The sequence below is a fragment of the Methylobacterium sp. 142-1Y genome (assembly GCF_057747795.1).
On record NZ_CM173224.1, the window covers coordinates 3265667 to 3492140 of the forward strand.

205 protein-coding genes, 2 tRNA genes, 2 pseudogenes and 3 riboswitches (2 of these 212 cut by a window edge) are annotated in these 226474 nt (G+C 69.7%); of the genes and pseudogenes, 122 read left to right on the top strand and 87 right to left on the bottom strand.

The window, feature by feature from the left end:
• A protein-coding gene (locus tag AC3AOF_RS14835; RefSeq protein ID WP_488348935.1) for a COX15/CtaA family protein crosses the window boundary here: on the bottom strand, positions 1-644 show its 5' portion. 466 nt of this gene lie to the left of the window's left edge; 644 of the gene's 1110 nt are visible here — the first part of the coding sequence; the start codon lies at positions 642-644; the stop codon falls past the left edge of the window.
• Positions 645-807: 163 nt separating this feature from the next.
• Positions 808-1947 carry an anhydro-N-acetylmuramic acid kinase gene (locus AC3AOF_RS14840; RefSeq protein WP_488348936.1) on the bottom strand — a complete coding sequence of 380 codons (1140 nt, stop codon included), beginning with the start codon at positions 1945-1947 and terminating at the stop codon, positions 808-810.
• A gap of 129 nt (positions 1948-2076) precedes the next feature.
• Here AC3AOF_RS14840 and tyrS point away from each other — a divergent pair, with 129 nt between their 5' ends.
• Complete coding sequence (gene tyrS / locus AC3AOF_RS14845) at positions 2077-3351, top strand: tyrosine--tRNA ligase (protein ID WP_488348937.1); 1275 nt, start codon at positions 2077-2079, stop codon at positions 3349-3351.
• A gap of 218 nt (positions 3352-3569) precedes the next feature.
• Here the strand turns inward: tyrS and AC3AOF_RS14850 are convergent, their stop codons facing one another.
• Positions 3570-4601 (bottom strand): SDR family oxidoreductase, encoded by a 1032-nt coding sequence (locus AC3AOF_RS14850; RefSeq protein ID WP_488348938.1) that lies wholly within the window; start codon positions 4599-4601, stop codon positions 3570-3572.
• Between the two features lie 197 nt (positions 4602-4798).
• Between AC3AOF_RS14850 and AC3AOF_RS14855 the strand changes: the two genes are divergently transcribed.
• The 4 genes from AC3AOF_RS14855 (at position 4799) to AC3AOF_RS14870 (ending at position 8735) form a co-directional block, all read left to right on the top strand.
• Positions 4799-5740 (top strand): ABC transporter substrate-binding protein, encoded by a 942-nt coding sequence (locus AC3AOF_RS14855; protein ID WP_488348939.1) that lies wholly within the window; start codon positions 4799-4801, stop codon positions 5738-5740.
• Between the two features lie 5 nt (positions 5741-5745).
• The gene (locus AC3AOF_RS14860) at positions 5746-6519 is read left to right on the top strand and encodes an ABC transporter permease (protein WP_488348996.1); all 774 of its coding nucleotides are present in this window, start codon (positions 5746-5748) and stop codon (positions 6517-6519) included.
• A complete protein-coding gene (locus AC3AOF_RS14865; RefSeq protein ID WP_488348940.1) occupies positions 6519-7313 on the top strand; it encodes an ABC transporter ATP-binding protein in 795 nt (264 codons plus the stop codon). Before AC3AOF_RS14860 ends, AC3AOF_RS14865 begins: the two co-directional genes overlap by 1 nt.
• Before the next feature lie 201 nt (positions 7314-7514).
• Positions 7515-8735, top strand: coding sequence for an NAD(P)/FAD-dependent oxidoreductase (locus AC3AOF_RS14870; RefSeq protein WP_488345745.1), 1221 nt, complete (start codon positions 7515-7517; stop codon positions 8733-8735).
• A gap of 395 nt (positions 8736-9130) precedes the next feature.
• Here AC3AOF_RS14870 and AC3AOF_RS14875 read toward each other — a convergent pair whose 3' ends face one another.
• Positions 9131-9424 (bottom strand): helix-turn-helix domain-containing protein, encoded by a 294-nt coding sequence (locus AC3AOF_RS14875; RefSeq protein WP_236990079.1) that lies wholly within the window; start codon positions 9422-9424, stop codon positions 9131-9133.
• A 264-nt stretch (positions 9425-9688) separates the two neighbouring features.
• Between AC3AOF_RS14875 and AC3AOF_RS14880 the strand changes: the two genes are divergently transcribed.
• From AC3AOF_RS14880 to AC3AOF_RS14905, 6 genes are all read left to right on the top strand, one after another.
• Positions 9689-10177, top strand: coding sequence for an META domain-containing protein (locus AC3AOF_RS14880; protein WP_236992783.1), 489 nt, complete (start codon positions 9689-9691; stop codon positions 10175-10177).
• A 214-nt stretch (positions 10178-10391) separates the two neighbouring features.
• Complete coding sequence (locus AC3AOF_RS14885; protein WP_488345746.1) at positions 10392-11546, top strand: ABC transporter substrate-binding protein; 1155 nt, start codon at positions 10392-10394, stop codon at positions 11544-11546.
• Between the two features lie 314 nt (positions 11547-11860).
• On the top strand, positions 11861-12742 hold the full coding sequence (locus tag AC3AOF_RS14890) for a branched-chain amino acid ABC transporter permease (protein WP_488345747.1): 882 nt from the start codon (positions 11861-11863) through the stop codon (positions 12740-12742).
• A 5-nt stretch (positions 12743-12747) separates the two neighbouring features.
• Positions 12748-13587, top strand: a complete 840-nt coding sequence (locus AC3AOF_RS14895; RefSeq protein ID WP_488345748.1) for a branched-chain amino acid ABC transporter permease — start codon at positions 12748-12750, stop codon at positions 13585-13587.
• Between the two features lie 5 nt (positions 13588-13592).
• Positions 13593-14387, top strand: a complete 795-nt coding sequence (locus AC3AOF_RS14900; RefSeq protein WP_236990075.1) for an ABC transporter ATP-binding protein — start codon at positions 13593-13595, stop codon at positions 14385-14387.
• On the top strand, positions 14384-15106 hold the full coding sequence (locus AC3AOF_RS14905; protein WP_236990074.1) for an ABC transporter ATP-binding protein: 723 nt from the start codon (positions 14384-14386) through the stop codon (positions 15104-15106). Before AC3AOF_RS14900 ends, AC3AOF_RS14905 begins: the two co-directional genes overlap by 4 nt.
• A 462-nt stretch (positions 15107-15568) precedes the next feature.
• On the opposite strand, the gene AC3AOF_RS14910 is transcribed toward AC3AOF_RS14905, so the two are convergent.
• A complete protein-coding gene (locus tag AC3AOF_RS14910; protein ID WP_488345749.1) occupies positions 15569-17605 on the bottom strand; it encodes a transglycosylase domain-containing protein in 2037 nt (678 codons plus the stop codon).
• Positions 17606-17978: 373 nt separating this feature from the next.
• On the opposite strand from AC3AOF_RS14910, the gene AC3AOF_RS14915 reads away from it, so the two are divergent.
• Both AC3AOF_RS14915 and AC3AOF_RS14920 read left to right on the top strand, forming a co-directional pair.
• Positions 17979-19343 (top strand): hypothetical protein, encoded by a 1365-nt coding sequence (locus AC3AOF_RS14915; protein ID WP_488345750.1) that lies wholly within the window; start codon positions 17979-17981, stop codon positions 19341-19343.
• Between the two features lie 405 nt (positions 19344-19748).
• Positions 19749-21383 (top strand): ABC1 kinase family protein, encoded by a 1635-nt coding sequence (locus AC3AOF_RS14920; RefSeq protein ID WP_236990071.1) that lies wholly within the window; start codon positions 19749-19751, stop codon positions 21381-21383.
• A gap of 64 nt (positions 21384-21447) precedes the next feature.
• Here AC3AOF_RS14920 and AC3AOF_RS14925 read toward each other — a convergent pair whose 3' ends face one another.
• Complete coding sequence (locus AC3AOF_RS14925) at positions 21448-21645, bottom strand: hypothetical protein (protein ID WP_236990070.1); 198 nt, start codon at positions 21643-21645, stop codon at positions 21448-21450.
• A gap of 588 nt (positions 21646-22233) precedes the next feature.
• Between AC3AOF_RS14925 and AC3AOF_RS14930 the strand changes: the two genes are divergently transcribed.
• The 5 genes from AC3AOF_RS14930 to AC3AOF_RS14950 all read left to right on the top strand — a co-directional run bounded on the left by AC3AOF_RS14930 (position 22234) and on the right by AC3AOF_RS14950 (position 24857).
• Complete coding sequence (locus tag AC3AOF_RS14930) at positions 22234-22755, top strand: cupin domain-containing protein (RefSeq protein ID WP_236990069.1); 522 nt, start codon at positions 22234-22236, stop codon at positions 22753-22755.
• A 307-nt stretch (positions 22756-23062) separates the two neighbouring features.
• Positions 23063-23407: a hypothetical protein gene (locus AC3AOF_RS14935; RefSeq protein ID WP_236990068.1), complete on the top strand. Its 345-nt coding sequence runs from the start codon at positions 23063-23065 to the stop codon at positions 23405-23407.
• 89 nt (positions 23408-23496) lie between these two features.
• Positions 23497-23586: transfer RNA gene (locus AC3AOF_RS14940), tRNA-Ser, on the top strand.
• Between the two features lie 85 nt (positions 23587-23671).
• The gene (locus AC3AOF_RS14945; RefSeq protein WP_488345751.1) at positions 23672-24238 is read left to right on the top strand and encodes a DUF6538 domain-containing protein; all 567 of its coding nucleotides are present in this window, start codon (positions 23672-23674) and stop codon (positions 24236-24238) included.
• Positions 24231-24857 carry a hypothetical protein gene (locus tag AC3AOF_RS14950; protein WP_488345752.1) on the top strand — a complete coding sequence of 209 codons (627 nt, stop codon included), beginning with the start codon at positions 24231-24233 and terminating at the stop codon, positions 24855-24857. Before AC3AOF_RS14945 ends, AC3AOF_RS14950 begins: the two co-directional genes overlap by 8 nt.
• 12 nt (positions 24858-24869) lie before the next feature.
• Here the strand turns inward: AC3AOF_RS14950 and AC3AOF_RS14955 are convergent, their stop codons facing one another.
• From AC3AOF_RS14955 to AC3AOF_RS14975, 5 genes are all read right to left on the bottom strand, one after another.
• Positions 24870-25103: a hypothetical protein gene (locus tag AC3AOF_RS14955; protein ID WP_488345753.1), complete on the bottom strand. Its 234-nt coding sequence runs from the start codon at positions 25101-25103 to the stop codon at positions 24870-24872.
• 215 nt (positions 25104-25318) lie between these two features.
• Positions 25319-25846 carry an IS630 family transposase gene (locus AC3AOF_RS14960; RefSeq protein WP_236990881.1) on the bottom strand — a complete coding sequence of 176 codons (528 nt, stop codon included), beginning with the start codon at positions 25844-25846 and terminating at the stop codon, positions 25319-25321.
• Positions 25822-26394 (bottom strand): helix-turn-helix domain-containing protein, encoded by a 573-nt coding sequence (locus tag AC3AOF_RS14965; protein ID WP_488345754.1) that lies wholly within the window; start codon positions 26392-26394, stop codon positions 25822-25824. Before AC3AOF_RS14965 ends, AC3AOF_RS14960 begins: the two co-directional genes overlap by 25 nt.
• Positions 26395-26813: 419 nt before the next feature.
• Positions 26814-27894, bottom strand: a protein-coding gene (locus AC3AOF_RS14970) for an IS630 family transposase (RefSeq protein WP_488345755.1) whose coding sequence is annotated in 2 segments (ribosomal slippage) — positions 26814-27414 and positions 27413-27894 — 1083 coding nt in all. Because the reading frame shifts where the segments join, the coding sequence is not laid out codon by codon here.
• Positions 27895-28193: 299 nt separating this feature from the next.
• Positions 28194-29084: a LysR family transcriptional regulator gene (locus AC3AOF_RS14975; RefSeq protein WP_488345756.1), complete on the bottom strand. Its 891-nt coding sequence runs from the start codon at positions 29082-29084 to the stop codon at positions 28194-28196.
• 161 nt (positions 29085-29245) lie between these two features.
• Between AC3AOF_RS14975 and AC3AOF_RS14980 the strand changes: the two genes are divergently transcribed.
• Together AC3AOF_RS14980 and AC3AOF_RS14985 are read left to right on the top strand one after the other, a co-directional pair.
• A complete protein-coding gene (locus tag AC3AOF_RS14980; RefSeq protein WP_488345757.1) occupies positions 29246-30400 on the top strand; it encodes an epoxide hydrolase family protein in 1155 nt (384 codons plus the stop codon).
• 729 nt (positions 30401-31129) lie between these two features.
• Complete coding sequence (locus tag AC3AOF_RS14985) at positions 31130-33247, top strand: TonB-dependent receptor family protein (RefSeq protein ID WP_488345758.1); 2118 nt, start codon at positions 31130-31132, stop codon at positions 33245-33247.
• 356 nt (positions 33248-33603) lie between these two features.
• On the opposite strand, the gene AC3AOF_RS14990 is transcribed toward AC3AOF_RS14985, so the two are convergent.
• Entirely contained in the window at positions 33604-34617 is a 1014-nt protein-coding gene (locus tag AC3AOF_RS14990; protein ID WP_236988020.1) for an IS110 family RNA-guided transposase, read from the bottom strand.
• A gap of 449 nt (positions 34618-35066) precedes the next feature.
• A riboswitch (cobalamin riboswitch) is annotated at positions 35067-35262 on the top strand.
• Positions 35263-35436: 174 nt separating this feature from the next.
• Between AC3AOF_RS14990 and AC3AOF_RS14995 the strand changes: the two genes are divergently transcribed.
• A complete protein-coding gene (locus tag AC3AOF_RS14995; RefSeq protein WP_488345759.1) occupies positions 35437-37503 on the top strand; it encodes a TonB-dependent siderophore receptor in 2067 nt (688 codons plus the stop codon).
• Positions 37504-37569: 66 nt separating this feature from the next.
• Here AC3AOF_RS14995 and AC3AOF_RS15000 read toward each other — a convergent pair whose 3' ends face one another.
• From AC3AOF_RS15000 to AC3AOF_RS15040, 9 genes are all read right to left on the bottom strand, one after another.
• Entirely contained in the window at positions 37570-37797 is a 228-nt protein-coding gene (locus tag AC3AOF_RS15000; protein WP_488345760.1) for a hypothetical protein, read from the bottom strand.
• 39 nt (positions 37798-37836) lie between these two features.
• Complete coding sequence (locus tag AC3AOF_RS15005; RefSeq protein ID WP_488345761.1) at positions 37837-38376, bottom strand: AAA family ATPase; 540 nt, start codon at positions 38374-38376, stop codon at positions 37837-37839.
• Positions 38377-38378: 2 nt separating this feature from the next.
• Positions 38379-39371 carry a DUF6925 family protein gene (locus AC3AOF_RS15010; RefSeq protein ID WP_488345762.1) on the bottom strand — a complete coding sequence of 331 codons (993 nt, stop codon included), beginning with the start codon at positions 39369-39371 and terminating at the stop codon, positions 38379-38381.
• On the bottom strand, positions 39349-40164 hold the full coding sequence (locus AC3AOF_RS15015; protein ID WP_488345763.1) for an ABC transporter ATP-binding protein: 816 nt from the start codon (positions 40162-40164) through the stop codon (positions 39349-39351). Before AC3AOF_RS15015 ends, AC3AOF_RS15010 begins: the two co-directional genes overlap by 23 nt.
• Entirely contained in the window at positions 40164-41189 is a 1026-nt protein-coding gene (locus tag AC3AOF_RS15020; RefSeq protein WP_488345764.1) for a FecCD family ABC transporter permease, read from the bottom strand. The genes AC3AOF_RS15015 and AC3AOF_RS15020 overlap by 1 nt, the downstream gene beginning before the upstream one ends.
• Positions 41186-42019 carry an ABC transporter substrate-binding protein gene (locus tag AC3AOF_RS15025; protein WP_488345765.1) on the bottom strand — a complete coding sequence of 278 codons (834 nt, stop codon included), beginning with the start codon at positions 42017-42019 and terminating at the stop codon, positions 41186-41188. The genes AC3AOF_RS15020 and AC3AOF_RS15025 overlap by 4 nt, the downstream gene beginning before the upstream one ends.
• A 59-nt stretch (positions 42020-42078) precedes the next feature.
• Positions 42079-44046, bottom strand: a complete 1968-nt coding sequence (locus AC3AOF_RS15030) for a TonB-dependent receptor plug domain-containing protein (protein ID WP_488345766.1) — start codon at positions 44044-44046, stop codon at positions 42079-42081.
• A 123-nt stretch (positions 44047-44169) separates the two neighbouring features.
• A riboswitch (cobalamin riboswitch) is annotated at positions 44170-44365 on the bottom strand.
• A gap of 131 nt (positions 44366-44496) precedes the next feature.
• Entirely contained in the window at positions 44497-45543 is a 1047-nt protein-coding gene (locus AC3AOF_RS15035) for a HoxN/HupN/NixA family nickel/cobalt transporter (RefSeq protein WP_488345767.1), read from the bottom strand.
• Positions 45544-45588: 45 nt separating this feature from the next.
• Positions 45589-47595, bottom strand: a complete 2007-nt coding sequence (locus AC3AOF_RS15040; protein ID WP_488345768.1) for a TonB-dependent receptor — start codon at positions 47593-47595, stop codon at positions 45589-45591.
• Between the two features lie 170 nt (positions 47596-47765).
• Positions 47766-47959, bottom strand: a riboswitch (cobalamin riboswitch).
• A gap of 1276 nt (positions 47960-49235) precedes the next feature.
• Here AC3AOF_RS15040 and AC3AOF_RS15045 point away from each other — a divergent pair.
• From AC3AOF_RS15045 to AC3AOF_RS15090, 10 genes are all read left to right on the top strand, one after another.
• Entirely contained in the window at positions 49236-49652 is a 417-nt protein-coding gene (locus AC3AOF_RS15045) for a hypothetical protein (protein ID WP_488345769.1), read from the top strand.
• A 1303-nt stretch (positions 49653-50955) separates the two neighbouring features.
• On the top strand, positions 50956-52362 hold the full coding sequence (locus AC3AOF_RS15050; RefSeq protein WP_488345770.1) for a sodium:solute symporter family protein: 1407 nt from the start codon (positions 50956-50958) through the stop codon (positions 52360-52362).
• A 60-nt stretch (positions 52363-52422) separates the two neighbouring features.
• Positions 52423-53280, top strand: coding sequence for an AraC family transcriptional regulator (locus tag AC3AOF_RS15055; RefSeq protein WP_488345771.1), 858 nt, complete (start codon positions 52423-52425; stop codon positions 53278-53280).
• A gap of 270 nt (positions 53281-53550) precedes the next feature.
• Positions 53551-56508 (top strand): xanthine dehydrogenase family protein molybdopterin-binding subunit, encoded by a 2958-nt coding sequence (locus AC3AOF_RS15060; protein ID WP_488345772.1) that lies wholly within the window; start codon positions 53551-53553, stop codon positions 56506-56508.
• Positions 56505-57344: an FAD binding domain-containing protein gene (locus AC3AOF_RS15065; RefSeq protein WP_488345773.1), complete on the top strand. Its 840-nt coding sequence runs from the start codon at positions 56505-56507 to the stop codon at positions 57342-57344. Before AC3AOF_RS15060 ends, AC3AOF_RS15065 begins: the two co-directional genes overlap by 4 nt.
• A complete protein-coding gene (locus AC3AOF_RS15070) occupies positions 57332-57856 on the top strand; it encodes a (2Fe-2S)-binding protein (RefSeq protein WP_091887001.1) in 525 nt (174 codons plus the stop codon). The genes AC3AOF_RS15065 and AC3AOF_RS15070 overlap by 13 nt, the downstream gene beginning before the upstream one ends.
• A complete protein-coding gene (locus AC3AOF_RS15075; RefSeq protein WP_488345774.1) occupies positions 57849-59399 on the top strand; it encodes an AMP-binding protein in 1551 nt (516 codons plus the stop codon). Before AC3AOF_RS15070 ends, AC3AOF_RS15075 begins: the two co-directional genes overlap by 8 nt.
• Positions 59400-59455: 56 nt before the next feature.
• Positions 59456-60262, top strand: coding sequence for an enoyl-CoA hydratase/isomerase family protein (locus AC3AOF_RS15080; RefSeq protein WP_091886997.1), 807 nt, complete (start codon positions 59456-59458; stop codon positions 60260-60262).
• 152 nt (positions 60263-60414) lie between these two features.
• The gene (locus tag AC3AOF_RS15085; RefSeq protein ID WP_048427916.1) at positions 60415-61761 is read left to right on the top strand and encodes an MFS transporter; all 1347 of its coding nucleotides are present in this window, start codon (positions 60415-60417) and stop codon (positions 61759-61761) included.
• A 94-nt stretch (positions 61762-61855) separates the two neighbouring features.
• Positions 61856-62338, top strand: coding sequence for a TIGR02444 family protein (locus AC3AOF_RS15090; RefSeq protein WP_488345775.1), 483 nt, complete (start codon positions 61856-61858; stop codon positions 62336-62338).
• Positions 62339-62340: 2 nt separating this feature from the next.
• Here AC3AOF_RS15090 and AC3AOF_RS15095 read toward each other — a convergent pair whose 3' ends face one another.
• The 3 genes from AC3AOF_RS15095 to AC3AOF_RS15105 all read right to left on the bottom strand — a co-directional run bounded on the left by AC3AOF_RS15095 (position 62341) and on the right by AC3AOF_RS15105 (position 65427).
• Complete coding sequence (locus AC3AOF_RS15095) at positions 62341-62913, bottom strand: UbiX family flavin prenyltransferase (protein WP_048436754.1); 573 nt, start codon at positions 62911-62913, stop codon at positions 62341-62343.
• Positions 62910-64367 (bottom strand): aldehyde dehydrogenase family protein, encoded by a 1458-nt coding sequence (locus tag AC3AOF_RS15100; protein WP_488345776.1) that lies wholly within the window; start codon positions 64365-64367, stop codon positions 62910-62912. Before AC3AOF_RS15100 ends, AC3AOF_RS15095 begins: the two co-directional genes overlap by 4 nt.
• Positions 64368-64500: 133 nt before the next feature.
• On the bottom strand, positions 64501-65427 hold the full coding sequence (locus tag AC3AOF_RS15105) for a LysR family transcriptional regulator (protein ID WP_488345777.1): 927 nt from the start codon (positions 65425-65427) through the stop codon (positions 64501-64503).
• Positions 65428-65632: 205 nt separating this feature from the next.
• On the opposite strand from AC3AOF_RS15105, the gene AC3AOF_RS15110 reads away from it, so the two are divergent.
• Together AC3AOF_RS15110 and AC3AOF_RS15115 are read left to right on the top strand one after the other, a co-directional pair.
• Positions 65633-67021: a UbiD family decarboxylase gene (locus AC3AOF_RS15110; protein WP_488345778.1), complete on the top strand. Its 1389-nt coding sequence runs from the start codon at positions 65633-65635 to the stop codon at positions 67019-67021.
• 5 nt (positions 67022-67026) lie between these two features.
• Entirely contained in the window at positions 67027-68742 is a 1716-nt protein-coding gene (locus AC3AOF_RS15115) for a GMC family oxidoreductase (RefSeq protein ID WP_200601933.1), read from the top strand.
• A gap of 20 nt (positions 68743-68762) precedes the next feature.
• Here AC3AOF_RS15115 and AC3AOF_RS15120 read toward each other — a convergent pair whose 3' ends face one another.
• Complete coding sequence (locus tag AC3AOF_RS15120; RefSeq protein ID WP_048427922.1) at positions 68763-69587, bottom strand: sterol desaturase family protein; 825 nt, start codon at positions 69585-69587, stop codon at positions 68763-68765.
• A 227-nt stretch (positions 69588-69814) separates the two neighbouring features.
• Here AC3AOF_RS15120 and AC3AOF_RS15125 point away from each other — a divergent pair, with 227 nt between their 5' ends.
• Complete coding sequence (locus AC3AOF_RS15125) at positions 69815-70639, top strand: helix-turn-helix domain-containing protein (protein WP_488345779.1); 825 nt, start codon at positions 69815-69817, stop codon at positions 70637-70639.
• A gap of 182 nt (positions 70640-70821) precedes the next feature.
• Here AC3AOF_RS15125 and AC3AOF_RS15130 read toward each other — a convergent pair.
• Positions 70822-71581, bottom strand: a protein-coding gene (locus tag AC3AOF_RS15130) for an IS5 family transposase (RefSeq protein ID WP_488345780.1) whose coding sequence is annotated in 2 segments (ribosomal slippage) — positions 70822-71259 and positions 71261-71581 — 759 coding nt in all. Because the reading frame shifts where the segments join, the coding sequence is not laid out codon by codon here.
• A gap of 1700 nt (positions 71582-73281) precedes the next feature.
• Between AC3AOF_RS15130 and lgt the strand changes: the two genes are divergently transcribed.
• The 4 genes from lgt to AC3AOF_RS15150 all read left to right on the top strand — a co-directional run bounded on the left by lgt (position 73282) and on the right by AC3AOF_RS15150 (position 77330).
• Positions 73282-74184 carry a prolipoprotein diacylglyceryl transferase gene (gene lgt, locus AC3AOF_RS15135; protein ID WP_236990067.1) on the top strand — a complete coding sequence of 301 codons (903 nt, stop codon included), beginning with the start codon at positions 73282-73284 and terminating at the stop codon, positions 74182-74184.
• On the top strand, positions 74175-75251 hold the full coding sequence (locus tag AC3AOF_RS15140; RefSeq protein ID WP_488348997.1) for a class I SAM-dependent methyltransferase: 1077 nt from the start codon (positions 74175-74177) through the stop codon (positions 75249-75251). The genes lgt and AC3AOF_RS15140 overlap by 10 nt, the downstream gene beginning before the upstream one ends.
• A gap of 71 nt (positions 75252-75322) precedes the next feature.
• Positions 75323-76090, top strand: coding sequence for a peptidoglycan editing factor PgeF (pgeF, locus tag AC3AOF_RS15145; RefSeq protein WP_488345781.1), 768 nt, complete (start codon positions 75323-75325; stop codon positions 76088-76090).
• 322 nt (positions 76091-76412) lie between these two features.
• Complete coding sequence (locus AC3AOF_RS15150) at positions 76413-77330, top strand: outer membrane protein (RefSeq protein WP_236990064.1); 918 nt, start codon at positions 76413-76415, stop codon at positions 77328-77330.
• Between the two features lie 71 nt (positions 77331-77401).
• Here AC3AOF_RS15150 and AC3AOF_RS15155 read toward each other — a convergent pair whose 3' ends face one another.
• Positions 77402-77881: an Lrp/AsnC family transcriptional regulator gene (locus tag AC3AOF_RS15155; RefSeq protein ID WP_488345782.1), complete on the bottom strand. Its 480-nt coding sequence runs from the start codon at positions 77879-77881 to the stop codon at positions 77402-77404.
• Between the two features lie 121 nt (positions 77882-78002).
• Here AC3AOF_RS15155 and AC3AOF_RS15160 point away from each other — a divergent pair, with 121 nt between their 5' ends.
• The 3 genes from AC3AOF_RS15160 to AC3AOF_RS15170 all read left to right on the top strand — a co-directional run bounded on the left by AC3AOF_RS15160 (position 78003) and on the right by AC3AOF_RS15170 (position 82287).
• The gene (locus AC3AOF_RS15160) at positions 78003-81467 is read left to right on the top strand and encodes an indolepyruvate ferredoxin oxidoreductase family protein (RefSeq protein WP_488345783.1); all 3465 of its coding nucleotides are present in this window, start codon (positions 78003-78005) and stop codon (positions 81465-81467) included.
• A gap of 119 nt (positions 81468-81586) precedes the next feature.
• Positions 81587-81802, top strand: a complete 216-nt coding sequence (locus AC3AOF_RS15165) for a DUF2842 domain-containing protein (RefSeq protein ID WP_236990061.1) — start codon at positions 81587-81589, stop codon at positions 81800-81802.
• Between the two features lie 137 nt (positions 81803-81939).
• Positions 81940-82287: a hypothetical protein gene (locus tag AC3AOF_RS15170; protein ID WP_236990060.1), complete on the top strand. Its 348-nt coding sequence runs from the start codon at positions 81940-81942 to the stop codon at positions 82285-82287.
• Positions 82288-82290: 3 nt separating this feature from the next.
• On the opposite strand, the gene AC3AOF_RS15175 is transcribed toward AC3AOF_RS15170, so the two are convergent.
• Positions 82291-83346, bottom strand: a complete 1056-nt coding sequence (locus AC3AOF_RS15175; RefSeq protein WP_236990059.1) for a polysaccharide deacetylase family protein — start codon at positions 83344-83346, stop codon at positions 82291-82293.
• A 101-nt stretch (positions 83347-83447) separates the two neighbouring features.
• Here AC3AOF_RS15175 and AC3AOF_RS15180 point away from each other — a divergent pair, with 101 nt between their 5' ends.
• Positions 83448-84629 (top strand): GNAT family N-acetyltransferase, encoded by a 1182-nt coding sequence (locus AC3AOF_RS15180; protein ID WP_488345784.1) that lies wholly within the window; start codon positions 83448-83450, stop codon positions 84627-84629.
• 237 nt (positions 84630-84866) lie between these two features.
• Here the strand turns inward: AC3AOF_RS15180 and cobT are convergent, their stop codons facing one another.
• Positions 84867-85895 (bottom strand): nicotinate-nucleotide--dimethylbenzimidazole phosphoribosyltransferase, encoded by a 1029-nt coding sequence (gene cobT, locus AC3AOF_RS15185; protein ID WP_236990057.1) that lies wholly within the window; start codon positions 85893-85895, stop codon positions 84867-84869.
• Positions 85896-86014: 119 nt separating this feature from the next.
• Here cobT and cobS point away from each other — a divergent pair, with 119 nt between their 5' ends.
• From cobS to AC3AOF_RS15205, 4 genes are all read left to right on the top strand, one after another.
• Positions 86015-86899, top strand: a complete 885-nt coding sequence (gene cobS / locus AC3AOF_RS15190; protein ID WP_236990056.1) for an adenosylcobinamide-GDP ribazoletransferase — start codon at positions 86015-86017, stop codon at positions 86897-86899.
• A complete protein-coding gene (locus AC3AOF_RS15195; RefSeq protein ID WP_236990055.1) occupies positions 86899-87108 on the top strand; it encodes a DUF1289 domain-containing protein in 210 nt (69 codons plus the stop codon). The genes cobS and AC3AOF_RS15195 overlap by 1 nt, the downstream gene beginning before the upstream one ends.
• A 4-nt stretch (positions 87109-87112) precedes the next feature.
• Entirely contained in the window at positions 87113-87811 is a 699-nt protein-coding gene (locus tag AC3AOF_RS15200) for a retropepsin-like aspartic protease family protein (protein ID WP_488345785.1), read from the top strand.
• Between the two features lie 416 nt (positions 87812-88227).
• Complete coding sequence (locus tag AC3AOF_RS15205; RefSeq protein ID WP_236987753.1) at positions 88228-89469, top strand: IS110 family RNA-guided transposase; 1242 nt, start codon at positions 88228-88230, stop codon at positions 89467-89469.
• Between the two features lie 89 nt (positions 89470-89558).
• Here the strand turns inward: AC3AOF_RS15205 and AC3AOF_RS15210 are convergent, their stop codons facing one another.
• The 4 genes from AC3AOF_RS15210 to AC3AOF_RS15225 form a co-directional block, all read right to left on the bottom strand.
• Positions 89559-90473, bottom strand: coding sequence for a GNAT family N-acetyltransferase (locus tag AC3AOF_RS15210; protein ID WP_488345786.1), 915 nt, complete (start codon positions 90471-90473; stop codon positions 89559-89561).
• A 131-nt stretch (positions 90474-90604) separates the two neighbouring features.
• Complete coding sequence (locus AC3AOF_RS15215) at positions 90605-91408, bottom strand: Bax inhibitor-1/YccA family protein (RefSeq protein ID WP_488345787.1); 804 nt, start codon at positions 91406-91408, stop codon at positions 90605-90607.
• A gap of 235 nt (positions 91409-91643) precedes the next feature.
• Positions 91644-94241 carry an ABC transporter permease gene (locus AC3AOF_RS15220; RefSeq protein WP_488345788.1) on the bottom strand — a complete coding sequence of 866 codons (2598 nt, stop codon included), beginning with the start codon at positions 94239-94241 and terminating at the stop codon, positions 91644-91646.
• Positions 94242-94245: 4 nt separating this feature from the next.
• Complete coding sequence (locus AC3AOF_RS15225; RefSeq protein WP_488345789.1) at positions 94246-94941, bottom strand: ABC transporter ATP-binding protein; 696 nt, start codon at positions 94939-94941, stop codon at positions 94246-94248.
• A gap of 174 nt (positions 94942-95115) precedes the next feature.
• On the opposite strand from AC3AOF_RS15225, the gene AC3AOF_RS15230 reads away from it, so the two are divergent.
• Complete coding sequence (locus tag AC3AOF_RS15230) at positions 95116-95739, top strand: arylesterase (RefSeq protein WP_488345790.1); 624 nt, start codon at positions 95116-95118, stop codon at positions 95737-95739.
• 52 nt (positions 95740-95791) lie between these two features.
• The gene (gene thpR, locus AC3AOF_RS15235) at positions 95792-96346 is read left to right on the top strand and encodes an RNA 2',3'-cyclic phosphodiesterase (RefSeq protein ID WP_236990048.1); all 555 of its coding nucleotides are present in this window, start codon (positions 95792-95794) and stop codon (positions 96344-96346) included.
• A 418-nt stretch (positions 96347-96764) separates the two neighbouring features.
• Here thpR and AC3AOF_RS15240 read toward each other — a convergent pair whose 3' ends face one another.
• Positions 96765-96947 carry a DUF1192 domain-containing protein gene (locus tag AC3AOF_RS15240; protein ID WP_488345791.1) on the bottom strand — a complete coding sequence of 61 codons (183 nt, stop codon included), beginning with the start codon at positions 96945-96947 and terminating at the stop codon, positions 96765-96767.
• 208 nt (positions 96948-97155) lie between these two features.
• On the opposite strand from AC3AOF_RS15240, the gene rpmH reads away from it, so the two are divergent.
• The 10 genes from rpmH (at position 97156) to AC3AOF_RS15290 (ending at position 109551) form a co-directional block, all read left to right on the top strand.
• Positions 97156-97290 (top strand): 50S ribosomal protein L34, encoded by a 135-nt coding sequence (gene rpmH, locus AC3AOF_RS15245; protein WP_010300405.1) that lies wholly within the window; start codon positions 97156-97158, stop codon positions 97288-97290.
• Between the two features lie 46 nt (positions 97291-97336).
• Entirely contained in the window at positions 97337-97816 is a 480-nt protein-coding gene (locus AC3AOF_RS15250; protein ID WP_236990046.1) for a ribonuclease P protein component, read from the top strand.
• Between the two features lie 111 nt (positions 97817-97927).
• Positions 97928-99781 (top strand): membrane protein insertase YidC, encoded by a 1854-nt coding sequence (gene yidC / locus AC3AOF_RS15255; protein ID WP_488345792.1) that lies wholly within the window; start codon positions 97928-97930, stop codon positions 99779-99781.
• A 13-nt stretch (positions 99782-99794) separates the two neighbouring features.
• A complete protein-coding gene (yihA, locus tag AC3AOF_RS15260) occupies positions 99795-100466 on the top strand; it encodes a ribosome biogenesis GTP-binding protein YihA/YsxC (protein WP_488345793.1) in 672 nt (223 codons plus the stop codon).
• On the top strand, positions 100466-100837 hold the full coding sequence (locus tag AC3AOF_RS15265; protein WP_488345794.1) for a DUF423 domain-containing protein: 372 nt from the start codon (positions 100466-100468) through the stop codon (positions 100835-100837). Before yihA ends, AC3AOF_RS15265 begins: the two co-directional genes overlap by 1 nt.
• A gap of 116 nt (positions 100838-100953) precedes the next feature.
• Positions 100954-103785, top strand: coding sequence for a bifunctional transaldolase/phosoglucose isomerase (locus tag AC3AOF_RS15270; RefSeq protein ID WP_488345795.1), 2832 nt, complete (start codon positions 100954-100956; stop codon positions 103783-103785).
• Positions 103786-104119: 334 nt separating this feature from the next.
• Positions 104120-105094: a phosphogluconate dehydrogenase (NAD(+)-dependent, decarboxylating) gene (gene gnd / locus AC3AOF_RS15275; RefSeq protein ID WP_488345796.1), complete on the top strand. Its 975-nt coding sequence runs from the start codon at positions 104120-104122 to the stop codon at positions 105092-105094.
• A complete protein-coding gene (gene zwf, locus AC3AOF_RS15280; protein ID WP_488345797.1) occupies positions 105091-106623 on the top strand; it encodes a glucose-6-phosphate dehydrogenase in 1533 nt (510 codons plus the stop codon). The genes gnd and zwf overlap by 4 nt, the downstream gene beginning before the upstream one ends.
• Positions 106620-107330, top strand: a complete 711-nt coding sequence (gene pgl / locus AC3AOF_RS15285; protein WP_236990039.1) for a 6-phosphogluconolactonase — start codon at positions 106620-106622, stop codon at positions 107328-107330. Before zwf ends, pgl begins: the two co-directional genes overlap by 4 nt.
• Before the next feature lie 535 nt (positions 107331-107865).
• Positions 107866-109551 (top strand): methyl-accepting chemotaxis protein, encoded by a 1686-nt coding sequence (locus AC3AOF_RS15290; RefSeq protein ID WP_236990038.1) that lies wholly within the window; start codon positions 107866-107868, stop codon positions 109549-109551.
• Positions 109552-109648: 97 nt separating this feature from the next.
• On the opposite strand, the gene AC3AOF_RS15295 is transcribed toward AC3AOF_RS15290, so the two are convergent.
• Complete coding sequence (locus AC3AOF_RS15295) at positions 109649-110734, bottom strand: 2'-deoxycytidine 5'-triphosphate deaminase (RefSeq protein WP_236990037.1); 1086 nt, start codon at positions 110732-110734, stop codon at positions 109649-109651.
• Between the two features lie 60 nt (positions 110735-110794).
• Complete coding sequence (locus AC3AOF_RS15300; RefSeq protein WP_488345798.1) at positions 110795-111295, bottom strand: hypothetical protein; 501 nt, start codon at positions 111293-111295, stop codon at positions 110795-110797.
• A 133-nt stretch (positions 111296-111428) separates the two neighbouring features.
• Between AC3AOF_RS15300 and apaG the strand changes: the two genes are divergently transcribed.
• Positions 111429-111821 carry a Co2+/Mg2+ efflux protein ApaG gene (gene apaG / locus AC3AOF_RS15305; protein WP_236990035.1) on the top strand — a complete coding sequence of 131 codons (393 nt, stop codon included), beginning with the start codon at positions 111429-111431 and terminating at the stop codon, positions 111819-111821.
• A gap of 114 nt (positions 111822-111935) precedes the next feature.
• Positions 111936-113120: an acetylornithine deacetylase gene (gene argE / locus AC3AOF_RS15310; protein WP_488345799.1), complete on the top strand. Its 1185-nt coding sequence runs from the start codon at positions 111936-111938 to the stop codon at positions 113118-113120.
• 314 nt (positions 113121-113434) lie between these two features.
• On the opposite strand, the pseudogene AC3AOF_RS15315 reads toward argE, so the two are convergent.
• From AC3AOF_RS15315 to AC3AOF_RS15335, 5 genes and pseudogenes are all read right to left on the bottom strand, one after another.
• A pseudogene (locus AC3AOF_RS15315) lies at positions 113435-114046 on the bottom strand (LysE family translocator).
• A gap of 69 nt (positions 114047-114115) precedes the next feature.
• Entirely contained in the window at positions 114116-114667 is a 552-nt protein-coding gene (locus AC3AOF_RS15320; protein ID WP_488345800.1) for a PRC-barrel domain-containing protein, read from the bottom strand.
• A 93-nt stretch (positions 114668-114760) separates the two neighbouring features.
• A complete protein-coding gene (locus AC3AOF_RS15325) occupies positions 114761-115762 on the bottom strand; it encodes an Hsp33 family molecular chaperone (RefSeq protein WP_236990031.1) in 1002 nt (333 codons plus the stop codon).
• 351 nt (positions 115763-116113) lie between these two features.
• Positions 116114-117061, bottom strand: coding sequence for an ornithine carbamoyltransferase (gene argF / locus AC3AOF_RS15330; RefSeq protein WP_236990030.1), 948 nt, complete (start codon positions 117059-117061; stop codon positions 116114-116116).
• The gene (locus AC3AOF_RS15335; protein ID WP_236990029.1) at positions 117061-118254 is read right to left on the bottom strand and encodes an aspartate aminotransferase family protein; all 1194 of its coding nucleotides are present in this window, start codon (positions 118252-118254) and stop codon (positions 117061-117063) included. The genes argF and AC3AOF_RS15335 overlap by 1 nt, the downstream gene beginning before the upstream one ends.
• 290 nt (positions 118255-118544) lie before the next feature.
• Between AC3AOF_RS15335 and AC3AOF_RS15340 the strand changes: the two genes are divergently transcribed.
• Entirely contained in the window at positions 118545-119018 is a 474-nt protein-coding gene (locus AC3AOF_RS15340; RefSeq protein ID WP_236990028.1) for a RidA family protein, read from the top strand.
• Between the two features lie 4 nt (positions 119019-119022).
• Positions 119023-119778: a glycerophosphodiester phosphodiesterase family protein gene (locus AC3AOF_RS15345; RefSeq protein WP_236990027.1), complete on the top strand. Its 756-nt coding sequence runs from the start codon at positions 119023-119025 to the stop codon at positions 119776-119778.
• A gap of 263 nt (positions 119779-120041) precedes the next feature.
• On the opposite strand, the gene AC3AOF_RS15350 is transcribed toward AC3AOF_RS15345, so the two are convergent.
• Together AC3AOF_RS15350 and AC3AOF_RS15355 are read right to left on the bottom strand one after the other, a co-directional pair.
• The gene (locus tag AC3AOF_RS15350) at positions 120042-120278 is read right to left on the bottom strand and encodes a hypothetical protein (protein ID WP_488345801.1); all 237 of its coding nucleotides are present in this window, start codon (positions 120276-120278) and stop codon (positions 120042-120044) included.
• Between the two features lie 133 nt (positions 120279-120411).
• Positions 120412-121182 (bottom strand): annotated as a pseudogene (locus AC3AOF_RS15355) (potassium channel family protein).
• Between the two features lie 272 nt (positions 121183-121454).
• Between AC3AOF_RS15355 and AC3AOF_RS15360 the strand changes: the two are divergent.
• Complete coding sequence (locus AC3AOF_RS15360) at positions 121455-121655, top strand: hypothetical protein (protein ID WP_488345802.1); 201 nt, start codon at positions 121455-121457, stop codon at positions 121653-121655.
• A gap of 98 nt (positions 121656-121753) precedes the next feature.
• Entirely contained in the window at positions 121754-122962 is a 1209-nt protein-coding gene (gene nhaA / locus AC3AOF_RS15365; RefSeq protein ID WP_488348998.1) for a Na+/H+ antiporter NhaA, read from the top strand.
• Between the two features lie 57 nt (positions 122963-123019).
• Here the strand turns inward: nhaA and thrS are convergent, their stop codons facing one another.
• From thrS to AC3AOF_RS15380, 3 genes are all read right to left on the bottom strand, one after another.
• The gene (gene thrS, locus AC3AOF_RS15370; RefSeq protein ID WP_236990023.1) at positions 123020-125032 is read right to left on the bottom strand and encodes a threonine--tRNA ligase; all 2013 of its coding nucleotides are present in this window, start codon (positions 125030-125032) and stop codon (positions 123020-123022) included.
• Positions 125033-125198: 166 nt separating this feature from the next.
• Positions 125199-125516 (bottom strand): membrane protein insertion efficiency factor YidD, encoded by a 318-nt coding sequence (gene yidD, locus AC3AOF_RS15375; RefSeq protein WP_236990022.1) that lies wholly within the window; start codon positions 125514-125516, stop codon positions 125199-125201.
• Positions 125513-125959, bottom strand: coding sequence for an iron-sulfur cluster assembly scaffold protein (locus AC3AOF_RS15380; RefSeq protein WP_236990021.1), 447 nt, complete (start codon positions 125957-125959; stop codon positions 125513-125515). The genes yidD and AC3AOF_RS15380 overlap by 4 nt, the downstream gene beginning before the upstream one ends.
• A gap of 252 nt (positions 125960-126211) precedes the next feature.
• On the opposite strand from AC3AOF_RS15380, the gene folE reads away from it, so the two are divergent.
• The gene (gene folE, locus AC3AOF_RS15385; protein WP_236990020.1) at positions 126212-126871 is read left to right on the top strand and encodes a GTP cyclohydrolase I FolE; all 660 of its coding nucleotides are present in this window, start codon (positions 126212-126214) and stop codon (positions 126869-126871) included.
• Positions 126868-127290, top strand: coding sequence for a phosphoribosyl-AMP cyclohydrolase (hisI, locus tag AC3AOF_RS15390; protein WP_236990019.1), 423 nt, complete (start codon positions 126868-126870; stop codon positions 127288-127290). Before folE ends, hisI begins: the two co-directional genes overlap by 4 nt.
• A 200-nt stretch (positions 127291-127490) precedes the next feature.
• Here hisI and AC3AOF_RS15395 read toward each other — a convergent pair whose 3' ends face one another.
• The 3 genes from AC3AOF_RS15395 to AC3AOF_RS15405 all read right to left on the bottom strand — a co-directional run bounded on the left by AC3AOF_RS15395 (position 127491) and on the right by AC3AOF_RS15405 (position 130523).
• Positions 127491-127907, bottom strand: a complete 417-nt coding sequence (locus AC3AOF_RS15395) for a gamma-glutamylcyclotransferase family protein (RefSeq protein WP_236990018.1) — start codon at positions 127905-127907, stop codon at positions 127491-127493.
• 10 nt (positions 127908-127917) lie between these two features.
• On the bottom strand, positions 127918-129921 hold the full coding sequence (locus tag AC3AOF_RS15400; RefSeq protein ID WP_488345803.1) for an acetyl-CoA carboxylase biotin carboxylase subunit: 2004 nt from the start codon (positions 129919-129921) through the stop codon (positions 127918-127920).
• Positions 129922-130079: 158 nt separating this feature from the next.
• On the bottom strand, positions 130080-130523 hold the full coding sequence (locus AC3AOF_RS15405) for a hypothetical protein (protein WP_236990016.1): 444 nt from the start codon (positions 130521-130523) through the stop codon (positions 130080-130082).
• A 279-nt stretch (positions 130524-130802) separates the two neighbouring features.
• On the opposite strand from AC3AOF_RS15405, the gene AC3AOF_RS15410 reads away from it, so the two are divergent.
• Together AC3AOF_RS15410 and AC3AOF_RS15415 are read left to right on the top strand one after the other, a co-directional pair.
• A complete protein-coding gene (locus AC3AOF_RS15410; RefSeq protein ID WP_236990015.1) occupies positions 130803-131042 on the top strand; it encodes an antitoxin in 240 nt (79 codons plus the stop codon).
• Positions 131029-131526: a PIN domain-containing protein gene (locus AC3AOF_RS15415; RefSeq protein WP_442919265.1), complete on the top strand. Its 498-nt coding sequence runs from the start codon at positions 131029-131031 to the stop codon at positions 131524-131526. Before AC3AOF_RS15410 ends, AC3AOF_RS15415 begins: the two co-directional genes overlap by 14 nt.
• A gap of 190 nt (positions 131527-131716) precedes the next feature.
• On the opposite strand, the gene AC3AOF_RS15420 is transcribed toward AC3AOF_RS15415, so the two are convergent.
• From AC3AOF_RS15420 to AC3AOF_RS15430, 3 genes are all read right to left on the bottom strand, one after another.
• Positions 131717-132166 (bottom strand): hypothetical protein, encoded by a 450-nt coding sequence (locus AC3AOF_RS15420; RefSeq protein ID WP_236990014.1) that lies wholly within the window; start codon positions 132164-132166, stop codon positions 131717-131719.
• A gap of 183 nt (positions 132167-132349) precedes the next feature.
• A complete protein-coding gene (locus AC3AOF_RS15425) occupies positions 132350-132904 on the bottom strand; it encodes a DUF1993 domain-containing protein (RefSeq protein WP_488345804.1) in 555 nt (184 codons plus the stop codon).
• Between the two features lie 145 nt (positions 132905-133049).
• Positions 133050-133664 carry a L,D-transpeptidase gene (locus AC3AOF_RS15430; protein WP_236990012.1) on the bottom strand — a complete coding sequence of 205 codons (615 nt, stop codon included), beginning with the start codon at positions 133662-133664 and terminating at the stop codon, positions 133050-133052.
• Between the two features lie 224 nt (positions 133665-133888).
• On the opposite strand from AC3AOF_RS15430, the gene AC3AOF_RS15435 reads away from it, so the two are divergent.
• On the top strand, positions 133889-134818 hold the full coding sequence (locus AC3AOF_RS15435) for a histone deacetylase family protein (RefSeq protein ID WP_236990011.1): 930 nt from the start codon (positions 133889-133891) through the stop codon (positions 134816-134818).
• 54 nt (positions 134819-134872) lie between these two features.
• Here the strand turns inward: AC3AOF_RS15435 and ribB are convergent, their stop codons facing one another.
• Together ribB and aroC are read right to left on the bottom strand one after the other, a co-directional pair.
• Complete coding sequence (gene ribB / locus AC3AOF_RS15440) at positions 134873-136189, bottom strand: 3,4-dihydroxy-2-butanone-4-phosphate synthase (protein ID WP_488345805.1); 1317 nt, start codon at positions 136187-136189, stop codon at positions 134873-134875.
• A gap of 54 nt (positions 136190-136243) precedes the next feature.
• Positions 136244-137353, bottom strand: coding sequence for a chorismate synthase (gene aroC, locus AC3AOF_RS15445; RefSeq protein ID WP_236990010.1), 1110 nt, complete (start codon positions 137351-137353; stop codon positions 136244-136246).
• A gap of 323 nt (positions 137354-137676) precedes the next feature.
• Here aroC and AC3AOF_RS15450 point away from each other — a divergent pair, with 323 nt between their 5' ends.
• Positions 137677-141564, top strand: a complete 3888-nt coding sequence (locus AC3AOF_RS15450; protein WP_488345806.1) for a glycosyltransferase — start codon at positions 137677-137679, stop codon at positions 141562-141564.
• A gap of 298 nt (positions 141565-141862) precedes the next feature.
• Here the strand turns inward: AC3AOF_RS15450 and AC3AOF_RS15455 are convergent, their stop codons facing one another.
• Positions 141863-142315, bottom strand: coding sequence for a hypothetical protein (locus AC3AOF_RS15455; protein ID WP_236990008.1), 453 nt, complete (start codon positions 142313-142315; stop codon positions 141863-141865).
• A 276-nt stretch (positions 142316-142591) separates the two neighbouring features.
• On the opposite strand from AC3AOF_RS15455, the gene AC3AOF_RS15460 reads away from it, so the two are divergent.
• The 5 genes from AC3AOF_RS15460 (at position 142592) to AC3AOF_RS15480 (ending at position 146480) form a co-directional block, all read left to right on the top strand.
• The gene (locus AC3AOF_RS15460; RefSeq protein ID WP_236990007.1) at positions 142592-142813 is read left to right on the top strand and encodes an eL24 family ribosomal protein; all 222 of its coding nucleotides are present in this window, start codon (positions 142592-142594) and stop codon (positions 142811-142813) included.
• A 33-nt stretch (positions 142814-142846) separates the two neighbouring features.
• Positions 142847-144475: a signal recognition particle protein gene (gene ffh, locus AC3AOF_RS15465; RefSeq protein WP_488345807.1), complete on the top strand. Its 1629-nt coding sequence runs from the start codon at positions 142847-142849 to the stop codon at positions 144473-144475.
• Between the two features lie 76 nt (positions 144476-144551).
• Positions 144552-144911 carry a 30S ribosomal protein S16 gene (gene rpsP, locus AC3AOF_RS15470; protein WP_139034811.1) on the top strand — a complete coding sequence of 120 codons (360 nt, stop codon included), beginning with the start codon at positions 144552-144554 and terminating at the stop codon, positions 144909-144911.
• A 7-nt stretch (positions 144912-144918) separates the two neighbouring features.
• Positions 144919-145614, top strand: coding sequence for a ribosome maturation factor RimM (rimM, locus tag AC3AOF_RS15475; protein ID WP_442919264.1), 696 nt, complete (start codon positions 144919-144921; stop codon positions 145612-145614).
• Positions 145615-145841: 227 nt separating this feature from the next.
• Entirely contained in the window at positions 145842-146480 is a 639-nt protein-coding gene (locus AC3AOF_RS15480) for a hypothetical protein (protein WP_488345808.1), read from the top strand.
• Positions 146481-146483: 3 nt separating this feature from the next.
• Here AC3AOF_RS15480 and AC3AOF_RS15485 read toward each other — a convergent pair whose 3' ends face one another.
• Entirely contained in the window at positions 146484-149003 is a 2520-nt protein-coding gene (locus AC3AOF_RS15485; protein ID WP_488345809.1) for a PBP1A family penicillin-binding protein, read from the bottom strand.
• A 113-nt stretch (positions 149004-149116) separates the two neighbouring features.
• A complete protein-coding gene (locus tag AC3AOF_RS15490) occupies positions 149117-149464 on the bottom strand; it encodes a hypothetical protein (protein ID WP_236990003.1) in 348 nt (115 codons plus the stop codon).
• Positions 149465-149664: 200 nt separating this feature from the next.
• Here AC3AOF_RS15490 and AC3AOF_RS15495 point away from each other — a divergent pair, with 200 nt between their 5' ends.
• Positions 149665-150099 (top strand): hypothetical protein, encoded by a 435-nt coding sequence (locus AC3AOF_RS15495; protein WP_488345810.1) that lies wholly within the window; start codon positions 149665-149667, stop codon positions 150097-150099.
• 85 nt (positions 150100-150184) lie between these two features.
• A tRNA-Asn gene (locus AC3AOF_RS15500) sits at positions 150185-150260 on the top strand.
• 65 nt (positions 150261-150325) lie between these two features.
• On the opposite strand, the gene AC3AOF_RS15505 is transcribed toward AC3AOF_RS15500, so the two are convergent.
• On the bottom strand, positions 150326-151231 hold the full coding sequence (locus AC3AOF_RS15505) for a helix-turn-helix domain-containing protein (RefSeq protein ID WP_488345811.1): 906 nt from the start codon (positions 151229-151231) through the stop codon (positions 150326-150328).
• A gap of 567 nt (positions 151232-151798) precedes the next feature.
• Between AC3AOF_RS15505 and AC3AOF_RS15510 the strand changes: the two genes are divergently transcribed.
• The 5 genes from AC3AOF_RS15510 (at position 151799) to AC3AOF_RS15530 (ending at position 156579) form a co-directional block, all read left to right on the top strand.
• Positions 151799-152902, top strand: coding sequence for an aromatic ring-hydroxylating dioxygenase subunit alpha (locus AC3AOF_RS15510; protein WP_236990000.1), 1104 nt, complete (start codon positions 151799-151801; stop codon positions 152900-152902).
• Between the two features lie 4 nt (positions 152903-152906).
• Positions 152907-153878: a PDR/VanB family oxidoreductase gene (locus AC3AOF_RS15515; RefSeq protein WP_488345812.1), complete on the top strand. Its 972-nt coding sequence runs from the start codon at positions 152907-152909 to the stop codon at positions 153876-153878.
• Positions 153879-154127: 249 nt separating this feature from the next.
• The gene (locus AC3AOF_RS15520; protein ID WP_488345813.1) at positions 154128-155489 is read left to right on the top strand and encodes an MFS transporter; all 1362 of its coding nucleotides are present in this window, start codon (positions 154128-154130) and stop codon (positions 155487-155489) included.
• A 125-nt stretch (positions 155490-155614) separates the two neighbouring features.
• The gene (locus tag AC3AOF_RS15525) at positions 155615-156136 is read left to right on the top strand and encodes a hypothetical protein (RefSeq protein ID WP_488345814.1); all 522 of its coding nucleotides are present in this window, start codon (positions 155615-155617) and stop codon (positions 156134-156136) included.
• A 2-nt stretch (positions 156137-156138) separates the two neighbouring features.
• Positions 156139-156579, top strand: a complete 441-nt coding sequence (locus tag AC3AOF_RS15530; RefSeq protein WP_488345815.1) for a DUF421 domain-containing protein — start codon at positions 156139-156141, stop codon at positions 156577-156579.
• A gap of 104 nt (positions 156580-156683) precedes the next feature.
• On the opposite strand, the gene AC3AOF_RS15535 is transcribed toward AC3AOF_RS15530, so the two are convergent.
• Positions 156684-157310, bottom strand: a complete 627-nt coding sequence (locus AC3AOF_RS15535; RefSeq protein ID WP_488345816.1) for a DsbA family protein — start codon at positions 157308-157310, stop codon at positions 156684-156686.
• 189 nt (positions 157311-157499) lie between these two features.
• Between AC3AOF_RS15535 and AC3AOF_RS15540 the strand changes: the two genes are divergently transcribed.
• Positions 157500-158741, top strand: coding sequence for an argininosuccinate synthase (locus AC3AOF_RS15540; RefSeq protein WP_236989994.1), 1242 nt, complete (start codon positions 157500-157502; stop codon positions 158739-158741).
• 86 nt (positions 158742-158827) lie between these two features.
• Here AC3AOF_RS15540 and AC3AOF_RS15545 read toward each other — a convergent pair whose 3' ends face one another.
• The 3 genes from AC3AOF_RS15545 to AC3AOF_RS15555 all read right to left on the bottom strand — a co-directional run bounded on the left by AC3AOF_RS15545 (position 158828) and on the right by AC3AOF_RS15555 (position 161143).
• Positions 158828-159169, bottom strand: coding sequence for a hypothetical protein (locus AC3AOF_RS15545; protein WP_236989993.1), 342 nt, complete (start codon positions 159167-159169; stop codon positions 158828-158830).
• Positions 159170-159313: 144 nt separating this feature from the next.
• Entirely contained in the window at positions 159314-160279 is a 966-nt protein-coding gene (locus AC3AOF_RS15550; protein WP_488345817.1) for a DUF4424 domain-containing protein, read from the bottom strand.
• Positions 160280-160519: 240 nt separating this feature from the next.
• Entirely contained in the window at positions 160520-161143 is a 624-nt protein-coding gene (locus AC3AOF_RS15555; RefSeq protein WP_488348999.1) for a biosynthetic peptidoglycan transglycosylase, read from the bottom strand.
• Positions 161144-161375: 232 nt separating this feature from the next.
• On the opposite strand from AC3AOF_RS15555, the gene AC3AOF_RS15560 reads away from it, so the two are divergent.
• From AC3AOF_RS15560 to AC3AOF_RS15570, 3 genes are all read left to right on the top strand, one after another.
• On the top strand, positions 161376-162317 hold the full coding sequence (locus AC3AOF_RS15560; protein WP_488345818.1) for a polyprenyl synthetase family protein: 942 nt from the start codon (positions 161376-161378) through the stop codon (positions 162315-162317).
• Between the two features lie 70 nt (positions 162318-162387).
• Positions 162388-163494: a 3-isopropylmalate dehydrogenase gene (leuB, locus tag AC3AOF_RS15565; protein ID WP_488345819.1), complete on the top strand. Its 1107-nt coding sequence runs from the start codon at positions 162388-162390 to the stop codon at positions 163492-163494.
• A 160-nt stretch (positions 163495-163654) separates the two neighbouring features.
• The gene (locus AC3AOF_RS15570) at positions 163655-164233 is read left to right on the top strand and encodes an LOG family protein (RefSeq protein WP_488345820.1); all 579 of its coding nucleotides are present in this window, start codon (positions 163655-163657) and stop codon (positions 164231-164233) included.
• A gap of 49 nt (positions 164234-164282) precedes the next feature.
• Here AC3AOF_RS15570 and AC3AOF_RS15575 read toward each other — a convergent pair whose 3' ends face one another.
• Complete coding sequence (locus AC3AOF_RS15575; RefSeq protein ID WP_488345821.1) at positions 164283-165011, bottom strand: transporter substrate-binding domain-containing protein; 729 nt, start codon at positions 165009-165011, stop codon at positions 164283-164285.
• A 284-nt stretch (positions 165012-165295) separates the two neighbouring features.
• Between AC3AOF_RS15575 and AC3AOF_RS15580 the strand changes: the two genes are divergently transcribed.
• Positions 165296-166420 carry an FUSC family protein gene (locus AC3AOF_RS15580; protein ID WP_488345822.1) on the top strand — a complete coding sequence of 375 codons (1125 nt, stop codon included), beginning with the start codon at positions 165296-165298 and terminating at the stop codon, positions 166418-166420.
• Positions 166421-166430: 10 nt separating this feature from the next.
• On the opposite strand, the gene AC3AOF_RS15585 is transcribed toward AC3AOF_RS15580, so the two are convergent.
• From AC3AOF_RS15585 to AC3AOF_RS15595, 3 genes are all read right to left on the bottom strand, one after another.
• Positions 166431-167051 carry a LysE family transporter gene (locus AC3AOF_RS15585; protein ID WP_488345823.1) on the bottom strand — a complete coding sequence of 207 codons (621 nt, stop codon included), beginning with the start codon at positions 167049-167051 and terminating at the stop codon, positions 166431-166433.
• Positions 167052-167312: 261 nt separating this feature from the next.
• Positions 167313-168119, bottom strand: a complete 807-nt coding sequence (locus AC3AOF_RS15590) for a general stress protein (RefSeq protein ID WP_236989986.1) — start codon at positions 168117-168119, stop codon at positions 167313-167315.
• A gap of 49 nt (positions 168120-168168) precedes the next feature.
• Positions 168169-168561: a hypothetical protein gene (locus AC3AOF_RS15595; RefSeq protein WP_236989985.1), complete on the bottom strand. Its 393-nt coding sequence runs from the start codon at positions 168559-168561 to the stop codon at positions 168169-168171.
• A gap of 326 nt (positions 168562-168887) precedes the next feature.
• On the opposite strand from AC3AOF_RS15595, the gene flhA reads away from it, so the two are divergent.
• The 3 genes from flhA to AC3AOF_RS15610 all read left to right on the top strand — a co-directional run bounded on the left by flhA (position 168888) and on the right by AC3AOF_RS15610 (position 173053).
• Positions 168888-171020, top strand: coding sequence for a flagellar biosynthesis protein FlhA (flhA, locus tag AC3AOF_RS15600; RefSeq protein WP_236989984.1), 2133 nt, complete (start codon positions 168888-168890; stop codon positions 171018-171020).
• A gap of 271 nt (positions 171021-171291) precedes the next feature.
• Positions 171292-172470 (top strand): Gfo/Idh/MocA family protein, encoded by a 1179-nt coding sequence (locus AC3AOF_RS15605; RefSeq protein WP_488345824.1) that lies wholly within the window; start codon positions 171292-171294, stop codon positions 172468-172470.
• 52 nt (positions 172471-172522) lie between these two features.
• Positions 172523-173053, top strand: a complete 531-nt coding sequence (locus AC3AOF_RS15610) for a gamma carbonic anhydrase family protein (RefSeq protein WP_488345825.1) — start codon at positions 172523-172525, stop codon at positions 173051-173053.
• Between the two features lie 185 nt (positions 173054-173238).
• On the opposite strand, the gene AC3AOF_RS15615 is transcribed toward AC3AOF_RS15610, so the two are convergent.
• The 9 genes from AC3AOF_RS15615 to AC3AOF_RS15655 form a co-directional block, all read right to left on the bottom strand.
• Positions 173239-173421, bottom strand: coding sequence for a hypothetical protein (locus AC3AOF_RS15615; protein ID WP_488345826.1), 183 nt, complete (start codon positions 173419-173421; stop codon positions 173239-173241).
• Positions 173418-173837 carry a hypothetical protein gene (locus AC3AOF_RS15620; RefSeq protein ID WP_488345827.1) on the bottom strand — a complete coding sequence of 140 codons (420 nt, stop codon included), beginning with the start codon at positions 173835-173837 and terminating at the stop codon, positions 173418-173420. The genes AC3AOF_RS15615 and AC3AOF_RS15620 overlap by 4 nt, the downstream gene beginning before the upstream one ends.
• A 501-nt stretch (positions 173838-174338) precedes the next feature.
• Positions 174339-175250, bottom strand: coding sequence for an SGNH/GDSL hydrolase family protein (locus tag AC3AOF_RS15625; protein WP_236989981.1), 912 nt, complete (start codon positions 175248-175250; stop codon positions 174339-174341).
• Positions 175211-176308: an OpgC family protein gene (locus tag AC3AOF_RS15630; RefSeq protein WP_488345828.1), complete on the bottom strand. Its 1098-nt coding sequence runs from the start codon at positions 176306-176308 to the stop codon at positions 175211-175213. Before AC3AOF_RS15630 ends, AC3AOF_RS15625 begins: the two co-directional genes overlap by 40 nt.
• Before the next feature lie 146 nt (positions 176309-176454).
• On the bottom strand, positions 176455-176823 hold the full coding sequence (locus AC3AOF_RS15635; RefSeq protein ID WP_236989979.1) for a hypothetical protein: 369 nt from the start codon (positions 176821-176823) through the stop codon (positions 176455-176457).
• Between the two features lie 13 nt (positions 176824-176836).
• Positions 176837-178387 carry a S10 family peptidase gene (locus AC3AOF_RS15640; RefSeq protein ID WP_488345829.1) on the bottom strand — a complete coding sequence of 517 codons (1551 nt, stop codon included), beginning with the start codon at positions 178385-178387 and terminating at the stop codon, positions 176837-176839.
• A gap of 373 nt (positions 178388-178760) precedes the next feature.
• Positions 178761-179213: a DNA polymerase III subunit chi gene (locus tag AC3AOF_RS15645; RefSeq protein ID WP_488349000.1), complete on the bottom strand. Its 453-nt coding sequence runs from the start codon at positions 179211-179213 to the stop codon at positions 178761-178763.
• A 62-nt stretch (positions 179214-179275) separates the two neighbouring features.
• The gene (locus tag AC3AOF_RS15650) at positions 179276-181117 is read right to left on the bottom strand and encodes a methylmalonyl-CoA mutase family protein (protein ID WP_488345830.1); all 1842 of its coding nucleotides are present in this window, start codon (positions 181115-181117) and stop codon (positions 179276-179278) included.
• Between the two features lie 116 nt (positions 181118-181233).
• Positions 181234-182037: an undecaprenyl-diphosphate phosphatase gene (locus AC3AOF_RS15655; RefSeq protein ID WP_488345831.1), complete on the bottom strand. Its 804-nt coding sequence runs from the start codon at positions 182035-182037 to the stop codon at positions 181234-181236.
• 406 nt (positions 182038-182443) lie between these two features.
• On the opposite strand from AC3AOF_RS15655, the gene AC3AOF_RS15660 reads away from it, so the two are divergent.
• The 3 genes from AC3AOF_RS15660 to AC3AOF_RS15670 all read left to right on the top strand — a co-directional run bounded on the left by AC3AOF_RS15660 (position 182444) and on the right by AC3AOF_RS15670 (position 185170).
• A complete protein-coding gene (locus AC3AOF_RS15660; RefSeq protein ID WP_236989975.1) occupies positions 182444-183136 on the top strand; it encodes a glutathione S-transferase family protein in 693 nt (230 codons plus the stop codon).
• A gap of 101 nt (positions 183137-183237) precedes the next feature.
• Positions 183238-184305 (top strand): tRNA epoxyqueuosine(34) reductase QueG, encoded by a 1068-nt coding sequence (gene queG / locus AC3AOF_RS15665; protein ID WP_488345832.1) that lies wholly within the window; start codon positions 183238-183240, stop codon positions 184303-184305.
• 28 nt (positions 184306-184333) lie between these two features.
• Positions 184334-185170 carry an SDR family oxidoreductase gene (locus AC3AOF_RS15670; RefSeq protein WP_488345833.1) on the top strand — a complete coding sequence of 279 codons (837 nt, stop codon included), beginning with the start codon at positions 184334-184336 and terminating at the stop codon, positions 185168-185170.
• Positions 185171-185188: 18 nt separating this feature from the next.
• On the opposite strand, the gene AC3AOF_RS15675 is transcribed toward AC3AOF_RS15670, so the two are convergent.
• Complete coding sequence (locus tag AC3AOF_RS15675) at positions 185189-185332, bottom strand: hypothetical protein (protein ID WP_488345834.1); 144 nt, start codon at positions 185330-185332, stop codon at positions 185189-185191.
• Between the two features lie 160 nt (positions 185333-185492).
• On the opposite strand from AC3AOF_RS15675, the gene AC3AOF_RS15680 reads away from it, so the two are divergent.
• Together AC3AOF_RS15680 and AC3AOF_RS15685 are read left to right on the top strand one after the other, a co-directional pair.
• Positions 185493-185828, top strand: a complete 336-nt coding sequence (locus AC3AOF_RS15680) for a DapH/DapD/GlmU-related protein (protein WP_488345835.1) — start codon at positions 185493-185495, stop codon at positions 185826-185828.
• Positions 185829-185901: 73 nt separating this feature from the next.
• On the top strand, positions 185902-186183 hold the full coding sequence (locus tag AC3AOF_RS15685) for a HigA family addiction module antitoxin (RefSeq protein WP_488345836.1): 282 nt from the start codon (positions 185902-185904) through the stop codon (positions 186181-186183).
• 242 nt (positions 186184-186425) lie between these two features.
• On the opposite strand, the gene olsB is transcribed toward AC3AOF_RS15685, so the two are convergent.
• A complete protein-coding gene (gene olsB, locus AC3AOF_RS15690) occupies positions 186426-187415 on the bottom strand; it encodes a l-ornithine N(alpha)-acyltransferase (protein WP_488345837.1) in 990 nt (329 codons plus the stop codon).
• 164 nt (positions 187416-187579) lie between these two features.
• Entirely contained in the window at positions 187580-187975 is a 396-nt protein-coding gene (locus AC3AOF_RS15695; RefSeq protein WP_488345838.1) for a DUF2267 domain-containing protein, read from the bottom strand.
• A 275-nt stretch (positions 187976-188250) separates the two neighbouring features.
• On the opposite strand from AC3AOF_RS15695, the gene rplU reads away from it, so the two are divergent.
• The 8 genes from rplU (at position 188251) to AC3AOF_RS15735 (ending at position 193763) form a co-directional block, all read left to right on the top strand.
• Positions 188251-188568 (top strand): 50S ribosomal protein L21, encoded by a 318-nt coding sequence (rplU, locus tag AC3AOF_RS15700; protein ID WP_048436258.1) that lies wholly within the window; start codon positions 188251-188253, stop codon positions 188566-188568.
• Between the two features lie 43 nt (positions 188569-188611).
• Positions 188612-188893 carry a 50S ribosomal protein L27 gene (gene rpmA / locus AC3AOF_RS15705; protein ID WP_236989967.1) on the top strand — a complete coding sequence of 94 codons (282 nt, stop codon included), beginning with the start codon at positions 188612-188614 and terminating at the stop codon, positions 188891-188893.
• A gap of 194 nt (positions 188894-189087) precedes the next feature.
• Positions 189088-189723, top strand: coding sequence for a GNAT family N-acetyltransferase (locus AC3AOF_RS15710; RefSeq protein ID WP_488345839.1), 636 nt, complete (start codon positions 189088-189090; stop codon positions 189721-189723).
• A gap of 66 nt (positions 189724-189789) precedes the next feature.
• On the top strand, positions 189790-190818 hold the full coding sequence (gene obgE / locus AC3AOF_RS15715) for a GTPase ObgE (protein WP_488345840.1): 1029 nt from the start codon (positions 189790-189792) through the stop codon (positions 190816-190818).
• Positions 190819-190867: 49 nt separating this feature from the next.
• Complete coding sequence (locus tag AC3AOF_RS15720; RefSeq protein ID WP_236989964.1) at positions 190868-191155, top strand: type II toxin-antitoxin system VapB family antitoxin; 288 nt, start codon at positions 190868-190870, stop codon at positions 191153-191155.
• Positions 191152-191556, top strand: coding sequence for a type II toxin-antitoxin system VapC family toxin (locus AC3AOF_RS15725; protein WP_488345841.1), 405 nt, complete (start codon positions 191152-191154; stop codon positions 191554-191556). Before AC3AOF_RS15720 ends, AC3AOF_RS15725 begins: the two co-directional genes overlap by 4 nt.
• Positions 191557-192085: 529 nt before the next feature.
• The gene (gene proB / locus AC3AOF_RS15730) at positions 192086-193237 is read left to right on the top strand and encodes a glutamate 5-kinase (protein WP_488345842.1); all 1152 of its coding nucleotides are present in this window, start codon (positions 192086-192088) and stop codon (positions 193235-193237) included.
• 1 nt (position 193238) lies between these two features.
• Complete coding sequence (locus AC3AOF_RS15735) at positions 193239-193763, top strand: P-loop NTPase family protein (RefSeq protein ID WP_488345843.1); 525 nt, start codon at positions 193239-193241, stop codon at positions 193761-193763.
• Between the two features lie 484 nt (positions 193764-194247).
• On the opposite strand, the gene AC3AOF_RS15740 is transcribed toward AC3AOF_RS15735, so the two are convergent.
• Complete coding sequence (locus AC3AOF_RS15740; protein WP_236989959.1) at positions 194248-194463, bottom strand: hypothetical protein; 216 nt, start codon at positions 194461-194463, stop codon at positions 194248-194250.
• 337 nt (positions 194464-194800) lie between these two features.
• Here AC3AOF_RS15740 and AC3AOF_RS15745 point away from each other — a divergent pair, with 337 nt between their 5' ends.
• From AC3AOF_RS15745 to AC3AOF_RS15760, 4 genes are all read left to right on the top strand, one after another.
• Positions 194801-196234, top strand: coding sequence for a homospermidine synthase (locus AC3AOF_RS15745; RefSeq protein ID WP_236989958.1), 1434 nt, complete (start codon positions 194801-194803; stop codon positions 196232-196234).
• A 116-nt stretch (positions 196235-196350) separates the two neighbouring features.
• Positions 196351-196917 (top strand): Uma2 family endonuclease, encoded by a 567-nt coding sequence (locus tag AC3AOF_RS15750; RefSeq protein WP_488345844.1) that lies wholly within the window; start codon positions 196351-196353, stop codon positions 196915-196917.
• 14 nt (positions 196918-196931) lie between these two features.
• Positions 196932-197279, top strand: coding sequence for a hypothetical protein (locus tag AC3AOF_RS15755; protein ID WP_488345845.1), 348 nt, complete (start codon positions 196932-196934; stop codon positions 197277-197279).
• 4 nt (positions 197280-197283) lie between these two features.
• Positions 197284-198693, top strand: coding sequence for an amidase (locus tag AC3AOF_RS15760; RefSeq protein ID WP_488345846.1), 1410 nt, complete (start codon positions 197284-197286; stop codon positions 198691-198693).
• Positions 198694-198831: 138 nt separating this feature from the next.
• On the opposite strand, the gene poxB is transcribed toward AC3AOF_RS15760, so the two are convergent.
• The 3 genes from poxB to AC3AOF_RS15775 all read right to left on the bottom strand — a co-directional run bounded on the left by poxB (position 198832) and on the right by AC3AOF_RS15775 (position 201550).
• Positions 198832-200577: a ubiquinone-dependent pyruvate dehydrogenase gene (gene poxB / locus AC3AOF_RS15765; RefSeq protein ID WP_488345847.1), complete on the bottom strand. Its 1746-nt coding sequence runs from the start codon at positions 200575-200577 to the stop codon at positions 198832-198834.
• A 427-nt stretch (positions 200578-201004) separates the two neighbouring features.
• The gene (locus tag AC3AOF_RS15770; RefSeq protein WP_236989953.1) at positions 201005-201280 is read right to left on the bottom strand and encodes an adenylosuccinate synthase; all 276 of its coding nucleotides are present in this window, start codon (positions 201278-201280) and stop codon (positions 201005-201007) included.
• Positions 201281-201295: 15 nt separating this feature from the next.
• The gene (locus AC3AOF_RS15775; RefSeq protein ID WP_236989952.1) at positions 201296-201550 is read right to left on the bottom strand and encodes a hypothetical protein; all 255 of its coding nucleotides are present in this window, start codon (positions 201548-201550) and stop codon (positions 201296-201298) included.
• A gap of 240 nt (positions 201551-201790) precedes the next feature.
• On the opposite strand from AC3AOF_RS15775, the gene AC3AOF_RS15780 reads away from it, so the two are divergent.
• From AC3AOF_RS15780 to AC3AOF_RS15810, 7 genes are all read left to right on the top strand, one after another.
• Positions 201791-204238 (top strand): hypothetical protein, encoded by a 2448-nt coding sequence (locus tag AC3AOF_RS15780; RefSeq protein WP_488345848.1) that lies wholly within the window; start codon positions 201791-201793, stop codon positions 204236-204238.
• A gap of 224 nt (positions 204239-204462) precedes the next feature.
• Positions 204463-205392, top strand: a complete 930-nt coding sequence (locus tag AC3AOF_RS15785; protein WP_488345849.1) for an AEC family transporter — start codon at positions 204463-204465, stop codon at positions 205390-205392.
• Between the two features lie 122 nt (positions 205393-205514).
• The gene (gene gltX, locus AC3AOF_RS15790) at positions 205515-206861 is read left to right on the top strand and encodes a glutamate--tRNA ligase (protein WP_488345850.1); all 1347 of its coding nucleotides are present in this window, start codon (positions 205515-205517) and stop codon (positions 206859-206861) included.
• Positions 206862-207747: 886 nt separating this feature from the next.
• Positions 207748-210099, top strand: coding sequence for a TonB-dependent siderophore receptor (locus AC3AOF_RS15795; RefSeq protein ID WP_488345851.1), 2352 nt, complete (start codon positions 207748-207750; stop codon positions 210097-210099).
• A 9-nt stretch (positions 210100-210108) separates the two neighbouring features.
• A complete protein-coding gene (locus tag AC3AOF_RS15800; protein WP_488345852.1) occupies positions 210109-210432 on the top strand; it encodes an iron transporter in 324 nt (107 codons plus the stop codon).
• Positions 210433-210663: 231 nt separating this feature from the next.
• A complete protein-coding gene (locus AC3AOF_RS15805) occupies positions 210664-212223 on the top strand; it encodes a PepSY-associated TM helix domain-containing protein (RefSeq protein WP_488345853.1) in 1560 nt (519 codons plus the stop codon).
• A complete protein-coding gene (locus AC3AOF_RS15810) occupies positions 212220-212555 on the top strand; it encodes a DUF3325 domain-containing protein (protein WP_236989945.1) in 336 nt (111 codons plus the stop codon). Before AC3AOF_RS15805 ends, AC3AOF_RS15810 begins: the two co-directional genes overlap by 4 nt.
• Positions 212556-212565: 10 nt before the next feature.
• On the opposite strand, the gene AC3AOF_RS15815 is transcribed toward AC3AOF_RS15810, so the two are convergent.
• From AC3AOF_RS15815 to nudC, 3 genes are read right to left on the bottom strand one after another with little or no spacing between them, the layout of a single operon-like run.
• Positions 212566-213363: an inositol monophosphatase family protein gene (locus AC3AOF_RS15815; RefSeq protein ID WP_488345854.1), complete on the bottom strand. Its 798-nt coding sequence runs from the start codon at positions 213361-213363 to the stop codon at positions 212566-212568.
• A gap of 49 nt (positions 213364-213412) precedes the next feature.
• On the bottom strand, positions 213413-214306 hold the full coding sequence (locus AC3AOF_RS15820) for a dihydrodipicolinate synthase family protein (protein ID WP_236989943.1): 894 nt from the start codon (positions 214304-214306) through the stop codon (positions 213413-213415).
• Between the two features lie 3 nt (positions 214307-214309).
• Positions 214310-215248, bottom strand: a complete 939-nt coding sequence (gene nudC, locus AC3AOF_RS15825) for an NAD(+) diphosphatase (RefSeq protein ID WP_236989942.1) — start codon at positions 215246-215248, stop codon at positions 214310-214312.
• A 259-nt stretch (positions 215249-215507) separates the two neighbouring features.
• On the opposite strand from nudC, the gene hemN reads away from it, so the two are divergent.
• From hemN to xylB, 8 genes are all read left to right on the top strand, one after another.
• Positions 215508-216866 carry an oxygen-independent coproporphyrinogen III oxidase gene (gene hemN, locus AC3AOF_RS15830; RefSeq protein ID WP_488345855.1) on the top strand — a complete coding sequence of 453 codons (1359 nt, stop codon included), beginning with the start codon at positions 215508-215510 and terminating at the stop codon, positions 216864-216866.
• Between the two features lie 161 nt (positions 216867-217027).
• Positions 217028-218518: a mannitol dehydrogenase family protein gene (locus tag AC3AOF_RS15835; RefSeq protein WP_488345856.1), complete on the top strand. Its 1491-nt coding sequence runs from the start codon at positions 217028-217030 to the stop codon at positions 218516-218518.
• A 384-nt stretch (positions 218519-218902) separates the two neighbouring features.
• Positions 218903-220213: an ABC transporter substrate-binding protein gene (locus AC3AOF_RS15840; RefSeq protein ID WP_442919263.1), complete on the top strand. Its 1311-nt coding sequence runs from the start codon at positions 218903-218905 to the stop codon at positions 220211-220213.
• 274 nt (positions 220214-220487) lie between these two features.
• Positions 220488-221387, top strand: a complete 900-nt coding sequence (locus AC3AOF_RS15845; protein ID WP_488345857.1) for a carbohydrate ABC transporter permease — start codon at positions 220488-220490, stop codon at positions 221385-221387.
• A 1-nt stretch (position 221388) separates the two neighbouring features.
• Positions 221389-222207 (top strand): carbohydrate ABC transporter permease, encoded by an 819-nt coding sequence (locus tag AC3AOF_RS15850; protein ID WP_488345858.1) that lies wholly within the window; start codon positions 221389-221391, stop codon positions 222205-222207.
• Positions 222208-222218: 11 nt separating this feature from the next.
• Positions 222219-223322, top strand: a complete 1104-nt coding sequence (locus AC3AOF_RS15855) for an ABC transporter ATP-binding protein (RefSeq protein WP_488345859.1) — start codon at positions 222219-222221, stop codon at positions 223320-223322.
• 10 nt (positions 223323-223332) lie between these two features.
• The gene (locus tag AC3AOF_RS15860) at positions 223333-224289 is read left to right on the top strand and encodes a carbohydrate kinase family protein (protein ID WP_488345860.1); all 957 of its coding nucleotides are present in this window, start codon (positions 223333-223335) and stop codon (positions 224287-224289) included.
• Positions 224290-224299: 10 nt separating this feature from the next.
• Complete coding sequence (gene xylB, locus AC3AOF_RS15865; RefSeq protein ID WP_236989935.1) at positions 224300-225754, top strand: xylulokinase; 1455 nt, start codon at positions 224300-224302, stop codon at positions 225752-225754.
• Positions 225755-225823: 69 nt separating this feature from the next.
• Here the strand turns inward: xylB and AC3AOF_RS15870 are convergent, their stop codons facing one another.
• Positions 225824-226297 (bottom strand): nuclear transport factor 2 family protein, encoded by a 474-nt coding sequence (locus AC3AOF_RS15870; RefSeq protein WP_488345861.1) that lies wholly within the window; start codon positions 226295-226297, stop codon positions 225824-225826.
• Between the two features lie 151 nt (positions 226298-226448).
• On the bottom strand, positions 226449-226474 hold the final stretch of the coding sequence (locus AC3AOF_RS15875) for a pirin family protein (RefSeq protein WP_488345862.1). It continues 913 nt past the right edge of the window; 26 of the gene's 939 nt are visible here — the last part of the coding sequence; the start codon falls outside the window, past its right edge — the gene reads right to left on this strand; it ends in the stop codon at positions 226449-226451.

A 226474-nucleotide genomic window follows, 5' to 3' on the forward strand; every position in this document is an offset into this window, starting at 1 on the left:
ATGGCGAGGGCCGTCCGCGCGAGCCGCGCCGGCACGACCGCGTCGCGCCTGCGGTCGAGCCCGGCGGCGAGCCAGACCAGGCCGGCATAGATCGCGCTCGCCAGCGTCAGGTGCAGGGCGAGCTTGACCGGGGCCACCGCGGTCATGCCCGGCTGCAAGCCCGACGCCACCATGATCCAGCCCACCGCGCCTTGGAGCCCCCCGAGCACGCCGAGGCCGAGAAGACTGAGACCGAGGCGCCGGTCGAGCTGGCCGCGCCACCAGAAGAACACGAGCGGCAGGAAGAACGCGAAGCCGATGAGCCGTCCGAGGAGCCGGTGGCCCCATTCCCAGCCGTAGATGAACTGGAACTCGGACAGGGTCATGCCCTGGTTGAGCAGCGTGTATTGCGGCGTTGCCTGGTACTTGGCGAATTCCTCGGCCCAGGCTTGCCCTGAGAGCGGCGGGATCGCGCCGGTGACCGGCTTCCACTCGGTGATCGACAGGCCGGAGCCGGTCAGCCGGGTCGCGCCGCCGACCGCCACCATCGCCACCACCAGGGCGGCCATGACGAAGAGCCAGGTCCGCACGGCGCGGCGGGACCGGGGCGCGGCGGCGACGGGCGCCGTGGCGGGGGCGAGGCTGAGGGTCGAGGTGCTGCTCATGCGCGCCCGCTTAGCGGCGGGAGCGGGTTGCGTGCAACGCCCTGCGGTGCCGCACCGGCCTTTCCGGCCGGCATCCCTGGTGCCCTGCCGCCGGCAGGGCGTCCGGCGCATGAACGCCGGCGCCCATTCGGGCTTGCCTCAGCGCCGAGCGGCGCTGCGGGGGTCACTCCTCCGGCCGCGCCAGAACGCCGCCGCTGATCGCCTGGCCCACCCCGGTGGTCGACGGGAAGGTGATCGGCAGGCCCTCCACCGAGCGCACCGCCAGATAGGCGAAGGCCTGGGCCTCCAGGAAGGCGGAGGACCAGCCGATCGCATCCGCCGTCGTGATCTCGGCGCGCAGGTGGTAATTGAGCTGGCGCAGCAGCTCTCCGTTGCGGGCGCCGCCGCCGGCGACGATCCAGCGGGTCGGCGCCTCGACGGCGTGGTCGAGGGCGCGGGCGACCGCCCGGGCGGTGAAGGCGGTGAGCGTCGCGGCGCCGTCCTCGGTCGAGAGCTGGCCGGCGAGCTTGTGCGAGAACCAGTTGCGGTCGAGCGACTTCGGCGGCTTGCGCGAGAAGAACGGGTGGATCAGCAGCCAGGCCAGCAGCGGCTCGTCGGGCCGCCCGCGGGCGGCGGTGCGGCCGTTGTCGTCGAGCGCGTGCCCGGTGCGCTCGCGCATCCAGTCGTCGATCAGCGCGTTGCCGGGCCCGGTATCGAAGGCGAGGATCCGGCCGTCGCGGGCGATCAGCGTCGCATTGGCCACCCCGCCGATGTTGAGGATGCCGAGGCTGTCGGTGAAGCCCGAGGCCTGGGCGAGCGCCCGGTGGAAAACCGGCACCAGCGGCGCCCCCTGCCCGCCCGCCTCGATATCGGCGTGGCGCAGATCCGACACCACCTTGATGCCCAGCCGACGGCTGAGCGCTTGCCCGTCGCCGATCTGCACGCTCATCTTCTGGTCGGGCCGATGCACCACGGTCTGGCCGTGGAAGCCGATCACGTCGATGTCGGCAGCGGTCAGGCCGTTCTCGGCGAGGAAATTCTCGACCGCCTCGGCATGGAGGCGGGTCACCAGATCCTCGGCCTCCCTCAAGCAGCCCGGGCGCTCGCTGCGCTCGGTCACGGCCTCGGAATCGACGAGAGCCTGGCGCAGCAGCGCCCGGTCGTCGTCGGAATAGGCGCGGTAGCCGGTGGGGCCGAGCGGCTCGAGATAGCCGTTGGGGCTGCGCTCGACCCGGATCGTCTCGCCGTCGGTCTCGATCGACGCGACATCGACGCCGTCGAGGGAGGTGCCGCTCATCAGCCCGATCGCGCGCCGCATCGTCATCCCGAATCGCCCCCGTGCCTTTCGGGGCCGGCACTGCTATGCACCGACCCGTTCCGCTTCCGACGGAGCTAGCATGGCGGCACCGCGCTGTCGCGGCCGCCGCCCATCACGAGACCGATCGAGAGTACCATGGCCGCGCCCACCGACTTCGCGCCGCGTTCCGACTTCCTCCGCGTCCTCATCGAGCGCGGCTACGTCCATCAATGCTCCGATTTCGCGGGCGTGGACGAGGCCGCCCGCGAGGGCCGGCTGACGGCCTATGTCGGCTACGATTGCACGGCGCCGTCGCTGCATATCGGCCACCTGCTCTCGATCATGATGCTGCACTGGCTCCAGGCGACCGGCGGCAAGCCGGTGGCGCTGATGGGCGGCGGCACGACGCGCGTCGGCGACCCGTCGGGCCGCGACGAGACCCGCAAGATCCTGACGCTGGACCAGATCGAGGCCAACAAGACCGAGATCGGCAAGACCTTCTCGCGCTTCCTCGATTTCGGCGCCGGTCCGAACGCCGCGCTGATGGCCGACAACGCCGAGTGGCTGACGACGCTCAACTACATCGAGATGCTGCGCGACATCGGCCGGCACTTTTCGGTCAACCGGATGCTGTCGATGGACAGCGTGCGGCTGCGGCTGGAGCGCGACCAGGAGCTGTCGTTCCTGGAATTCAACTACATGATCCTGCAGGCCTACGACTTCGCCGAGCTGAACCGCCGCTACGGCGTGACGCTGCAGATGGGCGGCTCGGACCAGTGGGGCAACATCGTCACCGGCATCGATCTCGGCCGGCGCCTCGGCACGCCGCAGCTCCACGCCCTGACCTGCCCGCTGATGACGACAGCGTCCGGCGCCAAGATGGGCAAGACGGCCTCCGGCGCGGTCTGGCTCAACCCGGACATGCTGAGCCCGTACGAGTACTGGCAGTTCTGGCGCAACACCGAGGATGCCGATGTCGGCCGCTTCCTGCGCCTGTTCACCCTGATGCCGCTCGACGAGGTCGCCCGGCTCGAAGAGCTCGGGGGCCAGGAGATCAACGAGGCCAAGAAGGTGCTCGCCACCGAGGCGACCGCCCTGCTGCACGGCCGCGAGGCGGCGGAGAGTGCAGCCGAGACGGCGCGGCGCACCTTCGAGGAGGGGGCGCTCGCCCAGAGCCTGCCGACCGTCGAGGTATCGCGCGCGGTCATCGAAGCCGGGCTCGGCGTGCTCTCGGCCTTCGGGCCGGACCATGCCAGCCTGGTGCCCTCGACCAGCGAAGCGCGCCGGCAGGTGAAGAGCGGCGGCCTCAAGATCAACGATACGCCCGTCACCGACGAGCGCGCGGTGATCGGCGCGAGCGACGTGACGCCGGAGGGCGTGGTGAAGCTGTCCTTCGGGCGCAAGAAGCACGTGTTGTTGCGGGTGGTGTAGGAGCCAGTTTGATCGGTCTCTACAGATCTTAAAATCACCGAGTCATTCCGGGGCCGCGCAGCGGAGCCCGGAATCCAGAACCGCTGATCGTTCAGAAAAAGGCGGATCGCGTTCCGCTTTGTCCTTGTACACCTGCAGTTCTGGATTCCGGGCTCCGCTGCGCGGCCCCGGAATGACGAGGAGAGTTTGAGATTTGTAGAAGCTAATCAAACAGGCTTTCAGCCCTCGGCGACACGAACCTCCCCCCGCCCGCTCCGCCTTGCCACCGCCAAGGCCGCCCCGCCGACCAGCCCCGCCGCCGCGATCATCCCGATATGCAGCCACATCGGATCCGCCGCGACGACGCTGCCCTTGGCCTGCCGGTCGAACCGGCCATGGGCGCCGTGATCGTGGTGGGCATCGACCGGGTCGTACAGGTTGTCGGGCCGCCCGGGCGCGGCCGGCTCGTCGGTCATCTCGCCCCGATAGCCGTGCCGGGCGAGGTAATGGTCGCTGAAAGCCGGGGCGGCTTGCGCGCCCAGGATCGCGAGCCACGACGGGGTGCCGATCCAGAGCTCGCGCGGCGCGTCGTGGGCGGCGCGCACGATCTCCTCGGCGATCGCCTCGGGCTGGAAGATCGGCGGCACCGGCTGGAGGCGGCGCGGCAGGCGCGAGCGGGCCCAGTCGAATTGCGGCGTGTTCACCGCCGGTAGCTGCACCATGGTGAGGCGGATACCGCTGCGGTGATGCAGCAACTCGGTGCGCAGGCTGTCGACGAAGCCGCGCACCGCCGACTTGGCGGCGCAATAGGCCGATTGCAGCGGGATCGACCGGTAAGCCAAAGCCGAGCCGACATGCACGATGGTGCCGCGATCCGATGCCTGCATGTGGCGCAGGGCCGCCAGCGTGCCGTGGACCTGGCCGAGATAGGTGACCTCGGTGACGCGCCGGAACTCGTCCGGGCTCATCTGCGCGACCTCGGCATAGACCGTCACCATGGCGTTGTTGACCCAGACGTCGATGCCGCCGAACTCCTCGGCGAACGCATCCGCCGCCCGGTCGACCGCCCGCGGATCGGCGACGTCGGCCCGGTAGCCCAGCGCCCGGCCCCCGACCGCCCGCACCTCGTCGACCGCGGCGGCGATGCCCGCCCGGCCCCGGGCCACGATGCCGACATTCCAGCCCCGGCGCCCGAAGGCGACCGCGACCGCGCGCCCGACCCCGGCGCTGCCGCCGGTCACCACCACGGTGGGGCGCGTTGTTCCGCTCATTCGACTGCTCCTCGCGACACTTGCGTCAGCTCCCACAACGCGCGCCGGGCCGTTCGGGTGCAGTGCGCTCCAACAGGGAAAGGTGCCGGATCGGCGGGCAGGCTGCCCGTTCTTATGTCTATACACAAAGGTCCGGCGACGGTACGAAAGGCCCGAGGCTTGGCAGGTGGGCTTTTGCAGGCGAGCGGGAGAGAGCGATGAAGGCGGTTGCCGCAGGTTTGGTGGTCGCGGCCGCGCTGGCCGGTCAGGCCGCCGCGCAGGAGACCAAGGTCACCGTCGGCCTGTCAGGCTGGACCGGCTTCGCCCCCCTGACGCTCGCCAAGGAAGCCGGCATCTTCAAGAAGAACGGCCTCGACGTTTCGCTCAAGAAGATTCCGCAGGCGAGTCGCCACCTCGCGATCCGCTCCGGCGACGTGCAATGCGCCGCCACCACGGTCGAGACCTGGGTGGTGTGGAACGCCAACGGCGTGCCGACGAAGCAGATCTTCCAGCTCGACAAGTCCTATGGCGCCGACGGCCTGGCCGTGCGCAACGACGTGTCCTCGATCAAGGACCTGAAGGGCAAGACGGTGGCGGCCTCGGTGCCCGGCACCGCACCGTACTTTGGCCTCGCCTGGATCCTCAAGGCCAACGGCCTGTCGCTCAAGGACGTGAAGGTCGTCAACCTGGAGCCGGGCCCGGCGGCGCAGGCCTTCATCGCCGGCCAGAACGACGCCGCGATGACCTACGAGCCCTATCTGTCGTCGGTGCGCGCGGCGCCGCAGGCCGGCAAGATCATCGCCACCACCCTCGACTACCCGATGGTGATGGACACCTTCGGCTGCACACCAGAATTCCTCGACCAGAACCCGAAGGCCGCCAAGGCGCTCGCCGACAGCTACTTCGAGGCGCTCGACATGATCGCCAAGGACCCGCAAAAGTCCTACGAGATCATGGGCGCCGACGTGAAGCAAACGGCTGAGGCCTTCGGCAAGTCGGCCCAGTTCCTGCGCTGGCAGGACCGGGCCGCCAACAAGGCGTTCTTTAACGGCGAGCACCAGAAGTTCTCCGAGCAGGCGGCCGACCTGCTGCTCGAGATCGGCGTGATCCGGCAGAAGCCGGACATCGCCGCCCTCGCCGACCCGCGCTTCGTGCAATGACCGGCTTGCGCCCGCTGCAACCGGTCGGCGGCCCGGCGAAGGTTCTGCTGGGTGTCAGCTTCTTCGTGCTGTTCGTGGCGGCCTGGGCCGCCGCGACCCTCGGGGGGCTGGTCCCCAAAACCTTCCTGGCCGATCCGATCACCATGGTCCAGGACGGCTGGCTGCTGCTCACCCGATTCGACTTTATGTCCGACATCGGCATCACCGTGTGGCGGGTGCTCGGGGGCTTCGTGCTCGCCGCCCTGATCGCCGTGCCGCTCGGCGTGATGATGGGGGCCTACAAGCCGGTCGAGGCGTTCTTCGAGCCTTTCGTCTCCTTCGCCCGCTACCTGCCGGCCTCGGCCTTCGTGCCGCTCCTGATCCTGTGGGCCGGCATCGGCGAGACGCAGAAGCTGCTCGTCATCTTCATCGGCTCGGTGTTCCAGCTGATCCTGATGATCGCGGTCGCGGTGGGCCAGGTCCGGCGCGATCTCGTCGAGGCGGCCTACACGCTGGGAGCGGGTGACGCCGGCATCATCCGCCGGGTGCTGCTGCCGGCCACCGCCCCCGAGATCGCCGAGATCCTGCGCCTCGTGCTCGGCTGGGCCTGGACCTACGTCATCGTCGCCGAGCTGATCGGCTCCTCGTCCGGCATCGGCCACATGATCATCGAGAGCCAGGCCCTGCTCGCCACCGGGCAGATCATCTTCGGCATCATCGTCATCGGGCTGATCGGCCTCGTCTCGGACTTCCTGTTCAAGGCGGCCAACCGGCTCCTGTTTCCCTGGAAGCTCGCCTGATGCGGGACTCTATCGAGGTCGCGGTCGAAGGCGTGGCGCGGGTCTTCCCCGGCATCCGCGGCGCCAAGCCCGTCCAGGCCCTCAAGCCCACCGATCTCACGGTCGCCAAGAACGACTTCATCACCACCCTGGGCCCGTCCGGGTGCGGGAAGTCGACGCTGCTGCGCATCATCGCCGGGCTCGACCGGCCGAGCGCCGGCCGCGTCCTGGTGGAAGGGCGCGAGGTACGCGGGCCCGGCCCCGACCGGGGCATGGTGTTCCAGTCCTACACCCTGTTCCCGTGGCTCACCGTGGCCGAGAATATCGGCTTCGGCCTGCGCGAGCGCGGCGTGCCGGTGCCTCAGCGCCGCGAGATCGTCGCGTCCTATATCGACAAGGTGGGCTTGCGCGGCTTCGAGGGGCATTACCCCAAGCAGCTCTCCGGCGGCATGCAGCAGCGCACCGCCATCGCCCGGGCGCTCGCCAACGATCCCGCCATCCTGCTCCTCGACGAGCCGTTCGGGGCGCTCGACAACCAGACCCGCGGTCTGATGCAGGAATTGCTGCTCGGCATCTGGGAGCGCGAGCGCAAGACCGTGATCTTCGTCACCCACGACATCGAGGAGGCGATCTTCATGGCTTCGCGGGTGATCGTGATGACGGCCCGCCCCGGGCGGATCAAGGCCGACGTCCCGGTCGATCTCGGCCATCCGCGCCACTACACGGTGAAGACCAGCCCCGAATTCTCGCGGCTGAAGGCGCAGCTCACCGAGGAGATCCGGGCGGAGGCGGTGCTGGCGGCCCAGGAGCATTGAGGACGGTCCGGGCGATGCGGTTCGGGCTCCCGCCTCACCCCGGGAACCTGTTCGGATCAGCCGGCCGAATTGAAGCCCTCCGGGTCATGCCGGGACTGCGAAAGCGGAACCCGGGATCCGGAACCGCTGACGGTTCAGGATGAAGCGGAACGCTGGCGCGCAAGCTCGACGGCGCTGCGGCTTCCAGGGTATGTCCTGACGATGAACGGAATCGTGGTGGTCGGCGCCGGTCAGGCCGGCTTTCAGCTCGGGGCCTCCCTGCGGGAGAGCGGCTATGCCGGCCCGGTGACCCTCGTCGGCGAGGAGCCGGGCCTGCCCTACGGTCGGCCGCCCCTGTCGAAGGCCTACATGCTCGGCAAGACCGATGCGCCGGGCCTGTCCTTGCGACCGGAGGCCTATTTCGCCGCGCACCGCCTGATCGTGCGCGCGGGCGAGCGGGCGGTCGCGATCGACCGGGCGGCGCGACGCCTGCGCCTCGCCTCCGGAGAGGCACTCGCTTACGACCACCTCGTCCTCGCGACCGGCTCGCGCAACCGGCCGCTGCCGGTGCCCGGCGCCGGTCTGGCCGGCGTCTACCAGCTGCGCACGCTTGCCGAGGCCGATGCCCTCAAGGCGGCGCTCGCCGGGGCTCGCGCGGTCGCGGTGGTGGGAGCCGGGTTCATCGGGCTCGAATTCGCGGCGATCTGCGCCCAGAAAGGGATTTCCATCACGGTGATCGAGGGGCTGGACCGTCCCCTCGGCCGCTCGGTCTCGTCCACCATGGCGGCGCTGATCGAGGCCTCGCATGTCGCGTCCGGCACGCGCTTCCTGTTCGGCAGCGCGGTTGCCGGGCTGGTCGGGCCGGACCGCGTCCGCGCGGTGGCGCTGGCGGATGGGCGCGAGGTCGCGGCAGATCTCGTCCTCGTCGGCATCGGCGTGCTGCCCAACGACGATCTGGCGAAGGCGGCGGCCTTGAGGGTCGAGAACGGGATCGCCGTCGACGCGATGCTGGCGACCGCGGATCCGGCGATCTCGGCGATCGGCGACTGCGCCAGCTTCCCCTCAGTCCACGCCGACGGCGCCCGGGTGCGGATCGAATCGGTTCAGAACGCCGTCGACGGCGCCCGCTGCGTCGCCACGCGCCTCACCGGCCGGCCCGCCGCCTTCACGGCGGTGCCGTGGTTCTGGAGCGACCAGGGGCCGCTCAAGCTGCAGATCGCCGGCCTGTGCCAGCCGCACGACCTCGCCGTGCGCCGGGGCGACCCCGAACAAGGGGGCGTCTCGGTGTTCTGCTACCGGGGCGGGCGCCTCGCCGGGGTCGAATCGCTCAACCGTCCGGCCGATCACATGATCGCCCGCCGCCTGCTCCAGGCGGGACGGAGCCCGATGCCCGACCAGGCGGCGGATCCCGGCTTCGATATCAAGGCGCTAGCGCTCTCATGAAATTTGTTAGCGTATAAGTTTGTCCGTTAGTTAAATTCAGATTTTGGCTGGTATCAATGGATATAATTTATTTACAGAGCGTAGGTCTTGGCTTGGATGTCCTTATTATCTATGGTAACTATAATATTCAATTTTGAGTTCTTGATATATACATTAAATAAATTGCTATTCATAATAATCAGTCCGCTGAAAATTTATCGATGGCAGGCGAATCGCAATGTCGCATGCATTAGCTTACGCGGTCGTCAAAATATATTCTTGTTTTTATAAAATAACAAGTTTGTAGCCTGGCGCGTCTAATCGGTGCGCCAGGCTACGTTTAAATATTTCTTTATGCAATAAAATATTCTAGCAATAAATTTCTCCGTAATTATCGCAGCAAGTGCTCAAGCCTCTCAGCGATCGTTCTCGGTGGTGAGTTCGCTCGGGTGGATCCCCTTGTCCGGTGCATCGTCCGCACGCAGCCGGGCGTCCGGATACGCCCCGTCGGTTAGTTCCACCCCCGCGGCGACGACGGCGCCCCGGATCGCACCCCGCTGCTCGGCGGAGGGCGGGTAGCGGCCGGCCTCGAACTGGCGGATGCTCTCCGCATCGACGTTGGCGCGCAGGGCCAGATCGTCCTCGGACCAGCCCAGCAGCTCCCGTGCCCGGCGCAGCTGCGCCGCCGTGATGTCGTCTGCACCGTTCACTGACGCTCGTCCCCCTTGCTCTGGGTGCCTGATCCACGCCGCGGCCGTCGCCGCGCCATCCTGGCTAACGGCGAGGCCCCGCTTTCGTTGCCACACCGACAAGCTTTCGCGAGTCCTGCCATATTACGGCCAAGCTCGCCGCATATTTGCAACAGTCGTCGGCAAGATGCCGATGCGGGGCGTCCACGCCTGCCGCCAGGGTTGCGGGCGCGGGGTGCCCTCTCTACGGTCCGCCGCAACACGACAAGACGAATGGGGAATGCGATGAAGGCGATGCAGGTTGCGCTGGCCGCCGGTGCCGTCGCGCTGTTGGCGTCGGCGACGCAGGCTTCGGCGCAGAACATGCTGGGCTACGGCCAGAAGAACCGGGACAAGGCCAACGCGCCGCAATACATCCCGCCGATGAAGGCCCAGGAAAAGATCTTCCCGCTCGATTCGACCTGGACGGCGGTGAGCCTCAACGGCAAACCCTTCGCCGGGGTCGAGCGGCCGAGCTTCATCATCGACAAGCAGTACCGCGCCCGCGGCTTCGGCGGCTGCAACACCTTTGCGGCGACCGCCTTCCCGCTCAAGGAGCAGCACCTGGCGGTCGGTCCGCTGGCGCTGACCAAGCGCAACTGCGACAAGGCGGTCGGTGCCTCGGAGATGCAGTTCTTCACCGCTTTGCGCACCTCGGGCCAATGGGACATCGTCGGCTCGCAGCTGGTGATCAAGAGCCAGGCCGGCGAGTTGCGCTTCGACCGCGCACTCTGAAGGCTTGCGCGCCCTCGTCATCATCCTTTCGCAGCATGCCAGGACGGCCCCGCCCCTCGGCGGGGCCGTTCGCGTATGTGCGCGACCGGGAGAAACGATTTACCGCCGCGCTCCAGTGCTTTAAGGCGCTCTCTCGTCCAGCGCGACGGTCCGGGCCCCCGCCCGCGCCGCCGCGCGGCCCAACGAGAAGAGCGGATTGCGAGGAGGAACCCGGATGCGGTCGATGTCGAGGAGGGTGCTGCTGGCGGCGGCGTTGCTGGGCGGCAGCCTGCTGGGAGGAAACCTGGCCGGCGCGCAGGCGCAGGACAAGACGCCGGTGAAGCTCGGTGCGATCGAGATCCTGACCGGGCCGAACAGCCGCTACGGGATCGCGATCCAGCGCGGCTTCGACCTCGCGCTCGCCGACATCAACAAGGCCGGCGGCGTGCTCGGCGGCCGCCCGCTCGCCCTCGTCTACGAGGATTCGGCCGGCGCCAAGGAGCAGGCGCTCAACGCCGCCCGCAAGCTCATCGGCCGTGACAAGGTTCCGCTGATCCTCGGCCCCACCCTGTCGAACGAGATGTTCGCCGCCGGCCCCGTCGCCAACGAGCGCAAGGTGCCGATCGTCGGCACCTCGACCACCGCCAACGGCATCACGGCGATCGGCCCTTACGTCTTCCGCACCTCGCTGCCGGAATCCGACGTCATCCCGGTCACGCTCAAGACCGCCAAGGACAAGTTCGGCATCAAGCGCGTCGCCGTGATGTACGGCAACGACGACGCCTTCACCAAGTCGGCCTACGACGTGATGAAGGCGTCGCTGGAAAAACTCGGCATCGAGACCCTGACGACCGAGACCTTCGGCGCGAAGGATTCGGACTTTTCCGCCCAGCTCACCAAGATCAAGGCGCTGAACCCGGACGCGATCGTGTTGTCGGCGCTGGTCGAGGCGGCCTCGGGCATCGAGTTGCAGGCGCGCCAGCTCGGCATCCCCGACAAGGTGTTCTTCATCGGCGGCAACGGCCTGAACTCGCCCAAGCTCGGCGACATCGCCGGCAAGGCCGCGGACGGCACGCTGGTCGGCAGCCCGTGGTTCATCGGCAAGCCGGACGCCGCCAACCAGGCCTTCGTCAACGCCTTCAAGGACAAGTACGGCGGCGACCTGCCCGACCAGTTCGCGGCCCAGGCCTTCGATACCCTGCACATCGTCGCCAAGGCGATCGATGCGGCCGGCGCGCCCGATTCGGAAAAAATCAAGGATGCGCTGATCAAGGTGAAGTACACCGGCGTGATGGGCCCGTTCGCTTTCTCCGAGACCCGCGACCCGGCGGATACCTCCGGCGTGGTGGTGCTGGTGATGAAGGGCGGCAAATTCCAGCTGTTGCAGTAGCGACGTCTGGACGTGATGCACCTCCCCTCCCCCTTGTGGGGAGGGGCCGGGGGTGGGGGAGGTGCCGCGTAAAGCTCATCGGTGCCCCCTGCACCAACCCCCACTCCTAACCCCTCCCCGCAACTTGCAGCGATACCGGGCAAGCCCGGGATCGCCTGGGGAGGGGAAGGTACCCTTTTCTGAAATAGCTCCGGCAACCCCCACCGATTGACCCGCCGCACATTATCGGCCACGTCGCATCCCCATCATCCTGTTCGGCCCTGAGGCCGGGCCGCAGCGGGCGCCGGGCGCCCTACCGAAATTCTTCAGCCCCCATGCTTGAGCAGCAGCTCGTCAACGGCGTCGTGCTCGGCGCGACCTACGCCCTCTTCGCCATCGGCTTCACGCTGATGTTCGGGGTGATGGGCGTCATCAACCTCACCTACGGGGTGTACTTCGCGCTGGGGGCCTTCGCGGCGCTCTGGAGCACGCAAGCGCTCGGCCTGCCGATCTGGGCGGCGCTGCCGGTCGGCGCGCTGGTCGCCGGCCTGATCGCGGTCCTCCTCGACACGCTGCTCCTCACCCGCCTGCGCAAGGCGAAGGCGCCCGAGCTCGCCTCGCTGATGGTGACGCTGGGGGCCACGCTGTTCCTCTATGCCGGCATGGCGGCGGCGCTCGGCACCGAGATCCGGCGCTTTCCGGCGGAAGTGTTTTCGGGCGGCGCCTACAGCCTCGGCGACGTGCGGGTCGGGACCACGCAGATCCTGATCCTCGCCGCGGCGATCGTCCTAATGCTGGCGCTGCTGGCTTTGGTGCGCGGCTCGCGGATCGGGCTCGCCATCCGGGCGGTGGCCGAGAACCCGGACGCCGCGGCGCTCATGGGCATCAACGGCGCCCTGATGCTGCGGGTGGTGTCGTTCCTGTCCGGCGCCATCGGCGGCGCGGCGGGGGTGCTCGTCGGGCTCAACTTCAACGCCATCCAGCCCTTCATGGGCGAGCACATGATGCTGCGGGGCTTCGCGGTCATCATCGTCGGCGGTCTCGGCGACCTGCGCGGCGCGCTGCTGGCCGGTCTGCTGCTCGGCCTCGCCGAGGTGCTCACCGCCGCCTACCTCTCCTCGACCCTCAAGGACATGATCGCCTTCGCGCTCCTCGTCGCCACCCTGTGGTTCCGTCCGCTCGGCCTGTTCGGCCGCGCCGCCGCCAAGCGGGCCTGAAGACCATGTGGGACGCCCTCGACGACTTCTACTGGACCTACCAGAGCCTGATCCATGGGATCGGGGTGAACGGCATCCTGGCCCTGTCGGTCTACGTGGTGCTGGCGGTGGGCCAGCTCTCCCTCGGCCAGGCCGCCTTCATGGGTGTCGGCGCTTATACCGGCGCCCTTCTCTCGGTGAAGTTCGGCACGCCCTTCGCCGTGTCGATGCTGGCCTCGGCCGCCGTACCGGCCCTGCTGGCGCTGGTCGTCGGCGGGCCGACGCTCCGGCTCACCGGCGTCTATCTCGCCATCGCGACGATTGGGCTCGGCGAGATCACCCGCATCGTATTCCTGAACTGGGATTATGCCGGCGGCGCGCTCGGCCTCTCCAGCATCCCGGAGCGCGGCGGCGTGCCGGCGATCTACGGCACCCTGGCGGTGCTGCTGATCGGCCTGACGCTGGTGGCGCGCTCCCGCGTCGGCCGCGCCATGGAGGCGATGCGCGAGGACGAGGCCGCGGCCGGCGTGATGGGGGTGAACCTGCCGCGCTATCGGCTCGTGGCCCTCGTCGTGTCGTCGGCCATGGCCGGGGTGGCGGGCTGCCTCTCGGCCCATGTCTCGTCGTTCATCGGCCCGAACGAGTACGGCTTCGAGGCCGCGGTGACGATCCTGAGCTACGCGCTCCTCGGCGGCATCGGCTCGCCGCTGGCACCGGTGCTCGGCTCGACCATCCTGACCCTGCTGCCGGAGGTGCTGCGGCCGCTCGCCGATTTCCGCCTGATGGTGAACGGCCTGATCATCGTGCTCGCCGTCCTGTTCATGCCGCGGGGCATCCTGCCCTGGCGCATCGCCCGGACCGGCTGACGACCATGGCACTGCTTACCGTCCAGGGTCTCACCCGCCGCTTCCAGGGCCTCGTCGCGGTCGATTCGGTCGACTTCGTCGTCCAGCCCGGCACCGTCCATGGCCTGATCGGCCCGAACGGCGCCGGCAAGACCACCCTGTTCAACCTCGTCTCGGGCGTGCTGGCCCCCAGTGCCGGCAGCGTGCGCCTCGGCGACCAGCCGCTCGACGGGCTGGCGCCCTACCGGCGTACCGCGCTCGGGCTTGCCCGCACGTTCCAGAACATCCGCATCTTCTCCGAGATGACGGTGCTGGAGAACGTGATGACCGGCCTGCACACCCGGCTCACCTCGACCTGGGGCATCGTCTTGCGCGGTCCCGGTTTCCGGGCCGAGGAGCGCCAGGCCAAGGCCAAGGCCCGCGATCTCCTGGCCTTCGTCGGCCTCGCGGACGCCGCCGACACCCGCGCCGGCGACCTTCCCTACGGCGACCAGCGCCGGCTCGAGATCGCCCGGGCGCTCGCCTGCGAGCCGCGCCTCGTCCTCCTCGACGAGCCCGCCGCCGGCATGAACCCGGCCGAGACCCATGCGCTCCTCGGCCTCCTGCGGCGGCTGCGCGACGAGCGCGGCCTGACCCTGCTGCTCGTCGAGCACGACATGCCCCTGGTGATGAGCCTGTGCGACCGCCTGACGGTCCTGAATTTCGGCCGCAGGATCGCCGACGGCACGCCGGCCGAGGTGCGCGCCCATCCGGCGGTGATCGAGGCCTATCTCGGCACCGGCAGCCACGAGGTCAGCGTGAGCCGGGGAGCGGTGCAGTGACGGCTGAACTTCTCGCGGTCGAAGGCCTGCGCCTCGGCTACGGCCGGGCCGACGTGGTCCACGGCATCGGCCTGTCGGTCCGGCGCGGCAGCATCGTGTCGCTGATCGGCTCGAACGGCGCCGGCAAGACCACGATCCTGCGCAGCCTGTCGGGCCTGATGAAGCCCAGGTCCGGCCGGGTGATGTTCGGCGACGACGCTCCCGTCGACATCGCCGGCGAGGCGGCCCACCGCATCGCCCGGCGCGGCATCGTGCAGGTGCCGGAGGGCCGCCAGGTTTTCGCCAACATGACGGTGGCCGAGAACCTGCGGCTGGGCGCCTACCACGTGCCGGGCCCGGAGGCGGCGCGGCGGCAAGCGGCCGTCGAGACGCGCTTTCCCCGGCTCGCCGAGCGCCTGCGCCAGCAGGCGGGCTACCTCTCGGGCGGCGAGCAGCAGATGCTGGCGATGGGGCGCGCCCTCATGGCCGAGCCGGTCCTGCTCCTTCTCGACGAACCCTCGATGGGCCTCGCCCCGCTGATCGTCGACGAGATTTTTTCCATCATCGCCTCCCTGCGGGCAGAGGGGCGCACCATCCTGCTCGTCGAGCAGAATGCCAGCGCGGCGCTCGCCGTCGCCGATTACGCCTACGTGCTGGAGACCGGCCGCATCCGGCTGCAGGGCCAGGCGGCGGAGATCGCCCGCAACCCCGAAGTGACGGCGGCGTATCTGGGGGTGTGAGCGGTACTTCGTCCGATCCGACATCGGATCGTGCGTGACGGACTTGCAATCCTTTCCGTCATCCCGGGGGGCGCAGCGCACGGTGCACAACAGGGCCGTTCACATGAAGGGCCGCCACCTCCCACCCACGACCTCATCCTGAGGCGCTGGCGATCGAAGATCGCACTCGAACGAAGTGAGCCTCGAAGGAGGGCTCCAGGGATCGCGGAGCTATCTGGAGCCCTCCTTCGAGGTCAGTCGATCTTCGATCGACCAACACCTCAGGATGAGGATGAGGGTGGGAGAGGCCGATGGTCGGCAGGTTTCATACGCTTTCCGGTTGATCGCTTCGCGATGCGGAAAGCGGCTTCGCTCAGGCGCCGCGCGGGCTGATGATACGGAATCCGGAAGTGATCGTCCGGATTCCGTATCAGGCCACTATTGGGTACCGTGCTGCAACGCGATCTGGAAATGCCGTAGCCCTCACTGCCACAACCCCGCCTTGCGCGCCTTCGCGTTCGCCTCCGCCGCCTGCAGTTCCGGCGGAGCGCCCGGCGCAGCCCGCCCGGCGCCGTTGAACAGAATCACCTCGGACAGGTCCTGGTCGCCGGCCCGGCAGCGGTAGAGGTCGGCCCCGCCGGCCGCCTGGCATGTCACCTCGCGCCGGCGCAGGTACTGACGGAACTCGCGGGCGAGCGCGCCGCCCTGCCCTTCCACACCGGCGAGGCGCACGGATTGCCCATCCAGGCGCAGGCGGCCGGTATCGATCACCCGCGGCACTCCACGGAGGGATGGGCTCGCGGCCGGGCGCTCGCCGGGATTCTGCCAGGCCGGGCGGGGGGCGGCCCGGGCCGTGCTGCCGGTCTCCCGAGCGCTGTCCCGGGCGCCCTCGCGCGCCTCGGCGACGGGCACCGGGCGGGCCTTCGCCACCTGGGCGGCGAGATCCTGGAACAGCGCCTCCGGCCCGTCGCCGGCCCCGTTCTCGGCCGCGCTCCCCGACAGATAAGTGCCGACCAGGAGATCACCGACCGGGCCGACGAACAGACCGTCCCGACTCGCCGGATCGTCGCTTCCTTCCGGCGGGCGGGCGAGGCCGGCGAGCAGTGCGAGCAGGGCCGTGCGCCGCGCCGCCGCCGGCATCGGCCCGGCGACGAGCCGGTCATAGACCGGGCGGCCGTCGCGCCCGAGATGGCGCAGGCTGGCGCTCGCAGCACGGCGAGCCGCCGGCGTGTCCGCGAGGGAGGTGCCGCCGGCGACGACCGCCTGCACGCCGCCATCGGGGCCGAGGACCAGGAGGCCGGCCCGGGTGCCGCCGCGACCGGCGGCGTCGAGGCGGCGGTCGACTGCCTTCTCGGCCATCGCCTGGAGGTCGCGGTCGAGGGTGGTGCGGACCACCGCCTCGCGCGGTGCGTCGGGGCCGAGGCGGTCGGCCGCCCCGGAGAGGACGAGATCGGGAAAGCCGCTGCGGATCACCGGCGTGGTGCCGACAGGACTGAGGCCGTCGAGCGCCCGCCCGGCCTCCGTGGCCTCCGCCGCGCTCAAGCGGCCGCGCATCACCATGCCGTCGAGGACGGCATGGCCGAGGGCGCGGATCTCCGTCACGTCGCGGTCGGGCTGCAGGGCGGGGGCGAGGGTCGAGCCGGCGAGATAGGCTGCCTCGGCCGTGCCGAGCGTTGCCGGCTCCTTGCCGAACAGGGTCCGGGCCGCCGCATCGATCCCGACGAGGTCGGGGCCGAAGCGCGCGAGGTCGAGGGCGCGGGCCAGGATCTGCGCGTCGCTCTCCCGGGCGGAGAGCCACAGGACCAGCATCGCCTCCCGCACCCGGTCGGCGAGGCTGCGCGGCTCGCCGGGAACCGCCCCGATCAGATCGCGGCGGACCAGGCGCTGGGTCAGGCGCGGGCCGCCGGAGCGGGGGCCGTCGCTGATCGTGTCGCGGAACGAGCGGCGGATCACGGCGGCGATCCCTCCGGCATCGAGCCGGTACCCGTCCTCGAACCACGGATCCTGCGCCGCCAGGAAGGCCTGGATCATGGCCGGCGACACCGAGGCCAGGGAGAGCGCCCGCCCCCGTGCGACGTCGCGGCGGGCGATCGGCGTGCCGTCCTGCGCCTGCACCGTGACGGTGCGGGGCGTCGGCAGCGTCCCGCGCAGGGGCGGCAGCGTCGCGGCACACCAGACTAGGAACAGGGCGGCGAGGCCGACCACGCCCAAGCCCGCGAGCAGCAGCGCGCGGCCCCAGGGCAGCGCCCCGGCCCGCCGCGCCGCGCCGGCCGCGCGGGAGGCGAACGGATGGGACCCGACGCGCTTGGCCGCGCCCTGCCAGGCGGGCGCCACCCGGCGCAGCGGCGCGGCGGCCGCCGAGACGACCGGCTGGAAATGCCCTGCGGCGGCGCTCCCGGCCCGCGCCGCGCCGGTGCGGATCCAGGCCAGCCCCGTGACGAAGCCGCTGCGGGCGGCGGAGGCGCGGGAGGGATCGGGGATGTCCGTCCTCTCCTGCGGCGGCGGGCTGGACAGGTCCATCCAATCCCGTCCGGGCTGCGTCGACATCGGCTCCGCCACCATCCTGCCCGCTCGACCCCCGTTGCGATGCCGTGCCGACGCTCCCGCGCCGTCGGCGCGAGAGACAAAACGGCTACGGTCGCAGCAACGTTGGCGCTGCGGAAACAGTTCCGCGCGGTGATGCCCGCGCGTGAGCGGGGCGCCGGGACGTGACCCAGTCCGCCCGGTGCAGCGCAGCGTGACGGCAAGTCTTCATTTGCAAGCTCGGCCGTTCGAGTGCACGATACGTCAGACGACAGACGAATAGTCCGGAACGATATTTCGAAGTCGGCGTTTTGAAGCATCTTCAAAGCGCCGCCGCACCCAATCCCGGCGCGCAGGGAGGCGACCGACCATGAACAGATTGACAGTTGGACTGGCCGCGCTGCTGCTCAGCACTTCGGCCTATGCGCAGACCGCCGGGAGCCCGGGTGCCAGCCCGAGCGGTGCGGCGGGTCGTGGCGGCGAGATGAGCCAGTCCGGCCCGAAGGCCGGGCCGGGCGGCGCGCAGGGCGGCCAGATGGGCGCCGGCCAGCAGGCCCGCGGCGAGATGGGCAAAGGTGACGCTGGCAAGGGCGACACAGGCAAGGGTGACGCCGGCAAGGCCGGGATGGGCCAGGCCCGCGCCGAGCAGAGCCGCCAGGGCGCAAGCAAAGAGTCCGCCAAAGAGTCCGCAATGAACAAGGACGGTGCGGCGGACCGCAAGGACGGGACCCGCGACCGTACCGAGACCACCCGCGCAGGCGACCGCGACACCCGTCGGGCGATGGACGAGCGCCGCGACGGCGACCGCCGGATGGATCGCCGCGGCGACCGGGCCGACCGCATCGAGCATCGCGAGCACCGGGCCGGCTTCCGCAGCGAGGCGCGCGAGGACCGGATCACCACGGTCGGCGGCCGCCGCTATGTGACCATCGCCGGTCAGCGGGTGATCTACGGCTCGCCGGAGTATCGCCGCCTCGTCGTGGTCGAGCGGCGCGAGCAGCGGGTGCGTCCCGGCCGGGTCGAGTTCGTGACGATCGAGGGCCGCCGGGTGCGGGTCGGCTCGCCCGAGTACCGCCGCCTCGTCATCCGCGAGAAGAGCGGACCGCGCCGGTACGTCGTGGTCCGCGGCCAGCGGGTGATCTACGGCTCGCCGGAATATCGTCGCCTGATCGTGTCCGAGCGCACCGGCGCCGACCGCTACGTCGTGATCTCCGGCCGGCGCGTCCTCGTCGGCTCGCCCGAGTATCGCCGCCTGTCGGTCAGCGAGCGGACCAGCGTCACCGGCAGCGTCCGCGGCCGTGAGGACGTCCGCAGCGAGCGCCGCGAGGATCGCCTGAGCCGCAGCGAGGAGCGCCGCGACGGCCGGATGGACCGCGAGCGCAACCGCGACCTGTCGTGGGGCGAGACGAAGAAGGACGGCAACGACCGCCGCGAGATGGGTGAGCGCACCGGCACCAAGCCCGAGCAGGCCGCCGGCAACCAGCCCGGCCGCAACGGGTCCGAGCGCGGCATGAACGAGCGCCAAGCAAACGAGCGGCAGGCGAACGACCGCCAGATGGGCGGCCGCGGCACCGGCCCGGAGACCACCGGCAGCACCCGGCGCGGCGGCCAGCCGGGCGGCACGTCGATGGACGGCAAGTCCATGGGTGGCAAGTCGATGGATGGCAAGTCGATGCAGGAGGGCGGTGCCAAGGCCGGCCAGTCCGGCGGCGCAGGAGCCGGCGGCCGGATGTAATCCGGCATCCCATCGTCCGACGAGGAACGAGGCCGGTCCCGGGGCTCCCCGGGGCCGGCCTTCGCGCGTGGAAGGGAGCGGACGGAGCGTGAGGCGGCGTGTTGCGGCATTGGAGCGCCCAGGCCTCGATGGCTCCGGGCGCCGATGTGATTGTGCTCACCCGGGTCATGCGCTACCGCCGGACAGCCCGCGCCGGCCGCCCCAGTCCCGCCCGGTTGACCGCGCATGGAGGCGGCCGCGAGCGTCGCGTGAAGAGCCGGACGTGTTCGGGAGGACCAGGATGCCGAGGCGCGCGCCCATCCCCATCATCGGCCCGGGCGGCTCTCCCGCCCGCGTCGCCCCATTCGTCCGGCCCGCCCCCGCCGGCGCCCCCACCCATGCCAGCCGAGCAGAGTCGACGCGCAGATGCTGAAAACCGCCATCGTCGCGGCGCGGGACCGCCAGCGCCTCCAGGAAATCGCCGGCATCCTGATCGGTTTCGGGGTCAACAAGGTCGTCGACCGGCTCGGTCTGCGGGCGATCCCGCGGCTCTCCTGGCGCAGCGCCCCCGCCGTCGACCTCACCCGCCTGTCGCAGCCCGAGCGCCTGCGCCGGGCGATCGAGGCCTTGGGGCCCACCTTCATCAAGCTCGGCCAGGTGCTGGCGAGCCGTGCCGACCTGCTGGCGCCGCAATGGACCGAGGAACTCGGCAAGCTGCACGACAAGGTCGCGCCGCTGCCCTGGGAGGTGATCCGGCCGCAGCTGGAGGCCGATCTCGGCGCCCCGCCGGCCGAGATCTTTTCGGAATTCGACACCAACCCGATCGCCTCGGCGTCGATCGCCCAGGTCTATCGCGCCAAGCTCGAGACCGGCGAGGAGGTGATCGTCAAGGTCCGGCGCCCGGGGCTCCAGAAGATCATCGAGGCGGATTTGCGGCTCCTGTCGCATGCCTCGCGTATCGTCGAGACCGAGTGGCCCGAGATGGCCCGCTACCGGCCGACCGAGCAGATGCGCCACATCGCCAACGGCCTGCGCGAGGAACTCGACCTCGCCAACGAGGGCCGCAATTGCGAGATGCTGGCGGCGCTCTTCCCCGATCGCGACGACGTCGTGTTCCCGAAGGTCTATTGGGAATACACCTCCGAGCGGGTGCTGGTGCAGGAATTCATCCACGGCATCCCGCCGACGGACACCAAGCGCCTGGAGGAAGCCGGGCTCGACCGCAAGGTGCTGGCCCAGCGCGGCGTCGACGCCTTCCTGCAGATGGCGATGATCGAGGGCCTCTTCCACGCCGACCCGCATCCGGGCAACCTGCTGGCGATGCCCGGCAACCGGATCGCCTTCATCGATTTCGGCATCGTTGGACGGCTGTCGCAGCGCCGCCGCTCGCAGCTCCTGATGCTGATCGGCGCGATGCTGCAGGAGGATGCCGACGGGCTGATGGCGGTCCTGCTCGACTGGACCGGCGCCAGCAACCCGGATCTCACCAAGCTCGAGGCGGCCTCGCAATCCTTCGTCACCCGCCACAACGGCGCGACGCTCAATCTCGGCCTGGTGCTGACCGACTTCATGACCATGGCGCGCGAGAACGATCTGGCGATGCCGACCGATCTCGCGATCCTGTTCAAGGGGCTGGTCACGGCCGACGGCGTGATGCGCCAGCTCGACCCGGCCTTCGACCTGTTCGCGGCCGCCGGCCCGACGGTCAGCCGCCACATGCGGCAGCAATTCTCGGTCAAGGACCTGAAGGGCCGGTTCCAGGGCCTGGCGACCGGGCTCTACGGCGCGGCCTCCGAGCTGCCGACGCTGATCCACCTGATGCTGGTGCGCCTCAAGCAGGGCCGCGTCACGGTGGAGATCGAGCTCAAGGGCATGGACAAGCTGACCCGCGGGATCGAGCGCGCCGCCGCCCGGGTCGCGGTCGGCCTGGTGGTGGCGGCCTTCGCCACCCAGCTCGCGCCGCGGCTGATGGAGCACGGCACCCCGGCCTTCGCCACCATCGGCATCCTGGTGCTGACGATCGGGATCGGCTGGATCCTGCTGCTCGCCCGCAACCGCTGAGACGAGGCAGGGGCCGCCCCGCTGCCGGGACGGCCCCTGCCCTGTTCGACGTGACGCGCTTCGCTCAGGCGGCGAGGCGGCGGCTGCGCTTGCGGGCGTGCAGGTCCTGGGCCGCGCGGGTGGCGTGGCGCGGGCTGCGGAAGACCCGACCTTCCAGGGTGTGGAAGTCCGGATGGGCGGAGAAGAACCGGAAGCCATCGGTCTCGGGAACGACGATGCCGGCGGAGGTCTCGCCGACCTCGACGATGCGGGCAGGCTGCATGGGCGTATGTCTCCGGCCGCGGCCGCCGCTCGGGGCGCCGCGAGAATGTCTCAGGAATAAGCTTAGCAAGAGTCGGGCCGGTCTCGGGGCCCTCAGCGGACGGCGCGCGTCTCAGGCGCGGCGGCCGCCGCAGCGACACGGAATCGGGCAAGCCGGAACGGGGCGGCCGGCAAAGAGCATGCGGCACAGCAGCATCGCTGAAGATCTCCGGGTTGGCCCAAAGGCGCCGCGCGGGCGCCCGGGTGCTTTAGCGTTTGGTCTCGCGGCGCAATCGCCTCAAATCACCGCGGCGAGGGGTCCGTTTCGTCGACCCCTGAAGGCCTGGAAAGGATCGGCCGAACGGGCGCCGCTGTCAACGAGAATGTTCTTTTTATGGAACAGTTTGAAAGACAAGAAGCTTTTCCCGGCGAGCGCATCCGGAGCAGAACCGCTGCGCCGCGGCTGTTTTCTACGCCACTGCCTCGCGCACGACGGATGATCGTTCTATAAAACAAACGCTAGGGACACGGAGCGGTCTAGCGTGCCGTCGCCCCGTGGCGCAGGATGCAGACCTGAACGAAGCAGGACTGGACGAACCGGAGACCGCCGATGTCGGTAGACCCCCATGACCACGCCGATGATCACTCGCATACCCATGATCACCCCCACGACGGGCCGCGCTGGAAGCACGACGGCGTCCGGGTGATCACCGGCGACAAGCTCGACCCCAATACCGCGCAGACTCCCGGCATGTTCCGTCAGGCGGCGATCAACCACGCGCGGGTCGGAGCGCAGAAGATCTGGGCCGGCACCGTGGCGATCGAGCCCGACGCCAAGACCGGCGTGCACCATCACGGCGCGCTCGAGAGCGTGATCTACGTGGTGCGCGGCCGCGCCCGGATGCGCTGGGGCGAACGGCTCGAATTCGTCGCCGAGGCGGGACCGGGCGACTTCATCTACGTGCCGCCCTACGTGCCGCACCAGGAGATCAACGCGTCGCCGGACGAGGCGCTGGAATGCGTCTTGGTACGCTCCGACAACGAGGCGGTCGTGGTCAACATCACCGACATCGAGCCGGTCGAACGGCCGGAAGCCGTCTACTGGGTCGACCCGATCCACAAGCATCCGTGACACCCCACGCGGCGCAGGGGCTTGATAACGCGGGAGAGTAATCCGGGTTCCGTCCCATCGGTTTCGAGGGCCCGTCAGTCTCCCGCGGGGCGATGTCGCAGGTTTCAGACCGACGCTGCCGCCTCTGCATTGCGGCGACAACGGATCGGCGCGGCGGCAGGGGGGGCACGGCGCCCGGCAGGACAGTGGCCCCGGCGCATCAGGTCTCGGGACGACTTGCAGGTTGGGGATTTCCAGCCTGTGCTTAACCTTCTGTTAAGCACGCCGCGCGACCCTGCGGGCAACTCCCAATCATCCCGAGGTCCCCATGCCCGCCCCGCAGGCCCGCCTGCCCTTCTCCGACGACTGCCCGGTTTCGCTCGACGTGCTCGGCACGCTCTATCGCGGCGATACGGAGGTGGTGGAGACGGTGCTCGCCGACATCCCGTCGGCGACCCGCGCCCGCCTCGCGACGTACCTGTACGGCAAGAGCCACCTCCACGCCCTCGGCCTGCGCGTCGCCTCTGCCTGCACCGAAACCGACCTGGTGCGGGTGGCCGGCCATGCCGGGGCGGTGCTGTTCGCCCAGTCCCGCACCGCGCCGCGCAGCGCCGAGGCCCGCCACCCCGGCCAGCGCCGCATCAGCCTCGCGGGCAGCCGCTCCGTCGCCTGACGGCCAAATTTCGGTTTCTCGCCGATCCCCGCTTGTGGTCCGGCGAGAACCCATGCTAATGCCCCGCCTGCGCTGGCGACGGCGCCCGCGGAGAGGTGGCAGAGCGGTTGAATGCACCGCACTCGAAATGCGGCATGGGCGCAAGTCCATCGGGGGTTCGAATCCCTCCCTCTCCGCCAGGCTTGCTAAAAGCTCAATCATTCCGGTAAGTTGCTGTCTCGCAACGGTTTCGTACGGCCCGACTGGTACATTCGGGTGGTACATATGCCTCTGCCGATGGCACGTCCCTCGAAGCACCCCGATAGCGGCATCTACTACGTCCGGAAGGCCGTCCCGGTCTCGCTGCGGTCGCTCGTCGGCCGCTCCATCGAGAAGCTGAGCCTCCGCACGAAGGATCCAGTTGAGGCTCGCGCCCGGTTTGCCGATGCGGTTCGGGAAATCGAGGCGCGTTGGGCCAAGCTTGCCGCTGGGCCTTCGGCACTAAGTGAGCGAGAAGCGCACGAACACGCCTCCCCCGTTTGGGGCGACTGGGTCGCCCTCCACCGCGATAATCCAAGTCGCAACCCGTGGCGGACCGATCTTTTCGAGCGCCTGTGGCGAAACAGGAGGGCCGGCCTATGGGGTCGTCCGGACCTGATTCATCAGGTCCTCCACGGCGAGTACGCCGACCGCGGCGAGGACGGGATGGAAGTGCTCTGCTACGAGCAGGCCGATCAGCTCATTGAAGCGAAGGGACTGGTCGTCGATAAGGACGGTCGTCGCACCCTCGCCAAGGCGGTCGGGGCAGTGGGGCGACGCCGAGTACGGCCGCTATCGAGCCTTCTTGCTTGACTGCAAGCGCACGCTCCCGGGCTTCCGTCAGGATATGACACTGCGCGATTGGGAAGCCGCGATCGAGACGAGCATCGCGACCCTGAAGACCTACACCGGTTACGTGAACCGGTTCGGCGAGCCGATGGGCCGGCAGAACGGATCTCGTCCCCGTCCAGGCGAGCCGGACTACACGCGCGCCTTCGAGACCCTGTCTTGCGACCGCTTCAGTGAGGCGACGGTCAACGCGTGGACGCGCGGCGGGCCGTCTGATGCCTCGACTTCCGCACCGTTTTCGGTGCCGCTGGCGGCAGGGCGCTACGAGGTCTGGCGCGCCTTCGAGAACCGCGTGCTGGCTTGCGGCAAGAAGTTCGGCTCGCCGGTCGAAGCCGACGAGAGCTGGATGCGCGTCATCGTCTCGCAACAGGAGGCGGGGAATGCCGCTGCGATCCGGCAGGCGCAGCAGGAGGAGGCTGCTGGCGCAGCACGGCTTGCCGGCATTCTGAGCCGGGCCGCCGAAGCCGAGAACTTAACCTCTGCCGACGACATCGCTGGCAAGCTCAAAGCCGTCGATGCATTCGCGGCAGGGCTGAAGCTCGCCCCCGCCGAAGCCGCGCAGGTTGCGGCGGCACGAGCGTAGATCGGCGCACGGCTACGGGCAGTCCGACTGGCCGAAGCCGAAGCCTGGGAGCGGGACCGTCCGGCTCGGGAGGCGCGAGCCCAGCAGCAAGAAGAAGAAATAGCGGGCCTGCAACGTCAGAACCGTGAGCGTGATGATGCGGCAGCGGCCGAGCGCGAGCGGGCCGCGCGGATCGAGGCAGAACGGCAGGCTGGGGCCCGGGTGCAAGCCGAGCGGCAGGCGGCGGAGGCGGTAGCGCAACAGCAACGCGACGCAGCTCGGCGCGCCGCCGACCGGGCGGCGCAGGAGCGAGCCGCCGCCGAGACCTTGGCTCGCCTCCGGCGCGAGGAGGAATCGGCGCTGGCGCGAGATCCGTGCAACTGGGTCGAAGTGCGCCGGCAGTTGATGGAGGCCGCCAATGCGATGGACCGCGCACGCTTCGGAGGACGCAAGCTGCTCGATTTGATACGCTTTCCGGTTGATTAGGCCAGCTTGGGCTTTGGCTTTGCGGTTTTGGGCAGCCAGTGGAAGCTTGTGCGTGAGCTGATGAGGCCGGGCTGCTCGCTTAAGGTCGCGCACCGCTGCTCGACCACGCGTTCCAACTCATCCAGGTTGGCGATGTACCGATTGACCACCGGCTCATCGACCAGCGGCCACAACGTCTCGGCCGGCTGTAGTTCGGGCGTATAGGGCGGCAGGTAGACGAGCCGCACACCCTCGGGCACGCTTAGATTGGGCTGCGTGTGCCAGCCGGCATTGTCGAGCATCACCACCGCCCGGCAGCGCGTGCCGGCTCCGACCTCGCGCGCGAAGTCGGCCAAGAGTCGCTCGAAGAACGGCTTGGACAGGCCGTTGGAGAGGTACCACACCGTCTCGCCCATGGCCGGCGCCACGAAGGCGGTGACGTGCAGCCACTTGAAGCGATGCTGGCCCAGCGCCACCGGCCGCTCTCCCGCCGGCGCCCAGACCCGTCGCGTGACCGGCTTCAGGCCGAGGCGGTGCTCGTCCATCGCGTAGACGACGACCGGCAGGCGCGGCTCACGGGCCTCCTCCTCATCGACGGCCTGCGCCAACTTTTTTTAAAAGCCTGCGCAGCCTCGGGCGTGGCCGCGCGCGGGTTGCGCGGGCGCGGCCGTTGCAGCGACCAGCCCAGCGCCTTGAGCGCCTCCCAGCCGCGCTGCACCGCCACCTGCTCGCGCCCCAGGTCCTGGGCCAGGACGTCCGCCACCGTGCGGCTCGTCCACACGCCCCCGTCCGGCGGCGGCTCGGCCAGGCGCTGACGCAATCGCTCGAGGACATCTGGCGTCAGGAGGCTGGCCGCGGCCCCGTTGTGGCGGCGCCGATCACCCAGCGCCTCGACCCCCTCAGCGTTGTAGCGCTCGCACAAACGGCGCACCCAGCGTTCGCTGAAGGCGGTCGCCGCGGCGGCTTCTGCGAAACTGTGGCCCTTGGCCAGAAGCCAGATCGCCTGGGTCTGGCGGGCGGTGCGCGCGTCACGGCAGGCCGTGAAGCGCTCCGCCAACTCCGACACGCTCAGGTGGGCCACCGGGCCAGCCATCGCCGCCTCCTTCGACAAACAGCATGCCCAACAAATGCGCCAGCACACCCGTCAGTTCACAGCTAAGCTGATCGAATCATACGGAAATCGTATGACCCCGGGGCTTACGAATTCGGGGCAGCCTGATGCAGTACGTTCGTGCGTGTTCGAGGCCGAGTGGTCCTCGGGTCAGCGTGGGCTGGTGACGATCACGGTGCGTAAGAATTCGGTTGGTGACGATTTGATCGAGGCGTGGCCATGACATCAAGCATTGTTTGGCTATCCGTTACTGTGAATTTTATTGTCTATACTACAATATTGGCAAACTTCTCGCGAAGTGTCTGGCTCACAAAATTGGCACGAAGTCTCAAAAATTAGTGACTTGCCGCAGATGCTTTGACAAATTTGCCTTTGAGCTTAGATCCCTGATACCAACGGCCCTAAACTTTGACCTTCGCCCAGTCGCGCGCTGTGATTGAGGTCACGAGGTCCGGGTTGTTGGCGAAGAAGTTCCAGGCGTCGCAGCAAGCCTCGACGATCTGCCTGTAGTCACGGAACACCCGATTGGCGAGCTTGTTCTGGCGCACGTATTGCCAGACCAGTTCCATCGGGTTCAGCTCCGGCGAGGACGCCGGCAGATGCAACAGCGTGATGTTGTCCGGCACCGCCAGGCCACGCGGTCGGCGTGTCTTGGCGGTGCCGTGATAGCCGGCCCCATCCAGCACCAGGATCGCGTGTGCGCCCTCGGCCACCTGCTTGCTGATCTCGGCCAAGTGCAGCGACATCATCGCGGTGTTGACCGTCGGCAGCACCAAGGCCGCGCTGGTCGCGCGCGCCGGGCAGGCCGCGCCGAACACGTACGCCCACTTGTAGCGTTGGTCGCGGGGCGCCCGCGGGCGCGTGCCCTTGCGCGCCCAGACCCGCGTCAGCGTGCCCTGCTGGCCGACGCGCGCCTCGTCCTGAAACCAGATCTCGAGCGGCTTGGCGCGGACGGGTTCGGGCAGGATCTCTGCCACGCGCGCGGCGAAGTTTTTTAAATGCTTCCTGGATCTCCTCGTCGGCCTTGGGATGCTGCGGGCGCACCGAAAGCCGCACGAAGCCAAGCTCCGCCAGGTGCTTGCCAACGGTGCGCTCGTGCATCTCGACCCCGAACAGATCCTTGATCCGCGCCTGAAGGTCGACCCGGCGCCAGCGCACCACGCCATCGGTGTCGACGTCCGGCCCCGCCTCGACCAGCGCGGCCAACTGCTGCTTCTGGTCGGGCGTCAGCTTGGCGGCCCGGCCTGGCGCCTTGCGGTCGCTCAGACCTTCAAGCCCCTCGGCGTTGTAGCGGTGGACCCAATCGCGCAGGGTCTGGCGGTCCATGCCGCAGGAGCGCGCCGCCGTGGTGCGATCGGCACCCTCCAGCACCAGCGCGAGCGCCAGCATGCGACGCGCCGCCGGAATGCTCGGCGCCTTGGACGATGCTGCGCGCAACGCCTCAGCGCTCAGATCCGTGCGGGTGATGGCGATCCCGGTCATGGCACGCTCTCCTGATCCGTGAACCGAATCAGAACTGGAACCCGCGCGCAACACGCCGAGTCAGCCTCACCGGCCGTTGGTATGAGATGTGCAGTGGCATAAGAAATAATGTCCCTATCTAAAGGCAGACCGGATCAACTTAGCGAAGAGGGGCGCCACTGCTGACCCATCGGTCCCGCGGCGTCGCGCCTGCCTCGCTTCGGCACAGCCGTTCACGCGCGATGTCAACTTAGAGAGTCCCCGGCCGTCTGCGGTAACGCCCGTTCCTTGCACGGAAGATCAGATCATGCGTCGAGGGTTCAGCGCCGGTCGGGGTCAGGAAACCAAGCCAGCAAGGCATCGATGAAAACTCGCACCTTCGCCGAGAGGCTGTGACGGCTGGGGTAGATGGCGTGAATGTCGATCAAATCGCCTTGGTGCCCAGGCCAGAGGCGAACGAGCCTGCCGTCCGCGACCGGGGTGGCGGCGAGAAAGTCGGGTAGGCGGGCGATGCCGCCACCGCCCACAACCACCGGCAGCAGCGCCGCGGAGTCCGAGACGACCACCGCGGGCAGGAACTCCGCGCGCCCCACGGCACCGCCGGCCGGGCCGGGCCCCCAGGTGGTCGCACGGTCGGAATAGGCGATCAGCGTATGATCTCCGAGGTCGGCGACACTGGCGGGCGTGCCCCTAGCGGCCAAGTAGGCGGGGCTGGCGCAGGTCCAGGTTTCCGAAGTTATGAGGCGGCGCGCGATCAGGTCACTGTCGGGCAGCGCGCCGACCCGGATGACGAGGTCGACGGGCTCCACGGGTATGTCGATGAAGCGGTTCTCGACGTCGAGCACGACCCGCACCTCCGGGTTGGCGGCGAGAAACGCGGGTAGCATGGGTGACACGAGCGCCACCGCGACGGTGAACGGTAGGCTGACCCGCAAGGTGCCCCGGGCCACGCCCGCGAGGCCGTCGAGCGCGGCCGCAGCCTCGTCCACGTCAACGGCGATGCGCAACGCGTGCGGGTACAGCGCCACGCCCGCATCGGTCAGGCGCAGGTGACGGGTCGAGCGATCGACCAGCGCGGCTCCGACATCGCGCTCCAGCCGGGCGAGCGAGCGGCTGATGCTGGATTTCGGCACGGACAACGCGCGCGCCGCAGCCGACACGCTCAGCAGATCGGCAATACGGGCGAAAGCGCGCAGGTCATCCAGCTGCATCGTCGTTCCAGTTCGGCAACAGCCTGTCGCGGTGCGCCCATCTGACAGCGAGCGAGAGGGAGGGCCATAACACCTCAACCATTCGCAGGGGACGGGCCATGAACGAGGACGCGGCGCCGCCGTCCTCGCTCCCGGCTCTGCGGGCCAATGAGGATTGTGCCATGACAGACGCCATCACGCCGTTCCCGATCCAAATTGAGGATGCCGCCCTCGCGGACCTTTCCGAACGGCTCACCCGGGTCCGCTGGCCCGATGCGGGTACCGTCACGGACGGGAGTCAGGGACCGCCGCTCGGCGCTGTACGTGCGCTCGTCGACCGTTGGAGCAGCGGCTACGACTGGCGCACCGCTGAGGCGCTACTTAACGGCTGGGGCAGCAGCCACGCCACTGTCGACGGGCTTGGCATCCACTTCCTCCACGTGCGTTCGCCGGAACCCGACGCAGTGCCGCTGCTCCTGGCGCACGGCTGGCCGGGGTCGGTCTTAGAATTCCGAGACGTCATCGGGCCCTTGTCGGATCCCGCAGCCCACGGCGGTGACCCGCGACACGCTTTCCACCTCGTGATCCCGTCGATGCCGGGCTTCGGCTTCTCCGAGCAGCCGAACACTCCGGGCTGGGGTGTCGCGCGCGTCGCACGGGCCTGGAGCGAACTGATGCGGCGGCTCGGCTACGGGGAACGCTGGATGGCGCAGGGCGGCGACTGGGGAGCGGCCGTCGTGACGGCTCTCGCGCACATGCGCGCCCCGGGACTCGCAGGCATTCACCTCAACATGGTCATGTTCCATCCCACCGACGAGGAAATCGCGGAGGCGACGGCGGCAGAGCGGGCGATGCTCACCGATGCAGGGCGCTACTGGAACGAGCATTCCGGCTACATGCAGCTGCAGAATACGCGGCCGCAGTCGATTGCTTTCGCGCTGGCAGACTCGCCGGTGGGCCTCGCGGCCTGGATCTATGCGCTGTTTCGCGATGTCACCGATAGCGGTGGTTCGCCCGAGCGAGTGATCCCGCTCGACCACATGATCGATGACATCATGCTCTATTGGCTCCCAAATGCCGGCGCGAGTGCGGCTAGGTTCTATTGGGAGAACGCGCAGGACCGAGCGAAAGGGATGTTGAACGCACCAATCCCGATACCTGCTGGCATCAGCATGTTTCCCGGCGAAGCGGTGCGCCTGTCACGGCTCTGGGCCGAGCGGCGATTTATGGACCTGCGCTTTTTCAACGAACCGACCAGGGGTGGCCACTTCGCCGCGATGGAGAACCCGGCTGCGTTCGTCGACGACGTACGAGCGACCTTCGGCCACATCCGATAAGTGCGACTCCGCCTGTTCGGGATCCGATGTGATGGCCCGGCAAAGCCGGACCATCTTGCGAGCATCCGCCCCTATTTGAGGTGAGGATCGCAGCGCCGGCGATTGAGGGGCTGCTTGCGACCCCAATCGGACCCACGAGCCTGTACGCTGCAATGACCGCAATTGTGGGCAAGCGGTCCCACCCATTCCAGGCTTCGACGGCCCACGCGAGGCGTCCTGTTGGCTCGGGCTCACAGGGCGCACGCGCTTAAATCCTCCGCAACCTTAAGTTTGCGTGTTGACTAACCCGGAAGCTCGGCCATACGCGAGGATCATGCGTGCGCACCGATCGAACTCTCCGGTTTGCCGCGCGGCTGTCGCTGTAGCCGCGCTGTACGCGCTTGTGCTCCAAGCCTTCCTTGGTGGGCTGTCTCCCGCACCCTCGCGCGGCCCCGCTCACATCATCTGTGCCGTAATCGCCGAGACGGGCGACGAACCGTTCAAGCCGTATCAGACTCACAGCCATCTACCGTGCTGCGCCGTCGCGCAGGGACACGATGCGACGGGTCCGCTTCTTCCTGTTGCGGTCGCTATCGTCTGGCCGCCACGCCGAGCGGTCGCCGTAGCCTGGCGGCCCGAGGTCATTGCTGCGCCTCGCGCACCTCCCGGTGTCCGTGCCAGCGCCCGAGCACCACCCCTCGCCTGAGTGATCGCACACCTTCCCGATCTCTCAGATTGCGAACCTCTGCCATGCACACTCATCGACGGGTCGAGCTGTCCCTCGCCCTGACGTTCACCCTGCTCGCCTCGACCTCAGCCCTAGCTCAGGGGACGGTGGCGCTGGAGGAGATCACCGTCGCCGGCTCAAGTGGCGGCGACGTGGCCGGTGCCAATGTCGCGCCAACCAGGCAATCCGGGCGTACTCCGAGGGGAGGAAGCCTCACCGTTCCGACGATCGATCAGGCCCGCGCCGAAATCCAGTTCACGCCCGGCGCCGTCGAGATCGTGCCCGATACAGCCTACAAGAACCGGCCGGCTCAGACACTCAAGGACGTGCTCGACTTCGTGCCGGGCGTCATCGTGCAGCCGCGGTTCGGTTCCGACGCCCGCCTGTCGATCCGTGGCTCCGGCCTGTCGCGAAACTACGGCAATCGCGGCATCAACGTCTTCCAGGACGGCATCCCGATCAATACCTCCGATGGGCTCGTCGACTTCTTCGAGATCGACCCGACCGCCTACCGCTACGTCGAGGTCTTCAAGGGGGCCAATGCTCTGCGCTTCGGCGCCAACGCGCTCGGCGGTGCTATCAACCTCGTCACCCCGACCGGCCGGGACGCCTTCCCATACGACGCGCGCGTCGATGTCGGCAGCTTCGGGTACGTGAAAGGGCAGGCTGCCACCGGCGGAGTGTCCGGCCCATGGGACTACTTTGCCACCCTGTCCGGGGAGCGGTTCGACGGCTTCCGGCAACACAGCGAGGGCGACTCGGTCCGCGGCAGCGCGAACCTCGGCTACCAGTTCTCGCCGGACGCTGAGACCCGCTTCTACCTCAACGCCAACACGATCAACTCCCGTATTCCGGGTGAGGTCACGCGGCAGGGCGCGCTCAGGAACCCGCGCGCCGCGAACCCGTACTGGATCGAGCTTGATCAGCAGCGCAACATCGACTCGGTTCGTCTCGCCAACAAGACGACGCTGCGCTTCAACGAGACGACGGTGGATTTTGGCGTCTTCACCGTGCAACGCCACGTCGACCATCCGATCTACCAGTATCTCGATTACACCGTCGCGGATTACGGCGGCTTCGTGCGGGTGACCGATGATCGGATCATCGGCGGCTTCCGCAACCGCCTGGTCATGGGCGTGAACGTCGACAACGGTACGATCAATTACCGGCAGTTCGTAAACCTGCCGGGTGCCAGGAAGGGCGCCCTGACCTTCTCCTCGCTCGACTATTCAGAGAACGTTTCAGCCTACGCGGAGAACTCGTTCTTCGCCCTGCCGAACGTCTCGCTCGTCGCCGGTGGGCTGTTCCTTCACGCGACCCGCGACCGGAAGGATCGCTTCCTGAGCGACGGCAACCAGTCGGGCCGCAACACGTACAACATCTTCAGCCCGAAGGTCGGCGTGCTGTGGGATGTCGAGCCGGGCTGGCAGGTCTACGGCAACGTCTCAGGCAGCGCGGAAGCGCCGACCTTCGATGCCAACTCCTTCTCGTCGGCCGCGTTCTCCAACCTCAAGGCTCAGACCGCCACCACCTACGAGGCCGGCACGCGCGGCATCCGGCCGGACTTCACCTGGGACGTGTCGCTCTACCGCTCGGAGGTCAGGAACGAGTTGCAGTGCCTGACGACCTCTCCGTTCAGTCCCTGCTCACTCATCAACGCCAACCGCACCGTGCATCAGGGCGTCGAGGCCGGGTTCGGCGTCGCCTTCCTCAAGTCGCTCGTCTCAGGTGACGATCGTGTCTGGTTCAACGCCGCCTACACGTACAACGACTTCTTCTTCGACCGTGACGCGCGCTACGGCAACAACCGCCTGCCCGGCGTGCCGACCCACTATCTCCGCGCCGAGCTGCTCTACCGGCATCCGAGCGGCTTCTTCGCCGGTCCCAACGTCGAATGGTCACCGCAAGCTTACTTCGCCGACAACGCTAACAGCTTAACGGTGCCTGCCTACGCACTCCTGAACTTCAGGGTCGGCCTCGACGCGGGCGCAGGCTGGTCGGGTTACCTTGAAGCGCGCAACCTATTCGACAAGCACTACATCTCAAGCGTAGCCATCGCAGGCGTCGCCGATGCCTCCTCGGAAATTTTCAACTCCGGCACTGGTCGGGCCGTCTACGGCGGCCTTCGCTACCGCTGGTAGGAAAGGCACTGCCCAAGCATATGCGCTTCACTTGGGCAGTCCCAACACACACAGGCGTGATACTGTTTCCGGAAGATTCCTTCCGGACGCCGTATCATCAGCCCGCGCGGCGCCTGAGCGAAGCCGGTTTCCGCATCGCGAAGCGATCAATCGGCGACTGTATTGCCGGTCAAGGGCCAATCGGCAGTGCCGCGCTTGGTTTTAGCCGTATGGGGGTCAGATCGTTCACCGGCGCGAGCGCGTCAAGGCGGGCGCTGCGCGCCCTCGCGCTTCGCGCGACAAGGCCTTGACCCGCTCCCACCGGCGAACGCCAAGCTCGGCGAGAGGAGCGATGAAGACATCGCTCCTCTCGCTCGTCACGGATCGGATCCCGCAGGGGACGCGGCGTTCTCCTCCCCCCGACCGGCCTCTCCCTGCTGCAACTTGCTCGCCTCGAACGTCGTGTCGTCGCGCACCAGGGCGTTGGCCAGCACCACCAGGCGTCGGCCCGACGCCACGATCGCCACCTTGGCCGGCTTACCCGCCGTTCGCATCGCCCGGTACGGCTCGCGGAAGGCCGGACAGCTGCGCGCCGCCACCATCCCGGCCATGTAGAAGGCCGTGCGCAGGCAGGGACGCCCACCGGCAATCGCGTGGCGGCCCGGGTGAGCCCCGCTCTGGGTCGGATGAGGCGCCATCCCGGCCAGACTGGCCGCCGCCTTGCGGTCGAGCGTGCCGAGTTCGGGCATGTCGGTGATCACCACGCTGGCGATGCGCGAACCGATCCCGGGGATCGAGGTCAGGATCGCGCGCTTGCGCGCCAGGCCAGGCTCGGCGGCGATGCGTGCCTCGAGAGCGGCCTCGACCTCGGTGCAGGCAGCCGTCAGGGCCTTGATCACCGCCCTGTGGCTGTCGGCGATGGCCGGGTCGAGGGCCTGGGCCAGGCGGGTCTTCTCCATGGCGATCAGCTCGGTGAGCTGGCGGCGCCGGGTCGAGAGAGCCTTGAGGGTGATCTGGTCGGGGGTCGGGGCGGGGCGCAGGTGCTCGCTCATGCGCTGAGCAAAGCGGGCGATGAGGGCGGCGTCCAGCCGGTCTGTCTTGGCGATCAGCCCTTCGGCGGAGCGGAACGCCTTGACCTGGCGCGGATCGGCCAGGGCGACATCGAGCTCAGCTTTACGCAGGGCGGCGATGAGGGGATAGGCGTAGGGGCCGATCGCCTCCAGGGCGACCGTGCGGATCCCGCGCTGCTTGAGCGTCGAGATCAGCTTGGCGATGCCGGTCTCCGTATTGTCCTGACGCACCGGCTTGGCCGCCGGGAAGAAGCCGAGATCGAGGAAGTGCTTGCCGACATCGATGCCGGCCACGGTGGGGATGGTGGCGCTGTGTGACATGGGTGATCCTGTCCTGTACGCGGGCGCCTGCACGAGGCAGGGCCCGATCGACTGTCCGGAGCAGCCATCAGGACATCCGGGATCAGGCCGGAAGGCGATCGTGCGGCCATCGCCGTTGAGCGACAGGGGACGCAGACCGGGAAACCGTGAGACCGCCGGATGCCCTCGCCGTAGCAGCCTACGGCCACACATCAGGTACAGGAAACAGTATGAGTTGTGGGTTTCTCAATTTGATCGACCGCTTCGGCGAGCAATCCGGACCTTCCTATCGTAATCACGAGCTCTTGCTTCCCTCCCTCTGCGGTCTGTCGCACGTCCAAGCTGATAGAATTTGGACTCTAGCCGATGTCTCCCTCGCCAGCGGGGGGTTCGCCATAGGAAAGTTGTGTGCTTTGAGCGGCACAACCAGTGGATTGCCGCTGCCTGACATTGACGATCGGAAACGTGGCTGTAACAGAGACAGCGACGGTTCCCCCCGGGGATCAAAAGGGAATGCGGTGAGGACCCAGGTCCTAATCCGCAGCTGCCCCCGCAACTGTAAGCGGCGAGCCCTCCACCACCTGTGTCACTGGGTGCCTCACCCGGGAAGACGGTGGCGGGCACTGACCCGCGAGCCAGGAGACCTGCCGTCAGCCGTGGTCACACGCGAAGCGCGTCGGACGGGGTGTTCCGACGGGTGTCGAGGCGGATGCGTGCATCCGTGCGAGACTTCGTTCGCGGTGACGTGCCACAGCCGTTCACCGAGGCTCCGTGATCCCGTCCCGCTCTCGTTCGTCGCTCCGGCTTTGTGCCATCGCCGCCTGCGCTCTCTCGCCCGTCGTGACCGCCCTTCCATCTCGCGCCCAGCCCGCGAGTTCATCGGCACCCGCCGACGCCACCATCCCGCTCGATCCGATCTCGGTCGAGGGCACCTTTACGGCGACGCCGAGCTACCGCGTCGAGGAACTCTACAGCGGATCCAAGACCATCACGCCGAGGCGCGACCTGCCCCAGCAGGTCGACGTCGTCCCCCGCGAGGTTCTGCGCGACACCGCCGCCACCCGCGTCGAGCGCGCCCTCGACTACGTGCCCGGCATCGCCAAGCAGAACGATTTCGGCAACCAGAACCTCGCCCTCTACTCGGTGCGGGGCTTCGCCACTCAGGACATTTTCCAGAACGGCTTCAACATCGCTCGCGGCTACAACGGCGCGCCCGATACACAGAACGTCCAGTCGATCGAGGTGCTGAAAGGACCGAGCGGCGCACTCTACGGCCGCAGCGACCCGGGCGGCACCATCAACATCCTGACCAAGCAGCCAGTCGCCCTGCCGTTCGTCGAGATGGGCGCCCTGTTCGGCAGCTTCGGCACCGCCCGCACCACCGTCGATGCCGGCGGCCCGCTGACCCGGGACGGCAGCGTGCTCTACCGCTTCAACGGGGTCCTCGCCCGCCAGGACAGCTTTCGTGACTACGTCGACGGCGACCGGGTGCTCGCCGCACCCGTGGTGAGCTGGCAGGTCACTCCCGACACCAAGCTGACGGTCGAGGCACAGTACCTGCGGAACCGCGCGACCTTCGATCGCGGTACGGTGGCGGTGAACAACCGCCTCGGGGTGGTGCCGCGCTCGCGCTTCTTCGGAGAGCCGGGAGACGATTCGGTCTCCGAGGCCGGCATCCTGCAGGTGCGGCTGGAGCACGCCTTCAACGCCGATTGGCATCTGCGCCTCGCCACCCACCTCAACACCGGCAGCCTGACCGGCCTGCAGACCGGTGCAACCGGCCTTCTCGACGACGGCCGTACGCTGCTGCGCGAGTTCCGCCGGCACGACTTCACCTGGGGCGTGGCGATCGGGCAAGCCGAGCTCGTCGGGCGCTTCGACACCGGTCCCATTGCCCATACCGTGCTGCTGGGCCTCGAACACGAGCGTTACAACAGCACCGAGAACCTGCTGCGATCGACGCCTCGCATCGATCCGTTCGCGCTCGACCTATTCAATCCGGTCTACGGCCAGATGAAGCCGCCCTTCACGCGCTCGTACCGGGCGAGCGAAAATGTCGGCAATACCGCGTTCTACGCCCAGGACCAGATCGCGCTGAGCCCGGAATGGAAGCTGCTGCTCGGCAACCGTACCGACTTCTACAACCAGACCTTCCGGGACAAGAACGCCGGGGACCGCACCGAGCAGGACCGCACCGGCCTGTCGCCGCGCGCGGGCCTCGTCTATCAGCCGCTGTCGTTCCTCTCGCTCTACGGCAACGTCGCAGCGTCCTTCCGCCCCAATACCGGCTTCGACCGCGCGACGCGTCCCTTCGCGCCCGAGACCGGCTTCGGCTACGAAGTGGGCGCCAAGCTCGACCTGTTCGACGGCTTGGGCATCACGGCCGCCGCCTTCCACATCGAGAAGGAGAACGTCCTCACCACCGACCCGGCGGACTTCTTCTTCCAGATCGCCGCCGGGGCGGTGCGCAGCCAGGGTTTCGACCTCGGCTTTGTCGGTCAGGTGACGCCGGAGTTCCGGGTGATCGGCGGCTACGCCTTCATCGACGCGGCGGTGACGCGTGACGAGGTGCTGCGGGTCGGCTCGCCGCTGCTCAACATCCCGCGCCACTCGGGCAGCCTGCTCGGCGTCTACGAGGTGCAGGGCGGCGACTGGAAGGGCTTCGGCATCGGCGGCGGCGTCCGGGTGGTGGGCTCACGCCTCGGCGACAGCGGCAATGAGGCGTTCCGGCTGCCGGGCTACGTGCTCGCGGATGCCCTGGTCTATTACCGAACCGACAAGCTGCGGGTAGGCCTGAACGTCGATAACATCTTCGATACGACCTACTACGAACGATCCTACAACTCGTTTTGGGTCGGTGTCGGCGAGCCGCGGCGCGTGACGCTCAGCGTGACGGCCCGGTTCTAATCGCGGAACCGTCCGTTGCGGCAGGACCCTGTCGGCCTCGGCGAACGCCCGCGGCGGTAACGCCTGTCACGGTTCACCGGTCTCTCGCCGTGCGAGGGACCGGCGGCCTGCCGCGGTCAAGGCGTACTCGCAGAACTGCGTGTCGGGATGAACGCGTCCCGTCGCCTCGATCAAGCCTAGCTTCAGCAACTGCTTCGTCGTCGCGCTCGCAGCGTAGTGCCGTGGCGTCCCGGCAAGCAGCCGCAGGCGGTAGAGGAGCGTCGGCTTGAGGATGACGTCAGTGTTTTCGTGCACGGAACCGCCGCCTTACGAAACGATAAGCAAGGGTGTCGTTCAGGTCGCGACGACCTCGATCCGGTCCGGGGGCAGCGTCCGCCACCAGGCATCTGGGGCCCGGAATGCCTCGTAAGTCAGCTGCAGCACGGCGTCCGGCTGTCGGTGGGCCGGTTCGAGCCGGCCCCGCGCCTCGTTGCGCGCCACCAGCACCTCCCAGGGCACGTCGAACAGCTTCCACTCGACAGCGAGGCCGTGCGCCTCGACGATGGCGAGCTCGCGCGCGAAGACCTCGCGCGTCAGGTGGGTGTCGGCCATCACCACGCTGAAGCCCTGCGCGAGGGCGGCTTGCAGCGCCGCCTCCTTCACCCGGTGCAGCAGGGCTTGCGCCTCGCCGTCGTAGCCACCGCGCCGGACCTCCCAGTACATCTGGCGGTCTGGCGGCCAGAGCGTCTGCCGCAGGTCGTCGAGGGTGAGGTGAACCCAACCCTCGCGCGGATCGAACCGACGCGCGTAGGTCGTCTTGCCCGCCCCAGGACAACCGATCAGGCCGACGACCCGCTGGCGGGGCATTCGCCCGCCCTCGACGATCGGGGACATGGTCAGGCGTAGATGTCGGCGGCCTCGTCCTCATCGTCGCCGGGGCCGGCCTCGACGGTCTCGCCGCGAAGGCAGCGGCTTTGCGCCTCCGCCACCCGCCGGGCTCCTTGCGCGTGCCGGCTCGATACCGCGCCGCCGTGATCCTCGGCTCCGTGCTTGACGGCGACCAGCGCCGGATCGCCCCAGAGCTGCAGCAGCACTTGGAACGCCGCCAGGCGCTCGGGATCGAAGGCGATGCGCTGCCCCTGCATGTCCTTGTAGGGATGGGCCGGGTGCAGGGCGGCGCAGGGCACGAGGCCGGCTGGGATCGGGGTCGTCGCGGCGTGAGTGCGTCCGCTCCGCAGGAGCTTCGGCAGGACGTGGGTGTGCGGTCCCTCCGGGCTGGTGCCGCCGGAGGGCGGGATCGGGGCGTAGACCTCGATACGGCCGAAGCGCGCCAGGAAGACCCGATGCGGACTCATGGCGACGAGGCGCGGCCCGATCGGGTTGCCGGGCGCGAACAGAGGCTGCCCGGCCCCCGCCCGCAGGCAGGCGATGGCGTCCGGATCGCGGCTACGCACGCAGGCGTCGATGGCAAGGAGGTCGAGGCCGAGGTCGAACAGCACGCCGTCGCGGTCCTCAGGCCGCGCCGCCTCGTGATCGGGGCCGAGTTCCGTCACCACGGTGCGCCGGTTCATGGCGCAGGCCTCTTCAGGCAGGCAGAGCGCCACGGCGTGGTTCCAGCCCGAGGCGACCGCCGTCTCGTAGGCGACCGGACGCAGGTCGGGGTGAGGCCTCAAGGCGATGGCACCGCGAGCCGTGGCCATCCCGATACGATCGTCGGGCAGCGCGGAGACGGGCTCGTCGGGGTCGCGCATGAACTCCGCGATCGCCCCGAAGCTGCCGAGGCTCCAGGCCCTGCCCGGATCGCGCAACGAATCCTGCAGCAGCGCCTCGACGGCGGCGCGGTCAGGGGCGGTCCCACGCTTAGGATTAGTCTTGGCCGGCTGGGTCATGGTCGTCCTCCCGTGGGCGCCCCGAGCGATGCCAGGGCAGGATGTAGGCTGTGCCGTCGGCGTCGGTGCCGCGCAGGACCGTGATGCCGAAGGCGGCCCTCAGCAGCGGATCGGTCAGGGCAAGGGCGGGCCTCGCGTCGGCGACGATTCGGCCTTCGCTCAGCACCACGAGCCGGTCGCAGAAGCGGGCGGCCAGGGTGAGGTCGTGCAGGACGGCGACGATCCCGGTCCCGGCGCGGCTGATCCCGCGCAGGAGACTCATCGCGTCGAGCTGGTGGGCCGGGTCGAGGGCGGTGATCGGCTCGTCGGCGAGGAGGATCTCGGCCTCGACCGCGAGCGCGCGGGCGAGCAGCACCCGCATCCGCTCGCCCGAAGACAAGCTCGGCTCCGTCCGCTCGCGCAGGTGGGTGACGTCGGCCCGCGCCATCGCCCGCGCGACCGCGGCGTGATCGGCCTCGCTCAGGCCTGCGAAGGCGCGGCGATGCGGCAGACGTCCAAGGGCGACGACCTCTGACACCCGCATCGGCCAGCCGATCCCGGCGGACTGGACCAAGACGGCGAGGCGGCGCGCCCGCTCGTCTGGTGAGATGTCCGTCAGGGACCGGCCGTCGAGGAGGACGCGGCCGGAGGACGGCGGCATGAGGCCGGCGAGCGTGCGCAGGAGCGTGGTCTTGCCCGCGCCATTCGGGCCGACGAGGCCGACGAACTCGCCGACCCCCACAGACACCGAGACCCCATCGAGGATGGGCCGGTCCTGGAGCCGGACCTGAAGCTCTTCGGCGGCGAGCCGCATCAGACCCGCCCTCGCCGGAACAGCAGAGCGATCAGGAACGGTGCGCCGACCAGCGCCGTCACCACGCCGAGCTTCAATTCGGGCCGCGTCGGCAGCAGGCGCACGGCAAGGTCGGCGCCCAGCACCAGGACCGCTCCGAGGAGCCCGCTCGCCCACAAGCTCGCGCCTGGCCGGGCCCCGACCAGCGGCCGCACGAGGTGGGGAACGACGAGGCCGACGAAGCCGATTGCTCCGCTCACCGCGACGCCGCTGCCCACCGCCAAAGCCGCCCCAGTGACGATGCGGATGCGGACCGAGACGAGGTCGAAGCCGAGGCTCGCGGCCGTGTCCTCGCCGAGCGTCAGGGCATCGAGGGCGCGGGCGGTCGAGAGCATCAGGATCCAGCCCAGGATCATCAGCGGCAGGCAGAGCCAGACGTGATCCATGCTGCGGTCGGCCAACGAGCCCATCAGCCAGAACACGATCTCCAGGGCGGCGTAGGGATTGGGCGCGAGGTTGAGGGCGAGCGCCGTCAGCGCGCCGGCAAGGCTCGACAGGCCGACACCGGCGAGGATCAGCCCGAGCGTGCCGGTGCCGCGGGCGGCGAGCAGGTTGATGCCGAGCGCCGCGAGGGCCGCGCCGGCGATGCCGCCGAGCGGCAGGGCGAGCGACAGGCTGCCGGCGAGCCCGCCGTAGAACACCACCACCGCCCCGAGCGCGGCAGCCGACGAAATGCCGAGGATGCCCGGGTCGGCGAGCGGATTGCGCAGGTAGCCCTGCATCACCGCCCCGGTCAGGCCGAGGCTGAAGCCGACGAGCGCACCGAGGAGCGCACGGGGCAGGCGCAGCTCCATCAGGACCAGGGCCGGGAGGGTGGGGCGGCCTGCGAGCCAGTCGCCGAGGGCTGCCGGGAGATCGAGAACGGCGTAGCCGACCGCGACAGAGGCAACGATCAGGATCGCCACCAGGAGGGCCAACCCCGCGACGAGGCGTCGGCTGCCGGCCTGCGGCGGCGTTCGTGTCACGAAGGACATCGGAGCGTTCATGGGGTCTTCATCGGGGTGCGCGCTCTCGCTGCGGCCGCGAGCCGGGCCACGACCTCGGCGACCTGCGGACCGGGACAGGTCCAGAGGCGGTTGGGGATCGGAATCGTGCGCCCCTGCGCGCGCAGCCGCTCGAGGATCGGGTGATGCAGCAGGGCGTCGGCGAGGGACGGCGTGCCCGTCTCACTGGCGTCGACGACGACGAGGTCGGCATCGGCCAGGGCAGCGGCCTCGAGCGGCACCGAGCCGGTGCGGTCACGGCCGATCTGCGCGGCGACGTTGACGAGGCCGGCGGCTCGGATGATCGCGTCGCCGAGGCTGCCGGGCGAGACCGTGAAGGCGTTCGGGCGCAGGACCAGGACGCGCAAAAGCCGGGAGGCCGGCACGACGCGCGCGAGGGTGGCGTCGAGCTCCGCCACCATCGCTTCCCCGCGCTCCGGATGGCCGACGGCCGCCGCGACCTGGCGGATCTGGGCACGTACGCCGTCGAAATTGGCCGGTACGCCGAGTTCGAGCGGCGGGAAGCCGATCCGCTTGAGGAGCCCGACCGTGGTGCGAGTGGTGAAGGCTCCAGCGATAACGAGGTCGGGCTTCAAGGCCACGATCTCCTCCGCGAGCCCCCTGATGACCGGCACGCCGGCGGCTTGCGCCGCCACGGTCGAGCCGCGCGGATCGCCGGCGAGGTAGGTCACCGCCGCGACCTGCCCGCGGTCGGCCAGCCTCAGCACGAGCTCGTCCGCGCACAGGTTCAGCGAGACGATCCGCGACGGCCGGCCCGGCGCGGCAGGGTTCTCCCGCGCCGGCACCGGACTGGCGGCCAATGAAGCGACCATGCACGCCGCCAGACCGCCTGCGACCCCGACAAGGATCAAGGCCCGCATCCTCATCCGTCTCAGAACGAGGATACGCGCACGCCGCCGTAGACGGCGAGGCCAGCCCCGAGAAAGCCGGTTGGGTTCTGGTAGCGTTGGTCGAACAGGTTATCGATGCGGGCAAACAGCGTCAGGTTCTCCGAGTAGGCGTAGTTCGCCGAGAGGTTGACCAGGGTGAAGCCCGGGTTCTTGAGCCGGGGCACCGAGAAGTCGCGGTTTCCGTCGACGAACGACCCGATCGCCACCAGGGTGCCGGTGAGCGTGAGCTGTGGCAACGGGTTCCAGATCGCGGTGGCACTGACCTTGTGACGGGGCCGGCGCAGCAATTCCTGGTGGGCAATTTCGTCCTTGGTGACGGTGTTGGTGTAGTCGACCCGGCCGCTCAAGGTGTCGGTCAGCTTGACAGAGACGAAGCTCTCCGCCCCGTAGGCTACTGCGCGGCCGACATTGACGTTGGTCCCGAAGGTCGGGAAGTACGCGGTCTGGATCAGGTTGCGGAAGTCGGTCTCGAAGTAGGTCGCTCCGACGAGCACCCGATCGCCGAGGGGCTGCTCGAAGCCGCCGTCGAAGCCGAAGCTCTCCTCGGGCCGCAAGGCCGGATTCCCGAAGAACCGGAAGCCCGGGTAGTCCTGGTAGAGCTGGCTGAGGGTCGGCGGCTTGAAGCCGGTGCCGACGCTGCCCTTCAGGCGTGTCTCCATATAGGGCAGGATGTAGCTCGGTGCGATCCGGAACGTGGTCGCCCCGCCGAACTGGTCGTTCTCGTCGTGACGGATGTTGGCGACCAGGAAGGCGCGGTCGGTGATCGCCGATTGCAGCTCGGCGAAGCCGCCGGTGTTGCCGTTCGACTTGTCGATGCCGGTGGCCTGGAAACGCTCGTCCTCGCGCTGGGCACCGAAGAGCAGCAGGTGGCCGGGGCTAAGCTGGACGTCGCCACGATAGTCGAAGCGTGTGCGTTCGCCGAGATAGGTCGAGGGCGTCGGCGGCGCGAGCGGGTCGAGTGGGCCGGCGAACAGGCGGTCGAACTTGGAGTAGTTGGCGCCGAACACGTTGTGGAAGCCCGGTAGCGGCGTCCACTCGGCCTCGCCGCGCATGAGCAACTGCTGCTGGTCGTTGAGGTTTCGGTATGGCAGTGGCCGATAGGGAAAGCCGCCGTCCGCCTGGTCCAGGTAGGCGCTATCGGAGAAGCGCAAGACATAGTTCAGGCGGAAGGTATCGGTGAGCTGCGCGCCGAACTTGGTCGAAACCGTCTTGATGTCGGTGAAGGCGGTGCGCAGCGGCACGCCGACCGGCAGGAGCTCGAACGGTGTCACCGGCAGCGCGGCCTGGCGCAGGTGCTGCACGGAGAACGAGTAGTCGAAGATGCCCTCGGAGCCGGAGATGCGGCCGCCCTGGTTGGTGGTGCCGTAGGAGCCGCCCTCGGCAAAGGCAGTGGCCCGGGCCGGACCCTCGCCGCGCTTCGTCACGAACGAGATGACGCCGCCGATGGCGTCCGCACCGTAGAGGCCGCTCTGGGGGCCGCGCAGCACCTCCAGGCGAGAGAGATCCTCGGTTTGAAGCTGGCTGAAGTCGAAGGAGCGGTTCGGCGTCGAGGGGTCGTTGACGTCGATGCCGTCGATCAGGACCTTGACGTGGTTGGAGTTGGTACCGCGGATGAACACCGAGGTTTGGCCGCCCGCACCGCCGGTCTGGACGACGTTGAGGCCCGAGACTTGCCGGAGAGCGTCCGGCGCGGTGCGGACCTGCTGAGCCTGAAGCAGGTCGGAGGTCAGTACGGTGACGCTCGACCCGGTCTGTGTGACCGGCGTCGGCACGCCGGTGGCCGACACCGTGATCTCGGCGAGCGGGATGACAGCCTCGCCGCCTCGCGGCGCGTCCGCGAAGGGGGCGGCGACCTGCTGGGCATGGGCTGCAGGCGCGGCAAGCAGGGCCGGACCGGCGCAGGAGAGCGCCAGCACGCTCAGGCGAGCGCGTTGAAGGGAATGGGGCACGGGAGATGAGCCTCGGGCAACGGCAGTGGCACGTCACCGCGAACGAGGCCTCGGGTCACCGCCTCCACGCAGGATTGGCGGACCCTCGACACCCGCCAGGACACCCCGCCCAGCGCGTTTCGCGTGTGACCACGACTGACGGCAGGTCTCCTGGCTCGCGGGTCGCTGCCCTCTCACCGTCTTCCCGGGCGAGGCTGCCCAGTGACATGGTGGCGGAAGGCTCGCCGCTTACAGTTGCGGGGGCAGCCGCGGCATCGGGCTCATCACCCTCACCGCGTTCCCTTTTGATCCCCGAGGGGAACCGTCCCGGCCAGCTAAGCGACGCGGAGGCGCACGGTCAATCGCCTTGCTGCAACGCTTCGAAATATTCCTGAGGCCAGTACACGGCTGTTCCACGCTGAGAGCGCGACTCAGCAGCCGAGGGAGGAGCACCATCCCGCAACAGCGCACTCACCGAGCGGGTTCGAGCCGGTCGTACCCTTTGGCGCGGTAGATGATGACCGAGGCGATCCACGCCACGACGAAGATGCCGACCACGGCGAAGCCGGCCTCGCCCAGATTGTCGTTGAGCGTGCTCACCGCTTGCCACAGTCCGCCCGTGAGCCCGAGCTTGTCGCCGATCAGGCCGAGGGCCTCCAGGCCGCCGATGAACAGCGCGACCGTCGCCGAGGCCGCCGTGATGGTCAGGTTGTACCAGAGCTTGCGGACCGGGTTCGCGAGTGCCCAGCCGTAGGCGCCGGTCATCAGCACGCTGTCGGTCGTGTCCAGGAGCGTCATGCCCGCGGTGAACAGCGCCGGGAAGATCAGGATCGCCCAGAACGACAGGCCCTGCGTGGCCTGCGTCGCCGAAATCCCAAGCAGAGCGACCTCGGTCGCGGTATCGAAGCCCAACCCGAAGAGGAAGCCGATCGGGTACATGTGCCAGGAGCGCGAGACCACGCCGAAGATCCGGCGGAACAGGCGCGCCAACAGCCCTCGTCCAGCTAGGAGCGTGTTCAGGTCTTCGTCCACGATCTTCCCGCCTCGGCGCACGCGGCAGAACGCGGACCAGACGCCGCGCAGGATGAACAGGTTGGCGATGCCGATGACGAGCAGGAACGTCGCCGAGACCGCGGTGCCGATCACGCCGCCGAGGTCATGGAACTGGTCGAGGCTGTCCTTCATCGCCGCAGCCGTCACGGCGATCAGGCCCGAGGCCAGGATGACGATGGTGGAGTGGCCGAGGGAGAAGAAGAAGCCGACCGAGTGGGGCTTCTTGCCCTCCTGCATGAGCTTGCGCACCACGTTGTCGATGGCCGCGATGTGGTCTGCGTCGAAGGCGTGGCGCAGTCCGAAGCTGTAGGCGAGGAAGGCGGTCGAGAGCAGGACGGGCTTATTGGCGAAGGTCGTGAGTGCCGCTGCCCAGGCCGCGATGTTGGCGGCGATCAGGACGGCGTAGACGAGCCCGATCTTCACCCTGAGACGGGCGGGCTGATCGTCGAAGGGGTTGGGCAGCAAGGGTCCGCTCCGGATGGTAGGGCTCGTCTCAGCCAGGAATGCCCGTCAGAACCGCCCCGCCAGGGTCAGGCGCACCGCGGTCGGCTCGACCGGGTGGAAGTGTCGGTCGGCAACGGCGGCCGCCTCTCCGGGCAGGCGGGACTCGTAGAAGTAGGTGATCTGGTCGGCCCGGGCGTTCGTCAGGTTGAGCACGTCGAGGGCGAGGCTCACGCCATTGTCGAAGGCGTAGCCGATCCGGCCGTTGAGCAGGGCGGTCGGCTTCGAGCGCACCGAGTTGTCCTCGATCAGGGGCCGGGGGCCGAAATAGCGGAAGCGCAAGCTACCGAACCAACCCTGGCCCTCGCCGAACGTGACGCCCGCCGAGGCGATGGTGGTCGGTGCCTCCGGCACGCGCTGGCCGACGGGGTCATGGTCGGAGAAGCGTGCGTTGGTGATCGTCAGGTCGCCCTCCAGCCGCAGCCAGGGCGTGAGGGCGTAATGGTTGCTCCACTCGATGCCGAAACGGCGGGTCGGCCGGCTCGGCTCGGTGGTGCCGGTGTCGCCTTGGAAGAGGTTCTCGGAAGCGAAGTCGAGCCGGAACAGCGCGAGGCTCGTCTCCAGCCCGGCGATGGAGCGATTGCGGATCCCGACCTCGTAGCCCGTCGAGGGGACCAGGAAGGGCGAGCGGCTGATGTTGAACAGCGGGCTTGCCGGATCGACCGTCGCGGTGACGCCGCGGACGTCGTTCGAGTGGAAACCGCCGCCGTAGTTCAGGTAGATCTCGGTATCCGCCCACGGCCCGAACACCGCCCCGAGCTTCGGGTTGACGATGCTGTCGCGAGCGCGGCCCGAATTCGCCGGGGTGTCGGAGCGGACATCGGCGTAGTAGCCGTCGGCTCGGAAGCCGACGCTGGTGCGCAGCCAGTCGGTCCAGCGCACCCGGTTCTCGTAGTAGAACGCGGCGCTCGCTTCCAACACGTGGTCGTCAAGCACCGTCGAGCGGGTTTGCCGTGCCGTTGTGTTGAACAGCCCGACCCGGATGTCGTCGGTGCGGGTCTGGACACCAATCTCGTTCTCCATCGGCAACCCGAACAGGTCGCCTTGGAAGACCCTGGAGATCTCGCCACCGCCGAGCACGCGGGCATCGCGCTGGCGGAACTGGTCGCCGTTGACGGGGTCGTTGAGGAAGTAGGTGAGGTTGTTCCAGAGGTTCATCTGGTAGCGGATCACGTAGGCCGAGGCCCGGGTGATGCCGCCGGCATCCGACTGGCTCCAGCGCCCGGAGAGCGAGAAGCGCCCGGTATCGCCGCCATCAGTCGGATCCAGCGTGCCGTAGCGGCCGATGATGCCCTCCGCCACCGCTCGCTCCGGGATCTGGTTGGTGGCGTTCCACTTGGCCCAGTAGGCCATGCCGGTGACGGCGAATCCGTCGGTCGCGGTGCCCTGGCTGTAGCGGGCGACGCCGTTGAGCTTGCGAAGGGCATCGGGCACGACCCATGGCCCGTCATAGGTCTGCGCTTCGCCTGCCACGAGGAGGTTTCCCGCACCGAGCGGAACGGAGGCGGCCGAGAGCCCTCGCTTGAAGCCGAAGCTGCCCAGCGTGGTGAGCGCGATGTTGCGGTCGAGTTTGTCGAGATAGTCGATCCGCACCGACCCCGCCGAGGCGAAGTCGCCGTCGCGGACGAAGTACGGCCCCTTGTGGAACTCGACCGCGCCGACGAGCTCGGGGATCAGGAAGTTGAGGTCGGCGTAGCCCTGGCCATGGGCGTGGGTGCGCATGTTCACCGGCATACCGTCGACGTGGATGGCGATGTCGGTGCCGTGGTCGAGGTTGAAGCCGCGCAGGAAGAACTGGTTGGCTTTGCCCTCGCCGGAATGCTGGGTGACGATCAGGCCCGGCACGGATTCCAGCACCTCGCCCGGGCGAGTGATCGGGCGGCTGTTGATCGCTGCGCCGCTGATGATGCCCGCGCTCGCCGCGTCGACGGGGCGCAGCCCGCCGCCGATGCCGGTGGTGCCACCAGGATAGCCGGCGCTGGCGGCCCCAGCCACGCTGGGAAGCGGCGCCGTCACCTCGATTTCGTCGAGACGGATCTCGTCTTGGGCAAAGGCAGATGCAGGGAGGCTGACCGCGGCGAGAGCCGCGAGGAACAAGGAACGGGAGACGGCGGTCACAAGGGAGCCTTTACGGCAGTGGCACGTCACCGTGGAGGCACCGGAACACCCCGTCCGGCGCGGCCCACATGTGACCACGGCTGACGGCCGGTCTCCTGGCTCGCGGGTCACCGCCCTCCATCGTCTTCCCGGGATGACCCCAGTGACGTCGGTGATGCAGGGCTCGCCGCTCACAGTTGCGGGGGCAGCTGCGGATTAGGACCTGGGCCCTCACCGCATTCCCTTTTAATCCCCATAGGGAACCGTCGAGCCCAGCTACGCGGCGATACGGCACGCGGTCAAGTGAGGCGGCGCGCGGCGGCGCAGGCACCACCGATGCCGGCGAATGCTGCGGTGGAGTTTGCTTCGGCACGAAAAAAGCCGGGTTGGGGAAGATCCCCACCCGGCTTCCAATGCTTCAGCGGGTGACCGCACGCGCGCGGATGACCCGCACGCCATCGTCGTTGACATCCTAGCGCATGAGCACCGGAGTGAGATGGCGCCCCGTGGACCCGGCCGGCCTTGGAATACGACGGTTCCAGTGCGTGGCCACCAGTGCAGGATTTCGCCTTCATCTGAGCGGAACCGATGCAGTCCCTCGCGGTCGTGCCATGACCAATCCCCGAACACCCCGCAGTCGAGGGCGGCATTTTGCAGGTCCAGCAGCGAGCCATTGTGTTTCAGTTTCATCGTGCGATCTCCGGCGCCGGCAAAAGTTCCGGCGAAGATTATTTTACCGAGTCGTGGTTTGGCCTAATGGGACACCTAAATCTGGGACCTCCAGGCTGCAGAGGCTTTGACGGCCTGACGCAGGACGGGCCGTCCGGCGCCGCCGGCCAACGTGACCCGGGCTCGCCTCGTCCCTGAGGCTGCCTACGAAGGCACGCTGCTGGCCGGTCTACGCAACGCATCCCGCGGCGCCTCGAGTCGTGTGCTGTTCACGCGATTCGGCGGGGGTGCCCCTGGCAACGCGGACGCCTAGTTCGACGCCGCCATTCTGCGGGCGCTGCTGCTAGAACGACGGCACAACCTTAAACGCGCATATTGTCACCCATAGCCCCCCAATTTCAGGCCTTCGGCGTTTCGTAGATCGTTACCCGTCCGAGATAATTTGCTGACTAAACTGTCTGCACTACGCCGTACGATATCATAATCTAATTGTTCTATCTGGGTTCGGCGCTGATATCCTAAGTCATGAGTCGGTAAAATACAATTTTAACCGCAGCTTCCCCCGATCGTTGGTATGCCAACGCTTTCAAGACCTGCATTCATCAGCTTGCAATGTGCTTCCGATGCGGAGTGAATATGGAAAGTCATGTGCATATAGACACTGATTTCCACATCACCACATTGGTACATGCTTATAGCGACATGCTGATCATGAAGATGGGAGAAGGGTACACCCCCTACATCCTCTCCCTCCTACACAAGCCACTTCGGGGCCCCCGGGAGTGGGTACTGGGGGAGATGAAGCAGGGGATCACTGAGGCCTACAAGACCCTCTTGCTCCGGGTTGCCCGCAAGCCCCGCTCCCCCGCCCACCGCAATCGCCTCCCCGAATGGGTCCTCGTTCCGGACTGGCCCGTGCCGAAGGGGGTGAAGGCGAGCCTGCGCGAGGTCACGCTCAACAACGGGTTGCACTACCAGGGTCTCGCCCTTATGCCGAGACCTCGGGCTGGCGCGATGGCCAGGGGCGCCAGCTCCGGCAGCGACTGCGCAACGAAGACCTACTCGCCCGTGTTCGGGTCACCCGCGTGGTGCTGGCGGCCGCGCACCGCGATTATGACACGGCCAACAACGAGAGCGCCAACCTCGCAGCCTTCTGCCAACGCTGCCACATGCGGCATGACCGCGACGAGCATCAGCGCCGCCGCTGGCGGACCCTGTTCCGGCGCAAGGCGTTGGGTGATCTGTTCCAAAGTCCCTACCCCGCTGCTCCGACAGTGCCGACTATCTCCAGTCAGAGATCGCGCTGACATTGGCGGCGCGAGCCGCGCGCAAATGCGAGCAGCATCTATGCTGCGTTGCTAACTTCCCAACACGATAAAGTGCTTGCTTGTGCAAACACTGCCGGCTTGCCTTGGAAGATGCCACAAGCTGGCGCGCGATGCTTCGCGCTAAGATGCACGTCTACGGGCGAGCATATGGTTTGTCGTGTCAAAATAGAGCCGATCGAGCACACTTGCTCAGCGAGCACAGCGGCACAGAGTACACTCCCCTTCCCCCTCTCACCCGGGAAGCACAAGCATTACCCTCCCCTCCTCCCCCTCCTTCCTCAGCCGAGCTCGACAGCAAGCCGCGACCGGCCACGGACCCCTGGCGGCACCCCGTCTTTGTGCGGGAATAGGGAATCCCCATTCCGCTTTATATTGAGGGGCTGCAGAGGCTGAATGAAGCTAGTCAGAGTGCGGACACCGGACGTCTGCAGGGCGCCACTTTCCGACCTTCAATCACTTCAGCTGGAGTGGCAGCTCGTCACCTGATAGCGGACCTCTCGCAGGCCGGCGAGTTCCATTATCAAAAAACCCATTAACAGTTGGTCGCGATAGCTTTTCGTCGACAAATATAAAATAGCGGCGCATTCTTGGCGGCGATCACTAAGCTAACGATTTTAGTGGTCTTCACGGCCAAGGATCAGATTATAATGCTGCAGAATTGGGCTTGGCAGGAATCGCAGCGGAAGGATCGGGGCCTCACACTGGCATAGCGAAAGCGAGCGCACTGGCGCTCGAAGGTACGTGCGACCAAGGCCGGGTAAGGCAACGCGCTCTATCCCGTTGTCAAGGCTGCCCGATCCGCATGTGGAGGCGGCGTTTCCAAGGGCTGCGCAGTCGCTTGCGCGGCGGCTGCCGGCTTGCTGGGACATCGGGGTCGTTGCAGTCGATCTGCGCCAGGGCAGCGGCGCCCGCTTCCACCGATCCCGGCTCGCCCCCTGCAGCCGGCCCGGCGGCACATGCTTGACATGTTCCCAATCACGCAGGCGCTGCGACAGCATCCCTCTCCACTTCGATCGTCTTAGGATCAGCAACGGTTCCGCGCCCCGCCACGTATCGTCGGCCACTGACTGGTCATGTCTGGGAGGCCGGAGCCATCATGGCTGATGATCACCTATATCATTTTTCTCTATTTGATGAACAACCGCTCTACACGCACGATCCTTCCGACTGGGCGCATACAAGAACGCCGTCACGCGCGGTCGCCCGAAAGAACAACCGGAGAAATCATGCCCAATCACCGCGACCTGCGCACATTCTCTGACGTCTGACGGACAGCGGCATCATGCAGCCGAACTGGGTCGTGCTGTCGCTCACTTTGGCCTACTTGGCAGCGATGGGGTTGATCAGCGTCGTCGCGCGCCGTCACGCCAGGAGCGCCGGCAGCTTCACGTCGGGAGGAGTGCGTTACCCGGCAGTCCTGATCGGCTTCCTGCTCATGTCCGAGTTCATCGGTACGGCGGCGAGCGTCGGCACGACGCAGACCGCCGTGAAGGTCGGCCTCTCGGCGGCCTGGAACATCGTGGCCCTCGGCGTCGGCTTCATGCTGTACGCCTTCTTCCTGGCCCGTCGCTTCAAGACGCTCGGCGAGAATACCATCTCGGGCGCGCTGGCCCGCGCCTATGGACGCCCGACCAAGCTCGCCACCTCGGTCATCATGATCTTCGCCCTGCAGATCGTGGCGATCTCGACCTACGCGGGCGGCGGCTCCATCCTGGCGGGGCTGCTCGGGATGGACCGCACCACGGCGATCGTCATCACCGGCGCGGTGGCGACGCTCTACGTCGGCATCGGCGGCATGCGCTCCGTGATCACCACCAATGTGCTGCACGCCGTCGTCAAGTACGTCGGCATCCTGGTCGCAGCGGCCTTCGCCGTCTCGCAAATCGGCGGCCTCGGGTCCCTGCAGGCACAGGTTCCGGCCCGGATGTTTGCTGTCGACACCGTCGGCTGGTCCCAGATCCTGGCTTGGCTCGTGGCCGGGATCGGCGCGGTCTTCTCGACACAATACGTGATCCAGGCGATCAACACCGTGGAGGACGGTCGCACCGCCCAGGCCGCGAGCTTCTGGTGCGCAATCCTTCTCGTTCCGTTCGGCCTGCTGGCCGCCCTCGTCGGCGTGTGCGCGGGCGCCTTGATGCCGAACGTGCCGCCGATCGGGGTGCTGCCGGCGCTGATCGGCCGGATGGACGACGTCCTTGCCGCGGTCGTGGTCGCGGGCCTCGCCGGTTCGCTGTTCGGCACGATCTCGGCGCTCAGCATCGGTGCGGCGACGCTCCTCTACAAGGATTTCTACATACCCCTTCGCGGCGATGTGGAAGGACGCGGCTCGCTCGCCTTCGTGCGTGCGGCGACGATCGTGGTGGGGCTGCTGCCGATCCCGCTCGCGATCTACGCGCCGGATATCCTGAAGGTTACCTTCCTCGCCAAGTCCCTGCGCACCACTCTCGCGGTCCTGGTCCTGTTCGCCTTCTACGCGCCACACGTGGCGCGGCCGCGGGCCGCATTCGTCAGCATCGTCGCGTCCCTCGTGCTGACGATCAGCTGGTTCCTGGCGGGCGACCCATTCGGGATCGACAATGCCTACGTGGCTCTGGTCATCCCACTGGTCGTGATGGGGACGGATCACCTGCTGAAGCGGTCAGGCGCGGACATCCCGGCCTCTGTTCCGGTATCCCTGCGACAGAAGTAGAAGCGAGGCTGGGCATGGCGACGGCTGGCTGCTTTCGGCACCGGGTGCTAGGCTGTTCTCATGTCTGATGCTCTCGAAATCACGTACGGAGATTTCGGCCGCGTTGCCCTGCTCGACATGGATCGCGGGTTGGTTCGCCACGCCCATCCGCACTGCCACGTGCTGCTGAAGGTCGAGGGTGACGACACGCAGTTCCTGGTCGGCGACCGGGTGATCAACTTGACCGACAGCCAGGCGGTCCTCGTCAACGCGTGGGAGACCCACGCCTACGTCCACGATCCGCGCCGCGAGCCGTCGATGATCCTCGCGCTGTACATCGAGCCGGCATGGCTCGGCGCCTTCCGGCACAATTGGTCGGCGAGCGCCGCACCGGGCTTCTTCGACGAGCCCGCCGGGCTGATCACCGCGGCGATCCGCGGTCTCGTGCGGGATCTCGCCGCCGAGATGGTCTACACCCCCGGTTCACCGCGCATCCGAGGCGAGCTGCTGCCGGGACTGATGATCGCCCTGATCGAGCGGTTCACGAAGTGGCGCGAGATCGGAACCTCCCTGCGCGAAGCAGGGCGGCGCCCGCGGGGAGACTGGCGTGTGCAGCGGGCCATGGCCCGGATGCGCGGCGAGGACGGGCTCGGCCTCAGCGCCGAAGCCCTGGCCCGCGAAGCCGGCCTGTCGCGCGCCCATTTCTACCGCCTGTTCGAGCAGACGACCGGCGCCTCGCCGCACGTCTTCCTCAACTCGATCCGGATCGAGCGCGCCGTCGAGGCGATCGTCGCGGGCGACGAGAGCCTTTCGGATCTCGGCACGAAGCTCGGCTTCGCGGCACCCGCGCATTTCTCGCGCTTCTTCCGCGACCACGTCAGCGTGCCCCCGAGCGTCTTCCGCGGCATCGTCCGCCGCTCGGCCGGCTTCGCGGCCTGATCCCACCCGCCGCAACTCACGCGCTGCTCCCCTGCCTGCACGACCGCCGCCCATTGCCGGACGGGGTGCGACGCTCGCCTGTCCCGTGCGCCGGAGAAGCAAGGGTCGCACCCCTGCACCAGCAAGCCCGCCCGGACGTCACGATGCCGGTCCGCGGATTTTGAGACGTTTCGGTAAGTCGTGAGACGGGGGCGTCTCACGTCCCGCGGCGGGGTCGATGCAGTTTGCACTCACGAGGCCTCCATAGAGCCTCGAACGAGGAAGCGAGCATTGGGCATCGAGCACAGCCGTTTCGTCGGGCAGTCGGTCGAGCGCGTCGAGGACGCCGCTCTGCTGTCCGGACGCGGACGCTACATCGACGATCTCGGGCACAAGCCCGGTACGCTGCACGCGGCGATCCTGCGCTCCCCTCACGCGCACGCCGACATCCTCGGCCTCGACGCCGACGCGGCCCGCGCGCTCCCGGGCGTGGTCGCGGTGCTCACCGGACACGATCTCGCCGACGTCGCCGGTCCCCTCGTCCCGGCGCTCCGCGCCGCCGTGGACGCACGGGCGATCGCTGTCGACCGGGTGCGCTACGTCGGCGAGCCGGTCGCCGTGGTCGTGGCGCAGGATCGTTACGTCGCCGAGGACGGCTGCGACCTGATCGAGGTCGAGTACCGCGCCCGCCCGGCGATGGTCGATCCGCTGGCAGCGCTGGCCGAGGACGCGCCCGTCCTGCACGAGGGCGTCGGGCAGAACCTCGTCAGCGACCGCGCCTTCAGGTACGGCGACCCGGACGCCGCCTTCGCGCAGGCCCGCCACACCCTCTCGGTGACGGTCCGCTATCCCCGGAACACCGGTTCGCCGATGGAGACCTACGGGGTCGTCGCCGAGTACGACCCGAGCGACGATTCCTACGATCTCCTCGCGAACTTCCAGGGCCCCTTCAGCATCCATGCCGTGGTGGCCCGCGCCCTCAAGGTACCGGGCAACCGCCTGCGGCTGCGCACGCCGCCGGATTCCGGCGGCAGCTTCGGCGTGAAGCAGGGCGTCGCCCCCTACGCGGTCCTGATCTGCGCCGCCGCCCGCAAGGTCGGGCGCCCGGTCAAGTGGATCGAGGACCGGATGGAGCACCTCGCCGCCTCGGTCTCGGCGACGAACCGCGTCACCACCCTGACGGCCGCCTTCGACGGCGAGGGCCGCATCGCTGCCCTCGACTGGGACCAGGTCGAGGATTGCGGCGCCACCCTGCGCGCACCGGAGCCGGCGACCCTGTACCGGATGCACGGCAACATGACCGGCGCCTACGCGATCCGGCACGTGCGCATCCGCAACCGGGTGGTGGTCACCAACAAGACGCCGACCGGCCTCGTGCGCGGCTTCGGCGGCCCGCAGGTCTACTACCCTCTCGAGCGCCTCGTGCAGCGCATCGCCGCGACGCTCGGGCTCGACCCGCTCGACGTGATTCGCCGGAACCTGATCCCGGCGGACGCCTTCCCGTACCGCACCGCGACCGGGGCACTGTACGACTCGGGCGACTATCAGCGCGCCCTCGACGAGGCCGTTCGCGATGGTGGTCTCGACGCTCTGCGCCGCCGTCGCGAGGCGGCGCGGGCGGAGGGCCGGCTCTACGGCATCGGCTTTACCGCCGCGGTCGAGCCCAGCGTCTCGAACATGGGCTACATCACCACGGTGCTGACGGCCGCCGAGCGCGCCAAGGCCGGCCCGAAGAACGGCGCGCAGGCCACCGCCACCGTCACTCTCGATCCGGTCGGCTCGGTGACCGTGCAGGTCGCCTCGGTGCCGCAGGGCCAGGGCCATCGCACCGTTCTCGCCCAGGTCGTGGCCGACGTCTTCGGCATCCCGCTCGATCAGGTCCGGGTGACCACGGATCTCGACACCGCCAAGGACGCGTGGTCGATCGCCTCGGGCAATTATTCGAGCCGCTTCGCCGCCGCGGTCGCCGGGGTGGCCTACCAGGCCGCCACGCGCCTGCGCGACCGGCTCGCCCAGGTGGCGGCGGCCCAGCTCAACGTGCGGGCCGACGACCTCGTCTTCGCGGGCGGCCGCGTAGCGTCGCGGACGAACCCGGACGCCGCGCTGCCCTTCGCGCGCGTCGCCGCGACGAGCCACTGGTCGCCGGGCCTCGTGCCCGACGAGGTCGGCTCCGTCATCCGCGAGACGGCGTTCTGGACGCCGCCGGAGCTGGCAGCACCCGACGAGGGCGATGCCGTCAACTCCTCGCTGTGTCACGGCTTCATCTTCGATTTCTGCGGCGTGGAGGTGGATCGGGCGACGGGCAAGCTCATCATCGACCGCTACGTCTCGATGCACGATTGCGGCCGGATCCTCCACCCTGGCATGGTCGAGGGCCAGGTGCGCGGCGGCTTCGCCCAGGCGCTCGGCGCCGCCGTGTACGAGGAGCTCGCCTACGGCGAGGACGGCGCCTTCCTGTCAGGCACCTTCGCCGATTACCTCTTGCCGACCGCAACCGAGATCCCCGACCTCGTCGTCCTGCATCTCGAGAGTCCCTCTCCTTTCACACCCCTCGGAGCGAAGGGCGTAGGCGAGGGCAACTGCATGTCAACGCCGGTCTGCCTCGCCAATGCGGTGGCGGACGCGCTCGGGATCGACGCTATCGACCTGCCGCTGACGCCCGCCAAGCTCGCCGCGCTCAGCGAGCGCAGCGACGAGCCGGCTCCCCCGCAGGGCCGCACCGTGCAGGCGCAGGCCCGCCCGGGCGACCGGACCATGCGCGGCGAGGGTGAAGCCCGGGTGGCGGCAGCCCCGGAGGCGGTCTGGGCGATGCTGCTCGACCCCGCCGTGCTAACCTCGGTGATCCCGGGCGCGCATGGCGTGCGCAAGCTGTCGGAGACGCATTTCCGAGCCGACGTGACCCTCGGCGTCGGCCCCGTGAAGGGCCGCTACAAGGCCGACATCACGCTCTCGGATCTCGATCCGCCCCGGGCCGCGACGTTGTCGGGCACCGTGACGGGGGCGCTCGGCAACGGCGGCGGCAGCGGGCGGATCACCCTGGCGCCGGACGCCCGAGGCGGGACGCGCATCGGCTACGCCTACGAGGCCTCCGTCGGCGGCAAGGTCGCGGCGGTGGGTGGCCGTCTCCTCGACGGGGCGGCCCGGGTGATCATCGGCGGCTTCTTCTCCGCCCTCGCGCGCCGTGCCGGCGGCGAGTCCCGGCCCGGCCTGCTGCGCCGGCTCCTCGCGCGCCTGGGGGTCTCCGCATGAAGCCCGCCCGCTTCGACTACCTGCGCGCCGCGAGCCTCGACGAGGTTCTGGAGGCGCTGACCCGCCATCGCGACGAGGCCCGCATCGTCGCGGGCGGCCAGTCGCTCGTGCCGATGCTGAACATGCGGCTAACGAAGCCCGCGCTGATCGTCGACCTCATGCGGATCGAGACGCTGCGGTCGCCCCGCCGCGAGAACGGCGCCCTCGTCATCCCGGCGGGCGCGCGGCAGACGCTCCTGCTCGACCGGCCGGGCCTCGCTGACGAGGTGCCGCTCCTGGCCGCAGCCCTCCCCTTCGTCGGCCACGTCCAGACCCGGGCGCGGGGCACCCTGTGCGGCTCCGTCGCCCATGCCGACCCCAGCGCCGAGATCCCGCTCTGCCTCGTCGCCCTCGAGGGCGAGGTGCATCTGCGCTCCGCCAAGCGGGCGCGGCGGGTACGGGCCGACGACTTCTTCGTCGGGATGATGGTGACCGACCGGGCCGACGACGAGCTCGTCGAGGCGATCGCCCTGCCGGTGCGCAGGCCGGGCTCCGGCTACGCCTTCGCGGAGATGGCCCGGCGCCACGGCGATTTCGCCATCGTGGCCTGCGCGGCCGTGGTCGACGGGCAGCGGATGCGCCTCGCGGTGGGCGGCGTCGCCGACCGGCCGACCGCCCGCGACTGGCCGCTCCTAGACGGCGCCGCCCTCGACGACGCCCTCAACGCCCTCGCCTGGGACCTCGGCGCAGGGGACGACGTCCACGCCACTGCCCGCTACCGCCGCAACCTCGTGCGCCGCCTCGGCCGCAAGGTCCTCGAACAGGCCGCAGAGGAGGCCCGCCGATGCCACGGCTAGACGCGACGCGACGCCACGAGGTCGCCTTCACGCTGAACGGCGCCCCCGCCCGGGTCGAGGTCGAACCGCGGACGCTGCTCACCGACGCGCTCCGCCACGGCCTCGGCATGACCGGCACCCATGTCGGCTGCGAGCATGGTGTCTGCGGCGCCTGCACGATCACCATCGACGGGTTGCCCGCCCGCGCCTGCCTGACGCTCGCCGTCGCCGTGGAGGGCAGCGACGTGCGCACCGTCGAAGGGCTGGCGCCGGAACCCGGCCGGCTCGGCGTGCTCCAGGCGGCCTTCCGGCGCCACCACGCCCTGCAATGCGGCTTCTGCACCGCCGGCATCCTGATGTCGCTCGACGCCTACCTGCGGCACCGCCCGCACGCGACGCAGGGAGAGCTCACCGAGGTGATCGGCGGGCATCTCTGCCGCTGCACCGGCTACGCCCCGATCATCGCGGCCGCCGTCGAGGCCGCCGCCCTGCTGCGCGGCGAACCGACCGAGGAGACCCCATCCCATGCTTGACCTTGGCACCAGCTTCCTGGCGAGCGTGTCCCGCGACCCGCGGGGCATCGCCATCGTCGACGGGGAGATCCGCCTCACCTACGCGGAGTGGTATGGGCTGATCTCCTCCGTGGTCGCGGGCCTCGACGCGCTCGGCCTTAAGCCCGGCGACCACCTCGTCACGGTGCTGCAGAACCGCCTGGAAGCGGCGACGCTCCACTGGGCCTGCCAGTTCGCCGGCCTCGTGCTCACGCCGGTCAACTGGCGGGCGAATCCCGACGAGATCGACTTCGTGGTCGAGAACGCGGAGGCGAAGGCGGTCGCTTACGAGGGCGTCTCGGCCGCGAGCGTGCGGGCGAGTGCCGCCGCCCGCCTCTGCCCGCGCATCGTCGTCGGCGTGGAGCCCGAGCCCGGCGAGACGCGCTTTGCCGACCTCGCCGCCGTGCCGGCCGAGCCGGTCGCGCCACGGGCCGATGCCGAGGCGGTCTCGCTGATGCTCTACACGTCGGGCACCACGGCGAAACCCAAGGGCGTGCCGCGCCGCCACCGCACGGAGCGCGCCGCCGCCCTCGCCCACGTGGCCCAGAACCTCTATGGCCGCGGCGAGCGGACCCTCGGCGTCATGCCGCTCTACCACACGATGGGGGTGCGCTCGCTGCTCGCCATGTCGCTCATCGGTGGCACCTTCGTGTGCCTGCCGCGCTTCGACGTGGCGGGCGCGCTGCGTCTGATCGCGGCTGAGAGGGTGACGAACCTCTACCTCGTGCCGACGCTCTACCACGACCTCGTCCACCATCCGGACTTCGCCGCGACCGACACGTCGTCGGTGCGCAAGCTCGGCTTCGCGGGCGCGCCGATGACGGACGGCCTCCTCGGCCGGCTGACCGAGGCGTTCCGGCCGGACCTCTTCGTCAACCATTACGGCTCGTCGGAGGTCTACACCTTCACGATCAACCAGGACGCCGCGGTGAAGCCCGGCTCGGCGGGGCGGGCCGGCCTCAACACCCTGGTGCGGATCGTCCCGCTCGCGGCCACCGATCCGCACGCGGCCGCCGCCCCCGGCGAGGAGGGCGAGATCGCCGTGATCGCGCGCGGCGACGAGGCCTTCGAGGGCTACTGGCGCCGCCCGGAGGCCGACGCGAAGGCGTTCCGCGACGGCTGGTACTTCACGGGCGACACCGGCTTCATGGACGGCGATGGCGACGTGTTCGTGACCGGCCGGGTCGATGACATGATCATCACGGGCGGGGAGAACGTCTCTCCGGTCGAGATCGAGAGCTGCCTGTCGCTGCACCCGGCCGTCTCGGAGATCGCCGTGGTCGGCCTGCCCGACGAGCGCTGGGGGAAGGTGGTCACCGCCTTCGTCAAGCGCCGTGCGTCCGTCGACGAAGCCGATCTCGACGCGCATTGCCGCGCGGCCGGGCTGCCGAGCCACAAGCTCCCACGCGCCTACGTGTTCGTCGCCGCGATCCCGAAATCCCCGGTCGGCAAGCTCCTGCGCCGCCAGCTCGTCGCGGGCGCGTACGAGGCAGAGGCGGCGAGCGACCCCTCCGCCGCCGCCTGACGCAATTCCCTCCCCCCCAAAGGCCTTGTCTCCAAGGTCAACGAGAGAGTGACCCCATGACCAGTGATTCCCGGACCAGCGACCCCCGGCTTTCCAACCTCGACGGCTTCCGCGTCGAAATCGACCCCGCCCGTGAACGCGCCGACGTCATCCTGGCCCGCCCGCCCATGAACGTGATCGAGATGCCCCAACGTGACCAGATCCGGAAGGTGTTCGAGGCCCTCGACGAAGATGACCGCGTCCGCGTGATCGTGCTGCGCGCCGAGGGCGAACACTTCTCCTCCGGCGGCTACATCAAGGGCTTCCTCGACGCCTCGCCCGAGCATGTCTCCAAGCTCGCCTGGAACATGGCGGCGCCGGCCCGCTGTGCCAAGCCCGTGATCGCGGCCAACCGCGGCTATACGTTCGGCGTTGGCTTCGAGATCTCGCTCGCCTGCGACTTCCGCATCGTCTCGGAGACCTGCCGGTACGCGTTGCCCGAGCAGAAGCTCGGCCAGATCCCAGGCTCCGGGGGCTCAGCCCGCCTGCAGAAGATCGTCGGCATCACCCGCACCAAGGATATCGTGATGCGCTCGAAGCGCATTCCCGGCCGGCAGGCGCTGGAATGGGGGATCGCCACCGAGTGCGTGCCGGACGGCGAACTCGAAGCCGCCGTCGACGCGCTGGTGGAGGAGCTGCGCGGCTTCTCGCCCATCGCCCAGCGCACGGCCAAGAAGCTCCTCAACGACACCGAGGACTCGACCCTCTCGATCGCCATCGAACTCGAGGGCCACTGCTACAGCCGCCTGCGCCAGTCCGACGACTTCCGCGAGGGCGTCGAGGCCTTCCACGCCAAGCGCAAGCCGAGCTTCCGCGGCTCGTAGCGCTGCCCCGCCCCAGCCGGCGACAAGAACCAGCGCCAGGAACCAGCGCCAAGAGGCGGCCGGGCGGCCCCGAAATCGACCCTCATGACCATCGGAAGGCCCGGCCGCACCGGCCGGGCCAACGATGCCGCGTGCCCAAAGGAGGAAACCCGATGTCCGCCGCCACCACGATTCCCGTGTCCGAGGCCTTGCCCAAGCCGACGACCCGCCAGACCGCCACCGCCGCCATGGCCTCGCTGTTCGGATGGGGCCTCGACCTGTTCGACCTCTTCATCCTGCTCTACGTTGCTCCCGTCATCGGGACACTGTTCTTCCCCGCCGACAAGCCGATGCTGTCGCTTGCGGGCGCCTACGCATCATTCGCCGTCACGCTGCTGATCCGTCCCCTCGGCTCGGCCCTGTTCGGGTCCTACGCCGATCGCCTCGGCCGGCGGCGCGCGCTGATGATCGCCGTGGTCGGGGTCGGCGTCTCGACCGCGGCCTTCGGGCTCCTGCCCACGGTCGGTCAGATCGGCTGGGCCGCTACGGCGATCTTCCTCGCATTCCGCCTGATCCAAGGCATCTTCGTCGGCGGCGTGGTCGCGGCCTCGCACACGATCGGTACCGAATCCGTCCCCGAGCGGTGGCGCGGCCTGATGTCGGGCGCAGTCGGCGGCGGCGGCGCGGCGATCGGCGGGTTACTGGCCTCGCTGGTCTTCTACGTGATCTCCCTGCTGGCACCCGGCGAGGCCTTCGCCTCCTGGGGCTGGCGGGCGATGTTCTTCTCGGGGCTCCTGACCTCGGCCGTCGGCCTGGTCCTGTTCCGCAACCTTGAGGAATCGCCGATCTTCCGACAGCTCCAGGCGGAGAAGTCGGCGCGCCGCGCCGGGGCACCCGTGGTCGCCTCGCCGGTGCGTGCCCTGTTCTCGGCCGAGTACATCAGGGCCTTCCTGGTCTCGACCCTGATCTCGTTCGGCGGTGGCGCAGCCTACTATCTCACCTCCGGCTACCTGCCGACCTACCTCAAGCTCGTGAATGGCGTTCCGAATGCGACCGCGTCGATGATGCTCATCGCCGCCAACGTCGCCGCCGCATTCGGCGCCTGCGCGCTCGGCGAACTGAGTCAGCGCATCGGACGCCGATCGAGCTTCCTGCTCATGGGCGCAGTGCGACTGGTGGCCTTCCCGGCGCTCTTCCTCGCCATGGCCCAGACCACCGACACTGCGCTCCTCACAGTCTACGTCATGCTCCTGTCCCTCATCGCCAACGCGAGCTACGGCCCGCTGCTGATCTTTCTCAACGAGAAGTTCCCGACCGCTTTGCGCGCCACCGGCACCGGCCTGACCTGGAACGTCGGCTTCGCGCTGGGCGGCATGCTGCCGACGCTGGTGTCGCTGGCGGTCGACGGTCCCGGCCAGATCCCGATGATGCTCGCGATCTTCACGACCGCCGTCACCGCCGTCTACCTCGTTGGCGCCTTCATGACGGAGGAGACGCGGGGCAACCTCGAGCGCATCTGAGCGCTCCCTTCTCTGCAGACTTGTACCTGCCGCTGATCCCGGGACCGGCCAGGGCATACCTGGCCGGTCACTCCCGTTTCCGAAGGAATGTGCGATGGACGCCCACGCGCTCTGGGCCTTTGCCCTTGCTCTCTATGGCCGTCCGGGGGCCGCGCCGGCCTGCCTCGCCCTCCAGGACGAAGCGGCGGCGGACGTGACACTCGTGCTCTACCTGATCTGGTGCGCGGAGACTGGCCGGCCTCTCAATGCAGAAGCGGTCCGGTCGGCCGACGCCGCCGTCGCGCCGTGGCGCGCAGCCGTGGTCGCACCGCTCAGAGCCGTGCGCAGGGCCATGAAGGCGCCCCTCCTGCCCGGCCTCGCGACAGAGTCGCTACGGGACAGGATCAAGGCCTCGGAAATTGAGGCGGAGCGCCTCGCCCTGGTAATACTCGCGGGGCGCGCGCCCGCTCCGGAGCCGTCCGCTCCCGAGCCCCTCGCAGCGGCAAACCGATACCTCGACCTTTACGCCGTTCATCTCGGCCGGCCCCTGCCGCGAGTCCCCCGCGAGGCGCTGCTCCGGGCTTTGGCAGAAGCATGACCTCAAGAACTGGCGTCGCGCCAGCGCCGGACCCGCCCGGATTCGATCTCGAAGAGGTCGAGTACCCGGCCGAGCGTGTGGTCGATCATCTCGGCGAGGCTCTCGGGCCGCGCGTAGAAGGCAGGGACCGGAGGCGCGATGATCGCCCCCATCTCCGACAGGGCCGTCATGGTGCGCAGGTGGCCAGTATGCAGGGGGGTCTCTCGCACCATGAGGACGAGACGGCGCCGCTCCTTCAGCACCACGTCCGCGGCCCGGGTCAGCAGGCCAGAGGTCACGCCGGTGGCGATCTCAGCCATACTGCGCATCGAGCATGGCGCCACGACCATGCCGCGGGTGCGGAAGGAACCGGAGGAGATCGCCGCGCCAATATCGGCCTGCGCGTACGTCCGGGCGGCCAGTACGCGCACCTCTGAGACCTTGAGGTCGGTCTCGTGGGCGAGCGTCACCTCGGCCGAGCGCGACATCACGAGATGTGCCGGAATGTCGAGGTCGCGCAGGATCTCCAGCAGGCGGATCCCATAGATCACGCCCGAGGCCCCCGAGATGCCGACCACCAGGGGCAGGTTCGTCACGGCACTGTACCCTCGACGAGGCCCGGCGCCTGATAGATGTGTTTCAGTTCCGTGAAGTCATGGACTGCGTCGTAGCTGTGCAAGCGCCCCAGGCCGCTCTGCCGGTAACCGCCGGTTTCGGCTTCGGCGAACAGCTTGTTGTGGTCGTTGATCCAGACCGTGCCGTTGCGCAGCGCCCGGGCCACCCGCAGCGCCCGCGCCCCGTCGCGGGTCCAGACGCTGGCGGAGAGACCGAACATGGTATCGTTCGCCCGCGCCACCGCCTCGGCCTCGGTGTCGAAGGCTTCGAGCACTACGAAGGGCCCGAAGATCTCCTCCTGCACGAAGTCCGCATGCGGATCGTCGTGCGCGACGAGGGCCGGCGTGAGGAAGGCGCCACGCGCCCTCGCCTCGTCGGGAATCGTGGCCCGCAGCAGCACCCGGTCGGCCGCTGCGCAGGCTGCCTCCATCCGGGCCGCGACCGCGTCGCGGCTCGCCCGGTCGATCAGCGGGCCCATCTGCGTGCCAGCCTCGAGGCCCGGTCCGACCCGCAGGTCGGCCAGGGCAGCGGTCAGAGCGTCGCGCATCGCGGGCAGCCCCGCACGGTGGACGAGGACGCGCCGCGCAGCGGTACATTGCTGACCCGAGATGACCGTCGCGGCGGCGGCAAGCTTGCGCGCGACGTCGCCGATCTCCGCGTCGGGGAAAACGAGGCAGGCGGATTTTCCCCCGAGTTCCAGCGAGAGCTTCTTCATGCTGTCGGCGGCGGCCCGCATGATCGCCTTGCCGGTCGCCGTCGAACCGGTGAAGCTTAGGACGTCGACGTCGTGCGACACCGACAGGTGCTGGGCACCTGCGTGCCCGGTCTCGACCACAACGTTGACGACGCCCGGCGGCAGCCCGGGGGCGGTCAAGAGCGGCGCCATCAGGGCCGCGTTGAACACTGCCGTCTGCGCGGCGGGCTTGACGACGGTGGTGCAGCCCGCGGCCAGCGCCGGAGCGAGCGAGCGGACGAGCAGCACCGCGGGCGCGTTCCACGGCACGATGATGCCGGCGACGCCGGCCGGCTCGCGCTGCATGGTCGAGAGCACGCCGGGCTCGGGTTCCAGTACGTGGCCCGGTATGTGGCGGGCGAGGCCCGCGTAGTAGAGGATCTCGGAAATCGCGCCCGCGAGTTCCCCGCGCGCCTGCGCGAGCGGCTTGCCGTTGTCGCGGGTCAGGAGTTCGGCGAGGGGCTCCTTGCCGGTTTCGAGCGCGGCCGCCCAGTGCAGCAGCACCGTTTGCCGCAACCGAGGCGACGACGCCCAGATGCCCCGGTCGAAGGCCCGTCGCGCGGCGGCGACGGCTGCTTCGGCCTCCCGGGCGCCACCCTGCGCGAGGTGGCCGACCCGCTCGCCGCTCGCCGGATCGAGGCTGTCCGCCTCCGGCTGGCCGTAGGCCTCCCCGTCGATCCAGTGGCGTGCCACCGCGTCCATGCCTGCTTCCCCGCTCTCTGATGTGCGTCCCGGGCCTGGGCGCCGGGTTGGGGCGGAATGGTAGGGTTGAGGGTGTTTTCCTGTCGAATAAGGATGGATGATGCGGGCGATCAGCGGGACGTCGGTTCGCCGGTCAGGGACCCGTGACGATATGGGCCTGGAGTGCGGCCGCTGCTGCCGACAGCTCCTCGCCAAGGATCTCGACGAAGCGCATCGCCGCGGGGGTGAGCGGGTATTTTGGGTGATGGATGATGACGAGCTGGCGGGTGATCCGCGGCGCCACGATGCGGTAGGCCTTGAGCGAGCCCTCAACGAGCTGCCGGCTCACCGCGATGCTGGGAAGGACCGTGAAGCGGTTCGAGCGCGCGACGAAATCCGCGATCGCGGAGGGCAGGTCGAGTTCGATCTGGGGGCTCAAGGTGATGTCCTCCGCGCCGACCCGCCGGTCGAGTTCCAGGCGTAGACCGTGGCGGGCCGAGGGCAGGACGAGGTCGAGTCCGACGAGATCGCGCGTGCGCACCGGCATGGGGATCGGCAGCGGCGTCGCGCTCGCGCCCACCACCACCATCTCTTCATCGAGAAGTGGCTCCATCATCAGGCCGAGGCGGCGGTTGGGCTTGTTGATCACCGCCAGGTCGAGGCTGCCGTCGCCAACGCCGTCGATGAAGGTCGAGGAATAGCCGTCCGCCAGAGACAGTTCCACCTGCGGGTAGGTAGCGGCGAAGCGCGCCAGCACGCTCGGCACCACGCTCATCGAGAGCGACGACAGGATGCCTGCGGTCACCCGCCCCGACACGCTCTGGGAGAGCTGCGCCATCGTGGCCCGGGCCTCGGCAACGTCGCGTAGGATCGGCTGCACGAGCCGGTGCAGCAGCCGGCCTGCGGCGGTCGGCACCATTGCCTTAGGTTGCCGCTCGAAGAGCCGCTGATCCAGTTCGCGCTCGAGCTTGGCGATCTGCATGCTGAGTGCTGGTTGCACCACGTTCATCCGCTGCGCCGCGCGCGTCACGCTGCCTTCCTCGAACAGAGCGACGAAGTAGGAGATCTGGCGCAAATCCACGTGCGGAATCCTGGCTTCCGGCGGTGCTCCAGTGCGGCGGTCGGCCGTCGAAAACACGCCGTATCACAGGAGCATAAGCCTGCTGCCACGGCAATTCAGACCGCCTGATCGGCCCCATCAGCAATCCTTATTTCAGTCCGTCGCCGCAGCAGCCTAACGAGACGGGACGACGGCGCCCCGCGCGGGCCGCGACCGGGAGGACAACATGAGCGTGCCGGCCCCAACCCGATCCCTGCGCGACTGGCTCGCCCGCCTCGGGCAGAGCGGGCGCCTCAGCGTGACACGGCCGGGCATCGGGCTTCGCCACGAGGCCGCGGCGGTGGCGAACCGGCTTGACGGGCGCAGCGCCACTCTGTTTCCCCGCCCCGACGGTCAGGACGGCACCATCGTCTCGGGCCTCGTCTCCAGCCGGGCCTGGATGGCCGAAGCGCTCGGGACGACGGAGGACCGCCTCGTCGCGCATGTCCAGCAGGCCTGTGCGGCGCCGCTGCCCTGGCGCGAGCGTGAGACCGGGCCCGCCCAGAGCATCGTCTACCGCACCGACATCGATCTCCTGCGGATGCTGCCCGTGCCGACGCTCAACGAGCACGATGGAGGTCCCTACATCTCGGCGGGGCTGATGATCTCGCGCGATCCCGAGACCGGCGCGCAGAACGTCGCCATCCTGCGCTGCCAGATCAACGGGCCCGACCGCATCGGCGTTCTCGTGCTGCCGCGCCACACCGATCATTTCTACCGCCGCGCCGAAGCCGCCGGCCGCGGCCTGGAGGTCGCGCTCGTCGTGGGCGTCGATCCCGCCTGCCTGCTCGCCTCCCAGGCGATCGTGCCGCTCGGCCAGGACGAACTCGAGATCGCCGGTGCGCTCACGGGCGTTCCCCTCGACGTGGTGAAGTGCCTCACGAACGATGTGCGCGTGCCGGCAGAAGCCGAGATCGTGATCGAGGGGAGAATCCTGCCGGAGCTGCGCGAGCCGGAGGGGCCGTTCGGCGAGTTCCCGCAATATTACGGCGAGCGGGCCGAGCGCCACGTCATGCAGGTCGACGCCGTCACCCACCGCGAGCGGCCGCTCTTCCACATGATCGTCGGAGGCGGACTCGAGCACCTGCTGCTCGGGGCAATCCCCCGCGAGGCCACGATCCTGGCAACCCTCAAGCGTAGTTTCCCAGGGGTCGAGGACGTCCATCTCTCCCTCGGCGGGGTTGGCCGCTACCACCTCTACGTGAAACTGCGCAAGACGCAGGAGGGCGAGGCCAAGAACGTCCTGCTTGGCGCCTTCGCGGCCCATTACGACATCAAGCACGCGGTCGTCGTCGATATGGACGTGGACATCCACGATCCGAAGGAGGTCGAGTGGGCGGTCGCCACCCGCTTCCAGGCCGACCGCGACCTCGTGGTGGTCGCGCATTCGCAGGGCTCGAAGCTCGACCCGTCCGCACGCGAGGGCGTGGGCGCCAAGATGGGCCTCGACGCCACGGCACCGCTGGACGCGCCGCCGATGAAGTTCACCCGCATCCGCGTGCCAGGCCAGGCCGAGCTCGACCTCGCGGCCGTGGTCGTGCCGGATGCGGACTGGCGCGCGGTACTCGGGGGCTGATGCGCATGAGCGAACTGCCCCATGAGGTCGATGTGCTCGTTGTCGGCGGCGGCTCGGCCGGCTGCGTCCTCGCCAAACGTCTCTCGGCCGATCCGAACCGGCGGGTGCTTCTCGTCGAGGCCGGCTGCGACACGCCCCCAGGACAGGTGCCGGCCGAGATCCTCGACAGCTACCCGATGCCGCTGTTCTTCGGCGACACCTACATCTGGCCCGGCCTCGACGCGGCCGTCACCCGCGGGGCCGATGGGCGGATCCGGCGCCGGGCCTACGAGCAGGGCCGCGTGATGGGCGGCTCGTCGAGCATCAACGTGCAGGCGGCCAACCGCGGTCTCCCGCGCGACTACGACGCCTGGGCGGCGGCCGGGGCGAGGGGCTGGGGCTGGGACGACGTCCTGCCCTACTTCCGCAAGCTCGAGACCGACCTCGACTGCGACGGCCCGCTGCACGGGCGCGACGGCCCCCTGCCGATCCGACGCATCCTCGAACCGGCCTGGCCGCCCTTCGCACACGCGGTTGCGACGGCTCTCGACGCGACCGGCCTGCCGCGGCGCCTCGATCAGAACGGCGAATTCGAGGACGGGATCTTCCCGCCGGCCTTCTCCAACCGGGATGACGCCAGGGTTTCCTCTGCCGCGGCCTATCTCGACGCGCCCACGCGGGCGCGCGGGAACCTCGTCATCGCTGCGCACACGCAGGTCACCGACCTGGTGTTCGACGGACGGCGCGCCGTCGGCGCGCAGCTGCGCCAAGCGGACGGACGCGAGCAGCGCGTGGCGGCGCGGGAGGTGGTAGTCTGCGCAGGCGCGTTGCAATCGCCGGTCCTGCTCCTGCGGGCCGGGATCGGACCCGCAGAACACCTGCGTACCTGCGGCGTGACCGTCCTCGCGGACCGGCCCGGGGTCGGCGAGAACCTGCGCGATCACCCAGCCCTGACCATCGCGCAGTACCTGCCCCGTCGGCTTCGCCTGCCGCTGAGCTACAGACGGGCGAGCTTCGTCGCCCTGCGCTCCTCCTCCGGCCTGCCGGGCGGTACACCCTCCGACATGTACCTCACCGCCTCCGCCCGCGGCGGCTGGCACGCGCTCGGGGCGAGCCTCGCCCTCTATTTCCTATGGGTGAACCAGCCGCACTCGATCGGGCGGCTGCGCCTCAACCCGGCCGATCCGGCGGGCCGTCCGGACGTCGACCTCGGCCTCCTGTCGGACCCGCGCGATCTCGAACGGCTGGCGACGGGCCTGCGCGACCTCGTTGCGCTCGTGGTCTCGCCGCAGCTCAACCCGGATCCCGCGGCGATCTTCCCGGCGAGCTTCACGCCTGCGATCAAGCGGCTCAGCCGGGTTACGCCTCGCAACCGGCGCGTCACTGCCCTGCTGGCCCGGCTCCTCGACGGTCCTGCCCCCTTGCGCCGGCTGATGCTACGCGCCGTGTCCGGCGGGGTCGATCTCGGCCGGATCGCTGCCGACGACGCAGCCCTGCGGGACTTCGTGCGCGAGACGGTCTTCGGCGTGTGGCATGCGAGCGGCACCTGCCGCATGGGCGATTCCACCGACAGGGGTGCGGTGGTCGATCCGACCGGGCGGGTGATCGGCGTCGAAGGGCTCTCCGTCGCGGACGCCTCGGTAATGCCGAGCTTGCCGAGTGCCAATACCAACGTGCCGACCATCATGATCGGCGAGAAGATCGCCGATCACCTCGTCGCGCAGCTGGGAGCTGGGGCCTGAGGCCGCCGGCCACCCGGGCGTCAGGCGAGGCGAGCCCGCGTACGCCGCTCGGCCTCCTCGATGCTTGTCGCCGACAGATCCGGATCCGCCGACCGGATGTCGGCCCGCATGTGGTCGTGCGATGCGCCGTTGAACAGCGTCCCGACGAGGGATCGGTCGAGGTCGCTGGTGCCGAACAGTGCGTCGCAGATCGGGAATGTGAGGTTGAAGTTGCGGGTCTGCATGAACCCGAGCACGTGATGAATGTAGTGCATTCGCCGCACGGTGTTCACCAGGGGGATGTGCCGCAGGTAAGGATGCCGCGTGTCATCGAGGTGTGAGAGCGTGTGCAGGCCCTCGTAGAGCAGGTAGTAGGCGGCCATCGTGAGCACGACGATGTACCCGGCATTCGACGAGATCAGCCAGCCGGCCAGAAGCGCCGGCGGCAGGGCGGCGAGCACGAAGCCGATCGGGGCGAAGGGCGGAAACAGCAGAGCCCGCCATTCCTTGTGGCCACTGTAGCCAAGGTCATGGTGCGTGAAGAACTGATGGTGCACTGTGCAGTGGCGCTTGTAGATCATTGTGAGCCCGGGCACCGGGCGGTGCAGCACGTAGCGGTGCGCGGCCCACTCGCACCAATTGCCGAGAAGCACGATCGGCACGACCAGCAGCCACTCCCATGCCGAGGAGACCTCGATCCGGTTCCAACAGTACAGGACCGTACCGCCGGTGATCAGCAGCGTGAAGCCGAGATGGATCGCGCCGTGGTACCAGGGCGGGGTTTCGGCCACGAAGCGTTCGCGAAAAGTGCTCTGGCGCTCCTGCTCGCGCCGGTCGCGCTCCGGGCTTTGGAAGACGGGTGTCATTGGTTTCCTCCTCGTCTCGCTTTCCCTCTCGGACGGGGAACCTGCTTGCGAGACGTGGAGTGTGGCGCAGCTCGCGCGCAGAACCCTGATCACCCCGGAGGCTGACTTATCAATCCGGATGTTTTTCGCGCGCCCAACCGGAGTTGTAGACGTGCGCATGGGTTAATCTCCCCAATCGGAACTATGGTGATGCCGGCCCGGGCCGGCAGGGAAGGTGATCGCGGATCGTGACCCAGGCTCTCGGAATCCTGCGCGGCGCGTTCGGCCGGGTGGCGCTCCTCGACATGGACACCTCCCTCGTTGATCACGCGCACCATCATTGCCACGTGATCCTGAAGGCGAGCGGCCCCGACCAGGATTTTATCGTCGCGGGCCGGGCGCTGCCCGTGCGCGACGACACCGCGATCTTGATCAACAGTTGGGAGCCGCACCGCTACCTGCACCGGGGTGGGCTGCAGCGGACGGCCTTCCTCGCCCTTTACATCGAGCCCGCTTGGCTCGCTGGGATTGACCGCGCGTTCCGGCCCTGCGGCGCCGGCCGCTTCTTCGAAGTGTCCTGCGTGCCACTCGACCGCACCCTGTGGAGAGCGCGCGAGGACCTTGTACGGCGCATAGGTTGCCACGATACTGACGCAGCAACGCTCGAAGACCGGATCCGTGCCCTGATCATCGCCTTGGCGCATCGCTATGGAGACCGGCAGCCCCCGCGTGTGGCACTGTTGACCGATCACCGCATCCGGCGGGCCCTTCAACTTATGGGGGAATCGGGTGCCGTACCCCGCGATCTCGAAACCGTCGCGAGGTCGGCCGGTCTATCGCGGCCGCACTTCAACACACTTTTCCGCCGCTGCACGGGGCTGAGCCCGGCCGTCTACGCCAACGCCGTGCGCGTCGAAGCTGCTGTCGCGGCTATCCTAGACCCCGCCACAACCCTTGCCGTGGTCTCTGACGATCTAGGCTTCAGCGCACCAGCCAACTTTACCCGCTTCTTTCAGCAACATACCGGTACAATACCCAGTCAGTTTAGGCGCGTCGTCGCTGAGCTTCCGTAAGTGATATCGAGTTAGAATCGCGATTGAGTAGCTAATAATCTGATCGGGAGCTGGGAGGCGGCCGCTCGATAAAGGATCGTCAACGGGGCGATCAGCGCTCATTATTCATCGTAGACATCAGGATAAAGGGGTTGTTGTACTACGTGGGGTGGAAATTCTCGATTCCAAGGGCTGAGACTCAATCAGCACCAGAACGCAGTGACGGCGGCGAGGGCGAGAGCCGATGCGAAGTTGCGGGCGAGTTTGTCGTAGCGCGTGGCGATGCGGCGGAAGTCCTTGAGGCGGCAGAAGACCGCCTCGACCCGCCAGCGATCCCGATACCGTCGCTTGTCGAGGCGGATCTTGCGCTTGCGGGCGCGGGTACCGGGAATGACAACGCTGATGCCCTGCTCGCGCAGGTCCTGGCGCAGCCAGTCGGCATCGTAGCCCTTGTCGGCGATGAGCCGCCGCACGCGACCGGGTGCCCGGGCCAGTACGGCGGGCGCGGTCTTGACGTCACTGGCGTTGCCGGGGGTGAGGTGGATGACGCCCGGGCGGCCGATCACATCGGTGAGGACGTGGATCTTGGTGGTCGGACCCGCCCGCGAAGGGCCGATCGCCTGCTCGCGGCCCCCCCCCTTTTCCGCCGTGGGCGGCGCGCTGGGCTTTGACGTAGGTCGCGTCGAGGGCAGCCGCTTCGCCGGACCATCCGGCCTTGGCCAGGGCCTCCAGCATGCCGGTCCAGAAGCGGCGGCGCGACCACCTGTTGAAGCGGTTATAGACGGTGGTGGACGGCCCGTAGTCGCCAGGACAGTCCTTCCAGCGGCAGCCGGACTTGATGACGTGCAGGATGCCCGACAGGATCTTGCGGTCGTCCTTGCGACGAGCGCCGGGCTGGTTGGTGGGCATGAACGGCGCGATCGCCTGCCATTGCTCATCCGACAGCCAGAACAGCTCTGCCATAGCCTCATCCATCTGGGAGGCGCGTAGAATCATATGTCGCACATAACTGCAATACCTTGAACGGGTTTACACCCTAAGGCTGCCAACAGCTTCTGGGACGAGTATCGCTTCGCTGAAAATTTGTTATCAATACTTATAATATAAGTCACATATCTCACCGGGCCATGTGCTATATGCCTTTGCGACATTTTCGAACCCGAATGTCCGGAAGCTACTCGCAACCGGACGTTTCTTATACGTATCATGAAGTGCCGCTTCGGGTCAGGACCGGCGGTTCGGGCCGGGGTGAGCGCCAACCTCGTCCTACCGAGCTCGACGCTCGGTTCGAACAGTCATCGCCACAGTTGCAGAAGTGCGGGCAGGTGCCGACAACACCGATACATCATCGGCGGAAATGCCAGTCGATGGCCTCTGCCGACCAATGCGATGGCGCCAACTCCGGTGGGCAAGTAAATCAGACAGGCCCGGTTGGTCGCGGCGCGCCGAACCGCCTTCGCCACGTCGATGGATTACGCCACCGCGTTCACGGATTTCCCATCGCTAAGTCGCGAAGGCTTTCCAAGTCAGGCTCACGTATGGCCCCGAGGAGCTTGAAGCGACGTTCGCCGCTCATCGTAAGGCGCTCGTGCGGACAGACCCCGAGATTGGAGAGCTCGTGCAGGATAGCCGCTTGCCCATGAATAAGGCCAAGTCGGACCCTTGAGTCGCAACGCCACCTAACCAATGCAGTCTGGACACGGGGTACAAAGGGCTGGTACAAAGCGTACGGAAAGCCGAACGCGAAACCGCTAATTTCATTGATCTTTTCAGTCTGCTTGGACAGTCCCTCCCTCTCCGCCAGGCATTCTGCAACGCACACCATAATTTGTCCTTTTAGGGTGCGTTCTTGTCCACGATCTCGGCATAGTTTGGTCACCGGGCACAAGGGCCCTTGAAGAATCAGGGTTTTTCCGACGTGTCTTTGCGACTCGCATCGAGTGCCCTGGCAGCGGACTCCCACCCCCCGAACTGGCCGTATCTGCTCTCACATCCCGAGCTGCATCGTGATCGTTGCGCCCTTACCGCTGGGGTGCGACGCGGCCGAGTGATGCGATCGCCACTCTGAATGATCGGGCGGCGCTGGCGCATGTTGCAGAAGAGTCGCAGCTTCATTCCAGCTATGCTCATTCGGCTATCGTGAACTTCCGATGCCGAAGGGCCCTGCGGCGAGAGGAGGCCTATCTGGGCGAGCCGGCTCCAGTGCTGCGGAGGTCAGTCTCTCGGCCTCCACTGCACCTATCAGGGCGTCGAGCTTCACCCCCTGGCGCATTGCGCCGGTTATGTGGACGAGGCGGAACGGTACCGCTTCGACGGTGACGAGAACGAAGACCGCGAATGCCGCCGCGGATTCGGAGGGACAGCTGACGCGTCCGCCATAGTGCCCAGATCCTGCCGAGGTTGATGAGTGCGAGGGCAAGCAGCCACCACACGAGCAGCCACCGCAACGGATCAGCGCCGGCGTGGGTGAGCACGAACGCGCCAGCCGGGGGAGGATCACCTGGACAATCCTGCCACACGGCAGAGCCGATCCACCCTGCACCGGTTTCGGACCAGACCGAATCAACCCCTCACCCGCAACGCTCCTGCCGCACGCTCGACACGCTTTCGCGGCATGGGGGCCGCCTTGACGCCGCCCCGCCGCCGGTTCACCTCATCGCCCGATGTCTCCGCTCCTCGCCCTGCCCTTCCCGGCCATCGACCCCGTCGCGGTTGCGATCGGGCCGTTGCAGATCAAGTGGTACGCCCTCGCCTACATCGTGGGCCTCGTGGGCGGCTGGTACTATGCCAAGCGCCTGGTCTCGGCCCCGGCGCTCTGGGGCGCGGTGCGCCGTCCCACCGCCCTCGACATCGACGACCTGATCGTCTGGGTGGCGCTCGGCGTCGTGCTCGGCGGGCGCATCGGCTACGTGCTGTTCTACAACCTCGCCGCCTACCTGTCGCATCCGGCCGAGATCCTGGCGATCTGGCGCGGCGGGATGTCGTTCCACGGCGGGTTCCTCGGGGCGGTGCTGGCCCTGGTGCTGTTCTCCCGCCGCCGCGGCCTCAACACCTATGCGATGCTCGATCTCGCCGCCGTGGTGGTGCCGATCGGGCTGTTCTTCGGCCGCATCGCCAATTTCGTGAACGGCGAATTGTGGGGCCGGCCGGCGCCGGACTTTCCTTATGCCATCGTGTTCCCGAACGGCGGACCGCTGCCGCGCCATCCGAGCCAGCTCTACGAGGCCTTCGCCGAAGGGCTGGTGCTGTTCGTCCTGATGGCGATCGCGGTCAGGCGCTTCGGCTTCCGCCGTCCCGGTCTGCTCGGCGGCCTGTTCGTCGTCGGCTACGCCATCGCGCGGACCACCTGCGAGTTCTTCCGCGAGCCCGACCCGCAGCTCGGCTTCCTGTTCGGTACCCATGTCGGGGCGCTCGACGGTGGCATCACCATGGGGATGCTGCTCTGCGTGCCGATGCTGCTGGCCGGTGCCGTCTTCATCGTGCGGGCCCTGCGGGGCGACACGAGGCCCCGGCCGCGGCTCGACGAGGCCACCGAGGGCGATTCGCCGGAAGCGAAATCGGCGTGAGCGAGACGCCGCTCCTCGGCGAGCTACGCCGCCTGATCGCCGTCGAGGGGCCGATCACCATCGAGCGCTACATGGCGCTCTGCCTCGGCCATCCCGTGCACGGCTATTACCGCATCCGCGATCCCCTGGGCGCGGCCGGCGACTTCACCACCGCGCCGGAGATCAGCCAGATCTTCGGCGAGCTGCTCGGGCTGTGGACGGCGGAGGTCTGGCACGGGCTCGGCCGGCCGAGCCCGTTTCGCCTCGTCGAGCTCGGCCCCGGCCGCGGCACGCTGATGGCCGATGCCCTGCGCGCCCTCAAGGCGGCGGCCCCCGATTGCCTCGCGGCTGCCGACCTCCACCTCGTCGAGACCAGCCCCACCTTGCGCGCCGCGCAAGGGCGGGCGCTCGCCGACGCGGCGCCGACCTGGCACGATTCCATCGACACGCTGCCGGGCGGTCGGGCGATTCTGCTGGCGAACGAGTTCTTCGACGCCCTGCCGGTGCGCCAGTACCAGCGCACTGCGCGCGGCTGGTGCGAGCGCCGGGTCGGCCTGGAGGGGGATGCCCTCACCTTCGGCCTGAGCCCGGACCCGACGCCGGAGATCACCGCGGACGGAGCGCCCGGCGCGATCCTGACTCTGCCGGCCGTCGCCCTCGACCTCACCCGGCAGATCGCCGGGCGCCTCGCCCACGAGGGCGGTGCCTTGCTCGCCATCGATTACGGCGACCTCTACGGCGGCACCGCCGACACGCTCCAGGCGGTGGCGCGCCACCGATTCGCCGACCCTCTCGAGGCCCCGGGCGAGACCGACCTGACCGCGCAGGTGGATTTCGCCGCGCTCGCCCGCGCCGCCGCGAGCACAGGCGCCGTGGTGCACGGACCGGTGACGCAAGCCGATTTCCTTCTCGCGCTCGGCCTCGCCCAGCGGGCGGAGCGGCTGGCGGCCCGGGCAACCCCGGTCCAGGCCAAAGCGGTGAGGGCCGGGGCCGACCGCCTGATCGACCGCACGCCCCGCGGCATGGGCCACCTGTTCAAGGTGATGGGGCTCGCGGGGCCAAACCAGCCGGCGCTGCCGGGCCTCTAGAAAAAATTCCCGGTTTCGACACGATTGTCCGGCGATCCTGCAGGACGCCTCGCCCCAGGATGGAGCCAGCGATGTTCATCGAAGCGCCCGAGCTGAGCTCCCATTCCGGCATCCGCCACGCCTTCTTCACCCGGCAGGGCGGCGTGTCGGAGGGGCTCTACGCCTCCCTCAACGGCGGCCTCGGCTCCGGCGACGATCCGGCCCGGGTGCGGGAGAACCGCCGCCGCATGACGGCGCAACTCGCGCTGCCCTCGGAGAACCTGATCAGCTTCTACCAGATCCATTCGGCCGAGGCCCTGGTGGTCGAGGCGCCCCCGAACGAGCGCCCCCGCGCCGACGCGATGGCGACCCGGGTGCCGGGTCTGGCGCTCGGCATCCTCACCGCCGATTGCGGGCCGATCCTGTTCGCCGATCCGGTCAACCGGGTGGTGGGCGCCGCGCATGCCGGCTGGAAGGGCGCGCTCACCGGCGTGATCGAGGCGACGCTCGCCGCCATGGAGGGCCTGGGCGCCGAGCGCACCGGCATCGTCGCGGTGCTCGGGCCCACGATCGGGCCGCAAGCCTACGAGGTCGGCCCGGAATTCCGCGAGCGGTTCGAGACGGCCGACCCGGACAATGCCCGCTACTTCGCGGTCAGCCCCGAGCGCGCGTCCCACAGCCTGTTCGACCTCCCGGCCTACATCGTCGCGCGGCTCGAACGGGCCGGCATCGGCGAGGTGGCGAACTTGAGTCTGTGCACCTACGCCGATCCGGACCGCTTCTTCAGCTACCGCCGCACCACCCACCGGGCGGAGGCCGATTACGGCCGGCTCGTCTCGGCCATCGCCGTGACGCCCTGACGGTCTCCGTGCCGCGGCGATTCCGGCGGCGGCCGCAAGCCCGTTGGGGCGCCGAACGGTGATCGTCAGGATTGCTCCGGCAAGCGTAGCAAAAAAAATCTGTGTGCCCGTGAACCTTGGCCATTCGCCCGCGTTAGGGGATCAAGGAGCCAAGGGAATGCTCGCGATGAACAGCCGTTAAGGCCGCGGTGAAACCCACCAGCGTTGTCGCGAGGACACAGCTTTCCCGGAGCTACCGGGGTATGTCGGGGACACTGCTTCGGACGGCCGCCGACCCGCAAACGGGCGCGATCGCCGCGGCATAGTAGGAAGGACCAGTACCATGAAGTCGCTTCTCAAGAGCGCTACCGCCCTCGCTGGCATCGTCGTCGCCGGCTCGGCCTTCGCCGCGGACCTGCCGCGCCGCGTCGCCCCGCCGCCGGTCTTCACGCCGGTTCCGGTCTTCACCTGGACGGGTTTCTACGCCGGTTTCAACGCCGGCTACGGCTTCAACACCGCTGACACCCGCGCTCCGACCGTGATCGGCGTGCCGGCCGGCACCACCGCCGCCAACAGCGTGTTCATCAACCAGTTCGGCGCGCCGACCACCGGCGTCGTCGCCTTCGGCAACCGCAACAGCAACGACGGCTTCGTCGGCGGCGGCCAGGTCGGCTACAACTACCAGTTCACCCCGGGCTCGGGCGTGGTCGTGGGTATCGAGGCCGACGCCCAGTACGTCGACTTCGGCCGCAGCCGCAACCGCTTCGCCTTCGCCACCGTTCCGGGCGGCGGCGTGGCTCCGGGCACCCTGGTGTTCAACCCGAACGGCATCTCGGGCCTGGACTTCTTCGGCACCGTGCGCGGCCGTCTCGGCTACGCTTGGGACCGCACCCTCGTGTACGCCACCGGCGGCTTCGCCTACGGCTCGGGCGGCGGTCGCGACTTCGGTCTGACCAACAGCTCGCGCGACGACTTCCAGACCGGCTGGGTCGTCGGCGGCGGCGTCGAGTACGCTCTGCCCACCGACTCGTTCTTCAACTTCTTCCGTTCGTCGGCCGTGACCCTCAAGGTCGAAGGCCTGTACGTGAACCTGGATCAGGGCAACCGCAACAACGGCGTGTTCGCCCAGACCGCCAACGGCACGCAGTACTCGGTGTTCTCGCCGGGCGTGGTGTCGGTCGGCCCGGCCAACCTGTACCGTCGCGAGACCGAGTTCGCGGTCGTCCGCGCCGGCCTGAACTACAAGTTCAACGGCTTCTAGTCGTCATAGTCCGTCACCTCGACGGAACGGAGCCCGGCCTTACGGCCGGGCTCTTCTTTTTTGGCGATCCCCTACAGTCCCGTCGGCACCTTCACGCTGAACTTCACCTCGCGCAGGGCGAAGTTCGAGTGAATCTGCTGCACCGCCGGGCACGAGAACACCGCCTCCTGCAGGAAGCGCTCGTAGTGCTGGGCGTCCCGCACCACGACACGCAGCAGGTAATCGGCCTGGCCGGTGGTGGAAAAGCATTCCAGCACCTCGTCGCGGCGCCCGATCACGCGCTCGAACTCGGCCACGCCCTCACGGTCGTGCTTGGCCAGGGTCACGTGGGCGAAGACGCATTGGCCGTGGCCGAGCGCCGCCGCATCGACGAGGGCGACGTAGCCGCGGATGATCCCCCGCTCTTCCAGGGCCTTCAGCCGCCGCCAGGTCGGCGAGGTCGACAGCCCGATCCGCTGCGCGAGATCCTGCACCGAGAGCCGCGCATCGTCCTGCAACGCGTCCAGGATCGCCCGCTCGAAGCGGTCCGGTGCATCTCCCCGTTCGGGCATGGGCATGTCTCGTTTCGGTGTTTCCGGCCCCGTTCGTACCTCTGGAGGCCCTCGACGGGAAGCAGAGAGGCAGGTTTTGCCTTCGGGAGCGGCATAGCCTGACGGCGAGGAGACCCCGCCGATGCCCGAGCTCGACCGTGCCTACCGCCTCGACGACCGTTTCGATCGCGAAGCCGGCCGGGCCTACATGACCGGCACGCAGGCCCTGGTGCGCCTTCTCCTGGCGCAAAGCCGGATCGACCGCCGCGACGGGCTGAACACCGCCGGCCTCGTCTCCGGCTATCGCGGTTCGCCGCTCGGCGCGGTCGACCAGGAATTGTGGCGGGCGAAGGAGCGCCTCGCCGCCGCCGGCATCCGCTTCCAGCCCGGCATCAACGAGGACCTGGCGGCGGCGGCCCTGCTCGGCAGCCAGCGAGTCGCCCTCGATCCGGCCGCCACCGTGGAGGGCGTGTTCGGCCTCTGGTACGGCAAGGGCCCCGGCGTCGACCGCTCCGGCGACGCCCTCAAGCACGGCAACGCCTATGGCAGCAGCCCGAAGGGCGGGGTGCTGGTCGTCGCCGGCGACGACCATGGCTGCGTCTCCTCCTCAATGTCGCACCAGAGCGACCTGGCGCTGGCGGCCTGGCACATGCCGGTGATCCATCCGGCTGGAATCGCCGAGTACGAAGCCTTCGGCCTGTGGGGCTTTGCCGCGTCGCGCTTCTCCGGCGCCTGGGTCGGGTTCAAGGCGATCTCCGAGGTGGTGGAGGGCGCAGCCTCCGTCGATCTCGCGCCGCTGCCCCGCTTCGCGGCGCCGGCCTACACCCCGCCGCCGGGCGGCCTGCACATCCGCTGGCCCGATCTGCCGAGCCTCGCCATCGAGGCCCGGGCGCTGGCCAAGCTCGACGCGATCCGCGCCTTCGCCCGGGCCAATCCCCTCGACCGGCTAATCGTGGCGCCGGAGCGGCCCCGCCTCCTCGTCGTCACGGTCGGCAAGGCCCACGGCGACGCGATGGAGGCCTGCCGGCTCCTCGGCCACCATCCGGATTCGCTCGCCCGGGCCGGGGTCGCTGTGCTGAAGGTCGGCCTCGTCCATCCGCTGGACGTCGCAGGGATCTCGAGTGTCGCGGCCGGCGTCGAGACCGTGCTGGTGATCGAGGAGAAAGCGCCGCTGGTCGAGCGCCAGCTGCGCGACGGGCTGTACGACCTGCCGGCGGAGCGGCGCCCGCGCATCCTCGGCAAGCACGATGCGGAGGGCCGGCCGCTCGTCCCGGAGATCGAGGAATTGCGACCCTCCCGCCTCGTCGGGATCTTGGGACGGACCTTGCGCGGCCTCGGCCTCGATGTCTCCGAGCCGGACGCACCGGTCGTCCCTCCCGCCTCCGGGCCGCTGCCGGTGCGCACGCCGTATTTCTGCTCCGGCTGCCCACACAACACCTCGACCCGGGTGCCGGAGGGCTCGCAAGCCCGGGCCGGGATCGGCTGCCACTTCATGGCGAACTGGATGGAGCGCGACACCACCGGCATCGTGCCGATGGGGGCAGAGGGGGTCGACTGGACCGGCCAGGCGCCGTTCACCCGCCAGGCCCACATCTTCCAGAATCTCGGCGACGGAACCTATTTCCATTCCGGCCACGCGGCGATCCGGCAGGCGGTCGCGAGCGGGGCGAACATCACCTACAAGATCCTCTACAACGACGCGGTGGCGATGACCGGCGGCCAGCCGGTCGACGGCGTGCTCACCGTGCCGCAGATCACCCGCCTGGTCTCGGCCGAGGGTGCGCGGCGGGTGGTGGTGGTGTCGGACGATCCCGACCGGGTGACGCGCGCGGCTGCCCGCGATCCCCTCGGCCCCGGCGTGACGGTCCACCACCGCGACGACCTCGACGCCGTGCAGCGGGACTTGCGCGAGACCGCGGGCGTCACGGTCCTCGTCTACGACCAGACCTGCGCCACCGAGGCGCGGCGCCGGCGCAAGCGGGGCAAAGCCTCGCCCCCGGCGCGGCGCGCGGTCATCAACCCGCTGGTCTGCGAAGGGTGCGGCGATTGCCAGCGGAAATCGAACTGCCTCTCGGTGGTGCCGGTCGAGACCGAGTTCGGCGTGAAGCGTGCCATCGACCAGACCGGCTGCAACAGCGACCTGTCCTGCCTCAAGGGCTTCTGCCCATCCTTCGTCACCCTGGAGGGCGCGGCGCCCCGGCGCCGGCCCGGCGTCGCGGTCGATCCCGAGACGGTGGCCGCCCGCGCCGCCGCCCTGCCCGAGCCCGACACCGCGCTGGGGCCCGAGCCCTACGAGATCCTGGTGGCGGGGGTCGGCGGCACCGGGGTGGTGACGGTCGGCGCCCTCATCACCATGGCGGCGCATCTCGAAGGGTATGGGGCCACCGTGCTCGACTTCATGGGTTTTGCCCAGAAGGGCGGGCAGGTGCTCTCCTTCGTGCGCCTCGCAGCGGAACCGGCGGCGCTCAACCAGGTGCGGATCGACCGCGGCCGGGCCGACACGGTGCTCGCCTGCGACCTCGTGGTGGCGGCAAGCCCCGACGCGACGGCGGTGATCGATCCCGCCCGCACCCGCATCGTCGCCAATACCCACGAGATTCCGACCGGCGCCACCTTGCGCGATCCGAAGGCCCGCATCGACACGCGGATGCTGGAGACCCTGCTCGCCCGCCGGGTCCGCGCCGGAGCGCTCCGCAGCCTCGACGCGCAGGCGATGGCCGCGCGCCTGACCGGCGACGCGCAAGGAGCCAACGTGCTGCTCCTCGGCTTTGCCTGGCAATCCGGGCTGGTGCCGGTCTCGCGCGAGGGCCTCGACCGGGCGGTGACGCTGAACGGCGTCGCGGTGGCGGGCAACCGCCTGGCGCTGGCCTGGGGCCGGCTGCTCGCCGCCGATCCCGCCTTCGTCGACGGGCACCTCGCCCCGGAGGCCGCACCGGCGCAGGACCTCGACGGCGTGGTGGCGCGCCGGGCCGAGTACCTCACCGCCTATCAGGACGGAGTTTACGCCGCGCGCTACCGCGACCGGGTCGCGTCGGTGCGGGCGCGGGGCGGCGACGCCCTGGCCGAGGCGGTCGCCCACTCGCTGTTCAAGCTGATGGCGGTCAAAGACGAGTACGAGGTGGCCCGGCTCCAGTCGGATCCCGCCTTCCTGGCCCGCCTCGCCGAGGAGTTCGAGGGGCAAGGCCCCGGAAGCAAGATCAGGCCGACCTTCCATCTCGCACCTCCCTTCCTCGCGCGGACGCGGCCAGGCGAATCCGAGCCGCGCAAGATCGCCTTCGGGCCATGGCTGCTGCCGGTCCTGCGCGGGATTGCCGCCCTCAAGACCTTGCGCGGCCGGCGACTCGATCCCTTGCGGCTGATCGCCGAGCGGCGGGAGGAGCGGGCGGTGCTCGCCGCCTACGAGGCCCAGATCGACGAAGCCCTCGCTCTCGTCGGCCGGGCCGATCCGGCGGCGCTTCGCGATCTCCTCGCCGCCCCGCAGGAGATCCGCGGCTTCGGCCCGGTCAAGGCGCGGGCGATCGCGGCCTGGCGTGCGCGCAGCGACGCCCTGCTGGCAGCGGCCCGGGCGGGCAACGATTCCGGGGCGCCGCTGTCGCGGGCGGGGTAGAGCATTGTCAAAAACCTAAAGCAGCGAGGCTTCGCCCTGCGTCGGCCGGCCGGATTGTCGTCGGGCGAGCGCTCGCGTAGGCGGGACTGACAATCCGCCACCGCATCAGGTTTTCCGCCATGCGTCGCCGCACCCGCTCCTTCGTCGGGGCGATCGTGATGATCGCCTTCGTGTTGATCTACGCGCCCCTCGCCATGGCGCTCGCCGACAGCCGCATCGCCCAGACGCCGCCGCTGGTGCAGTCGGTGCTCTACGCGATCCTCGGGCTCGCCTGGATCATCCCGCTGATGCCGCTGATCCGGTGGATGGAACGGCCCGACCGCGACCCGGCCTGAGGCGCGTTCCATGAACTGAATGGTGCAAAGGCCGGGTTTTCGCCAAAAAGGGCTGCCAGACCCGGGGTCGCAGCCGTCCGGCCCGCGCTCTCCCGCTTCGGCATCTCCCTCGACATCCGCAAGGCAGCCCCAGGCCCATGCGCCACGCGCTCGCGCTCATCCTCCTCCTCGGTCCTCTCGCCGGGGCCGCCCTGGCCCAGGGTGCGCCGCGCTCCGTCGGCGATTGCGAGCGCATCAAGGGCGATCTCGCCTACAACCAGTGCCTGTCGCTGTTCGGCCCCGCCGCGAAGGGCGTCGCGGCCGCCGCCGCCGCGGTCTCGGCGGCGATCCCGCGCCTGCCACAGGCCATCGCTGAGGCGGTGGAGCCCGCGCCCCGCGGCCGCCGCGGCTGGACCCGGCGCCTGCGCGGCGGGCGCCAGAGCGCGAGCTTCGCGGTCATCAGCGGCGGCGGGAGCCGCCATTACCGCCGCCGGCGCCACCGCTGAACCCTATCCGACATTGAGCCGCCGGCCCCGGTTCCAAGCCAGGAACGGTACCCCGGAGAGGAGGGCGCGCAAGGCCGCATCGGTCTGGAAGCAGCCATTGACCGAGACCCGCGGCAGGGCGTGCAGGTGGGCGGCGTGCCCGGGGAAGAGATGGCCGGGCCGGGTCGTCACGGCGGTGCGGTAGCCCGCCTCGCGGGCCAACGCGAAGTCCCGAGGGCCCGCCGCGCTGGAATCGCCGACCGGATAGGAAAAGTGCTCCGGCACCCGGCCGAGCAGGTCGCCGAGGCGTGCCCTCCCCTCCACGATCTCCCGGCGGGCGGTGGCGGCATCGTGCTTGGCGAGCATCGGGTGGGAGAGGGTGTGGGCGGCGAGCGTCACCGCCTCGTCCCGGGACAGGTCGCGCAACGCGTCGCCCGACAGGCAGAGTTCGCGGGCGATCGATCCCGCGTCGATCCCGGCCTCCTCGCACAGGCGCAAGGTGACGTCGCGTAAAATCTCCTCCGGCCCGGCTCGCAGGCCGCGATAGCTCGCCGCGAAGGCTGCGGATTTCTGCACGTCGCCGATCGCCGGGCAATCGAGCCCGATCTCCGGCACCTGCACCCGGTCGAGGACCCGGATCGCCCGTTCCAGCTCGATCCACCACAGCCGGCCGGTCCCGGCGGCGTAGTCGTGGGTGACGAACAAGGTCCAGGGCGCGGCGTGGCGGCGCAAAACGGGAGCGGCGTGCTCCAGGTTGTCGCGGTAGCCGTCGTCGAAGGTCAGCACCGCGAAGGGCTCGCCCGGCTCGCCGAGCCGGCGCGGCAGTTCGCAGAGCGGGACGATCGAGAATCCCCGTTCCCGCAGGACGGTGAGGGTGCGGTCGAGGAAGGCCGGGGTGATGGCGAGCAGCCGGTTCGGCGCGTAGGCGCCCGGCGGCGGCTCGTCCGGCCGGACGTGGTGGAACGTGAGGATCACGCCCCGGCCGCGGGCGGCCGGAGCGAGCCAGCGATCGGCCCCGGTGGCCGCGATGGTGGAAAAGCCGGCCTGGAACAGGCGGTGACGGGCGGACGCCGAGAGCATGACCGGAGGATGAGGCCGATCGGCCAAAGCTTCGTTACGGCGTTTGCGGATTCTGCACGCTTGCCCGCTACCCCATCGGTTGAGACGGGCGAGGTGGGGCGATGAGCGGCACGATGCAACTCGCGGCGGAGGGCGTGGCGGCCGGCCCGGCGCAGCCCCTCATCCTTGCATCCGAGATCTTTTCCGGCCTCGCGGCGGCCGAGGCGCCCTGGCGCGCCCTCGAGGCGGCGCCCGGCGCGGTGATGACGCCCTATCAGCGCTTCGACTGGGTGGCGGCCTGTGCCGGAATCCTGCCTGCGGGCGCCCGCCCCTGCCCGGTTCTGCTGCGCGACCCCACTGGCCGGCCGGTGGCGCTGCTGCCGCTCTTCGTCTGCCGCGAGGCCGGCATCCGCGTCGGCCGGGTGATCGGCGGCCGGCACGCCAACTTCCACATGCCGCTCTTCGCCGGCCCGGAGGCGATGGCCCTGCCGGCGGAATCCTACGCGCAAGGCCTGCGCCGCGCCGGCGCCCGGGCCGGGATCGACGTGATCCACCTGCCAGACCAGCCCCTTCTGTGGAACGGCGTGGCGAATCCGCTGGCGCAGGGCACCGCCTCGCCGAGCGACGCCTACGGCCTGGCGCTGGAGGCCGACCCGGAGGCGGTACTCAAGCGCGTCATGAGCGGCGATGCGCGGCGCAAGCTGCGCCAGAAGGAGAAGTGGCTGGTCGCCGCCCACGGGCCGGTCGCGCACCGGGTCGCGGCGGATGGGCCGGAGGGCGAGGCGATCCTGTCCGCCTATCTCGCCCAGAAGGCGGTGCGCTTCGCGCAGACCGGCATCGCCGATCCCTTCGCCGATCCGGCGGCGCGGGCCTTCCTCGCGCAGGCGCACCGGGCCGGCGCCCTCGAGCTGCACGCCCTGCGGACGGAAGGCGGGCGCATCCTCGCCACCTTCATCGGCGCCGTCGACGCGACGCGGTTCAGCGGCATGCTGACCTCGTTCGATCCCGACCCCGCGCTCGCCCGCTTCAGCCCCGGCGACCTGCTGCTCCAGGCCCTGATCCGCGACCAAGCTTTGCGCGGCCGCACGGCCCTCGATCTCGGCGTCGGCGAGGCGCGCTACAAGGCGAGCGTCTGCGACGAGACCATCGCGCTCGTCGATGCGGTGATCCCGGTGAGCCTGCGCGGCCGGGCCTACGGCGCCGCGGCGGAAGCGGGTGCGCGCCTGAAGCGGCGGATCAAGCGCGATCCCCGGCTCTGGGCGCTGGTCGGCCGGGTGCGCAAGGCGATGGCGCGGTCGGCGTGAGGTGGATGGAGAGTCTATCCGTCGCCTGAGCCGACGTCGTTCGCAGCGCTCACGGGAAGCATCGCGATGAACATCTCGATCCCACCCGCGACCTCATCCTGAGGTCGCGGGTGGGATCGAGAGCCTGGAGCTACAGAGACAGCCTCTCGGTATCCGCGTCATCCCGGAACCGCGAAAGCGGAGTCCGGCATGACGCGGAGGATTTCAGTCCCGTCGCGGGAATCGGCTCCCGGAGTCTCAGACCGGCCCCGACACCCCCGCCTGGTCGAAGGTCGCCATCTCGCGGTGGCAGGCCACCGCCGCCTTGACGAGGCCCAAAGCCATCGCCGCGCCGCTGCCCTCGCCGAGGCGGAGCCCGAGATCGAGGAGCGGGCGCAGGCCCAGCCGCTCCAGCACCGCGGCGTGGTCGCCTTCCGCCGAGACGTGGCCGGCGAGGCAATGGTCGAGGGCGCGGGGATCGACGGAGTGGAGGAGCGCCGCCGCGGCGGTCGAGACGTAGCCGTCGATCACCACCGGCACCCGCTGCAGCCGCGCCGCCAGGATCGCCCCGGCCATGGCGGCGATCTCGCGGCCGCCGAGGCGGGCCATGACAGAGAGCGGATCGTCGAGGTGGCCCTGGTGACAGGTCAGCGCCTTTTCCACCGCCGCGACCTTGCGGGAAAAGCCCGCCTCGTCGATGCCGGTGCCACGGCCGACCCACTTTGCCGGCTCGCCGCCAAAGAGCGCGGCGTAGATCGCGGCGGCCACCGTGGTGTTGCCGATGCCCATCTCGCCGACGGCGAGCCCGTCGGTGCCCGCCGCCACCGCCTCCATGCCGAAGGCCATGGTAGCGACGCAGGCCTTCTCGGTCATCGCCGGCTCGGCGGTGATGTCCCCGGTCGGCATGTCGATGGCGAGGTCGAACACCTTGAAGCCGAGGCCGTAGGCGGCACAGATCTGGTTGATCGCCGCGCCCCCGGCGGCGAAATTGTCGAGCATCTGCCGGTTGACGGCGGAGGGATAGGCCGAGACGCCCTGCGCCGCCACGCCGTGGCTGCCGGCGAAGACGCAGACCAGCGGCCGGTCGAGGCTCGGCGGCGCCTTGCCCTGCCAGGCGGCCATCCAGGCGGCGAGGAATTCGAGCCGGCCGAGGCTGCCGGCGGGCTTGGTGAGCAGCGAGTCGCGGGCCGAGACCTCCGCGGCGGCGGATTCGTCCGGCCCCGGCATGGTGGCGATCAGGCGGCGGATGTCGTCGAACGGGGCGGCGGCGGTGGGGGTGTCGGCCATGGGGCGGTGTCCTGCGGGGGCAACCCGGAAGGTGGGGCTTTCGTGAGGCGTGCAGATACAGCAAAATTGCACGAAGGCGCGACTCCGCGCGGGTCGATGTCGTCGGGATGCGGTGGGTGATGACGACGGAGAGGAGCGCCGGGCCCGGCCGAGCGGATGGCCGGGCCGCGGACACCAGGGGTGACGATGCCTTCGAGCCGCCTCCCCCACCCGGTCCCTGGCCGCCTTTGCGCGACCTCGCCGCCTGCCTGCGCTTCTACAGCCGTCTCCCGGTCCCGGCCCTGCCCGGCGAGACCGACATCCATGCCGCGCCCGACTTCCGCAACCTCCCCCGGATGCTGCCGCTCGCCGGCCTGGTGATCGGCGCCCCCGGCGCCGTCGCGCTGGCGGCGTCGCTGGCGCTCGGGCTCGGGCCGTTCCTCGCCGCGACACTGGCGCTCGCCTTCACCACCCTGGTCACCGGGGCGCTCCACGAGGACGGCCTCGCCGACGTGGCGGACGGGTTCGGCGGCGGGGCGACGGTCGCCCGGCGCCTCGAGATCATGCGCGACAGCCGCATCGGCGCCTACGGGGCCGCGGCCCTGGTCCTGTCCTACGCTTTGCGCATCGGCGCCCTGGCGACGTTGGCCGACCGGATCGGCTGGCGCGTCGCCCTGGCCTTCCTGGCGGCGGCCGCGCTCTCGCGCACCGCCGCCCTGTGGCCGCTCTGCCGTCTCCCTCCCGCCCGGCCGGACGGCGCCGCCCATGCGGTCGGTCGGCCGACCGAAGCCACCCATGCCACCGCCTGGGCGCTCTGCCTCGCCGTACTGGCGGCCGCCTTCCTCCTCGGCCTGCCCTGGCTCGGCCTCGGCCTTGCCGCACTCCTGGCGTTCCTCGCCGCCTGGACCCTGACCCGGATGGCCGCGCGCCTCGTCGGCGGCCAGACCGGCGACGTCATCGGGGCGAGCCAGCAACTGGCCGAGATCGCCGCCCTCCTCGCCCTCGTGATCGCGATTCCCGCCTGATGCCCGCCTCCTCTCCCTGCATCCGCCTCTGCGTGCTCGATCCCGTCACCGGCCTGTGCGAGGGCTGCGGCCGCACCGGCGCCGAGATCGGCGCCTGGGGCGCCCTGTCCGAGCCGGAGCGCCTGCGCATCATGGCGGGCCTGCCGGCGCGGCTCGCCGCCGCCTACCCCGAGCCGGAACCCGAGCCGGCCCCGGCGGTGATCGCCTGATCCGATGCCGGGCGCCGTCGGCATCGGGCTCCTGCTCCTCGCCTGCGCTTACGCGCTCACCCTCACCGGCGGGCGCGAGGTCGCGGGCCTGCGCCCCGACGAGGCGGCCGGGCTCGCCGCCGCCGGCGGCGCCGTGCTGATGGTGCTGAACGGCGTCGGCAACCGGTTCCGGTCCGGGTTCGGCGAGGGGTTCGTCGCGCTCCTGCTCTGGGGCGGGATCGGCGCCGGGGCGGCCTGGCTCTATGCCCATCGCGACCAGGCCCGGGACCTGGCCTTCCGGGCGCTCGGCGAGATGAGTCCGGGCGAGCCGGTGCCCGGGCGCGGCGACGAGGTGGTGATCGCCCGGCGGGTCGATGGCGGCTTCACCGTGCGGGCCAAGGTCAACGGCCGGGCCCAGGCCTTCGCCTTCGATACCGGCGCGAGCGCGGTGGTGCTCACCGCCGAGAGCGCGGCGCATCTCGGCCTCCATCCGGGGCCGGGCGCCTACCGGGTCCAGGTCCAGACCGCCAACGGCCGCACCGCCGCGGCCCCGGTGGTGCTCGACACGGTGACGATCGGCCCGATCACCGAGACCCGCATCGCCGCCCTGGTGACCCGGCCGGGGGCGCTCAGCGTGAACCTGCTCGGGATGAGTTTCCTGGAGCGGCTGAACTCGTACGAGGTGCGAGGCAGCCGGTTGATCCTGCGCGGGGCGCGGGGGTGAGGAATTGTTGGGGGCCCTATCGCCGGCGTGCTTCCTCTGCTCGTCTCACCCGCGACCTCATCCTGAGGTGTCATACGATTTCCGGCTGATCGCTTCGCGATGCGGAAATCGCCTTCGCTCAGGCGCCGCGCGGGCTCGTGATACGAAATCCGGAAGTGATCTTCCGGATTTCGTATCAGTTCGTCACCGGCTTCGCGGTCCCTTGCGGATGAAACATATGGCAGAGTGGACTTGCCGTCGGCGGAGAGATCGGTTCGTCTTTGGTGTGCCAGACCCCGCGTATCAGTTGGATCCGGGCTCCTCTTCAGTCCCCTCGCTTGCGTCACGGGCCGGTCCTCGGGCCAGCCCCGGAGCGCGTCATTTAGATTTGATCTCACGGGAGCCTGCGCCGGCGGCCTGACGGCAAGGAGATCGTGATGGAGGTCCTCTACCCCCGCTGCGCCGCCCTCGATGTTCACAAGGACACCGTCGTCGCAGCCATCCGTCTGGCCGAGAGCAGCGAGGTTCAGCGTGAGGTGCGTACGTTTGCCACCACCACGCCCGCTCTGCTCGACCTCTCCGCCTGGCTCGACGAGCACGCCTGCACCCATGTCGCCATGGAGGCGACCGGCATCTACTGGCGCCCGGTCTGGCAGGTCCTCGACGCCGACAGCCGCACCCTGATCCTGGCCAATGCCGCCCATGTCAAGAACGTGCCCGGCCGCAAGACCGACGTCGCCGACGCGGTTTGGCTCTCCGACCTGCTCGCCCACGGCCTGATCCGCGCCAGCTTCGTGCCCGAGGCCCAGACCCAGGCGATGCGCGACCTGCTGCGCACCCGCAAGCAACTGGTCCGCGAGCAGGCCAGCCACGTCCAGCGCATCCAGAAGACCCTCGAGGAGGCCAACCTCAAGCTCGCCTCGGTGCTCACCGATATCATGGGCCAGTCCGGTCGCGCCGTGCTCGACGCGCTGGTCAAGGGCGAGCGCGATCCGGCTGGGCTGCAGGCGCTGGTCAGCCCACGGGTGAAGGCGGCGCCCGAGGCGATCCGGGCCGCGCTCACGGGCCGGATCGGGGATCACCACCGTTTCCTGCTCGGTGTGCATCTACGCCAGTACGACGGGTTGGGGCGAGCGATCGCGGAGATCGACGCGCAGGTGGAGCGCGACCTCGGCCCTTTCCGGGAAGCGGTGAAGCTGCTGGTGACGATCCCGGGCATCAGTGACCTCACCGCGCAGGTGATCCTCTCCGAGATCGGCCCCGACATGAGCCGCTTCCCGACCGCCGGCCATCTGATCTCCTGGGCCGGGCTGTGCCCGAGGAACGACGAGAGCGCGGGCAAGCGGCGCTCGACGCGGCTGCGCAAGGGCGCGCCCTGGCTCAAGACGGCCTTGGTGCAGGCCGCCTGGGCCGGAGTGCGCAAGAAGGCGAGCTACATCAGGGCGCAGTTCCAGCGCTTGCGCGGCCGGCGCGGCCCCAAGAAGGCGATCTGCGCGGTCGCCGCTTCGATGTTGACCGCGATCTATCACATGCTCAAGGCCGGCACGGCTTACGTCGATCCCGGGCCTGATCACGGCCGCAAGGCGGCCCCGACCATCCGCGCCAAGGCGCTCGTGCGGCAGATCGAGCGCCTCGGATTTGCGTGCGAAATCAAACCCGTAGAGCCAGTTTCTATTTAGTCGATCAGAGATCGACTGACCTCGAAGGAGGGCTCCAGATAGCTCCGTGATCCCTGGAGCCCTCCTTCGAGGCTCCCTACGGTCGCACCTCAGGATGAGGACGTGGGTAAGAGGACCGAGCTTGTTTCCGACAACCGCTTCTCGAAGAAATGATCCGGGTAGGGATCGTCGTTGAAGCGGTCGATCTCGACCCAGCCGGTGCGGCGGTAGAGCTGCAGCGCCTCGGGAAGCGCCGAGTTGGTGTCGAGGCGCAGAATCGCGATGCCGAGGTCCCGCGCCGCCGCCTCCGCCCCCTCCATCAGCCGGCGGGCGAGGCCGAGGCCGCGGGCGGAGGGGCAGACCCAGAGCCGCTTGATCTCCGCGCTATCGCCACCCTTGCCCTTGAGGCCGACGCAGCCGATCGGCAGCCCGTCCGACAGCGCGACCAGGAAGGCGCCGCGCGGGCGCATCATGTCGGCGGCCTCGGGATCGCGGGAGAGGGAGACGTCGAAGCCGGTGGCGAACCGCCATCCCAGCTCGGCGTAGTATTCCGTCAGGCAATGCAGGGCGGCCTCGGACCGCGGGTCGGTCTCCTCGATCGCGATCCGCTCGCGGCCGAGCGCCGTGGCGACGAGGTCCATGGCGCGGAGCAGCTCGTCCCCCTTCGGGAAGCGGGCCAGCAAGTCCGCCGCGCGGTCGTTCGACAGGGCCTCGTAGGCGGCGAATTCCTGCCGCCCGGCCTCGGTCAGGACCGCGACCCGGCGGCGGGCATCGCCCGGATGGGGCAAGGTGACCACCAGCCCCTCCTCCTCCAGGCTGCGCAGGAGCCGGCTCAGCAGGCCGGAATCGAGCCCGAGATAGTCGCGTAAGGCGCCCACCTCCCCGCGCCCATGCCCGATGGCGTTGAGCACCCGGGCGGCGCCGAGCGGCCGGCCGCGGCCGAGGAACGAGGTGTCGAGGGCTCCGACCTCGGCGGTGACGGCCCGGTTGAAGCGGCGGATACGGCGGACGGCATCGGTCGACATTTGCCTGACGTAAGTCAGAGATATGGCGCCGTCAATCCGGCGACCGGGTCCCCGTGCAATAAAAAAGCCCCGGCGCGCGGCCGGGGCTCTCGATCGGACGAGCGGGGCGGCGTGCCGCCCCGAATAGTCGCTCAGTTGTTCCGGTTGCCCATAAGCGAGAGCAGGAACTGGAACATGTTGATGAAGTCCAGGTACAGCGTCAGGGCGCCGAACACCGAGACCTTGGCGGCGGTCTCGCCGTCGAAGTTGCCGTAGAGGTACATCTCCTTGAGCTTCTGCGTATCGTACGCGGTCAGGCCGGCGAAGATCAGCACGCCGATGACCGAGATGGCGAATTGCAGGGCGCTCGAGGCCAGGAAGATGTTGACCAGGCTGGCGATGACGAGGCCGATCAGGCCCATCACCAGGAACGAGCCGATGCCCGACAGGCTGCGGGTCGTGGTGTAGCCGTAGAGGCTCAAGCCGCCGAACGCCGCCGCCGTGACGAAGAACACCTGGACCACGCTCGCGCCGGTATAGCGGATCAGCAGCGTCGACAGCGACGCACCCATCACCGCCGCAAAGGCGAAGAAGGTGGTGCGGGCCGTGGCGGCCGACATCCGGTCCATCCGGAACGAGAACAGGAAGATGAAGGCGAGCGGCGCGAGCGCGATCACCCACATCAGCGGCGTGGCGTAGAGCGTCCGGCCGAAGCTGGTCAGCGGGATCGAGCCGATCCGCGCCACAGCGTCCGCCTGCGAGGTCGCCACCGCGAGCTTGTTGATGCCGAGTGCCACCACCCCGGAGATCCCGAGGCCGATGATCATGTTGTTGTAGACGCCGAGCATGAACGCGCGCAGGCCCTGGTCGACCTGGACCTGGCTCTGGGCGTAGCCCGTGGGGCCCCCGTAGCCGCTCGCGTTGCCCTGCCGGAACGGGCTGTTCTCGAATGCCATGGGAGATTCCTTCGGAAGCTCTCTAGCGTGGATGTTCCTGGTGCGAGGTTCCTACGCGACCCTCGGACGCTTTACGCGTCGGATCGGCGGCCTCGCCCTCGCGGGCCCGTCCGCCTTGACCGGAATATGTGGGGTGCGGCGAGCGCGCACAAGGGCGTGAGGGGATCCGACTTCCGTCGGATCCCGCAAAAACCCAAGGTCAATCCGCCGCAGGGAATGCGAAGGATTAACATTCCTACAGATTTCGTAGGTACTGCGCCGGCTTCTGCCCGAGGATGCGCCAGGTCCCGGCGAGCCCGAGCCCCACCGCCGCGACGACCGCCAGAAGCGCCGCGAGCAACGCCCCCGAGAGATCGAGGGCGAAATCGAGATGCATCACCTTGGTGAGGATCACCCAGCCCGCCAGCGTCCCGGCGACGAGGCCGAAGAGAGCGGTGGCGAGGCCGAGGGCACCGTATTCCATCGTGTAGGCGGAGAGCAGCCGCGCCCGGGTGGCGCCGAGGGTCTTGAGCACCACCGCGTCGTAGAGCCGAGCCCGGTGGCCGGCGGCGAGCGCGCCGGCCAGCACGAACAGGCTCGTCGCCACCGCCACCCCGCTGGCGCCGCGGATCGCGAAGACGAGCTTGGCCACGAGGTCGTTGACCGCGTCGAGCGCGTCCTTGACCCGCACGCTGCTCACCGAGGGGAACTCCCTGGCCGCATCGCGCAGGATCCGGGCTTCGAGGGCGGCATCCGGCCCCTCGGGCAGGGTGAGCGTCGCGAGGTCGCTATGCGGCGCGCCCCGGAAAGTGCCGGGCGAGAACACCATCACGAAGTTGATGCCGAGGTTGCGCCATTCGACGTGGCGCAGGTTGGCGATGGTGACGGTCAGGCTGCGCCCGAGCACGTTGACGGTGACGCTGTCCCCGACCTTGAGCTTCAGGCTGCGGGCGAGCTGGTCGTCGAAGGAGACGAGCGGCTTTGTCGCCTCCTCGCCCTTCCACCACCGGCCGGAGGTGATCGTGGAGCCGTCCGGCAGATCCTCGGCGTAGGTGATGCCGCGGTCGCCGTCGAGCACCCAGGCGGCGTCCTCGCCGGCCTTGATCTGGCCGGCCGGCACGCCGTTGAGCGCCGTGATCCGCCCGCGCATCATCGGCACCCGCTCGATCTTGGCCCGCGGCGCGGCCCGTCCGAGGAACTGGTCGAAGGCGTCCGCATCGCGGCTCGGGATGTCGAGGAAGAACAGGCTCGGCGCCTTGGCGGGCAGCGATCGGGTCAGGGTCCGGGTGATGTTGGCGTCGATCAGGCTCAAGGCCACCAGCAGCGTGATGCCGAGGCCGAGCGACAGCACGATCGAGGGCGTCAGCGCGCCTGGCCGGTGGAGATTGGCCAGCGCCAGCCGCGGCGCGGCGCGGCTCGGGCGCGGCAGGCGGCGCGCCAAAGCCATCAGCCCGGCGGCGACGAGGCGCAACAGCCCGAAGGCGAGGCCCGAAGCCGCGATGAAGATCAGCGCCACGCCGCGATCGTAGGCGGTGGCGAGCGCCAGCCCGACGAGGCCGGCGAGCGCGAGGCCGAGGATGCCGAGATAGAGCGGCCGAGGCCAGCGCCGGTCGGGATCGACCGTATCGCGGAACAGTCCGGACACCGCGACGTCGTGGGCGCGGCCGAGCGGCCCGATCGCGAAGGCGAGCGCGGTCAGCGCGCCGTAGAGGGCGGCGACCACCAGTTCGCCCGGCGCCAGCGTCGGGTCGAGCGGCAGCGGCAGCAGCGCCCCGAAGGCGGCATCGAGCGCGAAGGGCAGCACGGCGCCGATCACGAGGCCAGAGGCGATGCCGATCCCGGCGATCAGCATCACCTGCGTCAGGTAGATGCCGACCACCTGGCTCCCGGGAGCACCGAGGCTCTTGAGGGTCGCGATCGAGGCGCGCTTGCGCTCGACGAAGGCCCGCACCGCATTGGCGACGCCGACGCCACCGACGAGGAGTGCGGTGAGGCCGACGAGCGTGAGGAACTGGGTGAAGCGCTCGATGCTGCGGGCGAAGCGCGGATCGGCGTTGAGCCGCGAGCGGATCTCCCAGCCGGCCTCCGGCAGGGCGGCGCGGGCATCGGCCATGGTCTTTTCGACCGCCGCGTCGTCGCCTTGAGGCAGCATCACCCGGTAGACGAAGCGGTTGAGGCTGCCGGGCTGGACCAGGCCCGAGGCCTTGAGCGCATCGAGCGACACCATCAGGCGCGGCCCGAAGCCGATGCCGCCGGCGATCTTGTCCGGTTCGCTGACCAGCACCGTGCGCAGCGCGATCTCGGCGCCGCCGACCGTGAGCCGGTCGCCGAGCTTGAGGTCGAGGCGGGCGAGGAGCGCTGGATCGGCGGCGGCGCCATAGATGCCGTCGCGGGCGGAAAAGATCTCGGAGGGCGGCATCGAGGGCTCGGTCGTCAGCGCGCCGACCGCCGGGTAGTCGGGCCCGACCGCCTTCAGCTCGACCAAAGCCGCGCCCTTGTCCCCGGCCGAGGCCATGGCGCGGGTGAAGCCCGCGACCGAGACCCGGCCGCGCGAGTCCAGGAACGCTCTCTCCTGCGGGCTCGCCTCGCGGTGGATCAGCCCGAAGGTGACGTCGCCGCCGAGGATCTTTCGCCCTTCGCGGGCGAGCCCGTCGGAGAGCGAGCGCGACAACGAGGCGACGCCCGCGATGGTGGCGACCCCGATGGCGATGCAGGCGAGCAGCACCGTGAAGCCGCGCAAGCCCCCGCGCAATTCGCGGAGCGCGAGGCGCAGGGTCAGCGGCAGGCGCGACGGCCGGCCGGGCGTCCCGCCGGGGAGTTTGGGCAAGGGAAGCTTGGGAAAGTTGCCGTGCATGGGATCAGGCGCTCACGGCCATGTCGATCAACCCCGAGCGCAGGCGCACCGTGCGGTCGCACAGGCGGGCGAGGCCGGGATCGTGGGTGACCAGCACCAGGGTGGCGCCGCGGTCGCGCTTGAGGGCAAACAGCAGGTCGACGATCTGGGCGCCGGTCGCCTCGTCGAGATTGCCGGTCGGCTCGTCGGCCACCAGGATCGCCGGTTCCGGCGCCACCGCACGGGCGATGGCGACGCGCTGCTGCTCGCCGCCGGAGAGCTGGGCCGGGTAATGGTGCAGCCGGCGGCCGAGCCCGACCGCCTCGAGTTCCCGCGCCGCCCGCGCGTGCGCATCCGGCGCGTCGGCGAGTTCGAGCGGCAGCGCGACGTTCTCGAGCGCCGTCATGGTCGGCACGAGGTGGAAGGACTGGAACACGATGCCGATGCGCCGGCCGCGGAACCGCGCCAGCGCATCCTCGTCGAGCCCGGCGAGGTCGGTGCCCTCGACCACGACCTTCCCCGAATCCGGCCGCTCCAGCCCCGCCATGGTCATCAGCAGGGTCGACTTGCCCGAGCCCGAGGGACCGACGAGGCCGACCGCCTCCCCCGGCGCGACGCTGAGCGAGATCCCCTTGAGGATGTGGACCCGGGCAGCGCCGCGGCCGAGGCTGAGATCGACGCCGTCGAGCGCGATCGCCGGTCCGGTGGCCTTGTCGGTCATGAGGGAAAAGCCGATCTGTAGCGCGGCGGCCACTTAAGGGCCGCCGCCGGAGGTGACGTGTTGGGACGAACCTACGCAGGACGGGCGGCCCGCCGGCCCGATATGGGCCGTGCCTTGGTGGTTCGCCAAGATGGCCGCCGCGCGGCACTCGCATTTCTGATCGTTTCGCTGCTGATGACCCTCGTGACGCCGCTCCATGCGCAGGACGCCCCCCCCGGCCCCGCAAAGGCCCGCCCCCTGAACCTCGTCGCGCTCGGCGACAGCCTCACGGCGGGCTACGGCCTGCCGGCAGCCGCCGCCTTCCCGGTCCAGCTCGAAGCGGCGCTCAAGGCGCGTGGTCATTCGGTCGCGGTCGCCAATGCGGGCGTCTCCGGCGACACCGCGACCGGCGGGCTCGACCGGGTCGACTGGTCGGTGCCGGATGGAACCGATGGGGTGATCCTGGAACTCGGCGCCAACGACATGCTGCGCGGCACCGACCCGGCGGTCACCGAAAAAGCCCTCGCGGCGATCGTCGCGCGGCTGAAGGCCCGCGGCATCCCGGTGATGCTCGCCGGGATGCGGGCGGCGCCGAATCTCGGGCCCGATTACGGCAAGCGCTTCGACGCGATCTATCCCCGTCTGGCCGAGCGCGACGGCCTCGTCCTCTACCCGTTCTTCCTCGACGGCGTCGCGGGCGACCGCAGCCTCACGCTGCCGGACGGCCTGCACCCGACCAAGGACGGGGTCGCCAGAATCGTCGCCGGCATCCTGCCGAGCGTCGAGACGTTCCTGACGCGCCTGCGCAAGGGGGCCTGAGCCCGAGAAGTCCGGAATCCAAAAGGTCCAGAATCCAAGAGGTCCAGAATCAATGCCGCGCCTGTTCACCGGGATCGAGGTCCCGCCCGAGACAGGGCTGGGCTTGAGCGCCTTCCGGGGCGGGCTGCCCGGCGCCCGCTGGGTCGAGCCCGCCGATTACCACGTCACCTTGCGCTTCATCGGCGACGTCGAGGGCGGGCTCGCCGAGGAGATCACCGAGGCCCTGGCCGATCTTCGGCCCCGCCCGCCCCTCACCCTCGTCCTCGACGAACTGGCGGTGTTCGGCGGCGAGAAGCCGCACGCACTGTTCGCCCGCGTCGTACCCGATCCCGACCTCGCCGAGTTGCAGGCCGAGCACGAGCGCATCCTGCGCCAGCTCGGCGTCGCGCCCGACACGCGGCGCTTCACGCCTCACGTCACCCTGGCCCGACTCAAGCGCGGCGCCGGCCCGGACGGGGTGGCGCAATACCTGGCGGTGCAACCGGTCTTCCCGCGGATCGCGTTCACGGCGCGGCGGGTGGCGCTGTACTCGGCGCGGGACTCGGTCGGCGGCGGACCCTACGTGGTGGAAGCGGCCTATCCGCTCTCCGACGACGCGCAGGCGTGAGGGCCGGGCGACCGGCTCCCCCGAATAGGCGATGGCGGTACAATCGAACCGGTATAGGATCGGGTTACTGTCCTCCCCGAGAGGCACGCGCCCACGCCGTTCACCTCCACCTTACGAACTTGGCGTGGGCGCTTCCTTATCTCGCGATCGTTCCTCGTCCCGCCCACCGGACCAGGATGAGCCTGACCGCCGGCCGTAGGACGGTCGAGGGAACGGACGTCGCGCAGGATTCCTCTCTCGGCCCCCCTCATCCTGCGCACCCGGCGCCCGCGGAGAGAGGAAGAGCGCGCGCTTGCCAACCGGCCCTGCCGGATGCCGTGAAAGGACGATCCTGAATCGACCGCCGGTCAGCCACCTGGCACACCGCTTCCGCGCCGACGCCCCGAAGCGGGACATCCCGACCGCACCCCGCCCCGGGTCAGAACTTGAACACCGCCCGGGCCGCTTCCTGCGAAGCCTGCTTATCCTCCTCGAGCCGCGCGATCTCCCGGCGCAGGGACGCGATCCGCTCGTCGAGATCGGAGACGGACAGGGCGGCGAGGTCCTGGCCGATCTGATGGGCGGCGTGCACCGGCTTCCGGCTCTCGGCGTCGTCGAACATCGGCGTCTCCCTCGGTGCGCGGGCGCCCCGCGGCGCTCTCCGGGCGATCCTTAACGCGATTGACTCGCGGGGACCATTCCGCCATACACCGGCGCGACGTGACCGCGCCCCAATTCGGGCGCGGTTCGCTTTCGCCAAGACATTCTGGACCACGAGGGCCTCGGCAGCGCGACGCGCGGGGCCGGCCCCGGCCTTCGGAGAACGAGCCGTGAAGAGAACCTATCAACCGTCGAAGCTCGTGCGCAAGCGCCGCCACGGCTTCCGTGCCCGCATGGCCACCGTCGGCGGCCGCAAGGTGATCGCCGCCCGCCGCGCCCGCGGCCGCAAGCGCCTGTCGGCGTAAGGCGCCTCGCGGTGCCCGCAAGCGCCGCGTTGACCGGAGTACCGCGATGACCGGTGCTTCGCCGCCGATCGGCCGGATCACCCGGCGCCCGGACTATCTGGCGGCGGCCAAGGGCCGCCGTTTCCATACCGAGCGCCTGACGGCACAGGGCCGCCTGCGGGACGATGGACCGCCGGGCGGCCTGCGCGTGGGCTTCACCGTGACGAAGCGCGAGGGCCACGCCACTGAGCGCAACCGGATCCGCCGCCGCCTCAAGGTCGCGGCCCGGCTCGCGGCGGAGCAGGCCGGGCCGGCGCAGCGGGACAAAGCGGCTGACGTGGTGCTGATCGGCCGGCGCGACGCCCTGGCGGCGCCCTTCGCCCAGCTGGTCGAGGATGTCGCCCAGGCCCTCGGCGTGGTGACGAAGCCCCGCGGCCCGAAGCCGCCTTCCGCCGAGGGCGCGAAGCCCGGGCGCGGGCGAGGGAAAACGGGCTCGAGCAAGCCGGGACAGGCTCCAGCGGCGAGGTCCCCGGAACGGAATTCATGAGGCGATCCCGGGCAGCCGGAATCGCCTCGTCGTGTTGGTCGTGAGGGCCGGGATGCGGGCTGCCAGGCCCGCCCTCGGTCCCGCTCTTTTGGCGGCAGGCGTCGCGGGTCCATGGGTAACGACAAGACGAACATGATCATCGCCGTCGCGCTGTCGCTGGCGGTGCTGCTCGGCTGGAACTACTTCGTCAGCGCGCCGCAGGTCGAGCGCCAGCGCCAGGAGCAGTTGGCCGCCAGGCAGGCGCAGGCGGCGAAGGACGGCCCGGCGGCGAGCCCCCGCGAGGGCGGTCCCGCCGCGCCGGCGCCCGGCACCCTGCCGGGCGCGCCCGGCGGCAACCCGGCGCTCGCGGCGACCCGCGAGGAGGCGCTCGCCCGCTCGCCGCGGGTGCGCATCGACACCCCGGCGCTCGCCGGCTCGATCGCTCTCAAGGGCGGCCGCATCGACGACGTGTCGCTGAAGAACTACCACGAGACCGTCGACAATTCCTCGCCGCGCATCGTGCTGCTCTCGCCGACCGGCTCGGCCAACCCGTACTACGCCGAGTTCGGCTGGGTGGGTCAGGGTGCAGCCGGGCAAGGCGCCTCGGCGCTGCCGACCGGCGACACGCTGTGGACCGCCGAGGGCGACGTGCTGACGCCGCAGAAGCCCCTGGTGCTGACCTGGGACAACGGTGCCGGCCTCACCTTCCGCCGCACCATCTCGGTCGACGACAAGTTCATGTTCACGGTCGCCGATGCGGTCGAGAACAAGGGCGGCGCCGCCGTCACCCTCTACCCGTACGGCCTCGTCTCGCGCTGGGGCAAGCCGCACACGCAGGGCTATTACGTCCTGCACGAGGGCATGATTGGCGTGCTCGGCGACAAGGGCCTTCAGGAAGTCACCTACGACAAGCTCGCCAAGGACAACCCGCTCGGCGCGCCCGGCACCCGCGGCCAGTCCTGGACCGGCGTGACCGGCGGCTTCCTTGGCATCACCGACAAGTACTGGGCCGCCACCGCGATTCCCGACCAGAAGGCCCCCTATACCGGCTCGTTCACCGAGCGCGACGAGGGCGCCACCAAGGTCTACCAGGCCAGCAGCCTCGGCGACGCCAAGTCGCTCGCTCCCGGCGCCAGCATCGAGGCGCAGCAGCATCTCTTCGCCGGCGCCAAGGAGGTCGGCACCATCGACGGCTACGAGAAGTCGCTCGGCATCAAGCGCTTCGACCTCTTGATCGATTGGGGATGGTTCTACTTCATCACCAAGCCGATGTTCAAGGCGCTGGACTTCTTCTACCATCTGTTCGGCAATTTCGGCGTGTCGATCCTGGTCGTCACCTTCCTGCTGAAGCTGCTGTTCCTGCCGATCGCCAACCGCTCCTACGTCTCGATGGCCAAGATGAAGGCCGTCCAGCCGGAAATGACCGCCATCCGCGAGCGCTACGCCGACGACAAGGTGAAGCAGCAGCAGGCGATGATGGAGCTGTACAAGAAGGAGAAGATCAACCCGGTCGCCGGCTGCTGGCCGGTGCTGGTACAGATCCCGGTCTTCTTCTCGCTCTACAAGGTGCTGTTCGTCACCATCGAGATGCGGCACGCGCCGTTCTTCGGCTGGATCCGCGACCTCGCGGCGCCGGACCCGACCTCGGTGTTCAACCTGTTCGGCCTCCTGCCCTACACTCCGCCGGACTTCCTCCACCTCGGCATCTGGCCGCTCATCATGGGCGTGACGATGTTCGTGCAGATGAAGATGAACCCCGCGCCGCCGGACCCGGTCCAGGCCCAGGTCTTCACCTTCATGCCGATCATCTTCACCTTCATGCTCGGCTCGTTCCCGGCCGGCCTGGTGATCTACTGGGCGTGGAACAACACCCTGTCGGTGATCCAGCAATACGTGATCATGCGGCGCAACGGGGTGAAGGTGGAGCTCTGGGACAACCTGCGCTCGACATTCTCACGCCCGAAGGCCGCGAAGGCCAAGGGCTGAGGGTCCAGAACCGATGCAGGACCAGCCTCAGACCGAGGCCGAGAAGGAGGCCGCCCTGCGCGAAGCAGGGCGGCTGCTCTTCGCCGGCTCCGCCGACTTCTTCTACGCCGCCGACAAGCTCGAGATCCTGCCGCCGATGCGGGGGCACGAGATCGCCTTCGCGGGCCGCTCCAACGTCGGCAAGTCGAGCCTGATCAACGCGCTGACGGGCCGCAACGCGCTCGCCCGCACCTCGCACACGCCGGGGCGCACCCAGCAGCTGAACTTCTTCGACGTGGGCGGCGGCAAGCTCGTCCTCGTCGACATGCCGGGCTACGGCTATGCCGCGGTCGAGAAGGCGAAGGTCGCGGCCTGGACCGAACTGATCCACTCCTACCTGCGCGGCCGGGCCAACCTCGCCCGGGTCTACGTGCTGATCGACTCGCGCCACGGCATCAAGCCCAACGACGCCGAGGTGCTGGACGGGCTCGACAAGGCCGCGGTCTCCTACCAGATCGTGCTCACCAAGTCGGACGCGCTCAAGAAGCACGAGATCGAGGCCCGGCTCGACGCGACGAAGGCGGCGATCGCCCGGCGGCCGGCGGCCTATCCGGAGATCATCCTGACCTCGAGCCGCACCGATGACGGCGTCACCGACCTGCGCGCCAGCATCGCCCGTCTGCTCTCCGAGCGCGGGGAAGCGTGATGCATGCGGCCGACCGGGGGCTCCTGGCGCTTGCCGGCATTGCCGGCGCGCTCGGCGTCGGGTTATCTGCGGCGGCGGCCCATATCGCCGGGGCGACGAGCCTCGCCACGGCCGCGCAGTTCCTGCTGTTCCACGCCCCTGCCCTGCTCGCCCTCGCGTGTCTGGCCGGCAGCGGGCGGGCCCATCCGGTCGTGGTCCGGGCGGCGGGCTTCGCCCTGTCCCTCGGCCTCGCGCTGTTCTCCGGCGACCTCGCGGTCCGGGCCTTCCTGCAGCAGCCGCTCTTCCCGATGGCGGCACCGAGCGGCGGCATGGTCCTGATCCTCGGCTGGGTCTTGGTCGCCGGCGCGGCGCTCGGACCCGCGCGGCGGTGACGTAAGCGAAGATCCGCACGCTTTTCACGCGAACGGCCAAGCTTCTCGCCTCTCTCCCCCCTGGACAGCGGCCACTTCCGGTCCACATCTGCGGCAAACACGCGGAGACCGCAGGCATGAACCCGCTCAAGACGCTGCACGCCGAACAGGACCAGGCCGTCTGGCTCGATTTCGTCGCCCGGGGCTTCGTCCAGGACGGTGGGCTCAAGCGCCTGGTCGACGAGGACGGCCTGCGCGGGGTGACCTCGAACCCGGCGATCTTCGAGAAGGCGATCGGCCACTCGGACGAGTACGACGACGCGATCAAGGCGGCCGGCGACCAGCGGGTGATCGATCTCTACGAGGGACTGGCCATCGCCGACATCCAGGCGGCGGCCGACGTGCTGCGCCCGGTCTACGAGGCGAGCGGCGGCCAGGACGGCTTCGTCAGCCTCGAAGTGTCGCCGTACCTGGCGCTGAACACCGCCGAGACGCTGGAGGAGGCGCGCCGCCTCCACAAGGCGGTGGCCCGCGACAACCTGATGGTGAAGGTGCCCGCCACCCCGGAGGGTATCCCGGCGATCCGCGACCTCACGGCGGACGGCATCAACATCAACGTCACGCTGCTCTTCGCCCAAGGCGCCTACGAGGACGTGGCGAACGCCTATATCGACGGCCTGGAAAAGTTTGCAGCGAGCGGCGGCGACATCGGCCGGGTCGCCAGCGTGGCGAGCTTCTTCATCAGCCGCATCGACGCGGCGGTCGACAAGCTCCTCGACGAGAAGATCGCGGCGGCCAACGATCCGGACGAGAAGGCGGCCCTCGAAGGCCTCAAGGGCAAGGTGGCGATCGCCAACGCCAAGCTCGCCTATCAGCGCTACAAGCGCCTCTTTGCGGGCGACCGCTGGAAGAAGCTCGCCGACAAGGGCGCCCATCCGCAGCGCCTGCTCTGGGCCTCCACCGGCGTGAAGAACAAGGCCTATTCCGACGTGCTCTACGTCGAGGAGCTGATCGGCCCCAACACCGTCAACACCATCCCGCCGGCGACGATGGACGCCTTCCGCGATCACGGAAAAGTCCGGGCGAGCCTGGAGGACGGAGTCGACGAGGCCGAGCGGGTGATGGCCCATCTCGCCAAGGCCGGCATCGATATCGACGCGGTGGCGCGCCAGCTCGTCGAGGAGGGCGTGCAGCTCTTCGTCGATGCCGCCGACAAGGTGCTGGGCGCCGTCGCCGGCAAGCGCCAGAAGTTTCTGGGGAACGGTCTCGATCGGCAGGCGCTCGCGCTCGGCAGCCTCGACGAACCGGTGAAGCAGGCAATCGAGACCTGGCGCAAGGACGGCCTGGTGCGCCGCCTGTGGCAGCGCGACGCGAGCGTTTGGAGCGGCGCCGACGAGGCGCAATGGCTCGGCTGGCTCACCATCGTGGAGGACGAGTCGAAGAAGGCCGCCGACTACGCCGCCTTCGCGGCTGAGGTGAAGCAGGAGGGCTTCACCGATGCGGTCGTGCTCGGCATGGGCGGCTCCAGCCTCGGCCCGGAGGTTCTGGCCGAGACCTTCGGCCAGCAGCCCGGCTTCCCGCGCCTGCGCATCCTCGATTCGACCGATCCGGACGAGGTCCGGGCGGTCGAGGCCGCGGTGAACCTGGAACGCACCCTGTTCATCGTCGCCTCGAAGTCGGGCTCCACCCTCGAACCCAACGTCTTCCGCGATTACTTCCTCGGCCGGATGCGCGACGTGGTCGGGCACGACAAGGCCGGCCGCCACTTCGTCGCCGTGACCGATCCGGGCTCGGCGATGGAGAAGGCGGCGAAGGAGGATGGCTTCCGGCGCATCTTCTACGGCGTGAAGCAGATCGGTGGGCGCTACTCCGTGCTCTCGGCCTTCGGCCTGGTGCCGGCCGCCGCCATGGGCCTCGACGTGAAGGCCTTCCTGGAGAGCGCCCGCACCATGGTGCGCTCCTGCGGCTCCGACGTGCCGCCGGACCTGAACCCGGGCGTGCAGCTCGGCCTGGTGCTGGGCAAGGCCGCGACGGAACAGGGGCGCGACAAGGTCACGCTCGTCGCATCGAAGGGCATCGACACCTTCGGCGCCTGGGCCGAGCAGCTGATCGCCGAATCGACCGGCAAGCAGGGTAAGGGCCTGATCCCGATCGAGAACGAGCCCCTGGCGGCAGCGTCCGCCTACGGGTCGGACCGGGTCTTCGTGTACTTGCGCCTCGACGAGGGCGCCGATGCCGCCCAGGATGCCGCGGTCGAGGCCCTGGAGGAGGCCGGCCACCCGGTGGTGCGGATCAGCCTCGCCTCGAAGCGGAGCCTGCCGCAGGAATTCTTCCGCTTCGAGATCGCCACGGCGGTGGCGGGCGCGGTGCTCGGCATCAACCCGTTCGACCAGCCCGACGTCGAGGCGAGCAAGATCAAGACCCGCGAGCTGTTCTCCGCCGCCGAGAAGGACGGCGCACTGCCCTCCGAGACGCCGGTGGCCGAGGACGAGACCTTCGCGCTCTACACCGATGCGGCCAATGCCGAGGCCTTGCGCAAGGCGGGTGCGGGCTCCGATCCGGTGAGCTGGATCAAGGCGCAAGCCGGGCGCATCGGAACCGGCGACTACGTCGCGCTGCTCGCCTACGTCACCCGCAATCCGGAGCACCAGGCGGCGCTTCAGGAGGCCCGGCTGGCGCTTCGCGACGCCAAGCACGTCGCGACCTGCGCCGAGTTCGGGCCGCGCTTCCTGCACTCGACCGGCCAGGCCTACAAGGGTGGGCCCGATAGCGGCGTCTTCCTCCAGATCACCTCGGAGGCGCCGGACCTCGCCATTCCCGGCCGTAGCCTGGGCTTTGCCACGGTGATCGCCGCGCAGGCGCGAGGCGATTTCGGCGTGCTCTCCGAGCGTGGAAGGCGGGCGTTGCGCGTCCACATCAAGGGCGACGTGGCCAAGGGGCTCGACCGGCTGAAGTCGGCGCTTAGTTAGGGCTAGCGCGAGGGCTCCTCTCTCGGGCCGACTAACCAACACGACGCCATTGCACCTGCTTTTCTGGGTGAGCGCTCTCCCCTCCCCCTTGTGGGGAGGGGTCAGGGGGTGGGGGTGGTGCAGAAGGCACCGCTCAGCTTTCTCTGGCACCACCCCCACCCCTAGCCCCTCCCCACAAGGGTGAGGGGAAGCGCTTCGCCTTGAAGCGGGAGTGGGTGCGGAATGCAGCGTGTGAACAGTTTGGCTTGCGGGAGAGAGGGCCACTGCTGAACGTTTGACGGGCCCCCACGCCCACGGGCCGCCGGCCCCGGCCTCGCCGGCGAGGAGTGACACGATGCAACTCGGCATGGTCGGTCTCGGTCGGATGGGCGGCAACATCGTCCGACGGCTCCTGCGCAACGGGCACACGGCCGTGGTGTTCGACCAGGATCCCAAGGCCGTCGCGGCCCTGGTGCAGGAGGGGGCAGTCGGCGCCGACAGCCTCGAGGATTTCGTCGCGAAGCTCGAATTGCCCCGCACCGCCTGGGTGATGCTGCCGGCGGGCGACCCGACCGAAGTCACGGTGATGACGATCGCCGGCCTGATGCAGCCGGACGACGTGATCATCGACGGCGGCAACTCGTTCTACAAGGACGACATCCGTCGCGCCGCCGCCCTCGACGCGAAGGGCCTGCACTACGTCGATGTCGGCACGTCGGGCGGCGTCTGGGGCCTGGAGCGCGGCTACTGCATGATGATCGGCGGCCACAAGGCAGCCGTCGACCGGCTCGACCCAATCTTCTCGACACTCGCGCCCGGCCTCGGCGAGGTGCCGCGCACCCCGGGCCGCGACGGCCGCGATTCCCGCGCCGAGCACGGCTACATCCATGCCGGGCCGAGCGGCGCCGGCCACTTCGTCAAGATGATCCACAACGGCATCGAGTACGGCCTGATGCAGGCCTATGCCGAGGGCTTCGACATCCTCAAGCACGCCAACTCGACGGAGCTGCCGGAGGCGCAGCGCTTCGACCTCAACATCGGCGACATCGCCGAGGTCTGGCGCCGGGGCAGCGTGGTCTCGTCCTGGCTCCTCGACCTCACCGCCACGGCGCTCGCCGGCGACGAGAACCTCGACGCCTTCTCGGGCCACGTCGCCGATTCGGGCGAGGGCCGCTGGACGCTGAACGCCGCGATCGAGGAGGCCGTCCCGGCCCACGTCCTGTCGGCCGCGCTCTACGCCCGCTTCCGCTCGCGCCAGGAGGCGACCTACGCCGACAAGCTGCTCTCGGCGATGCGCAAGGGCTTCGGCGGCCACCAGGAGCCGAAATGACCTCCGCCATGGCCGAGGGGGCCGCGCCCCCGCCCGCCTGCACCCTGGTGATCTTCGGGGCGACCGGCGACCTCACCCACCGGCTGCTGATGCCGGCTTTGTACAATCTCGGCCGCTGGGGCCTGCTGCCCGAAACATTTTCCGTGATCGGCGTCAGCCGGTCGGAGATGTCCTCGGAGGAGTTCCGCTCCGAGCTGAGCGAGACCGTGCGCGGTTTCCTCACCGCCAAGGGCGGTGAGGCCGGCGGCGGCGGGTTCGACGAGGGCGTGTGGAGCGACCTCGTCGGGCGGGTCCATTACCGCTCGGGCGACCTGTCGGAGGCGGCCTCGTTCGAGGAGCTGAAGCGGGCCATCGCCGAGGTCTCGGGCAAGCAGGATGGTGGCAACGTCCTGTTCTACCTCGCGGTCGCCGCCGGCCTGTTCGGGTCGACCATCGCCAAGCTCGGCGAGGCCGGGCTGACCGAACAGGGTGAGGATCGCTGGCGCCGGGTCATCATCGAGAAGCCGTTCGGCCACGACCTTCCATCCGCGGAAAAGCTCGATGCCGACATCCTGAAGGTCCTGTCCGAGGACCAGGTCTTTCGCATCGACCACTTCCTCGGCAAGGAGACGGTGCAGAACATCATGGCGTTCCGGTTCGGCAACGGCCTGTTCGAGCCGTTGTGGAACCGCGACCACATCGATCACGTCCAGATCACCGTCGCGGAAACGGTGGGCGTCGAGGGACGGGGGAAGTTCTACGAGGCCACCGGCGCCTTGCGCGACATGGTGCCCAATCACCTGTTCCAGCTCTACACCCTTGTGGCGATGGAGCCGCCGATCTCGTTCGAGGCCGAGGCCGTGCGCGACAAGAAAGAGGAGGTGCTGCTCGCCACCCCCTCGGCCAAAGTCGAGGATGCGGTGCGGGGCCGCTACGTTGCGGGCGAGGTCCAGGGCAAGGCCGTCAAGGATTACCGCGAGGAGCCGGACGTCGCCCACGACTCCGACACCGAGACCTTCGTGGCCCTCAAGCTCGGCATCGACAACTGGCGCTGGGCCGGGGTGCCGTTCTACCTGCGCACCGGCAAGGCGATGACCCGGCGCGACACCGAGATCGCCATCCGCTTCAAGCAGGCGCCGCTGTCGCTGTTCAAGGGCACCAACGTTCGCGAGGACGTGCCGAACTGGCTGGTGCTGCAATTGCAGCCCGACGAGGGCATCTCGCTGCAATTCGGTGCCAAGATTCCGGGCCCGGCGGTGCGGCTCGGCAGCGTCGACATGAGGTTCTGCTACAAGGACTACTTCAAGACCGAGCCGAGCACCGGCTACGAGACGCTGATCTACGACGCGATGATCGGCGACCCGACGCTGTTCCAGCGCGCCGACATGATCGAGGCCGGCTGGCGCATCGTCCAGCCGATCCTCGATGCCGCGGCCTCGGGCACGCTCGCCACCCTGCCCTACGAGGCCGGCACCGCCGGGCCGAAGGAGGCGGACGAACTCCTGACCCGCGACGGCCGGGCCTGGCGCTCGCTGGAGCACCAGTCATGACCGGGCATCACGAGGTGCTGCCCGATCCCGACGCGGTCGCCCGGGCGGCGGCCGAGCGGCTGGTCGCGGTGGCGGGGGCCAAGCCGGACCGGATCGGGATCTGCCTGTCGGGCGGCTCGACCCCGAAGCTTCTCTACCGGCTGCTCGCCGGGCCGGAGTTTCGCGACCGCCTCCCGTGGGAGCGCCTGCACTGGTTCTTCGGCGACGAGCGCGTCGGTGACGGGCCGGAGGCCGGCAGCAACCGGCGGCTGACGGAAGACGCCTTCGGCGACCTCGTCCCCGACGGCCACCTGCACCCGATCCCGACCGACCGGACCCCGCAGGCCTGCGCCGCCGCTTACGCGGCGGAGTTGCGGGCCTGGTACGGCGCCGATCGGCTCGACCCCGCCCGGCCCCTGTTCGACCTCGTCCTCCTCGGGCTCGGCGAGGACGGCCACACCGCCTCGCTGTTTCCGGGCAAGCCCGAGGCGCGGGAGGCGGCGGCCTGGGTGGTGGCGGTACCGGAGGCGGGTCTTAGCCCCTTCGTGCCGCGGGTGAGCCTGACCCTTTCGGCGCTCGGCGCCACGCCGCTGATCCTGTTCCTGGTCACCGGCGCGGGCAAGCGGGCACCCCTGTCCCGCCTCGCCTCCGGTGAGGACCTGCCGTCGGGACACGCAAAGGCCTGGGGCGAGACCGTGTGGCTGCTCGATCGGGACGCGGCGGTCTGACGGGCGCAGGCGCCGGCATCCACGACACAACGCAGGCGCGAGCATGCTGCCATTGGGTCATGTCGGCGCCGCGCCCCGTCCGGTGGGGTTTCGGCATGCCCACGCGAGATGCAGGTACGGGCATTTTCGTCCGTGAAATCAGACCTCGGCCCGCACCGTGAGGCGCGGGCATTCCAACGTCTGATACCAACGGTCGTTGGAAACGATCTTTGGTTCCGTTCTCGAATTTTTGCCGAGCCTCTGGCTTGAAATCGAAAATTCGAGTTGTATCAATGGCCCGATGCGTCAGCATCCTGGGCCATTGGTATGACAGCTATGTATTGGTGATGACAGGGCGCGCCCTTTATTTCACGGTTTCTGCATGAGCGCCCAATTGCAACCTTTGATTGATACAATTTGCTCCATAACAGTAACCTGAACGCAAAAGCGTCAACAATGAATCGATCTTAACGACTCATCGCCAAGGTGGACGGACGCAGATCTGCGTAACCGACCCACCGGCAGCTCCCAAGGGCTGTCCTTGCGAGCAGGCCCGATGCGCGCGCTCAACAATCTCAAGATCGTCCCCAAACTGACCGTCGCGTTCGGCAGCCTGGTGGCCGTCACCCTGACGGTCAACGCCCTGAATTACTGGAGCTTTCAGTCGATCAAGGAGCGCAACCACTGGACTGGGCATACGCAGGCCGTGCTCCATGCCGTCGACGATATAGTGTCCGGGATGCTCAATCAGGAGACAGGCCTGCGCGGCTATCTGGTCTCGGCCGATCAGCACTTCCTCGCCCCCTACAGCGAGGGGCAGCAGGCCTACCGGACCGCCTTTGCCGAGGCCAAGCGTCTGACCGCCGACAACCCCGCGCAGCAGGTGCGCCTCGACGCGCTCGACCGGGAGGCGCGACGCTGGATGCAGGACGTCGCCGAGCGGGAAATCGCCCTGATGGGCGATGCGGGCACCCGCGACCAGGCCCGCGCCATCGAAGCGAAGGGAGCCGGCAAGGCGGCCATGGATGCCCTGCGCGCGAAGGCGGCGGAGATCCGCAAGGTCGAGGACGACCTGATGACCGTGCGCGAGCGGGCGCAGGAGCGCACCTTCGGCCTCGCCGACCTGATGAACCTCCTCGGCGTCGCCGCGAGCCTGCTGATCGCCGCCGTGATGGCCCTGATGGTCTCGCGCACCCTGGCGATGCCGCTGCGGGCGATGGCCGCGCTGATGCAGCGGCTGGCGCAAGGCGACAAGTCGATCGTGGTCGCGGGTGTGGAGCGCGGCGACGAGGTCGGCGCCATGGCGCGGGCCGTCGAGGTGTTTCGCCGGAACGCCATCGAGGCGGACAGGCTGGCCGCCGCCCAGGCCGCCGAGGACGAGGCCCGGATGCGCCGCGCCCGCCTCGTCGACGACCTGGCGCGGGCGTTCGAGCAGACGGTGTCGGGCCTTACCGCCGGCCTTGCCGGCGCCGCCACCGAGATGGAGGCGACGGCACGCTCCATGACCGACGTGGCCGAGGAGACGACCCGCCAGACCGTGACGGTGGCGGGCGCCGCGTCGCAGACCTCCGCGAACGTCCAGACGGTCGCGGCGGCCAGCGAGGAGATGACCGCCTCGATCCAGGAGATCGTCCAGCAGGTCAACCAATCGTCCCGCATCGCCGCCCGCGCGGTGGAGGATGCCGCGCGCACCAACGCGACGGTGCAGCGCCTCGCCGGGACGGCGGAGCGGATCAACGACTTCGTCGCCACCGTGTCGAGCATCGCCAGCCAGACCAACCTGCTCGCGCTCAACGCCACCATCGAGGCGGCGCGGGCCGGTGCGGCGGGGCGCGGCTTCGCCGTCGTCGCCGCGGAAGTGAAGGAACTCGCCGGCCAGACCGGCAAGGCCACCGACGAGATCGGCGCCCGGATCGGCGAGATCCAGGAGGCGACCCGCGCGACGGTGGGCGACATCCGCCAGATCGCCAAGGTGATCGAGGACATGTCGACCTACGCCGCCAGCATCGCGGCGGCGATGGAGGAGCAGGGCAGCGCCGTGCAGGAGATCACCCGTAACGTGCAGCAGGCGGCCCGCGGCACCGAGCAGGTCACCGGCAACATCGCCGGCGTGCGCGACGGCGCCGGTCAGACCAGCCAGGCGGCCTCCCAGGTCCTGGGCGCCGCGCAGGAGCTGTCACGTCAATCGGAGATGCTGCGGCACGAGGTGACGAGCTTCCTCGGGCGGGTCAAGGCGGCCTGAACCTTGGCGGCGGCCAGAAAGAAGGGCCCGATCGCGCTGCGGTCGGGCCCCTTTTCGTGCGTCACCCAATCCCGGGGCGGTCGCCCGGAGGCGAGGGTCAGACGAAGTGCTTCGAGAGCTTCAGCCCCTGCGCCTGGTAGTTCGAGCCGGCGGCACTGCCGTAGAGGGCGGCCGGGCGCTGGGCCATGCGTTCGTAGACGAGGCGGCCGACGATCTGGCCGTCCTCCAGCATGAACGGCACGTCGCGGGAGCGCACCTCCAGCACCGCGCGGGCGCCGGTGCCGCCGGCCTCGGCATGGCCGAAGCCGGGATCGAAGAAGCCGGCGTAATGGACCCGGAACTCGCCCACCAGGGGATCGAACGGCACCATCTCGGCGGCGAAGTCCGGCGGTACCTGCACCGCCTCCTTCGAGGCCAGGATGTAGAACTGGCCCGGATCGAGGATGAGCGTGCCGGATCCGTCGGCCCGCAGGGGCTCCCAGAACTCGCCCGCCGGATAGGACCGGGGCCGGTCGACGTCGACGAGGCCGGTATGGCGCTTGGCGCGGTAGCCGATCAGCCCGTCGAAGCCCGAGAGATCGACCGAGACCGCGACGCCGCCCTGGAACGAGGGGTCGGACGAATCGACCAGCGGCGTCGCCGCGTGCAGGCGGGCGAGCGCCGCATCGTCGAGCCGCACCGCGCCGCGGCGGAAGCGCAGCTGCGACAGGCGCGAGCCGGTGCGCACCAGCACCGGGAAGGTGCGCGGCGAGATCTCGGCGAAGAGCGGCCCGGCATAGCCGGCCTCGACCATGTCGAATTCCCGCGCCTGATCGGTGATGACCCGGGTGAACACGTCGATGCGCCCGGTCGAGCTTTTGGGGTTGGCGCTCGCGGCGAGGTCCGGCGGCAGGGCCAGGCCCTCCTGGAGCTCGGCGATGTAGACGCAGCCGGTCTCCAGCACCGCACCCTGGCGCAGGTCGATCTCGTGCAGCTTGAGCTTGTCGAGGCAGGCGGCGACGTCGCGGGTGCGCCCCGGCAGGAAGCTCGCCCGCACCCGCCAGGCCCGGTTGCCTAAGCGCAGGTCGAGGCTCGCCGGCTGGACCTGGTCGTCCGCGAAGGGGCTGGCCGGCCGGATCACCCCGGCGGCGGCGAGCGCCACGATGCTCTCCGCCGATTGAATCCCGTCCTCGAGCTTCACCATGACCTGTCCATCCTCAAGCGGCCACTGTCGTAGGCCAGGGTTGCGACGAGGTGAAGAGGATCACGCCTCGTCGCGCATCCCCCGCATCACCGCGAGTGCGAGGCTCGCCCGGGCGATCGTCCCCATGGCGGTGAGGCCGGCGAGGGCGCTCGCGATCAGCGGCAGCCGATCCGGCCACAGGATCAGGGCGGCAAGGCCCGCACCTGCGACGATGTCGGCCCCCCGCCCGCCGGCAAGGATCAGCGAGTGCAGGTCCAGGCCGGGCATCGCCGTCCCGGTCCGGGCCGCCGCGACGGCCGTCAGCCGCGCCACGGCGATCTCGACGAGGAGCGCCGCGATGAGTGCAGCCGCCGGACCGCCGGGCGCCCGCCACGCCAGCGCGAGGGCAAGCGCGAGGCGGATCCGGGCTCCCTCCTCCCCCGCCATCCCCCGCCGCGCCGCGAGCAGGGTCAGCCCGCACCAGAGGGCGAGCAGGGCGAGCGCCGTGGCATCGGCCCGGAGCGCCAGCGCCGCGGCGGCGGCAAGGCCCGCGACGGTCGTGGACGAGCGAAGAAACCTCATGGCGGGAACGGGCGCGCCTCGTGCAGGATTACCGACCGTGATCGCCGGTGATTGACGATCCGGAAGGCCGGACGTACCACGACCCCCGCCGGCCGTCGCGCTTGCCTGCGGGGCCGCCAGCGGAGGTTCCCTGATGTACAAGGCAGAGACCCGCGGCATCAGCGTGTCCGTGCAGCCGCGCTTCGTCGAGGAGGAATCCTCGCCCGACAGCGGACGCTACTTCTTCGCCTACACGGTGGAGATCACCAACAACGGCAGCGAGCAGGTGCAGCTGCGCTCCCGCCACTGGCGCATCGTCGACGGTCGCGGCGAGATGCAGGAGGTGCGCGGCGCCGGCGTGGTCGGCAAGCAGCCGGTGCTCGGGCCCGGCGAATCGTTCAGCTATACCAGCGGCTGCCCCCTCACGACGCCGGACGGCACGATGGAGGGCACCTACACCATGGCGACCGCCGACGGCCGCAGCTTCGAGGCGGCGATCCCCGCCTTCTCGCTCGATTCGCCGCATGTGCGCCGGGTGATGCACTAACAGGAGCCTGTGCTCCGGCGTCTGGGGGACGTTGCGCCGGGGCGGCTGTCGAGGGGCGTGAGCTTGCGCTAAGACCGGGGCTTCGAATCCAGTTGCGCGAGACAGCCTGCCCCGATGACCAAGACCGGCCCCCGCCTGACCCCGCTCGAACTGCTCGCCCGGCTGGTCTCCTTCGATACCGAGAGCCAGAAGTCGAACCTGCCGCTGATCGCGTGGGTGGGCGAGTACCTCGACGCCTGGGGCGTGCCCTACATCGTCGCCCCCAACGAGACCGGCGACAAGGCGGCGCTCTTCGCCACGATCGGGCCGATGCGGGACGGCGGCGTGGTGCTGTCGGGCCATACCGACGTGGTGCCGGTGGCCGGCCAGAACTGGACCAGCGATCCCTATACCTTGCGCATCGCCGACGGCCGGGCCTATGGCCGCGGTGCCGTCGACATGAAGGGCTTCGACGCGCTCTGCCTCGCCCTGGTGCCGGAGATGCTGGCGGCCGACCTCAAGACGCCGATCCACATCCTGCTCTCCTACGACGAGGAGCTGACCTGCCTCGGCGTCGTCGACGTGATCGCGCGCTTCGGCAAGGACCTGCCGCGGCCGGGCGCGGTGATCGTCGGCGAGCCGACCGACCTCGACGTGGCCGACGCCCACAAGAGCATCTACACCTACCGCACCACCGTCCACGGCCACGAGGCGCATTCCTCGAAGCCGGCGCTGGGCGCCAACGCCGTGATGGCGGCGGCGGAGCTGGTGGCGGGGCTCAACCGCATCGCCGACCAGATGGCGGCGCGGGGCGACGCCAGCGGTCGGTTCGATCCGGCCTACACGACCGTGCATGTCGGGGTGATCGGTGGCGGCACCGCCCGCAACATCCTGCCCAAGGCCTGCGAGTTCCAGTGGGAATTCCGCGGCCTGCCGGACCTTCCCCGCGACGAGATCCCGGCCCTGTTCTCCGCGGAAGTCGAGCGGGTGACCCGCGAGCGGCTCAACCGCTTCGGCGATTACGGCCGCGTCGAGACCGAGGAGGATGCGGCGGTACCGGGGCTCGCACCCGAGCCCGGTTCCCCGGCCGAGCGCCTCGCCCTGCGGCTCGCCGGCCGCAACCACACGATCACGGTGCCCTACGCCACCGAGGCCGGCCGCTTCCAGCTCGCCGGCCTGCCGACCGTCGTCTGCGGCCCCGGCTCGATCGACCAGGCTCACCAGCCGGACGAATACATCACGCTGGCGGCTTTGGAGGCGGGAGAGGATTTCCTGCGCCAGCTGGTGCGGGATTGTGCGGCGGGGTGGAGCCCGGTGTGAGACGTCACAGCAAGCTTCCGCAAGGAGTGCATGTTGTAAAAATTAATCGCGGGCTCTCCTCACCCGTGACAATTGTCGCATTCAGACAACTCGATCTGACCATCCTCTCTCTTTGCAAGTAACGCTCCTCCCCTCCCCCCGGCGATCCCGGGCTTGCCCGGTATCGCTGCAAGTTGCGGGAGGGGCTAGGGGTGGGGGTGGTGCCGGATAGAGCGAGGCGGTGCCGTCTGCACCACCCCCACCCCTAGCCCCTCCCCACAAGGGGGAGGGAGACGCGCTCTACTTCCACACGTCGGCGAGTTTGCAGTTCCACCTCACGGCCGCCGCGCCAGCGCCAACCCGACGCCCGCCCCCATCAGCAGACCACCGGTCAGCCGGTTGCGCCACCGCCCACGCGCCAGCACGACCCGCGCCCGCCCCGCCAGCGCCGCCCAGACCGCATCGCCGCCGATCGCCAGGACCAGGAAGGTCACGGCGAGCAGCGCCAGCTGCCCTAGGGGCGCCGCATCCGGGCTGACGAACTGGGGCAGGAACGCGCCGAAGAACAGCAGCGTCTTCGGGTTGGTGAGCGCCACGAGGAAGCCGCGGAGCGCGATGACCCGGACGGCCCGGGGTTCCGGCGCGGTCTGCGCGAGGTCGGTCGCCGGGGCACGCTAGGCGCGGACGGCCAGCCAGGCGAGATAGGCGACGCCGATCCAGCGCAGCACCTCGAACCACGCCGCCATCAGGCTCAGCATCGCCGAGAGGCCGGCGACCGTGAGCACGAGCTGGATCGTCAGGGCCACGCTGGTCCCCGCCACCGTGACGAGGCCGTAGCGGGTGCCATGGGCCACGCTGTTGGCGACGATGAGGGCGACGTTCGGGCCCGGGATCAGGATCAGGACGAGCGTCGCGGCGACGAAGCCGAGATAGAGGTCGGGGGGCATGGCGGGGCGATCCGGCTTTGAACCGGAATACAGCGTGCCATGCACGCTGCCACCCCGCCAGACTCGCGGTTACTGCTGCACCGGCTGGGTCGTGGTGGTGCCGGTCGAGGCGGGAACGTCGGATTTCGACGTGTCGGTCGCCTGCGCGCCGGACTTCGGAGCATCCGACTTGGCGGCATCCGCCTTGGCGGGCTGCTGGCCGAGATAGACGTATTCCGGCGCGGCGCGGAGCTGGTCCTTGTCGGTGTTGATCACCGCCTTCAGGGTCTTGTCGTCGACCCGGGTGACCTGCAACGCCTCCTTCGCCACCGAGACGTACTTGGTACCGAGGCCGAGGAAGCCACCGACACCGACGACGTAGGACTTCACCGCCAGATCCGGCCCGAGCACGATGTCGGCGATCGAGCCGATCGTCTCGTTGGCGCCGTTCTGGATGTTCTGGCCGATCAGCTTCGTGGCGACGAGGTCGCTCGGCTCCTGGGCGACGAAGGTCGGCCGCAGGTCGTTGTTCAGGGTGGCGGGAGTGCCGGGCACGGGCTTCGGACCGCCGACATCCTGCGCCAGGCCGGCGCTGGCGCCGGCGACGAGGAGGAACGCGGCGGCGAGGAGGGGGCGGGACATCGACGGCTCCGGCATCAGACGCCCGACACGCTCGGGCGCAATATGAGTCCGTTGCGGTGCGAAAAGTTCCCGTAAGCCCCCTCTTTCGCTGCGTCAGGCCTGCGGGCTTCCCGCGATCTCGGCCTCGACCTCGGCCGGGTCGAGGTCGTAGTGCCGCGAGCAGAACTCGCAGGTGATGCCGATCCGGCCGTCATCCCCGACGATCTCGCGGCGCTCCTCGGCCGAGAAGTTGCGCACCATGCCCATCACCCGCTCGCGCGAGCAGCGGCAGGCCTCGTGCACCCCTAGCGCCTCGAACACCCGCACGCCGCGCTCGTGGAAGAGGCGGTAGAGCAGGCGCTCGCTCGACACCGTCGGGTCGACGAGTTCGTGGTCCTCGATCGTCGCCACCAGCGACTTGGCCTCGACCCAGGCATCGTCCTCCTGTGGTCGGCTCTCGTCGAGGAGCGCATGCCCCTCCGGCAGGTCGCCGGGCGGCAGGTCGGCCAGCCGCGCGCGCTCGGGCGAGTGCGGCAGGAACTGCATCAGGAGGCCGCCGGCCCTCCAGGCCTGTCCCGCGCCCTCGACCTGCTCGGCGACGGCGAGGCGGACCCGGGTCGGGATCTGCTCCGACTGGCGGAAATACTGGTGCGCCGCCTCCTCGAAGCCCTGGCCCTCCAGCGCGACCACGCCCTGGTAGCGGCTCTGGACCGAACCCTGGTCGATGGTCATGGCGAGGTGACCGCGTCCGAGGAGCTGCGCAGTGCCGGCGCGGGGACCGGCCTCGGCGACGCGGCCGGCATCGAAGCGGGCGGTGGCGCGGACCCGGTCGGGCGCCTCGAAATCCACCACCACCATGTCGACCGGGCCGTCGGACTTGGTCTGGAGCTGGAACCGGCCCTGGAACTTGAGCGAGGAGCCGAGCAGGACCGTCAGCGCCGCGGCCTCGCCGAGGAGCCGCGCCACGGTGTCCGGATAGCCGTGACGCCGCAGGATGGTGTCGACGGAAGGGCCGAGGCGCACGACGCGGCCGCGCACGTCGAGGGGCTCGACCGCGAAGGGAAGGATCGCGTCGTCGCGGCCCTCGGAATTCTGAGAGGGAATGGTCTCGGACATGCTCTCACCGTCGCCGGCAAGGCTGAAGGCCGGCTCTCGCGCACGATTTTGAAGGTCTCCCGGCGAGGGGCCTCCCGCGCGAACCCGCGCCGCATGTCCGCGCAGCGAGCGGGCAGGCGGAGCGATGAGGCGGGAGACGCCGCGGCGAGAGACCGGCTTATCCCGATATATGGTGGTCTGACCGATGTTTTCGAAGGGGTTACCGGGGGATGAAGCCGGCGCCTGTTCGCCGGTCCCCACGGTGTTCACCCACGCCACGTCATCCCGGGTTCTCGGCTTTGCCGAGCCCCGGGATGACGTGGAGGATGATCGAAGCGTGGGGGCGGAACCACCAGCCCGTCGGTCATACCCTCACGGCACGGCGCCGAGGCACCAGGCCAGGATGCCCTTCTGGGCGTGCAGGCGGTTCTCGGCCTCGTCGAACACCACCGATTGCGGCCCGTCGATCACCTCGGCGGTGACCTCCTCGCCGCGATGGGCCGGCAGGCAGTGCATGAACACCGCATCCTTGGCGGCGGCCGCCATCAGCCGGCCGTTGACCTGGTAGGGCATCAGCAGGTTGTGGCGGTGCGCCTCGTCCTCGTCGCCCATCGAGACCCAGCAATCGGTCACGACCGCGTCGGCCCCCGCCACCGCCTCGAACGGATCGGTGGTGACGTTGAGCACCGCGCCCTCGGCCTTGGCGCGGGCGATCAGGCTCTCCGAGACCGGCATCTCGGGCGGGCAGGCGACGTTGAGCGTGAAGTCGAACCGCGCCGCGGCGTGGGCCCAGGAGGCCAGCACGTTGTTGGAATCGCCCGACCAGGCGACGGTGCGGCCCTTGATCGGCCCGCGATGCTCCTCGAAGGTCAGCACGTCGGCCATGATCTGGCACGGGTGCGAATCCTTCGTCAGGCCGTTGATGACCGGGATGGTGGCGTATTCGGCCAGTTCCAGCATCATGCCGTGATCGAGGATGCGGATCATGATCGCGTCGATGTAGCGCGACAGGACCCGGGCGGTGTCGGCGACGGTCTCGCCGCGGCCGAGCTGCATCTCCCGGCCGGTGAGCATCAGGGTCTCGCCGCCCAGTTCCCGCATCGCCACGTCGAAGGAGACGCGGGTGCGGGTCGAGGGTTTGTCGAACACCATGCCGAGGAACTTGCCGGCGAGCGGACGCTCGGCCGGGGGCTCGCCCCGGCGGCGGCGGCTTTTCAGGTCGGCGCAGGCATCGAGGACCGTGCGCAGCTCGGCGCCGCTGAAATCGGTCAGGTCGAGGAAATGCCGGGGGGCCGGCGCGATCTTCACGGGCGCATTCATCACTCGGCGGCCCTCCGGCCCCTCGTCTCCATGGCGGCGCAGGCCGCCTCCAGCTTGTCGAGCGCCGCGTTCACCTCGGCCTCGCCGATGATCAGCGGCGGCAGCAGGCGCACGACGTTGTCGCCGGCCGGGATCACCAGCAGGTGCTCGTCCCGGGCGGTGGCGGCGAATTCGGTGTTCGGCACCACGAGGCGCAGGCCGGTCATCAGGCCCTCGCCGCGGATCTCGTCGACCACGTCCGGGTGGCGGTCCTTGAGGGCGGCGAGCCGCTGCTTCAGCAGAAGGCCGGTCTGGCGCACGTGGTCGAGGAAGCCGGGGGCCAGCACGATGTCGAGCACGGCATTGCCCACCGCCATGGCGAGCGGGTTGCCGCCGAAGGTGGTGCCGTGGCTGCCGACCACCATGCCGCGGGCCGCCTCGCGGGTGGCGAGGCAGGCGCCCATCGGGAAGCCGCCGCCGATCCCCTTGGCCGAGGACAGGATATCCGGCGTCACGCCCGACCATTCATGGGCGAAGAGCTTGCCGGTCCGGCCGATCCCGGTCTGGACCTCGTCCATGATGAGCAGGAGGCCGTGCTCGTCGCAGAGCGAGCGCAGGGTGCGCAGCCACTCGTGCGAGACCACCCGCAGGCCGCCCTCGCCCTGGATCGGCTCGATCATCAGGGCGGCGGTCTCCGGCGTGATGGCGGCCTTCAAGGCCTCCAGGTCGCCGAAAGGCACCTGGTCGAACCCGTCGACCTTCGGGCCGAAGCCGTCGATGTATTTCTGCTGGCCACCGGCCGCGATGGTGGCGAGCGTCCGGCCGTGGAAGGCGCCCTCGAAGGTGACGATCCGGTAGCGCTCGGGATGGCCGCCGGCGGCGTGGTACTTGCGCGCCATCTTGATGCAGGCCTCGTTGGCCTCGGCACCGGAATTGGCGAAGAACACCACGTCGGCGAAGCTCGCCTCGGTCAGCCGCTGGGCCAGCCGCTCGGCGTCGGGCACCTCGAACAGGTTCGAGACGTGCCAGACCTTCTGGGCCTGCTCGGTCAGGGCGGCGACGAGGTGCGGATGGCCGTGGCCGACCGAGTTGACCGCGATGCCGGCGCCGAAATCGAGGTATCGCGAGCCGTCTCGGGCGATGAGCCAAGCGCCCTCACCGCGCTCGAAGGACACCTTGGCCCGGGCGTAGGTCGGCAGCAGCGAGGAGGTCACGATCTCGTCTCCGTCGCGGTCGAGTGAGTCGGTCGACCGGAAAACAAAGCGCCGCCTCGAAGGGCGGCGCGCGCGGATACTATGGAACGAGCGCGCCCTGTCAACGCCGTCGATGAAGATGACGCCGAGATGACACGGACACATCGCCCCGCCCGGGGTTGCGGCCGGACTTCCTTCGGGGCACAGACCCTCGGGCGGCCGGTCTCGGCCGCGCCGCGGCAGTCACGCCGCGGGGACGACGAACCGGCCCTGACGCGGCGAGCTGGCGGGCCTGGTGGGAGATTGGACCGATGAGCGCGACCCTCGACCGCCTGAAGGAGCTCGGCTTCACCCTGCCGCCGGCCGCGGCCCCCGTGGCGAACTATGTCGGCTTCCAGCGCAGCGGCAACCTGGTGATCATCTCGGGCCAGCTGCCCTTCGGCGCCGACGGCCAGATCGACCCGGCCCACAAGGGCAAGGTCGGCGGCGCGGTCTCGCCGGAACTGGCTGCCGAGGCGGCGCGGCACTGCGCCCTCAACGTCCTGGCGCAGCTGCGCGCGGCGGCCGGCAACCTCGACGACGCGGTGGTGGCCTGCCTGCGGCTCGGCGGCTTCATCAACGCGGCACCGGGCTTCTCGGCCATCGCGGGCGTGATGAACGGCGCCTCCGACCTGATGGTGCAGGTGATGGGCGAGCGCGGCCGCCACGCCCGCTCGACGATCGGCGTCGCGGAACTTCCGCTCGACGCCGTGGTCGAGGTCGAGGGCATGTTCGAGATCCGCTGATACAATGACAGACCGCCTCGCCCCCGACTGGCTGACCGCCCGTCCGATCGCCCATCGCGGCCTGCACGACCGCGGCGCCGGCATCCCCGAGAACACGATCGCCGCCGCCGAGGCCGCGATCGGTGGCGGCTACGCGATCGAGTGCGACGTCCAGCTCAGCCGGGACGGCGAGGCGATGGTGTTCCACGATGCCGGCCTCGGCCGGCTCACCGGGGCCGATGGCCTCGTGCGCGAGCGCGACGCCGCCGATCTCAAGCGATTGACGGTGCTCGGCAGCGCCGAGCGCGTCCCGACCCTGTCGGAATTCTTGGGAAAAATCGCCGGCCGGACGCCGCTGGTGATCGAGGTGAAGACCCGGCACGACGGCGACTTGGACCTGGCCCGCCGCACCGCGGACATCGTCGCCGCCTATGACGGGCCGGTGGCGCTGAAATCGTTCGATCCCGTCATCGTCGGGGCGCTTGCCGATCTCGCGCCGGGAGTCCCGCGCGGCATCGTCGCGGAGAGCCACCACGACGACCCGGCCTATGCCGCCCTCACCGAGGCGCAACGGCACGGGCTGGCGAACCTGCTGCATGTGTCCGAGAGCCGTCCGGACTTCCTGTCCTGGCGCGTCGACGACCTGCCGAACGCCGCGACCCATCTCTGCCGCCTGCTCGGGCGCATGCCGGTGATGACCTGGACCGTCAGGACCGAGGCGCAGGTGCAGCTGGCGCGGGCGCATGCCGACCAGATGGTGTTCGAGGGGTTTCGGGCCTGATCTCGCAATTTCGGGAGAGGCCCGATCTTCGGACGTTCCGGAAAACTGAGGTTCCTATCCTCCAACCTCATCCTGAGGTGTTGGCGATCGCAGATCGCACCCGATTGGAAATCGGCTGACCTCGAAGGAGGGCTCCAGGAATCGCCGAGGCTTCTGGATCCCTCCTTCGAGGCTCCCTCCGGTCGCGCCTCAGGATGAGGTGAGGGGTCGGGATATTCCGCTATTCCCGCCGGATCGAAAGATGGCGCCGATCGAGCGCCCTTTCACGGACGGGCCGGTACCTGGAACCACGCGAATCGCGGCAGCACGCCCGCGAGCGCCGAGACGTGCGGCCCATCGCCAGAGGCCTCCGCGACGCACTCGGCCTCGTCGCGGTCGAGGCCGATTTGCAGCACATCGCCGATGACCGCGATCGCCCCGGCGCGCAGGTCGTAGACCGTCCAGCCGGCCCGGTCGCGGCGGATGGCGTAGCGGGTGACGTCGGAGACGATCTCGGACATGGCGTGAGTCCTGGCTTGCCGGCAATCTGGTACGCCCGCCGGACCGCGCTCGCCGTGCCGACCCGCACACGGCACGCTCAGGGTCGAACCCCGATCATGTCGCCGTGCACCGACCCCTCCCGGCACGGCGGTCTCAGTCGGCGCCTTCGTCGGGAATGTTCAGCGTGGTGCCGCAGGCCTTGCAATGCACGGCGTCGGGCTCGTGCCGCTGCAAGCCGCAGGTCGGGCACGGGAAACGCACCTTGTAGGGCCGGAACACCACCTGGGCGAGGCGGAAGAACAAGGTCACGCCGCAGATCATCACGAACACCGAGATCAGCCGTCCGGAGGTGCCCGGCAGGGTGATGTCGCCTTAGCCGGTGGTCGTCAGCGACGTGACCGTGAAGTACAGGGCATCGACCGGACTGCCGATCGCCGGATTGGTGCGATGCTGCGTGACGTAGACCACGCCGGTCATCACGAACACGAACACGACGAGGTTGGTCGCCGCGAGGATCGCCTCCTCGTTGCGCCGGAAGACCCGGCTGTCGTGGCGCAGGCGCTCGAGCAGCTGGTAGGTGCGCGACAGGCGCAGCGTGCGCAGGATGCGCAGGAAGCCGACGCCCTCCGCGAACATCGGCGCCAGGAACGAGGCGATGGCGACCACGTCCGTCCAGGTGCTCAGGCGCAGGAACTCGCGGGCCGGCGCCCGGCTGATCGTCAGGCGGCCGAGGAAATCCGCCAGCACCCCGAGCCCGAGCAATCCGTCGAGGGCGAGGATCCAGGGAGAGAGAGGCAGGAACGAGGTCGCGATCACGAAGGCGATCGTCGCGACGTCGAAGGCGAGCAGGGCGTACCGGAAGCGATGCGCCTGGTCGGTGTTACCCTCGTAGAGGGCCTGCAATCGGGCTTTCAGGGAAGACATGCGGTCCGGTCGGGCGAGGCGGGCATGCCCCATAGAGCATTTTCCGACGAAGCGGATGCCGGTTCGGCGCGGTGGGTGCGGCACAACCAAAGGCCCGGAGAGCGTCACGATTGCAACGCGATCGTGGAGCCCTCTCGCGCACCCGGACCGGGCGTGCGCCATTGCACGCGCCGTCGATCGATGGAATAGGGGCGCCAAGGTGTGCGGCCTCGTGACGGGGCTTGCAGGATCTCTACCGCTGGTCGGGCCGCCAGCGGCGGAGACCCGTGCCCATGCCTCATCCGACCAGCCACCGTCGCCTCCGGCCATCAGTCGCCAGCCGCCGCGCCCCGACGACCGTCCGCGCCGCCGACGTCGTCCTGGCGGTCGCGCTCGTCGCCATCCTCGGTGTGCTCTGCCTTCTGCCGGTCGGCGGCCTGATCGGCACCCGCGACGATGGGGCCACGGCCCCGACCTCGGCGCAGCCATCGTGACAGGTCCACCCCGGCTCGGCCGCCCTCGCGAAGACAGTGTCTCCGACAATCGGCGGATTCCGCCGCCCCCTCCCCTGCGGACCCGCAAGGTGAACGACATGAACATCCAGGCCCCGATGCCCATTCGCCGGCCGCTCTCGGCCTTGCGCTCCATGCTGCACAACGAAGCCAGCGGCGGCCTGGTGCTGATGGCGAGCGCGGTGCTCGCGCTGGTCGTCGCCAATTCCGCCTATGCGGATACCTATTTCGCGGCCCTGAAAGCCTATCTCGGCCCGTTGAGCCTGCTGCACTGGATCAACGACGCCCTGATGGCGGTGTTCTTCCTGCTGGTCGGCCTCGAGATCAAGCGCGAGGTTCTGGACGGGCGGCTGCGCACCTGGCCCGACCGCATCCTGCCCGGCGTCGCGGCGCTCGGCGGCATGCTGATGCCGGCGCTGGTCTACACCGCGATCAACTGGCATTCGCCGGAGACCCTGCGCGGCTGGGCGATTCCGGCCGCCACCGACATCGCCTTCGCGCTCGGGGTGCTGGCGCTGCTCGGCTCGCGCGTGCCGGTCTCGCTCAAGGTCTTCCTGACCGCGCTCGCGATCATCGACGACCTCGGCGCGGTCGTCATCATCGCGGCGTTCTACACCGCCGACTTGTCGCTGCCGATGCTCGGAGGCGCAGGCCTGACGCTCGCCGCGCTCTACGGGATGAACAAGGCCGGTGTCGCGCGGCTGTGGCCCTACCTGCTGCTCGGCGTGGTGCTGTGGGTGTTCGTGCTCAAATCCGGCATCCACGCGACGATCGCCGGCGTGCTGCTCGCGCTGACGATCCCCTTGCGCCTCAGCGTCGGCAAGCCGGACGACCCGACCTCGCCGCTGCACATCCTCGAACACGCGATCCATCCGTGGTCGGCGTTCCTGATCCTGCCGATCTTCGGCTTCGCCAATGCGGGCGTGTCCCTGGCCGGGTTCAAGCCGGCGATGCTGCTCGATCCCGTCACCCTCGGCGTGGCTTTGGGCCTGTTCCTCGGCAAGCAGCTCGGGGTGTTCGGATTCGTGCTGGGCGTGGTCAGGCTCGGCTGGGCGCAGCGGCCGGCCCGCGCCACCTGGCTCCAGATCTACGGCGTGGCGCTGCTGTGCGGGGTCGGGTTCACCATGAGTCTGTTCATCGGCCTCCTGGCCTTCGCCAGCAGCCCGGAACTGGAGGCCGAGACCAAGATCGGCGTGCTGGCCGGCTCGCTGCTCTGCATGGCCGCCGGAGCCCTGGTGCTGCGGCTGGCCCCGCCTGCGCCCGCACCGGCACAGTCGCGGACGTCCTGAGCGTCGCGGACGACGAAAAGGGCGGGGCCGGCGGGCCGACCCCGTCCCTTCTCGGGATTACGGCACCGGCGTTTCGCCGTGCTGCCCGTCGAGCGTCACGCCCTCGCTCGGCACGGCATCGGCCACCGCTTCCGCCCGGCGCAGATCCGGGAAGGTCGCCTCGGCGACGAGCTCGGCCAGAGCCTGGTCGAGCGGCAGCGTGCGGCTCTGCGGGCTGCCGAGGCGGCGGATCGAGACGGTGCGCTCCTCGCCTTCCTTGCGGCCGACGACCAGCATCACCGGCACCTTGGCGTGGGAATGCTCGCGGACCTTGTAGTTGATCTTCTCGTTGCGAAGATCGGCCTCGGCCCGCAGCCCCGCCGCGTCCGCCGCCTTCAGGACCTCGCGGGCATAGGGGTCGGCCTCGCCGGTGATCGTCGCGACGACCACCTGGAGCGGCGCCAGCCAGAGCGGGAAATGGCCGGCGAAATGCTCGATCAGGATGCCGGTGAAGCGCTCCATCGAGCCGCAGATCGCCCGGTGGACCATGACCGGGGTCTTCTTCTGCCCGTCGGCATCGACGAAGAACGCGCCGAACCGCTCCGGCAGGTTGAAGTCGACCTGCGTGGTGCCGCATTGCCAGTCGCGGCCGATGGCGTCGCGCAAAACGTACTCGAATTTCGGGCCGTAGAAGGCGCCCTCGCCGGGGTTGATCGCGGTCTTGATCCGCCCGCCGGACTGCTCCTCGATCTGGGAGAGCACCCGGGTCATCACCTCCTCGGCGTGATCCCACAGGGCGTCCGAGCCGACGCGCTTCTCGGGCCGGGTCGAGAGCTTCACCACGATCTCGTCGAAGCCGAAATCGGCGTAAGTCGAGAGGATCAGGTCGTTGATCTTCAGGCACTCGGCGGCGAGCTGGTCCTCGGTGCAGAAGACGTGGGCGTCGTCCTGCGTGAAGGCCCGCACCCGCATCAGGCCGTGCAGCGCGCCCGACGGTTCGTAGCGCGAGACCGCGCCGAACTCGGCCATGCGCAGCGGCAGGTCGCGGTAGGACTTCAGCCCGTGCTTGAAGATCTGGACGTGGCCGGGGCAGTTCATCGGCTTGATCGCGAAGACGCGGTCGTCCTCGGTCTTCGTGACGAACATGTTCTCCCGGTACCAGTCCCAGTGGCCGGACGTCTCCCACAGGGCCTTGTCGAGGATCTGCGGCGCGTTCACCTCGGCGTAGTCGCCCTTCAGGCGCCGGCGCATGTAGGCGATCAGCGACTGGAACAGGGTCCAGCCCTTCGGGTGCCAGAACACCACGCCCGGCCCCTCCTCCTGGAAGTGGAAGAGGTCCATCTCGCGGCCGAGCTTGCGGTGGTCGCGGCGCTCGGCCTCGGCTAGGCGGTTCAGGTAGGCGTCGAGATCGGCTTGGGTCGCCCAGGCGGTGGCGTAGATCCGGCTCAGCATCGGCTTCGTCGAATCGCCGCGCCAATAGGCGCCGGCCACCTTCATCAGCTTGAAGGCGCTGCCGATCTTGGCGGTCGAGGTCATGTGCGGGCCGCGGCAGAGGTCGAACCACTCGCCCTGGCGATAGATCCGCAGGTCCTCGCCCGGCGGGATCGCGTCGACCAGCTCGACCTTGAAGTGCTCGCCCTTCTGCTCGAACAGCCTGCGCACGTCGTCGCGGGCCCAGATCTCCTTGGTGAAGGGGGCGTCCCGGGCGATGATCTCGCGCATCCGCGCCTCGATCGCCGGGAAGTCCTCCGGCGAGAACGGGGTCTCGCGGTGGAAGTCGTAGTAGAAGCCGTTCTCGATCACCGGGCCGATCGTGACCTGCGTCTCCGGCCACAGCGACTGCACGGCCTCCGCCAGGACGTGGGCGCAATCGTGCCGGATCAGTTCCAGCGCCCGCGGGTCGGTACGGTCGAGGAACTCGATGCGGGCATCCGCCTCGATCGTGTCGCCGAGGTCGCGGACAGAGCCGTCGAGAGCCATCGCCACGGTGCGCTTGGCCAGGGACTTGGCGATGCCCTCGACGACGGTGCGGCCGGTCACGGCGCCGTCGAAGGACCGCGTATCGCCGTTGGGAAATGTCAGGATCGGCATGGGTCTCGAAAAGCTCCTCGGGGCTCACTCCTGCGCACGGTGCAGGTAAGCCGGATGGTGGACACGAATCCGGCGGGCTTCAGCCACGCACCGGACGCCGCGCCGTATAGCAGCGATGACGGGACATGTCAGACACAGTCCTGCACCTTCGCCCGCGTCTTCGCGCTCAGCCCTCGACGCGCTCGCAGAGCGGCGGCGGCGCGTTGACCCCGCGCCAGCGGGCATAGGCCCAGGGGCGGTGCCAGGCGGCACCAGGAGGCGGGGCGTCCGGCACGAGGTCGATGCCGTGGGTGCCGAACGGGCCGCAGCGGCAGATCCGGGCGAATCCCATCCAGCCGCCGGCCCAGAGGCCGTGGCGCTGGATCGCCTCGTCGGTATAGGCCGAGCAGGACGGCCAGTGCCGGCACTGGCGCCCGACGAGGCCCGACAAGGTCAGCTGGTAGCCGCGGATGGCGAGATGCGCCGCGCGGCGGGTCGGGCTCACGCCGGCACCGCCTCTTTTTGGGCGGCGATCTGGTCGAGGGCGTCCACCACCGCGTCGAAGGTGAGCAGCGTCGAGGCGTGGCGCGCCTTGAAGTCCCGCACCGGCTCCAGCACCGCGAAATCGGCGAACTTCCCCTCCGGGGCCGGCCCGTTCTCCTTCAGCATCCGCCGCACGGTCTCGCGAAGTGCGCGCAGTTCCTCGGCGCTCGCCCCGACCACGTGACGGGCCATCAGCGAGGAGGCGGCCTGGCCGAGCGCGCAGGCCTTCACGTCGTGGGCGAAGTCGGTGACCGTGCCGCCCTCGGCGACGAGATCGACCGTCACGGTCGAGCCGCACAGCTTCGAGTGCTTGGACGCGCTCGCCCCCGGGCGCGGCAGGCGGCCGAGGCGGGGGATGTCCGCCGCGAGGGCGAGGATGCGGGCATTGTAGATGTCGTCGAGCATGGCATTCGTACTTTGGACGAGAGGGGCCGCGGGACGGACGAATCGGACTTGACCGAACCGGTCTGACTTTGGCTTGACGGAAGGATGGGTTCGGACGCGGTGACCTGCTGCGCGCCCGGTGCATTGCGCGCGCCGGACGGATTTCCGATATAGGCACGGTTGCCGGGCGGTGCGAGGCGCGGCCGGATCGGGGCGCATCTTTCGGTCCCGGCATGGCTGCCCGACGGGGGCGGTCTCGATCTTGGAGGCGTGATGGACGCGGTGCTGAAGTCCTTGTCGGTCCGGTCCCCGGAGGCGGCCGACAAGCGCAGCGACGCCCCCCGGCCGGCGCGCGTCACCGAGCGCCCGACCCGCCAGGAGGCCGAAGCCGCCGTGCGCACCCTGCTGCGCTGGGCCGGCGACGATCCGGAGCGCGAGGGCCTGCTCGAGACGCCGCAGCGGGTGGTGAAGGCCTACGAGCAGATTTTTGGGGGCTACCGCCAGGATGCCGACGCCATCCTCGACCGGGTGTTCGAGGAGGTCGAGGGCTATTCCGACATCGTGCTGGTACGCGACATCCCGTTCCACTCCCATTGCGAGCACCACATGGTGCCGTTCATGGGGCATGCCCACATCGCCTATTATCCGCGCCGCGGCGTCGTCGGGCTCTCGAAGCTCGCCCGGGTGGTCGACACCTTCGCGCGCCGGCTCCAAACCCAGGAAACGATGACCGCCCAGATCGCCGAGGTGATCGATTCGGTGCTGCATCCCCGCGGCGTCGCCGTGATGGTGGAGGCCGAGCACCTGTGCATGGCGATGCGCGGCGTGCAGAAATCCGGCGTCTCGACCATCACCACCCAGTTCACCGGCGTCTTCAAGCAGGACCCGACCGAACAGGTCCGCTTCCTCACCCTCGTGCGCGACCGGCGATGAGCGCGCTTCCCGTGTTTGCCCCGCCCGGCGACAAGCGGGCGCTGGAAGAGGGCGAGGTGTTCACCCCGCGCTTCGGGCCCGACGGCCTCATCACGGCGCTCGCGGTCGATGCCGACACGGGCGCGGTGCTGATGCTCGCCCACATGAACGCCGAATCGCTGGCGCGCACGCTTATTACCGGCGAGGTCTGGTACTGGTCGCGCTCGCGGGCCGAGCTCTGGCACAAGGGTGCGACCAGCGGGCAGATCCAGACGCTCGTCGAGATGCGGGTCGATTGCGACCAGGACGCGCTCTTGCTGCGGGTGCGCGTCGGCGGCGACGGCGGTTGCTGCCATACCGGGCGGCGGGACTGCTTTTATCGGGGTGTGGCGTATGATCCCCAGAGCGGGGCGGTGAAGCTGGTTCCCCGCGCCTCGTAGAGCGCATAGATCAACCCTCCCCCCTCTGCGGGGGAGGGTGGCGAGCGGAGCGAGCCGGGAGAGGGGCAGCGCGACGATGCAGGGTATGGCGCCCGTCACCATGGTCGCGACCTCTCCGGAAGCGTGGTTCCCCTCTCCCGCCCCACTCCGTGGGGCACCCTCCCCCGCAGAGGGGGGGAGGGTTCAGGCGTCGCGGGTTTTCACCGCTTCAGCGTCGCCAGCCCCTTGAGGTACATCTCCGGCAACCCGTTCTCCCGGCCCGCCGCGATCACGCCTTCCAGGTAGCCCGGCCGCGGCACCCCACCGTTGCCGCGCCCGAGATACACCAAGGCCCGCCGCACCCCGCCCTCGGTCGAGACCGGTTGCTGCGCCTTGACGTAGAGCCCGCTCGCCACGCCCTCGTAGCGGTCGAGGGCCGGCACGTCGGAGAGCGCCAGATCCCAGAGCACGCCCCAGACCGTCCCGGTGGGCGAACGCTCCACCGAGGCGTAGCCCTCGCGCATGATCACCAGGCGGTGGCGGTTGAGCCGGCCGAGGCCGATGACCCGCGAGGCGGGGCAGCGCCGGGCCATGGCGGCCCGGTCCATGTTGGAGCCGTAGGCGAAGTAGAGCGGCACGACCAACCGGTCAGGCGAATTCGAGGATCACCGCGTCGACTGCCAGGCTGTCGCCCTCCTTGGCCTGGATGGTCTGGACGGTGCCGTCGCGCTCGGCGCGCAGCACATTCTCCATCTTCATCGCCTCGACGATCGCCAGCGGCTCACCCGCCTTCACCTCCTGGCCGGGGGTGACCATGATGCTCTTCACCAGGCCCGGCATCGGGCAGAGCAGCTGCTTGCCCGAACCCGCGACCTCCTTGACCGGCATCAGGGCGGCGAGCTCCGCCTCGCGCTTGGTGTAGACCCGGGCCTCGGCGGCGGCACCCGCATGCTGCAGGAACACGCCGTTGAGGAGGGGGCGGACCTGGATCGCCGCCAGTTCGCCGTCGATGAAGCCGGTCCAGACCGGCTCGCCCGGGAGCCAGTCGCTGTCGACCTGCCACTCGGTCCCGTCGGAGAAGGCGACCGAGACCCCGTCATTGGTGGTCTCGACGATGGCCTCGAACCGCTCGTCCCCGAGCAGCACAACCCGCTCGTGCTCGAAGCGCAGCAGGTACGGCTCGCGCATCTGGCCCGAGATGCCGCGCTTGCGCTCGTTCTGCAGGTGGTCGATCGCGGCGGCGGCGGCCGCCATCCGGCGCGCCACCTCGCCCGCGGGCTTCGGTGCCTCGAACCCGCTCGGGAATTCCTCCGCGATGAAGCCGGTGGAGAGCCGGCCCTCCTGCCAGCGCGGATGGTGCATCAGCGCCGAGAGGAACGGGATGTTGTGGCGGATGCCGTCGATCGCGAAGGCGTCGAGGGCCTGGGCCTGGGACGAGATCGCCTCGTCGCGGGTCGGCGCCCAGGTGACGAGCTTGGCGATCATCGGATCGTAGTGGATCGCGATCTCGCTGCCCTCCTCGACGCCGGTATCGTTGCGCACGATCGCCTCGCCGAACGCGCCCTCCTCCGGCGGCCGGTAGGTGGTGAGCCGGCCGATCGAGGGCAGGAAGTTGCGGGTCGGATCCTCGGCATAGACGCGGCTCTCCACCGCCCAGCCGTTGAGCTTCACGTCGGCTTGCGCGATCGGCAGCTTTTCGCCCGCCGCGACCCGGATCATCAGCTCGACGAGGTCGAGGCCGGTGATCATCTCGGTCACCGGATGCTCGACCTGGAGCCGCGTGTTCATCTCGAGGAAATAGAACGACTTGTCCTGACCGGCGACGAACTCGACGGTGCCGGCGGAATCGTAGTTCACCGCCTTCGCAAGCGCCACGGCCTGCTCGCCCATCTTGCGCCGGGTCGCCTCGTCGAGGAGCGGCGAAGGCGCCTCCTCGATGACCTTCTGGTTGCGACGCTGGATCGAGCACTCACGCTCGCCGAGATAGACGACGTTGCCGTGCTTGTCGCCGATGACCTGGATCTCGATGTGGCGCGGATCGGTGATGAACTTTTCCACGAAGACCCGGTCGTCGCCGAAGGACGAGGCGGCCTCCGAGCGGGCGCGGGCAAAACCCTCCGCCACCTCGCCGGCCGAATGCGCGATGCGCATGCCCTTGCCGCCGCCGCCGGCCGAGGCCTTGATCATGACGGGATAGCCGATCTCGTCGGCGATGGTGACGGCGTGTTCCGGGCTCTCGATCACCCCGAGGAAGCCCGGCACGGTCGAGACCTGGGCGGCGGAGGCCGCCTTCTTCGACTCGATCTTGTCGCCCATGGCGGCGATGGCGCCCGGGTTCGGGCCGATGAACACGATGCCGGCGGCTTCGAGCGCCTTCGGGAAGGCCTCGCGCTCGGACAGGAAGCCGTAGCCGGGATGGACGGCCTGGGCGCCGGTCTGCCGGCAGGCCTCGACGATCTTGTCGATGACGAGGTAGGACTGCGCTGCGGCGGCAGGGCCGATATGGACCGCCTCGTCGGCCATGGCGACGTGGAGCGCGTCGCGGTCGGCGTCGGAATAGACCGCCACCGTCTTGATCCCCATCCGGCGCGCCGTCTTGATGATGCGGCAGGCGATCTCGCCGCGGTTGGCGATCAGGATCTTGTCGAACATCGGAGCGCGCACTCGAGCCTTCAGGGGGAGCCGGACCCGGGTGGATCACACCCAAGCTCACCCCCGTTAAAGCATGGCGCGCGCGCCGCAAAGCCGGCTGTTCTCGGCCAAACGGGCGAAGCCCGTTCTCACGCGGCGCAAAAGGGCGAAGCCCGATCTCACGCAGCAACCGCGTAGGAGATGATCCCCTCGTCCTCGGCGCCGGCCCGGGCCTGGTTGGCCTTGAGCGCGAAGGCGATCAGCACCGGATCGTTGGTCTCGGCCTCGCGCACCACCTCGACGGCGATGCGGGCGCCCGTCGCCGTCGGGCCGCGGCCGCACGCCAGCGAGGCGGCGAGCCAGTGGGCGGTGTCGGCGTCGATGTGCCCGGTCGGGCGCTCGCCCCACACGGCGAAATCCACCACCGAGGCGACCAGCCACTCGCCGAACGCCTCGTCGGCATCGGGCATCGCCCGGTCGAGGCCGAACAGCATGTCGGCCTCCTCCCGGCAGGTCAGCCCGTCGGGCAGCACCGTGCGGTTCAGCTCGCGCACGTCCTCAAGACCGAGGGTGCCGGCGGCGACGATACGGTTGCAGAAGTGTTGCAGCGCAATGGTGATCATCTGTCCCTGCCTCTTTCGGCTTTTGTTGTGCCGGTGCTTGTCCCTGTGTGATGAGGACTATGCAGGTCGGGAGTCCTTCGACAGGTTAACAGCGGGATCTGAATCCCTGTTCAGGTTAAAGCCCGGCAACGGGACGGCGTTGCCAAAGCGTTGCGAGGGCGGAGCGATAGCGGCTGGGGATCGCACGATCATGCGTAGAGGCGCTGAAAGCCAACCGAGTGGCGGGTATATCCTCGGCATATGCCACGTCGCGGTGCCAGCATCGCGAGACCGACGCCAATGCCGCAGCCACGAGAAGTGCAGCTGTTCTGCAACAATCGCAGCCAAGCCGTGCGCATCCCGGCCGAGTTCGCCTTGCCCGGAGATCGGGTCCGCATCAGCCGCGACGGCGACTGCCTGATTCTGGAGCCTATCGGTAAGAAGGATCTTCTGGAAGTTCTGGCGACCCTCGAACCGATCGAGGAGGATTTTCCCGACTTCGACGCGACGCTGCCGCCGTTGGGCAATGATCCGCTATGACCGACCCGCGCGTTCTGCTCGACACGGACATCATCTCCGATCTGGTCCGCCCCCCTCCGGAACCGTCGCCCGGAAGATCGGCCAAGTCGGCAGCCGAGGCATCGCCGCTAGAGCACTTCACGATCGCATTGCAATCGCGAAGTGCTCAAGGTTTTTGATTTTGCCGCATTTTCTGCGACGAACCGGCATCCACTTCGTCGGAAAATGCTCTATCATCATATCTGTGGCCGAACTCCATTACGGCTGCGCGACGCGCGGGTCGGTGCGACTTCTCCGCCAAGTCGAAGCTGTTCTGGAGGCGATCGATGTCGTCCCGTTCGAGCCTCCTGCCGATGTCATATACGGACGAATCCGCGCCGAGCTTGAGACCGCGGCTCGGCCGATCGGGACGAACGATCTGCTCATCGCGGCCCAGGCTCTCGCACTTGCGGTACCGCCGATCTCACCGCCAACGAGGCGGAGTTTCGGCGGGTCCGCTGGCTGACGGTCGAGAACTGAATTTAGTGCGACCGCCTGTCTAAAGCAAAATTTTTCCCTACTCTCAAATTCCCCAAGACCGTCTTACGGCATCAAAATATTGCCACGATCGACGGCCCCGTTGACATCAAGTTTGTCCGAGATCGAAATCTATCCGTCGGCGTTTCAGGCCGTTGCCCTAACGCGTTAATCCGCGGTCACGCCGCCACCGCGAAAGCCAGAATCTCCTCGACCTCGTCCTCGGCGCCGGCCCGGGCCCGGTTGGCCTTGAGCGCGAAGGCGATCAGCACCGGATCGTTGGTCTCAGCCTCGCGCACCACCTCGACGGCGATGCGGGCGCCCGTCGCCGTCGGGCCGCGGCCGCACGCCAGCGAGGCGGCGAGCCAGTGGGCGGTGTCGGCGTCGATGTGCCCGGTCGGGCGCTCGCCCCACACGGCGAAATCCACCACCGAGGCGACCAGCCACTCGCTGAACGCCTCGTCGGCATCGGGCATCGCCCGGTCGAGGCCGAACAGCATGTCGGCCTCCTCCCGGCAGGTCAGCCCGTCGGGCAGCACCGCGCGGTTCAGCTCGCGCACGTCCTCGAGACCGAGGGCGCCGGCGGCGACGATACGGTTGCAGAAGTGTTGCAGCGCAATGGTGATCATCTGTCCCTGCCTCTTTCGGCTTTTGTTGTGCCGGTTCTTGTCCCTGTGTGATGAGGACTATGCAGGTCGGGAGTCCTTCGACAGGTTAACGGCGGGATCTGAATCCCTGTTCAGGTTAAAGCCCGGCAACGGGACGGCGTTGCCGAATGGTTGCGAGGATCGATCAAAAGCGGGCCGCCGCGATCAGGACGCCGTTCCGGGGCGCAGGTAGCCGAACATGTGCGGGACGTAGTCGGTCTTTCCGAGCTGGACGCCCTGGCTGCGAAGGAGGGCGTAGGCGGTCACGAGGTGGAAGTAGAATTGCGGCAGCGCCCAGTCCCGGGCGTAATCGTCCCCCACCATGTCGAAGGTCAGGCCGGGAAGTTCGAGCGTCGCGGCCGAATCCGCACCGGCATCGAGCGCCTGCGGCGCGAGGGCGTCGAGCCGGGCAAGCGTCGCGGCGATGCAGGCTTGCGCCTCCGACAGGGAGCCCGGCCGCTCGCCCGCCTCCCGTCCCTCGCGAGCCAGGTCGTCGAGGGCCTGCGGCAAGGGGCTCGCTCCGGAGCCAGTAGTCGCCTCCTGGGCCTGCAGGCAGGCAAAGCGCACCTGCGACGACGGCGGGAACCTGTCCGGCGCCAGACGCCGGGACATCAGGCCGTCCGCCTCCGCGCCATGATGCGCGCGCGCCTTGTCGAGCCACCCCGAGAGGGCCCGCAGCATCGGCGTGCAGGTGGGGACGAGTTGCCGCGTCAGGGGCATGGATGCTCCTCGGGACGGAGACGGCTTTCCCGAGGCGGCCCGGACGGCACGGTGCCCGGGATGCGACCTGAAGCGCCGCGTCAGGTCGTCGATCGTCGCCGCATCGTCTTTCGACGACCCGGCATCCACGTTGATCGAGAACGCCCTACCGCACGATCACCTTCGCGTCCGCGCCGACCCGGTTGTACAGGTCGACCACGTCGATGTTGCGCATCCGGATGCAGCCCGAGGACGCCGCCTGACCGATCCGCTCCGGCTCGTTGGTGCCGTGGATGCGGTAGAGCGTATCCTTGCCGGTGCCGTCCGCCAGGTAGAGGGCGCGGGCGCCCAGCGGGTTCGCGGGACCGCCCTGCATGGCGTGGACGTGGGGCCAGCGCTTGATCATCTCGGCCGGCGGGTGCCAGTCCGGCCAGGCCGCCTTGCGGAACATCCGCGCCGTGCCGGACCAGCCATAGGCCTCGTCGCCGACGGTGACGCCGTAGCGGATCGCCTTGCGGTCGGGCAGCACGTAATAGAGCTGGCGCTCCTTCGTCTCGACCACGATGGTGCCGGGGGCCTCACCGGTCGGGTCCTCGATCATGTAGCGGGCGAAGCGCCGGTCGATCTCCGGCTCGGGCACCATCGCCATCCACTCCTTGTCCCGGGCCGACAATTCGGGATCGGGGGTGGCGCGGTACAGGCAGCCCGGCAGCGCCAGGAGAATCCCCAGGAGAACGGACCCCGTCAGAACGGTCGAGAGGGCGGGGCGGGGGCGGCGCATCGGGAGAGAACCTTGCAAGGCGGCGGGCGGGTCCGCGAATCAGTCGCCGTCAGAGCCTAAAGCGTGGCGTTAAGCGCGCGAAGCCGGGGACGACGCGCTCCTGCAAGTTGCCGCGCCGGTGTTGCGTCCGGGCCATTGTTGCGTTGGGGGGCCGGCCCTGCCACGGTGGGAGCGGGGACGGCCGGTCACGACACCGGCCGACGGGAACGCTGGACGCGGGCACGATGACGACGCTGTATCTCTGCCATCCGGCCTCCCTCGACCACGCGACGCCGCCGGGCCATCCCGAGCGGGCCGACCGCATCCGGGTGATCGAGCGGGTGCTGGAGGACGAGCGCTTCGCCGCCCTGGTGCGCGAGCAGGCGCCGCTCGCCGACCTCACGGTGGCGGGCCTCGCCCATCCGGAGAACTACGTCGCGGCGATCGCCGGCGCCGCGCCGGACGAGGGGCTGGTCGGCATCGATTCCGACACGGTGATGTCCCCGGGTTCGCTGGAGGCGGCCCGCCGGGCGCTCGGTGCGGCGGTCCGGGCCGTCGACGAGGTGATGGGCGGCCGCGTCGCCAATGCGTTCGCGGCGATGCGCCCGCCCGGCCACCATGCCGAGCGCGAGCGCGCCATGGGCTTCTGCCTGTTCAACACCGCGGCGGTGGCGGCGCGCCACGCGAGGAAGCACCACGGCGCCGCCCGGGTGGCGCTCGTCGACTGGGACGTCCATCACGGCAACGGCTCGCAGGACATCTTCTGGGACGATGCCAGCGTGATGTACGCCTCGACCCACCAGATGCCGCTGTTTCCCGGCACCGGCGCCGCGTCCGAGCGCGGCGAGCACGACACCGTCGTCAACGTGCCGCTGCATGCGGGCGACGACGGCGACACCTTCCGGGAGGCCTTCGCCCACGGCGTGCTGCCGCGCCTCGACGCGTTCCGGCCCGACCTGATCGTGATCTCGGCCGGGTTCGACGCCCATTGGCGCGACCCGCTCGCCAACCTGAAGCTGACGGAAGCCGATTTCGCCTGGGCGACCCGGGAGGTGATGGGCATCGCCGACCGCCGCTGCGGCGGCCGGGTGGTGTCGCTGCTGGAGGGCGGCTACGACCTCATCGGTTTGTCGAAGTCGGTCGCTGCCCATGTCGAGACGCTGATGGGGCATTGACGCCCGCGCCGTGCGGTGAACGGATCGCCGTCCGCCGCACGAGGCCGGGGCGCCCTACCCCTCCGGCGGCTCGTCGGCGACGATCTCGATGCCGAAGCCCGACAGGCCGACATAGGAGCGCGCCGCGCTCGAGATGTTGCGGATCGAGACGACGCCGAGATCGCGCAGGATCTGGGCGCCCAGACCCACCTCGCGCCACTGACGGACGCGGGCGGCTTCCGGCCCGTCCTCGCCGGCGCCGTCGGGCAGTTGCGACAGCGGCACGCCGGCGGTGCCGTCGCGCAGGTAGACGAGCACGCCGCGGCCTTCCTGTGCGAAGCGGCGCATCACCGCCTCGATGGTGCGGCCGCCCTCGATCACGTCCGCCACCACGTTTGAGCGGTGCAGCCGCACCAGCACGTCGCGGCCCTCACCGATGCGGCCATGCACGAAGGCGAATTGCTGCATCGGCTCGAACGGCGTGGTGTAGGCGTAGCCGGTCATCTCGCCCCACTCGGTCTTGACCGGGAAGGTGCCGACCCGCTCCACCAGCTTCTCGCGCGCCTGGCGGTAGGAGATCAGCTCGGCGACCGAGATCTGCTTGAGGCCGTGCTTCTCGGCGAAGGCCGTGATCTGCGGCCCCTTCATCACGGTGCCGTCGTCGTTGGCGAGCTCGCAGATCACGCCCACCGGCGGCAGCTTCGCCAGCCGGCACAGGTCGACGGCGGCCTCGGTATGGCCGGAGCGCATCAGCACGCCGCCATCCTTGGCGATCAGCGGGAAGACGTGGCCGGGGCGCACGAAATCGGTGGCGCCCATGTTGCCGTTGGCCAGCGCCCGCGCGGTGTTGCAGCGCTGCTCGGCCGAGATGCCGGTGGTCAACCCATGCTTGACGTCGACCGTGACCGTGAAGGCGGTGCCGAGCGGGGCATCGTTCGAGGCGACCATCGGCTCGAGGCGCAGGCGCTTGGCTTCCGCAGCGGTGATCGGTGCGCAGACGATGCCGCAGGTGTTGCGGATGATGAACGCCATCTTCTCCGGCGTGCAGAGCGAGGCGGCGACGACGAGGTCGCCCTCGTTCTCGCGGTCGTCGTCGTCGGTCACGACCACGATCTCGCCGCGGGCGAAGGCGTCGAGGGCCTCGATGATGGATGCGTGGGTCACGGGCATCTCCTGTCCGAGGGCAGTGAGCCCCAAAAGCTCTGCCCCCAAGAAGTCGTTGGGGGTGACGGCGCCGCCGGTCACGCGCGCCACGGCCGCCGCCGTCTCCCGCGAGAGCCAGGGCTCGCGGTTGTTGCACAGGCCGGTCACCGCCGCCGGCGAGAGCCCGCAGCGCCGCGCGAAGTCGAGGCGGGTCACGCCCTGCTGTCGGAGCCAGTCGCCGAGTTTCACGCTCCCGTCATAGCCTGCCGGCGGTTTCAGTCAAACTGAAACGACCGTCCCCCTTCACGGAGACTGAATGCCCTCTCCGATTTGCCCGCGGTGGCGCAGCCAGTGGTCGGCGAGCACGCAGGCCATCATCGCCTCGCCCACCGGCACCGCCCGGATGCCGACGCAGGGGTCGTGGCGGCCCTTGGTCAGCACGTCAACCGGGCGGTTGTCGCGGCTGACGCTCGCCCGCGGGGTCAGGATCGAGGAGGTCGGCTTGACGGCGAAGCGGCAGACCAGCGGCTGGCCGGTCGAGATGCCGCCGAGCACGCCGCCGGCATGGTTGGCGAGGAAGATCGGGCGCCCATCGTTCCCCGGCCGCATCTCGTCGGCATTCTCCTCGCCGCGCAAGGCCGCCGCCGCGAAGCCGTCGCCGATCTCAACGCCCTTGACGGCGTTGATCGACATCATGGCGGCGGCGAGGTCCGCGTCGAGCTTGCCGTAGACCGGGGCACCGAGGCCGACGGGCACGCCCTCGGCCACCACCTCGATCACCGCCCCGACCGACGAGCCCGCCTTGCGGATGCCGTCGAGGTAGTCCGCCCATTGGCCTGCGGCGACTGCGTCCGGGCAGAAGAACGGGTTGTTGTGGACCTCGTCCCAGTCGAAGCGGGCGCGGTCGATCGCGTGCGGGCCGATCTGCACCAGGGCGCCGCGGATCGTCACCCCGGGCAGCACCTTGCGGGCCACCGCGCCCGCCGCCACCCGGGCGGCGGTCTCCCGGGCCGAGGAGCGGCCGCCGCCGCGATAGTCGCGGATGCCGTACTTGGCGTCGTAGGCGTAATCGGCGTGGCCGGGCCGGTAGCTGTCGCGGATCTCCGAGTAATCCTTGGAGCGCTGGTCGACGTTCTCGATCATGAGCGCGATCGGCGTGCCGGTGGTGAGCTGGCGCCCGTCGGTGCGGTCGTCGGCGAAGACGCCCGAGAGGATGCGGACCTGGTCCGGCTCCTGGCGCTGGGTGGTGAAGCGCGACTGGCCCGGCCGGCGCCGGTCGAGCTCGGCCTGGATCTCCGCCGCCTCGAGCGGAATCAGCGGCGGGCAGCCATCGACGACGCAGCCGAGGGCCGGGCCGTGGCTCTCGCCGAAGGTGGTGACGCGGAAGAGGTGACCGAAGCTGTTATGCGACATGGCGGCTACGAGCGATGATCCGGCCGCTCTAGAGCATTTTGCGCCGGACGGGAAATGGTCTCCCGCATCGACCGGCCCGGCATCGGCCTCGAGCCGGTGCCCCGGTTCGGCCCGGCCGCCCGTGCTCGACGCCGCCTGGTGGCTTGACATCATCGCGGCCCGGCTCGTACATCCTCTCGCTTTTTGCAGTGCGGCAGAAATATTGCTTCAGGGGATCCAAGCATGAACTGGATGAACTAGCGATATTATTTCGAGCCTGGCCTCACCAGGACAGTGATTTTCATGAGAAACTTTTGAAACGATCGGCAAGAGCGGGGAGCGAGATGAATTTTTTCAAGCTATCACGACGCGGCGCGCGCAAGAAGGACGCAGCGCTCGACATCAGGTTTTATCGTGATTATTATGCCGACTTGAACAATGCTACGGATGACGAGATCGTCCGGCATTGGAACGAGTTCGGGCGGGTCGAGGGCCGTTTCGGGAACGAAGCCCAGGCCCGCGCTGCCGCCGCAGCCAGCAGCGGGCTTCCGAAAGATTTCGACGTCCACACGTATCTGCGGCTGAACCCGGACGTCGCCGCCGCGATCAAGTGGGATTTCCAAGCGGTCTTCCATTACGTCGACCATGGCAGGGCGGAGCGCCGGCCCTACGCCAGTGCGCAGCTCGCCGCGGCGTCGGGCGTCGCGGGGAACGGCCTTCCCCGTAGTTTCAACCTCGCAAGCTACATCGTCTACAATCCCGACATCGCGCGGGTGATCCCGTCGACGGCCGGGCGCCTGAAGCACTACTTCGATCACGGCCGTGCCGAAGGCCGCAACGGCACACCGCCCCACTACGACGCGGCCTTCGTTTCGCAACTGTACGGCATCAGAGTTCCGCAAGGGCTAGAGCCCGAGGAGGCGGTCGCTACCGTCAAGCAGCGCTTGCGCCCGGATGATGATCAGCTCGTCTATTTCAGCGAAGAGGAGATCGCCCGCTTTCACGGCATCAATATTCCGTATTTCTCTCGATATTTCGATCATGATTATTATCGGTACAAATATCTTAGAGATACCAGAAAATTCTTCAATCGGGCCGAATGCATTCGGCATTTCTGTGAGACCGGTCAGCACGAACAATTTGACATCTCGCTCGACGGCGCCTTCGACGACGCGTTCTTCCGCGCCGAGTACGAAGCCGACGGCTCCTCCATCGAATCAGCGCGGCAGGAGCGCTACCGGCGCTGGTTGAGGAGTGACGCGGACGAACCGCGCTGGCCGAACCTGAGGGCGCTCGTGCAGGCGACCGAGGGGGCAAAGCTGCCGCGCGCGGTCGAGGCCGCAGTCGCGACCCACATGGAGCAGGGGGCGGATCAGGCCGAGCCGGTCAAGCCGAGCCGGATCGTAAAGAATCTGCTCGCCTGGGCGCTGGACCTGAACGATCCCTCGGTCGCCGGCTTTATCGTCGACGTGGCTGACGCGCGCGCGATTGAGGGTAAGAATGTCGAGGCCGCCGAACTGTATGCGCGCGCGCTGGTCTACGCGCCTGGGCACCCCCGCGCCCTCAACCATCGGGCTGACCTGCTCCAGCGCGGCGGCAATCTCGTCCTGGCGACCAGCCTGCGCCGGCACATCGTCGCGCTCGATGCCGGCAACGAGTGGACCTTCCGCCACTTGGCCCAAGGCCAGCTGGAGCTCGGCGAGCCGAAGGCCGCGGAGCGCACCATGGCGGCGGGCGTGAAAAAGTATCCGGGCGATGTCGGCCTTCGTCGTCGGCTGCGCGAGATCCAGGAAAAATTCTTCTACGACGTCTGGGAGAAGAGCGCGGACGTCGCCCTGCGCGCGGGCTACGGCGAGGCACGCACGCGCGTGACCGAGGCCGCGCGGCGCCTCGCACGGGACGAGGAGCGGCCGGTGGTGGGCGCGAGCCCCGTCCGCCGCGTCGCCGTCTACGCCAATTGCGACCTGGCGCAATGCCGCTTCTACCGGGTCGACCAGCGGGCAGAGCAGCTCGCGGCGGCCGGCTACGAGGTCACGGTCTACGATTATACCAAGAATCATGACAAGTATATATCCGATCTCATGCAGATCGACTATACGATATTCTACCGAGTTCCTGCATTTCCCAACGTCATCGATGCCATCTCCAAGACGGCAGAACTCGGCATCGTGACGATCTACGACATCGACGACCTGGTATTCGACTCGGATTATTTTCCGCCAGGGCTCGAAACCTATGCCGGCCTGATCGACGCCCGTCAGCACGCTTCGATGGCCTGCGGCGTCAGTCTGTTCGCCGAGGCCGCCGCCTTGTGCGATTACGGCATGGCCTCGACACCGAGCCTCGCCCGGCACCTCGAGCGCCGGGTCCGGACCGGCACGGTGTTCCACCAGCCGAACGCCCTGAGCAGCCCGCATGTCGTCAGCATGCAGGGACAGGCGCAAGGGCAGGGGACCACGGCCCGGGACGTCGTCACGATCTTCTACGGCTCGGGCACCAAGGCCCACAAGCTCGACTTCGAGCAGCTGATCGAGCCGGCGCTGGCGCGCCTGTTCGAGACCCATGGGGCCCGGATCCGCGTCGTGGTGATCGGCGACGTGACGGTCTCGGACCTGCTGCGCCCCTGGGCCGAGTACATCATCGTCTCGCGGCCGATCGCCAATGTCGGATCGTACTGGGACCTCCTGCGCGAGGCCGACATCAACATCTCGGTGCTGGTGCCGGACGCGTTCAACGACTGCAAGAGCGAGATCAAGTGGATGGAGGCCGCGATGTTCGGCATTCCGTCCGTGGTGAGCGCCACGCAGACGCATCGCGAGGTGATCGTCGAGGGCGAGACCGGCTTCCTGTGCGAATCGAGCGCGGCGTTCCACGCCGCCCTCGACCGCCTGGTCCGCTCACCGGACGACAGGCGGCGGATAGGCGAGGCGGCCCGGCAGGTCGTGCTCGACCGCTACGGGATGGAGCGCCAGGCGCGGGAGCTGACCGGGACCATCGAGCGGTCGACGGCGCGCCAGCTCGCCCCGCGCAGGAAGCTCGTGATCGTCAACGTGTTCTACCCGCCGCAGGCCATCGGCGGCGCGACCCGGGTGGTCTACGACAACGTCCGCTCGCTCAAGCGGATCCTCGGGCCCGAGTGGCAGATCGACGTGATCTGCACCCTCGAGGGCGGGCCGACGCCCTACGCCCTCGACTGGTACGTGCGCGACGGCGTGCGGGTGTTCTGCATCACCGCCGCCAATCGCCCCGACATCGACAGCCTCGTCGAGGATCCCGAGATGGAGCGCGTCTTCGACCGCGTCCTCGACCGGATCGACCCCGACCTGATCCACTTCCACTGCATCCAGCGGCTGACCACGAGCTGCGTCACCGCGGCGATCCGGCGCCGCATCCCCTACCTGATCACGATGCACGACGGCTGGTGGATCTCGCCGCACCAGTTCCTGATCGACGGCAACCGGAGGGTCGTGACCTACGACTTCACCGGCAAGGCCCCGCTCGACACCTACATGAGCGAGGATTACGTCCGGGCCCGGACCCTGCTGCGCTGCATCAGGAGCGCCGAGCGCGTCCTGACCGTGTCGCAGCCGTTCGGCGACCTGTGCCGGCGCGTCGGCCTCGACCGGATCGAGGTGGTCGAGAACGGCGTGTCGCGCCTGCCCGAGGTCGTCCGGACCGAGAGCCCGACCGGCCGGGTCCGCCTCGGCTTCATCGGGGGCCTCGCCGACCACAAGGGCTACGGCCTGATCCGCAACGTGATCCGCAACGAGCCGTTCCGGAACCTGAGCCTGCTGCTGATCGACCACGCCATGCACCCGAACGAGCGGGTGACGGAGGAATGGGGCAGCGTGCCCGTCGAGATCAGGGGCAAGTTCCCGCAATCGAGCGTCGGCGGCCTCTACGCCCATATCGACGTGCTGCTCGCGCCGTCGGTCTGGCCGGAGAGCTACGGCCTGGTGACCCGCGAGGCGATCGCCGCGGGCTGCTGGGTCGTCGCGTCCGACCGGGGCGCGGTGGCCGATTGCGTGGTCGAAGGCCGCAACGGCTACGTCGTCGACGTGGCGGACGAGACCGGCCTCCTCACGGCGCTCCGCTCCATCGACGACAACCCGGCGATCCACCTGCGCTCGCCCGATCACAGCGCCTCGATCCGCAAGGCGGACCAGCAGGCGGAGGAGCTCGCGGTCATCTACGGCGAGGTCGTCGAGGCCGACCGGGCGAAGCGGGCCTGATCCCGCGAGCCTCGGCGCCGACCGCCCTCCCCCCGGGGACGGCGGCCGGGGGTTTTCGCGTCCGAGCATGACACCCGGAAAGACGAAACGCCCCGGCATCGATCCGTCGATGCCGGGGCGTTTCGTCTTGTGCAAGAGGCTCGGGGTAATACCAACGGTCGTTGGAAACGACCTTTGGTTCCGTTCTCGAATTTTCGCCAAGCCTCTGGCTTGAAATCGAAAATTCGAGTTGGATCAATGGCCCGATGCGTCAGCATCCTGGGCCATTGGTATAAGGTCTCCCGACTCCGGGATCTTATCAGCGCCGCGGCTGGAACAGCGGCTGGGCCAGGGCCTCGGCCCGGGCCATCCACAGGTCGCGCTCGGCGCGCAGTTCCTCGGCCCGGTCGACCTCCTGCTGCACGTGGGTGCGCAATGCGCGCAGCTCGTCGGCGAGCATCGCCTGCAGCTCGTCGTAGCGGCCGTGCTCCTGCCTCAGCCGCGCCTTGAGCATCATGTTCTCGGCCATCAGCGCGGCGAGATCGTCCTGCTCGGCAACAGGCGCCGCCGCAGGAGCCTCGGGCGCCGCCGGCTCGCTCGGGACGACGATGCGCGGCTCCCAAGCCGGCGAGGCCTCGGCCGGCCGGCGCGGTGCGGCGCGCGCCTGGTCGGCGGCGTCGATCCGCGACAGGGTCGCGAGCCAGTCCTGAAGCGGGCCGGAGGGCTGCCGCGCCGCGGCGGGGGTCTGCGTCTTCAAGGCGGGATCGGACACGCCGCATCTCCTGGAAATCTTGAGGACCAGTTAACCTCCCGCATGGTTAAGAACCGGTAAATGCGCCCTCGATCCGGGCGGACCTGGTTTCGGACGTTGACATCGCGGGCGCAGGAGGCTAGGCCCCGGCCTCTCAAGACGAGGTCTCGTCTCGACGCCGACCGGCCCGTGAGGCCGGAGGTCAACGCCCGACAGCGCGATGCGCCCTCGGGCGCGACTTGCGTTGGGCGAATCCTCGGGATCGGCCGCCTCACCGGGCGGCCCGCAGGAGACCGGATGACCAGGACCGACCCTACGCCGTTGCGCATCGAGGACGCGGTGAACGAGCTCTGCCCCTGGTCGGGCAAGCCGATCGCGGCCGACTCGCTGACGCTCTACAACGGCGCGGTCGTCGGCTTCTGCAATCCCGGTTGCCGCGACAAGTTCGAGCGGGCGCTGAGCCACTTCGAGGGCGCCCTCCAGGCCCGGCGCGCCGCCTCCGCGGGCCTGCAAGAATGACCTCGGACGAATAATCCCCGGAGACTGACGCGCATGTTCGAAGGCCTCTCCGACCGCCTCTCCGGCATCCTGTCCGGGCTGACCCGCCGCGGCGCCCTGACCGAGGCCGACGTGACCGCCGCCCTGCGCGAGGTGCGCCGCGCCCTGCTGGAAGCGGACGTCGCCCTCGAGGTCGTGCGCTCCTTCACCGAGAAGGTGCGCGAGCAGGCGGTCGGCGCCGTCGTGCTGAAGTCGGTGACGCCCGGCCAGATGGTCGTGAAGATCGTCAACGACCAGCTCGTGGCGATGCTGGGCGGCGAGGCCGGAATCATCGACCTCAACGCGCCGGCCCCCGTCGGCATCCTGATGGTCGGCCTGCAGGGCTCGGGCAAGACCACCACCACGGCCAAGATCGCCCGGCGCCTGACCCAGCGCGACAAGCGCCGGGTGCTGCTCGCCTCCCTCGACACCCGCCGCCCGGCGGCGATGGAGCAGCTCGCGATTCTGGCGAAACAGGTCGGCGTCGAGTCGCTGCCGATCGTCGCCGGCCAATCGGCGGTGCAGATCGCCAAGCGCGCCATGGAAGCGGCCCGCTTGGGCGGCTTCGACGTGGTGATGCTCGACACCGCCGGCCGCGTCACCCTCGACGAGGCGCTGATGCAGGAGGCCGCCGACGTCAAGGCGGCCACCAACCCGCACGAGGTGCTGCTCGTCGCCGACGCGCTGACCGGCCAGGACGCGGTCAACACGGCGCGTGCCTTCGACGGGCGCCTCGGCGTCACCGGCATCGTGCTGACCCGCATGGACGGCGATTCCCGCGGCGGCGCGGCTTTGTCGATGCGGGCGGTCACCGGCAAGCCGATCAAGCTCGTCGGCACCGGCGAGAAGGTCGATGCGCTGGAGGAGTTCCATCCGGCCCGCGTCGCCAACCGCATCCTCGGCATGGGCGACATCGTCTCGCTCGTCGAGAAGGCGGCCGAGACCATCGACCAGGAGCAGGCCCTTCGCGTCGCCGAGAAGATGCGCAAGGGCAAGTTCGACCTCGACGACCTGTCGATGCAGCTCGCCCAGATGGAGAAGATGGGCGGCATCGGCGGCCTGATTGGCATGCTGCCCGGCATGGGCCAGATCAAGAAGCAGGTCGAGGGTGCCAACCTCGACGAGAAGATGTTCAAGCGCCAGCGCGCCATCATCTCGTCGATGACCCCCGAGGAGCGCCGCAACCCGGACGTGCTCAAGGCCTCGCGCAAGAAGCGCGTGGCGAAGGGCGCCGGCGTCGACGTCTCGGAGATCAACAAGCTCCTCAAGATGCACCGCACCATGGCCGACATGATGAAGGCCATGGGCTCGGGCAAGCGCGGCATCGGCCAGGCACTCGGCAGCATGTTCGGCCTCGGCGGCGGTGGCATGGGGGGCATGGGTGGATTGGGCAAGATGATGGGCGGCATGCCCCAGCCCACGCCCGAAATGCTCGCCGAGCTGCAGAAATCCCTGCCGCCCGGCACCTCCCTTCCGCCGATGCCCCCGGGCCTCGGCGGTCCCAAGGCGCCCGGCCCCGCCGGCAAGCTGCCGGCAGGCCCTGCCGGTAAGGCGCCCCCCGCCGCTCCCGGCCTGCCGGGCTTGGGCGGCAAGCTCCCCGGCCTGCCCGGCCTCGGCGGCCTCCCCTTCGGCAAGAAGAAGTAGGCGGTCCGGGATCCGTCAGGATCCCCCCGTCCGCATCGTCGAACAACCCTCGAACCTCAAGCACAGGAAGAGACCCATGTCCCTTAAGATCCGCCTCACCCGTGGCGGCGCCAAGAAGCGCCCGTACTACCGCATCGTCGTCGCCGACGCCCGCGCTCCCCGCGACGGCCGCTTCATCGAGAAGGTCGGCGCCTACGACCCGATGAAGCCGAAGGACGATCCGGCCCGCGTCATCCTCGAGACCGAGAAGGTCCAGGCCTGGCTCGCCAAGGGCGCCCAGCCGACCGACCGCGTCCTGCGCTTCCTCGACGCCGCCGGCCTCGCCAAGCGCCCGACCCGCAACAACCCGCAGAAGGCCGAGCCCGGCACCAAGTCCAAGGAGCGCGCCGCCGCCCGCGCCGAGAAGGCCGGCGCCGCCGCCGACTCGGCCGAGTAAGCGCCTCGTGGCGCGCCGCCCCGACGCCCGTCCTCCACGCGGCAAGACCCCTTCGGGTCCGGCCCCTGGGGGCTCCGATCCGCGCCGGGGCGCAGGCGCGCCCGCGCCGCTTCGCGGCAAGCCAGCGCCCGCGCGCACCGAGACCGGGATCGCCACCGATCCCGGCTTCGTGCTGCTCGGCGAATTCGGTCGCGCCCACGGTCTCAACGGCGAGGTGCGGCTGAAATCCTACACCGCCGACCCGACGGCGATCGGGTCGTACGGCCCGCTCACCGGGGCCGACGGCCGCCTCATCGAGATCGCGTCCTTACGCTCCGCCGCAGGCACCGGCGACATCCTGATCGCCCGGGTCGTGGGGGTCTCCGGGCGCACCGGCGCCGAGGGCCTGAATCGCCTCGCCCTCTACGTCGCGCGGGACCGCCTCGGCGCGCCCGAGGAGGAGGACGAGTTCTTCGCCGCCGACCTCGTCGGGCTGGCGGTGGTCGACTGCCACGGCGACCCCGTCGGCACGGTGCGGGCGGTGCCCAATTTCGGTGGCGGCGACCTCCTGGAGATCGCCCCGGCCACCGGCGGCAGCCCGGCCCTCCTGCCCTTCACCAAGGCTTTCGTGCCGGAGATCGACATCGCCGGCCGGCGCGTCGTCGTCGATCCGCCGGAGGACCTGTTCGCCCCGGCCGCGCCGCGGGATCCGGACGACGCCTGAGGGTCGAGCAGTCTCCCCCAGCCGGTGATCGAGCGCACGAAGTATCCCACCCTCCACCTCATCCTGAGGTGGAGGGTAGGATTTTTCTCACGGGCTTTCGGGTGCCGGGAGTCGCCCTCTTCGAACAGGCTTTCAGTCTGAAAGCACTCTTGCCGTGTCGACAGGCCCCAAGTGTCGGGCACCGTCATGGCCTCTCTCCACCGTCGCAAATATTGTCAGGAGAAGCGGTGATCCTGGCCGCCCGAGAGGCGAATCCACCATCCCTCCCCAGCTCGAATCGGCTAAAGCGTCCCCGTTTCCCTTGGACGCGACCGGTGACGACGATGCTGAGATCTGCCCTGCTGGCGTCCTGCCTGGCCTGGAGCGGTGCCGCCCTGGCCACCGAGGTGAAGCTGCCCGGCAAGGCGGCGATCGGCCCCGAGAGCCGTGAGATCGCGGTGACGTTCAGTTGCACCCCATCGCGGTCGCGTACCGAGACCGGAAGCCTGGGTCTCGGCTTCGACATCCCGAATTTCGAGGCCCTGGAGAAGCGCTTCGACTTCGGCGCCTTCGAGGGTCCCACGGGCACCCGCAAGCCGCTGACCGAGATCACTGTCGCGCAAAGCGTGCGCCTGTCGGCGAATGGCTCCATCGCGATCGACGGCACGTCCTTCACGCTCGGGACCGGCGCGTCCCTAAGTGGTGAAGCGGCCGAGCTGAAGCGGGTCAGGGCGGTCGCCGCTTCCGTCGGCGCCGGACCGGGAACCTTGCGCTGGCGCCAGGAGAGCCCGCGCAAGGGCGACGACCCGATCGTGGTCACGGTGCCGATCAGCACATCGGACGCCGACCGGCTCAAGGCGGCGCTGGCGCCCTGCCTGAAAGGCTGAGAACTACCGCCGCCAGATCCCGATCCGGTTCGAGCGCGCCTGCTCCTCTGCGGCGAGCAGGTCCGGCGTGGCATCGGCGCTGGCGCGGCCGCCGCCGTTGAACAGGATCAGCTCGGACAGGTCCTTCCCGTCGAGGGAGCAGCGATAGGCGCTACCCTCCCCCGCCGGTGCGCAGGCGACGTCGCGCCGGCGCAGGTAGCGGCCGAGCTCGCGGGCGTTGCGGCCGGACAGGCCGTCGACCCCGACGAGCCGCACCGTGCGCCCGTCGAAATCGAGGGTGCCGGTATCGACCACCGCCGGGCTGCCCCGCAGCACCGCGCGACCCACGGGATCGCGATCGTTCAGGGTCCGGGGATCGGCATCCGGCTCGGCGATGCTCGCCGTCTCCGGCCGCGGCGCCGGGGCGGCACGCGCCTCGGGCTTGCCGGTCTCATTCTTGCCGGTCTCGACCTTGCCCGCCTTGGCCCGGGCCGCCAGCGCCTGGGTGACGAAATCGTGCCAGATCAGGGCCGGCATGTCGCCGCCGGTGACGCCGGCCATCGGCGAATTGTCGTCGTTGCCGAGCCAGACGCCCACCACCAGGTCGCCGGCAAAGCCGACGAACCAGGCGTCGCGGCTGTCCTGGGTGGTGCCGGTCTTGCCCCCGGCCGGGATCGACACCCGGGCGTTCTTGCCAGTTCCCTCCCGCACCACGGCGCTGAGCAGATCGAGCATCGCGGTGCGCGCCGCCTGGTCGCGGGCGGGCGTCGGCGGGGTCTGCGGCCTGTTATACAGCGTCTGGTCGCGGGCGAGGATCTGGCGGACCATGTAGGGCTCGATGCTCTCGGCGCCCGCCGCCACCGCGGCGTAGGCGCGGGTCATCTCCAGCAAGGTCGTCTCGGCCGAGCCGAGGGCGAGGCTCGGCAGGTTCGGCAGGTCCGAGGTGACGCCGAGGCCGCGGGCCGTCTCGATCACCGCCGGCATCCCGACCGCCTCGGCGAGCTGCACCGCCACGGTGTTGATCGAATGGGCGAAGGCGGTGCGCAGGGTGACCGCGCCACGGTAGCGCCCGCCGTAATTCTCCGGCTCCCATTCGCCGATCTGGGTCGGCCGGTCCATCATCGTCGAATCCGGCCGGTAGCCCTGGCGCATCGCCGTCAGGTAGACGAACAGCTTGAACAGCGAGCCCGGCTGGCGCTTGGCCTGGGTGACGCGGTTGAACTGGCTGTCGGCATAGTCGCGCCCGCCCACCATCGCCAGGATCGCCCCGTCGGTCGACATCGCCACCAGCGCGCCTTGCGAGACCTTGCGGCGCTCGCCGTCCTGGTCGAGGCGGCGGGCGAGCACGCTCTCGGCGATGTTCTGGAGCGTCAGGTCGAGGGTGGTGCGGACCGTCGCGTCCGCCGGCCCGGCGCCGATCAGCCCGCGGACCGACTCGGCGACGCCGTCGACGAAGTAGTTGGTGCCGACCGGCGTCTCCGTCGGCACCCGGACGGTGGCGGGGGCGCGCTTGGCCGCGTCGGCCTCTGCCTTCGTGGCCGCGCCGGTCTCCACCATGGCGTCGAGCACCTGGGCGGCGCGGCCCCGCGCCCCGTCGAGGTTGCGGTGGGGGGCGAGCTGCGAGGGCGCCCGCACCAAGCCCGCCAGCATGGCCGCCTCGCTGAGCGTCAAATCCTTGGCCGGCTTGCCGAAATAGCGCTGCGAGGCCGCATCGGCGCCGTAGACGCCGGCGCCGAAATAGGCGGCGTTGAGATAGCGGGTGAGGATCTCGTCCTTCGGCAGCTGCGATTCCAGCCACAGGGCCAGGACCGCCTCCTGCACCTTCCGCTTCAAGGTACGGTCCTGCGACAGGTAGCTCATCCGCACGAGCTGCTGCGTCAGGGTCGAGCCGCCCTCGCGGGTACCGCCGGCGGCAGCGTTGCGGAAGGCCGCCCGCACCAGCCCGCGCAGGTCGATGCCGTGATGCTCGTAGAAGCGGCGATCCTCGATCGCCACGATCGCCTTGGCGAGGACCGGCGGCACCTCCTTGGGCGACAGCTTCGCCCCCTTGATGACGCCGCGGGTGGCGAAGGCCTGCCCGTCGGCGGCCTTGACCACCAGGGCGGAAGCAGTGGGCTCGACCGTGAGCCCGCCATTCACCGGCAGGGTCGCAAGCGCATAGACCGTATAGGCGAGGACGAGGCCGACCGCGAGCGCGGCGGTGCCCGCCGTCAGTCGCAGCCACGGCACGCGCCGGGCGACGGCGGCCACCGGCTTCCAGGCCGCCGCCGTGGCGGCGGTGGCGCGGCGGGTGGCGGGATGGTCGGCGAAGCGACCGGCGCCCGCCCGCACCGTCGAGAAGCCCGAGCGTGCGGCCGGCCCGATGCGGGCGCCGAATCCTGCAACAGCACGGGAGAATCCCGCGAACCGGCCCTCGGACCGGCTCCCGGGCTTCGCTCCCGCAGGCTGCCCTCCCGACTGAGCGGCCGGCTTGGCCGCCCCTCCGAGGTCGAGCCAGTCGCGGTTGCGTCCATCGGATCCGGGTTCGGGCGACCGCTCAGTCAAGGCTCAGCATCCGACCTGAGCAGGATTCGCAAAAGCGGTCGCCGGTCATGCGAATCCTGCGAGAAAACCAAGGGTCTCAACGGATCGGCGTCGGTCCGCCGACGCCGATCCGTTCAGCGCGGCTCGATCCAGCGCGCCGGACGGGCAGCGGCCGGGCGGCTGAAATGCAGGCGGTGCACCTGCCGGTGGCGGCGATACTGGTGGCGGCCGTAATGGCGGCGATGGTGCCAATGGCGCCGGTGATGCCAGTGCCGGCGATAATGGCGGCGGTGGTGCCAGTGGCGGCGATGCCAGTGCCGCCGGTGCCAGTGGCGGTGGCGACGCCAGCGCACGGTCTCGACCGTGGAGGGCTGGTCGAGGGCGGTGGTGACCGCGGCACTCGGCATCAGCGGCGAGGCGCCGGCGAGGCCGCCGAGGCCGGTGAGCAGCAGGAAGGCCAGCAGCAGGGTACGAATGCGCATCGGGGCTCCGGGCGGTGGATCCAGGCGGCGCGGCGCGACACCGGAATGCCGCCCCGCACGAAGACCGGAACTCAACGCCAAGCTCTGCCGTTCCGTTCCCGCGTGAGAGGTGTGCGCAATCCCAAGCCTAGCCGTTGCGCGGCGATGCGTTAGGTTGGGAGTGTCACGCGTTCCTGCGCGTCTGGACGGAGAGGTATGCCATGCGGCCGGGCGTGAAGCGGCTCTATCGGTGGTCGGCGGCGGCGGCTTTGCTCGTGGCCGGCATCAGCGCGGCGGAGGCCGGCTGCGTCCGGCGGGTCATCAACCGCTCGCCCTACTTCGCGATGGCGAGCCGCAACGGCGGCCCCAGCGTCGGCATCCCGCCCCATTCCTCGCGCTCGATCCGCATGATGGCGCCGGGCCGGGTCGACATCGCGACCTATTGCACGGGACGCGGACCGCGCGGGCGCCTCGTCCCGGTCGGGCCGCCGGTGGCGCAGGACAGCTACACGTTCACGGCGATCATCGACCGCTGCTACTACGATCTCGGCCTGATGGGTTTCGGCCAGGGCGGAACCGAGCCGTTCGTGCTCAACGACCCCCGCCAGGGCGACCTGACGGTCGGTCCGTTCGGCCCGGCCTGCCCGCCGCGCTGAAGCACGGCAACCGGGGTTGCGCTCCCGAAATGAACTGGCTAAGAAGCCCTCGTCGGCGGCCAGCGAGGGCGCCGGCCAGAAACGTTCCCCGATAGCTCAGTTGGTAGAGCAGGCGACTGTTAATCGCCTTGTCGTAGGTTCGAGTCCTACTCGGGGAGCCATTCTCCTTCTGACATGATGTTGGATCCTGCGGCGATACCTCTGCGCCCGCTCGACGATCCGGCCGTCAGCCCTCCCCTCCCCGACTCATCCGCCGGAACGCCGCCGGGCTCATGCCCGCCCGCGCCGCGAAGAACCGCGAGAAATACGCCGGATCGTTGAAGCCGAGATCGAAAGCGATCTTCGAGACCGGCAGCGTGGTGTAGATCAGGCTGCGCTTGGCCTCGAGCATGAGCCGGTCGTGCAGGATGCCCTGCGGCGAGCGCCGCACCGCCTCGGTGCAGGCCGCGTGCAGCCGGTCCGGGCTGACGCCGAGCGACGCGGCGAAGCGGGCGACCGGCCAGCCCTCGCGCAAATGCGCCTCGACCAGCCGACGGAAGCGGCGGTGCAGGTCGGCCCGCGCGAGGGCCGCCGGCTCGGTGATCGAGCGCGCGGCCCGGGTGCGCAGCACGCCGACGACCAGGAGCTTGACCAAGGCCGCCACCGCGCTCGCCGCTCCCGGCAAGGCGCCGGAGGCTTCCCGCATCAGGGTCTCGACGAGATTCGCGAGATCGAGGTCGATCTCCTCCGGCGAGCCCGGCCGGCCGCTGAACGTCGCCTCGGCGGCATCGCGCAGGCGGGCCGCGTCCGGGTCGGGATCGAGCAAAGCGGCGAGGAAGTCGTCGGCGAGCGACAGGACCACGCCGTCGGTGCCGGGCCGGAACGAGAAGGCGTGCACCACTCCCGACGGTACCCAGATCAGCCAGGGCGCGCAGAATTCCTCGCGCCGCGCATCGAGCGACAGGGCGCCGTGGCCGCGCGTGACGACGAGCCCCTGCGTCAGCGCGCCGTGGCGGTGGGGTGCGATCTCCCAATCGTGCAGGGCGGCGCTGGTGCCGATCCGCTCGGCATGGACGAAGCTCGGCACCGTCGCCTCGGCGGTCTCGCCGTAGAGGCGAAAGACCGGGATCGGCCGCTCGCGGTGCGTCTGCATCGTTGTCTCCTCCCGCCCATGGCAGAGTCGTGGCGGAAAAGAAAAGGCGCGGGTGTCTCCTCTCCCCGCGGGCGGGGAGAGGGCTGCGTCCCCGTTCAGGGGACGCAGCGAGGCGATAGCCGAGGGTGAGGGGGTGGTGCCGGAGGAGTCTCATCCGGAGATACCCCCTCACCCTCGCTCCGGCTTCGCCTCCGCTTGCTACGGACCCGACAAGGGGTCCGCGGCCCTCTCCCCGCCCGCGGGGAGAGGAGAAAACCCGCGGCCCTTCTTCACCGGAGAGCCCCATTGAAGCTAACGCCCCGCACCAGATCCGTCCAAGAAATTCCGGTGCCCGTCCATGGCCGGCCCCCGCCCTGGCAGGTAGCGTCCGAGCGTCGAACCGGACCAGTTCCAAACTGCTGATCCGGCACGCGAAACCTGTGTGCGGCGCAACACCGGCCAGCCGACCGTCGGACGCTTCCGGGCAATCCGTCCGGCGACCCGATACGGCCAAGCCCAATCGCCGCACGACCGGACCGTCAGCGAGGCGAAAAGACCCGCGAGGCCGACGCGACGAGGGAGAGAACGATGACGGACGCCAAGGGCTTCCCCCTGAACGCCTGGTACGCCGCCGCCTGGGACCACGAGATCGGCCGCGCGCTGACGCCGCGCCGGATCTGCGACAAGGACGTGGTGCTCTACCGCCGCACCGACGGCGCCGTCGCGGCGCTCGAGGATGCCTGCTGGCACCGGCTGCTGCCGCTGTCGCTGGGCCACCTCAAGGGCGACCAGGTGATGTGCGGCTATCACGGGCTCGTCTTCGACGCGTCCGGCCGCTGCACCTTCATGCCGGCGCAGGAGACCATCAACCCCTCGGCCTGCGTGCGCGCCTTCCCGGCGGTGGAGCGCTATCGCCTGATCTGGCTCTGGATGGGCGACCCGGCTCTGGCCGATCCCGACCTCGTGCCGGACTTCCACTGGAACAGCGACGCGCCGTGGGTCGGCGAGGGCGGCACCTTCTACGGCCTGAAGTGCAACTACCGGCTGGTCATCGACAACCTGATGGACCTGACCCATGAGACCTACGTCCATGCCGGCAGCATCGGCGACGACGCGATCACCCGCAGCCCGTTCGAGGTGACGCATACCGACACTTGCGTCACGGTCGAGCGCTGGATGGAGAACATCGAGCCGCCGCCGTTCTGGGCGCGCAACCTCGGCAAGCCCGGCCATGTCGATCGCTGGCAGATCATCCGGTTCGAGGCGCCGACGGTGGTGGCGGGCGACGTCGGGGTGGCGCTCGCCGGCACAGGCGCGCGTCAGGGCGACCGGTCCCAGGGCGTCAACGGCTTCTTCCTGGCGGCCATTACGCCTGAGACCGCGACGAGCTGCCATTATTTCTGGAACTTCGTGCGCAGCTGGCGCACCGACGACGAGGAACTGACGAAGAGCCTCAACCGCGCCCACGTCAACGACGGCAAGGGCGTCTACGACCAGGACCACGACGTGCTGGAGGCCCAGCAGCGGGCGATCGACCGCCAGCCGCGCCAGCCGTTCTACAACCTCAACATCGATGCCGGCGCGCTCTGGGCCCACCGCCTGATCGACGGCATGATGGCGAAGGAGGGCCGAGCTCCGAGCAAGAATGACCCGGCCAAGGCGACCCCGTCCGTCGGCATCGCGGCGGAATAGTGCCATGGCCGCGACCGACTGGCACCCGGCGCGCCTGCGCGCCACCCGGGCGCTGACGCCCGATATCCGTCTCTTCGAGATCGAGCCGGCCTCTCCCGGGCCGCTCGCCGCGCCCGGCAGCCATCTCGGGGTGGCGGTGATGATCGGCGAGCGGCCGGATACCCGCTCCTACTCGCTCCTCGATTCCGGCGCCGACGGGCTCTACCGCATCGCCGTGAAGCGCCTGCCCGACAGCCGCGGCGGCTCGGCCTACATGCACGGGCTGGAGCCCGGCGCGCGCCTCAGCATCTCCGGCCCACGCAATCATTTCGGCCTCACCCCCGGCCGGCCCGGCTACCTGCTCGTCGCCGGCGGCATCGGCATCACGCCGCTGCACGCCATGGCCCTGGCTCTGCACCGCGCCGGGGCGCCGTTCCATCTGCTCTACGCGGCACGGACCCGGCAGGACCTGGCTCTCGCCGACGACCTGCGGGCACGGATCGGCGAAAGGCTCCGGACCTTCACCGACGAGGAGGGCGGGCGGATCGACCTCGCGGCAGCGATCGCGGACCTGCCGCCCGGCGGCGAGGCCTATCTCTGCGGCCCTCTCGGGATGATGGAGGCGGGCCGCCGAGCCTGGGCGGAGGCGGGCCGCCCGGCCCAAGGCCTGCGGTTCGAGACCTTCGGCACCGGCGGCCGCCACGCCGCCGAGGCGTTCACGGTCCGCATCCCGCGCCTGTCCCGGGAGATCGTCGTCCCGCGCCACCAGACCATGCTGGAAGCGCTGGAGGCGGCGGGTGTGGGCATGATCCACGATTGCCGGCGTGGCGAATGCGGGTTGTGCACGGTGAAGATCCTGGACACCGACGGCACCGTCGATCACCGCGACGTGTTCTTCAGCGACGCCCAGAAGGCGACGAACGCGCAGCTCTGCACCTGCGTGTCGCGGGTGGTGGGCGGCGGGATCACCATCGATACGGCGGATCGTGCGGGGTGAGGCGGACGGTTCGACGAAAGCCAGTCGAACCGCGACTTCTCTCAGAACTCCAACGTCATCCCGAGGCTCGGCGAAGTCGATAACCCGGGATGACGTTGCTGAACGAGGCGACAAGCCTTCCGCCTTGTCCTGCATCGTCAGCGGTTATGGATCCCGGGTTCCGCTGCGCGGCCCCGGGATGACGCAGAGGGTGTCACGCCCCGCGCCATATTCAAAAAAACGATAATCCAAGTCTTCGGGAGGACAACCTTGGTCACCGCACAGGACACATCCGACCCCCGCCCCGCCATCCGCCAGGGCGCCATGACCCCGTTCCAGGTCGCTGCCGTCGCGGTCTGCGTGCTGATCTGCGCGCTCGACGGCTTCGACGTGCTGGTCGTCGCCTTCACGGCGGCCTCGATCGCCAAGGACTTCGCCCTGAAACCCACCGATCTCGGTCTCCTGTTCAGCGCCGGGCTCGCCGGGATGGGGCTCGGCGCCCTGCTGATCGCCCCGTTGAGCGACCGCCTCGGCCGGCGCACCACGGTGCTCGTCTGCCTCGCCATTCTGTGCATCGGCATGCTGGCGGCGGCCGCGACCCGCACGCTGACCGAACTCGCCCTGGTGCGGCTGTTCACCGGGCTCGGCATCGGCGGGGGCTTGGCCACCGTCAACATCGTGGTGGCCGAATACGCCACCGACCGCTGGCGCAACCTGTCGATCTCGCTGATGTCGCTGGGCTATCCGATCGGCGCGACCCTCGGGGGCGCGTTCTCGGTCTACCTGATCGGGGCCTTTGGCTGGCGCTCGGTCTATGTCTTCGGCGGCCTCGTGGCGCTGGCCCTCGTGCCGGCCGTTCTGGCCTTCCTGCCGGAATCCCTCGATTACCTCATCGGCCGCCGTCCGGCCGGGGCACTGGCGAAGGTCAACCGGGTGCTGGCGCGCCTCGGACGCCCGGCGCTCGGCGCCCTGCCGGCTCCCTCGCGGGCCGAAGCCGAGACCGGCGCCAGCCTCGCGGCCATCGCACGGCCACCCTACCGTGCCCGGACGCTCGCGGCCTGCGCGGCATATTTCTGCGTGATGACGACCTGCTACTTCTTCCTGAGCTGGACCCCGAAGGTGCTGACCGAGCTGGGGCTCAGCGTCAGCGGCGGCATCTCGGGGGCGATGCTGATGAATCTCGGCGGCGCCGCCGGCTGCCTGCTGTTCGGCTTCGTCGCCCGCCGGACCGGGACGCGCCGGCTCGCCGCCGCCTTCATGGCCGGGCTCTTCGTCGCCGCCACGCTCTTCGGCCAGGTTCCGGCGACGCCCGCGGCGCTGCTCGCCGCTACCCTCTTCATCGGCTTCTGCCTCTACGGCTCGATCAACGCGATGTACGCGGTGGTGCCGCCGATCTTCCCGGCCCCGGTGCGGACCACCGGCACCGGGCTCGCCATGAGCGTCGGACGCCTGGGCGCCGTCACCGGCCCAGGCCTCGCCGGCATGCTGATGGCGGCGGGCTGGGAGCGGGCGGAGTACTGCCTGGCGCTCGCCCTGCCGATGCTCGCGGCGGCGTTCTGCCTGCGCTGGGTCGCGGCCGAGGAGCCGTCGCCGCGGTCGGTGACGGGGGTGGCGTCGATCGCACGGGGGTGAGCGTCGAGCCGGCGGCGGAGACGCAATCCCCGCGCGGACGATGGCCGGCTGACGCGAGGGCACTATCTCGCCGCGTGCGACCCTTGCGAGATCCCTCGCAACCGGGCGCGCGGCGAGAGGGCTCCGTGAAGGTCATCCATGACGATCCGCCGATGCGCGACGAGATCGCCGCCGGCTTCTATCCCGCCTTCGAGGATCGCTGGCGCCGGGCCGAGCTCGCCGGGCGCTGGCTGATGCTGGCCTTCGTGGTCGTCTGCGCGCTGGGCCTTCTCGGGCGCGGCCCCTTCAGCGAGCACACCCGGGCGAACCGCGACAAGTCGATCGTGATCCACTACGAGCCGGTGGCCCGCTTCGGGGCACCGACGATCGTGCGCCTCGACACCAAGGTCCCGCCCGGCGGCGACGAGGTCGCGGTGACGATCGCCAAGGAACTCGTCGACCTGTTCGGCCTCGAGAGCATCACGCCGCGGCCGGAGAGCTGGCAGGCCGCCGGCGGCGGCATCCGCCTCGTCTTCCCGGTGATCCCGGGGGAGACCCACGCGGTGATCCGCTTCACCGGCTCGCCGAGCTTCCGCGGCGGCGTGAACCTCACCGCTCGCCTCGACCAAGGCGAGACATTATCCTGGTCGCAATTCGCGGTGCCTTAGAGATGAACACCGTCGTCAAGGCCGCCGCGGCCTACGTCATCGTGCTGTTCGTGATCCGGCTGATCGGGCGCCGCACCGCGAGCCAGCAGGCACCGATCGACATGGTGGTGCTGTTCCTGTTCGGCGGCCTCTCGGTCAGCGCCGTGCTGGGCGACGACCGCTCCTTCGTCGGCGCGATGAGCGCCCTCTTCACCGTCGGCCTGATGCATGTCGCGGTGTCGTGGCTGAAGCTGCGCTTCGTCTGGTTCGAACGCATCGTCGACGGCACGCCGATCGTGGTGTTCCGCGACGGCCGCTGGAACGAGACCGCGATGCGCCGACTGCGCATGCAGCAGGCCGATATCCGCACCGCCGCCCGCCAGGAGAAGCTCGACGACCTCGACAAGGTCGCGGTCGCGATCGTCGAGCGCGACGGCACGGTGTCGATCCTGGAGAAGGAATAGGGCCTTCAGAGTATTTTCCGACGAAGTGAACACCGGTTCGTCGGAGAAAATGCGTCAAAACAAAGGCCTGGAGCTTCGCGATTGCAACGCGATCGTGAAGCGCTCTAGCGCAAGCCCGCCGGCCGCTCCCCCACCGCCCAGGCCAGGGCCTGTTCCAGACGGTCGTTGCCCCAGAACAGCTCGCCGTCCTCGGTGAGGAAGCTCGGGGCACCGAACAGGCCGCGGGACTTGGCCTCCTCGCCGATCGAACGCAGGCGGCTCTTCACCGGCTCCTGGGTCGCGGCGCGGATCAGCGCCGGGCCGTCGAGGCCGAGGCCGTTGAGGAGGGCCGAGATCGCGGCCGGCTCGGCGATCGACCGGCCGCGGGCGAACTCGGATTCGTAGACCGCCCGCACATAGGCGCCGATCCACGGCTCCTCGGCGCCGTGGACCGCGACCCGGGTCGCCGCGAGGCTGTTCTGCGGGAAGCTCTCGGGCTTCACGACCGGCGGCAGGCCGAGGCGGGCGGCCTCGCGGGCCAGATCCCGCCACATGTGGCGGCCCTTGGCCGGGAAGAGGTTGAACGGCGACGACGTCCAGCCTTGCGCCGCGAAGACCGGCCCGAGCAGGAACGGGCGCCAGCGCAAGGTCACCCCGGCCGCCTCGGCCAGGGCCTCGATCCGCATCGCGGCGAGGTAGGAATAGGTGGATGCGAACTCGAACCAGAATTCGAGCGTGGGCCGGCGCGCCATCGCACCCCTCTTCACAACGGACCGATGCGTCACCTTCGCGTCCGCGGGCCCCGCCCACAAGCGTCGCCACGGGCGTCGCTTCGCCACGGGCGGGCGAGGGAACTTACGGAGCGCGGTTGCACGGGGCCGGGCCGGGCTGGTAAGCCCCCGCGGTTCATCCGTTCTCCATCACCGTAAGGCCCGCCCCGCATGTCCGACCAGCCCCAGAAGCGCGTGAAGAAGGTCGTGCTCGCCTACTCGGGCGGCCTCGACACCTCGATCATCCTCAAGTGGCTCCAGACCACCTACGGCTGCGAGGTGGTGACGTTCACCGCCGATCTCGGCCAGGGCGAGGAGTTGGAGCCGGCCCGCGCCAAGGCGGAGCTGCTCGGCATCAAGCCGGAAAACATCTTCATCGAGGACCTGCGCGAGGAATTCGTCCGCGACTACGTCTTCCCGATGTTCCGGGCCAACGCCCAGTACGAGGGCATCTATCTGCTCGGCACCTCGATCGCCCGGCCCTTGATCGCCAAGAAGCAGATCGAGATCGCCGAGCGCGTCGGCGCCGATGCGGTGTCGCACGGCGCCACCGGCAAGGGCAACGACCAGGTCCGGTTCGAGCTCGGCTACTACGCGCTGAAGCCCGACGTGACGGTGATCGCCCCCTGGCGCGAGTGGGATTTCCGCTCGCGCGAATCGCTGATCGCCTTCGCCGAGCAGCACCAGATCCCGATCGCCAAGGACAAGCGCGGCGAGGCGCCGTTCTCGGTCGATGCCAACCTCCTGCACGCCTCGTCGGAGGGCAAGGTGCTGGAGGACCCGGCGCAGGACGTGCCGGATTACGTCTATTCGCGCACCCTGTCGCCCGAGGAGGCGCCGGACACCCCGACAATCATCACCATCGGCTTCGAGCGCGGCGACGCGGTCTCGATCGACGGTGAAAATCTGTCGCCGGCCACCTTGCTCGCCAGGCTCAACGAGCTGGGACGGGCCAACGGCATCGGCCGCCTCGACCTCGTCGAGAACCGCTTCGTCGGCATGAAGAGCCGCGGCATGTACGAGACCCCCGGCGGCACCATCCTGCTGCCGGCCCACCGGGCGATCGAATCGATCACCCTCGACCGCGGCGCGGCCCATCTCAAGGACGAGCTGATGCCGCGCTACGCCGAGCTGATCTACAACGGCTTCTGGTTCTCGCCGGAGCGCGAGATGCTCCAGGCCCTGATCGACAAGAGCCAGGAGATGGTCACCGGCACGGTGCGGCTGAAGCTCTACAAGGGCGGCGTCCACGTCATCGGCCGCGAGAGCCCGAACTCGCTCTACGACCAGGACCTCGTCACCTTCGAGGAGGGTGCCGTCGCCTACGACCACCGCGACGCAGCGGGCTTCATCAAGCTCAATGCGCTCCGCCTGCGCACGCTGGGCCAGCGCAAGCGCAAGCTCGGCGCGTAAGGCAAAAGGCCCGCTCCGTCGCCGGAGCGGGCCTCGGGATACCCGGTGCGACCGACCCCGAAGGGACGGCCGCACGGAATGGACGCTTACGCCTCGTCCTCGTCGTCGATGTCGACCAGGAACAGGATGTCGACGTCGTCCTCCTCGTCCTCGTCGTCGGTCTCGCCCTGGCTGTCGTTGGCGGCCTGGGGCTCGTCCTCGTCCTCGAAATCCTCCTCGTCCATCGAGTCCTCGAAGGTCTCGACCTCGTCCTCGGTGGCGGGGCGCAGCTTCAGCGACTCGGGCTTGCCGGTCCACAGCGGACGGCCGTCGCTCTTCATGGTGCGCAGGTCGTCCTTGAAACCTTCGACCTCGAGAAGCTCCCGGGCCCGTTCCTCGTTCGACCGGATGATGGCGACGGGCGTGCCGTCGATCTCGAGAGTGAACATCGTGCTTCCCTTTTCAAGGGCCGCGCCGCACGGGCGGGCGGGGCCGTGTTACGGGGGGAAAGGCCGCCGCGCCAGCCCCGTTCCGGGCGGCCTCGACGGAAAGTCGCGCGGAAGCCGGATGGTTCGCCGGCTCGGAGGGGGCGCCTACCGGATCCCGAGCAGCGCATCGTCGTTCGAGACGATCAGGATGCGCAGGTCGGCGTCGGGCACGTAGTCCTTCGCCTCCCACACGAAGGTGGTCGGCCCGGTCTTGCGCACACCCTGGCGGCAGAGGCTCACGAGGGCGTTCGGACTGCCCTTGTCGACCGTCAGGGTGAAGCGGCCGATGCGGCCGGCCCAGTTGCGCGCCGTCGTCACGATGTAGGGCACCTCGACCGCCCGGGTCAGGCCCTGCTCCTTCATCGGCGAGGCGGCGATCAGGCGCCGCACCCCGGCGAGGCCGGCATCGTCGAGGCAGTAGCGGGCCCGGTAGGCGGGCGTTGCCGCCTCGTCGGCCGCGAGCAGGTGGTTGCCCTTCACGGGGGCGTAGGCGTGCGAGACGCGCAGCTCGCGTCCTGCCGGAAAGGTCTGCTCCCAGTGGACCTTGGCCTCGCTGCGCCACAGGGCCTCGCTATCGGCCTTGGCCTCCGCGATCAGACCCGCCGTCTCCAGTTCCCGAAGCACCGCCGGCGCGAGGCGCTTGAGCGCCGCCTCGACGTCCCTGCGCCGCAGCGGGTTGAGCGGCAGGCCGTGACGGGTGAGCAGTCCGGTTACCTCGCTCTTGCCGAGATAGGCCCGCTCCTCGAGGTGCGGCGTCACCGGCACTCCGTCCACCCTCACCGTGAACCCGACGAAGTTCGCCCGGTCCTCGAAGGGCAGGCTGAGCGCGCTCATCGACAGTTGCGCCCCGTCGATCGCCGGCAGCGGGAAGGCGATGCGCAGGGTCTTCGGCGCCGCGGCGCCGTTGCGGAAGACATAATCGACCGCGATCCGGTCGAGGCCGATGCGCAGGTCTTCGCTCGCCAGCGTGATGTCCGGGTCGCGCACCAGAACCAGGCCGCCGGCATCGAGGGCGGCGGCGCTGTCGTTGGCCCGGGCCGGTGCGCACAGGGAGAGCGCGAGGGCGGTCATAGCCAGAAGGCCCGGAATTCCAATGTGTCCCACCGCCGACTCCCGTGCTTCGCGTGGCTCCGCTTACGGCGGATCGGATGATGCCCGCGATCGGAATTACAAGGTTTTATCCGGCCTCATTTCCTGAAAGGAACGTTGCGGGTTCCCCTCTCCAGGCGATGCCGGGCTTGCCCGGTATCGCTGCAAGGTGTGGGAGAGGGGAACCGCGCTATATCTTCAGGATACTGAGCAAGGCCACCATCACGACCGCACGCACTGGCTCAACCCCCCGATCCCGCTCGTCCGCCCCTGGATCCGCCCGGCGAGCGCCCGCAGGGCCCGGCTCGGCCGGCGCGGGTTGCGCAAGAAAGGATTCGGCAGGGCGGCGACCAGCAGGGCCGCCTCGCCCCGGGTGAGGTCGCGGGCCGACTTGTTGAACCAATGCCGGGCGGCGGCCTCCGCCCCGAAGATGCCCTCCCCCCACTCGGCGACGTTGAGGTAGATCTCCATCGTCCGGCGCTTGCCCCACACCACGTCGACCAGCAGCGCCAGCGGAATCTCGAGGGCCTTGCGCAGGTAGGAGCGGCCCGGCCACAGGAAGACGTTCTTCACCGTCTGCATCGTCACCGTCGAGGCGCCGCGGCTCGGGCCGTCCTCGTCGTCGACCACGCTCCACAGCGCGCCCCAGTCGACGCCGTCATGCAGGCAGAAGCGCTGGTCCTCGGAGGCGACGACGCCCTGGATCAGGGCCGGGGCGATGGCCTCCAGCGCCACCACCTCCCGGGTCACCGGCTGGAGCGTCGCCCAGCGGCCGAGCATCAGGGTTGAGGGCGGGGTCAGCGCGCGATAGACGAGCGCCAGGACCAGGACGAGGACGACCACCATCACGGGCACCAGGAGCACGGCGCGCAACAGCCGCCGACCCCGGGCCTGCGCCGGTGGTGCCCCCGCCGGGACCAAGCCCCGCAGCGGCTGCGGCACGCCCTCCCGGCGCTCCGCCGTGACCCGCGGCTCCTGAATCCGACCCTCCTCTCGGCGTGCCCGTCGATACGAGGACACCATGACGTCAACGCGGGCCCCGCAGGACATGACGGCGGGCCGTCCCCAGGAAAATACGATGGCCGCCACCACAGGATACCCGCAGGCAGGCGATTTCACGGCGCGGCTCTCGGCCGTCGCCAAGAGCACCGAAGGCTTCCTCGCCGAGCGCCTCGGCGACGGCGTCCAGGCGGGCGAGATCGCCCGGCCGCCCCGGCTGATGGAGGCGATGCGCCACGCCGTGCTCAACGGCGGCAAGCGCCTGCGCCCGTTCCTCGCCATCGAGACCGCCCGGATGCTCGGCGGTCCGTTCGAGGGCGCGATGGCCGCCGGGGCCGGCGTCGAGCTGGTCCATTGCTACTCGCTCGTCCACGACGACCTGCCGGCGATGGACGACGACGACCTGCGCCGCGGCCAGCCGACCGTGCACAAGAAGTACGACGAGGCGACGGCCATCCTGGTCGGCGACGCGCTCCAGACGCTGGCCTTCGAGATCGTCGCCGATCCGGCCTGGCAGGCCGATCCGCTGATCCGCTCCGAACTGGTGCTCGGCCTCGCTCGCGCCTCGGGCCTCGGCGGCATGGTCGGCGGCCAGCTCCTCGATCTCGGGGCGGAGGGGCGCTTCGGCCCGGCCAATCTCGACGTCGACGCCACGCTCCAGCTCCAGGCGATGAAGACCGGCGCGATCCTGGCCTTCTCGGTCGATGCCGGCGCGCTCGTCGGCGGCGCCTCGCCCGAGGAGCGCCGCGCGCTCCTCGCCTACGGCCGCGCGCTCGGCCAAGCCTTCCAGGTCGCCGACGATATCCTCGACCGCGAGGCTTCGTCCGAGGCGATGGGCAAGCGCACCGGCAAGGACAAGGATGCCGGCAAGGCCACCCTGGTCGACCGCCTCGGCCTCGACGGGGCGCGTGCCGAGTGCGAGCGCCTGGTGGGCGAGTGCGAGACCGCGCTCAAGCCCTGGGGCGAGGCCGCCGCGACGCTGTGCGAGGCCGCCCGCTTCACCGTCGCCCGCAAGTCTTAAAATCCCTCGATTCCCGCGGGGGGACCGCCCCCCGCCCTCCCCTCTCTTCCCGGTTTGAAAGATCCACGCCATGGCCACGCACAAGATCCTGCTCCTGCCCGGCGACGGCATCGGCCCCGAGGTGGCACAGGAAGTCGCCAAGGTCCTGGCCTGGTTCACCCGCGCCGGCATCGCGCAGTTCGAGACCGAGACCGATCTCGTCGGCGGCGCGGCGATCGACGCCCACGGCGTGCCGCTCTCGGAAGCCGCGATGGACCGGGCCAAGGCCGCCGATGCGGTGCTGTTCGGCGCCGTCGGCGGGCCGAAATGGGCCGGCGTCTCGTATGCCAAGCGCCCCGAGGCGGGCCTGCTGCGCCTGCGCAAGGACCTGGGCCTGTTCGCAAACCTGCGCCCGGCGATCTGCTACCCGGCCCTCGCCGAGGCCTCGGCGCTCAAGCGCGAGCTGGTCGAGGGCCTCGACATCGTCATCGTGCGCGAGCTCACCGGCGGCGTCTATTTCGGCGAGCCGAAGGAGATCGTGACCCTCGAGGACGGCCAGAAGCGCGCGATCGATACCCAGATCTACACCACCGGCGAGATCGAGCGCATCGCCGCGGTCGCCTTCGACCTCGCCCGCAAGCGCCGCAACAAGGTCGCCTCGGCCGAGAAGCACAACGTCATGAAGACCGGCGTGCTCTGGAAGGAGACCGTCACCAAGCTCCATGCCGAGCAGTATTCCGACGTCGGGCTGGAGCACGTCCTGGCCGACAACTGCGCCATGCAGCTGGTGCGCAACCCCAAGCAGTACGACGTGCTCGTCACCGACAACCTGTTCGGCGACATCCTGTCGGACGTGGCCGCGATGCTGACCGGCTCGCTGGGGATGCTGCCCTCGGCCTCGCTCGGCGCGGTCGAGAACGGCACCCGGCGCGCCCTCTACGAGCCCGTCCACGGCTCGGCTCCCGACATCGCCGGCCAGAACCTCGCCAACCCGATCGCCATGATCGGCTCGCTGGCGATGGCGCTCCGCTACTCGTTCGGGCTCCTTGAGGCCGCCGACCAGCTCGAGAGCGCCATCACCCGCACGCTCGCCGCCGGCACCCGCACCCGCGACATCGCCGGGCCGGGCACCAACGCGGTGGGAACCACCGAGATGGGCGACGCCATCGTGCGCGAGCTGCAGGCGCAAGGAGGCTGAGGGCCGGGGCGACGCCTTTCCATCGCTCGTCCCACCCGCACCCTCATCCTGAGGTGTCAGTCCATCGTCGATGGACTGACACCTCAGGATGAGGGTGCGGAGTAGAAAGACCGGCACGATCGATCGGACGGTTCCGGACGGATCGACAGGGAGAATCATCATGCGGTTGTGCGTGTTCTGCGGCTCCAGCGACGGGGCCCGCCCGCTCTACCGCGAGGCGGCGACCGCGCTCGGGCGCCACTTCGCTCAAACCGGGATCGAGCTGGTCTATGGCGGCGGCAAGGTCGGGCTGATGGGCGCGGTCGCCGACGGCGTGCTCGCCGCCGGCGGCCGGGTCACCGGCATCATCCCGCAAGCGCTGGTCGAGAAGGAGACCGCGCATCTCGGCCTGACGGAGCTTCGCGTCGTCGCCTCGATGCACGAACGCAAGGCCCTGATGGCCGACCTCGCCGACGGCTTCGTGGCGCTCCCGGGGGGCCTCGGCACCTTCGAGGAGATGTTCGAGGTCTGGACCTGGGCCCAGCTCGGCTACCACAGGAAGCCGCTCGCGGTGTTCAATGCCGGCGGCTTCTTCGACGGGCTGCTGGCCTTCCTCGACTCCGTGGTGGCGGAGGGCTTCGTGCGCGAGCCGCACCGGGCGATGCTGATCGTCGGCACCGAACCGGCCGGCCTCGTGGCGCGGATCCGCGCCTACGAGCCGCCCCGGGTGATCAAGTGGGTGAAGGCGGAGGAGCGGTAGCGCCCCCTCCCCGGGAGCCACTCGCGGTTCCCGGGACGAGGCCGCCGTCTTATTCCGCCGCCTTCGCCAGCGCCTTGCCGTAGGCGCCGCTCTTCAGCGTCTGTCCCAGCCACGCATCGACGGCGGCCTTCAGCGCCGGGTCGCGGGTCATCCAGTAGGCCTTGTCGGCCTTGTCGAAGGTGCCCGGCACGGCGGCCGGGCAGAGCACGCCGGGATGGCGCCGCGCCTGGTAATCGACCTCGGCACCGTCGGTCACCATCAGGTCGGCCCGGCCCTCGGCCACCTCCTTGAAGATGGCGCGGTTGTCCGGAAACACCCGCACCGAGGCGTGCGGGAAGTTGGCATCGGCGAAGCGCTGGTTGGTGCCGCCGGGATTGACCACGACGCGGACCTCGGGCTTGTCGATGTCCTTGACGGAGACGTAGCGGTCCTTGTCGGCGCAGCGCACGATCGGACGCTTGCCGTCGGTCAGGACGGGAATCGAGAAATCGGCCACCGACGCCCGGTCGGGGGTGACGCTGACGCCCCCCATGGCGACGTCGTAGCGGTCGGCGAGGAGATCGTCCTTCAGGGTCTTCCAGGTCGTCGGCACGATCTCGACCTTGACGCCCAGCGCACGGGCGAGCTCGCCCGCCATGGTCACGTCGGCGCCCTTGATGCCGCCATCGGGCAGGCGCACCGAATAGGGCGCGTAGTCGCCGGTCAGCCCGACCCGCAGCGTGCCGTCCTGCTTGATCGCGGACAGAGAGCGCGCCTCAGCCTGCACGGTCGAGAGCATGGCCATCATCCCGACTAAACCCGCGATCTTGCGCATCGTCACCGCCCTGATCCTCGCGTCGTGGCTCGCTCATCTCTCGTAGGGACATCGCACGACTCCGGTAAAGCCCGGATGACGGCCGTCCCGACGCAAAACGAACCCTACGCAGACTTGCGTCGGCAGGCCAACGCGTCGTCCGCTCAGGATCGTGTCCGGTCGCGGATGTCCGCCGCGAAACCGGCGGCCGCTCTTGCGCCATCGGCTCGGCCATTGACTCGGCGGCCCGCACCGGCTTCCTCGCCGCCATGGCCTTTCTCCCGGACAGCCTGCAGCGGGCATCGACGAACCTGCGGCGCGCCTTCGACCGCCAGCGGCCGCGCCTGACGCAAGCCGTGCGGATGACCGTCGCGAGCCTCGCGACCTTCGTGCTCGCCGAAGCCCTCGGATTGCCGCAGGGCTACTGGGCGGTCATCACCGCGCTCATCGTCACCCAGAGCAGCGTCGGCGGCTCGCTCAAGGCGGCGTTCGACCGCTTCCTCGGCTCGGTCATCGGCGCCTGCTACGGCGGCGCGGTCGCCTTCGCGATCCCGCATCACGGCGGCGCCTCGACCTTCGCGGCCCTGTTCGTGGCGGTGGCGCCGCTGACCTTCGCGGCGACGGTCTCGGCCGGTTTCCGGATCGCGCCGATCACCGCGATCATCGTGCTGCTCTCCACCACCGGCTCGACGGTGGGCCCCCTCGCCTTCGCCCTCGACCGGATCTTCGAGATCGGCCTCGGCTGCGTCGTCGGCCTCGGGGTCTCGCTCCTGGTGGCGCCGGCCCGGGCGGCGCGGGCGGTGACGGGCCAGGCCGGACGCCTCGCCGGCCTGCTCGCCGACCAGCTCGCGGCGCTCGCGCGCCTCGACGCCGAGGAGACGCCGGAGGTGAAGGCCCTGCCGCCGGCCGTGCGCCGGGCACTCGCGCGCCTCGAGACCCTGGCGGGCGAGGCCGCCCGCGAGCGCCGCAGCCGGCTCTCGGCCGCCCCCGATCCGGACCCGCTGCTGCGCACCCTGATGCGCCTGCGCCACGACCTCGTGCTCCTGCGCCGCGCCATCGCGGAGGCCGATGCGGACGTGCTGCGGATCCATCTCGCCGAAGCCTGGGGCGAGGCCGCCCGGGCGGCGGCGGAGCGCCTGCGCGGTCTCGCCGATGCGCTCGCGGCGGGAAGCCGGCCCGCCGGCGACGCCGCGGCGCTGGCGGCGGCGATCGCCGGCTACCGCGACGCCATCGACGGCATGCGCCGGCGCCAGGTGACCCGCACCCTCTCCACCGACGCCGTCGGCCGCATCTTCTGGCTCGCCTTCAGCCTCGAGCAGTTGCGACGCAACCTCGACGACCTCGCCGAACGGACGACGGATTTTTCGGGGCTGCAAGCCCGCGGCGAGGGGTGAGCGACCGGCGTCAGGCCAACGCACGCCACACGGCGAGCGCGGCGCAGACCACGAGGAGCGCCGCCAGGACGAGGCGCGCGGGGCGCCCGGTGCCGGCGAGCCGCGCCCGGCAGGAGGGCCGCGCGAGGACGAGCCCGACGAGGCCGAACCACGTCGCCGCCATGCAGAACACCGCCGCCCCCGCCACCGGCACCGCCGCCCGGTCCGGATGGGCGAGGAAGAAGCCGGCGAAGAAGGCGAGGCTCACCGGGTTGGTCATCGCCGCCCCGAGGCCGAGGGCGAAGGTGCCGGCATCCCGCCCGCGCGAGTACCGGGCCGGATCGTCAGGGAGGCCGGCCTGGCCGCTCGCCAGGCGGTAGGCGGCGCGCAGCATCAGGAGCGCGAACAGGGCGGTGCCGAGGCCGGTGAGGAGCCTGCCGGCCGGCAGCAGCGAGACGCCGAGCCCGGCGATCGCCGCCGCCAGGCCGGCGCCGCAGGCGACGCCGAGGGCGGCGACGACCGGGCCGCGCCCGGAGCCCGCGACGCTCGCCCGCAGCACCACCAGCAGGTTGGGACCGGGGGCGGCGAGGACCGGGGCATAGGCGGTGAAGAGCGGCCCCAGCAGGGCCGGCCACGCATCGGCGTCGAACATCCGGCATCCCCCCGGCGCGAGCCGCGCCGTCAGGAGTCCATAAAGATGCCAAAACCGGATGGTGCGCGTCATTCGAGTGAAGGAGGCGAGGTGCGCCGGCGCACAGTTCAGCGATGTCGACGGCAAGTTTTCCATCAGTCGACGCCGTGCCGCCTCGCCTCCGCGACAGTCGACGGACAATCCGGCGCACCGGACACGCGCAAAAGGAAGCGGCGGCAGGGTCGCCCCTGCCGCCGCCTCGTCACGTCGATGGATCGGCGCTCAGCGCCGCTCGGTGCCCATCGGCTGGCGGACCGGAGGCAGTTCGTCCTCGATGCCGAGCTGGCGCTCACGGGTGGTGCCGGGCAGGCCGGGATCGACGGTCTGGGTGGTCGGCGCGGCGCCGGCCGCGAAGGGCATGCCGCCGGTATTGAGGCCGGTGGTGGTGCTGCCGGCAGCACCCACCGCCGACGAGCCGCCGGCCACCGCGGCCGGGTTGGTCAGCGAAGGGGCTGTCTCGTCATGACGGCCGGTCCAGCCCTCCTGGCGCCAGCCGCGGGTGCGGTCGTCCATGTCGACCGAGCCGTGCTCCTTCAGGATGCCGTGGACCCGGTCGGCATGGGCGTCGTCCGCCCGCACGGTCACCAGGGTGCCGCCACGGCGCACGCCCTCGGCGTAGGTATGGGCCTGCTCCTCGCTGAGGCCAGCCCCGGTGAGCGAACCGATCAGGCCGCCCGCCGCGGCGCCGACGCCGGCACCGGCGAGCGTGGCGACGAGCCAGCCCGCGGCGACCACCGGGCCGACGCCCGGGATCGCGAGGAGGCCGAGGCCGGTGAGCAGGCCGGCACCGCCGCCGAGCACGGTGCCGATCGACGCGCCGGCCCCGGCGCCGTTCGAGGCGTCGTGCGCGGTCTCGCCGGTGGTCGTCGTCGTGTCGCGCTTGCCGAGATGGCTGGAATAGCGCTCGTCCTGGTTGTTGGCGACGATGCTAATGTCGGAATGCGGCACGCCGGCCGCCTCCACCTTGCGTACGGCCGCGGAGGCCTCGTCGTAGCTGTCGAACAGGGCCGAGATGGTACGGGTCGCCATGGGCGTCCTCCTCATGCTGGGAGTGTCGGGATGCGAAAAGTCGCTGGCTTCAGCGGGCTGTCGAGACGTTGCCTTTGAAGTCGAGGCCGACCATCACGGTGTTGCCGGACTGCATCGCCTGGCCGCGCCAGATGCCCTGATCGTCCTTCTTGAGATCCGTCACGTTCTTGAAGCCGGCCTGCTCCATGCGGCTGCGGGCCTGGGCCTCGGTGAAGCTGTTGGCGCCGGGTTCGAGCTTGGCGTTGGTGGCGACCGTCCCGGTGGTACCCGGATTGGTCTTGTCCATCATGTCGGTGTTGGGCCGGGTCACCGCCTCCTGGCCCTGCGAGTGGGTGCTGGGCTTGGCGTCGCGGGCCGGATCGCCCGTCACCGTGGTCTGGGCCTGGGCCGCGCCGGCCCCGAGCATGCCGAGAGCCGCGAGGGTGATGAGGGTCTTGCGCATGATCTCCTCGAACCTTGTCTGAGCGATCGATGCCTTCTCAATCGTTGCAGGGCGTCTTGGTTCCGCAGGAGGAACGTTGAACCTCGGGCATTACCCGGATTTCAAAATATTTCGTATTCAGCTTGACCGTCAGCCTCGGAGCCTTCGTCTTTCGCTTGTGCTGCGGCGCACAAAACTGGAACGCGAAAATTGTTCCCGTTCGAAACTGGACAGACGTTCATCGTGCGCCGTCACGAGGCGCCCGCACGACCCGCATGGTCGCGTTAACCCTTCCCTAACCATGGACCCGGCAGGAATTGCCGGGTCGACGGGAAGGTGGATCTTCGATGAGCGAGACCGGGGCACTCGGCGCGGGCCGCATCTTCGTCCTGCCGACGCGGGCGGACCTGATGGCGCTGGCGCGCCGCAGCGACATCGTGCTCGCCGTCTCGGTGCTCGCCATCCTGACGGTGCTGATCTTCCCGCTGCCGGCCCTGCTGCTCGACCTGTTGCTGGCGGTCTCGATCATCCTGTCGGTCCTGATCCTGATGACCGGCCTGTTCATCGAGAACCCGCTCGAATTCACGGTCTTCCCGACGGTGCTGCTCATCACCACGATGCTGCGGCTGGCGCTCAACCTCGCCTCGACGCGGCTGATCCTCGGCCACGGCCACGAGGGCACGGCGGCGGCGGGCCACGTCATCGAGGCCTTCGGGCATTTCGTGATGGGCGGCAACTTCCTGATCGGGATCATCGTCTTCGCGATCCTGATCATCGTGAACTTCGTCGTCATCACCAAGGGCTCGGGGCGCATCGCGGAGGTCGCGGCGCGCTTCTCCCTCGACGCGATGCCCGGCAAGCAGATGGCGATCGACGCCGACCTCTCGGCGGGACTCATCGACGAGAAGACCGCCCGGACCCGCCGCCAGTCGCTCGAGGACGAATCCTCGTTCTTCGGCGCCATGGACGGCGCGTCGAAATTCGTCCGCGGCGACGCGATCGCGGCTTTGCTCATCACCTTCATCAACGTGGTGGGCGGCATCATCATCGGCGTCGCCCAGCAGGGCCTGACCTTCGCCGAGGCCGGCAAGACCTACACCCTGCTCACCGTCGGCGACGGCCTCGTCAGCCAGGTCCCCGCGCTGATCGTCTCGACGGCGGCCGGCCTCCTCGTCTCCAAGGCCGGCGTGCGCGGTGCCGCCGGCCGGGCGCTGGGTCGTCAGATCGCCAACTACCCCAAGGCGCTCGGCATGTCGGCCGGCGTGATGCTGCTGATCGGGTTCCTGCCCGGCATCCCGATGCTGCCCTTCGTGACCCTCGGGCTCGGGGCCGCCTACCTCGCCCGCCGCATCGCGTTGCTGCCGAAGCCCGTGGACGAGGACGCGCCCGGCGGCGCCGTGACGGTCGACGGGGCCGTGACCGGGTCCGGGGCCCAGCCCAAGGAAGACACCGCGGCCGACCTTCTCAAGCTCGACGACCTGAAGCTCGAGATGGGCTATGCGCTGCTTGCCCTCGTCAACGGGCCGGAGGGCCAGGACCGGCTCACCGACCAGATCCGGGCCCTGCGCCGGCAGCTCGCCGCCGAGCTCGGCTTCGTGATGCCCTCGGTGCGCATCCTCGACAACGTCCAGCTCGACGCCAACACCTACGTGGTGCGGGTCAAGGAGATCGAGGCCGGGACCGGCCAGGTCTTCCCGGGACAGTTCATGGCGATGGACCCGATGGGCGGCCAGGTGCAGCTCCCCGGCCAGCACCTGATGGAGCCGACCTTCGGCCTGCCGGCGACCTGGGTCGACGCCTCGTTGCGCGACGAGGCCCAGCTCAAGGGCTACACCGTGGTCGATGCCGCGACCGTGGTCTCGACCCACCTCACCGAGGTGATCAAGGCCCACGTCTCCGACCTCCTCAACCACGTCGAGGTGCACAAGCTCCTGAAGGAACTGCCGAAGGAGCACGGCGAGCTCATCAAGGAGATCGTGCCGGCCCAGATCGCCACCACGGGGATCCAGCGGGTGCTGCAATACCTGCTCTCCGAGCGGGTCTCGATCCGCGACCTCGGCACCATCGTCGAGGGCATCGCCGAGGTTTCCGGCCACATCAAGAACCCGCGCGACATCGTCGAGCACGTCCGCGCCCGCCTCGGCCGCCAGATCTGCGCCCAGTACCAGGGGCCGGGCGGCGTCCTGCCGATCATCACCCTGTCGCCGGCCTGGGAGACCGCCTTCATGGAGGCGATCGTCGGCCACGGCGACGAGCGCCACCTGGCGATGCAGCCCTCCAAGCTGTCGGATTTCGTCACCACGGTGCGCGACCGGTTCGAGGAGGCGGCTCGCCTCGGCGAGATGCCGGTCCTCGTCACCTCGGTTCAGGCCCGGCCCTTCGTGCGCTCGATCATCGAGCGCTTCCGCCGCGAGACCCCGGTGATGAGCCAGGCCGAGATCCACCCGCGGGCGCGGCTGAAGACCGTCGGCTCGGTCTGACGAGGCGACCGGAAGGTCTCGCCGACATTCCCATGCGGCGAGGCCGTCGCCTCGACTTGCCGCGCTCGGCCCCACCCCGACGTAGATTCGAATCGTTCAATCCTGTCCGCGTCGATCCACGTCCGATACCGGGCCGCGTCTCCGAAAGCGGTAGGTCACGACTTAATCCTCCCCTGGAGTGCGACCTGCGCCTCGGCCCTTTGCGCCGGTTCGATGGGCCGCCCCCTGGTCTAGCCTTCGCGGCGCAAGACGGAAACGGGGAGCAGGTCAGGTGGCGAGCATCGGCATCGTCGGCACGGGATTCGTGGCCGATTACTACATGCGCTCCCTGGCGACCCTGCCGGAGGTGACGATAGCCGGGGCCTGGGACATCGATCGGGACCGGCTGCACGCCTTCGGCCAGTACTGGCACGTCCCGGAGGCCGCGAGCCTCGACGATCTGATCGGCCGGCGGCCGGACCTGATCCTCAACCTGACCAATCCGGGCTCGCACTACGCCGTGAGCCTCGCCTGCCTGGAGGCGGGGCTGGCGGTCTACTCGGAAAAGCCGCTGGCGACCCGGCTCGACGATGCGCGCCACCTCCACCGGGTGGCGACCGAGCGCGGCGTGATGCTGGCCTCGGCACCGTGCAGCGCGCTCGGCGAGAGCGCCCAGATCGTCTGGAAGGCCCTGCGCGAGCGGGTCATCGGCACGCCCCGTCTCGTCTATGCCGAGATCGACGACGGCTTCCTGATCCGCGCGCCGCACGAGACCTGGCGCAGCGAATCCGGCGCGCCCTGGCCGGTGCAGGACGAGCTGGCGGTGGGCTGCGCCCTCCAGCATGCCGGCTACTACCTGACCTGGCTGATCGCGATGTTCGGCTCGGTGACCCGGGTCGCGGCGGCCTCGGCCGAGGTCTTAAGCCTGACGCTGGCCGATGGGACGAGAGCGGCGCCGACCTATGCCAGCGCCTCGCTGTTCTTCGAGAGCGGGGTCGTGGCGCGCCTCACCTGCTCGGTGGTGGCGCCGCACGACCATTCCCTGCGCATCTTCGGCGACGAGGGCATCCTGGAGGTAGGCGAGTGCTGGTCGAACGACGCCCCCGTCCGGCTGCGCCGCCGGCACGTGGTACGCCGCCGCCTGATCGATTCCCCCCTCGCCCGCCGCCTGCGCGTCGCGGGGCCCACCCACGCCAAGGTCGGGCGCAAGGGGGCGACGGCGATGAACTTCGCGCTGGGGCCGCAGGAGATGCTGGCGGCGCGGGCGGAAGGGCGTGCGAGCCGGCTCGACGCCGACCTCGCCCTGCACCTCACCGAGGTGGCCCTGGCGATCCAGAACGCCGGCAACGGCACCGGCCATCAGGTGATCGCCTCCCGGGCCGGCGCGGTGGCGCCGATGCCGTGGGCCATGGAGGATCGGGCGAAGGGGGATTTGGCGATGGGCGATCGGGCGACGGTGTGTTCGGGCTGACGGCGCCGATACGGCATGCGAAAGGAGGCGCGAACCTGAAGAGGATCCCGCGATGCCGCTCTACGCCCTCGACACCGTCAGCCCGGTTCTGCCGGAGGATGGCAGCGCCTGGATCGCGCCCGATGCCCACGTGATCGGCCGCGTGCGGCTCGGCCGCGAGGTCGGGGTGTGGTTCGGCGCGGTCATCCGCGGCGACAACGAGCCGATCGCGATCGGCGACCGCACCAACATCCAGGAGGGCGCGGTGCTCCACACCGATGCGGACTTCCCGCTGACCCTGGGCGAGGGCATCACCGTCGGGCACGGCGCGATCGTGCATGGCTGCACGATCGGCGACAATTCGCTGGTCGGGATGGGGGCGACGATCCTCAACGGCGCCAGAATCGGCCGCAACTGTCTCGTCGGCGCCAATGCGCTCGTCACCGAGGGCAAGGAGTTTCCCGACAACAGCCTGATCGTCGGCGCCCCGGCCAAGGCGGTGCGGGTGCTGGACGAGGCGGCGGTGGCGGGTCTGCGGGCATCGGCCGAGCGCTACGTCGCCAATGCCAAACGCTTCGCGCAAGGGCTGCGGCGGGTGGATTGAGGGTTTGTTCCAACCGGGTCCGAGTGGTTACCGGGGGCTGGTTCCATGCCGACGCGCAAAGATGCAGAAGATTCACGCGCTCAAATAGTCGGAACTCCCCCATAAATCATCAATGATCTTTTGATGTACTTGGCTTTTCAACGGGGCTGCCGAAATCGGCAGCCCCAGCGAACCCGAAAAACCTATCACGGATGAGCGCTCTCCCGCATCATCTCGCGCTCCTTGTTCACGTGCAGCGCGTTGCGCAACGCCTCGCGTTCGCGGTCGATCTTCGCGGCGCTGCGTTTGATCGCGCGGGAGCCAGCCCAGGCAGCGAGCACAGCCAGCGCGGGAGGAATGAGGAGCAGGAGCCCGTATCCGTCCATCACCGGAGCCCTTCAAGCATCGATCTCGCCCACCAATGTAGGCCTGCAGCGACCAAAGCCCAAACGATCATGGTGATGAACGTCAACTGGCCCGGCGGCGGGGCGGCAGCCAGGGGAAAACTCAGGCCGACGACCGGTAGCACGAAGCCGCCGCCGAACAACGCCACAGCGGTCGTGTTGGTGGCAGTCGCGGTCAGCTTCGTCTTCTCGTTGTGGATGAGGACGCGGCGCTTCAGGTCCTCGGGATCAGGGCCTGCAGCGGGCTGGGGAGGAGCCTTCGGCTCCTCCTGGTAGCGAGGCTGATCCGGCAATGGCGGCAAAGGGCTGTCGGCCGCCTCCGCTCGAACGTCATCAAGGGCCCTGCCGATTGCGGCGAGAGCATCGTCTATGAAGCGATTTTCAGGTCGGCCTGCCGTCATTCCGTTCGCGTCTCACTCGATGTCGACGGGTCCGCGAAGGGCGCTCGAGAGTGAGGTTAGGCCAGTTTGCGCCGTCGTTAGCGAGGTCACGCGCGGCCCGAACCCCGAACCGCTGGGGCAGGACCGGCTGTCGCAACGTCGGGCCGATCGACGTGTCATACCAACGGCCCAAGATGCTGACGCATCGGGCCATTGGACCATCTCGAATTTTCTACACCCAGCCAAAGGCTTGGCGAAAATTCGAGAACGGAACCAAAGGTCGTTTTCAACGACCGTTGGTATCACACCCATGATCTATCACAGGCATCGACGCTTCTACACGTCGTCCCGGGCTCCACTTTCGCGGCCCCGGGATGACGAGAGCATTTTCCGACGAAGTCGAAACCGGTTCGTCGCAGAAAATGCGGCATGACAAGGACCGAGAGAGCTTCGCGATTGCAACGCGATCGTGAAGCTCTCCAGGAGGGATTCAGATCCATAGGCTGCGCGCCCCGCGCATCCTCAATTCGCCGGCACCGGCGGCGTCGCCGGCACGGCGACCGCGTCCGGCTGGAGCAGCGAGACGGTGATCGCCCGGGTGACGTGCTCGGCCATGCAGCGATAGCCGAGATCGGCCAGGCGGAAGCCGGCGCCGGACTGGGCGGTGTCGCCCCCTTTGAGCGCGCTGATCGCCCGGCCGGCGAGGTAGCGCATCGCCTCGTAGCGCTGGACCAGCGGCACCTGCTCGCGCTCGGCAACCTTCTGGATCGCCTGGACGAACTGGCGGTAATAATCGTCCTTGGCGAGGCTCGCGGTGTATTGGGGATCGACCAGCACCACGTCGATGCCGTGCGACTTGATCCAGGCCACGGTCTCGGCCAGCGATTGCGAGAAATCCTCGATGTCGACGCGAGCGAGGGCGTCGTTGCCGCCGACCTGCCAGACCACGAGGTCGGGCTCGATCTCCGCCACCTGGTTGCGCAGGCGCTCGGCTGCCCCGAAGGCGATCTCGCCGGAGACGCCGCGGCTCTCCACCGTCACCTCGATGTCGGGGAGCGAGCGGGTCAGCGCGTCCTCGAGCCGCACCGGGTAGGTGGCGGCGGTGCCCAGCCCCCCGGAATTGGAGCCGATCGTCAGCACCTGCACGGCCCGGTGCTCGCGCAGGGCCTTCTTCACCGCCTTGAGCTTGGCGAGCGTGTAGAGCTTCGATCCCGGCACCCTGCACTCGGGCGAGAGGCTGGGATCGGGCGCGTCGGGACTCGGCGCGGTGGCCTGGAGCGCCGGGATCTCGGCTAGAGCGGGGGCTTGCGCCGGCGCCGGCTGAACCTGCCCGGGCGGGGGCGTCGTCGACTGGGCCTGAACGGAAAAGGCGAGGCAGGAGACCAGGGCGAGGCTCACGCCGCCGAGGAGGGACGGGGAGAGCGAGAGCGCCATTCGACGAACCATGCCGTGAAGGAGAGGGAAGCCAATCCGCATCCTACGACAAAGACGTCGGTCGCGAAACCTCCCCCGCTCCAGAACCGAATCAGTTGTGCACCGAGGCTGGCGACCGAACCGACCGAGAACACTGCGAGCGAGTTGCGCCCGAGCCCCGCAAGCTGGCGCACGAGCCAGCGGGCCCGCGGCTGGATCAGGCCGAACACCGCCTGGAAGGCGAGCATGACGCCGAGGAAGTGGATCAGCCGGGCCGGCGACAGGTAGGATTTGTCGAAGATGAACAGGAGCCGGGGCTCCGGCACCGCCAGGGGATCGGGCCGCAGGTTGAACCAGGACAGGACCGCGCCGACGATCACGATGACGATGCCGAGCGGCATCAGCCGGCGGCGCCAGGCCAGGAACCGCTCCGAGCTGCGCCGCCATTCATGCGCCGCGAAGCCGAGCACCAGCAGCAATTGCCAGCACAGCGGATTGAAGAACCAGTGCCCCTCTACCGGCCAGCTCGGGATGTTGATCTCGAAGACCAGGCTCACGGCATAGAGCAGGACCGAGATCCCGATCGCCAGGCCGAGATGCACCCGCGACAGGAGCACGAAGGCCGGGGCGAGACCGAGCAGCACGACGTAGAGCGGCAGGATGTTGAAGAAGCCGAGCTGGTGCAGCAGCGTCACCCAGCCGACGGTGGCCTGGATCGGGTCGCTGAAGACCGGACCGGCATTGTGCCATTCGACCAGCAGCGGGTTGTCGAGATAGAGCGCCGCGCCCGCCAGCATCGCCAGCGCGATCGCCGTGATGACGAGCTGCGCCCGGTAGACCTCGACCATGCGCGAGAGCAGCCGCAGGATCGTGCGGAGCGCCGGCTCCGGCACCCCGTCGCGCCCGCGGGTGGCGATGCCGATCGACCAGCCGGCCAGGAACACGAACAGCTCGGCCGCGTCCGAGATCCCGTACTGGGAATAAGTATAATTCTGGAAGGTGTTGCCCGGGATGTGGTTGATGAAGATCGTGACCAGGGCGATGCCGCGCCAGAAATCGACCGCATTCGGTTCACGCATGACGCTCGTGGTCCCTCATGCTCGTGGTCCTCTAGCCTGACTGCGGACGCCTCCGAACGAGTGAGTGGCGTCGGGCATCGCTGGGTTTAGCGCATGAGCAGACCGCCGCGTACCGAGCGCGGCGGTCGTCCGGTGATCGCCCTGCCCTACTTCACGATGCGGTCGAGGCGGTTGTTGATGAAGAAGTACAGCTCCTTCGCGCCGGGCTCGGTGTAGAGCACCTGCACCTCGCGCTGGCCCCGGCCGCTCTCGCCGACGAGCACGTCGGTCGGCGGCTTGCCCTTGAGGCGCACCAGCTCGCATTCGCCGATGCCGGGAGCGATCTCGGTGGCGTTGCCTGGGACCGCGCCGGTGCAGGTGCCGTCCTGGGCGAGCACCGGCCCCCAGCTCGGGGCGGGCGGCGGGGCGGGTTTCGGCGGGCTCGCCAGGTTCACCGGCGGGGCGGCGCGGTCGGTGCTGCTGCACCCGGCCAGTGCCAGACCCATCAGGGCGATTCCGATCACCGTCCGCCGCATCGTGCCCCGCCCGTCATCGTCCCTCGGCGGCGCTGCGCCGCGCCGCCAGGGCCGTCTCGTAGAGGTGGAGCGCGTCCCCGCGCAAGGCCGCCCGCGAGCCTTTGCGGAAATAGAACATGTGGCCGCCGGGATAGACCGACAGGGAGAGGCGCCGGTCGCGGCCGTAGGCCGGCATCTGATCGAGGATCAGCTTCGAGGCGAAGTAGGGCGTGACGAGGTCGGTATAGCCGTGGGCGACGAGCACCCGCAGGTCGCCGTCGAGGGAGAGCGCCTGGCGCAGGTCGCTCACCACCTCCGGCGGAGAGCGGCCGCCGCCCCAGTTCCAGCCGGCATTGACCGCGTTGTTGAGGAGTTCGTAGCGCAGGTTCGGCACCCGCCAGTTCAGCGTGCGGGTGGTGAGGTCGATGGCGGCGCTGGTGAGCGGCGCCAGCATGGCGGTGAGGATCGGATCGGCGAAGCGCCCTTGCGCCGCGCTCGGATCCGGGTCCCAGCCGGTGATGCCGGTATCGTAGGCGCTCGCCACCCGGCCCGCATCGCGGTCGGCCTCGCGCTGGTAGCTGGCGCCCGCCACGCGGCCGGCCTGGCGGCGCACCAGGGCGGGATCGAGCCCGGTCAGGGCGGCGACGCGTTCGGTCATCCGGTCGATGGCGGCCGGATCGGAAGGCCCACGCAAGAGGTCGCTGAGGTAGGGGCCGGTGGCATAGGCCTCCACCGCCTCCATGCGGGCGGGGTCGGGGGTCTCGCCGCGCTTCTCCAGGCCGGCAGCAGCGAGCGAGGGCAGCCGTGTCACCGCGCCCAGCGGGTTATGCCGCGGCGGCTGGAGATAGCCGAAATCGAGCACCGGCGAGAGCAACACCAGGCCGGAGAGGCCGATTCCGACGTCGTCCTGGAGCTTGCGGGCGACGAGCGGGCCGCGAAACCCCCCATAGCTCTCGCCGAGGAAGAATTTCGGCGAGGTGAGCCGGTCGTTGGTGCGCAGCCAGCGGGCGATGACCGCCGACAGCACGGCCGCGTCGCTCTCGACGCCGTAATAGCGCTTCGCGTCGTCGCCGGCGGCGCGGCTGTAGCCGGTGCCGATGGGATCGATGAAGACGAGGTCGGTGAAGTCGAGCCAGGTCTCGTCGTTCGGCACCGTCACCGGCGCCATCGAGGGGCTGATGCTGGTGCCCTCGAAGGGCACGCGCCACGGCCCGACCGCCGCGAGGTTGAGATAGGCCGAGGCCGCGCCCGGCCCGCCATTGACCGCGAAGGTGACCGGCCGCGTCCGGGCCTCCCGGTCCGGCAGGGTGAAGGCCGTAACCGCGATCTCGGCCTGGAGTTTCCCGGATTCGTCGACCAGCGGCAGGCTGCCGGCGAAAGCCGTGAAGTTCAGGGTGCGGCCGTCGGAGAGGGTCAGGCTGTGCTGCGTCGTCGCGTCGGGGGGCAGGCGCCGGCCTTCGGGCTGGCGGGTCTCCTGACGGGCCTCTTGACGTGACTCTTGGCGGGCAGGCTGCGCGACGAGCGGCGCGGCTCCGAGACAGAGGGCTGCCGCGGCGGCGAGGATCCGGGTCGTGATGCGGGTCATGACGTCTCCTCGCGGGCGGGGGGCCTTGTCTTTTTTTTTGAGTTCACCGCTCCCTTTCCTTCGAAAGGTCGGGCGCGGGTCTCTCCTCTCCCCGCGGGCGGGGAGAGGGCTGTGTCTCCGTTCAGGAGACGCAGCTAGCGACGGCGAAGCCGAAGCGAGGGTGAGGGGGTGTTTCCGGATGAGCCACATCCGTCGACACCCCCTCACCGTCGCGCTTCGCGCTCCTTTCGTCCCCGGCAAGGGGGACGAAAGCCTCTCCCCGCCCGCGGGGAGAGGGGAATTCCCGCGCCTTTTCCTTCACTGGACAGCCCTGCCAGTACAGAGGAGCGGAGACGCGCTTCATCGTGACAACACGCGGTGTGCAGACCCGCCATCACGCCTTCTTCTGCCAACGGCCGCGCTCGTCCTGCTGCCAGTAGGCGACGCTGTGGCCGGCCTCCTTGGCGCCGCGCCACTGCTCGCGGGCATGCAGCAGGGCGTCCTGGTCGGTGCCGTCGAACAGGATGCAGATGCGCTGGTAGCTGGCCGCATCGTCGGGCAGGGCCGCGCCCTCGACCAGGAAGCGGATCGAGGCGCCGTTCGGGTTGGCGTCGCGCAGGGTCAGCACCACCGGCTGGGTGGCGCAATCGGGGTCGCGGTCGGTGCCGTGTGGCAAAAAGCTCTCCTCCGAGAAGACCCAGAGGTGATCGTCGAGGGCCTGGAGCCGCTCCTCGCTCGTCGCCTGCACGGCGACGCGCCATTGCCGCTCCAGGGATTTCTCCAGGAGGCTCGGCAGCACCTGTTCCAGGGGCTGGCGCTGCATGTGGTAGAACAGGATCTCGGTCACGGTGCTCACGAGATAGGGCGCCCCGGGCCGGACGGCACCGGCTCAGGGCGCGGTGTCCGGCCTCAGGCTTTCGCCGCCTCTTGCGCCGCCTCTTGCGCCGCCTCTTGCGCTCTGCCCAGCAGCTTCACGAGGTCGCAGCCGGCATAGAGGTCGTAAGCGACGCCAGCCGCCCGCAAGGCGGGCTCGAGGTCGCCGGGCCGGCCGGCGAGGAACAGCGTGGTGGCACCCGCTCCGCGCAGGGCCTCGGCCGCCGACACCGCCTCCTCGGCATAGACCGCATCCGAGGAGCACAGGCAGGCGATCGGCGTGCCGGACGCCCGGAACGCCTCGGCCATGGCGGCGTGATCGGCAAAGCCTTCGTTCGTCACCGCCTCGATGCCCCCGGCCTCGAAGGCGTTGCGGGCGAAGGTGGCGCGGGTGTTGAAGGCGCTGAGAGCCCCGAGATTGGCGAGGAAGACCCGCGGGCGCCGTCCCGTGCGGGCGAGGATGGCATCGGAAGTGTCGCGCAGGGCCTCGAAGGGCTCGGCGAGGCGCCGGGACGGCAGGGCACCCTCCGACACCGCTTCCGCCGCCGGGGCGGGCACCAGCACCGCGACGGGCGCCTCGTGCAGGTCCGGGAACTCGCTGGTGCCGGTGATCGGCTGGCGGCGGGTGGCGAGATCCGCGTCGCGGGTTTTTCGCAATGCGGCGAGGCGGTCGGCCATCGCGCCCGAGCGCAGGCTCTTCGCAATGCCCCCGTCCCGCTCGATCGCCTGGAACAGCCCCCAGGCCTCACCGCAGAGCTGGTCGGTCAGGACCTCGAAGCCACCGGCTCCGGCAGCCGGATCGGCGACGCGCCAGAGATTGGCCTCGTCGAGGAGGACGTGCTGGGTGTTGCGGGCGCAGCGGCGGGCGAAGGCGTCGGGCAGGCCCAAAGCCGCGGTGAAGGGCAAAACCGTCACCGCATCGGCCCCGCCGAGGCCGGCGGAGAAGACGGCGGCGGTGGCGCGCAGCATGTTGACCCAGGGGTCGCGCCGGGTGGTGCTGCGCCAGGCGGTCTCGGCGTGCAGGCGGATCGGCGCAGGCGCGAGCCCGCAAGCCTCCTCGATCCGGGCCCAGAGCCGGCGCAGGGCCCGGACCTTCGCCACCGTCAGGAATTCGTCGGATTCGGCCACCAGCAGGAAGGCCAGGGCGGCGCGGGCGCGCTCCAGATCGTACCCGCCGGCCTCCAGGGCCCGCAGGGTCGCGAGCGCCCCGGACAGGACGGCCGCCAGTTCCAGCGCCTCGCTGGCGCCGGCCTCGTGGAAGGGCCGGGCATCGGCCAGGAAGGCGCGGCCGGTGAATCCCGCCGCCTCGACCTCGCGCAGCAAGTCGGCGAGGCCGGGCCAGGACGGGGCCGCCCCGGTGGCGGCCTGAACGGCGATGGGATCGAGGCCGAGATCGATGTCGAGGGTGGCGAGGTCGTCGCCGCGGGCCTCGGCCAGGGCGAGGAGCGCCCGGGCGGCGTCCGGCCCCGCGGCGCCGGCATCGAGCCGCAGGCCGATCAGCGGCAGCATCACCCCGTCGAGCGCCGCCGCGATGGCCTGGGGCCCGGGCAGGCCGAAGCCGCGGGCGGCGGGGCTGCCGGCCATCACCAGGGTCAGGGCGTCGGCGCCGCCGTCGAGGTCGGTCAGCGCCAGGGCATTGGCCTCGGCCGGATCCGGATGGTCGACCCGCTGGCTCACCCGCCAGCGCCCCGGCGCGGCGCGTCCGGGCTGGGGCGCGGCCTCGGCCGGCGGATAGAGCGGCTGAACCGCGATGCCGTCGGGGGTGCGGCGCACCAGCCGCTTCTCGAAATCGGCCCCCTTCAGCACCCCGTCGACCAGGGCACGCCACTGCGCCTCCGTGGCGGCCGGAAACGCGGCGGCGAGCGTCGTATCGTCCATGGCGGGTCCTCGTGGCGCGGGGTCTTCTCCCTAACGCCAGGACATAACCGCGCCACACGCCATTGGTCGAGGTCCCTCGAACGCGAGCGACGCGCCCTCCCCGTCACCCTTGCCCGTCAGCCGAACACGATCAGCCCGGCAAAGCCCGCCGCGCCGACGATGATGCGCCACCAGGCGAACAGCGAGAACCCGTGGCGGGAGACGTAGTCGAGGAGCTTGCGGACCACGAACAACGCCGACACGAACGCCACCACGAAGCCGATGGCGATCAGCCCGACATCGTCCTTCGACAGGTTCCTGTAGTTGTCGAGCAGGTCCTTGGCGAAGGCGCCGGCCATGGTCGGCATGGCGAGGTAGAACGAGAACTCGGTGGCGGCGCGCTTGCCCGAGCCCATCAGCATCGCGCCGACGATGGTGGCGCCGGAACGCGACACGCCGGGGACCATCGCCAGGCACTGGAAGAAGCCGATCTTCAGGGCCATCGGCAGCGAGAACTGGTGCACGTCGTCGTATTTCTGCTCGAGGTCGGTCTCGTCGATGACGAGGAGCACGAGGCCGCCGGCGACCAGGGTCGAGCAGATGATCCAGGGGTTGAACAGGTAGAACTTGATGTATTTCGAGAACAGGCCGCCGATGATGGCGGCGGGCAGGAACGCGATCAGGATCGCCAGGATGAAGCGGCGGGCGTTCGGATCGCTGGGCGCGCGCCGCAGCAGGTCGAGCAGCTGGCGGAAATAGACGCTGACGATCGCCAGGATGGCGCCGAGCTGGATCAGCACCTCGAAGGTGTTGTTGGGCGATTCGAACCCGATGAAGTGGCCGACGAGGAGCTGGTGCCCGGTCGAGGAGACCGGGATGAACTCGGTGGCTCCCTCGACGAGGGCGAGCACCACGGCCTTGCCGATGCTGGCGACGTCCATCACCGCGCTCCCCGCAGGGCATTCGCCGCGGGCCTGCCCGCTCGTCCTGTCGCCGTCGTCATGTCGCCTGCTCTCGTGGTCGCGCGCGGGCGGTCGGGCGACCGCGTCCGGCGGGGATGGGAACGGGACCCGGGCCGCGCCCGCGTCTTGCGCACCGGTACGGCTCCACCTCTGTGGCAAGTCTGTGGTGAGGGGCGTGCCGGAGGTTTAGGCCTCTCGACGGAGTGTCGCACCGACACGGTTGAGGCTCGGTTACCAGCACCCGTCACCCGTGTTAAGGATGCCGAAAGATATCCGTGTCTCGGTGACCAGACGTTAATCCTGCGGGGGTCAATTCGGAGACGCACGACCCACCGCGAGCCGACCTTCCAGGCCAGCCGACAGACGAAGCGCGAAACGGCCACGCATGGCGACGCTCCATCACTCCCCGTTCTGCCCGCATTCCCGCTTCGTGCGCCTGATCATGGCCGAGATGGGCATGGAGCCCCAGCTCGTCGAAGAGCGCCCCTGGGAGCGCCGGGAAGACTTCTTGATGATGAACCCCGCCGGCACCACCCCGGTGCTGGTCGAGGAGGGCGGGCTCGCGGTACCCGGCGGCAGCATCATCGCCGAATATCTCGACGAGACGCGGGGCCTCGGCTTGAGCGGGATGCGGCTCCTGCCGGAATCCCCCGCCGCCCGGGTCGAGGTGCGGCGCCTGCTCGACTGGTTCCTGCAGAAATTCGACCAGGAGGTGACCGGCTACCTCGTCACCGAGAAGATCCACAAGCGCTTCATGACCTCGCAGTACGGCGGCGGCCCGCCGGACATGAACGCGATCCGGGCGGCGCGCAGCAACGTGCGCTACCACCTGAAATACATCGGCTACCTGATCTCGCGGCGGAACTGGCTGGCGGGCAGCCAGCTGACCTATGCCGACCTCGCCGCAGCGGCGCACCTGTCCTGCGTCGACTATCTCGGCGACGTGCCGTGGGACGAGGACGAGATGGCCCGGAACTGGTACGCGCGGGTGAAGTCGCGCCCCTCCTTCCGCAGCCTGCTCGCCGACCGGGTGGCCGGGATGGCGCCGGCCGACCATTACGCGGATCTGGACTTCTGACCTCTCGCATCCTGCTGACACCCGAGGCCTTTCGCCCCTTCCTGGAGACCCGCGCCCGGGCTCTGGGCTTCGACGCCCTGGCGGTCACCCGCCCCGACGCGGTGCCGGCCCTCCCCGAGCGCCTCTCCGCCTGGCTCGCCGCCGGCCACCATGGCGGCATGGGCTGGATGGAGGAGCGCACCGGCGAGCGGGCCGATCCGGCGCGGCTTTGGCCGGACGTGCGCAGCATCGTGATGCTCGGGGTCAATGCCGGGCCGGACGGCGACCCGCTGGCGGCCCTGGCCGAGCCGTCGCGCGGATCGATCGCCGTCTATGCCCGGCGGCGCGACTATCACGACGTGATCAAGGGCAAGCTGAAGGAACTCGGCGGCGCCTTCGCGGCGAAGGCCGGCGCCAAGGTCAAGGTCTTCGTCGATACGGCGCCGGTGATGGAGAAGCCGCTGGCGGCGGCGTCCGGCCTCGGCTGGCAGGGCAAGCACAGCGTGCTCGTCTCGCGTGGCTTCGGCAACTGGCTCCTGCTCGGGGCGATCTACACCACGGCCGAGATCACGCCGGATTCCCCCGAGGGCGACCGTTGCGGCCGCTGCCGCCGCTGCCTCGATGCCTGCCCGACCGGCGCCTTCCCGGCCCCCTACCAGCTCGATGCCCGGCGCTGCCTCGCCTACCTGACGATCGAGCACGAGGGGCCGATTCCGGAGGAATTCCGGGTGCCGATGGGCAACCGGGTCTTCGGCTGCGACGATTGCCTGGCGGTCTGCCCGTGGAACAAGTTCGCGGCCGCCGCACGCGAGGCGCGGCTGGCGTCGCGCGCGGAGCTCGCGGCTCCTGCCCTGGTGGAACTGGCCCGGCTCGACGGCGACGCCTTCCGGGCGCGGTTCTCCGGCACACCGATCAAACGCACCGGGCGCGACCGCTTCCTGCGCAACGTGCTGATCGCCATCGGCAATTCGGGGGACTCAAGGTTGGCCGGCGAGGCGGAGCGCCTGCTGGCGGATGCCTCGCCGCTGGTGCGCGGCATGGCGGTGTGGGCGCTGGCCCGCCTCGGGCGCCTGCCCCCTGCCCCACCGGACGAACGGGATCCCGACGTGCTGGCCGAGTGGCGGCTCGCGAAAAATCAGGGTGTCCAGAGGGCGAGCCCTCTGGCGGGTGCAGGGCGGCGCCCTGCATAAGACCGCACATCCTTTCAGGGCGCGGCCTATGAACCTGTTCGTCTTCGGGCTCGGCTACACCGCCGGCCATTTCGCGGCGCGCGAGCGCGGCCGTTTCGCGACCGTCACGGCGACCCGCCAGAATCCGGGCAGCCTCGACGGGGTCACCTTGCGCGTCTTCTCGCCCGAGGAGACCGATCCGCGGATCGCCGACGACCTTGGCCACGCCGACGCGATCCTGGTGTCGATCCCGCCGGATTCCGGCGCCGACCCGGCGCTGGCGGCCTTCGAGGAGGTGATCGCCGCCGGCCCGGCGCGGTGGATCGGCTATCTCTCGACGATCGGGGTCTATGGCGACCAGGGCGGCGCCTGGATCGACGAGGCGACCCCGCCGGCCCCGACGCATCAGCGCACCCGCGACCGGGTCGCGGCGGAGGAGGCCTGGTTGTCGCTCGGGGCGCGGACGGGCAAGGCGGTGCAGGTCTTCCGGCTCTCCGGCATCTACGGGCCGGGGCGCAACGCGTTCGAGAAGCTCCGGCAGGGCAAGGCGCAGCGCATCGTCAAGCCGGGCCAGGTGTTCAACCGCATCCATGTCGACGACATCGCCACGACCCTCGCCGCCTCCCTCGACCAGAAGCGGCCGGGGGCGATCTACAACGTCACCGACGACGAGCCGGCCCCGCCGCAGGACGTGACGGCCTTCGCGGCGGAGCTCGCCGGGTTAGCCCTGCCGCCGGCCGTCGATTTCGACACCGCGAATCTGAGCCCGATGGCGCGCAGCTTCTACGGCGAGAACAAGCGGGTGCGGAACCGGCTGATCCGGGAGGAGCTGGGGGTGGAACTGGCCTATCCGACCTATCGGGAGGGGTTGCGGGGGTTGGTGTAGCGGCACGTCATGTCTGCCTCACGGGCTCCCCTGGTCGTCGCGGTCGGTGGCTCGGGCCGGCACGCCCGCGTCGTGCTGGAAGCCGCCGACCTCGCCGGGCTGCCGGTTCGCGGCGTCCTGTCGGATGCGCGGCCTTCGGGCGAAGCGTTCTTCGGGTCGCATCGTGTCCTCGGCGGGCTCGATTGCCTCCAGGACCGGAGCTTCCTGCAAGGCTGCCGCATTCACCTCGGGACCGGCGATCGGGCCGTACGTCGCTCGATGGCGGAGACGGTCCGGACAAGCGGGGGGGCAACTCGGCACGATCTTCCATCCCGCCGGCATCGTGTCCCCGAGTGCCGTGATCGGTGCGGGGGCCTTCGTCGCGGCGGGGGCGATCGTCGGCGTCGGTGCCGTGCTGGCGGAAGCCTGCCTCGTCAATACGGGCGCGAGCATCGACCACGATTGCCGGCTCGACACCGGGGTGTGCATCGGCCCAGGTGCGCGCCTCGCCGGCACCGTCCTGTGCGAGGCCGACGTCTTCGTCGGGCTCAACGCGTGCGTCCTGCAAGGTCTGCGAATCGGCCGGGGAGCGGTGATCGGCGCCGGTGCCGTCGTCACGCGGGACGTCGCCGCTGGCTCCACCGTCGTCGGTTGCCCGGCTCGCCCTGTGAGGCGATGATCGCGCTCTCCGGAGGCAGGTACCGAACTGCAGCGCACGGCGTCGTGACAGCCTTCGAGATCGGAACACCGTCATGCCCCGAACACGCATCCATCCCGGAGAATACCTGATCGAGGAATATCTCGATCCTCTGAATCTCGGCATCGGCCAGCTCGCGGATACGCTCGGCCTACCCCGATCTCATATCGGTGATCTCGTGCATAAGTGCCGAGGTATCGATGCCGACACAGCGCTGCGTCTCGGCCGTTTCTTCGGTACGACGGCGCAATTCTGGATCAACCTGCAAGCCGCTCATGACCTCGCGGCACGGGCGCCGGCTGATTTCTCGGAAATCATATCCCGGCAGACATCATAGAGACTTTCGGATTGTTTCGCACCTTCGATCCCATCTACAACCTTATCCTGAGGTGTCAGTCGATCGAAGATCGACTGACCTCGAAGGAGGGCTCCAGGGATCGCCGAGACTTCTGGAGCCCTCCTTCGAGGCCGCTACGCGGCACCTCAGGATGAGGTCACGGATGGATTAAGGAAAATAATTGCGGCTTTACTGTACTCAGGCACTTTTTTACGCAAAGACCGGCCAATAGAGGATTGGCCTCACGCCGCGTGCCGCCCCGCCTCCGCCCCAAAGTGCCCGATATACCGCTTGGCGATCGCCTCCACGGGCAGCACCACGAACACGTCGGTCGTACCGAACTGGCGATCGACCACCGCCCCGTCGCCGAAGGTGGCACCGACCCGCAGGTACCCCTTGATCAGGGGCGGCAGGGCCTGAAGCGCAGCCTTCGGGTCGATCGCCTCGCGGCTCAAGCGGTCCATGGCGACGTGGCGGTCCGGCAGCGCGCGGGCGCGCCAGCCCTCGGGGGCGCGGGCGAAGTGGTGCAGGAAGCTCAAGGGCAGCGCGAGACGGTCGGGATCGGTGCCTTCCAGGCTGGCGCAGCCGAGCATCGCGTCGATGCGGTGATGCAGCACATAAGCCCAGATGCCGTGCCACAGCAGCTCGACGGTGCGCTTGGTGCGGTAGGGCTTGAGCACGCAGGAGCGGCCGAGTTCCAGCACCCTCTTGCCGGCATTGGCCTCCAGCACCGGGCCGAGATCGTACTCGCCGGCGGTGTAGAAGCCGAAATGCCGGTCGGCCTGCTCCTGGCGCAGCAGGCGGTAGGTACCGACGACCCGGGGCTTGGGCTTGCGGAAGGGCTTGGTTTCCTGGGCGGCGTGGTCGATCACCAGGAGGTGGTCGCAGACCGCGTCGTACTCGTCGGAGTCGCGGCGCTTGATCAGGGCCATGCCGGTCGGAATCGCCGCCATCTCCTCATAGAAGACGCGGTAGCGCAGGCGCTGGGCCCGCTTGACCTCCTTCGGCGTCGTTGCGAGGCGCACCTCGAGGGAGCCGATGCGGCCGAGCAGGGGGTCGAGGCCGGGCGTCGGAAAGTGCTTCAGGCGCGGGAAGAGCCGCGAGGGCTGGGCCAGCCCCTTGAGCTGGATGCCGCCCTCCGCGGCGCGGCCGAGGAGGCGCGTGAGGGGGATGCCGGGCGGCGGAGCGTCGCGGCCGTCGCCGGCCGGGCCACGGGTGAGGAACGGAACCATGGTCGAGGCATCCCGTACGGCGCCGACCGGGCGCCCGGGGAGCGGTCGCCGCGACCGCCCCGCGTGGCGACACAACACCACGAAACCCCGCACGGGAATATGACAGGGGTTTACGAAGGTTTCCAAACGGTTGGCGGGGCGGTACCGCCCCGCCGCCGGAAAAGTCAGACGAACTGGTTCAGCCCCGGGATCGAGCCGACGATCGGGCCCATCACGTCCTCGCCGGCCTTCTCGCGGCCATAGGCGAACAGCTCGCGGCCGAGCGGCTGCATCTGGCCCATCGGCACGCCGGCGGACATCAGCTTCTGGCCGAGCGCCATCACGCCGCCGCCCATCATGCCGCCGAGCATGCCCATCAGGCCGCCGCCGCCCTCGCCGTGGCCGCCGTCGCCGGCTTGGGCGAGGGCCGCATCGGCGCCCGGCATCGCCGCGATCAGCTGATTGACCTCCTCGGCCGGGCCTTCCTTCTGCAGGAAGGCCAGGATGTGCCCGATCGCCTTCTGGGCCGTGGTCGCGTCCAGGCCCGTGGCCTGCGTCACCCGGGCAACAAGCTCTTCCATCGTGGTCTCCCGCACGTCTCGCGCGCAACCGACCGGCCGGCACGCCGGGCGGTCTTCGGCGAAGGGCAGCGTGAAATCAAGGCGGGCCCGGCAAAACCGGGACGCGACGGCGTTGACAGACGGCGCCCATGCCCGTAACGGTGACATCTGGCGCGCGGACTGCACGGTCCGCGCGCCGTCGCGTTCGCGGAGGTCCTCAGGGGCCCCCGGGCGTCAATTGCCAAAAAGACGACCCCGGCTGAAGCCGGAGGCCGGATGGAACACGGACGAGAACGATGTTCGCAGTGATCAAGACCGGCGGCAAGCAGTACCGCGTCGCCGCCAACGACGTCATCACGATCGAGAAGCTCGAGGGCGAGGCCGGCACCGCCGTCACCTTCGGCGAGGTGCTGCTGTTCACCGATGGCGCCGGCGCGACCCAGGTCGGCGCCCCGCTGGTCTCCGGCGTCAGCGTCGCCGGCGAGATCGTGAAGCAGGCCCGCGGCCCGAAGGTCATCGCCTTCAAGAAGCGCCGCCGCCAGAACTCGCGCCGCAAGCGCGGTCACCGCCAGGACCTCACCGTGGTCCGCGTCACGGGCATCAGCGCCGCCTGAAGCTGGCTGCGAGCCCTTTTTCCAGAATTCAGGAGTTAGCCCCATGGCTCATAAGAAGGCAGGCGGTTCGTCCCGCAACGGTCGCGATTCGGCCGGTCGTCGTCTCGGCGTGAAGAAGTTCGGCAGCGAGTCCGTCATTGCCGGCAACATCATCGTGCGTCAGCGCGGCACCAAGTGGCATCCCGGCGTCAACGTCGGCATGGGCACCGACCATACCCTGTTCGCCATGACCGCCGGCAAGGTGCAATTCATTACCAAACGAGGCCGCGCCTTCGTAACGGTCGTCGCCAACGACGCCGCCCCGGCCCTGGAGGCCGCAGAATAACCCGACGGAGCCAGTGACGAGGGAGCTCCGCCGGTGTCCCCACACCGACCCGGCGACTCCTGCTCACCTGAGGCCCGTAAAACGGCCAAGCTCCGAGCGAGATCACGAGGGGAAGGTGGGGAACCACCTTCCCTTTCGTCGTTCTCGTAACCGCGCCCGGGCGGGAGGCTCTGGGTTCGGATCGGAGTCAGGCGATGTTTCCCGACCTCACCCGCGACGATGTCTTCCGGCTCGAGACCCGGAGGCTGTGGCTGCGCTGGGCCCGTCAGGCCGATGCGCAAGCCCTCGTCCGATTCGCCGGTGAGAAAGCCGTAGCCGGGATGACCGCCCGAATTCCGCATCCGCTCGATCCGCCCTCCGTGGACAATTTCATCCTGGAGTCGCGGCGGGCCAACGCGGAGGGGCGGGCGCTGGTCATGGCGATCACGCCGCGGCGCCACCCGACCCAGGCGATCGGCGTCGTCAGCATCGAGCCCGATGCGGAGAGCGGCTCGGCCCATCTCGGCTACTGGCTCGGCACCCCGCATTGGGGGCAGGGCCTGGCCACGGAGGCCGCGCGGGCGATGATCGACGCGTTCTTCGCCTATACCGAGGGCGACGAGCTGTCCTCCTCGGCCCGGGTGGTCAACCCGGCCTCGCGGCGGGTCCTGGAGAAGTGCGGATTCGCCTCGGTCGGCTCCGGCCTCCAGGCCTTTCCGGCGCGCGGCGGGGTCTTCCCGGTCGACCGGTTCCGGCTCGACCGGCGGGCCTGGGACAGCCTGAAGACCTGGCACGCCGCCGGGCTCGTCTTCGAGCGTCACGACCGGCCGGAATGCCGGGTCGGCGCCTGATCTGATACACTCTCGGCGGCCGGGGCCCCTCCCCGGCCGCCCTTCCCTTTTTCGGAGTTCTGTCCCGTGAAGTTCCTCGACGAGGCCAAGGTCTACGTCCGCTCGGGAGACGGCGGCGCCGGCTGCGTCTCGTTCCGGCGGGAAAAGTTCATCGAGTTCGGCGGGCCCGACGGTGGCGACGGCGGCCGGGGCGGCGACGTCTGGATCGAATGCGTCGAGGGGCTGAACACCCTGATCGACTACCGCTACCAGCAGCATTTCAAGGCCCGCAAGGGCGAGCACGGCTCGGGCCGCAACCGCGCCGGCGGCAAGGGCGAGGACGTGATCCTCAAGGTGCCGGCCGGCACCGAGATCCTGGCCGAGGACCACGAGACCCTGCTCGCCGACATGACGACCGTCGGCCAGCGGGTGCGGCTCGCCAAGGGCGGCAATGGCGGCTTCGGCAACGCCTACTTCACCACCTCGACCAACCGCGCCCCGAAACACGCCAATCCGGGCCTCGAGGGCCAGGAGCAGTGGATCTGGCTGCGCCTCAAGCTCATCGCCGATGCGGGCCTCGTCGGGCTGCCCAATGCCGGCAAGTCGACCTTCCTCGCCACCGTCACGGCGGCCAAGCCCAAGATCGCCGATTACCCCTTCACCACCCTGCATCCGGGCCTCGGCGTGGTCCGGGTCGATACCCGGGAATTCGTGCTCGCCGACATCCCGGGCCTGATCGAGGGCGCGCACGAGGGCGTGGGCCTCGGCGACAAGTTCCTGGCCCATGTCGAGCGCTGCCGGGTGCTCTTGCACCTCGTGGAGGGCACGAGCGAGGATGCCGGCGCCGCCTACCGGCTGGTGCGCAACGAGTTGGAGGCCTACGGCCACGGCCTGGAGGACAAGCCCGAGGTGGTCGCCCTCTCGAAGGCCGATGCCCTCGATCCCGAGACCCTGGCGCTGCAGCTCGAACGCCTGGAGGAGGAGTGCGGCCAGAAGCCCCTCGTCCTGTCCTCGGCGACCCGCCAGGGCGTGACGGACGCCCTGCGGGCGCTCATGGCCCGCATGGATGCGGCGGCGGCGGAAGCGCCGGTGGAGCGCGCGGCCTGGCAGCCTTGAGGGAGGCGTGGGGGAGGCGCTAGAGTCGACGCCATCGGGAGTCGCCCCCATGACCGAGCCTCTGATCATCGACAGCGACGAGACCTTGCTTCTCGCCCGGCGCCTCGCGGAGCGTCTCGGGACGACGCCGGGCGATGCCGTGGCGCAGGCGTTGCGGGCCTATGACGAGATGCCGGCGGCAGCATCCGCCCTCTTGCGTCGGCGACCGCCTCTTCGAGATCAGGCAGCCCTCGTCGCAAAAATCCTTGCGCTCGGCGCCGCCGCACGGGCCGAGCTTCCGCCGGGAACGAACTCAGACCACAGCGATCTGTACGACGAGGACGGCCTTCCGCGATGATCGCGGTGGACACGTCGGCGCTGCTCGCAATCGCCTTCGGTGAACCGGAGGCACAAACCTTCCTCGACATTCTCGTGCAATCCGACTGGGTCCTCGGCACACTGATAGCCCTTGAGGCGCACATCGTCGTTGCACGGCGCGGCTCGATGCGTGCGACCCTGGCTTTCCAGGAACTGATGTTGCTACCTCGCCTCGCGCTTCTCCCCTTCACTGCGGCACATACCTTCCTGGCGAGGCAGGCCTTCGATCGCTACGGCAAGGGTATGGGACACCCCGCTTCCCTCAACTTCGGAGACTGCCTATCCTACGCAGTCGCGAAGCGCGACGATCTTCCTCTGCTGTTCAAAGGCAACGATTTCAGCAGGACGGACCTCGTGCCTGCCGTGAACTTCGATTCGTAACACCTGTTATCGACCAAGTTCACTGCGTTCCGAAGTCGTCTCCGAGCCTCTTCGGCTCAAGGATCACTGGGGTGTCGGTTTCGGGCAGCCATGGAGCGACCGATGAAGAAACCGCAAATCATCAGGAGTTCTGAAGGCTTACCGCGCCTCCTGAACAACTCCGCATCGCGTGCGTCCGCGTATGCCGCACTCACCCCCGCCCAGCAGGCGGACTACAATATCTTGCGTGCCCTCGTGCAGGACGTGGCCCGGTACAGGCAGCCCGGCGCGACTTCGGACCATTCCGACTTCTACGACGGGAACGGCCTGCCGGTCTGATCGCGCTCGACACGCCCGCGCTCATTGCGATCACGCAGCCATCGGCTCGTTTCGCCGCTCCGGTTGCGGCCATGGACATCCGGCGCGGTTGAACAGGGGGGACGGCATGGCTTAACCCCGTGGAAAGGACCCAGGACCCGCCGCTCCTCTCCAAGGGGAACGTCGTCGTCCACACGGACCTGACGCCCGCCGCCCCCTGATCCCCGGTTCCATGTCCACGATCCCCGCCCCCCGCTCGCCCGAGACCCCCACTCTCGACCAGTTCCGCCGCGTCGTGCTCAAGGTCGGCTCGGCGCTCCTCGTCGACCGGGCGCGGGGGCGGCTGCGCCATGCCTGGCTGGCGGCGCTCGCCGAGGACATCGCCGAGCTGCATGGCCGCGGCGTCGACGTGCTGGTGGTCTCCTCCGGCTCGATCGCGCTCGGGCGCACCGTGCTCAATCTCGCGCCCGGCCCCTTGCGCCTGGAGGAAAGCCAGGCCGCGGCGGCGGTGGGGCAGATCGCGCTCGCCCGGCACTGGTCGGAGGCGCTGTCCCATCACGGAATCGTCGCCGGCCAGATCCTGGTGACGCCGCAGGACACCGAGGAGCGGAGGCGCTACCTCAACGCCCGGGCGACCACCCTGAAGCTCCTTGAGGAGCGCGCCGTCCCGGTCGTCAACGAGAACGACACGGTGGCGACCTCGGAGATCCGCTACGGCGACAACGACCGCCTCGCCGCCCGGGTCGCCACGATGATCGGCGCCGACCTGCTGGTGCTCTTTTCCGATATCGACGGGCTCTACACCGCCCCGCCGGCAAGCGACCCGAATGCCGAGCACCTGCCCGTCATCGCCCGGATCACCCCGGAGATCGACGCCATGGCGGGCGGTCCCGCCTCGGAGTTGTCGCGCGGCGGCATGCGCACCAAGGTCGAGGCGGCCAAGATCGCGATCTCGGGCGGCACCCAGATGATGATCGCCGACGGGAGGGCGAAGAACCCGCTGAAGGCCGTGGCGAACGGGGCGCGCTGCTCGTGGTTCCTCGCCGGCTCGACGCCGGGTGCCGCCCGCAAGACCTGGATCGCCGGCTCGCTGGAGCCGCGCGGGACGCTCACGATCGATGCCGGCGCGGCCCGCGCGCTCCAGGGCGGGGCGAGCCTCTTGCCGGTCGGCGTCCGGCGCGTCGAGGGCAGCTTCAGCCGCGGCGACGCGGTGACGATCCGGGCCGAGGACGGGACGGTGCTCGCCCGCGGCCTCGTGGCCTATGACAGCGAGGATGCGGCCCGCATCCTCGGGCGGTCGAGCCGGGAGATCGAGGCGGTTTTGGGCTATCCGGGCCGCGCCGCGATGGTGCACCGGGACGACTTGGCGGTGGTGGGGGATTGAGGTGAGGCGAATCAACATTCTCGGCAGTGCCGGGAGTGGAAAATCCACCCTCGCCCGCAGGCTCGGCGAAACGCTGCATCTTCCGATCATCAATCTGGACCGACTGTTCTGGGAGCCGGGATGGCAGAAGGCCGACAAAGCGGTCTTCCGACAGCGTGTCGAGCAGGCGGTGAGCGGAGAAGCGTGGATCTGCGAGGGCAACTACGCCTCGCAGACGTTCGCGCTCCGCATGCCGCGCGCCGAACTGACCGTCTGGCTCGATACTCCACGCCTGATCTGTGCCCTCCGCGTCGCTTGGCGAAGCATGCGAACCACGGACAGGCCCGACCTTCCGGCAGGATGTCGCGAAGGGAACGTGAAGAATGCGGTCGAACTCGTACGGGACGCTTGGCAGTTCGACGCCAAGCAGCGTGCGCGAATCGAGGCGGAGCTTGCCCATTGGAGCGCGGCAGGCACGATCACGCGCCTCAGAAGCGGAGATGAGATAGCCGATCTCCTGTCGAGCATCCGGGCGCAAGATCGCTGATGCGATATGACGGAGCACGGCACACGACGGAAGCTGCTCCCAGCGTCGCCGACCCTTCCCACCCACGACCTCATCCTGAGGCGTTGGCCGATTGAAAATCGGCTGACCTCGAAGGAGAAATCCAGGGATCGCACAGACTTCTGGAGCCCTCCTTCGAGGTCAGTCCATGAAGGATGGACTGATACGAAATCCGGAAGATCACTTCCGGATTTCGTATCACCAGCCCGCGCGGCGCGTGAGCGAAGCTGATTTCCGCATCGCGAAGCGATCAGTCGGAAATCGTATGACACCTCAGGATGAGGTTGCAGATGGGAAAAGCCTGATGATCGCGGGCTTTGCACCAGTGTCGTGTACTGTGATGGCTGACGCACCTCGTACCGAAGCATCACCCCAAACACCAAGAAGGCGCCCGAGGGGCGATTTCGCCCCTGGCGCCTTGCTTGAACCATCGAGAACGTCACCCCGGCGAACCGGGGCGGCGCGATCAGCAGAAAAACTGACCGATGCGGCGCTCGAGATCGTCGGTGATGCGGCCGCCGTTGGTCTCGACGTACTCGCCGATCTGGCGCTCCAGGCGGCGCTGATTGGCGGCGTGGATCGCGTGGACCATGCGGCTCACGAGGGTGAGGATGCCGGGCTCGATATCGGAGCGCTCGTCGATGGTGGGAGAGATGAGCGAGTGAGTGATGACCGCGAGCATGGGGATCTCCTGTGAGATTGCGCGCGGGCGTTTCCGGTGTTCTTGTTGCAACGCAATATGGACGCTCCCGCGCTGCACACAAGCGTGGCGGCTGCAGCGGCGCCATGCGATTCCGGCATGCCCGATCCGGGAGCCGGGTTAACCCGACGGTTACGCTTGCGCGTTGCGGACCAACGGGTTGACCGGGGTTGACCCGGCGGACCCGACACGTCAATCACCCCTCGCCTGCCCCCGTCGCCTGCGCGTCATGCTGGCCTGCTAGGCGAGCCGACCGACCGGGGGGATTTCCCCGCGGGCGGGGCACACCGTCAACGACAACCCGGAGATCTCGAGCGCCATGACCGACTGGCCCGTCCACGGCCGCATCAGCGGCCCCATCGTGATGATCGGCTTCGGCTCGATCGGCCGGGGCACCCTGCCCCTGATCGAGCGCCACTTCACCTACGACAAGGCCCGGTTCACGGTGGTGGAGCCGTCGGATGCCCACAAGGCGCTCGCCGACAAGCACGGCCTGCGCTTCGAGCAGGTCGCGCTGACCAAGGACAATTACCGGGAGGTGCTCACCCCGCTCCTCACCGAGGGCGGCGGCCAGGGCTTCTGCGTCAACCTCTCGGTCGACACCTCGTCGCGGGACATCATGGAGCTGTGCCGCGAGATCGGCGCGCTCTACATCGACACCGTCGCCGAGCCGTGGCCGGGCTTCTACTTCGACAAGAATGCCGGCCCCGCCGACCGCACCAACTACGCCTTGCGCGAGCAGGTGCTCGATGCCCGCCGCCGCAAGCCCGGCGGTCCGACCGCGGTGTCGTGCTGCGGCGCCAATCCCGGCATGGTGTCGTGGTTCGTCAAGCAGGCGCTCCTCAACGTCGCGGCCGATCTGGGCCTCCAGACCCCCGAGCCGAAGACCCGCGAGGGCTGGGCCGCGCTGATGCGCGAGACCGGCGTCAAGGGCATCCACATCGCCGAGCGCGACACCCAGCGCGCCAAGTCGGAGAAGCCGCAGGGCGTCTTCGTCAACACCTGGTCGGTCGAGGGCTTCGTCTCCGAGGGCAACCAGCCGGCCGAGCTCGGCTGGGGCACCCACGAGACCTGGATGCCGGAGAACGGCCGCACGCTGCCCAACGACGCCCCGGCGATCTACCTGCTCCAGCCCGGCGCCGACACCCGCGTGCGCTCCTGGACCCCGACCGCCCAGGCGCAGTTCGGCTTCCTGGTGACCCACAACGAGGCGATCTCGATCGCCGACTACTACACGGTGCGCCAGGACGGTCAGGCGGTCTACCGGCCGACCTGCCACTACGCCTATCACCCTTGCAACGAGGCGGTGCTCTCGCTGCACGAGATGTGGGGCCAGGCCGGCAAGGTGCAGGAGACGCAGCACATCCTCGACGAGAACGAGATCGTCGACGGCATCGACGAGCTCGGCGTGCTGCTCTACGGCCACGGCAAGAACGCCTACTGGTACGGCTCGCAGCTCTCCATCGAGGAGACCCGCCGGATCGCCCCCTACCAGAACGCCACCGGCCTCCAGGTGACCTCCGCCGTGCTCGCCGGCATGGTCTGGGCGCTGGAGAACCCGGAGGCCGGCATCGTCGAGGCCGACGAGGTCGATTTCCGCCGCTGCCTGGAAGTGCAGACGCCGTATCTCGGGCCCGTGATCGGGGTCTATACCGACTGGACCCCGCTCTCCGGTCGCCCCGGCCTCTTCCCGGAGGACATCGACGAGAGCGATCCCTGGCAGTTCCGCAACGTGCTGGTGCACGGCGCGTAAAACCGCCCCGCGATCCGGCATCGCACCCCCCTCGTTCGGGCGCGGTGCCGCAGCGCAGCGAGACTGTCGCCCGTCCCCGCCCGGTGCTACCATCCTGGCGGTGACAGGGAGCCGTCATGTCGCTCGCGCTCAGGCGCGCCCCGCGGATGCGGGTCGCCGACTTCATCGCCATGATCCGCGACCGCCCGGACGAGGAGCGCTGGGAGCTTCTCGACGGCGAGGCCGTGCTGATGGCGCCGCCGGGTGAGCGGCATCAGCAAATCGTCATGAATCTGGGTCGCCAGCTTGCGACCCTGGCCGAGAAGCTGGGATGCCGGGCTCTGCCCGGGCTCGGCCTGCGCAACGATTTCGTCGACGATTACGCGCCGATCCCCGATCTCGTCGTGCGATGCGGCCCGCTTCTTTCCGACGGCTACGCGCGCGACCCACTGATCGTCGCCGAGGTCTTGTCCCCGTCCACCATGAACAACGACCGCGGTCGCAAGGCGGCGTTCTACCAGGGCCTCCAGACCCTGCGCGCCTACCTGATCGTTTATCAGGACGAGGCCCGGGTGGAGGTCTGGTCACGCGGGAACGGCCCGGACTGGTCCCTGCGCGTCCTCAGCCGCGACGATACGATCCCGCTGCCCGATCTCGGCGGGGAAATCCCCGTTGCCGCCCTGTATCAAGGCCTTCCCCTCTGACGCCCGAGCCGCCCTTGCCCCATTTCGACGAATTCTACGCCAACAAGCTGCGCGGCACCCTCGGGGTGACCGACGCCGAGTCGGTGCTCGACCTGCGCGGCGCACCCCGGGCCCAGGCCGAGGCCTCGCTGGCCGACATGCTGGAGCGCAGCCGCTTCGCCAAGGGCAAGACCGTGGCGGTGCGCCTCGACGCGCCGACGCCCGGCGGCGGCGAGACGCTGTTCCAGCCTGTCGGCCGCCAACTCCTCGACGCCAAGCGCCGCGGCTGGGTCGACCGGCTGCAGACCCTGCCGTCCCAGGACGGGCTCGGCTTCTACATCGCGCTCGCCGGGCGCCCCGACAAGACGCCCGAGGCGCGCTGACACCATGGCGACCCAGCCCTCCGCCGCGAACCTCGCCGACCTGGCGGCCACCGAGCTCCTGCACCTCTATGCGCGCCGCGCCCTCTCGCCGGTCGAGGTGACCCGGGCCGTGATCGCCCGGGCGGAGGCCGCGGAGCCGCAGCTGCACGCCCTCTACGCCTTCACGCCGGAGGCCGCGCTCGCCGCCGCCCGCGCGTCCGAGGCCCGGTGGATGCGGGGCGAGGCCCGGCCCCTCGACGGGGTACCGGTCACCATCAAGGAGAACATCGCCAGGCAGGGCGTGCCGATGCCGCTCGGCACGGCCGCCCGCGACGACGCACCTCCGAGCCCGGGCGATGCACCGGCCACCGCCCGCCTGCGCGAGGACGGGGCGGTCATCCTCGCCGCCACGACGATGCCGGATTACGGCATGCTGTCCTCAGGGCTGTCGAGCTTCCACCCCCTCACCCGCAACCCGTGGGACCTGAGCAGGGGGCCGGGCGGCTCGTCGGCCGGCTCGGGCGCGGCGGCGGCCGCCGGCTACGGCCCGATCCACCTCGGCACCGATATCGGCGGGTCGATCCGCCTGCCCGCCTCGTGGTGCGGCGTCGTCGGCCACAAGCCGAGCCACGGCCGGGTGCCCCTCGACAACGCCTTCTACGGCCGCTGCGCGGGCCCCCTCACCCGCAGCGTCGCCGATGCGGCGCTGGCGATGCGCAGCATCAGCCGCCCGGACGACCGCGATCCCACCGGCCTGCCACCGGCCGACCTGCCCTGGCTCGATCTCGACGGTCTCGAACCGAAGGGCCTGCGCCTCGGCCTGGTGATGGAGGCCGGGGCCGGGCTTCCCCTCGATCCGGCCAACCGCGCGGTGATCGAGGCGGCGGTCCGGCTCCTCGCCGAGGCGGGCGCGACGGTCGAGCCGGTCCCGGCCCTCCTCACGCCAGAGATGCTCGACGGGCTCGACCTGTTCTGGCGCCAGCGCGCCTCCCTCGACATCGAGGCGTTGGACGAGGACCGCCGCGCCCGGGTGCTGCCGTTCATCCGCGAATGGGCGGCGGGCGGCCGGGATTTGACCGGTGCGGCCGTGTTCCACGGCATGAGCCAGATGGCGGCGATGCGCGACGCCGCGCTGGCGGCGATCCGCCCGTTCGACTTCCTGATCGGCCCGGTCTCGCCCAACCCGCCCTTCCCGGCCGAGCACGCCTCGCCGACCAACGACCCGGCGCGCGCGATGGCCCACATCGCCTACACGGTGCCGTTCAACATGTCGGAGCAGCCGGCGATCTCGGTCCCGGCGGGCTTCACGCCGGACGGGCTGCCGGTCGGCCTTCAGATCGCCGGCCGGCGCTTCGACGATGTCGGGGTGCTGCGGTTGGCCCGGGCCTTCGAGCGGATCCGGCCGGCGCTGAGGGCGTGGCCGGTGGTGGGGTAGTCGGGGAAGGGAAAAGGCGCGGGTTTCCCCCTCCCCCCTCTGCGGCAGAGCTGTCCGAGGAAAGAAAAAAGCGCGTCTCCCCTCTCCCGAGTGGGAGAGGGGATCCCGCGCCTCTTCACCGGTCCAGCGATCCGTCCCTCACCGGATCAGGTTACTCTTCGCCAGGTCGAGAACCTCGTCACCGCGGCCGTTCATCACCGCCCGCATCATCCAGAGGCTGAAACCCTTCACCTGCTCCGCCTTGATCTGCGGCGGCATGGCGAGTTCCTGGCGGTTCGTCACCACGTCGAGGAGGGCCGGGCCGTCATGGGCCAGCATCTCGGCGATGGCGCCCTCCAGATCGCCCGGATCCTCGACCCGGCGGCCGTGCAGGCCGGCGGCGCGGGCGATGGCCGAAAAATCCGGGTTCTGGAGCGCGACGCCGGTCTCGAGATAGCCGGCGGCCTTCATCTCCAGTTCGACGAAGCCGAGGGTGCCGTTGTTGAACACCACCACCTTCACCGGCAGCTTCTCCTGCACCAGGGTGAGGAGGTCGCCCATCAGCATGGTGAAGCCGCCGTCGCCCGCGAGCGCGATCACCTGACGGCCCGGTTGCGCGGCCTGCAAGCCGATCGCGTGCGCCATGGCGTTGGCCATCGAGCCGTGCACCCAGGAACCGATCAGCCGCCGGCCTTGCGCCATCGCGAGGTAGCGCGCCGCCCAGATCGTCGGCGTGCCGACATCCGCCGTGAACACCGCATCCGGCGCCGCCGCCTCGCTCACCAGCCGGGTCAGGTGTTGCGGGTGGATCGGCCCGCTTCCGGGCTTGCCGGTCGCCAGTTCGTCGAGACCCTCGCGGGCCTTGGCGTAGTGCTTGAGGCAGCGTTCGAGGTGGCGGGAATCGTCGCGCGGCGTCAGCCGCGTCAGCAGGCCCGCGATCGTCACCCCGACATCGCCGACGAGGCCGAGATCGAGCCGGCAGCGGCGGCCGAGATTCTCCGGCCGGATGTCGATCTGGGCGATCTTCGCATGGTCGGGATAGAACTGGCGGTAGGGGAAGTCGGTGCCGAGCAGCAGCAGGGCGTCGCAGGCCTCCATGGCGGCATAGCCGGAGGAGAAGCCGATCAGCCCGGTCATGCCGACATCGTAGGGGTTGTCGTGCTCGACATGCTCCTTGCCGCCGAGCGCGTGCACCACCGGCGCCTTCAGGGTCTCGGCGAGGCGGAGCACCTGGTCCCGCGCCCCGGCGCAGCCGCGGCCGCAGAACAGGGTCACCGTCTTCGCGCCGTCGAGGAGCTCGGCCAGCGCGTCGAGCTCGGATGCCGGCGGCAGGACGATCGGGGGCTTCGGCGCCAGGGTCGCCGGCGCGGCGAGCGCCCGGGCGGGCGCCTCCTTCAGGGCGACGTCGCCCGGGATCACCACCACCGAGACGCCGCCCTTGCCCAGTGCCGTGCGGATCGCGATCTCCAGGACGAAAGGAAGCTGCGCCGGATCGGAGACCATCTCGCAATAGTGGCTGCACTCCCGAAACAGCTCCTCGGGATGTGTGGCCTGGAAGTAGCCGGTACCGATCTCCGCCGAAGGGATGTGGGCGGCGATCGCCAGCACCGGCGTGCGCGTGCGGTGGGCGTCGTAGAGGCCGTTGATGAGGTGGAGGTGGCCCGGCCCGCAGGAGCCGGCGCAGACCGCGAGCCCGCCGGTGACTTGCGATTCGGCGGAGGCCGCGAAGGCCGCCACCTCCTCGTGGCGCACATGCACCCAGCGGATGCTTCCCGGGTTCTTGCCCCTGGCACGGATCGCCTCGGTGAGGCCGTTCAGGCTGTCGCCGACGACGCCGTAGACGCGTTCGACGCCGGCATGCTCCAGGGTCTCGATGCAGAGATCGGCAACGGTGCGGCCCGTCATGATACGCTGCTCCTGCGCTTTGCGCCGCGAGCGGCCCGGCCGCTGCGGGCGAGGAAACGATGTCTCGTCGAGGCGCTCCGTCCCACGGCCGTAACTAGGGCGCGTTCGCCGGAAGGGGATGCGCGGTCTCGCGTCGGGCAGGGCCGAAGGCTGGACGGCGACGGGCGCAGCCATGTCCTCGGCGGGCCCCAGCCCGTCCCGAAGGAGCGCGGCAAGAGACGACGCGCAAAGCAGGCGCTGAAAAGAAAAAGGCCACTCTTGCGAGTGGCCCGAAGTCTAGGGAGGAAACGCCCAAGAGGGCTGGCAAGTCCGCGACGCCATCGCGTCCTTGCGTGAGTTGTGTATCCCATGATTTTTCGCACTGCACAATCCGGACTTTCGTGCGGGGTGCCATGCGCACGGCGCATGAAGCGCGGCCGTGGCCGGGTCAGGCCGGCCCGATCTCGAACTCCATCCCGCGCCCCGGCCCCTGATCGGCATAGTCGACGAGGGTGTAGCCGCGCTCCGCCAGGGCCGCCTCCAGGTCGTCGCGATGCCGGCGAAACATCTGCCCGATCGCCAGCGGCGTCAGCCGCGGGCTCGCCCGCCGGAGCGCGTCGACGCCGACCTGGACCGGCGCGCCCTCCCGGTCGGCGATCCGGATCAGGATCGCGGCCAGTTCCGCCGCCTTGGTCTCGGCCGCGGATTTCGGCTTGAAGGCCATCTCTTTCTCCCTCGCTCAACCGCCGCCGACCTGCTCGGCGAAGTCTTCCGGGATCTCGCCGAAGGTGCCGAGGATCGTCACGCTCTCGAGTTCGCCGGTCTCGTCATCCGCCACGATGCGCAGGGCGGCCGCGCCCGGCATCCGCCCGGCGATCGCCTCCGCCCGCTTGAGCGCCCCGCTCTCCGTCGGCGCCACGTCGCGCGCGCCCGGCCGCAACCGCTTCCGATGCACCTCGAACGTCTGCACCATGAAGGTCGTCCGCATCGTCATTCCCGCTCTCCCGCCACCATTCACCCGAAACCCGAGACGTCGGCGCGACCGTAAGGCTCCGGCCCGCCTGTTCTTTTTTCGTTCTAGAGCATCGCCCGGCCACTCTCCACCGCGCGCCTCGTCGCGGCTGCGGCGAGCGGATTAAGCCGTTCGACTGAACGTACAACGTCACCGAACGTCACCGAACCGTTGCTCAAGCGCGTCTATAGGCCGGCCTGGAAACATTCCAAGGAAGTCCCCATGGCCACCGGTCCCTCGACGACGCAGACCCCCTACCTCGTGCCGAGCACCGGCGCGATCGGCTTCACGTCGATCCTGAGCGTGGGCGACACCGTGCCCGGCTCGGTCAAGGCGGACGGCACGCCCTGGCGCTTCGTCGGCATCCCGGACGGCATCGGCGCCTTCGACAACGGCGACGGCACCGCCACGGTGCTGGTCAACCACGAGATCGGCGCCACCTCCGGCGTGGTCCGGGCGCACGGCTCGGCCGGCGCCTTCGTCGACCGGCTGGTCGTCGACAAGGCGAGCCTGAAGGTCCTCTCGGCCGGCGACCTCGGCACCAGCTATTACGGCTTCAACACCGCGACCGGCTCCTACGTCCAGGGCACCACCGCGCTCGCCCGCCTGTGCTCGGCCGACCTGCCGGCGGTCTCGGCCTTCTACGATGCGGCGACCGGGCTCGGCACGCAGGCCCGCATCTTCATGAACGGCGAGGAGACCGGGGCCGAGGGCCGGGCGCTCGCCTGGGTGGTGAACGGCCCCGAGGCCGGCCGGATCTACGAATTGCCCCGCCTCGGCAAGTTCTCGATGGAGAACTCCCTGGCGAACCCGGCCACGGGCGTGAAGACGGTGACGATCGGCACCGACGATTCCTCGACCGGCCAGCTCTACGTCTATGTCGGCACCAAGCAGGCGACCGGCTCCGAGATCGACAAGGCCGGCCTGACCAACGGCAAGCTCTACGGCATCAAGGTGCCGTCGGTGCTGGTCGAGACCAACGCCACCTCGCTCGACGCCGCCGGTGCCGCCTTCTCGTTGCAGGAGATGGGCCCGAACGGCGACGTCTCGCGGATGACCGGCGCCCAGCTCCAGACCGAGAGCGACGCCGAGGGCGTCACCACCTTCCTGCGGCCCGAGGACGGCGCCTGGGATCCGAGCAACCCCAACCGCTTCTACTTCAACACCACGAACGCCATCACCAGCCCGTCGCGGCTCTGGGCGCTCGAATTCACCGACGTCACCCGGCCGGAACTCGGCGGCACCATCAAGGAGGTGCTGCGCGGGACCGAAGGCCAGGTCATGCTCGACAACATGACGGTCACCGCCGACGGGAAGGTCCTCCTGCAGGAGGATCCGGGCAACAATGCCCGCATCTCGAAGGTCTTCCAGTACGATCCGGCCAACGGCTCCCTGACCGAGCTCGCCCAGCACGATTCGGCCCGCTTCGGCACGACGCCGACCGCGCCGTTCAACCAGGACGAGGAATCCTCCGGCATCGTCGACGTCAGCACGATCTTCGGCGCGCCGGGCCGGCAGGCCTACCTCCTCGACACCCAGGCGCATTACACGCTGGGCGGCGAGCTGGTCGAGGGCGGCCAGCTGATGCTGATGACCCAGGACCGCACGATCCGCGGCACCGCCGGCAACGACACCCTGACCGGCAGCGCCATCGACGACCTGATCCTCGGCGGTGCGGGCAACGACATCGTCAACGGCGGCACCGGCACCAACGTCCTGTCGGGCGGCACCGGCACCGACACGGCGATGTTCGACTTCCGCCTTACCGAGGCCCGGGTGAGCGCCGAGAACGGTCGCGACGTGGTGAGTGCCGGCACCACCCGCAGCACCGTGACGGGCTTCGAGCGCTACCAGTTCACCGACGCCACGGTGGTGACCGGCGACGGTGCGCCGCTGGTCGACGACCTGTTCTACCTCGCCAACAACAAGGACGTGCTCGCCGCCGGCCAGGACGCCGACACCCACTACGCCGCCTATGGCTGGAAGGAGGGCCGCGACCCCAACGCGCTGTTCTCCACCACCGGCTACCTCGCCGCCAACCCGACCGTCCGCGCCGCGGGCCAGAACCCGCTCGATCAGTACGATGCCACCGGCTGGAAGGAGGGCCGCGATCCCTCCGCCGCCTTCGACAACGAGCTGTACCTCGCCCGCAACCCCGACGTGAAGGCCGCCGGGATCGACCCGCTCAAGCACTTCATCGAGTACGGCCAGGACGAGGGCCGGCAGGCCTATGCGGCGATCGGCAAGACCGCCGATCTGGCGGCGCATCCGGGCTTCGACGCCGAGTACTACCTCCTGTCGAACCCCGACGTGGCCCGCGCGGCCATCGCGGCGGGCGGCGACTCGTCGGCCTACGCCTACCAGCACTACCAGACCTATGGCTGGAAGGAGGGGCGCAACCCCAACGCGGTGTTCGACACCAAGGGCTACCTGAACGCCTATCAGGACGTGAAGGCGGCCGGCATCGACCCGCTGATGCATTACGACCAGTACGGCTGGAAGGAAGGCCGCGACCCGTCGAAGGGCTTCGACTCCACGGCGTATCTCGATGCCTATGCCGACGTCGCCAAGGCCAAGCTCGATCCGATGCAGCATTACCTGCAATACGGCGCGCTCGAGGGCCGCTCCACCTTCGGCGACACCACCTTCGGCGCCGGCAACCTGGGCTGATCCGCCCGGGTCGATCGACCCACGCTCGACCATCGCAGCGCCCCGCCCCCGTCAGGTGGCGGGGCGCCTCGCGTTTCACGATAGCCCGCCGGAGGCGCAGACCTCCTACCCTCCTGCTACCCTTGCGCCCTCCGGCGAGCTGGACCAAAGCGAGTCCCGCCGGGTCCCGGCACCCCTCCCCCCAGCTTTTCCCGCCCCAGCTTTTCCCACTCCGGCTTTTCCCGATGCAGGCCGTCCTCAACGCCGCGCTCCCGATCTTCGCGCTGATCCTGGCGGGCTTCCTGTGTGGCCGCACCGCCCTGTTCGGGCCGGCCGCCGCCGACAGCCTGAACCGGTTCGCGATCTACCTCGCCCTGCCGGCCTTGATGTTCGGCGCGATGGCGAAGATCACGCCGGACCAAGTCGCCCAGGTCGGGTTCGCGGCGGGTTTCGCGGGCGGCATCGCGGCGGCCTTCGCGGTGGCCTATGGGCTCGGGCGCGGGCGGTCCTTGAGCAGCGCCCAGGCCTGCATCGAGGGGCTGGATGCCGGCTACAGCAATGTCGGCTTCATGGGTATCCCGCTCTGCCTGCTGGTGTTCGGGCCGGCGAGCCTGCCGGCGGCGGTGATCGCCACCCTGTTCACCGCCTGCGTGCTGTTCCTGTTCGCGATCGTGCTGATCGAGCTCGACCGGCAGAAGGGGGCGGGGTCCGGCACCGGCCGCAAGGTGGTGCTGGCGCTGGTGCGCAACCCGCTCCTGATCGCACCGCTCGCCGGCCTCGCGGTCGGCCTCACCGGGCTCACCGTGCCGGCGCCGATCGAGCGGTTCGCCGCGCTCCTCGGCGGTGCGGCCTCGCCCTGCGCGCTCGTCTGCATCGGGCTCTTCCTGGCGCAGGAGCGGGTGGTCCTCTCGGACACGAGGCCGATGGCGGTGCTCGTCGTACTCAAGCTCGTGTTGCAGCCGGCGGTGACCGCTTTCCTCGTCTACAAGGTCTTCGCGGTGCCGGACCTGTGGGCGCGCGCCGCTTTGCTGCTCAGCGCGCTGCCGATCGGCTCGGGGCCGTTCACGCTCGCCAAGCTCTACGGGCTCGAAGCCGGCGTGACCTCGGGGGCGATCCTCCTCTCGCACATCGCCTCGGTCGTCACGGTGTCGTTGCTCGTCGCCTGGCTGGCGTGACGTCCTGGCTGGCGCGACGTCTTGGCTGGCGTGACATCTTGGCTGGCCTGATCCGGTCTCCGGCGGCCCGGGGAGAAACGCCGGATTGCGCCCCGCTCCGCCGATGCTCTACGAGTGCCGCCATGGCACCCGTCGTTCGCTTCGCTCCCTCGCCCACCGGCTTCCTGCATATCGGCAATGCCCGGCCGGCCCTGTTCAACGCGCTGTTCGCCCGCCGGTCCGGCGGCCGGTTCTGGCTGCGCCTCGACGACACCGACACGGCGCGCTCGACGGCCGAATTCGCCGCGGCGATCGAGGAGGACCTGGGCTGGCTCGGCATCGTCCCGGACGGAATGTTTCGCCAGTCGGAGCGCCTCGCGATCTACGATGCCGCCGCCGAGCGCCTGAAGGCCTCGGGCCGGCTCTACCCGGCCTACGAGACGGCCGAGGAGCTGGAGCGCCGCCGCCGGCGCCAGCTCGGCCGCGGCCTGCCGCCGGTCTACGACCGGGCCGCCCTCAAGCTCAGCCCCGAGGAGCGCGCCGCCTTCGAGGCCGAGGGACGCCGGCCGCATTGGCGCTTCCGCCTCGATCCCGGTACCGTGACCTGGGACGACCTCGTGCGCGGGCCCTGCCACGTCGAGGCCGACAGCCTGTCCGACCCGGTGCTGATCCGCGAGGACGGCAGCTACCTCTACACCCTGCCTTCCGTGGTCGACGACGCCGAGACCGGCGTGACCCACGTGATCCGGGGCGAGGACCACGTGACCAACACCGCGGTCCAGATCCAGATCTTTTCTGCCCTCGGCGCGGCCGTGCCGGTCTTTGCCCATCACAACCTGCTCACCACGGCGAGCGGCGAGGGGCTGTCGAAGCGCCTCGGTCACCTCTCCCTGCGGGGCTTGCGCGACTCCGGCTACGAGCCGATGGCGGTGGCGGCGCTCGCGGTGCTGACCGGCTCGGCCGAGGCGGTCCGCCCGGTGGCCGATCTCGACGAGCTGGCCGCCCTCGTCGACCTCGCCCATGTCTCGCGGGCCCCGGCGAAGTTCGACGAGCACGAGCTCGACGGCCTCAACGCCCGCGTCGTGCATGGCCTCGATTATGCGGCGGTGGCCGGACGGCTCTCCGCCCTCGGCGTCGCGCCCGAGCGGGCGCCCGCCTTCTGGGAGGTGGTGCGGGCGAACCTGACCCGGGTGTCGGACGCCGCCGAATGGTGGCGGGTGGTCGCGGGCCCGGTGACGCCGGTGACCGGCGAGGCGCCGGACCTGCTCGCCGTCGCGCGCGATGCGTTGCCGCCGGAGCCGTGGGATGCCACGACCTGGAAGCTTGTGACGGAGGCGGTGCGGACGGCGACCGGCCTCAAGGGCAAGGCGCTGTTCCTGCCCTTGCGCCTCGCGCTGACCGGCCTCGACCACGGGCCGGACCTCGCCGGCCTCCTGCCGCTGATCGGGCGCGAGCGGGCGCTGGCGCGACTGAGCGGCCAGACGGCCTGACGGGGCGTGGGGCGCGCGGCCTGGAGCGTGGTTCGGCGAGGTGGATGGCGGTTCGTCGAAGACGACGCCTTGATGGATGCAGGATTTCCATCCCACCCGCAACCTTGTCCTGAGCTGTCATTTCATTGTGATGCTGCCATCGCGAGTCGAACCGGCTCCGGTTTTCTCAACAGCCTCGACACCCTCCTCGTCATTCCGGGGCCGCGTAGCGGAGCCCGGAATCCATAGCCACTGAGAGTTCAGAAAAACGCGGATCGCGTTCCGCTTCATCCAGTCCCACCCGAGGTTCTGGATTGCGCTTCGCGCGCCTTCGGGTCCGGGCTCCGCTGCGCGGCCCCGGAATGACGTGGAGGGTCCGAGATGCGTCGAGCCGAATCAGCGCCCGTGCAGGGGCGCCCGACGATGCGGCTCAGGCAGGGCGCAGGATCGGACCGATCGCGGCTCGCCCATCAACAGGCGCGGATCGCGCGCAATGCCCCGCCGCACCGGGCGTCATGTCCCGACCAAAACGACCATCCTGGCCTCCCCGCCGCCAGCCGCACCCGCCGACGAGGCATCGCCTATGTCTTTCGGACTAACCGGTTATGGCGAAGTCCCGCGTGACCCTGCGTCGGAGGCCCACCTGTGCTGGCCACACAGCGCTCCGGCCGTTGCCCCTTCTCGCGGGTACTGCCCCACAGCTTGACCGGAACAAGTGACAATTTCCATCAAGTCCTGTATGATCGATCCATAGAAATCCGCCAATACTCTCATTGTAATAGCTAAAAAACATAGCTCTTGTTAGCGTCAAACGATTTTGCCATTCGGTTTCCAGCCGCGGCCGTCCCTGCTCGTTCCATGGATTTTCTGGCCGCGATCGGCGTTCCCGCTCGTCCTGGATTGTATCATGCCCGCTCCGTCGTCGCGTCGTGCCACTCCCCTCTCGCGCGCGGGGCGTCGGCTGACCCGGTCGCTCCTGTCGGGGGTGGTGCTGTCGTCCGGCGTCGTTGCGGGGGCCCGCGGCCAGGACGCCGAGATCGCCCTCGACACGATCAGCGTCGCGGGCACCGCCCGCCCCGCCACGGCGACCGCCGCCGGGACGCAGGCCGGCGGCGCAAGGGGGCCGGTTCCGGGTTACGTCGCCGCGCGCAGCGTGGTGGCGACGAAGACCGACACGCCGATCCTCGAGACCGCGCAATCGATCACCGTGATCGGCCGCCAGCAGATCGAGGACCAGAACGCGCTCACCATCAACCAGGCCCTGCGCTACAGCCCGAGCGTGACCACCGAGCAGCGCGGCGGCGCCGGCGGGACCCGGCTGGAGCAGTTTGCGATCCGCGGCTTCACCGCCCCGCTCTTCCTCGACGGGATGCGCCTGCCGACCTCCCGCGACGCCTTCCCGTCGGTCGATCCCTACCGGATCGAGCGGATCGACATCGTCAAGGGCCCGGCCTCGGTGCTCTACGGCCAGTCCGGCCCCGGCGGCATCGTCAACCTCACGTCGAAGATGCCGCAATTCGTCCGCCACGGCGAGGTCTTCGTCCAGGGCGGCGGCTTCAGCGAGGTGCGGGGCGGCTTCGATGTCGGCGGGCCGATCACCTCGGAGACGACGATTCCCGGAACGGAGCAATTCGCCTACCGGGTGACGGCCTTGGGCTGGAACGGCGACGGGCCCGCGGTGACGACGCGGGTCGAGCGCGCCTTCATCCAGCCGAGCCTGACCTGGCGCCCCTCGGCCGACACCTCGCTCACCGTGCTCGGCCTCTACCAGCGCGACCCGTTCTCGGGCTTCTACGGCGGCTTCCCGGCCTTCGGCACGGTCTTTCCGCGCAATTTCGGCAGCGGCATCGTCGGGCGCCTGCCGGTCGATTTCTACGACGGCGACCGCAATTTCGAGCAATCCGACCGCACGCAGGCCGCGGTGACCTATGTCCTCGATCACCGCTTCGACGACGCCTTCCGCTTCCACTCCTCGGGCCGTTTCCTGCGGACGGAAGGGCAGTATCGCAGCGTCTACGGCGCCTTCAGCGGCAACACCCCGCTCTTCCCGGCCACGGCGCTGACGACAGGGCCGCTGATCAACCGCTCGCGCATCGCCACCGACGTGGCGATCGACGCCTACACGATGGACAATTATGTCGAGGCGAAGTTCGACACCGGCCCCTTCGCCCATACCGCCCTGTTCGGCGTCGACCACCAGACGATCAAGACCCGCACGCTCCAGACCCCGTTCCCGGCCGCGCCCGACCTCAACGCGCTGACGCCGAACTACGACATGAACATCGCGGTGCCGGGATTCACCAGCAATGCCCGCATCACGGCGCAGCAGACCGGCGTCTACCTGCAAGACCAGATCAAGGTCGACCGCCTGGTCCTGACGCTCGGCGGGCGCTACGACACCGCCCGGCAGGCCGGGCCGACCCGGACGCTGGCCACCGGCGCCGTGGCGTTCCAGGACGTGCCCTCCGACGCGCTCACCTACCGGGCGAGCCTTCTCTACCGCTTCGACGGCGGCGTGGCGCCTTACGTTTCCTACAGCGAGGCATTCGAGCCGATCGCGAGCGGGCGCATCTACGATCCGGCCTTCGGCACGACCGGGCGGATCCCGGATCCGATCTCGAGCCGGCAATACGAGGCCGGCATCAAGTACCAGCCGCCGGGCACCGACATCCTGCTCACGGCCGCCGCCTTCGACATCAAGCGCTCGAACACCCTGACGCCGGACCCGGTGAACGGCCCGACCTTCAGCCTCCAGACCGGCGAGATCGGCGTGCAGGGCGTCGAGTTCGAGGCCCGGGCGACGCTGGCCGAGGGGCTGAACCTCGTCGGCGGCGTCTCCTTCCTCGACGTGCGCAACACAAGCGACACCAGCACGACCTTCAACCAGGTCACCGGCCGGAACGTGCCGATCGTGGGCCTGCGCCCGGTCCAGGTGCCGGACCGCACCGCCTCGCTGTTCGTCGATTACACGTTCCAGTCCGGCCCGCTCCTGGGCCTGAGCCTCGGCGGCGGTTTTCGCTATCTCGGCGGCTCCTGGGGCGACCCGGCCAACACCTTCCGGGTGCCGGAAGCCGTGCTGGTCGACGCGGTGGCGGCTTACGACCTCAAGCACCTGAGCCCGACGCTCACCGGCTTCGACCTTCAGGTCAACGCACAGAACCTCCTCGATGATCGCACCGTGACCGGCTGCTTCTCCTATGCGACCTGCTTCTACGGCCTGCCGCGCACGGTCTATGCGACCCTGCGCTACCGCTGGTAAGGGGGCGCCATGCCCCCCACACCGATGACCCGCTCACCCACGCTCTCGGACCGGGCCGCGGTGGCAGGACGCGTCGTCCTCGCCGCTGGGGGCGGCTACGGGGTTGCGGCGCTCGCGACCGCCCTCCTGTCCCTGACCCTGCCGATGCCCCGGGCGGAGGCCGTGACGATGGCGACGCTCGCGAGCTTCGCCATCATGGTCGGCGTCGTGGTCGTCGTCTTCGCGGCCCGCTCGCTCGGGCGCGCCGCCGGAATCGTCGGCGGCGTCGCCCTCGTGCTCGGCGTAGCTCTCGCCGCCGTCATCGGGCTCTTCCCGCTCGGTCACGCACCCTGAGAGCACGCGCCCGATGCATGTCCTTCTCTCTCCCACCCGCGACCTCATCCTGAGGTGTCAGTCCAACGGAGATGGACTGACCTCGAAGGAGGGCTTCAGATATCGCTGTGATCCCTGGAGCCCTCCTTCGAGGCTCCTTCCAGTCGCACCTCAGGATGAGGTCGTAGTTGGGATCGAACAGAGACACCGGGATATTTTTACTCCACTCGAAAACCGCTTGAGACTCGCGCCATGAAGCAGGGTTTCCGCCAGTCCATGGCGTGGCTGCACACCTGGTCCGGCCTCGTCGTCGGCTGGGTGCTGTTTTCCGTCTTCGTCACCGGCACCGCGACCTATTACCGGGCCGAGATCTCGCGCTGGATGCAGCCGGAACTGGCGCGGCACGCCACGATCGCGCCCGAAACCCTGGCGGCCTCGGCCGACCTCGCGGTCGCGCATCTGGAGGCCCATGCGGGGCACGCGCGGACGTGGTTCGTCGGCCTGCCGACGCCCGAGCGGCCCCTCGTCGAGCTGTTCTGGCGCAACGCGCCCGGCACGCCCCCGGGCCACGTCCTCCTCGATCCGAAGACCGGTGCGCCCGCCGCGCTTCGGGCGACCCGCGGCGGCGATTTCTTCTACCGCTTCCACTTCGAGCTGCACCTACCCCCGCTCTGGGGCCGCTGGATTGTCGGGATCTGCGCGATGGTGATGCTGGTGGCGCTGGTGAGCGGCATCGTCACCCACCGGCGCATCTTTTCCGACTTCTTCACCCTGCGCCGGGACAAGGCGGCGCAGCGCGGCTGGCTCGATGCCCACAACGTCAGCGGGGTGCTGGCGCTGCCGTTCCATCTGATGATCACCTATACGGGCGTGGTCACCCTGGCGCTGATGTACATGCCCTGGGGCATCACGGCGGCCTACAAGGGCGACCAGCAGGCCTACTTCGCCGAGACCGGTCAGATCACGACGAACCGCCCGGCCTCCGGACAACCCGGCACCCTCGCCCCGGTCGGGCCGATGGTGGTGAAGGCCCGCGCGACCATCCCCGAGACGCTGGAGCGGCTGACCATCGTCAACCCGCGCGACGCGAACTCCACGGTGGTGGCGGTGTTCGAGGAGCCGCACGGCCTCTCGCACGAGCACCCGCAGGTCGCCTTCGCGGGTACGAACGGAGAGGTGGTCGAGGTCCTGTCCGGGGGGCTGCGTCCGGCAGCCAAGACCTTCACCACGATGGTCGGCCTGCACGAGGCGCATTTCGCCGGAGCGGCCTTGCGGATGCTGTTCTTCCTGTGCGGGCTTATGGGCTGCGCCATGGTGGGGAGCGGGCTGGTGCTGTGGACCGTGGCGCGGCTGCCGAAGGTCGGAGCCGCGGCGGGATTCGGCTGGCGCCTCGTCCATGCGCTGAACCTCGGCACCATCGCGGGCCTGCCGGCCGCAATCGCCGCCTATCTCCTCGCCAACCGGCTCCTGCCCCTCGACCTCGGCGCCAGAGCGGAGTGGGAGGTCCGGGTGTTCTTCGGCGCCTGGATCGCCGTGGCGCTCGCAGGAGCGTGGCCGGCACCGCGGCGGGCCTGGCGCGGGGCACTCGCCCTCGTGGCGGCCCTGTTCGTCGCGGCGGTTCTCGCCGACGTCGCGACCGCCCGGATGCTCTGGGACGATCCGGCCTGGTTCCTCGGCTTCGACGCCGCCTTGCTGGCGCTTTCCGCCGGCTTCGCGCTCATCTCGCACAAGGTCGCCCGTTTCGCCGCACCGCGGCGGGCGCGCCGGATCGCGGACGAGCCCGCGGCCGCGCCGCAGATGGGGCGGGCATGACGCTGCTGATCGGCTCGGGCCTCGGCTTCCTCGGGCTTGCCGCCCTGTGCCTGAGCATGGCCCGGCACCATCAGGCCTTGTGGGCGGGCACGCCGGACCGCAGGCGCGTGCTGGCATTGCGCGCCGCCGGCTGGGCGCTGCTCGGCCTGTCCCTCGCCGCCGCGATCCGGCTCGACGGCTGGAATTTCGGCCCGGTCGATTGGCTCGGATCGCTGATCGGGGCGGGTCTTCTCCTGATCGTCGTCCAGTCGTACCGGCCGCGGGCGCTGCTCTGGATGGCGCCGCTCGCGGCGGCGGTGACGCTTGCCGCCGCGCTCGGGTCGCTGGCGTGAGGGGCGGGCCTCACCCCCGCCGCGATGCGTCTCCCAGCCGGCGCAGGTCGGCCACCACGGCCGGCGTGCCGGAATAGAGCAGACCGCCGGTGAGCATGTCGTCGGAGCCGAGATAGTCGGCGACGCCGCCGGCCTCGCGCACGAGCAGCAGCCCGGCATAGCAGTCCCAGGCGTTGAGGCCGGGATCGTAGTAGCCTGCGAGCCGCCCGGCGGCGACGTAGGCCAGCATCAGGGCACCCGAGCCGTTGCGGAACAGGACCCCGCCCTCGTCGTAGAGGCCGCGCACGAAGGCGGCGGTCTCCGCGGCGGGGGTCTTCTGGGTGGCGCCGAAGCCGATATTGGCGGAGGTCAGCACCGCGGCGGGGTCGACCCGCAGGGACCGGCCGTTCACGGTCGCGCCCTGCCCCGCGAGACCCGCATAGGTCTCGCGCAGGACCGGCGCCTCGATCACGCCGGCCACCAGCCCCTCGGGGCCGCGCACGCCGATCGACACGCACCAGTTCGGCTGGCCGTTGAGGAACGGGCTGGTCCCGTCGATCGGATCGACCACCCAGGTAAAGCCCGACCGGCTCGGGACCGGGGCGTGCTCCTCGCCGATCACGCCGTCCTCGGGGAAGGCCTCGGCGATGCGGGCGCGGATCAGGAGCTCGACCTCGCGGTCGGCCTGCGAGACGAGGTCCTGGGCGCCGCTCTTCTGCTCGATCACCAGCTCGTCGCGGGCGTTGAAGAACCCAAGCGCGGTCTCGCCGGCGGCGCGGGCGATGGCGAGGGCGGCGTCGTAGCGCGCGCGGGCGGCATCGATGGTCATGATCGGTCCTTCGAAAGGGAGAGGCGGCCGTCCTGCACGGCCGGCGATGTCAGGGATGCGACGGTGCGGCCCTCACCGCGGCGAGCGCCGTCGCGATGGCCGTGCGCGCCTCCGGCGAGGCCGGGCTCTGGGGCGGCACCGGATCGCCGACGGCGTAGCCCTGCATCTGGAGCGCCGCCTTGACGCAGGCCGCGAGGTTGTAGCGGGCAAACACCTCGTTGAAGGCCCAGACCCGCTTCTGCAGCGCCACCGCCTCCGTCCACCGCTCCTCCCGGCACAGCCGGTAGAGCGCCAGGCATTCCCGCGGGATGACGCAGGCGGGACCGGCGAACCAGCCCTTGCCGCCGAGCATCATCACGCTGGCGGCGATGTGCGAGGAGGCGGCGAAGACGTCGAGGTCGTCGCCGACACGGTTCAAGATCGAGAGCAGGCGCCCGGTATTGGTCGAGGCGTCCTTGATGCCGACGATGTTCGGGTGCTTCGCGAGCCGGGCGATCGAGGCGACCGAGAGGTCGGCGCGCTGGAAGTTCGGATTGGTGTAGAGGATGATCGGCAGGTCGGTGGCATCGGCCACGGTGAGGAAGTAGCGCTCGACCTCCGCCTCGGTGAGCGGGAAATACGCGTCGAGGATCAGCACGATCCCGTCCGCCCCCGCCGCCCGGCAGGCCTTCGCCTGCGCGACCGCGCCGCGGATCGCCGTCGAGGCGACGCCGGGCAGGACCGGCACCCGGCCTCCGGCGGCCGCGACCACCGCCGCCACGGTCTCGCGCTTCTGCCCCTCGTCGAGATAGGCGAACTCGCCGGTCGAGCCTAGCGGGGTCAGGCCGTGGACGCCCGCGGCGATCAGGTCGTCGCAGAGCGACGCCATCACCCCGGCCTCGACCCGCCCCTCCGCATCGAGCGGGGTGACGAGGTAGGGGATGATGCCCTCGAAGCGTGCCATCTCTCAGCGCTCCGCGAAGGTGCGCACCAGCGAATGGGCGATCGCCATCGGCGGCGGGGTCATCAGGCCGTCGGGGTGGCGGCGATCCAGCATCAGCCGCACCTCGTCGCGGGTGAACCAGCGGGCATCCTCCAGCTCGGTCCGGTCGAGCACCAGGGCGTCGCCTTGCGCCTCGCCCTCGCAGCCGATCATCAGCGAGGACGGGAACGGCCAGGGCTGCGAGAGGTGGTAGCGCACGGCGCCGACCCGCACACCGGCCTCCTCGAAGGTCTCGCGCCGCACCGCATCCTCGATGGTCTCGCCGGGCTCGAGGAAGCCGGCGAGGCAGGAATAGACGCCGGGCGCGAACCGGGCCTGGCGGCCGAGCAGGCAGCTTTCGCCATGCGTCACCAGCATGATCACCACGGGATCGGTGCGCGGGAAATGCTCGGTGCCGCAACTCGCGCAGTCGCGGCGGAAGCCGCCGCAGGAGAGCGTGGTGGCATTGCCGCAATTGGCGCAGAAGCCGTGCCGGGCGTGCCAGCCGAGCAGCGATTTCGCCGTGGCGAGCACCCCCATCTCGGGCGCCGGCACCGCGCCCTCGACGGCGACCGAGCGGGCATCGAGCACCCGGAAGGCCGGATCGTCGGCAAACAGTGCCGCCGCATCCGCCGGCAGCGCGCCCGCGAAGGCCGGGCGCCCGCCGACCCGGCCGAGGAACAGTTCCGGCGCCGGCGCCCCGGCCCGGGCCGCATCGGCGGGGTCGAGGAGGCAGGTGGCGCCGCCCTCGCTCACCCGCAGCACCGGCACGTCGCCGCAGAACAGCAGCAGGCTCGCATCGGGCGCGTCCGCCAGCGTCGGGGTCGGGCCGCTGCGCTCGGCGGAGTGACGCTCGAGCAGGCTGCGGGCGTAGCCGAGGCGGTCCAGGGAAGCTGGCGAAGAAGCTGGCGAAGAGGCGGTCAAGATCGGACCTCATGCATCATCGTGCGGAAGCCCGGCGCGGCCCCTCGCGTCGTGGCCAGCATGGGCAGGCAAAATGATGCAAAAGCAAGGCGGTGGGCCGGGGGAGCGGGTTGCCCCGGACGCATCGCGGCGGCCGGACGGCGGGGGCACGCCCCGCCGGGGAGGCGAGGCACCATGTCCCGATTGATCCACCGCAAGGCGAAGCGCCACAGCGCGGGTCAGTCTCCGGGACGAAGGCTCCCCGGACCCGATCCCCCGCATGATCTCCCCCGACCTGATCGACCGCCTCGGCGGCGCGCGCGTCCCGCGCTACACCAGCTATCCCACCGCGCCGCACTTCACCGCCGAGGTCGGGCCCGAGCAGGTCGGCGACTGGCTGGCGGGCATCGGGGCGGGCGAGGCTGTCTCCGCCTATATCCACGTGCCGTTCTGCGCCGAGCTGTGCCTCTATTGCGGCTGCCACACCCGGGTTGCGCGCCGCTACGCCCCGGTCGAGGCCTACGTCGCCGACCTGGAGCGCGAGATCGACCTCGTCGCGCGCCGTTTCGCCGGCCGGCCGGTCCTGCGCCACCTGCATTGGGGCGGCGGCACCCCCACGATGCTGCGCGGCTCGGACATGCGCCGGCTGATGGCGCGCCTGCGCGGCGCCTTCACGGTCGCCCCCGACGCCGAGATCGCGGTCGAGATCGATCCCCGCACGCTGACGCCGGCCGATGTCGAGACCCTGGCGGCGATCGGCGTCACCCGGGCGAGCCTGGGGGTGCAGAGCCTCGACCCCGAGGTGCAGCGGGCGATCCGCCGGCTCCAGTCGGTGGAGGAGACCGCCCGCGCGGTGGCCTGGCTGCGCTTCTCCGGCATCGAGGCGGTGAATGTCGACCTGATGATCGGGCTGCCGCACCAGAGCGTCGAGAACGTCCTCGCCACGGTGAACCACGCCGTGGCGCTGGAGCCGGACCGGGTCGCCTTGTTCGGCTACGGGCACGTGCCGTGGATGAAGCCGCACCAGCGGGCGCTGCCCGAGGCGGCGCTGCCGGGCCCGCGCGAGCGCCACGCGCAGTTCGAGGCGGCGGCCGCGCGGCTCGTGCGTGCCGGCTACGTCCGCATCGGCCTCGATCACTTCGCCCGCGCCGACGACCCCCTCGCTCTCGCGATGGCGGGCGGCGCTTTACGCCGCAACTTCCAGGGCTATACGGCGGACGCGGCCGACACGCTCGTCGGCTTCGGCGCCTCGTCGATCTCCAGCCTGCCCGGCGGATTGGCGCAGAACATCGCCGACATCGCCGCCTACGGGGATGCCGTACGGCAGGGCCGCCTCGCCACCGCCCGGGGCCTCGTGCCGACGCCGGAGGACCGCCTGCGCCGGGATGTCATCGAGCGGCTGATGTGCGACCTCGCCGTCGATCTCGATGCGATCTGCGCCTGGCACGGCGTCGTGCCCGAGACCGCGTTCGCGACCGAGCTGGACACCCTCGCCGAGCTCGTCCGCCTGGGCGTCGTGCGGCGGGCCGGCAACCGCATCGCGGTGCCGGAAGAGATGCGCAGCCTGGTGCGCTCGGCGAGCGCCGTGTTCGACGCCCGGCTGGCCGGGGGCGCGGGCCGGTACTCGACCGGCCTCTGAGCGGCCTCGCTCCGGGCGCCCCGGGGTGGGGGTCGGCGGAACGTCGGGTTGCGGCTCGGGCGCCCGAACGACCAGGCGCACCATCGACGCTGCGGCAACGGCGGATTAATCAGGGCCAAAGCCGGGCACTCCACGCCCGCCGCCAGCCCGAGCCACGCCCCATGAGCACCGACCGCGCCCCCGTGCCCCTCCGCCGCGCCACGCTGGCCTCCCTCGGCCCGCGCGTGCGGGTCCCCGCCTACGACGTGGCGCAGGTGCGGGCCGGCATCGTCCATCTCGGGCTCGGCGGGTTCCACCGGGCGCACATGGCCCGCTACACCCACGACCTGATGGAGCGCGACCCGGACGCCCTCGCCTTCGGCATCCTCGGGGTCGGGCTGATGCCGGGCGACCGGCGTATGATCGACGCCCTGGCGCCGCAGGACGCGCTCTACACCCTCGTCGAGCGCGAGGGCGCGGACGAGACCGTGACGGTCATCGGGTCGCTCGCCGGTGTCGCCTTCGCGGGCGAGACCACGGTGGCGGTGCTCGACGCGATCGACGACCCGGCGATCCGCATCGTCAGCCTCACGGTGACCGAGAACGGTTACTGCCTCGACCCGGCGACGAAGCGGCTGAACCCCGACCACCCGCTGATCCGGGCCGACCTCGCCGAGCCGGCGCAGCCGAAGAGCGCGATCGGCGTCATCGTCGAGGCCTTGCGGCGGCGCCGTGACGCCGGCCTGGCGCCGTTCACCCCGCTCACCTGCGACAACATCCAGCATAACGGCGACGTCCTGCGCGACGCGGTGGTGGCGCTGGCCCGGCTGCGCGACCCCGCTCTCGCCGCGTGGATCGCCGCCGAGGTCGTCTTCCCCTCGACCATGGTCGACCGCATCACCCCGGTGACCGCGCCGGCGGATGTCGCAGGCCTGACCGAGCGCCACGGCCTCGCCGACGGCTGGCCGGTCTTCAGCGAGACCTTCACCCAGTGGGTGATCGAGGACCGCTTCCCCGCCGGGCGTCCGGCCTGGGAAAAGGTCGGCGCGCAGTTCGTCGAGGACGTGGCGCCCTACGAGTTCATGAAGCTCAGGCTCCTCAACGGCAGCCACCTCGCGGTCTCAGGGTTGGGCCGGCTCGCCGGCACCGTCACCATCGACGAAGCGATGGCCGATTCCCGCATCAGCGCCGTGATGACCGCGCTGATGGACCGCGAGACCGGCCCGACCGTGCCGCCGGTCCCGGGCATCGATCTCGCCGCGTACAAGCGCACCCTCGTCGCACGCTTCGCCAACCCGGCGATCCGCGACACGGTGGAGCGGGTCAACACCGACGCGCCGCTCAACGTCCTGGTCGACCCGATCCGCGGCCGGCTGGCGCAGGGCGGGAGCATCGAGTTCCTGGCGCTCGCGCTCGCCGCATGGCTGCGCCGGGTGCGCGGCGAGGACGAAACCGGCGGCGCGATCGAGGTCCGCCACCCGATGGCGGCGCTCCTGCGCGAGAAGGCGATCGAGGGCGGCCCCGATCCACGCCCGCTCCTCGGCATCCGCCAGCTCTTCGGCGAACTCGGCGACGACCCGCGCCTCGTCGCGCCGGTCGCGGAGTGGCTCGGGATGCTCTATCGCCAGGGCATCCAGGCGACCCTGGACGAGGCGGCACGGCGGGCGCGGTGATGCGCGGCGGGGCGGTCTCTCGGGCCGCCCCGGTCACCGGCGCGACGGTGGGTTCCAGGCCGAGGGGTCGGTCTCCTGGACGGCCCTCGACCGACTCCACGCCCGGGCGATGCCACCGATCGCGGCGGTGACGAGGGCGGGGTCGCCGTCCTCGATTCCCGCACTTCTCCTTCGAACAACCATCTCAAGGGGCGACGATCTCTCGGCATCCCGTCGTTCCACAACTCCGCGACGAGAGATCATCCACCGAGAACCCGTGGAAGGCGATGCCGCAGCGGCACGTCCGAGCCCCCTCCCCGCTTGACGCCGTCCCGCCGGACCCTCACCAATTGCGCGCAAGGCCGCCACCCCTGCGGGAAGAGTGGCGCGACGGGAGGACATGACGTGACACGGACGCGAACCCTGCTGCTCGCCGCTTCCCTCCTCGCCGGCACACCCGCGCTCGCCGAGTCGACGCTCACCATCGCCACGGTCAACAACGGCGACATGGTGGTGATGCAGAAGCTGTCCTCGGCCTTCGAGAAGGCGCATCCCGACATCAAGCTGCGCTGGGTGGTGCTGGAGGAGAACGTGCTGCGCCAGCGCGTCACCACCGACATCGCCACCAAGGCCGGCCAGTTCGACGTGCTGACCATCGGCAATTACGAGGTGCCGATCTGGGCCAAGCAAAACTGGCTCGAGCCGATGGACGGCCTGCCGGCCGATTACGACGCCGACGATCTCCTCAAGACCGTCCGCGAGGGCGTGAGCCGGGACGGCAAGCTCTACGCGCTGCCGTTCTACGGCGAGAGCGCGATGACCTATTACCGCAAGGACCTGTTCGACAAGGCCGGCCTGACCATGCCGGAGGCGCCGACCTACGACGAGATCAAGGGCTTCGCCGCCAAGCTCACCGACAAGGCCAGCCAGACCTACGGCCTCTGCCTGCGCGGCAAGCCGGGCTGGGGCGAGAACATGGCCTACGTCACCTCGCTGGTGAACACCTTCGGCGGCCAGTGGTTCGGCGAGGGCTGGAAGACCACGATCGACACGCCGGAATGGAAGAACGCACTGACGTATTATACCGACGTGCTGAAGAATTACGGCCCGCCCGGTGCGACCTCGAACGGCTTCAACGAGAACCTGGCGCTGTTCGCCAGCGGTCGCTGCGCGATGTGGATCGACTCGACCGTCGCGGCCGGCCTGCTCTACGACCCGAAGCAGTCGCAGGTCGCCGACAAGGTCGCCTTCGCGCCGATGCCGACCGGCAGCTTCAAGGGCGGGCCGACCTGGCTGTGGAGCTGGAACCTCGGCATCCCGGCCTCCTCCAAGCAGAAGGACGCCGCCAAGACCTTCGTCGCCTGGGCGACCAGCAAAGCCTATGTCGAGAGCGTGGCGAAGGAAAACGGCTGGGTCGCGGTGCCGCCGGGCACCCGCGAATCGACCTACAAGAGCCCCGACTACCAGAAGGCCGCGCCCTTCGCGGGCTTCGTCCTGAAGGCGATCGACAGCGCCAACCCGAACGGCCAGACCAGGAACCCGCGGCCCTATACGGGGGCGCAGTTCGTGGCGATCCCCGAGTTCCAGGGCATCGGCACCCAGGTCGGCCAGACGGTCGCGGCGACGCTGACCGGCCAGCAGACGATCGATGCGGCGCTCAAGGCCGCGCAATCGGCCACCGAGCGGACGATGCGGCAGGCCGGGTATCCGAAGTAGGACCGAGCGCCCCCCTGACCCTGTGCTTGGACAGGAATGGCGCGTCCCCCTCTCCCGTGTGGGAGAGAGGTTAGGGGTGAGGGTGGCGCGCTTCAGAATCAAGCACTGAGCGTCGAGCTGCCAGCACGACGGTTCGAGCTTTAAGCGGAAGCGCGCCACCCTCGTGCGATCTTCAATCGCCCCTACCCCTCTCCCAAACGGGAGAGGGGATCCCGCGCCTTTTCTTATGCGGGACTACCCCGACCTCAAAAATCCGCGCGAGGCGACGACGGCCATGGCCACCCTCACCACCTCGGCGTCTGCCCCCGCCAAGGGCCGCCGCTTCAACGGCCTGCCGTTCATCGGCCCCTCGGTCACCGTGCTGCTGATCTGGATGATCGTGCCGCTGGTGATGACCGTGTGGTTCTCGCTCCAGCGCTACAACCTGCTCGACCCGACGGTGACGGGCTTTGCCGGAATCGACAATTACGAGTTCCTGGTCACCGATCCGGATTTCTGGGCCTCGCTCACTAACACGCTCCTCCTCGTCGGCTCGGTGCTGGTGATCACCGTGGTCGGCGGTACGCTGCTGGCGGTGCTGTTCGACCAGCCGTTCCCGGGCCGCAATCTCGCGCGCCTCTTCGCGATCGCGCCGTTCTTCGTCATGCCGACAGTCGCGGCGCTGATTTGGAAGAACCTGATGATGCATCCGATCTACGGCGTCTTCGGCGCCGTGGCTCGCGCCCTTGGCCTCCCCGCCGTCGACTGGTTCGCCGATTACCCGCTCGTCTCGGTCATCCTGATCGTGTCGTGGGAGTGGCTGCCCTTCGCGCTCCTGATCCTGCTCACCGCGGTCCAGTCGCTCGACCGCGAGCAGCTGGAGGCCGCCCGCATGGACGGGGCCGGCGCGATGGCGCAGTTTGTCTACATCGTGCTGCCGCACCTCTCCCGGGCGATCAGCGTGGTGGTGATGATCGAGACGATCTTCCTGCTCACCGTCTTCGCCGAGATCTACGTGACGACCGCGGGCGGGCCGGGCAACGCCACCACCAACCTCGCCTTCCTGATCTACGCCCGCGCCCTGCTGCAATACGATGTCGGGGGCGCCTCGGCCGGCGGCGTGGTGGCGATTATCCTTGCCAACATCGTGGCGTTCTTCCTCGTGCGCACCATCGCGCGCCGGCTGGAGGTGTAGGATGGTGAAGCAGAGCCTTCCCAAACGCATCGGCATCGCGGTGCTGGGCTGGGGCGCGGCCTTCGTGCTGTTCTTTCCGCTGTTGTGGATGCTGCTCACGAGTCTCAAGAGCGAGCCGGAGGCGGTGACCCCCTCTCTCACCTTCACGCCGACGCTCCAGAGCTACGGCGAGGTGCTGGCCCGGGCCGATTACCTGTCCTTCGCCCTCAACTCGGTGCTGATCTCGGTCGGCGGCACGGTGCTGGCGCTCGCGCTGGCGATTCCGGCGGCCTACGTCATGGCCTTCCACCCGACGAAGCGCACCCGCTCGACGCTGCTGTGGATGCTCTCGACCAAGATGCTGCCCTCCGTGGGCGTCCTGGTGCCGATCTACCTGGTGTTCCGCACCCTCGGCCTCCTCGATACGCGGCTCGGCCTCATCCTCGTCTACACGCTGATGAACCTGCCGATCGTGGTCTGGATGCTGTTCACCTTCTTCAAGGAGGTGCCGCACGACATCCTGGAAGCCGGGCGGATGGACGGGGCACGCACGGGGGCGGAAGTCTGGCACCTGCTCCTGCCGCTGACCCTGCCGGGCGTCGCCTCGACGGGCCTGCTCTCGCTGATCCTGTGCTGGAACGAGGCGTTCTGGAGCCTCAACCTCACCTCCTCGGCGGCGGCCCCGCTCACCGCCTTCATCGCCTCGTTCTCGAGCCCGCAAGGCCTGTTCTTCGCCAAGCTGTCCGCCGCCTCGACGGTGGCGGTGGCGCCGATCCTGGTCTTCGGCTGGCTGTCGCAGCGCCAGCTGGTGCGCGGCCTCACCTTCGGCGCCGTCAAGTAGGAGCCCTCGCCATGGCAACCCTTCGCCTGCGCGGCTTGCGCAAGAGCTACGGCACCACCGAGATCATCAAGGGCGTCGACCTCGACATCGCCGACCGCGAATTCGCGGTCTTCGTCGGCCCGTCGGGCTGCGGGAAGTCGACGCTGCTGCGGATGATCGCCGGCCTGGAGGAGATCACCGACGGCGACCTGTTCATCGACGGCCAGCGCATCAACGAGGTCGGGCCGGCCGATCGCGGGCTCGCCATGGTGTTCCAGTCCTACGCGCTCTATCCGCACATGAGCGTGCGCGACAACATGGCCTTCGCCCTCAAGCTCGCCGGCGCGTCGAAGGCCGAGCGCGCCGCCAAGGTGGCGGAGGCCTCGCGCATCCTCCAGCTCGACGCCTATCTCGACCGCAAGCCGAAGGATCTCTCCGGCGGCCAGCGCCAGCGCGTCGCGATCGGGCGGGCGATCGTGCGGCACCCCAAGATCTTCCTGTTCGACGAGCCGCTCTCGAACCTCGACGCGGCGCTCCGCGGCCAGATGCGAATCGAGCTGGCGCGGCTCCACCGCGACCTCGCCGCGACGATGATCTACGTCACCCACGACCAGGTCGAGGCGATGACGATGGCCGACAAGATCGTGGTGCTCAATGCCGGGCGCATCGAGCAGGTCGGCTCGCCGCTCGAACTCTACCATCACCCGGCGAACCTCTTCGTCGCCGGCTTCATCGGCAGCCCGCGGATGAACCTCCTGCCGGTGCGCGTGACGGGCACCGATCCGGCCGGGGTGCGGGTGGCCTTAGCCAGCGGCGGCGAGGTGGCGGTGCCGGTCGACGGCGCCCGCGCGGCGCCCGGCGGCGCCGTGACGCTCGGCATCCGCCCGGAGGCGCTGAAGCCCGGATCCGACGGGGCGCTCGCCGGCGAGGTTGCCCATGTCGAGCGCCTCGGCGGCCTGACGCTGGCGCATGTGGCGGTCGCGGACGGCGCCACCGTGGTGGCGCAGATCGAGGGCAGCGCGCCGGTCCGCACCGGCGAGCCGATCCGCCTGGCGGTCGACCCGGCGGCAACCCACCTGTTCGACGGCGACGGCCGCGCCCTGCCGCACCGGTCGCGGCACCCGCTGGCGGCGTGAGGATACCCCCATGATCCTGGTCTGCGGCGAAGCCCTGATCGACCTGTTCGTCGAGGCCGGGCGCCCGGCCCCCGAGCGCGGCGGCCTGCCGGCGCTCGCGGTGGCGGGGGGCTCGCCGTTCAACCTGGCGATCGGCCTGCGCCGGCTCGGCGCGCAGAGCGGCTTCCTGGCCGGCCTGTCCTCCGATGCCTTCGGGCGGATGCTGGCCGACCGGCTGGCGGCCGAGGGCGTCGACCTCGCCTTCGCCCGTGAGAGCCCCCGGCCGACCCCGCTCGCCATCGTGTCGACCGGCGCGGACGGCCACCCCGCCTACAGCTTCCACGCCGAAGCCTGCGCGCATGCCGATCTCAGGCCCGCCGACCTGCCGGCGGCTTTGCCCGAGACGGTCCGGGCGATCGCCATGGGGTCGTTCTCGCTGGTGGCCGAGCCCGTCGGCACGGCCTATGCGGTCTTGGCCGCCCGGGAGGCGCGGCGGCGGGTGATCAGCCTCGATCCGAACCTGCGCCTCGGCCTGATCCCCGATCTCGCCCGCTGGCATGCCCGGTTCGACGACCTCGTGACCCATGCCGACATCGTGAAGCTCTCGGACGAGGACCTGCGCGCCGCCTACGGGGCCGGGGCCGACGAGGCGGGAATCGCGAGGGGCTGGCTCGCGGCCGGCATCGCCCTCGTGGTCGTGACGGCCGGACCCGACGGAGCCCGGGCCTACCATGCCGGCGGCCTCGTCACCGTCCCGGGCCGCACGGTTACGGTGATCGACACGGTGGGGGCCGGCGACACCTTCCACGCCGCCCTGCTCGCCCGCCTCGACCGCGACGGCCGGCTCTCCCGCGAGGCGCTGCTCGCCCTCGACGCCGGCACCCTGCGGGACATCCTGTCCGAGGCGGTGGCGGCGGCGGGCATCACCTGTACCCGCCTCGGCGCCGACCTGCCGACCCGCGCCGACCTGCTGTCGGCCCTCGCCTGATGGTGTCCTGATGTATCTCGGTCTCGATCTCGGCACCTCCGGCCTCAAGGCCGTCCTGGTCGACGAGGCGCAAGCCGTGATCGGCAGCGCCACCGCGCCTCTCGCGGTGAGCCGCCCGCATCCGGGCTGGAGCGAGCAGGACCCGGCGCAGTGGTGGGCGGCCCTGGAGCAGGTCCTCGACGCCCTCAAAGGCCGCCATCCGGCCGAACTCGCGGCGGTCCGGGGCATCGGCCTGTCGGGCCAGCAGCACGGCGCCGTGCTGCTCGACGCGGGCGACCGCGTGCTGCGCCCCTGCATCCTGTGGAACGACACCCGGGCGACCGCCGAATGCACCGCCCTGGAAACGGCCTTCCCGGAGCTGCGCCGGGTCGCCGGCAACATCGCCATGCCGGGCTTCACCGCCCCGAAGCTGCTCTGGGTCCGCACGCACGAACCTGAGATCTTCGCGAAGACCGCCCGCGTCCTGCTGCCGAAGGCCTGGCTGCGCCTCGCGCTGACGGGCGAGGCCGTCGAGGAGATGTCGGACGCCTCCGGCACGCTCTGGCTCGACGTCGCCGCCCGGGCCTGGTCGCCGGAGGCGCTCACCGCCACCGGGCTCGATGCCGGCGCGATGCCGCGCCTCGTCGAGGGCTCGGCACCGGCCGGACGCTTGCGCCCGGACCTCGCTCGGCGCTGGGGCATGACGACCCCGCCGCTTCTTGCCGGCGGGGCCGGCGACAATGCCGCCGGGGCGGTCGGGCTCGGGGCGATCCGGCCCGGGGATGCCTTCGTGTCCCTCGGCACCTCGGGTGTCCTGTTCGCCGTCACCGACGGGGCGCGGCCCTATCCGGACGGCGCCGTCCACGCCTTCTGCCACGCCCTGCCGGGTTTGTGGCACCAGATGGGCGTGACCCTCTCGGCCGCCGCCTCGCTCGCCTGGTGGGCCGGCATCGCCGGCCGGGACGAGGCGGGCCTGGTGGCGGAGATCGGCCCGGTCGAGCGACCGAGCGAGGCCCTGTTCCTGCCCTACCTCGCCGGCGAGCGGACGCCGCACAACGACGGCGCGGTGCGCGGCGCCTTCGCGGGCCTGTCGGCGGGCCTGGAGCGGCCGGCCCTGACCCAGGCCGTGATGGAGGGCGTGGCCTTCTCGCTCCGCGACGGCCTCGACGCCCTGCGGGCCTCCGGCACGCGGATCGAGGCCGCGGACGTCATCGGCGGAGGGTCGCGGTCGCAGGCCTGGATCCGCATCCTGGCGAGCGTGCTGGACCTGCCGCTCAGCCCCCTCGCCGAGGGCGAGCACGGCGGCGCCTTCGGGGCAGCCCGCCTCGCGCGCCTGGCGGTGACGGGCGAGGCCCCCGAGGCGATCTGCACGGCGCCGGCCCGCGGGGCGGCGGTGCTGCCGGATCGCGGCCTGGCGGAGGCCTATGCGGAGCGGCTGGCGCACTATCGCGGCCTGTACCCGGCCCTGCGGGCGCTCGCGGGCTGACGCGCCCCTCCGTCCCCGAGGCGGATCCGCCGCCTCGGGGACGTTTCCCGTCGAGCGCCGGCGACACGGTCAGTCCCGCGGCCTCACGGCCGCTCCGGTTCCCGAAGCGGCCGCGGCGTCCGGGCCGGGCGTCGCGGCGGCCATCGCCGCCGCGGTGTCGAACAACTCCTCGAAGTGGATCGCCTTGCCGTTGCGGAATTGCCAGACATCGACCTTCCGGGTCTGCACGACCTTGCCCGTCGCCCGGTTCCGCCACGCGACGTCGCCCAGCACGACCACCCGGTCGCCCTGGGCGATGAACTCGGTCATGTGCGCGTGGATCATCTCCCAATCTCTCACCAGGTCGTCGAGATAGGCCTCGATCTCGGCCCGCGATGTCCGGCGGGCCGTGAACGCCAGTTCCGGGGCGCCGTCCGGCAACGATCTGAGTGTCGCATCATCGGCCATCAGGTCCAGCCAGCACCGGCCGTTCGCGGCCTTGCTGGCGGACCATTCGGCATAGGCATTCGTCAGAAGAGAGACATTCAAGTCTTCCTGGGCCATCGGACGTCCTCGGCGGTGCGTGCTGCGAATGGGCGATCCGGTCGGTTCGGCACGCTCACGACGATAGCATGCCGGGTCCGGAACGGCGTCCGATCCGGGCCGTCCTCACGGTGTCATGCCGACGGTCGCGAGACGACGACGCTTGCCCCGGTCACGGATAGCGCACCGGTGGCGGGT

Bases quoted from the DNA above. Each gene is read 5' to 3' on its own strand.
- AC3AOF_RS14840 (WP_488348936.1), bottom strand. From the start codon at position 1,947: ATGACGATGCGGCGCGCGATCGGGCTGATGAGCGGCACCTCCCTCGAC.
- tyrS (WP_488348937.1), top strand. From the start codon at position 2,077: ATGGCCGCGCCCACCGACTTCGCGCCGCGTTCCGACTTCCTCCGCGTC.
- AC3AOF_RS14850 (WP_488348938.1), bottom strand. From the start codon at position 4,601: ATGAGCGGAACAACGCGCCCCACCGTGGTGGTGACCGGCGGCAGCGCC.
- AC3AOF_RS14855 (WP_488348939.1), top strand. From the start codon at position 4,799: ATGAAGGCGGTTGCCGCAGGTTTGGTGGTCGCGGCCGCGCTGGCCGGT.
- AC3AOF_RS14865 (WP_488348940.1), top strand. From the start codon at position 6,519: ATGCGGGACTCTATCGAGGTCGCGGTCGAAGGCGTGGCGCGGGTCTTC.
- AC3AOF_RS14870 (WP_488345745.1), top strand. From the start codon at position 7,515: ATGAACGGAATCGTGGTGGTCGGCGCCGGTCAGGCCGGCTTTCAGCTC.
- AC3AOF_RS14880 (WP_236992783.1), top strand. From the start codon at position 9,689: ATGAAGGCGATGCAGGTTGCGCTGGCCGCCGGTGCCGTCGCGCTGTTG.
- AC3AOF_RS14885 (WP_488345746.1), top strand. From the start codon at position 10,392: ATGCGGTCGATGTCGAGGAGGGTGCTGCTGGCGGCGGCGTTGCTGGGC.
- AC3AOF_RS14890 (WP_488345747.1), top strand. From the start codon at position 11,861: ATGCTTGAGCAGCAGCTCGTCAACGGCGTCGTGCTCGGCGCGACCTAC.
- AC3AOF_RS14895 (WP_488345748.1), top strand. From the start codon at position 12,748: ATGTGGGACGCCCTCGACGACTTCTACTGGACCTACCAGAGCCTGATC.
- AC3AOF_RS14900 (WP_236990075.1), top strand. From the start codon at position 13,593: ATGGCACTGCTTACCGTCCAGGGTCTCACCCGCCGCTTCCAGGGCCTC.
- AC3AOF_RS14910 (WP_488345749.1), bottom strand. From the start codon at position 17,605: ATGGACCTGTCCAGCCCGCCGCCGCAGGAGAGGACGGACATCCCCGAT.
- AC3AOF_RS14915 (WP_488345750.1), top strand. From the start codon at position 17,979: ATGAACAGATTGACAGTTGGACTGGCCGCGCTGCTGCTCAGCACTTCG.
- AC3AOF_RS14920 (WP_236990071.1), top strand. From the start codon at position 19,749: ATGCTGAAAACCGCCATCGTCGCGGCGCGGGACCGCCAGCGCCTCCAG.
- AC3AOF_RS14925 (WP_236990070.1), bottom strand. From the start codon at position 21,645: ATGCAGCCTGCCCGCATCGTCGAGGTCGGCGAGACCTCCGCCGGCATC.
- AC3AOF_RS14930 (WP_236990069.1), top strand. From the start codon at position 22,234: ATGTCGGTAGACCCCCATGACCACGCCGATGATCACTCGCATACCCAT.
- AC3AOF_RS14935 (WP_236990068.1), top strand. From the start codon at position 23,063: ATGCCCGCCCCGCAGGCCCGCCTGCCCTTCTCCGACGACTGCCCGGTT.
- AC3AOF_RS14945 (WP_488345751.1), top strand. From the start codon at position 23,672: ATGCCTCTGCCGATGGCACGTCCCTCGAAGCACCCCGATAGCGGCATC.
- AC3AOF_RS14960 (WP_236990881.1), bottom strand. From the start codon at position 25,846: ATGGACGAGCACCGCCTCGGCCTGAAGCCGGTCACGCGACGGGTCTGG.
- AC3AOF_RS14965 (WP_488345754.1), bottom strand. From the start codon at position 26,394: ATGGCTGGCCCGGTGGCCCACCTGAGCGTGTCGGAGTTGGCGGAGCGC.
- AC3AOF_RS14975 (WP_488345756.1), bottom strand. From the start codon at position 29,084: ATGCAGCTGGATGACCTGCGCGCTTTCGCCCGTATTGCCGATCTGCTG.
- AC3AOF_RS14980 (WP_488345757.1), top strand. From the start codon at position 29,246: ATGACAGACGCCATCACGCCGTTCCCGATCCAAATTGAGGATGCCGCC.
- AC3AOF_RS14985 (WP_488345758.1), top strand. From the start codon at position 31,130: ATGCACACTCATCGACGGGTCGAGCTGTCCCTCGCCCTGACGTTCACC.
- AC3AOF_RS14990 (WP_236988020.1), bottom strand. From the start codon at position 34,617: ATGTCACACAGCGCCACCATCCCCACCGTGGCCGGCATCGATGTCGGC.
- AC3AOF_RS15005 (WP_488345761.1), bottom strand. From the start codon at position 38,376: ATGTCCCCGATCGTCGAGGGCGGGCGAATGCCCCGCCAGCGGGTCGTC.
- AC3AOF_RS15010 (WP_488345762.1), bottom strand. From the start codon at position 39,371: ATGACCCAGCCGGCCAAGACTAATCCTAAGCGTGGGACCGCCCCTGAC.
- AC3AOF_RS15015 (WP_488345763.1), bottom strand. From the start codon at position 40,164: ATGCGGCTCGCCGCCGAAGAGCTTCAGGTCCGGCTCCAGGACCGGCCC.
- AC3AOF_RS15020 (WP_488345764.1), bottom strand. From the start codon at position 41,189: ATGAACGCTCCGATGTCCTTCGTGACACGAACGCCGCCGCAGGCCGGC.
- AC3AOF_RS15025 (WP_488345765.1), bottom strand. From the start codon at position 42,019: ATGGTCGCTTCATTGGCCGCCAGTCCGGTGCCGGCGCGGGAGAACCCT.
- AC3AOF_RS15045 (WP_488345769.1), top strand. From the start codon at position 49,236: ATGGGTCCTCGTTCCGGACTGGCCCGTGCCGAAGGGGGTGAAGGCGAG.
- AC3AOF_RS15050 (WP_488345770.1), top strand. From the start codon at position 50,956: ATGCAGCCGAACTGGGTCGTGCTGTCGCTCACTTTGGCCTACTTGGCA.
- AC3AOF_RS15055 (WP_488345771.1), top strand. From the start codon at position 52,423: ATGTCTGATGCTCTCGAAATCACGTACGGAGATTTCGGCCGCGTTGCC.
- AC3AOF_RS15065 (WP_488345773.1), top strand. From the start codon at position 56,505: ATGAAGCCCGCCCGCTTCGACTACCTGCGCGCCGCGAGCCTCGACGAG.
- AC3AOF_RS15070 (WP_091887001.1), top strand. From the start codon at position 57,332: ATGCCACGGCTAGACGCGACGCGACGCCACGAGGTCGCCTTCACGCTG.
- AC3AOF_RS15075 (WP_488345774.1), top strand. From the start codon at position 57,849: ATGCTTGACCTTGGCACCAGCTTCCTGGCGAGCGTGTCCCGCGACCCG.
- AC3AOF_RS15080 (WP_091886997.1), top strand. From the start codon at position 59,456: ATGACCAGTGATTCCCGGACCAGCGACCCCCGGCTTTCCAACCTCGAC.
- AC3AOF_RS15085 (WP_048427916.1), top strand. From the start codon at position 60,415: ATGTCCGCCGCCACCACGATTCCCGTGTCCGAGGCCTTGCCCAAGCCG.
- AC3AOF_RS15090 (WP_488345775.1), top strand. From the start codon at position 61,856: ATGGACGCCCACGCGCTCTGGGCCTTTGCCCTTGCTCTCTATGGCCGT.
- AC3AOF_RS15100 (WP_488345776.1), bottom strand. From the start codon at position 64,367: ATGGACGCGGTGGCACGCCACTGGATCGACGGGGAGGCCTACGGCCAG.
- AC3AOF_RS15110 (WP_488345778.1), top strand. From the start codon at position 65,633: ATGAGCGTGCCGGCCCCAACCCGATCCCTGCGCGACTGGCTCGCCCGC.
- AC3AOF_RS15115 (WP_200601933.1), top strand. From the start codon at position 67,027: ATGAGCGAACTGCCCCATGAGGTCGATGTGCTCGTTGTCGGCGGCGGC.
- AC3AOF_RS15120 (WP_048427922.1), bottom strand. From the start codon at position 69,587: ATGACACCCGTCTTCCAAAGCCCGGAGCGCGACCGGCGCGAGCAGGAG.
- lgt (WP_236990067.1), top strand. From the start codon at position 73,282: ATGTCTCCGCTCCTCGCCCTGCCCTTCCCGGCCATCGACCCCGTCGCG.
- pgeF (WP_488345781.1), top strand. From the start codon at position 75,323: ATGTTCATCGAAGCGCCCGAGCTGAGCTCCCATTCCGGCATCCGCCAC.
- AC3AOF_RS15150 (WP_236990064.1), top strand. From the start codon at position 76,413: ATGAAGTCGCTTCTCAAGAGCGCTACCGCCCTCGCTGGCATCGTCGTC.
- AC3AOF_RS15155 (WP_488345782.1), bottom strand. From the start codon at position 77,881: ATGCCCGAACGGGGAGATGCACCGGACCGCTTCGAGCGGGCGATCCTG.
- AC3AOF_RS15160 (WP_488345783.1), top strand. From the start codon at position 78,003: ATGCCCGAGCTCGACCGTGCCTACCGCCTCGACGACCGTTTCGATCGC.
- AC3AOF_RS15165 (WP_236990061.1), top strand. From the start codon at position 81,587: ATGCGTCGCCGCACCCGCTCCTTCGTCGGGGCGATCGTGATGATCGCC.
- AC3AOF_RS15170 (WP_236990060.1), top strand. From the start codon at position 81,940: ATGCGCCACGCGCTCGCGCTCATCCTCCTCCTCGGTCCTCTCGCCGGG.
- AC3AOF_RS15175 (WP_236990059.1), bottom strand. From the start codon at position 83,346: ATGCTCTCGGCGTCCGCCCGTCACCGCCTGTTCCAGGCCGGCTTTTCC.
- AC3AOF_RS15180 (WP_488345784.1), top strand. From the start codon at position 83,448: ATGAGCGGCACGATGCAACTCGCGGCGGAGGGCGTGGCGGCCGGCCCG.
- cobT (WP_236990057.1), bottom strand. From the start codon at position 85,895: ATGGCCGACACCCCCACCGCCGCCGCCCCGTTCGACGACATCCGCCGC.
- cobS (WP_236990056.1), top strand. From the start codon at position 86,015: ATGACGACGGAGAGGAGCGCCGGGCCCGGCCGAGCGGATGGCCGGGCC.
- AC3AOF_RS15195 (WP_236990055.1), top strand. From the start codon at position 86,899: ATGCCCGCCTCCTCTCCCTGCATCCGCCTCTGCGTGCTCGATCCCGTC.
- AC3AOF_RS15200 (WP_488345785.1), top strand. From the start codon at position 87,113: ATGCCGGGCGCCGTCGGCATCGGGCTCCTGCTCCTCGCCTGCGCTTAC.
- AC3AOF_RS15205 (WP_236987753.1), top strand. From the start codon at position 88,228: ATGGAGGTCCTCTACCCCCGCTGCGCCGCCCTCGATGTTCACAAGGAC.
- AC3AOF_RS15210 (WP_488345786.1), bottom strand. From the start codon at position 90,473: ATGTCGACCGATGCCGTCCGCCGTATCCGCCGCTTCAACCGGGCCGTC.
- AC3AOF_RS15215 (WP_488345787.1), bottom strand. From the start codon at position 91,408: ATGGCATTCGAGAACAGCCCGTTCCGGCAGGGCAACGCGAGCGGCTAC.
- AC3AOF_RS15220 (WP_488345788.1), bottom strand. From the start codon at position 94,241: ATGCACGGCAACTTTCCCAAGCTTCCCTTGCCCAAACTCCCCGGCGGG.
- AC3AOF_RS15225 (WP_488345789.1), bottom strand. From the start codon at position 94,941: ATGACCGACAAGGCCACCGGACCGGCGATCGCGCTCGACGGCGTCGAT.
- AC3AOF_RS15230 (WP_488345790.1), top strand. From the start codon at position 95,116: ATGACCCTCGTGACGCCGCTCCATGCGCAGGACGCCCCCCCCGGCCCC.
- thpR (WP_236990048.1), top strand. From the start codon at position 95,792: ATGCCGCGCCTGTTCACCGGGATCGAGGTCCCGCCCGAGACAGGGCTG.
- AC3AOF_RS15240 (WP_488345791.1), bottom strand. From the start codon at position 96,947: ATGTTCGACGACGCCGAGAGCCGGAAGCCGGTGCACGCCGCCCATCAG.
- AC3AOF_RS15250 (WP_236990046.1), top strand. From the start codon at position 97,337: ATGACCGGTGCTTCGCCGCCGATCGGCCGGATCACCCGGCGCCCGGAC.
- yidC (WP_488345792.1), top strand. From the start codon at position 97,928: ATGGGTAACGACAAGACGAACATGATCATCGCCGTCGCGCTGTCGCTG.
- yihA (WP_488345793.1), top strand. From the start codon at position 99,795: ATGCAGGACCAGCCTCAGACCGAGGCCGAGAAGGAGGCCGCCCTGCGC.
- AC3AOF_RS15265 (WP_488345794.1), top strand. From the start codon at position 100,466: ATGCATGCGGCCGACCGGGGGCTCCTGGCGCTTGCCGGCATTGCCGGC.
- AC3AOF_RS15270 (WP_488345795.1), top strand. From the start codon at position 100,954: ATGAACCCGCTCAAGACGCTGCACGCCGAACAGGACCAGGCCGTCTGG.
- gnd (WP_488345796.1), top strand. From the start codon at position 104,120: ATGCAACTCGGCATGGTCGGTCTCGGTCGGATGGGCGGCAACATCGTC.
- zwf (WP_488345797.1), top strand. From the start codon at position 105,091: ATGACCTCCGCCATGGCCGAGGGGGCCGCGCCCCCGCCCGCCTGCACC.
- pgl (WP_236990039.1), top strand. From the start codon at position 106,620: ATGACCGGGCATCACGAGGTGCTGCCCGATCCCGACGCGGTCGCCCGG.
- AC3AOF_RS15290 (WP_236990038.1), top strand. From the start codon at position 107,866: ATGCGCGCGCTCAACAATCTCAAGATCGTCCCCAAACTGACCGTCGCG.
- AC3AOF_RS15295 (WP_236990037.1), bottom strand. From the start codon at position 110,734: ATGGTGAAGCTCGAGGACGGGATTCAATCGGCGGAGAGCATCGTGGCG.
- AC3AOF_RS15300 (WP_488345798.1), bottom strand. From the start codon at position 111,295: ATGAGGTTTCTTCGCTCGTCCACGACCGTCGCGGGCCTTGCCGCCGCC.
- apaG (WP_236990035.1), top strand. From the start codon at position 111,429: ATGTACAAGGCAGAGACCCGCGGCATCAGCGTGTCCGTGCAGCCGCGC.
- argE (WP_488345799.1), top strand. From the start codon at position 111,936: ATGACCAAGACCGGCCCCCGCCTGACCCCGCTCGAACTGCTCGCCCGG.
- AC3AOF_RS15320 (WP_488345800.1), bottom strand. From the start codon at position 114,667: ATGTCCCGCCCCCTCCTCGCCGCCGCGTTCCTCCTCGTCGCCGGCGCC.
- AC3AOF_RS15325 (WP_236990031.1), bottom strand. From the start codon at position 115,762: ATGTCCGAGACCATTCCCTCTCAGAATTCCGAGGGCCGCGACGACGCG.
- argF (WP_236990030.1), bottom strand. From the start codon at position 117,061: ATGAATGCGCCCGTGAAGATCGCGCCGGCCCCCCGGCATTTCCTCGAC.
- AC3AOF_RS15340 (WP_236990028.1), top strand. From the start codon at position 118,545: ATGAGCGCGACCCTCGACCGCCTGAAGGAGCTCGGCTTCACCCTGCCG.
- AC3AOF_RS15345 (WP_236990027.1), top strand. From the start codon at position 119,023: ATGACAGACCGCCTCGCCCCCGACTGGCTGACCGCCCGTCCGATCGCC.
- AC3AOF_RS15350 (WP_488345801.1), bottom strand. From the start codon at position 120,278: ATGTCCGAGATCGTCTCCGACGTCACCCGCTACGCCATCCGCCGCGAC.
- AC3AOF_RS15360 (WP_488345802.1), top strand. From the start codon at position 121,455: ATGCCTCATCCGACCAGCCACCGTCGCCTCCGGCCATCAGTCGCCAGC.
- nhaA (WP_488348998.1), top strand. From the start codon at position 121,754: ATGAACATCCAGGCCCCGATGCCCATTCGCCGGCCGCTCTCGGCCTTG.
- thrS (WP_236990023.1), bottom strand. From the start codon at position 125,032: ATGCCGATCCTGACATTTCCCAACGGCGATACGCGGTCCTTCGACGGC.
- AC3AOF_RS15380 (WP_236990021.1), bottom strand. From the start codon at position 125,959: ATGCTCGACGACATCTACAATGCCCGCATCCTCGCCCTCGCGGCGGAC.
- folE (WP_236990020.1), top strand. From the start codon at position 126,212: ATGGACGCGGTGCTGAAGTCCTTGTCGGTCCGGTCCCCGGAGGCGGCC.
- hisI (WP_236990019.1), top strand. From the start codon at position 126,868: ATGAGCGCGCTTCCCGTGTTTGCCCCGCCCGGCGACAAGCGGGCGCTG.
- AC3AOF_RS15400 (WP_488345803.1), bottom strand. From the start codon at position 129,921: ATGTTCGACAAGATCCTGATCGCCAACCGCGGCGAGATCGCCTGCCGC.
- AC3AOF_RS15405 (WP_236990016.1), bottom strand. From the start codon at position 130,523: ATGATCACCATTGCGCTGCAACACTTCTGCAACCGTATCGTCGCCGCC.
- AC3AOF_RS15410 (WP_236990015.1), top strand. From the start codon at position 130,803: ATGCCGCAGCCACGAGAAGTGCAGCTGTTCTGCAACAATCGCAGCCAA.
- AC3AOF_RS15415 (WP_442919265.1), top strand. From the start codon at position 131,029: ATGATCCGCTATGACCGACCCGCGCGTTCTGCTCGACACGGACATCAT.
- AC3AOF_RS15420 (WP_236990014.1), bottom strand. From the start codon at position 132,166: ATGATCACCATTGCGCTGCAACACTTCTGCAACCGTATCGTCGCCGCC.
- AC3AOF_RS15425 (WP_488345804.1), bottom strand. From the start codon at position 132,904: ATGCCCCTGACGCGGCAACTCGTCCCCACCTGCACGCCGATGCTGCGG.
- AC3AOF_RS15430 (WP_236990012.1), bottom strand. From the start codon at position 133,664: ATGCGCCGCCCCCGCCCCGCCCTCTCGACCGTTCTGACGGGGTCCGTT.
- AC3AOF_RS15435 (WP_236990011.1), top strand. From the start codon at position 133,889: ATGACGACGCTGTATCTCTGCCATCCGGCCTCCCTCGACCACGCGACG.
- aroC (WP_236990010.1), bottom strand. From the start codon at position 137,353: ATGTCGCATAACAGCTTCGGTCACCTCTTCCGCGTCACCACCTTCGGC.
- AC3AOF_RS15450 (WP_488345806.1), top strand. From the start codon at position 137,677: ATGAATTTTTTCAAGCTATCACGACGCGGCGCGCGCAAGAAGGACGCA.
- AC3AOF_RS15460 (WP_236990007.1), top strand. From the start codon at position 142,592: ATGACCAGGACCGACCCTACGCCGTTGCGCATCGAGGACGCGGTGAAC.
- ffh (WP_488345807.1), top strand. From the start codon at position 142,847: ATGTTCGAAGGCCTCTCCGACCGCCTCTCCGGCATCCTGTCCGGGCTG.
- rpsP (WP_139034811.1), top strand. From the start codon at position 144,552: ATGTCCCTTAAGATCCGCCTCACCCGTGGCGGCGCCAAGAAGCGCCCG.
- AC3AOF_RS15490 (WP_236990003.1), bottom strand. From the start codon at position 149,464: ATGCGCATTCGTACCCTGCTGCTGGCCTTCCTGCTGCTCACCGGCCTC.
- AC3AOF_RS15495 (WP_488345810.1), top strand. From the start codon at position 149,665: ATGCGGCCGGGCGTGAAGCGGCTCTATCGGTGGTCGGCGGCGGCGGCT.
- AC3AOF_RS15505 (WP_488345811.1), bottom strand. From the start codon at position 151,231: ATGCAGACGCACCGCGAGCGGCCGATCCCGGTCTTTCGCCTCTACGGC.
- AC3AOF_RS15510 (WP_236990000.1), top strand. From the start codon at position 151,799: ATGACGGACGCCAAGGGCTTCCCCCTGAACGCCTGGTACGCCGCCGCC.
- AC3AOF_RS15515 (WP_488345812.1), top strand. From the start codon at position 152,907: ATGGCCGCGACCGACTGGCACCCGGCGCGCCTGCGCGCCACCCGGGCG.
- AC3AOF_RS15530 (WP_488345815.1), top strand. From the start codon at position 156,139: ATGAACACCGTCGTCAAGGCCGCCGCGGCCTACGTCATCGTGCTGTTC.
- AC3AOF_RS15535 (WP_488345816.1), bottom strand. From the start codon at position 157,310: ATGGCGCGCCGGCCCACGCTCGAATTCTGGTTCGAGTTCGCATCCACC.
- AC3AOF_RS15540 (WP_236989994.1), top strand. From the start codon at position 157,500: ATGTCCGACCAGCCCCAGAAGCGCGTGAAGAAGGTCGTGCTCGCCTAC.
- AC3AOF_RS15545 (WP_236989993.1), bottom strand. From the start codon at position 159,169: ATGTTCACTCTCGAGATCGACGGCACGCCCGTCGCCATCATCCGGTCG.
- AC3AOF_RS15550 (WP_488345817.1), bottom strand. From the start codon at position 160,279: ATGACCGCCCTCGCGCTCTCCCTGTGCGCACCGGCCCGGGCCAACGAC.
- AC3AOF_RS15555 (WP_488348999.1), bottom strand. From the start codon at position 161,143: ATGGTGGTCGTCCTCGTCCTGGTCCTGGCGCTCGTCTATCGCGCGCTG.
- AC3AOF_RS15560 (WP_488345818.1), top strand. From the start codon at position 161,376: ATGGCCGCCACCACAGGATACCCGCAGGCAGGCGATTTCACGGCGCGG.
- leuB (WP_488345819.1), top strand. From the start codon at position 162,388: ATGGCCACGCACAAGATCCTGCTCCTGCCCGGCGACGGCATCGGCCCC.
- AC3AOF_RS15570 (WP_488345820.1), top strand. From the start codon at position 163,655: ATGCGGTTGTGCGTGTTCTGCGGCTCCAGCGACGGGGCCCGCCCGCTC.
- AC3AOF_RS15575 (WP_488345821.1), bottom strand. From the start codon at position 165,011: ATGCTCTCGACCGTGCAGGCTGAGGCGCGCTCTCTGTCCGCGATCAAG.
- AC3AOF_RS15580 (WP_488345822.1), top strand. From the start codon at position 165,296: ATGGCCTTTCTCCCGGACAGCCTGCAGCGGGCATCGACGAACCTGCGG.
- AC3AOF_RS15585 (WP_488345823.1), bottom strand. From the start codon at position 167,051: ATGTTCGACGCCGATGCGTGGCCGGCCCTGCTGGGGCCGCTCTTCACC.
- AC3AOF_RS15590 (WP_236989986.1), bottom strand. From the start codon at position 168,119: ATGGCGACCCGTACCATCTCGGCCCTGTTCGACAGCTACGACGAGGCC.
- AC3AOF_RS15595 (WP_236989985.1), bottom strand. From the start codon at position 168,561: ATGCGCAAGACCCTCATCACCCTCGCGGCTCTCGGCATGCTCGGGGCC.
- flhA (WP_236989984.1), top strand. From the start codon at position 168,888: ATGAGCGAGACCGGGGCACTCGGCGCGGGCCGCATCTTCGTCCTGCCG.
- AC3AOF_RS15610 (WP_488345825.1), top strand. From the start codon at position 172,523: ATGCCGCTCTACGCCCTCGACACCGTCAGCCCGGTTCTGCCGGAGGAT.
- AC3AOF_RS15620 (WP_488345827.1), bottom strand. From the start codon at position 173,837: ATGACGGCAGGCCGACCTGAAAATCGCTTCATAGACGATGCTCTCGCC.
- AC3AOF_RS15625 (WP_236989981.1), bottom strand. From the start codon at position 175,250: ATGGCGCTCTCGCTCTCCCCGTCCCTCCTCGGCGGCGTGAGCCTCGCC.
- AC3AOF_RS15630 (WP_488345828.1), bottom strand. From the start codon at position 176,308: ATGCGTGAACCGAATGCGGTCGATTTCTGGCGCGGCATCGCCCTGGTC.
- AC3AOF_RS15635 (WP_236989979.1), bottom strand. From the start codon at position 176,823: ATGCGGCGGACGGTGATCGGAATCGCCCTGATGGGTCTGGCACTGGCC.
- AC3AOF_RS15640 (WP_488345829.1), bottom strand. From the start codon at position 178,387: ATGACCCGCATCACGACCCGGATCCTCGCCGCCGCGGCAGCCCTCTGT.
- AC3AOF_RS15650 (WP_488345830.1), bottom strand. From the start codon at position 181,117: ATGGACGATACGACGCTCGCCGCCGCGTTTCCGGCCGCCACGGAGGCG.
- AC3AOF_RS15655 (WP_488345831.1), bottom strand. From the start codon at position 182,037: ATGGACGTCGCCAGCATCGGCAAGGCCGTGGTGCTCGCCCTCGTCGAG.
- AC3AOF_RS15660 (WP_236989975.1), top strand. From the start codon at position 182,444: ATGGCGACGCTCCATCACTCCCCGTTCTGCCCGCATTCCCGCTTCGTG.
- AC3AOF_RS15670 (WP_488345833.1), top strand. From the start codon at position 184,334: ATGAACCTGTTCGTCTTCGGGCTCGGCTACACCGCCGGCCATTTCGCG.
- AC3AOF_RS15675 (WP_488345834.1), bottom strand. From the start codon at position 185,332: ATGCGACCCGAAGAACGCTTCGCCCGAAGGCCGCGCATCCGACAGGAC.
- AC3AOF_RS15685 (WP_488345836.1), top strand. From the start codon at position 185,902: ATGCCCCGAACACGCATCCATCCCGGAGAATACCTGATCGAGGAATAT.
- olsB (WP_488345837.1), bottom strand. From the start codon at position 187,415: ATGGTTCCGTTCCTCACCCGTGGCCCGGCCGGCGACGGCCGCGACGCT.
- AC3AOF_RS15695 (WP_488345838.1), bottom strand. From the start codon at position 187,975: ATGGAAGAGCTTGTTGCCCGGGTGACGCAGGCCACGGGCCTGGACGCG.
- rplU (WP_048436258.1), top strand. From the start codon at position 188,251: ATGTTCGCAGTGATCAAGACCGGCGGCAAGCAGTACCGCGTCGCCGCC.
- rpmA (WP_236989967.1), top strand. From the start codon at position 188,612: ATGGCTCATAAGAAGGCAGGCGGTTCGTCCCGCAACGGTCGCGATTCG.
- AC3AOF_RS15710 (WP_488345839.1), top strand. From the start codon at position 189,088: ATGTTTCCCGACCTCACCCGCGACGATGTCTTCCGGCTCGAGACCCGG.
- AC3AOF_RS15720 (WP_236989964.1), top strand. From the start codon at position 190,868: ATGACCGAGCCTCTGATCATCGACAGCGACGAGACCTTGCTTCTCGCC.
- AC3AOF_RS15725 (WP_488345841.1), top strand. From the start codon at position 191,152: ATGATCGCGGTGGACACGTCGGCGCTGCTCGCAATCGCCTTCGGTGAA.
- proB (WP_488345842.1), top strand. From the start codon at position 192,086: ATGTCCACGATCCCCGCCCCCCGCTCGCCCGAGACCCCCACTCTCGAC.
- AC3AOF_RS15740 (WP_236989959.1), bottom strand. From the start codon at position 194,463: ATGCTCGCGGTCATCACTCACTCGCTCATCTCTCCCACCATCGACGAG.
- AC3AOF_RS15745 (WP_236989958.1), top strand. From the start codon at position 194,801: ATGACCGACTGGCCCGTCCACGGCCGCATCAGCGGCCCCATCGTGATG.
- AC3AOF_RS15750 (WP_488345844.1), top strand. From the start codon at position 196,351: ATGTCGCTCGCGCTCAGGCGCGCCCCGCGGATGCGGGTCGCCGACTTC.
- AC3AOF_RS15760 (WP_488345846.1), top strand. From the start codon at position 197,284: ATGGCGACCCAGCCCTCCGCCGCGAACCTCGCCGACCTGGCGGCCACC.
- poxB (WP_488345847.1), bottom strand. From the start codon at position 200,577: ATGACGGGCCGCACCGTTGCCGATCTCTGCATCGAGACCCTGGAGCAT.
- AC3AOF_RS15770 (WP_236989953.1), bottom strand. From the start codon at position 201,280: ATGGCCTTCAAGCCGAAATCCGCGGCCGAGACCAAGGCGGCGGAACTG.
- AC3AOF_RS15775 (WP_236989952.1), bottom strand. From the start codon at position 201,550: ATGACGATGCGGACGACCTTCATGGTGCAGACGTTCGAGGTGCATCGG.
- AC3AOF_RS15780 (WP_488345848.1), top strand. From the start codon at position 201,791: ATGGCCACCGGTCCCTCGACGACGCAGACCCCCTACCTCGTGCCGAGC.
- AC3AOF_RS15785 (WP_488345849.1), top strand. From the start codon at position 204,463: ATGCAGGCCGTCCTCAACGCCGCGCTCCCGATCTTCGCGCTGATCCTG.
- gltX (WP_488345850.1), top strand. From the start codon at position 205,515: ATGGCACCCGTCGTTCGCTTCGCTCCCTCGCCCACCGGCTTCCTGCAT.
- AC3AOF_RS15795 (WP_488345851.1), top strand. From the start codon at position 207,748: ATGCCCGCTCCGTCGTCGCGTCGTGCCACTCCCCTCTCGCGCGCGGGG.
- AC3AOF_RS15800 (WP_488345852.1), top strand. From the start codon at position 210,109: ATGCCCCCCACACCGATGACCCGCTCACCCACGCTCTCGGACCGGGCC.
- AC3AOF_RS15805 (WP_488345853.1), top strand. From the start codon at position 210,664: ATGAAGCAGGGTTTCCGCCAGTCCATGGCGTGGCTGCACACCTGGTCC.
- AC3AOF_RS15810 (WP_236989945.1), top strand. From the start codon at position 212,220: ATGACGCTGCTGATCGGCTCGGGCCTCGGCTTCCTCGGGCTTGCCGCC.
- AC3AOF_RS15815 (WP_488345854.1), bottom strand. From the start codon at position 213,363: ATGACCATCGATGCCGCCCGCGCGCGCTACGACGCCGCCCTCGCCATC.
- AC3AOF_RS15820 (WP_236989943.1), bottom strand. From the start codon at position 214,306: ATGGCACGCTTCGAGGGCATCATCCCCTACCTCGTCACCCCGCTCGAT.
- hemN (WP_488345855.1), top strand. From the start codon at position 215,508: ATGATCTCCCCCGACCTGATCGACCGCCTCGGCGGCGCGCGCGTCCCG.
- AC3AOF_RS15835 (WP_488345856.1), top strand. From the start codon at position 217,028: ATGAGCACCGACCGCGCCCCCGTGCCCCTCCGCCGCGCCACGCTGGCC.
- AC3AOF_RS15845 (WP_488345857.1), top strand. From the start codon at position 220,488: ATGGCCACCCTCACCACCTCGGCGTCTGCCCCCGCCAAGGGCCGCCGC.
- AC3AOF_RS15850 (WP_488345858.1), top strand. From the start codon at position 221,389: ATGGTGAAGCAGAGCCTTCCCAAACGCATCGGCATCGCGGTGCTGGGC.
- AC3AOF_RS15855 (WP_488345859.1), top strand. From the start codon at position 222,219: ATGGCAACCCTTCGCCTGCGCGGCTTGCGCAAGAGCTACGGCACCACC.
- AC3AOF_RS15860 (WP_488345860.1), top strand. From the start codon at position 223,333: ATGATCCTGGTCTGCGGCGAAGCCCTGATCGACCTGTTCGTCGAGGCC.
- xylB (WP_236989935.1), top strand. From the start codon at position 224,300: ATGTATCTCGGTCTCGATCTCGGCACCTCCGGCCTCAAGGCCGTCCTG.
- AC3AOF_RS15870 (WP_488345861.1), bottom strand. From the start codon at position 226,297: ATGGCCCAGGAAGACTTGAATGTCTCTCTTCTGACGAATGCCTATGCC.